Origin of the sequence: Rhizobium sp. R86522 (genome assembly GCF_042466255.1) — a bacterium.
In the GTDB taxonomy this organism is placed as follows: domain Bacteria; phylum Pseudomonadota; class Alphaproteobacteria; order Rhizobiales; family Rhizobiaceae; genus Allorhizobium.
Window position 1 is genome coordinate 2501 of record NZ_JAXHBX010000001.1, and the last position, 230219, is coordinate 232719.

The window sequence follows — 230219 nt, forward strand, 5'->3', positions numbered from 1 at the left end:
TTCCAGGTATGGGGTTTTACCTCATGTCCGAGCCCGATCCTGATGAACCTTGTGATGGCCTAGCCGGCCGGATCTTGGGGAAGGGTCGGAGGTAGGTAGGAAGCCTGTCGCTCTGGTCGTTCGTTGTTGGCACTTCGGTGCCTCTGACGGATTGCTGATGATCGTTGCCTGACCGCGCGATCCCGGATTTAATCTCGAGAAGCTGGTCTTAAAGACAAGCTGCAAGTGAGCTGCTCGGCGTAGCTCCAATAAAGCAGACTTGTCGAACACGTCGATGGCATCTGAATGGTCTGGTTGTAAAAGGTAGCCGGATTGCTGGATCTGACCGCAAGGTCTGATTGAGCTATAGATGAGCATTGGCAATGAGAACGATTAAGTGTCGTAAGGGCATTTGGTGGATGCCTTGGCATGCACAGGCGAAGAAGGACGTGATACGCTGCGAAAAGCCGTGGGGAGCTGCGAATAAGCTTTGATCCATGGATATCCGAATGGGGAAACCCACCTTAAATGCTTGGAGAATCCAAACTGATCGCAAGGTCGGCTTGGGTTTCCAAGCATTGTGATAAGGTATCTAACTCTGAATACATAGGGGTTAGAAGCGAACGCAGGGAACTGAAACATCTAAGTACCTGCAGGAAAGGACATCAACCGAGACTCCGCAAGTAGTGGCGAGCGAACGCGGACCAGGCCAGTGGCAATGAGGAATAAAGCTGAACAGGTTGGAAAACCTGGCTAGAGTGGGTGATAGCCCCGTAAGCGTAGAACACTCATTGTCCTTGAGTAAGGCGGGACACGTGAAATCCTGTCTGAACATGGGGAGACCACTCTCCAAGCCTAAGTACTCGTGCATGACCGATAGCGAACAAGTACCGTGAGGGAAAGGTGAAAAGCACCCCGACAAGGGGAGTGAAATAGAACCTGAAACCGGATGCCTACAAGCAGTCGGAGGGCGCAAGCCTGACGGCGTACCTTTTGTATAATGGGTCAACGACTTAGTGTAACTAGCAAGCTTAAGCCGGTAGGTGTAGGCGCAGCGAAAGCGAGTGTTAATAGCGCGTTCAGTTAGTTGCATTAGACCCGAAACCGAGTGATCTAGCCATGAGCAGGCTGAAGGTTGGGTAACACCAACTGGAGGGCCGAACCCATATCTGTTGCAATAGATCGGGATGACTTGTGGCTAGGGGTGAAAGGCCAATCAAACTCGGAGATAGCTGGTTCTCCGCGAAATCTATTTAGGTAGAGCGTCGACCGAATACCCCAGGGGGTAGAGCACTGGATGGGCTATGGGGACTCACCGTCTTACTGATCCTAACCAAACTCCGAATACCTGGGAGTACTAGTCGGCAGACACACGGCGGGTGCTAACGTCCGTCGTGAAGAGGGCAACAACCCTGACCTCCAGCTAAGGTCCCCAAGTCATGGCTAAGTGGGAAAGGATGTGAGGATCCCAAAACAACCAGGATGTTGGCTTAGAAGCAGCCATCATTTAAAGAAAGCGTAACAGCTCACTGGTCTAAATAAGGGTCTTTGCGCCGAAAATGTAACGGGGCTAAAGCCATGCACCGAAGCTGAGGATTTGCAGTTTACTGCAAGTGGTAGCGGAGCGTTCCGTAAGCCTGTGAAGGGGTACCCGTGAGGGGCCCTGGAGGTATCGGAAGTGCGAATGTTGACATGAGTAACGATAAAGGGGGTGAGAGACCCCCTCGCCGAAAGACCAAGGGTTCCTGCTTAAAGTTAATCTGAGCAGGGTTAGCCGGCCCCTAAGATGAGGCAGAAATGCGTAGTCGATGGGAACCACGTTAATATTCGTGGGCCTGGTGGTAGTGACGGATCGCGTAACTTGTTCATTCTTATTGGATTGAATGGGCGAGGAAGCGGTTCCAGGAAATAGCTCCACCGTACAGACCGTACCCGAAACCGACACAGGTGGTCAGGTAGAGTATACCAAGGCGCTTGAGAGAACTATGTTGAAGGAACTCGGCAAATTGCACGCGTAACTTCGGAAGAAGCGTGACCCCTTTATACGCAAGTGTAATGGGGTGGCACAGACCAGGGGGTAGCGACTGTTTATCAAAAACACAGGGCTCTGCGAAGTCGCAAGACGACGTATAGGGTCTGACGCCTGCCCGGTGCTGGAAGGTTAAGAGGAGAGGTGCAAGCTTTGAATCGAAGCCCCAGTAAACGGCGGCCGTAACTATAACGGTCCTAAGGTAGCGAAATTCCTTGTCGGGTAAGTTCCGACCTGCACGAATGGCGTAACGACTTCCCCGCTGTCTCCAACATAGACTCAGTGAAATTGAATTCCCCGTGAAGATGCGGGGTTCCTGCGGTCAGACGGAAAGACCCCGTGCACCTTTACTATAGCTTTACACTGGCATTCGTGTCGGCATGTGTAGGATAGGTGGTAGGCTTTGAAGCAGGGACGCCAGTTTCTGTGGAGCCATCCTTGAAATACCACCCTTATCGTCATGGATGTCTAACCGCGGTCCGTCATCCGGATCCGGGACAGTGTATGGTGGGTAGTTTGACTGGGGCGGTCGCCTCCGAAAGAGTAACGGAGGCGCGCGATGGTGGGCTCAGACCGGTCGGAAATCGGTCGTCGAGTGCAATGGCATAAGCCCGCCTGACTGCGAGACTGACAAGTCGAGCAGAGACGAAAGTCGGTCATAGTGATCCGGTGGTCCCGTGTGGAAGGGCCATCGCTCAACGGATAAAAGGTACGCCGGGGATAACAGGCTGATGACCCCCAAGAGTCCATATCGACGGGGTTGTTTGGCACCTCGATGTCGGCTCATCGCATCCTGGGGCTGGAGCAGGTCCCAAGGGTTTGGCTGTTCGCCAATTAAAGCGGTACGTGAGCTGGGTTCAGAACGTCGTGAGACAGTTCGGTCCCTATCTGCCGTGGGTGTAGGAATATTGACAGGATCTGTCCCTAGTACGAGAGGACCGGGATGGACATATCTCTGGTGGACCTGTTGTCCTGCCAAGGGCATAGCAGGGTAGCTATATATGGAAGGGATAACCGCTGAAGGCATCTAAGCGGGAAACCCACCTGAAAACGAGTATTCCCTATCAGAGCCGTGGAAGACGACCACGTTGATAGGACGGGTGTGGAAGTGCAGTAATGCATGAAGCTTACCGTTACTAATAGCTCGATTGGCTTGATCGTTCTCATTGACCATGCTCATCGGCCCGGACAAAACCGGGCGATGATGCCAAATACGTGTTCAAAAAGACAAACAGGTAATCCCTGTACCAGCTTCTCAACAACATTGCCCTTAGCCGACCTGGTGGTCATGGCGGGGTGGCTGCACCCGTTCCCATTCCGAACACGGCCGTGAAACGCCCCAGCGCCAATGGTACTTCGTCTCAAGACGCGGGAGAGTAGGTCGCTGCCAGGTCTGCTAAAGGCAATGTTGTCAGGTTTTGTAAAAGCAAATACCTCACGTTTTGCTCACCGCAGAACCACAATCTTCTCAAGACACAATCGGCCCAAGCCGAAAACATCGGGCCGCATAAAGCGGCCCTTTTTGCTTGGTAAGAACTCTCAAGCGCAACAATAATAGTTGCGCTCTTGGCGCGGGGTGGAGCAGCCCGGTAGCTCGTCAGGCTCATAACCTGAAGGCCGCAGGTTCAAATCCTGCCCCCGCAACCACTGAGACTTGTAAATTCTCCCACTCCGGCAATTTGCGTGACAGTTCATCGATATAAGCCTCGATGAGCTTGTTCTTCTTGGCCTCCGTGTCGATCTCACCGGATGCCAGGCGCGTCATCAGATCATTCTGAGCGGCTGCGTAGAACTGCTGCTGCAGGATATCGATCACGTCCATCGATGCCATGATGTGGGCGATGTCCCCATGCACCTGCAGGCTTGCCGGCTGGTGGCCAGGCGTCTTGCCGATGACGACGGTCTGGATGAGGTCACGCACGATCGGCATCAGCCGCTGCTTCACCGCTTCGTCGGCGTTGTTGCGTGCGAGGAAGATGAGTTTGCGGATCCCGATCTCGATGTTTGCCGGGTTAAACTGCGCCTTCAGCTTCTCGATCTTCCCTTGAAAATCCTCTGCCGGCTCCTCGACCGTCGCGAGTTCTCGGGCGAGCTGTTCGCGCTTTACCTCGAGTTCGTCGAGCTGGTCATCGAGGATGGCAAGTCGCGGCCGGCCTTCGGCATGCCGGTCCTGGATCTGCTGCATAAGGCTCGTCTGTGTCGCCTTGATCTTTGCGAGTTCAGCCTCCACTTGCGCCTTGCGAGAAGGGGCGCTCTTAAGTTTGCTCACCTCGTGGGCGATCATCTTCTTGGAAATCCGGTCGAAGATGTCGACCGAGTAAAACGCGACCGGAAGGCAGTTGAGGACGCGCTCTTCCAGTTCATGGCGGGTGATCGTCTTGCTGTTGGTGCAGCATTCCCCGTCAAGCTCATCGATTGGCAGGCGCTTCTTGCGGTTGGTGCAGCTATAGCGATCTTTTCCGCTGATCGCGTAGGGCCCGCCGCACTCGGCACATTGGAGCATCCGGCTGAGGAGATATTCCGGACGGTGCGTCGCGTTGAGACGGTTTGTCGAGTGCCGGTCGAACTCTTCCCGGCTCTCGGCCTGGCGTTGCTTTGCCCGTTCCCACAGCTCATCCGAGATAATGCGCAGCTCAGGCCGGTCCACAAACATCCAATCTTCCCTGTCGTTTGCACGGGAGGTTCGCCGTTCTGTCGTCGGGTCCTTGCGGAACTTCTGTTTGTTCCAGACGACTTTCCCGACGTAGAGGGCTGTTGATTTCCATTGAGAGCTGACCCGGCGCAGCCAGATATTTCCATTGAGAATTGACCCATGTTTCAACCGTCCCTCGCATGTTTTCAGCGGGGGCTCTGGAGTGATCGACATGGCGTTACTGAGCGTGATCCGGCGCTGGCATTTTCGAGAGCATCTATCGATCCGGGAGATTTGCCGCAGGACCGGCTTGTCCCGGAATACCATCCGCAAATATCTGCGCGCCGACGGCGTGGAGCCAAAGTTCAACGTGCCGGAGAGGCCGAGCAAGCTTGATCCGTTTGCAGATCGGTTATCGGCCTGGCTGAAGACGGAGTCGAAGAAAGGCCGCAAGCAGAAGCGGACGATGAAGCAGCTACACGTTGATCTTGTCAGCCTCGGCTACAAGGGGTCCTACAATCGTGTGGCGGCATTTGCGCGGGAATGGCGCAATGATCGTCAGAGGGAATTGCAGACGACGGGCCGCGGTACATTTGTGCCCCTGACGTTCGAACCAGGCGAGGCCTTCCAGTTCGACTGGTCAGAAGATTGGGCGATCATCGGCAATGAGCGCACCAAGCTGCAGATCGCCCACACGAAGCTGAGCTACTCCAGGGCCTTCATCGTCCGGGCATACCTCCTGCAGACGCATGAGATGCTGTTCGATGCCCATAACCATGCCTTCCGTGTCTTCGGTGGCATTCCTGGTCGCGGCATCTACGACAACATGCGCACGGCGATCGACAAGGTCGGTCGTGGCAAGGAGCGCGACGTCAACGTCCGCTTCATGGCGATGGCCAGCCATTATGTGTTCGAGCCCGAGTTCTGCAATCCGGCTTCCGGCTGGGAGAAGGGACAGGTCGAGAAGAACGTGCAGGATGCGCGTCATCGCTTCTTTCAACCGATCCCGCGCTTTCCATCACTGGGGGCCCTGAACGATTGGCTCGAGGAGCGTTGCAAGGAGTTCTGGGCCAACACACCCCACGGTCAGATGCGTGGCACCATTGCCGACATCTGGGCCGAGGAAGTCCCAGCTCTCATGGCGCTCTCCAGGCCGTTCGACGGGTTCGTCGAATATACGAAGCGGGTCACGCCAACCTGCCTCGTGCATCTGGAGCGCAATCGCTACAGCGTTCCGTCATCCTTCGCCAATCGACCGGTGAGCCTCCGGGTCTATCCGGATCGTGTCGTGGTCGCCGCAGAAGGCCAGATCGTCTGCGAGCACCGCCGCGTCATAGATCGGTCCCATGATCGGCCGGGTCAGACCATCTACGACTGGCGTCACTATCTGGCGGTGGTGCAGCGTAAGCCTGGTGCTCTTCGTAACGGCGCACCGTTCATTGAGCTTCCCGATGCATTCCGGACCTTGCAGCAATACCTGCTCAAGAAGCCGGGGGGCGATCGGGAGATGGTCGATATCCTGGCGCTGGTCCTTCAGCACGACGAGCAGGCAGTCCTGTCTGCCGTCGACATGGCGCTGAAGTCTGGCGTTCCGACCAAGACGCATGTGCTGAACCTGCTGCATCGGCTCGTTGACGGCAAATCCTTCACGCCGCCAACCCTCGATACCCCTCAGGCACTGACGCTCACCAATGAACCCAAGGCTAATGTTGAACGATACGACACCTTGAGAAAGACGGAGGCTCGCCATGCGTCATAATCCAGCAAGCGGCGCGATCGTCATCATGCTGCGGCAGTTGAAGATGCATGGCATGGCCCAGGCCGTCGGGGAACTTACTGAGCAGGGATCACCCGCGTTCGAGGCTGCCCTTCCGATCCTGTCGCAGCTTCTCAAGGCAGAGATGGCGGAGCGCGAGGTTCGATCAACGGCCTATCAGCTCAAGACAGCACGCTTTCCAGCCTACCGTGACCTGAATGGCTTCGACTTTACCAGCAGCGAGATTAACGAGGCGCTCGTGCAACAGCTTCATCGCTGTGACTTCCTCGATGACTCCAACAATATCGTTCTGGTCGGCGGACCTGGCACGGGAAAGACGCACATTGCCACCGCGCTCGGCGTTCAGGCAATTGAACACCACCACAAGCGGGTAAGGTTCTTCTCGACGGTCGAACTGGTCAACGCGCTCGAGCAAGAGAAGGCACAAGGCAAGTCAGGACAGATCGCCAATCGGCTCGTCCACTCTGATCTCGTCATTCTCGACGAGCTGGGATACCTGCCATTCAGTACTTCAGGCGGGGCGCTGCTCTTCCACCTGCTCAGCAGACTTTATGAGCGCACCAGCGTCATCATCACCACCAACCTCAGCTTCAGTGAATGGGCAAGCGTCTTTGGCGACGCAAAGATGACCACCGCGCTGCTCGACAGGCTCACCCACCACTGCCACATCCTCGAAACCGGAAACGACAGCTTCCGCTTCAAGAACAGCTCGGCGCATCAGCCCAAAACATCAAAGGAGAAACGCAGGAACTTGACCCAGACCAACAACACGAACGATACCTAAAGGCGGGTCAATTCTCGGTGGAAACGCCGGGTCAGCTCTCAGTGGAAATCAACAATGGCGGGGATCGTCGCTGCGGCACAGGCTTTGTCGGAGAACGCCGCGGTTATCAGCCACGTCTCGGAGAGCATCGCCTCCAATGGTGAGCGACAGGCCGCCACTGTGGAGGAGACGTCAGCCGCGCTCGAAGAGATCAATTCGACGGTCAAGGATACGACGAGCAGAACGCTTGCCACAACCCGCCTCGTCAGTGAGACGCGTTCGAATGCGGAGGCGTCAGGTCTTGTGGTTGGCCAGGCAACTGCGGCGATGGACGAAATCGCCGGCTCCTCGCGCGAGATCGAAAACATCATCGGTGTCATCGACGAAATCGCCTTCCAGACTAACCTCTTGGCACTTAATGCCGGCGTCGAGGCCGCCCGCGCCGGAGAGGCCGGGAAGGGGTTCGCCGTTGTGGCACAAGAGGTGCGGGAACTCGCCCAGCGCTCGGCAAGTGCTGCCAAGGACATTAAGGGTCTGATCGCAAGATCGGCGGAGGCAGTCCGCCATGGTGTCGCACTCGTCGATAAGACCGGCCATTCCCTGCAGTCGATCGTCGATCAGGTCCAGGAGATCGACAGCAATGTCGACGCGATTTCGATCGCCGCCCGTGATCAGGCCCAAGGCATTGGCGAGATCAACAGCTCGATCGGGATGCTCGACAAGGTGACGCAGCAAAGTGCCGCCACTGTCGAAGAAGCCAGTGCCGCTGCAGCCTCACTCGCAGACGGTGCCCGAGATCTTTACGGCCTCGTATCACGCTTCAAGACGTCGCTTGGAAAAGGTGCCACAGCAACACATAGTATGGGCCGGGCCGCGTGAAAGCTAATGAAGGCTTTCGTCCTACTCTGAGTGCGTAGCGAGCACGGAGCTTTCGAGGCCTCCGGTAATGTTCCCTAAAGAACATGCTATCAGACGACTAACGCTGTTCTCTTTGTCGACGCCTGCCATGCGTACGACGTTGCGTTACGGAATAGATTTCCGCTTTGCGCCTCCAAAACAGTCATTACTTCCGTCAATACGTGCCACGGAAAGCAGACACTTTTGCAGCTCAGATCCAGCCGCCCGACGCGGTCAAGCGCTTCTGCGAAATTCCAAGGGCGTCCGCCCTGTTACTGACTTGAACGATCGTGCGAACTGGCTTGCACCATTGAAACCTGTCGTGGTGGCGATGTCAGAGATTGGCAATCGACTGCTGGCAAGAAGATGCTTGGCCTTCTCCAGCCTCATCCTCAGGATGTACTGGTGCGGGGGCTCGCTGAAGGTCGCCTTGAACGCTCGGGCAAAATGAAATCGCGTCAATCCGCAAAGAGCAGCCAATTCATCCAGGCCGAGGTCGCGACCAAGGTTCTCGGTGATGTAGCTCAAAACGAGCTCTTGCCTGGATTTGCTGAGCTGGCCCGCCGATGCGATTGACTTCGGTGTTATGGAGCCTTCCTGAGCGAGGCGGAACATTTCCAGTGCCGCAGTCAACCCGAGGGTTTCCGCATAGATCTGTGATGCGGGACGGCGTTCGTCAGCCATGATGGACGCAAGCTTCTGCATGGTCGCACCGAGCACATTGTCTTGGAAGTAGATATGAGGCCTTGACTCAAACGGCGTGAATTCTGCCTGTAACTCCTCGTGCATCGCCGACGGATCAAAACAGATTACCGTAAAGGCGTTCATGCGATCGGCTGGCTTCGCCCAGCCGGTGATCTCAATTCCGTCTGGGACAAATGTCATCTGGTCACGCAAGTCGCCACCAGCAATTGGCTTGTCGCCCAGTACCTCCATCTCACCATCGAGGAGGAAGAGGTCATGATACGCCAGATAGTGGGACGACCCGTCCCACTTGAACTCATATTCCGAAGGAAGCTTCAACCGCGAAAACTGCACGGAGATCCCGCGCCAGCTAGTCGCAGTATGCGTTTCCACGAGCCGCTGGGGCTCTCGGAATTCGAGTTCAAGTTCGGCAAGTTTGGCCATGGGGTCCAGTGTGCAATTGGAACTAGACTAGCTACTACGTCGGCTTATGTTTGGTGGTTCACTCAGTCTGAGCAATAAATGCAAAAAAATAGCAAAATTTGCACAGATCCACCCGAATCTTCACATATCGTAAATTTATGAATCCGAGAATTAGCACCATTGGATGTGAGGCTTGTCTGAGGCTTTCCGGAGGGGCTGGAAACTCAAACTCGCCGAATTGGGGGTGTGAAATGTTCGGGTTCGGTAGTGCTGACGCCAAGGCGGTCATGAATGCGATGAGCAAGTCGCAAGCAATCATCGAGTTTCAGCTTGATGGCACGATCATCACGGCCAATGAGAATTTCTGTAAGGCGCTGGGATACAATCTTTCAGAAATCGTCGGAAAGCATCACCGTCTCTTCGTCGACCCCATCGAAGCCAGCGGTCAGGAATATCGCGATTTCTGGGCGCGGCTTGCCGAGGGAAAATTCGATCGGCGTCAGTACAAGCGTTTGACTAAGAGTGGACGTGAAATCTGGATTGAGGCGTCCTACAATCCCGTCTTCCGGAACGGTAAACCGTTCAAGATCGTCAAATTCGCAACCGATATCACGGAGCAGAAGCTTCAGGCGGCCGAGGAACGCGGCAAGCTGGAAGCCATCTCGCGTGCCCAGGCGGTCATCGAGTTTACGCCGACCGGCGAGATCCTGACCGCAAATGAAAATTTCCTCAAGACACTGGGTTACCATCTGTCGGAGGTTCAAGGGAAACATCACTCGATGTTTTGCGAGTTAGCCTATGTTGGCAGTGACGAATACCGCCGGTTCTGGAAGAAGCTTGCCGAGGGCGAATTTCAGGCCGACGAGTTCAAACGGATCGGCAAGAGTGGCAAGCCCGTTTACATCCAGGCCTCCTACAATCCGATTTTCGACATGAACGGGAAAGTCTTCAAAGTGGTGAAATTCGCCACAGACGTGTCCGAGCGGGTCCGAAACGTGGAGCAACTGGCAGAAGCCCTGCAGGCCATGTCCGCGGGCGACCTGACTCAGGAAATCCGTTCTCCGTTCCTGCCGGCACTCGAGAAACTCCGTCTCGACTTCAACGAGACATCGTCGAAACTTCGCACCACGCTGCAGACGATCTCGCAGAACGCCGGCGCCATTGCGGCCGCTTCCCAGGAGATTCAGTCGGCGTCCAACGACTTGTCCAAGCGCACGGAACAACAAGCAGCCTCAGTCGAGGAGACGGCCGCAGCTCTCGAACAGATCACGACGACCGTTGGCGATTCCAGCCATCGCGCTCAGGAAGCTGGATCGTTGGTCCGGCGGACGAAGGAGAATGCCGAAAACTCCGGTAGGGTTGTCGGTCAAGCCGTTGATGCGATGGGCAAGATCGAGCAGTCTGCCGGGGAGATCGGCAACATTATCGGCGTGATCGATGAAATCGCCTTTCAGACAAACCTTTTGGCGCTGAATGCGGGCGTAGAGGCGGCACGTGCCGGTGAGGCCGGCAAGGGCTTTGCGGTCGTCGCCCAGGAGGTGCGCGAACTTGCTCAACGTTCGGCGAAAGCTGCCAAGGAGATCAAGGAGCTGATCAATACCTCCAACGAACACGTCAAGAGCGGTGTCACCCTGGTCGGCAACACCGGGAAGGCATTGCAAGAGATCGTCAGCCAGGTTGTTCAGGTTGATAGCAATGTCGGAGCGATCGTCGAGGCCTCGAAGGAGCAGGCCACAGGGCTGAGAGAGATCAACACTGCAGTCAACACGATGGACCAGAGCACCCAGCAGAACGCGGCAATGGTCGAGGAAACGACCGCGGCGGCTCACAGTCTGGCGCGGGAAGCCGAGCAGTTGTTTGCTCTGCTCGGCCAGTTCAACATCGGTGGCGGACCCGTTTCACCGCGCAATCCATCTTCAAGCGTGACAGCGGTTTCGAGCCCCGTTCCGCTTCCCGTTCGCAGGAGTACCGCCAAGGTAATCCATGCAAGCCATGGCAATGCTGCGCTGAAGTCGGGCGACCATTGGGAAGAATTCTAATGCGGGCGGGACGGTCTTGGTGGGCACTGGAGCAACAGACAGCGTTCTTTGATGACGCGCCATGGCGGCCAACCATGGACAACAAAGGAGACTGATATGGCCCAGGTCATTGATTTCCGTCCCTCTCGGATCTCTGGCAATCTAAACAATGCAGCACATACGACTACGGTCCCTGCTGAATCCCTTGTGTTGCTTCAGTCGATGCAGGCAATCGATCACGCGCTATCAGTCCTAAGGCGACATTTGATGGATGAGACTAAATGCACGTCAGACCGGGATAGCGACGCCTTGTGACGACGAGAGCTGTCTGTCTAAGTTGCCTGAGCAACATGCGTAGCCTGTGTTCCGGTTGCCCCGCCATAGAAGCGTGAGTTTTCCGCGTTCTCCCTGTGGCCAATGGTGGCCATAGGAGAACTGAAATGGGTATCTCACAATATGATCCTGGCGCACTGGGTCGATCGGCCTGGAACGCAGGCAAGCAAGTTGGCGTCAAGAAGCCTCTGAAACAGCGCCAAATCTGGGCAGTCCGCTTCTTCCTCGACCGTGAAGGAAGGATACGAGATCGGGCGCTTTTCGATCTTGCCATCGACAGCAAGCTCCGCGGCTGCGATCTGGTAAAGCTGAAAATCGGAACACTCGTCACCGGCCACGACATTCGAACTCGGGCAATGGTGGTCCAGCAGAAGACTGGACGACCATTGCAGTTCGAAATTACGACCGAGGTCAGAGCCAGTCTGCTTGCCTGGCTTCAACGAAGGGGAGGAACAGTCGATGACTATGCCTTTCCCAGTCGCGTCGACCACGCTGATCATCTCAGCACTCGGCAGTACGCCCGACTGGTCGATGAGTGGGTTACGGCGATCGGGCTTCGTCGGGAGGACTACGGTACGCATTCCCTGCGGCGAACGAAGGCTGCGATGATTTACAAGGCCACTGGCAATCTTCGAGCGATCCAGATCCTGCTTGGCCATACGAGGATCGAGAACACAGTCAGATATCTCGGCGTCGACATTGAGGACGCATTAGAACTGGCTGAGCGGACTGAAATCTGACGGGCGTCTTCGGGTCGAGGCTGGGGGCCATTCTTGAGGATGCAGATGCAAGAAGTCCGCTTTTGCGCCTCGCGGAGCAGAAGCGGACAGTCCGCACACGAGCGCGGCCCCCTTCCGGACTCTTCTTAAACTGCCGGTGATCCAATATCCTCTGTTGAGCTCTTGCGTCCTTCGTTTCTCAACGAGCACCGGCACTATTTTTTGAAGACAATTGATCTATGTTAGCGCTTGCGATTTGCTAATTTAGGATGACCCATGTCGACGTTGCCGCCTCCGCCATATGATGAACAACTGAGGTTGAAGGCGTTACGTGAACTTGACGTTGTCGGCACTGCGCCTGAAAAGCAGTTCGAAGCGCTTGTGAGGGCTGCTGCCTTGGTCTGTGGCACTCCAATCTCACTCATCAGCCTGATTGAGGAAGAACGGCAGTGGTTTAAGGCGAATGTCGGACTTGACGGTGTTTCCGAAACTTCGCGAGATGTTTCCTTCTGCGCCCATGCAATTTGTCAAAATGGCATATTCGAAGTGGAGGATGCGCTTGAAGATCAACGCTTTTCCAACAACCCACTGGTGCTGGGGGACCCGGGGATCCGGTTTTACGCTGGCGCTCCTCTCGAGCTAGCCAGCGGACAGAGCGTGGGGGCGTTGTGCGTAATAGATCGTCAGCCTCGCAGACTGAACGCCCATCAGAAAGAGGTGCTCGGGTACCTAGCATATGCGGCTGCTCGCGCGCTGGAAGCACGTATCGCTCTACAAAACGAACAACAGCTTCGGCGAACCGAGGCACATGCTGCTTCGATACTGGAGAACAGTCCAGACGCCATCATCACTGTCGATCTGGACGGGAAGATTTCTCACTGCAACGGGGCTGCAGAGCGGCTTTTTATTCTCCGCGCCCAGGACATGATCGGTCGTTCCAGTGACCTGCTCATTCCAGGATTAGTGCTGGGAGGAAGGGAATGGTCGATTGGGCAGGTGCGAAAGGTAGAGGAGGGGATCGCTCTACGAAACGATGGGTCACTCTTCCCCATCGCGGTCTCAGCAGGACCCGTTGTGTCTCATCTCGGTGAGGTGATTGGCGTTACCGCGATAGTGCATGACATCACCGATTTGATTGCGGCACGCAGTGAAGTACACAAAAATCAGGAGATGGTCCGCAGGCTATATGAGGCCACTCCCGCGATCATGCATTCAGTTGATCCTGCCGGCCGGATACTTAGCGTCAGTGATCGTTGGCTAGACACGCTTGGATATCAACGCGACGAGGTTATCGGCCGCCTCTCTACGGATTTTCTAACAGAACAATCTCGTTCGAAGGCCAGAGATGTGCTGGCAGATTTCTTCCAGACAGGACGCTGCGAAGGCGTTCACTATCAAATGCAGACTAAGTCGGGAGCAGTGATCGACGTATTGCTATCGGCAATATTGGAGCGTGATAGCGAACGGCGTCCAATTCGATCGTTAGCGGTCATCGAAGATATCACACTCAGGATACAGGCTGAGGCGCGGCTCGGCGAAGAGGCCGTTCGGCTCCGGAACATCATCGATGGTACAGAAGCAGGAACCTGGGAGCTAAATGTACAAACTGACGAGATCCGCTTGAATGACACTTGGGCTCGTATCGTCGGGCTGGAACACAGCGATCATAAGCCCAAAAATTTCAAAAGCTTGAAGTCTCTCATACATCTCGAGGATTTGCCGTCCGTTGAGCAGCGATTGCAGGATCATCTGGACGAACACGTTCCTCGATATGAGGTCGAGGCGCGGATGCGGCACAAGGATGGTCATTGGGTATGGGGACTTGTCCGTGGAAAAGTCATCACCCGGAGTTCGGACGGTCGTGCGGAATGGGTTTTCGGTACACTCCAAGATGTAAGTGCAAGGAAGTCCATCGAAGAAGCCCTGCGCAAGGAGAGAGTTTTCCTCGACAGGACGGGGCAAGTGGCGGGAGTTGGTGGATGGGAAGTCGATCTTCGCACCGAGAGCATCATCTGGTCTGACGAGACATGTCGTATCCATGGTGTACCCGCTGGATATCGGCCGACCATGGATGAGGCAATTTCGTTCTATGCCCCAGAAGCGCGGCCAGTCATCCATTCGGCGGTAACGAAGAGCTTGAACACAGGAGATGGATGGGATCTCGAACTGCCGTTTATCAGGGCGGATAGAAAGCGAATATGGGTGAGAGCCGTAGGCTCAGTCGAATTCGATGGTGATACTCCTGTCCGAATTAGCGGTGCATTCCAAGACATTACAGCGCGGGTAGAGGAGAGACTGGAGCTTGAGCGGCTCAATCAGCAGATGGAGGCGGCAACTGAGAACGGCCGGATCGGAATTTGGGATGCTGATCTTCAAGCGGGCCGTACCTTCTATTCTGACATGTGGTGTGAACTTCTGGGGTACTCGCGAGAGGAGTTTGGTGTTTCGATCGATTCCTGGATCGAATTGGTGCATCCCGACGACCGGGAAAAGGCGCGAGATGCTGACCGCGATCACATCGCAGGCAAAACGCCGTATTTCGAACAAGAGTTTCGCATGCGCCGAAAAGACGGTGCCTGGATCTGGATTCTTGACCGAGGGAAGGTGGTTTCCAGAGACGAAAATGCCAATCCAACGCGGATGATTGGTACCCATGTCGACATTACTCGCAGGAAGAAGCAGGAGGAAGACCGCCGCATCCTAACCGAGAGGATGGCTGTCGCGACTGATAGCGGCGGTATCGGTATTTGGGATTATGACCTCATCAAGAACCTGGTGACTTGGGATCCCTGGATGTACCGATTGTTCGGTCTCCCCGAACGAACGGGTGAGAGGGTCCCCGACCTTTGGCGCCGCCACATACATCGAGATGACTTCGATCGAATTGAGGAAGCTGTTAGACAGGCAATAGAAGGGCGGCGACCCCTCAATGACGAATACAGAATTATCCGACCTGACAACTCAACGCATTACATCAGGATTTCGGCCAAGGTTGTCGTAAACGCTGAGGGCGACCCGATGAGGCTCATCGGCGCGGCATGGGATGTAACGGCGCAACGCAGGTTGGCCACCGAGCTTGCCGAGCAGCATGAGTTAATGCGGGTAACGCTTCATTCAATCGGTGATGCGGTCATGACGACGGATGCTCTGGGCATTGTTCAATGGCTGAACCCCATCGCAGAGCGAATGACGGGCTGGTCGGCAGCCGAGGCCGTTGGCCAATCAAGCACACGGGTATTCAACATTATCAACGAGGAAACTCGACAGCGTGCACCAGATCCCATTGCGGCGTGCTTGCGGACTCAGGAAGTAGTGGGGCTGGATGAGAACACGATGCTTGTGGCCCTCGACGGGCGCGAATTCAGCATTGAGGACTCCGCTGCGCCAATCCGGAATTCCGACGGCGATATCTTGGGTGCTGTGCTCGTATTTCATGATGTCAGCGAGCAACGTAGACTGTCTCGAGAAATGCGCTATCGCGCCAGTCACGATCCGCTGACGGGGCTGGTCAATCGAGCTGAATTCGATCGCCGACTGGAGGATCTGTTTGAGAGATCGAGACTGACCAACTCCATCAATGCGTTGCTCTATATCGATCTTGATCAGTTCAAGATCGTCAACGATTCTTGTGGTCACGCTGTGGGAGACGAGCTCTTGAAGCAGGTCAGCAAGATTCTCACCAGCGCGATTCGCAATGGTGACACTCTGGCCCGCCTTGGCGGTGACGAATTCGCAGTCATTCTGGAGGCTTGCAACGTCGGAAATGCAGCCAGGATTGCGCAGGTAATATGCGACCGGATGGCAGAGTTTCGCTTTGTTCATGATGAAAAGCGTTTCCGGGTAGGTACCAGCATCGGCGTCGTGCCTGTCGATAACACGATGTCTACCTTGGCATCCATCCTTCAGGCGGCCGACAACGCATGTTATGCAGCAAAGGAAGCAGGTCGCAATCGAGTGCATGTTTGGATTGAGAGCGACAAGGCACTGGCCGAACGTTCGCTTGAGATGCGTTGGGCATCCAGGATCGAGCGTGCCCTGGATGATGGATTGTTTGTTCTATATGCACAGAGCATTCGTCCGGTGTCCCAACCAAAGGCTGGCCGACATGTTGAACTTCTGATCCGTATGCAGGATGAGGACGGCAAGCTGGTGGCGCCGTCAGCATTCCTACCATCAGCAGAGCGCTTCAACCTCATTACCAAGATTGATCGGTGGGTCTTGAATAAGGCGATTGCGTTGTTGACCGATCTGCCATGTTCGGCTGAAGCGCAGACATTCAGCCTCAACTTATCTGGCCACTCTATAGGTGACCGCACATTCCACCGTGAGGCATTGCGTTTGCTTGATATTGCTGGACCCTCCGTGTGCGATCGCCTGTGCATCGAAATCACTGAGACCGCTGCCGTCACGAACCTTGCCGATGCGACCATCTTCATCGACCATGTCAGAAAGCGCGGCGTGCGAGTTGCGTTGGATGATTTCGGTGCGGGTGCTTCCTCATTCGGTTACCTTAAGCAGTTCACCGTCGATTACCTAAAGATAGACGGGCAATTCATTCGTGGGATCACCGAGGACCCTTTGAGCCAGGTTACCGTGCGTTGTTTCGTAGATGTGGCTCGAACTCTCGGGATCAAGACTGTCGCAGAGTACGTGGAAAATGCCGATACGCTTGCAAGCCTAGCCTCTATTGGTGTGGACTATGCCCAGGGTTTTCACATTCATAAGCCAGAGCCACTGTCCGATCTTTTTACGCCCGAACTTGCTAAGCCCTAGACGATGGATCGGAATTGGAGATGGAGCTTAGAGCACGTTCTTGTTTGCTTTGTTGAGACGGTCCCCAGAGGAAAGCCTTCTTGCGAATAGATTTGCAAGTCTCCGTGCAATCAGGCCCCCGCAACCAGTTTGGTCACTTATCTCTCAGATCGGACAGATCAAACGTCTTACCGCCTCCATGCTATGGGGGCGGTTTCTGGCGTTTAGACTGTCATCCCGAAATCAGATGCGTGAGCTGCGATTTCGTTTCGGCAGGCCCCTGAACATCTGGGGTAGTCGAACCGCGCTTTCGAATTTTGTGATGGTCGATGCACGTTTCAGAGATCTATGACGAGGCACAAGAAACTCTGGGTGGACACGTTTGAGGTCGGACCGGACTGTGCAGATGATCGCCTTTAGGTGATCTCCCTGGGATCCAGTTCTTCAGGTCCCACCCTCTCGCGTGGCGCAGTCGGGAAACCGTCGTCTCTCCTCAATTGGTCTGAACCGCATGGATAACCTCACGGAACCGGCAAGCCAAAGGGTCGTCGGTTTTAGCGACGGCGCCATTTCCCAAGTGGGTGGACGGGGCGCCGTGTTCGACAGAAATCCCTGCGCTGAAAGCGTCGCCACGCATTTTGGCCAGACGACGCGGCTAGCGGGTCCGATCCTGATGGGCCATCTCTCGAACTTCGCCATGACGACGACGACTTTGCTTCTCTTCGGCTGGCTGGGCAGTGCCTCCCTCGCCGCGGCAGGTCTAGCGATCCGTGTGGCTGTCAGCACGAATATTCTGGCGGGAATCCTTCTTGTCGCCGGCGTCGCCGCCTCCGGCGCCAATGGCGGACGGGACGCCAAGCGCGTTTCCGGTTTCTACTGGAACGGTCTCTATCTGGCGCTGGCACTGTCGGTCCTGTCCTTCGCGTGGATGACCGTAGCGCCCGGCCTGCTTGCCGTGCTCGGCCAACCTCCAGAGGTCGTGGCCGAAGCCGAAAGGATACTTCACGTCTTGCGTTGGGGCGAACCGGCAAATCTTCTGCGTCTCGGGTTGATGCGCACCATGCTTCCAGCGCTAGGCATGACGTGGATCCTGTATGCGCTCACGCCTCTCTCCCTCGTGCTCTATGTCGTCGCGGGGTTTGGTCTCGTTTTTGGCTTTTCTGGTCTGCCGCCAATGGGTGCAATCGGAATTCCCGTCGCTCTGGTCGGCGTGACGTGGCTGACGGCGCTGGTCATGCTGGCCGCCGTTCATTGCGGGCGCAGTCGTTCTCTCATTCCCTTCACACGGATCCGACTGTCGCTATTGCGGGAGCTTATCCGGGCTGGCCTGCCGATCGGGACTTTGCAGGGCGTCGACGGGATCTTCTTCCTTATCGCGACAGTCGTGGTTGGCCAGTTCGGAGCTGCTGCGCTTGCCGCACACCAGATCGCGTTGAATTTCGGCACAATCGCCTATTCGCTGGCGGTTTCATTTGGTGACGCCGCAGCATTGCGGATCAGCTATCGGCGAGGTGCACTGGCCTTCCAGGACGCGCGGGTGGCCGGCTTCGTCGGCGTCACCATGGGCACTGTCTCGATGGCCGCTGCGGCTCTGGTCGTCCTCGCCTTCCCGAACGTCTTTATCGGCCTGTTCATTGACATCAATGATCCGGGCAATGCCGCAACGCTGGCAGCGTCGCAGTCACTGGTGCTCTTTGCCAGTCTCTTCATCTTCGCCGACGGCGTTTACGGTACCGGGATGGGCGTGCTGCGGGGGCTTGGAGATAACCGCTATGCGATGTTGGTCGTGATCATCGCCTATTGGGGAATTGGGCTCCCTGTCGGCGCTGCTTATCACCTACTCGTCGGGTTCGGTATTGAAGAGGTCTGGCTGGGGCTTGCGACTCTGCAGGGGTTTATTGGACTGGTTCTCATACAGCGCTATGCCAAGGTCACACGGCAGGATCCAATATGAGCAAACAGGAACTGGGCTCTGGGAGAACCTCGCTGCATCACAGTGAAGCGTGCAGCGGTCCGGGACAATTGCCGTCCCTTGATGCGTCGGATCTTGCCAGCGTGACGGCTGCGGCAATGCCGATCGTCACCGGACACGAGCCGGTTGCGGCTATCCCGCGCTTTGCGCTTCCGTTGTATAGGCCGATCAACCGTCTCGCTGTGCTGCACAGCCAGGGTAGGCAGAAATGGATCGCCGTGCCTGACAACATGCGCGGCTCAATTCTCTTCATACTGTCGGTCGTGATGTTTTGCATCATGATGGTGGCCATCAAGAAAATTGGTGACGGGTTGCCGCTTCCACAGATATTGCTGATCCGGCAGGTGATCCTGACCATGATACTTCTGCCGCTGTTGCTCGGCGATCTCTCGCGCGCGCTCAGCACCCAATACCTGGGAAGACACATCGTACGAGGGCTCGTCTGCCTTGGCTCGCAGTACACCTATTTTCTGGCGCTTCTGTATCTGCCACTCGCAGACATGACGGCGCTCGGCTTCAGTCAGGTCATTTTCATGACCATTGCCGCCGTCGTTATTCTCAAGGAGAAGGTGGGCTGGCGACGGTGGCTGGCAACGATGGTCGGCTTCGCCGGTGTCCTTATTATGCTGAGACCGTCTGGCGGGACCGTCGACGTCTATAGTCTGGTCGCAGTCTTGAGCGCGCTGCTTTTGTGCGGCGTCACCGTATCGATCCGGTTGATGGCACGCACCGAGTCGACGGAAACCGTCATGCTCTACCAGTCTTTCGTGCTCTGCGCGGCCTATGCGGTGCCGACCTTTCTGTGGTGGCAGTGGCCAACCAGGGAAGAATGGGTCCTCTTGGCTGTGATCGGCATAGTCGGGACGCTGGGACAGTATCTCTTCACACTTGCATTCCGGGTGGCGGAGGCTTCAGCGCTGGCGCCTCTGGAATTCACCCGGCTCCTGATTGCTATCATCCTCGGCTTTTTGGTCTTCAGCGAAATACCCGAGATGTCGACCATGCTGGGTGCGGTGATCGTCATGGGCTCAACGATCTACACGGTTCGACGAAATTCGCGGCCCGAAAACGCAGATCGAGCGAACGCGTTGAACCGATCAGGCCCGTAGGAACAGGACGCTTGTCAGGACGCGACCATAGCCAGCTTGCTGGTCATCGGAATGCTTTCCATATGGGTGTCGATGAGACAATCGACGAACCGGCGCGCAAGCTTGAATTCGCTGGAACTTGGCCCCGTCACCGCCGCGATGGCATGCACCCGTCGGGTGAGATCCTGGCGCAGCACCCGCAGCCGGCCCGTTTCGACATGCGGTTGAGCAACGTGGTCGGGCAGATAGCCGATATTGCGGCCCGACAGGATCAGCGTCATATGCGCATGTGCGCCGTATCCAATATCTCCACGGGTTGCTGCATTCCGGATCCGTTCGGGATGGAAGTGTTCGAGATGGCCGCGATTGGCATAGACAGCACTTTCGATCTGCTGCAGCGTGATGTCGGAATCGCGAATGTGGAACAGCGGATGCGCCCGGCCGCAATAGATCGCCGCCGTTTCCGGAAACAACGGTTCGAATGTCAGTTGGCTGAAGTGGTCGTCGGTCAGGCCGATGCCGACGTGAATGAGGCCGTCGGCCACATGACCTGTCATCTGAAATCCCAGCATGACTTCCAGCTTGAAGCGCGCATTGGGGTAGTACTCGGCCAGCCGGCTGATGGCTTCCGCAATACGCGAACGCGGATTGTCGACGATGTGGTCCTGGACTCCGATGATCAGTTCATGTCCGGCACTGTCATTGAGATTGGACGCCCGCTGCTTGAAGTTCTCCACCGAGGCGAACAACTCCTTTGCCGCCTGATAGACGACCTCGCCCTCATGATAGAGCTTGAAGCCTTTCGGGCCGCGCTGGCAGAGCCGAACGCCGAGGCGAATTTCCAGCGATTTCAGATATTCGCTCAGCATGGATTGCGAGAGGTTCAATACCGACTGGGCAGCCGTAAAACTACCCTCCTCGACGATCGTGCAGAAGCATCGCAGCAACTTGAGGTCTACATCATAGATCTGGGACAAATTGGACATTGTAAACCAGTTCTGACTGTTTGAGCCGCCCTATTAAGTTCCTCAGCAAAGATTGTGCCAACACAAGAAACGCATTTGCGATCTTTGATAAAAGTCAACTTTTCAAGGGCTTGGAATCCGTCGCACTCAGGGGCAACGCCAACGAGCCGTTGCCGGACATGCGCGAACTGCTCATGTAAATGGCATGGCTTGACCCGAATGGTGCGCCGCAACACTTTCTGGGCGCGGAATGACAGCTTGCGCAGCTTTTTCACTAAGACGTAAAGTTGCAGATGTTCTAGGGGAGTCCCTCCCGACACAAGCAAGATACTATGATTGCAGGGAAACGGCCTGTTCGAAAAGCATCCATCCTGACCAATCAAAGCATCGAGCTTTGCCGATGGTCACTCATGCTGCACTGCGATTAACGTTCCTTCACCCCCCTTTACCTGCGGGCCGTTCTACGGCTGCGGCAGGTACGATGGATGCAAGGACACAGCGTAAAATGCCCAAGAGCTTTCACCTCGCCTGGTTCATGAATTTCTCCGTGGATGACTGGAATGCTCCCTTCTCTGCCGGTGGGAAACCCTGGGACGGAAACTTCTATGTCGACATGGCGAAGGCCATGGAGCGTGCCTGTTTCGACTATATCATGCTTGAAGACACATTGATGATTTCGGAGGCCTATGGCCACAGCATGGAGGTCTACCTCAAGCATGCTCTGATGGGGCCGAAGAGTGATCCCATGCCGCTTGCGGCACTGATCGCCAGCAAGACAAGCAATCTCGGCGTTGTCGCTACAATGTCGACCATGGCCTATCCGCCCTTCATGCTCGCCCGCCTCTGTGCGACGGTCGACAGCATCTCCGGCGGGCGGTTCGGGTGGAATATCGTGACCAGCGGCGAAAATCTCGCCGCCCAGAACTTCGGCATGGACGAACTGCCCCCCCGCCAGGACCGCTATGACATGGCGGATGAATATGTCGAACTCTGCAAGCAGCTGTGGGGCAGCTGGGACCAGGATGCCGTCGTGCTCGACCGTGAGACCGGCACCTATGCCGACTTCCGCAAGGTCAGACCCATCAATTTCGTTGGCAAATACTATAAATGCCGCGGGCCGCTGAATTGCGTGCCCGGCCCGCAGGGTCGTCCGACCTTCGTGCAGGCAGGGGGATCGCCACGTGGTCGCCAGTTCGCGGCGATGACCGCCGACAGCATTATTGCAGCCGCATCCGGGATCGAAGCGATGAAGGAATATCGCGATGATATTCGCGCTCGTGCGGCAGCCGGCGGGCGTGATCCGGACGAGGTGAAGGTGTTCTTCATCGTCACCCCCGTCTTGGCGGAGACCGAAGCCGCTGCCAAGGCCAAGCTCGACGACTATGTCAGTTCGCCCGAATATCAGGTGAAGACGCTGGCCTCCATCAGCTCGGTCACCGATATCGACTTTTCGCAATTCGAGCTTGACGAGGAACTGCCCCGGCTGACCACCAATGGCGAGCAGGGCTCACTCGACGCCTTTGCGCAATGGGGCCGCGGCAAAACGCTGCGGCAGCTGATCAGCGATAGGGCGACGCGCGGTCTCGACGGCGTCGTGGGCACGCCCGACCAGGTGGCCAAACGGCTGGGCGAGGTGATGGAGGCCGTCGGCGGTGATGGTTTCCTGATCAGTTCGCCCTTCCAGAAAGTCAGCCGCCAGTATGTCACCGAGATTTGTGAAGGCCTCGTGCCGGCCCTGCAGCGCCGTGGCCTGACCCGCACGGCATACACAAAGCCGACGCTGCGCGAGACCCTTCGCGAGTTCTAGGAACCCGCGCCGGGAGTGAATGACCGATCTGCATCAGACAAGAGGACATCAGACATGCCAAAGCGCTTTCACCTCGGTTGGTTCATGAACTTCGCCGTCAGCGAGTGGAACCATCCCTTTGGCGCCGGCGGGCGGCCATGGGACGGCAATTTCTACATCGACATGGCAAAGGCCATGGAGCGCGCGTGTTTTGACTATATCATGCTCGAAGACACCCTGATGATTTCGGAAGCCTATGGCCACAGCACCGAGGTCTATCTGAAGCATGCGATCATGGGCCCGAAGGCGGATCCCGCACCGATGGCTGCCTTGATCGGCGCCAACACGAAGCATCTCGGCGTCGTCGCGACCATGTCGACCATGGCCTATCCACCTTTCATGCTCGCTCGCCTGTGTTCGACACTCGACAGCATTTCCGGCGGACGTTTTGGTTGGAATATCGTGACCAGCGGCGAGAATCTCGCCGCCCAGAACTTCGGCATGGATGAATTGCCGCCCCGTCAGGACCGCTATGACATGGCGGACGAATATGTCGAACTCTGCAAGCAGCTCTGGGGCAGCTGGGACCAGGATGCCGTCGTGCTCGATCGTGAGACCGGAACCTATGCCGACTTCAGCAAGGTGCGGCCGATTGAATTTGTCGGCAAGTATTACAAGTGCCGCGGGCCGTTGAACTGCGTGCCTGGCCCGCAGGGGCGTCCGACCTTCGTACAGGCGGGGGGCTCGCCGCGCGGTCGCCAGTTTGCGGCCATGACCGCCGACAGCATCATTGCGCCCTCTTCAGGTGTGGATGGCATCAAGGCTTATCGGGACGATGTCCGAGCAAGGGCACAAGCCGGCGGACGCGATCCGGATGAGATCAAGGTCCTGTTCGTCATTGCTCCCGTGCTTGGAGAAACAGAAGCCGAAGCGCATGCAAAGTTTGAGCGGATATCGGCGCATCCCGATTACATCGAGAAAGTCCTCGCCTCGATTAGCTCGATCACCGATATCGACTTCTCGCAGTTCGATCTCGACGCTGAACTGCCGCACCTGACCACCAATGGCGAACAGGGGTCACTCGATGCCTTTGCGCAATGGGGCAGCGGCAAGACTTTGCGCCAGATCTGCATGGAGCAGGTATCGCGCGGAATCGACGGACTCGTCGGTACGCCCGATCAGGTTGCCGACCGTCTCGGGGAGATCATGGAGGAGGTGGGAGGCGACGGCTTCCTCATCACGCGCCCCTTCACGACGACGATCAGCCGCCAATACATCCTCGAAATCTGCGAGGGCCTCGTACCAGCGCTGCAGCGCCGGGGTCTAACCCGGACCGAATACACCAAGTCAACCCTGCGCGAAACGCTGCGAGAATTCTGATCACCTTCTGAGGCCACGATCAGGTGCCAACATCCGAAAAGAGGTCCCCGATGACACAAGCAATCAATGAGATCATCCCCCCGACGACAGAACCAGATGTTGCTTTGACATTGCGGCTTCCCGTCGAAGCTCAGGACTACCGGAACGCAATGGCCAAGCTCGCGGCGGCAGTGAACATCATCACCAGCACAGGCGAGAACGGTTGGTGTGGCTTTACCGCCTCGGCGGTGTCGAGCGTGACGGACAGCCCGCCGACACTGCTTGTTTGCATCAAGCGCACCGTCCAGGCACACGGGACGATTGCTGTATCGGGCGTCCTTTGCGTCAACACGGTCGCCGGACCGCAGGAGGAACTGGCGATGACCTTTGCAGGATCGGGCGGCAACAAGGATATGGCACAGCGTTTCGCCGGCGGAGACTGGACCCAGCTCGTCACCGGCGCGCCTGTATTGACCGGTGCCATCGTCAATTTCGATTGTCGCGTGACCAGCGTCAGTACAATCGGCACGCATGATGTCTTCTTTTGCGAGGTTCTGGCCGTGGCCGGCCAGGACACTGTGGAAAGTGGGGCTCTCATCTATTTCGATCGGAAATTCCACGCCGTCGCCTGAATGTGGTCCGGCGTAGCTTCAAGCAAATGGCATGGCGAACGATAGGAGACAGCAGTGAACATCATGACCCCGGAATTCCAGAGGACGAAGACGCGACCGGATGGGACAGTCGCGAGTGCTGCGGAGATCATAGAGGAGGCGCGGCAGGGGCGGATGTTCATTCTCGTCGATGACGAGGATAGAGAAAACGAAGGTGACATTATCATCCCCGCATGTTTCGCCGACGCCGATGTCATCAACTTCATGGCGCGGAACGCCTGCGGCCTGATCTGCCTCGCCATCACGCGGGAACGCGCAGAAGCACTGGCATTGCCACCTATGGCTCCTGTTACTACCGCACCGTTGAAGACTGCATTCACCGTTTCTATCGAAGCCCGTCAGGGTGTGACTACAGGGATTTCATCACATGACAGAGCACACACCATCGCAGTCGCGATCGATCCCGAGGCTGGGCCGTCAGATTTGGTGATGCCAGGCCATGTCTTTCCGATTGTTGCCCGCGATGGAGGGACGATCACGAGACCGGGTCACACCGAAGCGGCGGTGGATGTGGCCCGTCTCGCCGGACTGCCGCCGTCCGGCGTCATCTGCGAGGTCATGAACGAGGACGGGACCATGGCGCGCCTACCGGACCTGATGACCTTTGCCAGGCGTCATGGAATGAAGGTCGGAACCATTGCCGATCTCATCGCCCACCGCTTCGCCATCGGCGATCATCCCTTCCCAGATGCAGGCGCGGCCACCTGTCATGCTGCAATGCGTTGACATCGCTGGCACCTCCACCAGGAGGATTCCACTTTCCGTCCTAGATCAATCGCTGGTCTCCGCCGGACATGTGCCGGCGCAGGCAATTCGTGACAGCGTCACGCTTGCCCGCGCCTGCGAAGGTTTCGGCTATCACCGCTATTGGGTTTCGGAGCATCACGGCAATGCGGCCATGGCCGGATCCGCGCCCGAAGTCCTTTTGGGTGCACTTGCCATGGCGACGCGCACGATGAGGATCGGTAGTGCTGGAGTTATACTCCCGCATTATGCACCCTTGAAGGTTGCCGAACAATTCCGTGTGCTAGAAGCGCTCGCACCTGGGCGGATCGATCTCGGGCTTGGTCGCGGTCCCGGTGCCGATCGTCAGACCGCCTATGCCTTGAGACCCGATGCTCTGGATAATCCCGTCTCCATGTCTGCGATGGACAGCTTTCCCGCCAATGTCGAGGACACACTTGCCTTGGTTCGCGGTGAGCCACTCGGTGATGACCATGTCTTCGCCGGAGTTTTCGCACAACCCCGAGGGCCAACGGCACCTCAGCCCTGGATCCTCGGGTCAGGCAAATACTCCGCACGTCTCGCAGGCCATCTCGGGCTGCCCTTCTGCCAAGCGCATTTTTTTGGCAGCGACAGCGAAGCCTCCCAGGCAATCGGCGCGTATCGCGCAGGCTTTCGCGCCTCGCCGACCCTGACAGAACCCCTTGTCGGCATGTGCCTCATTGCTATGGCAGCGCCAACCAGTGCCGAGGCCGAGCGCCTTTTCCTCTCGTATGTCCCCTGGCGTCTCTCGAGAGATGCCGGACGCATGGTGCCGTTGCAGCAGCCCGAACACGCAATCGCAGCGGCTGTCGGCCTTGATCAGGACACGATCCAGCGTCTGCGCAAAACGGCGGTGTTCGGTACCCCCGACGAGGTTTTCGCCAGAATTGCGGGGCTCAAGACCGGTTACGAAACAGACGAGATGGTGATCCTCGCGCCGGCATATGAGCTCTCTGTTCGCATGGCCTCCTATGGCCTGATTGCGGGGATCAATCAAACACAGGCAACAGATGACCGACCGGCTCGGGCGTCCGAATTCTGGCTATGACCGTCCACAAACCATCGGAGACTTCGTGATGATAGAGATCGGCGCCATTCCACCAGCAACCCCCGAGCTGCCGACGATTGATCAAGGCACTTTCTGGCGCACCCTTGGCACACGTGCCACCGGAATGACGATCGTCACAGCCAGGAGCGACGAGGGACCTGTCGGATTTCTCGGCCTGTCTGCGACACACGTGGCGGCCGACCCCGCAACCATGATGGTCTCCATTGATCGCAAAACCAGCGCGCTTGCAGGCGTCCTGTCTCAGAGACACTTTGCAGTCAACTTTCTCGATGCAGCCGCTGCTCATGTCGCGACCGCGTTCGGAGGTAAGTCCGGACTGCAGAATGCCGACCGTTTCGTCGACGACGAATGGGCGACGCTTGCAACCGGCGCCCCAGCCTATTGTCGGGCTCTTGGCGTCTTCGATTGTCTCGTGGAGACCGTTGTTGAGCACGGCAACGTGTCCATCGTTATAGGAAGGGTGGTCGCGGCCTCCTCCCGCGCCGATGGCGAACCCCTCCTTTTTTTCCGCGGCAAGACGATCGAGGGCCTACGCCGGCCAGATTGATTGGCTGGAAGGGCGCCTGACAGACTTTCTGTGTCAAAGTCATGCTGCGGGCAAACTGCCGTGAACGACGTCGGTTGCAGAACTTACTGCGGCATCAGCAGCACTATCGATCTATTTGGTTTCTACTTGCGGACGTTCTGAAAGGGACGATGCAATCCTGCATGATGTGACTATGCAGATTCTAGCAATGACACTCTATCTGCGTGCTGTTCGTTGATTAAAAAAACATCATCGCGATGCAATAAGATGCGCCAAAAGCTTCGGTTCAGCCGGAGTTCATTTTCAGTTTTCACCATGTTTATCAGCAGGAAACGTCGCTACGGTCCTCATACTGCGATGCAGCAAAGCAACATCCTCAAGGGAGGTAGGTAGCGGCTGCGAAGGAGCGCGCGTTTCATGCCAACGAATATGTTTCATCTTGGATGGTTTCTGCAGGGCTCAAGCATTGGTGGCTGGGGCGATAAATGGTCCGGAAATATTGCCAGAGAATGGATGCATCCTGGCGCCTATCTGGATCTCGCTCGTGCGATGGAGCGCGCTTGCTTTGACTATATCCTCATTGAAGACTCGATCTATGTTGGACAAAATTGGCAGGACTCCCGCGAAATATTTCTCACCAATGGCATCAGCGTCCCACGTCAGGAACCCTCTGTCGTTGCAACCCTGATGGCGGCTGCGACCACACGGCTTGGCATTGTTCCGACTTTGTCGACCTTTGCCTACCACCCCTATCTCACCTCTCGGATCGTCGGCACGCTCGACCAGATCTCGCTTGGACGTGGCGGCTGGAATGTGGTGACCGGCAGCTCGGATCTGTCTGCTCAGAACTTCGGAATGGACAAGCTCGCAGACCATGATGAGCGCTATGTCATGGCCGAAGAATACATGCAGATCTGTCAGGGACTCTGGGGGTCCTGGGAGCCGGGGGCGATCGTCGGTGATCGCGACACTGGGGTGCTCATCGATCATAACAAGGTCCATACGATCGATTACAAGGGCAAATACTACGCCTCGCGCGGTCCACTGAATTCCGGCCCTCTCCCCCAGGGCCAACCTGTCATCGCCCAGGCCGGCGGCTCGAAGAGCGGCAAGGGATTTGCCGCGCGCTATGCCGACACCATTGTCGCGGCGCCGAAGGGCGTGGAAGCGATGAAGCAGTATCGCAATGACGTCCGCACCGAGATGGCAGCCATCGGGCGCGACCCGGACAAATGTAAGGTTCTCTTCCTCGTCCAGCCGATTGTGACAGAGACGATGACGGAAGCCGCTGAACGTATAGCCGAGCGCAAGGCCGCATCCGAGAAATACATCGACCAGCGTCTGGCGCGATTCGGCTGGAGCACCAATCTTGACCTTTCTGGCTGCGATCTCGACGCCCCGATCGGCGAACTTACCACCAATGGCCATCAGTCCAGTCTGGCCCAGTTCCTTGCGCGCTCATCCGGCAAGACCCTGCGTGAGGCAATCATCGAGCATACCACCAGCGGCTATTGCGTCGACATGGTCGGCACGCCCGACAGCATTGCTAGCCAGATGGCAGAGGTCATGCAGGAGGTCGGAGGTGACGGTTTTCTCATCGAACAACCGAATGTCAACCGGCGCACGATCGCCTCGATCACCGACGGCCTCGTCCCGGTCTTGCAGCATCGCGGACTGACACGAAAAGCCTACGCGCATGAGCAGCTACGCGACAATCTTCTGGACTTTTAGCATCCGCAGACACGGCTCGATCCGACATCGCCTTCCCCATCTTCATTTCCAGGGAGTTCTCTCATGTCCATGCATTCGAAAACCGTATTGACTGTCGCTTCCATGCTCTTGGGAGCATTGACACTCACGGCGCGCCCGGCTTCGGCGGAAAAACTTCTCCTTGGCAACGAGGGCGTCTATCCGCCCTTCAGCATCGTTGCGTCCGACGGTTCACTCACCGGATTCGAACCGGCACTCGCACGCGAGATGTGCAAGCGAATGAATGTCGAGTGCGATTTTGTCGTCATGGATTTCAAGGCGCTGATCCCATCCATTCTGCAAGGCAAATTCAACATCCTCGCAAGCCAGCTTTCGCCGACCCCCGAGCGCTTGGAAAAGCTCACATACGCACTGCCGATCGTCTATAATCCGGCGACCTTCGTCGTGCGCAAGGACAGCAATCTCACCTTCACCCCGGAAGGACTTGCCGGCAAATCGCTGAAGCTTGGCCTTCAGCGGGGCGCATCCTCGATCCCTTACGTCGAAAAGAACTTCTCAGGCCTGTTCACGCCTGTCCTCTACGACAACCCCGACCAGATGCAACTCGATCTGCTTGCCGGTCGCGTTGACCTCGTCTTCGATTCCAAGATCAACTGGACGCTCGAACTGATCAACAAGCCTGAAGGCAAGGACTACATGCTTGCTGGCGGCGACCACTGGCTCGGCGATCCGGCGATCCCGGCGAACGAGCGCGGCTATAGCTGGGCCGTGCGCAAGGGTGACGAGGCGATTGCCGAGCGCATGAACGTTGCCCTGAAATCGATCATCGAGGACTGCACCTACACCAAGATCCGCAAGGAATATCTCGACATCACGATCCTGGCCGGCGAGGAGGCCTGTGCAGCAGCGTCCGAATAGGGCGGTGCAACAGGCGCTCACCTCCGCTTTTCTCCTGTCTCCAACCAATAGGAATGAAGTCCATGGGCATGCTCTCAATACAAGGCATCAGCAGGTTTTCTTCCTCCAACCGGGTCGGTGCTCGGCGACAGGCTAAGGTGCGCCGCCGAATGGGTGTCGTAGCGGGCATGATGGCCGTTCTTCTGGGCCATCTGCCAGCCGCGGCTGAAACCCTCAAGCTCGGGAACGAGGGGGTTTATCCCCCGTTCAGCATGGTCGACGCCGCTGGAAACCTGACCGGCATCGAAGCCGATCTGGCGCGTGAGATGTGCAAGCGCATGGACGTCGAATGCGAAATCATCGTCATGGATTTCAAGGCGCTGATCCCGTCACTGCTGCAGGGCAAGTTCGACATTCTCGTGTCGCAAGTCACGCCGACGGCCGAGCGCAAGGAGAAGATGTTGTTCAGCACCCGGATCGTCGCCAATCCGATGGTGTTTGTTCTTCCCGCGAACGGTAACTACACGATGACCAAGGAAGGGCTCACCGACAAGGGCCTGAAAATGGGGCTGCAACGGGGCGGCGCGCACATCAAGGTGGCGCAGGATCTGTTCGGCGATGCCGTCGAATATGTCCTTTATGACAATCCCGACCAGATTCATCTCGATATGGTCGCAGGCCGCATCAACATGTCCTTCGAGGCCAAGCTGAACGTCGTTGTCGATTTTCTTGGCAAGCCGGAGGGCAAGGCCTTCGAGATCGTTGGCGAAGAATACTGGATCGGCGAGGCCTCTGTGCCTGAAGATGAACGCGGCCTGTCCTGGGTGGCCCGAAAGGGCGAGGAAGCTCTGGTGGCCCGCATGGACACCGCCATCAAGGCGATCATGGCAGACTGCACCTACACGGCCATCCGCAAGAAATACATGGACATCGCCATTCTTCCCGAAGACGAGGCCTGCGAAGGCAAGACCAACTGAACACAGCCTCTTTGCTGCTCTCACGGATGAAAGGGTTCCGACATGGAAATATCATCAGCGGAGTTTTGGGGATATGTGCGCCAGATCGGCGGTGGCGCGGTCGTGACAATGCAACTCTTCGTCGCCGGATTTTCCCTGGCGCTGGCGCTGGGGACGGTGATCGGGATCATTACCCTGTCGCGGAATGTGGTGATCCAGGCCGTCTGGCGGGTGTATTCCTCGATCATCATGGGTGTCCCGTCCTTGCTTGTCATCTTCCTCCTCTATTATGGAGGAAGCGCGATCCTGACCGGCCTGTTCGGCATGTCGCGCTCCATTGATGTCACCCCGTTCGGAGCGGGCCTCACGGCGCTCACCATCGTCTACGCGGCTTATGTCGCCGAACTGCTGCACGGCGCCGTGCGCAATCTTCCCAAGGGACAATTCGAAGCCTGCGCGGCACTCAACCTGAGTGCATTCCGGGCGTGGCGACACGTAATCCTGCCGCAGGTGGCCCGCCTTGCCTTCCCGGGGCTGGTGAACATCTGGCTGATCGTTCTCAAGGATACCCCGCTGGTGTCTCTCGCGGGTTTGAACGACCTTGTCGCCAATGCGAAAATCGCCGCCGGCGCGACCAATGAGCCTTTCGTCTTCTTCATCGCGGCGTCGCTGTTCTTCATCGTCTTCAGCGCGCTGACCATGCCACTCGCCGCCCGTATTGAAGTTCGCTTCAACCGCGGCCTAGCCAGGGTGAACACATGAACGCGCTCGTGATCGACTTCGCCCTCGTCTGGGAATCTCTGCCCGCCATGCTCAACGGGCTTTGGACGACGATGCTGGTGACCATCATCGTCCTGGTCCTCGGCCTGATCTTCTGTATCCCGCTGACGCTGGCGAGAATGTCGTCGAACCGGGTCTTCGCTCTGCCGGCGGCCTTTTTCGTGATGTTCTTCCGCGGTGCGCCGCTGCTGATCCTTCTCTATCTTGTCTATTATGGCTTTGGTCAGATCGAGGCGCTGCGCGACGGGCCGCTTTGGTTCATCTTCGGAAGCGCATTTGCCTGCGCCGTGATCGGGCTGACGCTCAACCACCTTGCCTTCATGGTCGACGTCGTGAGGGGAAGTCTTGAGGCGGTTCCTGCCGGGCTTAGCGAAGCCTCGAATTCCCTCGGAATCGCGCCACGCGACACCTTCCGCTATATCCAGCTACCGCTGGCGATGCGGTACGGGATCAAGGCCTACCAGAACGAAGTCGTCATGCTGACCAAAGGCACGGCCGTCATCAGCGTGATCACCATCATCGACCTGACAGCAGTCGCCAATGAGGTCTTCGAGAGAACCTACGACCCGTTTACCCCGATGCTGACAGTCGCAGCCTTCTACTGGGTTCTGGTCAACGTGATGCGGCTTGGTTTCCGCCGGCTTGAATCACACCTGAACCGTCATCACGCGGCCGAGGATGCCCGTCGCAATGAAAAGCCGGTCAAGACCATCGGCTCTCTCCTGTTCCACCCCTCCAGCTGGCTGAAAGCCAAGCGCTCGATGCTGGTGGCCCGCAAGGAGCATGCCCTATGACCGGGGTTGCCCCTCCCCAGAACGAGCCGTCCCTGTCCTCCTCCATTGCCGTCAGCATGAAGGGCGTCGAGAAATGGTACGGCAAGTTCCGAGCGCTGAACGGAATTGATCTTGAGGTGCGACGCGGCGAGAAGATTGTGGTGTGCGGTCCCTCGGGATCCGGCAAATCCACCCTCATCCGCTGCATTAACCGCCTGGAGCCGCACGATGAGGGGTCGATCATTGTCAACGGCATCGAGCTCGACGGATCACCAACGACCACGCAGGATGTGCGCATCGAAGTCGGTATGGTGTTTCAGCAGTTCAATCTGTTTCCCCATCTGACCATCATGGAAAACTGTACGCTTGCGCCGCGCCTGGCGCGTGCCGCGACCGTCGAAGCGGCGGAGCGCCTTGCCCGACGCTTTCTTGACCGCGTGCAGATCGGGGATCAGGCGCATAAATATCCGAGCCAGCTCTCGGGCGGACAGCAGCAGAGGGTCGCGATCGCCCGGGCCTTGTGCATGGAGCCGCGGATCATGCTGTTCGACGAACCGACCTCGTCGCTGGACCCCGAAATGATCAAGGAGGTTCTGCAGGTCATGGAGGACCTGACCGACGACGGACTGACCATGATCTGCGTGACGCATGAAATGGGCTTTGCCCGTCGGGTCGCCAATCGATGCATCTTCATGGATAAAGGCGAAATTGTCGAAGCGGGGCCGGCCGACAGCTTTTTCGAGGCCCCGCGAAGCGAAAGGTTGAAAACCTTCCTGTCACAGGTTCTGCATTGACAGTCGTCCTTTGAATGCACTGTTTGACTGCGGTCTCTTTAAAGTGTGGCTTGAGAGATTTGTACCGCACCTGAAAACGCGAGATCAGTTTGACATCAAGACGCTTACGCCGCAGGACTGGGCTGCCGAAAGACGGTTTAGACATGGGTGGCAGAATGAGCGGTAATCATTATTTTTCGCAGGTTGGCGGTCTTCCGCCGCAGACACAGACACTCTCCAGCAAGGCGGTCTTCAAGACAGCCTATGCGGTAATCCCGAAGACGGTGATGAGCGACATCGTCACCAGCGTCCTGCCGCATTGGGATGGAACCAGGGCATGGATCATCGCGCGCCCGTTAAGCGGCTTTGCTGAAACTTTCGCCCAGTACATCATGGAGGTCGCGTCCGGTGGCGGCAGCGTCAGGCCGGAACCGGATGCACGGGCTTCGGCGGCGATTTTCGTCGTCGAGGGCGAGGGCAAGATCGCTTATGACGGCCACGAGCATCCGCTGCGCGCCGGTTCGTTCGCCTACCTGCCCGCGGGGGCGAAATGGACCTTCAAGAACGAAAGCGCGGCGCCGGTCCGGTTTCACTGGGTCCGCAAGGCGTTCAAGGTCGTTGATGGCTTGGACCCGCCGCCGGCCATCTTCACCCACGAAGACGATTGCGTTATGCACGCCATGCCCGATACCGAGGGCCGCTGGGCAACCACCCGGTTCATCGATCCGTCCGACGTGCGCTACGATATGCATCTCAACATCGTTACCTTCGAGCCGGGCGCCATCATTCCTTTCATGGAAACGCACATCATGGAGCACGGGCTCTATGTGCTGGAAGGCAAGGCCGTGTATCGATTGAACGAGGACTGGGTGGAGGTCGAGGCTGGCGACTATATGTGGCTCCGCTCCTTTTGCCCCCAGGCCTGTTATGCCGGCGGCCCGGGACGCTTCCGCTATCTGCTCTACAAGGACGTCAATCGCCATCCTGATTTGTGAGGTGTGCCGAGCGTCCCACCTCACAAATGAAGGGGCGGGCTTGTTCCGAACCTCGTTCGGGTGACCCAGCATGACGGAGCCAACGCATCCCATATCGGTCACCCGAATGTCCGCTGTTATCCTGAGCCCCCCAGCTGCGAGCATCCTCCTTTCAGCCCCAAAACGGTATCGCTAGGCGCAAGACACTCAATACCCGAGACTCCATCTATCGCGGGTTGTTATGCAGAAGCATTGGGCGACGCATCCAAAGACGCAGATATTGCAAGTCTCTGTGCAATCAGGCCCCCGCAACCACTTTCACCGAACTCCCTTCAAGATCCTTTCCAGTTTTAGGTTGGGCCAACGCAATCATCGCAGTGATGGCACCTTCAAGCTCTATCGTAGTTCGGCCATCGACCTCGTGGATGGTCACTGATGAGATCAGGCTGCGAATGTTCTCCAGAGCCGAGGTACGTATCGCGGTGTCATTGAGTGTCTCGGCCAATGCTGCCACCTTGCGACGATAGACTTCGCCAAGATTAGGATGAAGGCGGACGCGAGAGGGGGCAGCCGCCGACAATCGCGCGTCCAGTTCCGCAGCTTGCGCTTCCATATTCTCCAGCTTCTCTTTGAGGCCCGGTGTGCGAAGTCCATCGGCGATAGCATCATGAAGCCCATCGAGCCGGCGCGCGATTTGTCCGCGTTGGTTCTCAATGCGCTGTCGTTCCGCATCTTGGGAAGCCCGACCGGCGTTCGCCTCGTTCGCATACTCCTTGATGAACTGCGCAACGGCTTCGGGCTGCATCAAACGCCGACGCAGCAGGTCGAGAATGACCTCTTCCAGTTCACGACGCTTGAAGGAGCGTTTCTGCGAGCAAGTTCCAAGCTTACGCGCAGGGGAGCAAGCGAGATAGTCACGGTCGACCGCTGCGAAACCACCGCCACAGTGGCCGCAGCGCAGAAGGCCAAAACGCGGAGATGCGCAGGAACGCAACCGCTTGCCTCAACAAGAGCGAAGCCGAGAACACCCTTGCTCGCGCACCGTTCTTGAACCGCCTCGGAGAACTGCGCGACCGGACTTTCGCGAGCCAGTTCTACCGAGAATCCGGACATAACCTGGTGACCAACGCCATAGTCTATTGGAACACGCTCTATCTTGAACCAGCGTTGGCCGTGCTAAACCGGGAAGGTGTCGCAACGCCGCCCGACGTGATCAAACACATCACTCCGCTTGGATGGCAGCATATCAGTCTCACTGGCGATTATATCTGGACCCCGACGGACGGCGCCGATCTCAGACCATTGCGGCAGGAAACCTCCATCCCCGCAACATGAGCACCCTATGTTCTCAAAATTCGGACAGATCCGCCACTTTCGTGTCGTGACGCCAACAAGACGAAAACGCCGTAGGGCTTGTCCCCCGTGACTGGCCCGCGCTAAGGCTCTGGTATTCTGACCGGTATGGTGGCCTTAATGTCCGGATCAGTTGTCTCGGCTACGGATACCGCCCCTGTTTTCGGTGACTTAACCGCGTCTCGGTCGACTGTTGCCTGATGGATGACCTGCTTTGATGCTGCAGCGAAAGCGGGATAACCATAGGCCACGGTTGCAGTGGACGCGGCGAACCCCGGGTCTCTCACCGACAGCCCGGTGAGGAGATCTGCGAGCACGTCCGGGCCAAGCGCCTGATGGCAGTATCGCAGTCGGATCTCTCTCGGCTCGTTGCGGCCAAGCTCGACGTCGCGGCCGATGATCTGCCACGCGTAAACGCAGCCGCCTTTGTCGCCCAGTTTGCCGGTCGCTGCGCCATAGGCGCCGTAAGCGTTGCGGCGGATGACCGGATCGATACTCATTGATACACCCGGGAACTCGCCCCGCAGCGTTCGGATGATCTCGGCACGGTCAGGCCCTTTCCTGAGCGTCGATCTTGAGGCGGCTGAGGTTGATATCGTTAGCGCGTTTTCCCCCTGCAGTGTTGTTGTGTTCGCCCAGACCATAGTTTGCCTGGTCACTCCATCTGTAAATGTCTGGCGAAGGCCGATCGGCATCTCGCCTAGCCCGGTCAGTGAAGCAGAGGCGAGATGAACGGGCAGTTCGCGGTTGCCTGTCGCGACGGGCATATTGCCGGTCATGCCATCAAGGAAGGGATCCTCGACGGTCGTGCAGCCGTGCAGCGCAAGCAGTGTCAGGATCGCAAGGATGTTTGGCTTCACTAGTTGATCCCCATGCGTTCGTTGATGGCCGCGATGCCCCTGCTGTTTGCCGGGTCTGCCATGACCTGATTGAGCTGGGCGAAGATCGCACGCGACTGGGCCAGATTGCCGAGGTGGTAATGGCTCCAGGCGCGCATCTGGCTGATCCCCACCGGCTCCGGCATGATCTGCAGGCGGGTGTTCAGCGCTTCGAGCGTGACGCGATATTGCTTGCGATCGAAGGCGGCGCGCGCCCGCTGCCAGAGAAGCTCGGCGCGCAGTTCCCGGTCGCGGAGCGGCGTCAGGCTGTGCTGCATCAGCAGAGCCTCTGCGTCGTCGGTCAGATTGGCGCGAAGCAAAGTGAGGCCAAGGCCATAGGCGGCATCATCCGCCTTGCCGCCACCGCCCGCGAGACCGGCCGTGAAGGCCTGACGCGCTTCGGCCAGATGGTTGAGACCCAGAAGACACCAGCCCTTGGCCACCTGTGCATCCGGCCGCAAGGCTGTCCTGGCTTCAAGCCGCCGCAACTCGGCAACACAGCCACCATAGTCCTTTTTCTGCAGCCGCGAGAGATAGCCGGCCTGAACGCCTGCGGGTGCCGAGACCGATTTCCCGGCCCGCTGGCGCGGTTCCGCTGCTGATTTCAGCTCGGCGAAAACCGTTTGATAGGCGTCGCCATGCTGTTCCCGCAGGTTTGCAAGGGTTTTCTTCTCGCCCAGTCGCGTCAGAGTGAGGGCCAGGCCCTTCAGACTGTCTGCCTCGGCCTTCCATTCGAAGGCCTTCGCAAACCAGGCACGCGCCGGCTCGAACTGGCGCGAGTTATAGGCATACCAGGCGATGAGGCGGGCGTGATCGGACGATTCCGTCTTCTGGATCGCTTCCGAATAGCGGGTCACGACACGTTCATCGATGTCGGTCTTCCCCTCGCCCTTGAAAGGGAAGGATAGCTGATCGAGGAGGAAGGCGTCCTGCCCGGCAAGCATGTCGAGGTGCTCCGTGACAAACGCATAGGCCTCCTCGTCCTTCGATTGGTGGGAAAAACTGAGCGCCATGCCGCGGACGGCTTCCGGCGTCGCCTTGTTCTGCAGCATGCGCTGGAAGAAGTTTGCTGCCTGGTCCGGCTGCTCGATCTTCAGCATGTACCAGCCCATGAGGGCGAGGTCTTCCGGCGCTTGAGCGCTCTCGGCAACCGTCCTGACGGCGGCAATCGCCTCGGGGCCTGGTTGAGGTGCGCCCGCAACGCCGGACGCGAAGTCTCCCATTTCGCGGCGCATGAGATCAAGGTTGAGCGATCGCATCGAGAGAGCGAGTTCGGGATCCGCAGAGAGCACACGGATCGTCTCGCGCAGATCGGCTGCCGGAATGTCCTCCATCGCCTTTTGCAGGGTGGTCAGCACCAGTTCATCGGAAAACGCCTTCTCCGGCATCCGGAAAAGGATGCTGCGATAGACCGCCGTCAGTGCCTCCTGCATCTCATTTGCCCGGTAAGCGTCAAGCATCATCCAGAGCAGGTCGATCTCGGTTTCCTGCGCAGGGTCGAGCTTTGCACCAAGACGAATGACGGTCACAAAGTCCTTCGCCTCGTTTGCCTGCGTCATGGCAAATCTCAGCTTGCGCCGCTCGAGCTTGCTGACGAAATCCTCTGACGGTTCCCAGCCCACATGGCTTGCGGCGATCCGGCTGATTTCCTGCTCGATACCGGCATAGTCATCGCGCTCGTAAAGTTGCCAGAGCGTTGTCTCATCGACATGGTCGCCGGCATCAGGGGCATAGAGGTCGGCCGGGGGCATGAAGCCGGGATACTTCAGTTCCAGGCGGCGGGTCTCGGCTTCGACGCGCTCTGCCTCGCCATTCCGGGCGTAGTAATAAAGTGCGGCAAGATCGACCGTGTCGGGCCCCGGCGCTTTGCGCGTGTCAGCTTCAACGGCTTTCGCGCTGTCCGATGGATGCGCCATGATGGCGGCCGTTTCAGGTACCAGAAGCGAGGTCGCGCCGGCGGGCAGTGCGACGAACAGTGTGGCGAGAATGGTGCCGGCCGAGAGTCTTGTCTTGATTGTCTTCTTCATTCGACGGTCCTCACGCCCTTGCGCGGCACAACATAACCAACCCACCAGCCGAAGCCGCCCATCAGTGCGAGAACAAGACCGACATAGATGATAAAGTTGTCGGAGAGCCAGGCAGCGGCAAGGCGTCTGAGATTGGCGGGGCTCGTATCGGTGATCGGAAAGAAGCTGTAGCTTTCGGGATAGCGGTTCACGAGTTCGAGGTCAGAACGCCGGATCACCGATTCCCCTCCTTCGAGGGCCGTCCAGGTTGCCGGCTTGGTCAGGGCTGCGACGCCCTGCTGAAGCATGGTTTCATCCACCGCGTTGACATAGGTCCAGACGGCAGCGCCGTCAGCGGATGCAACCTGCTTCAGACTGATCAGGCGATCGCGCGGATCGATCTTGACGTCTTCGCGTCCGATATCCTTGTAGGCCAGCCAGCGGTTGACGGTTGTCGAGGCCGTTGCCACCCAGTCAGAGGCTCGGCTCTTCAGTGACAGCTGATCGCGCTCAAGCCGCGTTTCGACCTGGAAAGCATCGAGCAGCGCCTGGGAGTCCGACAATTGACCGCCCGCATTTACCGAAGCTGTGATCAGATCGTCGGTCGAAGACGGCTGCAGTCGATCTCCCTTTTGGCCGGCAAGAGCGGCAAGCTCCAGCGGCTCGCCACCGGCGCCGACAATCAGGGCATTCGTCGTCTTGCGCGGGTCTGGACGGCCGATCTTGAGCTCCGCTGGCAGGGGATGCCCCGCCGACATGGCGAGCCGGGTGAGAAGGGTTAGTGCCGAGCCCAGCCGTGCGGGTGTCGCCGCATCGACATAGAAATCGAAAGCAGCTGGGCCCTTGAAGGGGAAGGACGTTCCAGCAAAGGCCGCAAGGTCGGGAAGACGACCGGCGCGCGCCAGTGGCGGTATCGTCACCGTGGTTTCCTCGAGCAGCAGGAAGCGAGATCGCGCTTCGTCGCGGGCGGCCGGATCACAGACGAGATCGGAGGCGAGCGGCACTTCGGCCAGAACACGAACATGGTTCACGCCGGGATGGAAGGCGCGGAGCGGAAGTTCCAGCGGCTTGTTCTCAAGCGTCGTGCCCTCGGGATCGTAGAGCACCAGGCTTGCCACGGCGCGTTCATTGACGCGGACCAGCAACTGCGTTCCGGGTGCCAGGCCGGGCGCAGTGGCCGCATTCAGGTTGAGATCAACCGTGGCATAGTCGCCCGGATAAAAATCGGCGGGCATAACGACATCGAAGCTCGTCTGGAAGAGACGGCCGGCGAAAGGTGTCGTCTGATAACCGATGCTCGACAGCGGGTGTGTGCCCGGGCTCTCGCCATCGATCCGCGTCTTGGTCATGGCGAACTTGTTTGCGCGGATCAACGGAAGCAGGGGGCCGTTGACGGCGGCAACCAGGAGCGACTGAAGCTCACTCTTGTTCGAACCACGCATGGTGACGATCTGGCGGCCGTGTTCGCCCTGCCGGACGAATAGGCCACGCGTTGCGGCGGCAAGGGCGTCGCGGGCGGGTTGCGGCAGGTTCGCGTCTGCGGGGTCACCGAGATAGAGGTCGATGCCCGGTCCGCTGCCTCCGACGTCGCCGACGGTGATGCTCAGGTCCTCACGACCGAGCACAAGTGCCAGGGTCTGCATGAGGGGCAGGCTGTCTCTCAATGTCGTCTGGGGAGCATCGTTTCCGGCAATCACGCGGATTTCCGTGGCGCCATCGCCATTTCGCCCGACGGACAGAAGGCCTGCGAGATCTCCGTCCTTCGGGCGTGCGCTGGTCAGGAAGCCGCTGATCAGCGGATCGACCTGCGTCCACAATTCATAGGTTGCTTGAACGCTGCAGTCGATGCGGTGGTGCTGTTTTGCACGCAGCCGGACCTGATTCCAGCCGACCGTCAGATCCTTGGCGGCGACCGGAATGTCATGGGTCGCCGGACCATTGGGCGAGCGGATCGGTAAGGCCGCGAGAGGCTTGCCGTTCAACTCGATGTCGAGCACGGCGTCATCAGGCATGACCGAGACCGCATTGGTGTAACTCAGTCTCAACAGACCTGCTGTCGCGACCTGCTCCGCTGACAGATAGAAGCTGAGTTCTCTCGCCGCGTCTTCGCCTTCCAGGCGCATGGCAGTTGCCGTCTGGCGGAAGGCGACCATCTGGCGGGGGATGTCCGACACGGCCTGACCGGCGCTCTGGACACTTGCCGCACCAAGGTCTGCGGGCACGAAATCACCAGCATGAGAGGCGTTTGCCGACAGACAAATGAGGATCGCTGCTGCTGAGAGCCGGCGCAGGACTTCAAGGTTATGCATAGGCCGGCCCTTTCACGGCTGCCGGATAGGTTGCGCCCGGCTCCGAAACGCTGCTCGATGTGTTGATGATCAGCGGCGCGTCGGGATGCGAGATTTCCGTCGTTTCGCGAACCAGACGCAAGGCGTAGGTGAAGCCGCGCAGCGTTTCGGTGATCGTCCAGAGGGCAAATCGGAGGGTGCCGGTGAAGAAGCCCTTGTGTTTCTGAACACGGTTCCAGCGCTCCTGAAGCGGCTGCTGTTCGCAATACATCATCTCGGCAATCGCGATGAAGGTTTCGGGTGTGCGCTCGGCAAAGGCAAAGCCGAAGCTCGTCTCGTCCTGCCGGCGCAGCATGCTGCGGCAAACAAGGGGTACGCGCATTCCGCGGCCGTGGCGGCGGATTTCGATTGTGGCCTCTTCGCCCGTCTCCAGCCCGTTCACCGGATGTCCGTCGATGAACTGCAGTGCGAGGCCACCGCTCGAGACATCCGCGATGATGACGGCGTGGCTTGTGCCGCCGGAATGCAGGATCGCATGACGCCGAACGCTGAGGCGCTGGTTGCGCCGACGTTCGCGCCGTTCCGATACGGAGCCGAGGGCAGCGCCGGCGATGCCCATGTTGATGATGTTCCAGCCGGCGACGATCAGCAGCAATTCGGAGGGCATTGCTTCCGTCGTGTAACGCCAGATCGCATAGCAGGTGGCGGCAAAGAGCAGGAAGAATATCACAAAGTATGGGCGCGCCAGCGGTGACAGCTTGCTCTCATCCAGTGTCTGTCCCTTCGACGTAACGTTGAAGGTCGGCTTGCGCGGGTTCTTCACGACGCTCAGGATCGCGCCGAAAAGCATCACCGACTGCACATATTCATAGAGCTCGGAGACCCAGGGCCAGCGGACGCGACCGAAGAGGTAGCTCTGCATGGCGAAGGATGAGATGAGATAGGTCACCGAGTAGCAGATGAATTCGGTGATGTTGGCTTCGAAGATCTGCAGCGAAAAGAAGATGTAGAGCAGCGGCGAGAACATGAAGGTCAACCGCGTCAGGGGAAAGAGCCAGAAGAGGTTCGTGCCGGCGTAGCAGATGCGCTGCGCCGTCGAGAGACCGCGCTGAAGGAAGGGGCGGTTCAGCGTCAGGATCTGCAGCATGCCCTGGGCCCAGCGAACGCGCTGACCAATGAAGGAGACGAGCGTTTCGGGCTGCAGGCCGGCGATCAGCGGCTTGTCGACGTAAAGGCTGTGCCAGCCGCGGCAGTGGAGCGCGAGCGCGCTTTCGCAGTCTTCGGTGATCGACTGGCCCGAAAAGCCGCCGGTTTCCTTCAATGCCTTGCGTCGCAGAACGGCAGCGGAACCGCAGAAGAACGAGGCATTCCACTTGTCGAGGCCGCGTTGGACGACGGAATAGAACATCTCGTTTTCCGACGGCATCTTGCCGAAGGTCTGGAGGTTCTTCTCAACCGGGTCCGGATTGAGGAAGTAGTGGGGGGTCTGGACGAGGAAGAGCTTCTCGTCGTTTCTGAAGTGGCCCACTGTCTCGTTGAGGAATTCGCGGACAGGTGCATGGTCGGCATCGAATACGACTACAAGCTCGCTGGTCGAGATCGAGAGACCCGCGTTCAGATTGCCGGCCTTGGCATGGCTGTTTTCGGCGCGGGCGTGATAGCGAACGCCCAGCGCCGCCGACAGCGCCTGCAGTTCCTCGCGACGTCGACGGGCAGCGATTGCAGCGCGCGGATCGGACTGTCTGCACTTGGCATCGGTGCCGCCATCGTCGAGCAGATAGACGGTAAGCTTGTCGGCCGGATAGTTCATCGACTTGGCCGCAGCAAGTGTCAGCGCCAGAAGGTCGGCCGACTCGTTGTAGGACGGAACGAAGACGTCGACGGTCGGCTTGTCGTCATCGGCCAGCTGCGGCGCCGGCTTGCGGTCCAGCGGGTCGGCGACGATGAAGAAATTGATTGCCAGCATGACCAGGCAATACATTTCCGCCGCATAGAGAATGATGCCCGGGATGAAGTTCCAGGGTTCGTTGATGTCGGGAAGCGTCTCCGTCGTGCGCCAGAACGCATAGCGCAGGGCGAGCACGGCCGAGAACACGAAAGTCATCACGCGGAATGTCTTGTTCTGCGGACGCATCATGAACAGGAGCATCAGGGCCAGGATGGCCAGGCTGAGCACCAGTTGCGCCTGGAGGCTGATCGGCAGCCACAGCAGAAACACACCAAAAAGGCCCGCAATGATTGCAGGCAACGCAGCGCACATCATGTGCAGAACCCCATCTTTCACTCACCCGCAGCTTCATCTGCGGCGACCCCTCGAAAGGAATGGCCGGAAATTAGGGGTGATTTCTTAGCAAATTGCTAAGACGTGAAGGGGCGAAAACAACCTGGATAGGCGCTATTCCAAATTCATCACGGATATTAACATTATGAAATTGCTGGTATTTTCTGATGACGCATTTCGGAAATTCGGCATAAAAGAATAATCAAACCCCTAAGCCTGTTCTAATCGATATAGTTTACGATTACTGAAGGTGGGCGCCTTTTCGGTCATGTCGCGTCAGTGTTGGATCAATTTGGACCGGAAAAGCTCCGCTGGCAGGGCAAACGCCTAAGGTCAAGACGCCCGTGTCGCGCCTGGAGCTTGGGCGCTCGCTCCTCCATGAGACTCCCTGACAAGGATCGGACACAAGCCATATACGGCCAAGCCATTCAATCGTCGTGCCAGTGTATCAAGAGCTGAAGATATGTTGGTTACCGCGTACCCGCAATCCGCCGGGTCCGCTGCTATCGGCGACCGGTTCCGTCTCGATGGCCTCGCTGATCTCACGGCTGTCGGTGCGGGCTTCGATCGTGAAGGAAGGATGCGAGATCGGGCGCTTTTTGATCTTGCCATCGACCGCAAGCTCCGTGGCCGCGATCTGGTAAAGCTGAAAATCGGACACTCGTCACCGGCCACGACATTCGAACTCGAGCGATGGTCGTCCAGCAGAAGACTGGACGACCCGTGCAGTTCGAAATTACGACCGAGGTCAGAGCCAGTCTGCTTGCCTGGCTTCAGCGAAGGGGAGGAACAGTCGATGACTATGCCTTTCCCAGTCGCGTCGACCACGCTGATCATCTCAGCACTCGGCAATACGCCAGACTGGTTGATGAGTGGGTGACGGCGATCTGGCTTCGTCGGCAGGATTACGGGACGCATTCCCTGTGGCGAACGAAGGCTACCATGATCTACAAGGCCACCGGCAATCTTCGAGCGATCCAGATCCTGCTTGGCCATAACCAAGATCGAGAACACAGTCAGATATCTCGGCGTCGACATTGAGGACGCACTCGAACTAGCCGAGCGGACCGAAATCTGAATGAGGACGGCCCCGCACGTTGTGGGGCCGCGCCCTTTCGCTGCGAGAGCCTCTCGAAGGATTCGATCCGCTTTGCTGCTTCAAAGAAGCCATACGGTTCTGATGGTTTCGTGCTACTTGCGTGCGCGTGCAACACTAGCACCATCCTCGGGAACAGAATCCGGGGTCTACAACAGGAAAGACCGAGCGTTGGCCCGCAAGAACAGAGATGAGTTAGCTTCATGGGACGAGCCTACACCAGAGCCGGTGTTCTGTCCGATGTGCGAGCGCGTAATCCCAGAAGATCAGCGAGACGAGCATCATCTCGTTCCTAAGAGCAAGGGTGGCAAGAAAACCGTCCTCCTGCACCGTATCTGCCACGACCAGATACATTCGATCTTTACCGATGCTCAACTCGCCAAGAAGTTTTCCACGATCGAAACCATCGTGGAAGACCCTGCGGTGCGGACATTCGTCACCTGGGTGAGAAACAAGCCTCCGGGCTTTTCGGATTCTGCAAAGGAATCAAGGCAGTCATTCCGTCGAGGCCGCTAACCGTAACAGGCGAAAGTTCCAGCTGGAAGCGAACGCTGCCGTGGCGGGAACGCGCCATCATTCCGGCCGTTCGGGCGGTCGAAAGCGTACTCCAAACCTGGCATACTGGCCACCGTGGGACCCTTCCGTCTATCGTTCAGCATTCGCCGAAAGCAGCCCCCGAAGCACCAGATCAAGATGTCGCTCCAAAAACGCGTCGCGGTCACCATGCGACTGGGCACCAAACACCTTCCCGCCGATGGCCAGGATGGCGATCGGGGCCACGATCATTCTTGGGTCAATGTCGTCGGCTGCCACGCGCAACTCTCCTCGCGCTTCGGCTCGCTTCAGAATGCTCTTCATTGTCGCCATGCCCTTGGCCAAGGCGATCTCCCGATACATCTTAACAAGATCCGGGAAACGGTCGCCTTCGCCGATCAGGATGCGCAACAGCACGCCAGCATCGCCTTCGATCATCTGTCCGTAGATCCGCGCGAGAACGAGCCTAAGGAGTTCCTCAGTCGATCCCGCAAAAGATGCAGTCAGTTCGCCGACACCCTCCATCGTCGAGACCATGCGATCCTTGAGCGCCGCCTCAAACAAGCTCTCCTTCGAGGAGAAGTACAGATAGACGGTTCCCTTGGCGATGCCCGCACGCTTGGCGACGTCGTCAAGCCTCGTCGCGGCGAACCCGCGTTCTGCAAACAGCGCCAATCCCGCCTCAAGAATCTCTGAGGGACGCGCGTCTTTACGTCGCTGACGTTTCTGCTGGGGTTGGCCCGCTTGCATCTTGCAGTCTTTCTCCGTTTCCCATATTAATGACCCGTTGGTCATTAAATTGAAAGCCTGTCACGGATGCAAACCGAAATCTCGCCGCCAGCACTCCCCATGCCGCGAGCAGGCCTCGTTGAGGAGGCTGGCTCTGGCAAGTCAAGATGGTCGCTGCGAGGCTTGTTCACCCGCGTCGTCGTTGTCTTGCTTATCTTCGTCATTGGGGCATTTCTAGGCGCATATCTTGGCCCGCCATTCTCCTCAGGATTTTTCGGCATCGACGGGAAAAACCTGCCTATAGCTGAAATGGATGCTCAAGCAACGTCAGCGACGAATGACGATGGAGCTGCCAGCCAAAGTGAAAGCGCGGTTGTCGCCCTTGGCCGGCTGCAGCCAAAGGGAAAGACGATCACCCTGGCTGCCCCCTTTGGCGCCTCGGACGCCCGGATTGCATCGCTACTCGTCGACGAAGGTGATCATGTGACAATTGGCCAGACGGTGGCCGAGCTCGACAGTCTACCGTCCCTGCAGCTTGCGGTCGAAAGCGCCCTCGTCAACATCTCCGCCAAAGAGGCCGCGCTTGCTCAGACCCGAGCCATGGTTGCCGCAAGCCTGTCGGAGGCCGAGGCGAACCGCGATAGGGCGCTTGCCGCTGTCCAGCTTGCGCGGCAGGCGTTGGAACGGGAGCGCAGCCTGAGCCTCGGTGGCGCCTCTTCACGGTCCACTCTGCAATCTGCTGAGGCCACTTTGGCGCAATCGACTAGCGATCTTGCCAAGGCAGATGCCTCGATTGTTCGATACCAGTCTGCGCCAGGAACGCTGCAGTCCGATATAGAAGTGGCCGAGCGAAACCTGGATCTAGCCAAGGCCGAACTCGCGACTGCACGTGACAATCTGAGCAAAGGCGTGGTTATCAGTCCGATTTCGGGGACGGTGATTGCAATCAACAGCCGTCCGGGAGAGCGCCCTGCGTCTCCAGGGATCATGACGCTTGCTGATACCGACCACATGCAGGTCGAGCTTGAGGTTTATCAAACCGATATCAGACGGATCGCAATTGGACAGACGGTCATTGTCTCCAGTCCAGCACTGTCTCAGGAATTGGAAGGCTCGGTGACCTTGATTGGTTATGAAGTCGAGCAGCAAACGGTGCTCTCCGCCGATCCTGCAGCCAATACCGACGCACGGGTGGTGCGTGTCACGACTCATCTGGATCCTAGCTCCAGCGCTTTGGCCGCCAAACTGACCGGGCTCGAAGTCATGGGGCGTGTCGCGGTAGGCAAAGATCATGAGTAGGCTGCTTTCACTTCTATTCGGCAGGCTGCCGATCGGTTGGCTTCAGCTCAGACACAACCGTGGACGTCTTTTAGCGGCGCTAGCCGGTGTCGCCCTCGCGACCATGCTCGTCTTCGTTCAGTTGGGCATCATGGGCGCGCTGAACGGAACCATCCGTACGTCCTACACCCCATTCGCGGGTGACATCATCATCTCGTCGAATGATGGAAACACATTGGCCGACGGATCTCCGCTGGCGCGTCGAACCCTCTACCGTGCTCTGGCAATAGACGGTGTTGCCGCCGCGGCCCCTCTCTATATTGGCAAGCTCGACTGGCGGCGCCCCGATGGGTCTGTAGCCAGCCTCCAGGTCATTGGACTTCCGATTGAGGCTGAGAAATTTACGGGTCCGCAGGTTGCCCCTCTGATAAGGAACCTTGCCGTCGCAGACACGGCTTTGATTGATCGGCAGACACGCGGCGTCGATGCCGCCGCTCTTGCGGGTGTCGGTCCATCAAAGCCACTCCAGTTCGAGGTAAATGACCGCACGATCAGTGCCATCGGGACAATCTCTATCGGGGGAGGCTTTTCTGCCGACGGCATCATGGTTGTGTCGGACCAGACCTTTCTTAGTCTGTTCCCGAACCGGATCAGCGGGACGCCGTCGCATCTTCTGCTGAAAGTCAGCGATCTTGCACAGTCAGTGGCGCTGGTGCGGCAATTGCAGGATAGGTTCACTGGAGAGCCGATCGGAGTCCACACACTTGATGAGATGATTGCCAAGGATGTCCGGTATCAGACGACCCAGCGTCCAACGGGTGTCATCTTCGGCTTCGGCGTGTTCATGGGTGTCCTTGTCGGCATTGTGATCGTCTATCAGGTCCTGTCGACTGATGTCGCTGATCACCTGCGCGAATACGCGACCTTGAAGGCTGTGGGGTATCCGCATCGTTTCTTCCTCAGCATCGTCTTTGAGGAGGCGCTGGTGTTGGCGGCCATGGGCTTCATACCGGGTCTAATCCTTGCGATGGGCATCTACCAGGTGATGTCTCAAGCGACCGGTCTTCCCGTACTTATGTCACCGGAGCGGGCGCTCATGGTTTTTGCAGGCACCCTCTTAGCCTCCACCCTCTCTGGCGCGCTCGCTGCCAGACGCCTAAAGGGCGCTGATCCGGCGGACTTGTTTTGATGAGTGACCTTCCAATTTCCGTCCGCAATCTCAATCACTGGTTCGGCCGCGGCGAAGCCAGCAAGCAGGCGATCTTCGATCTCTCCCTTGATATCGCTCCCGGGAGCCTCACAGTGATGGTTGGCCCGTCGGGTTCCGGCAAGACTACGGTTCTCACACTGATGGGATGCCTACGACAGGTCGAGGACGGGTCCGTCCGGCTTCTAGGTCACGAGCTTCGTGGCGCCGACGAGCCCACACTTGAGGTTTTGCGCCGGCAGTTGGGCTTCATTTTCCAGGCCCATAATCTTCACGAAAGCCTCACTGCCCGCCAGAATGTGATGATGGGTTTGCAAGTGCACGGTACGGGAGATGAAAACCGTCGTGCTCAGGCCGTCGAGCACATGCTTGAGCTGGTCGGTCTGGGGCATCGGCTGGATTATCTCCCCGGCAATCTGTCGGGTGGCCAAAAGCAGCGTGTGGCGATCGCCCGCGCGCTGATCGCGGGCCCGCAGATTGTGTTTGCCGACGAGCCGACAGCAGCGCTCGACAAGGCTAGCGGCCATCAGGTCGTTGCCATGTTGAAGGCCCTGGGGCGGGAGCGCGGCACGACGACCGTCATGGTAACCCACGACAGCCGTATCCTCGATATGGCGGACAGGATCATCACGCTGGAAGACGGTCGGCTTGTAAGAGACCAAGGGGCGGTGGTTGGAGTGTCCAGTTGAATAGCGAAGTAATGCATGCTTGCTATCAGGTGAGCCCGGCAAAACCTCTTTGCGCCTTCACTTCAGACGTTGCATGGCCAGCCGACCCACAGCAGAAGCAGCCGTTTCGTCGCCATCATCAGTCAGCCGCTGGACGCCTTGCCCTAGAAACCTGCGGCCCTGGGTAAGACGCTTGCCGCAAGACCCTCAGTGATCGGCAAGGTTGTCTCGGGCTACCCGGCAAGCCTGTCTGCATTGGGAAGGACGCAAGACGACCGTCTGCTGCAGCGTGCAGCCGATTTTGGCGCATAGTTTCAATATCTCTGGCGACGAATGTCCGAAATAAAGGGCAAGGAGATCACATCTCCGACGTGATTTCCTTGTCCCTTCAGCTTTTCCGGTTGCCCATGCAGAGAATGAGACACGTCGTCACCTTCACCCGCGAATGGCTGCGCGCACCGCTTCGAACGGCGTCGGTCGTGCCATCCAGTTCCTCTCTCGCAAGAGCAATGGTGGAAGGTCTTGATCTTCACGATACCGCCGTGCTGGAACTGGGTCCGGGCACGGGCGCGTTCACCGACCACCTTGTCACAATGCCTGCGGGGCCGTCCCGGATCTATACAATCGAGAGCAATCCAGCCTTTGCGGACCTGATGCGGACACGGTTTGCAACCGTTGAGACCTTTACCGTCGATGCATGCCGGATGCGCAGCCTCCTGCCTTGCAGCCCTCGTTCGGTGAAAGCCGTGCTCTGTGGCCTGCCGCTTCTGTCGATGAGCCTTTCCTCAGTCCACCGGATCATGAAATCGGCTTTCGAGCTTATTCAAGATGACGGCGAGTTTCGCTGCTTTACCTATGGTCCCCGCTGTCCGATCCCTTTCGCGGTTCATGAAAGACTGCTGATTGAAAGCGCACGTGTCAGGTTCTGCCCGGTAAATTTCCCGCCAGCGAGCGTCTACCGTGTCTTCCGCGCTTGAGATCCCCTGATATCACGGTCTTCTTGGGCCTGCAGTGTCGTTTCCTGAACGAAATTGATCGCGATAGATTCCGGGCGTCATCCCGACCTTCTGGGAAAACAGCCGAGTGAAATGCGGCTGATCGGAGAAGCCGTTGAGGAAGCCGATCTGGGCGAGGCTGGCCTGCCGCTCGTTGCAGAGCTGCTCTGCCGCAAGCTCCAGCCTGACATCCAGAACCACGTTGCTGAAAGATGTCTGCCGCTCTTCCAGGCGTCGCTGGAGCGTCCGCCTGCTGGTTGCCAGCAGGCCAGCGAGACGATTGATCGACCAGCGGCGGCAGGGATCATCTGCAACAAGACGGCGCAGATTTTCAAGTACACGTTCTGATGTGCATACGAGCGGCTTGTCGAGTGAAACGGTCGCCGGCTTAACCTCGACAATCACTGACTTCAGCGCGAGGTCGCGATCGACCGTGTGCCACTTCTGTTCGGCGCGGAGGAGGGTTCCATCCTCCGTCATGAGAACCAGATCGTCGCCGGACAGCTCAATGAGCACGGCAAGGAGGGCGAGAATCAAAAGGCTCTCTGCCCTGGAAGGGCCCGGCCCATCCGCTCTGGCCCGATGCTCCAGTCTGTAGAGAGATGGCTCAAGCGCGAATTGTGAGACCACATGTCGACCGTGGCTGAAGCGCTCCAGCCGGCTCCAGCGATCCAGAAGATCCTGTGCGCCGATGGCCTGGCGCAAGGCGCGGACAACCGGTTCGAACGGCATCAGAGAGGCACAGTCCGCGATCCTGAAGATTGCCTGGACACCGTGCTCGGCAAGGATCCTTTCAATGAGATCATGTTTCTGCGCGCGCGGAACATGCGCTCCTTGCGCCCTCGGCACGGTGATGGAGATTTCCTGCGACCGAAGGCCGAGCCCGATCAGTCGCATGATCGCTGCCGAAGCGAAATCGGATGTGTTCAGTCCCTCCAATCGGGTTGCTCCGGGTGTCATGTAAGTCCCTCGGCCTCGTTCATGAAGTCCTGACCGGAAAGCGAGTCGGCCTCATGCCGGTGGCGGCACGGATCGCATTTGCTATTGCGCCGGGTCCACACGCCATGATCGTTTCTCCGGCCCCGGTGGGAGAATCGGTCCCCTCGATCAGCTTGATGGTCATCTTCGGCGTATCTTCCATACGGGGAATGGGAGCATCGATAAAGGTTTCCGCCACGATACGAGAGCTTTCCATCGGCAGATGATCATACAGCACGAAACCGATGCTCCACATCAGGTTCCCCTCGCATTGGGCCTTGACCTGATCCGGGTTGATGACGAGCCCGCAGTCATGGGCGCACCAGAACTCGCGTACGCCCATGCGCCCGTCTGCCGCCACTTCCACTTCGGCGACCACGGCGGCATAACTCACGCCTTTGTAGATGCCGCAGGCCACGCCGCGGCCGACCCTGGGCGCGGATGCCGGGCTTCTCCACGTCGTCCACGCTGACATGTCTCCGACAGCTTTGAGGACCGCTGCCAGTCTTTCGTCGTTGATGTGGGCAAGGCGGAAGGCGAGGGGGTCGGCGCCGACTGCCAGCGCTGCCTCGTCCACCGCGCTTTCGATCACGAGGCCGTTTGGACCAGCGCCGAGACCTCTCCAGGGGCCTGTATGAACGGGCAGGCGAACGAGATCATAGGCAGCTTTCGCTCTGGGGATGATATACGGCGCCGACATGCCACGTGCGACGCCGCCATCGCCGATCAATGCATCCGTTGCCTGCTGCATAAGGCTGGGGACCACTGCAGACGTGAAGATGATATGTGAGGAGACCTGCCGATGATCCCAGTCGCTGATCTGTCCATCCTCAACGCGGGCGCGGATGCGGTGGGAAGAGGGTGGGCGGTGAAAGGCGAAAGCCAGTTCCTGGGCGCGCGTCCACTGTACCTTGACTGGTGCCTCTGCCACTCGCGACAGAGCTGCGGCCTCCGCCTCGACTGTGCATGTCGTCTTGCCGCCGAAGCTGCCTCCGACCCGGCAAGACTGCACCGTGACGGCCTCCGTCGAAACACCGAAGGCATCTGCCAGACAGTCTCGAATGAAGAAGGCATCCTGTGTGCCCGCCCAGACGGTGAGCTTTCCTTGCGTCCATTCCGCGACGGCCGCCCGTGGCTCGATGGCGCCGTGGGCGGCAAACGGGATGTCGAACTTGAGGTCGACGTCCCAGGACCCGGGTTGCGGGCCCCCGTCCATGACGATGTTCGAAGGCGTCTCTTCCAGCGGGCATCGGTCGACATCTACGGGGGCATCCGGGGAAAATCCGGTTGAAGGTTCCTCGGTCTGCCAGACGACGTCGAGTGCTTCAACGACCCGGTCGAGTACGCCGGGCCGTTCGGCGATGATGCCCAGTCCCTTGGCATTGCCGATATCAGGGCCGCAGTCTTCGACGATGGCGATAAAACCCGGGATGGCTCGCGCCGCCTCGGCATTCCAGGATCGAGGTTTCGACACATATTCGGCCATGGCGGGCGCGCGAAGGACCCGTCCGAAGAGCGTGCCGGGACGGCGTATGTCGGAGGCATAGAGTGCCTTGCCGGTAACAATTTCCCGACCCTGCACAATCTCGGTGGTCCGGCCGATTTCTCCATGTCTGGCAAAAGTCCTCAATTGCGCCCTTGGCCGGGGTTCGACCGACACCAGCCCCTGCCGCTCACCCCTCATCAGAGCGTCACGCAGGCTGGCGCAGGCCTGCGCCAGCGGCTCGGCAAACAGCATAATGGATTCACTGCCCACCGTTGATCTCACCCTGGCGCGACCAGTGTCATGGAAGGATACGTCGACCGTCTCCCAGCCCACATTGAGTTCGGTGCAGGCAATCTGCTTCAAAGCAGTCGCAATGTTCTGACCCATCTCGATGCGCGGAAGCGTGAGAACGAACCGCCCCTCATGGTGGGCGATCCACCCCAACGCATCGTCCTTGCCGGGTGTCGGGCGTTTGGGAATGACTGGGAGTGTTGCATAGACGGCAGTCCCCGCGCCGATCAGCGCGACCAAAGTGCCGAAACCGCCGATTAGAAAGCTGCGACGTTTCATCAGCGGTTCTCAAACAGGGTGCTGATGGCGTCCCGGATCCTTTGGTAGGTACCACATCGACATAGATTGTCGTTCATCGCGGGCACGATTGCATCCAGGTTCATTGTCGAGCCGGCACGGTTGCTATCGGCCAGAAGCGCAACGGCGGACATGATCTGCCCGGACTGACAATAGCCGCATTGCGGCACTCCCTTTGCCAGCCAAGCGTCTTGGACCGGATGAAGCTTTCCGTTCCGCTCCAGGCCTTCGATGGTCAAGACTTGCGTCGTTGGCGTCAGGTCTGCCGTGCGGACCTGGCATGACCGCGTCGCCATCCCGTCGATGATCACCGTGCAAGCACCGCAGATCCCGACGCCGCACCCGAACTTTGCTCCGACAAGGCCGTGGTGTTCACGCAGGGTGAAGAGAAGGCTCTCGTCGTACCACTCGCTCGGCACGTTCGCGATCACACCATTCAAGACATACTGCATTTGCTGTCCTAGATTTACAGATGGAAGCCGCAGGTTAGATCTCGATCTGGCCTGGGTCTTGAATGATTGCGCCAGACACGCGCGACTCGGGCATACCGAGGCAGGCTCACGCGGCGCTAAAATGAGGGAGGCAATCCGGTGGCGGAACGCTTCGCCGATTTTGCAGGCGCGGTCCTGACAGCCGAGGGGCACTGGACCGCTGTTCGTCAAGATTAGCTGGCTTGCTCGTTCCGCCCGCTCGGTCATCGGGATCCCGATCAATTGGCCGAGCACAAACGTCACGCATTTGGGCGAGGTGTTGGCGAACTGCCGAGGGTCAGCCAAGTCGGTGCAAGGACCGCAGAGAGACTTTGGCCCCTCTGCGGTCAAACAAGTGAGGGCGGCTGCCTGACCTGTTTGCGTTGGCTGCCACTAGGCTCGCTGTCTGAAAAACATATGTCTGTTGGCTTACACTGCCCAACCGGAGTTCGTTCAGCCAGCAAAGGGCTGATCGGCTTAGGTCCCGTGGTGCCTTGGGCCTAATAGAAGCCGATTTCGCGGACGCTGATATCCGCATCGTGGTTGCGACCATAAGCGGCTATCCCGATCGATGTCAGGCTGCTTGCGCGCGGAATGTTGCGCAAGATCGATCCAGACGCTTTGAATTCAGTAAGGGGAAGTCGCACCTCGGTCCAAGTCCGCGTCACATCAAATCCGGCCTGATAGAATTGCCAGGGCAAGATCGTGCCTCCTGTGCGCAGGTGCACGAAGTACCTCTGATCGTTTCCACGGACCAGCAAGCGTATTCCGATAGTGTTTTCTGGTGCTGCATGCTGCAACTTCATGCGGATCTGAATGAAGCCGCCATTGTTGGCGGTGCTAACGTTACCGGTCATACGCGCGTGCGCATGTCCTTCTTCGTTTTCGAATTGCACCTGCCCCGATGATTTTCCGCCCATCACGGTGTCTGCGAAAAAGCGCCAGCGCGTTTCGGGTTGCAGCTTGAAATCGTCTATCAACATCTCGCCCGCCAGCGCCGGTGTGTAAGCCGACAGTATCAGCGTGATCACTGTCGCAAGTCCAATTTTGAAACGCATCTGGTTGTCCTATATCCTCTCGGGGGATGACGCGAAGTCAAATCTCACGTCTCAGGCTTACGCGCGACGATGTAGGGGTTTTGCGAATACTTGCCGAAGATCCGCTCGTCTGTGATTTCAAAACCAGCATCTATGATCGAGTGCCGAAGCTCGGGGATGCTGTGTTGCCTGACCGCCGGAAATAGGCCTACGAACTGCAGCGCACGAAACAGAAGACGGAACTTGAACTTCAGATCGGCGAAACACCAGGTTTTTGAGATAAGCAGACCGCCAGGTTTTAGATTGGCGAATATCTGCGCCAAGGTGGCTGGTTGGTTTTCCACCAGATGCAGAACGTTGAAGGCGCAGATGACGTCGAACGGACTACCATCATAGGCATTCTCAGCGTCCGCAATCTTGAAGGTCAGGTTGGCGCCCGCAGGTTTGTCCTGAGCGATCTTGATCATCTCAGCCGAGAAATCTGTCGCTGTCCAGTGTGACACATGGGGCGCAAGCCGGATTGCCGTGCCGCCGGTACCACAGCCGAGCTCAAGGACGTGATCTCCGGGTTTGAGACGTGACGCGACATCGCCGATCATGGCGTCATAGGCTGCCACGTCTTTCAGCGGGCGCGCGGCATAGCGCCCGGCGATTCGGTTCCAGAATTTCTGCTGCTTAGACAAAGACATATCCAAACCTTTCGTCAGAGCGGCAGGATCGCAGCGCTGCTTTTGTACAGGACATAAAATGCGACGACGATGATCAGCACAGCGAAGATTTGGTTGAGGAGGTTTCGCTTCGTCGACAGACGAGTTGCCAGCAGCATGCCGCCGACGCCGCCGATCACGCCGCCACCGATAAACTCGGCCGCGATCGCCCAGTCGATCAGGCCCGAGGCCGCGTAGTTGATCGCAGTGGCGAGGCCGAAGGTGCCAACGGCGAGAAGCGACGATCCGACCGCGTTGATCATCGGCATGCCGGTCGCGAGCATCAGGCCCGGCACGATCAGGAACCCTCCGCCAATTCCGAAGAAGCCGGATGCTGCTCCTGCCGCTATGGCAACAGCCGCCGTTTTCCAGCATGTCAGGCCATCTGTCCTGACGACGTCTGACGCTATGGTCCTCCGGGGCCGGAGCATCAGGGCTGCAACGACCAGCATCAGAAGGCCAAACAGGAAAAGCAGCTTCTGCCCGTCGAAAGCTTTCCCGAGTGTTGAGCCCGCGAGTGCGCCAACCGTCCCGGTGGCGGCAAAAACGAAGGCGCAACGCCACCAGACATGCCCTTTGCGGGCATGGCCGATAAGATTGACATAGGCATTGATCGATACGGCCAGAGCGCCGGTGCCGATGGCGATATGCGGCTGCGAGATGCCAACCGCGTAGAGCAACAGAGGTGTCGCCAGGATGGAGCCCCCGCCACCGATCAGTCCAAGCGTAAAGCCCACGAGACCGCCCGAACCGATCGCCGTCAGAGCCTGGGTGACCAGATCGTTCATTCCCACGCAGCCCCTGCGAGTGCATCCAGCGGGATCTTCAGATAGCGCTTGCCGTTCGCTTCCGGTTCTGGGAGGCGTCCTCCACGGATGTTAACCTGTAGTGCATGCAGAATGAGCTTCGGCATGGGAAGGGTTTTGTCGCGTGCGTCGCGCAGCGCGACGAAGGCCGCCTCGTCCTTGCCGGTAATATGCGGATTGCAGCGCTTCTGCTCGGCGACGGTGCTTTCCCAGAGGGGTTCACGCCCGTCCGGCTGATAATCATGGCCTGTGAACAGACGCGTTTCATCCGGCAGCGACAGGATTTCTTTGATCGAGGCCCAGAGGCGTTTGGCGCTGCCGCCGGGAAAGTCAGCGCGCGCCGTGCCGCTGTCCGGCATGAACAGGGTATCATGCACAAAGGCTGCGTCGCCGATCACATAGCTGATCGATGCGAGCGTGTGGCCGGGCGAGAAGAGGACGCGGCCCTTGAGATCACCCACCGAGAAGGTGTCGCCCGCCCCAAGCAGCCGGTCCCACTGCGAGCCATCGATTGGTAGATCCGGCCAGTTGTAGATCTCCTTCCAGAGCTTTTGCACTTCGACGACACGCGCGCCGATGGCGGTCGGAGCGCCGGTCTTGTCCTTGAGATACCTGGCAGCGGAAAAGTGGTCTGCATGGGGATGTGTATCGAGGATCCACTCGACGCTGAGCCCCTTTTCCTTGATGTAATCCAGTATCGCATCGGCATTGCGGGTTGCGGTTGCACCCGACTTTTCATCATAGTCGAGGACCGGGTCGATGATTGCACATTTTCCCGTTGCCGGATCACTCACGACATACTGGATGCTGAATGTGCGTTGATCGAAGAAGCCTTTTACATCGGGTTTGCCTGTCATTCGTGTCGAACCTCCTATGGATCATGCAGTCGGGGACGCTGTCCCTTCGTCCTGCCGTGACAAAATATATGCAAACATATATATCTTCATAGTATCGAAATAAAGGCTTGAACCTTCGTGCCTCTGTCTTTCTGCAGCCTTTGGGACAGGTCTGACGAGTGCTTTGGCGGTTGCCCCTCTGACGGCGCCTGTATCTTCACTTCGGCCCCAGAAGCACTTCCATCTGGGCGTCACTCGGAAGGCCGGGAAAGGTATCGACGGTGCCGTCCGCGCCTTTGAAGACGATCGGTGGCGTGCCGCCGAAACCAAGTTCCGTCATCAGAGCGGCATTCCGCTCAAGCTGTCTTGTCATATGGTCATCGACCGAAGCGCGCGGGGCAATGCCGCCATCGGCATGTTTGCGCTCGTTCTCCATCAGCGCGTCTTTCGGAGACTTGGATTGAAGAATGGCCGCAGCCTTGGCGGGAGAATCCTGCCGGATCACGCCAACCATGACATGCCGCAACTGGGCCTTGCCGCTCTCGATCCAGGGCCGGGCGGCAAGCCAGAAGCGATTGCAATAGGGGCGGTTCGGGTCGGTGAACGTGTAGATGACACGAGGCGCATTCGGATTGCCGTCCCGCACCCAGGTCGCTGCCTCGAGCTTGGTCCAGGATGCTTCGCTCAGTGGCTGTTCGACCATCTTCTTGAGCTGATCTTCCGCCATGTCCTGCCCATAGGCATCGACGAGCGTACCGACGAGCAAATGTTGATTATCGGGTGTCAGGTAGATGGCCAGAGGCTGCGCGCCGGCTTTGGCGGCGAAGGCTCTGAGGCCACCCGGAACCTGCATTTCGCCGAGGATTCGGATGCCCTGCTGCTCGATTGTCTTGAGAATCTCTGGATAGGGCTTGTCTTCGGCCTCGGCGCCGGTGGCCATTACGGCACCTATCACAAGCGCAAGGAAGAGTGCCGGAATTGCACTCGAACGTCGCAACGCTTGTCTGTGGGGGTGCTTGCGCCAGACGAGGCCCAGTGACGGGAACCGAATAGCTGCCTTCGCCGTGAGCGAGGGGGTTTTGATGCGATGATGGCAATCGGATAATGTGGGGAGCGGCGAAGAAAAACGGTACATGTCGAGCAGGGCTCCTTGCAAGGGTGGCTCTTGTCCGCCTCGCCTTGTCACCTTAAGGCTCGCTTAGGGTGGATATCCGACCTCGCCACGATGCGATCTGCTGCTCACTGTCTCGTTGTCGGCAGTTCCAGACAAACGCAGAAACCCACCTTCCTCTTGAATGACATCCGACCACCAAGCTTTGTCAGAGCCATTTCAACGATCGCAAGGCCGAGGCCGCTTCCGAGCGCGTTTGCGCTGTTGCCGCGCTGGAATCGGGCCTTGAGACGCTGCTCGTCCTTCTCATCGATCCCGGCTCCGGTGTCGGACACGGCTATCGTCGTGCCTGTCTCGGTCTGCGTGCCGATGATCCTGACGGATGAATTGCGCGGCGCATATTGCAGGGCGTTTTCGATGACATTGCGCAAGGCAAGCCGCAAAAGGGTCTTGCCTGGCACGCTGATCATCAGATCCTCTGCAATGTCCGTCTCAACGGTGATCTCCCTCGACGAAACGAGTGTCGCCATTTCGCCGCGCAGCTCTTCGACCATTGCTTTGACCACCACAGTTTCTGATGTCGAAGAGCTGTCCAATGAGTCGACGGCTGCGAGGTCTATCAACTGGCGAACGAGGCGCCCGGTGCGGTCGACGCTGAGCGAGATCTGGTTGAGGGCATTGGCGCGGACCTCATCGCTATCACTGCGAAGGGCGACCTGGGCCTGGGTCTTCAAACCGGATAGCGGCGTCCTCAGCTCATGGGCTGCATAGGCGATAAAGGTCTTTTCCCGTTCGCGGGCCTCCTCCACGCGTTGGAACAAGGCGTTAAGAGAGCCCAGCAAAGGCCTGATCTCGCGGGGCGCTCCGCTATCGTCGACGGGGTGGAGTTCGTCGACTGAGCGCAGAGACAAGGCGTCCGCGACTTGCCGGAGTGGGGAGAGACCGCGCCCGACACTCAGCCAGATCAGACCGGCGAGGATGGGCAGGATCGCCAGTGCAGGAACGAGCTGGCCCTTGATGACGTCACCGACCAGCTTTTCGCGGATCTCGATGCTATCGCCGACGAGGACCCTGACACCGAGCTCGGGATTGACGACAGCGTAGACACGCCAGCGTTCGCCGTTGACGAGCTTTTCGGCGAACCCGCTTTCGTGATCGGCGAGCGATGTATTGGGCGCGCTCTCCGACCGGCTGACAAGATCACCCTGAAGGGACCAGATCTGACAGGACAATTGCCGGCTATAGTCTCCTTCATGCAGGCCGAAGCCTTCGGGTATCCCAGCGGCCTGCGCGGCATCGACCGCTGCTGCAACGTCGATATGGTGGTCGGTGATCAGTGAGCTCACCATACGCGCCGCTTCCGTCAGGCGCGCGTCGAGCACACGCTCGACTTCGCGCTGCGTGCTGAGATAGGTCCAAAGCACGGCGAGGAGCCATACGGCACCCGTTGCCGCAAGCAGGATGAGAAAAAGCCTGAGCCGGATCGATCGCATCAGGGGTTCCCCATGCGGTAGCCGACACCGCGCACGGTTTCGATGGAGCTGGCGCCCAATTTGTGGCGCAGCTTATGCACGTGGACCTCGATCGTGTTGCTTTCGATCTCTTCCTGCCAGCCATAAAGCCTGGTTTCCAAGATCTGCTTGGAGTGAACCATGGTCGGATTTTCCATCAATGCCAGGAGGACGGCAAATTCCCGCCGCGACAGGCCAGTGATTTCGCCGTTTTTAAGAACCTCCATGCTCGCCGGGTCGAGGGTTAATTCTTCCCAGGTGAGCTTGGGTGTGGCGCGTCCCTCGGCACGCCGGGTAATGGCGCGCAGCCGTGCCGCGACTTCATCGAGATCGAAGGGTTTGCCGAGATAGTCGTCGGCGCCGGCGTCGAGACCATCGATGCGATCGGTGACCGCATCCTTGGCCGTCAATAGAAGAACGGGCGTGCGGTTGCCGGCGGCGCGCATCGTGCCGGATCCATCCGGCAGCATGCGATCGAGCACGAGGGCATCGAAGCTATCGCTTTCAATCGCGGCCTTCGCATCGGCAAGCGTGCTGACGGTGTCCGCCGAGAAGCCGGCGAGACCCAGCCCTACCTTCAAGCCGTCGATCAGAACCGCGTCGTCTTCGATGACTAGGATACGCATCACACCTCCGTGAGAAAAATGTCGTTTCACGCCATGGCCTGCCCAGCTTAAGCCTGCCTTAAGCTGCCCCGCAGAAACGGCCGCACATTCGATGCGTAACAAGGAATGATGGAATGCAACTCTTGAGGCACCTGGCGATTTTCTTCTCCGTTTTGCTCTTCTCCGGCATCGCCATTGCCCAGACCGCGCCGCTCCAGATGGACGAGGCGTTTCGGCCTTCCCTGTCACGGATCTCCGCCACCGAAGTTGCCGTCACGTGGGAGATCGAGCCAGGCTACTATCTCTACCGGGAGTATCTTTCCGCCAAAAGTGACGATGGCAGTCCGCTGAAGCTGGAGACGCCTGATGGAAAGATCAAGGAGGATCCGGGCTTTGGATCGACCGAAGTCTACTATGACACCGCCCGGGCGACGCTTGTCAGTGACGCTTCGACGATCGAGTTGACCTATCAAGGCTGCCAGGATGGCGGGCTCTGTTATCCGCCTGTGACGAAAACGATCGACATGGCCAGCCTACAGTTCAGCAATTCCGAGCACGGAGGCCCAATATCTGCCCCGGCATCGATTGCATCGCAAAGCGAATGGTCGGCCTTCAGCTCCCAAAAGCCGGATTTCGCACTCGCACAGGATGAAGTGACAACCGGTGTCGATGGACTCCTGGCGCGCGGCGGCCTGCCTCTGCTTCTGGTTGGCTTTGTTGGTTTTGGCGTGCTTCTGGCGTTCACCCCCTGCGTCTTTCCCATGTATCCGATCGTTGCCGCCATGCTGTCGCGGGAGGGCGGGGCCCTTTCGCCGAGCCGCAGCTTCATCCTTTCCAGCGTCTATGTCGGAGCGCTGGCACTGGCGTTTGGACTGTTCGGTATGGTCGCGGCATGGTCTGGGCAGAACCTGCAATTTGCCTTGCAGTCGACAACGGCCACCATGGTCATCGCAAGCCTGTTTGTGATCCTCGCCCTGTCCAACTTCGGGCTCTTCGAGATCCAGCTGCCGGCGGGGTTCAGCAATCGCCTGTCGTCCGGGGGGCGCCGTGGCGGATCTCTCGGTGGGGCTGCGGTGCTGGGCTTTACCTCCGCATTTCTCATCGGTCCCTGTGTCACCGCGCCACTCGCGGGGGCGCTTCTCTATATCGCTCGCACCGGAGATGTCCTCATCGGGGCGGCCGCGTTGTTCGCGCTCGGGCTTGGCAAGGGTCTCCCCTTGATCCTGATGGCAACGCTCGGCGGTAAGGCACTGCCGCGTGCGGGGGCGTGGATGGCAAACATCCGCTCCGCTTTCGGCTTCGGTTTCATCGGAACGGCGATCTGGATGGTCAGCCCTCTTCTGCCTGAAACGCTGGTGCTATTTGCCTGGGCGTGCCTGGCCGTGTCGGTCGGAGTGTTTCTCTGGCAAATGCGGGTTGCAAATGCTTCTCCTGGCGCGGCTGTCATCTCGCGATCTGTGGCCACTGTTTCGATCGCCTGGGGAGCCCTGCTGCTCGTCGGCGTCGGGCTCGGTGCCCGCGATCCGCTGGCCCCTCTGGAGCCGCTCACAATGAAGACCGAGGTCGGACAGACGACGCGCGAAATCGCGAAATCGGACTTTGAAGCCGTCGCCTCGCTGCAAGCGTTGACTTCGATGCTGGGCGAAGCTTCGGCCGAGAACAGGCCGAGCCTCGTCTACGTCACCGCGGACTGGTGCGTCACCTGTCGCGCCATAGAGCGGACCATTCTGCCGGACGACAGCGTCTCGGCGGCTCTCGATGGTGCGCGCCTGCTGACCATCGACATGAGCGCGACCTCTTCAGAGACCAATGAACTCCTGAAGTCCCTCAATGCAATTGGCCCGCCGACGATGATCTTCTTCGATCACGAAAGGCAGGAAGTGGCGGGCACGCGTCTGGTGGGCGACGTAACGATCGACAAGCTTGCTGCCTCCGCCCGGGCGGCAAAGGGTACGCCCTGATGGACGTCGTGACACTAGGGCCGCTTGCCTTTGCATCCGACAGGCTGGCGGCGATCATCGGGATCTTCGTGTTCCTCGGGCTAGGCTCATTTTTGGCGCGTCGCTATGACACGCGGCTTGCGCCCTGGACGACCGCGGCGCTGCTGTCGGGTCTCATCGCCGCGCGCGCACTGCATGTCCTGATGCATCTCGACAGCTTTCTCACCGAGCCGTGGCGCGCCCTCTATGTCTGGCAGGGCGGCTTTTCGATGGTTGGCGGCGCGATCGGTGTTGCGATCACGCTCGTCTTTCTGATGCGTGAATCCCGGCAGACGCTGCCGCTTGCCGCCGTGACGCTCGCCGCAGGATGCTTTGTCTGGTTCGCGCTGACCATGCTCTGGCAAGCAGCCGAGGGGCCTGCAGCACCCCGCTTCACGCTGGCAAATCTTGATGGATCTCAGTTTGTCGCTTTGTCAGAGCGCGCCGGACGCCCCGCCGTCGTCAACCTCTGGGCAACCTGGTGCCCGCCTTGCCGCCGTGAAATGCCACTTCTGGCGGAAGTGGCCTCGGTACGCACCGACGTCGATTTCATCTTCGCCAATCAGGGTGAAGGGCCAGCGGCGATCAAGGCCTATCTGGAGGATCAAAACCTCCGGCTCGAAACCATCCTGCTTGATCCGGCTCATTCCCTTTCGCGCCACTACGCAGCGCCTGGAATGCCGGTCACCCTCTTTCTTGGCGCTGACGGCCAAGTTGTCACGACCCATTTCGGAGAGATTTCGCGCGAGGCTTTGAACGCCGCCATCGCCCGGCTGATCCCCGCAGACAAGGAATAAATAAGAATGAGACTTACAGATTTGCGGCCGGTTATCGGCATCCTGAAGAAACTAGGCGTAGGGGCGGGGCTCGCTCTCCTCCTTGCCGCCTGCTCGCACACGACGGGCACGCCGTCTCAGCCATCTCCACCGCCTATCGATCCGGCGTTGCAGGCCATGTATGGCAAGGTGCAGGACGGAGAGGAGATTATCCCTGCGGTCGATGTGTCGAAGATGGATCCGCGCAATGTTCGCCAGGTCGTCAACTACCGCACCTCCTACGCGCCCGGTACGATTGTGGTCGATCCCTATGCCCGCTTCCTCTATCTCGTCATGGAGGATGACAAGGCGATGCGCTACGGCGTCGGCGTCGCCAAGGCCGGTTTGGAGTTTGAGGGCGAGGGCGATATCAAGCGCAAGGCTAGCTGGCCGGGCTGGGTGCCGACGCCCAACATGATCGCCCGCGAACCTGACCGTTATGGCCCACTGGCCCAGGGCTTGCCCGGCGGCATAGACAATCCGCTCGGTGCGCGCGCGCTCTATCTCTATCAGGGCGGAAAAGACACGCTCTACCGGATCCATGGCACCAACGAGGCTTGGTCGATCGGCCAGTCCGTCTCGTCGGGTTGCATTCGCCTTCTCAACCAGGACATCATCGATCTGCACGCCCGTGTTCCGGAAGGGTCAAAGATGGTTGTCCTCACTGCCGAAGAATCCGGAAAGGGAGAATTCTGATGATGAAGCGTCGCACCATCCTGACATCAGGGCTCGCCCTTGGCACGTTCGCCGTCTTCGGCAGTCGCCTGGCCTTCGGGCAAGAACTGACGAAGGACGAGGTCTTCAACGACAAGGACGCACCGTTTCTCGGCAATCCGAAGGGCGACGTCACGGTTGTCGAGTTCTTCGACTATCAGTGCCCCTACTGCAAAAAGGCGCATCCCATGGTGAAAAAGGTCATCGAAAGGGACGGCAATGTGAAGCTGGTCATGAAGGACTGGCCGATCTTCGGCGATGCCTCGATCTTCGCTGCCCAGGCGGTGCTGGGTGCAGCCCAGATCGGCAAATATGAAATTGCCATGGGTGCCCTGATGAAGACAAAGGGGAAGCTGACACATGATGACATCGAGAGCACGCTGACCGCTGCGGGCTTGTCCATGGATGAAATCGCTGTTGCCGTGAACAAACACGTCGAAAAGATTTCAGGCCTGCTGGACCGCAATTACGCTCAGGCCACCGCCTTCAACTTCGCGGGCACTCCGGCCTATGTAATCGGATCGAGCCTCTATCCCGGTGTGTTGGACGAGAAGGGGCTCGTTGATGCGATCGCGCGCGCCCGGCAGGGCTGAGCGCATGCGTTCTATTGAAAGAGTGAACCGGCGGCGTTTTTTCTTCGGGACCCTTGCCGTCGTCCTCGCGCCTCCCGCGCAGGTGCAGGCGGCGTCGACAGTGATCGGCCCGATACGATCCGTCCGGGATTATACCGAATCAATTGCATTTGCCCGCATGCGTAACAAGCATGCTCTTGTCGATGTTGCAGCGGAGTGGTGCGCCTTTTGCAAGACGATCGATGGAACGATCCTCGTGCATCCGAGCGTGCGGTCGCGGATGAAAGACTTTGCGCTGCTGAAAATCGACGTGACCGCATGGACCGCAGAGAATGCAGAATTGCTTCGTTATCTGAATGTGCAGGGTCCCCCGACGGTCTTCATCGCAGAAACAGGGCAGGGAAAAGAAGTTCCGGGTTCACGGACTGTCGGCGAATTCGACGTCGACAATCTGGTCGGCAGGCTGGAGAGTGTCAGTTGATCCGCAGGTGGAGGTTCGCGCGCCGCCCCGGCACGAGGCGACCATCAAGTCCGACGTCAAACCGCCTGAAAGCCGCCGATCAATTGCCGCAGTCCTACCAGGGCACCGACCACGATGCATAATAGCGTGACCGGGCCTGACCAGGAGAGGGCTGCAAAACCAGACACGCCCTGACCGATTGAACAGCCCATGGCAATGATGCCGCCAACGCCCATAAGGGCCGCGCCGCCGACCTGTCGCCCAAGTTCGCGGGGGTCTTCGCATGCTTCCCAGACAAAGGTGCCCTTGATCATCGAGCCGATGAAGGCACCGAGGGCGACACCGACCACTGAACCGACAGAAAAGGTGATGCCTCCGGCCGTTGCCGTCATCAGATAGATCAATGTCCGGCCGATCGGCGCGGTGAAGGATGGGCCTTCGGGCGCGACGGCACCGAGACTTGCGTCGGACAGGAAGCTTGTTCCCGCGAAACACCAGGTGACGGCGAGCCCCGCCGCGATGCCCCAGGCGATCATCTTTCGGTCTGCCCGAAGACGCTCGTTGGACAGCGCCCATGCGAAGCAGGCAATCGCAATCGCAATCACCGTCAGCAAGGCAGGGATGCCCAGTGACGTCTCGAGGTCATACACGATGCCACCGGGACCGTCGGCCTCGGGCTGCGGAAACAGGGATGTCCGCAAGGTTGCCAGAGGACCGGAGAGCGCCATGAAGCCAGTAATGCCCATGACAACGAGCAGAACGAGCGAACGAAGGTCGCCGCCGCCGAAACGTGCGAGAGCGCCAAATCCGCAATTGCCGGCCATGGCCATGCCATAGCCAAACATCAGCCCTCCCACGACCGAGGCTAGTGGGTTCCAGGCGATCGCGTGATAAAGAGTACCTTCGAGATTGATCCAACCGATACGCGCGCCGAACTGAGTTCCGAGTATCGCGACTCCCAGCACGATGCCCCACAACCTCAACCGCTTCTGATCGGTGCCATATACCGCTGTTTCAAGAGCCGCGAGCGTGCACAAACCGCCCAAACGCCAGCCGAGGCCCAATATCAGTCCCCCCGCCAGCCCGACCAGTGCAGCCAGGAATCCGATAGGCAAGCTTTCCATGTCTTTCGCCTCCCAACGAATCTACATGTACGCCCCGTCCTCGAACAGGTTTGCCAAGAATACGACTGTCTTGCGGACTTTGTCATCCTCAATGGAGTAGAAGATGGCATTGCCGTCGCGACGGGCCGCCACAAGCCTTTCGAGGCGCAATCGGGCAAGTTGCTGACTGACCACCGCCTGGCGTGCCGAAAGTAGGTTTTCGAGCTCTGTCACGCTCTTCGGTCCGCTGAGAAGATGGCACAGGATCGTCAGGCGTCCGTCGTGTCCCAGTGCCTTAAGGAATTTCGAAGCGGAGTCAGCCCTCTGAATGAGTTTATCAACGGCACCATCCTTTGGCACTGTCTCAGTATCAGCGTTCACAATCTCAGGTCCCTAGCGCAATCCCAGCGTTCCGACGCAGCCCAAGCCGCCTCCGGCGAAGGCCGGCCGCCCCAAATCATGGCCAACCGACTCCCATGGCAGCTATACTGCGGCTTTCGAATATAAGATACATGCCGCCTCAATCCGAGGTGATGCCGCCGGCCTCGGTGGTCAGTTCGGTGAGCAGACCCCAGAAGAACTCATCGCCAGGATAGCCCTCAATCCGCCCAGTCTCCCGGCCATCGACGACAAGAACAAAGGTGGGCGTGAAAGTGACCGGGCGATCGAGTCGGAGATCTGCCGGTACCGGAGCATGAAGGTTGAGCCTGCGAAGTGGCGCTGCCTGTCCTTCGGCGGTCCTGGGATAGGCCGGGGCGATCTCGGCATCCCATCGCGCGCAATAGACACAGCCTGCCTGCTCGAACATCAACAGCTCCATCGCCGCGCCCGGCGATGGGAGCAGCGTGATCAGAAACATGAAAATCGGCATCCAGTGGGCGCGCATATTGACAGCCTACATATAAATATAGAGATATTCTAATTGGAAACGCTCGCGAGCGCAATTGTCGGCACGCGAGAAGCCGAACGGTCAGGTAAGGCGCTTGGGAGGGGCCATGCTGGAGATCAGTTATGGCGGAGCCATTCTCGCAGGACTTCTGTCTTTCCTTTCGCCCTGCATACTGCCGATGGTTCCGTTCTACCTTTCATATATGGCAGGCCTTTCGGTTCAGGAGTTGCGGCAAGGCGATGGAATTTCGCCTGTCGCGCAGCGACGTCTGCTTATCCAATCCGTCGCCTTCGCCGCCGGGGTCACCACAATCTTTGTCTTGCTCGGGATGGGCGCCACCGCTGCCGGGCATCTCTTCATCCAATGGAAGCAGCCATTGTCATGGCTGGCGGCTGGCATCCTCATCCTGTTCGGTTTGCATTTCCTTGGCGTCCTGCGCATCGGCTTCCTCTATCGCGAGGCAAGGGTGCAGTCGTCCGCCGATCCAACCACCCTTGCCGGCGCCTATCTGATGGGATTGGCCTTCGGGTTCGGCTGGACCCCCTGTGTTGGGCCGGCTCTTGCGGCGATCCTCATGGTGGCGAGCGGCATGGGCGATGTCTGGCGTGGCGGGCTACTGCTGCTCGCCTATGGGATCGGTATGACCGCGCCCTTCGTCGTCGCCGGGTTGTTTGCGCGCCCGTTCCTGTCCTTCGTCGGTCGACACAGGGCTCTGATGGGGCATGTCGAAAAGCTGATGGGGGTGATGCTGATCGTCTTCGGCATCCTGATCGCGACGAACAGCGTCAATCTCATCGCCGATTTTCTTGTTCGCAACTTCGATTGGTCTGCGACGCTCAAATGATATGGAGGAGAACCGATGTCCCCGTGGAGATTTATCCTGGTCTGCGCCCTTCTGATGGCTGGCACGATGCTCGCCGTGCCTTCGTCCGCTGTTGAACTGGGAGATGACGGACTGCACAAGCCGTCATGGCTTCGCGAGACATTCAAGGACCTGAAGGAAGATCTCGCAGACGCCAATGCGGAGAAGAAGCGCCTGCTCCTCATCGTCGAGCAACGCGGCTGCATCTACTGCACCAAGATGCATGAAGAGGTTTTCTCCGATCCTGGCATCGAGGCCTTTATCCGTGAAAACTATTATGTCGTGCAGCTCAACCTCTTCGGCGATATCGAGGTGACCGATTTCGACGGCACGGTGTTGCCTGAAAAAGAGATGGCCATCCGCTGGGGCGTGATGTTCACGCCGACCCTGATTTTTCTGCCCGAGGACGTTGGCTCAGGCCTGTCCGCGCAACAGGCGGCCGTCGCGGCCATGCCGGGTGCATTCGGCAAGGGGACAACCTCGGCATTGCTCAACTGGATCGTTGATCACGGGTATCAATCGGGCGAGCATTTTCAGAAATTCCTTGCCAGACAAATGGCGATTGAAAATTAACTCAATTAAACAATCAGATACTGGTTATTCAAAAATATATATATAGGTATTGTTATACGCTTCGTTTGGCGCTAACCTGTCTTCAGGAGAGAAGTGGGAGGAGTCGATGAACTGGCAGCTTTGTCTGGCAGCACTGGTCGCGGGAGCGAGCGTCACGCCGGCGCTCGGCGAAACGGCGCCTGGTGCAATCGTGTTTCAGGAGGGGGCTGTTGCGGCCTCGCTTTCCGGCGCGCCGGGGGACGCAAAATCCGGCATCAAGATCATGACGACGAATGCGCTCGGCAACTGCGTGGCCTGCCATACCGTCGCAGCCCTGCCTGACGTGCAGTTTCCGGGGGATATCGCGCCGCCGCTTGACGGTGTTGCGGATCGCTACAGCGAGGCGGAGATCCGCGGCATCGTGGCCAATGCGAAGAACACCTTCGAAGACAGCTTCATGCCGGCCTTCTACAAGATCGACGGGTTCGTCCGTCCCGGTGACGGCTTCACGGGCAAGGCGCCCAAGGGTCCGCTTTCGCCTGTCCTCTCGGCGCAGCAAATCGAGGATGTCGTCGCCTATCTGATGACGCTCAAGGAATAGGATTGAGGAGAACCGAAATGAGTTTCACAAGACGCGACATGTTGTTCATCGGGCTTGGAGGCGTGGTCGCGGCCACTTTGCCAAGCCTGGCAGCTGCGGCAACAACTGAGGAACTGGTCAAGGCCTTCACTGGCGGGGCAACGCCCGGAACCGACGGTATCACGCTGACGGCGCCCGAGATTGCCGAGAACGGCAATACAGTCCCAGTCTCTGTCGATGCTCCTGGTGCAGTCTCGATCATGCTGCTCGCTACGGGAAATCCGGAGCCTGCAGTTGCGACGTTCACGTTCGGTCCCGCAGCTGGAAATCATATGGCCGCAACGCGGATCCGCTTGGCCAAGACCCAGGACGTCGTCGCGCTGGCGAAAATGGCGGACGGGTCCATCAAGCAGGCACAAGCAACAGTGAAGGTCACCATCGGCGGATGCGGCGGCTGAATTCGGAGGAGAAATAACTATGGCAGACGATGCAAAACCACGCGTGAAGGTACCGAAGTCGGCGAAGGCTGGCGAGTCGGTGACCATCAAGGCGCTGATCAGTCACAAGATGGAATCCGGCCAGCGCAAGGACGCGCAAGGCGCCGTCATTCCCCGGTCGATCATCAACCGCTTCACCTGTGATTTCAACGGCGTCAACGTCATTGACGTTGCCATCGATCCAGCGGTTTCGACAAACCCCTATTTCGAATTCGAAGCGAAAGTCGACGCTGCCGGCGAATTCGTCTTCACCTGGTATGACGACGACGGCTCTGTTTACACGGACAAGAAGCCGATCGAAGTTGCCTGATCACTGACGCGCAACGATCTCGGGGAGGGAGTTCTCATGCACGGCAAGTCCAAACTAGTTGCAGTTCTGGCGGCCATCGGCCTTGTTGCCTCCGCTGCTGCGCATGCGGATCCGGTCGAGGATACGCTCACGGTCGAGACGGATGATGGCACGATCGAGCTCGTGACCAAGACGGCTGCACCCGCATTTCTCAAGGATACATTTGATACCATCTATTCGGGTTGGTTGTTCCGGGAGACCGAAACACGCGACCTGCAGAAAGATGATTTCGACAATCCGGGCATGGTCTTCGTTGATCGTGGTCTCGATGCCTGGAACGAAACCATGGGCAAGAATGGCGAGTCCTGTGCAGGCTGTCACGAGGGGCCGGAAAGCATGAAGGGGCTGCGCACGGTTCTGCCCCGGGTCGATGCCAAGACCGGCAAGCTGATGATCATGGAAGACTACATCAATTCCTGTGTCACCAAGGAGATGGGCCTGGAAGCCTGGGGTGTCACGTCCGACAAAATGAAGGACATGATGGCCCTGATCTCCGTCCAGTCGCGCGGTGAGGTGGTGAATGTCGCCATCGATGGCCCGGCCCAGTCCTTCTGGGAGCACGGCAAGGAGATCTACTACACGCGCTACGGTCAATTGGAGATGTCTTGCGCAAACTGTCATGAGAACAATTACGGCCGGATGATCCGTGCCGACCATCTTTCGCAGGGGCAGGTCAACGGGTTCCCGACCTATCGCCTGAAGGACGCCGGTATTCTGAGCGCGCAGCAGCGGTTCGTCGGGTGTGTGCGCGACACGCGTGCCGAAACCTTCAAGGCAGGATCGGACGAGTTCAAGGCGCTTGAGCTTTATGTGGCCTCGCGCGGGAATGGTCTGTCGATCGAGGGCGTCTCCGTCCGGCACTGAACAAGATGGCGCGGCCGGGAAAGCCCGACCGCCCAAACACTTTGAACGAACATTATTGGCAAGCAGGACCACGTCTTCGGCGTGGATGGATTTCCTGTGCTTGCTGGAGGGAATGCGGGATGATTACCCGTCGTGAGTTTCTGCAGGCATCCATGGCAACCTCGGCAATCGTGGGGTTGTCCGGCTTTGGCAATTTTTCGCGGCTCGCCGCGGAACAGGCGCTGACGCAGGAGCAACTTCTCGAATTCGAGGATTTTGGCAACGTCACGCTCATCCACATCACGGATATCCATGCGCAATTGAAGCCGATCTGGTTTCGCGAGCCGGAGGTCAACCTTGGGGTTGGCGAAGCCAAGGGTCATGTGCCGCACCTGACCGGCTCCGAATTCCTGAAGACCTTCGACATCGCAGCGGGTTCGCGTGATGCCTATGCTCTGACCCATGAGGATTTCGGCGCGCTCGCCAAGGCCTATGGTCGCATGGGTGGCATGGACCGCGTCGCGACGGTCGTGAAGTCGATCCGGGCTGCCCGACCCCAGTCGCTCCTGCTCGACGGTGGCGATACATGGCATGGTTCCATGACCAGTCTGCTGACGAAGGGGCAGGACATGGTCAACGTCATGAACGCACTCGGCGTCGAAGCCATGACCAGCCATTGGGAGTGGACCTACGGAACCGAGCGGGTGAAGGAAATTGTCGATGGGCTGCCGTTCCCGTTCCTCGGAGCCAACATCTTCGATGCAGAATGGGACGAGCCGGCTTTCGAGCCCTACAAGATCTTCGAAAAGGGTGGCGTCCGGATCGCGGTGATCGGCCAGGCCTTCCCCTATATGCCGATCGCAAATCCGAAATGGATGTTCCCCGAATACTCCTTCGGCATTCGCGAGGAACGCATGCAGGAGCTCGTAGACGAAGTCCGCGGCGAGGGCGTGGATCTGGTGGTGTGCCTCTCGCATAACGGGTTTGACGTCGACCGCAAGATGGCGGGTCGCGTCAAGGGCATCGATGTGATCCTGACCGGCCATACCCATGACGCCGTGCCGGAACCGGTTCTGATCGGTGAAACGATCCTGATCGCCTCCGGTTCGAACGGCAAATTTGTCAGCCGGCTCGATCTCGATGTCCGCGACGGCAAGATGATGGGCTTCCGCCACAAGCTGATCCCGATCTTCTCCGATGTCATTGCACCAGATGCCGAGATGGCGGACCTGATCGACCAGGAGCGCGCCCCCTACAAGGCACAGCTTGAGGAGAAGATCGGCACGACCGAAAGCCTTCTCTACCGACGCGGCAACTTCAACGGCACCTGGGACGACCTGATCTGCGACGCAGTGCGCAGTGAACGCGATGCGCAGATCGCCATGTCTCCCGGTGTACGATGGGGACCCTCGCTTCTCGCCGGTGATGCGATCACCCGGGAAGACATCCATAATGTGACCTCAATGACCTATGGCGCCTGCTATCGCACCGAGATGACGGGCGAGACCATCAAGACCATCCTCGAGGACGTGGCCGACAACATCTTCAACCCGGATCCCTACTACCAGCAGGGTGGGGACATGGTGCGCGTCGGCGGGCTTTCCTATGCCATCGACGTCAGCAAACCCATCGGCGAGCGGATCACCGATATCGCACTGGTTGATGGTGGCGCCGCCATTGAAGCGGGCAAATCCTACACCGTGGCGGGCTGGGCAAGCGTCAACGAAGGCACGGAAGGTCCGCAGATCTGGGACGTGATCGAAGCCCATGTCCGCAAGATCGGAACCGTCAAGCTCGACCCCAACACATCGGTCCGTGTGACCGGAATCTGACAGGAAGCAAGGAGCGTTCGCCATGTCCGACGAACCCGAAAACGTCTCGTCCCGCAGGACATTCCTGAGGCAGGCCGCGATGACAGGAGCCGGCCTTGTCGCAGGCGCCTCGGTCGCGCGTGCCAGTGGCCCGGATCCGAAGATCACCGAGGTGCAGCCCTGGGCTTCATCCTTCGGCGATCCTGTCGATGCGTCGCCCTATGGATCACCGATCCGGTTCGAGTCGCACGTGGTCCGGCGCAATGTGGAATGGCTCACCGAGAGCCCCGTCTCGTCGATCAACTTCACGCCGATCCATGCCCTGGAAGGCACGATCACGCCGCAAGGCTGCGCTTTCGAACGCCATCATTCCGGGGCGATTGAACTGAGCAAGCAGGACTACCGGCTCATGATCAACGGCCTTGTCGAAACGCCGCTTGTCTTCACCTTCGAGGATCTTCTTCGCTTTCCGAGATCGGTGACAACCGCCTTCCTCGAATGTGCGGCCAATGGTGGCATGGAATGGGGGGGCGCGCAGCTCGAAGGCTGCCAGTTCACCCAGGGCATGATCCACAACATGGAATATACCGGCGTGCCCTTACGCCTCCTTCTCGAGGAGGCCGGCGTCAAGCCCGAAGGCAAGTGGGTCTATGTCGAAGGAGCCGATGCGAGCTCCAATGGCCGGTCCATCCCTCTCGACAAGGCGCTCGACGACGTCCTCGTGGCGTTCTTTGCCAATGGCGAGGCCCTGCGCAAGGAACACGGTTATCCGGTCCGTCTCGTCGTGCCGGGTTGGGAAGGCAATATGTGGGTGAAATGGGTCCGGCGCATCGGCATCTATGACCAGGCTGTCGAGAGCCGTGAAGAAACCTCCAAGTACACCGATCTTATGCCGGATGGTCGGGCGAGGAAGTGGACCTGGGTGATGGATGCAAAATCCGTGATCACATCTCCCAGCCCGCAGGTCCCGATCCGTCACGGCAAGGGACCGCTGGTCATTTCGGGGCTTGCATGGTCTGGCAATGGCAAGATCACCCGCGTCGATGTCTCCACGGATGGTGGCGTGAACTGGCAGGAGGCCCGGATCTCCGGAGACGCCAAATCGAAGGCGCTGACCCGCTTCCATCTCGACATCAATTGGGATGGCAGCGAACTGCTGCTTCAATCGAGGGCCAGCGACGAGACCGGCTATGTCCAGCCGACAAAGGATGCGCTGCGTGAAATCCGCGGCCTGAACAATGTCTACCACAACAACGGAATTCAAACCTGGTGGGTCAAGGCCGACGGGGAGGTCGAAAATGTCGAAGTTGCGTAATCGTCTCCTTCTGTCGCTCGGGCTGGTCCTGCTTTCCACGCCAGCGATGTCGGAAAAGCTGGGGCTTGGACGTCCGGCTCTTCCAGAAGAATTGGCCGCCTGGGATGTCGCAGTGCTCCCCGATGGCAAGGGGTTGAAGCCTGGTTCGGGTGACGTGCTCACCGGTGAAGAAGTCTTCGGCGAGAAATGTGCAGTCTGCCATGGAGAATTCGCGGAAGGCATCGACAGTTGGCCTGTACTCGCCGGAGGCGATGGCACGCTGACCGATCGGCGGCCCGTCAAGACGATCGGCAGCTACTGGCCGCATTTGTCGACCGTCTGGGACTATGTGCATCGCTCGATGCCTTTCGGTGAGGCGCAGACCGTCACGGTCGACGAGACCTATGCGATCACTGCTTTCCTGCTCTATTCCAACGGCCTGGTGGACGAAGATTTCACGCTGTCCGACAAGAACTTCACCGAAGTGACACTGCCGAACGCGGACGGGTTCTATCCGGATGACCGTCCCGAGAGTGAATATCCGAAGTTCAAGGGCGAACCCTGCATGAAGGATTGCGGTGCGCCGGTCAAAGTGACCAAGCGCGCCATCGAGCTGAATGTGACGCCAGAAGATCCCGACGGCAGGCCCGCCGGTACCTTGCCTCCCCTCGACACCTCGGCTGCGACAGCGCCCGCTCCCCCGGCGGCTTCCGCTCCGGCCGAGGTGGCCGAGGCGGCAAACGACCCTGCTCCCCTGCCTGCGGCAACCGTGCCTGCAGCCGATGTTCCTGCTGTCGCTCCGGCTGCCGCACAGATTGAAACGGCGTCCCTGGATCCGGCCCTTGTCGGGCAAGGCGAAGCCGCTTTCAAGAAGTGCTCGGCGTGCCACAAGGTGGGCGAGGGTGCAAAGAATGGAACCGGCCCCGTGCTCAACGGCATCTTCGGAGCCGCCGCCGGTCATGCCGAGAAATTTAAGTATTCCAAGGCGCTTACGGACAAGGCGGCAGAAGGGCTGGTCTGGAACGAGGCCGAACTGGACGCCTTCCTGGAAAACCCGAAGGGCTTCATGAAGGGCACGAAGATGGCTTTTGCCGGGCTCAAGAAGCCGGATGAGCGTGCGGCGATCATCGCCTATCTGCGCAGCCTGGGGAACTGACACAATGGCAAGCCGTGGCTCGATCAGGCTTGCTCTCGTTATCGGCCTTCTGGCTTGGGAACCCGCTATCGCCCAGGAGTTGGGCAATTCGGCCGACGGCGCTCGCCTTTTCAAGCGCGAGTGCTCGTCCTGCCATCAGGTCGGCGCAGGCGCTCGAAATCGGGTAGGACCACAGCTCAACGGGGTTTTCGGCCGCAGAGCCGGGAGCATCGAGGGCTTCAAGTACTCGAAGTCGATCACCCGCATGGGGCAGGACGGCCTGGAGTGGCACCTGGAAACACTCGACGCCTATCTCACCAATCCGAAGAGCCTGGTTTCGGGCACTCGGATGAATTACCGCGGGATCGCGGAGACCGAAGACCGCTCGGCGATCATGGCCTATCTTCGTGAATGGTCGGACAACCCGCGCGATATTCCCGAAGCCGATCCGACGGCAAGCAAGCCGGAAGTCGATCTGGATCCCGCGATCCTTGGGATCAAGGGTGACCGCGAATATGGCGAGTACCTGTCCTCCGAATGCACGACGTGCCACCAGAGCGACGGCTCCGACAAGGGCATTCCATCGATCACCAACTGGCCCGTTGCCGATTTCGTCGTCGCCATGCACGCCTACAAGCGCAAGCTCAGGCCGCATCCGGTGATGCAGATGATGGCAGGTCGTCTGTCGGAAGAAGAGATCGCCGCTCTCGCCGCCTATTTCGAAGAGGTTCAATAACCACGGGCGGATCAACCGCTCAGGGAACGACAAAAGGGGAGAACGCTCATGAAACTGACACGACGTGCACTCATCGGATCGGGCCTGACGGCTGCAGCACTTCTCGCGGCACCCTCGGTTTTCGGTCAGGCAAAGCCGAAGATCGTGATCATCGGCGGTGGAGCGGGTGGCGCGACAGCCGCTCGCTATCTCGCCAAGGACGGTGCAGGCGCGCTGGATGTGACGCTGGTGGAAGCCAATCCTGTTTATACGACCTGCTTCTTCTCCAATCTCTATCTCGGCGGTTTCCGCGAATTCGAAAGCCTCCAGCACGGATATGACAAGATCGCAGCCGGCGGCGTCACCGTGATCAACGATCTCGCCACCGGCGTCGACCGGAATGCCCGGACTGTGACGCTGGCGGGTGGCCAGACGCTTGCCTATGATCGGCTGATCCTGTCTCCCGGTATCGACTTCAAGGATGGGTCCGTGCCGGGCTGGTCGGTCGAGGCGGCGGAAAAGATGCCGCATGCCTACAAGGCCGGACCGCAGACGCAACTGCTGAAGTCGATGGTGGAGGCGATGCCGGCTGGTGGCGTCTTCGCGATGATTGCGCCGCCCAATCCTTACCGTTGTCCTCCCGGTCCTTACGAGCGGATCAGCATGATCGCTCATCTGCTGAAACAGAAAAACCCGACCGCCAAGATCATGGTGCTCGACCCGAAGGACAAATACTCGAAACAGGCCCTCTTCGAAGAGGGGTGGGGCAAGCATTATGACGGCATGATCGAGTGGATCGGCCCGGATTTCGGGGGCGGTGCCGTGGAAGTTCGCCCGGACAGCATGGAAATCGTGGTCGACGGAACGGTGGAAAAGATCGATGCCTGCAACGTGATCCCCGGCCAGATTGCTGGCAAGATCGCACAGATTGCAGCCGTCACCGACGACAAGGGCTGGGCTCCCGTGCATCCGGAAAACATGAAGTCCAAGATGGACGACAATGTCTATGTGCTCGGCGATTCCAGCGCCCAGGGGGACATGCCGAAATCGGGTTTCTCGGCGAACAGTCAGGCGAAGGTTGCGGCCATGTCCATCCGCGGCGAGCTCCTGGGATCGAAGGTATTCCCTGCGAAATACTCGAATACCTGCTGGTCACTGATTGCGCCCGACGACGGCGTCAAGGTCGGTGCTTCCTATCAGCCTACGCCCGAGAAGATTGCGTCAGTGGAAAGCTTCATCAGCCAGACGGGCGAGGACGCGGCTTTGCGCAAAGCGACCTACGAGGAAAGCCTCGGCTGGTACGAGGGTATCACCACGGACATGTTCGGCTGATTGAAGACAAGGGAGGCGGCCCTCAGGGCTGCCTCCATCCTTTGGAGGGAATGATGTTGCTGCGGCGTAGATTTCTGGCAGGCATGGGTGCTGTGGGTGCGACCGCACTCCTCGGGCCGCAACGTGTATGGGCGTCCGCGCAGATAGCATTCGGTGACGTCCGGATCGACACGCTTTCGGACGGAAACCTGATGCTCCCGGCTGACTTCATCCTTGGCGGCATGCCGGAGGAAGAACTCAAGGTGGTCGTCGAGGCCTTCGGCTTGTCGCGGGATCAACTGACCCCGCCATGCAACGTTACCCTGTTGCGTGACGGAACCCATACTGTTCTGTTCGATGTGGGGGCCGGCCCGGATTTTCAGCCCTCAGCCGGCAAGCTGGCCGAAGCCTTGAACCTGCTCGATGTGCCCGCCGAAGATGTCACGCATGTGGTGTTCACCCATGCTCATCCGGATCATCTGTGGGGCGTGCTCGACGAGTTCGATGAACCGGTCTTCGCCAATGCCTCGCACATGATCGGACGGGCCGAGTTCGACTACTGGACACATCCCGACACCGTTGCCTCCATCGATCAGGCGCGCACGACGTTTGCCGTCGGCGCCGCCCGTCGCCTCTCAGCCATGGCCGATAGTCTCACCTTGCTGGAGGATGGCGGTGGCGTCCTACCCGGTGTCGTTGCTCATCTCACGCCCGGCCACACGCCGGGCCACATGTCGTTTCGCGTAGGCGAGGGGCAGGACGCCGTCTTGGTGGTCGGGGATGCCATCGGCAATCACCATGTAGCCTTCGTCCATCCCGAATGGAAATCGGGCTCGGATCAGGATGCCGAGATGGCCGCGCGAACACGAATGAGGCTGCTTGACGACATGGCCAGGGACAAGACAGCGATCATCGGTTTTCATCTGCCGGATGGTGGTATCGGTCATGTCGAGAAAGAGGGCACAGGTTACCGGTTCGTCACTGGAGTCTGAGCCAGGCCGTGAACGACATCGGCACTGGCATTCGACTGATCAATCAGGAAATCCGTCAACACGGCTCCCACCCACATGCAGAAGAGGGCGAGCCATGCCGTTGCTGCAAACACCGAGCCGCCCGTCACACCTGCTCCGATCGCACAGCCGCCGGCCAGCATCGCGCCGAAGCCCATGAGCACCGCGCCCAGCATCGAGCGGCGCATCTGTGTCTCGTGCGTGAAACCTTCGAATTTCAGCTGTCGGGACAGGAGGGCGGACAGGAACGCTCCGAACACGACACCGGGCACCAGGCCTATCTCGAAATCGAGTGCATGGTCTTCCGTGAGGAAGAACATCAGAGTGCTCGCCGAAGGACCGGAGAACGTGATGGAATTGACGGTCACGGGCTCGAAAGCGGATTGTGACAGGGTGAATGTGAAGACCCAACCGACGGCTACGGCGAAGCCGACCCCAGCGGCGAAAACTAACTTCGTCCATCCAATTTGGCGCTTGATGGCGAGAAACAGGGCGAACGCTGCCATTGCCAGTCCGAGGATCAGCCCGCCGGCCTCGGGTGCTCCAGTCAAGGCAAGCAGATCGACATTCTGGCCGGCTGGCGTCGTCCAGAGTGCAGCAAGATAGCTGCGCGCTGGAGCAAGCCAACCGTGCAGAGCCATCTGGGCAACGACAGCAAAGATCAGCCCCGAGATGAGTGAGCGCAAATTTCCAGTGGAGGCGAGGACCAGCAATCGGCCGGAACATCCCCTGGCGAGCACCATCCCGATGCCGAACATCAGCCCGCCGATGACGGCACCCGACCAACTGCCGGTGATCGACATCACCCGTGACGCGGACGGATCGAACAGGCCGGCCAAAATGGCAGCCTGCACCCAGACGACAGCGGTGGAAAAGGTCAGAAGCCAGACAGCCATTCTGGGCCCGACCTCGCGTCTGGCGACTTCAACCGTTGCTGCGCGTAGGCAGAAAGAGGATCTCTGCGCAGAAAAGCCGAAGATCGCTCCGGTGAGCGCGCCCAACAGCGCACCCAGCGCCGCCTCATCGAGGAGATCGAGCAGAGGAGCGAAATCCATTTTGAGTCCTGCCGGTGGTTGGGCAACAATATGAATATAAGAATAGTTTGAATTATATATGTCGTCAATTCATCGTCGGTTCAAATGCTGCTTGTCCTTCCCCAGCACCGTTGGCACACCGCATTACGGGTTTTCAGAACCGTCGGCGATGGTTAGGATGACGGTTGCCCGTAAGCCACCTTCTGCCCGGTTAAGAAGTGTGACATCCCCGCCCTGGGCTCGCATAATGTCACGCGCAATCGTCAGGCCGAGACCGTGACCGCCCGTGTCACGCGAGCGAGACGCCTCCAGACGCTCGAACGGGCTGAACACGCGTTGCAGATCCTCCATAGGAATTCCGGGTCCGTCGTCATCGATATGAATGCGGGCGATGGATCCGTCCAGCTCACCAGTGATGTGAACCTTGCCGCCATATCTCTGGGCATTTTCAATCAGGTTGCGAACGGCGCGGCGCACCGGTAGCTCCCGCAGTGGTGTCGTGACGACCGGCATGCTGCCGAGTGTCACCGGGCTCGCGGTCGTGTTGAGCTCTTCTGCGAGGCGGGCGACCAGCGCGAAGGGGTCGGACGAACGCTTGTCACCTGCTTCGCTGAGCCCCCGAGCATAGGCCAGGGTCGTCTCGGTCATCTCCTGCATTCCATCGAGAATGCGTGTGATCCGCTCGTGCAGCTGATCCTCATCGACGAATTCGGCTTGCAGCCTGAGGGCCGTGATCGGGCTTCGCAGATCGTGGCCAAGCGCTGCCAGAATGCGGGTCCGCTCATGGACTGCGTTCACAAGGCGTGCATGCAGACTGTGGAGTGCCTTCGCCAGGACCTTCACTTCGCTTGGACCGGTTTCGATGCGCTCCGGTGGGCCCCGGTCCAGATCCAGGGCGTCTGCCGTGCCGGCAAGCTGCCGCAAGGGAAGGGTGATGCGTGCCACCAGGAAACGCATGACGATCCAGACGGCGAGGGCAGAGAGGATCGCGCCGAGCAAAAGCCGCGGCGGCATGAATGCGCCGGGCCGCTCCAGGGAGGCCTCGATGTTAAGCCATTGACCGTCCGACGTCGGAAGAGACAAGCGCAGGATTGCTGGTATGAGGCCAATCCGTCGCGCGAACGCCGTCACGGGTTCATAGCCTGGATGCTCGACCGAACCGCCACGCGCTTCCAGCTCCATGCGCGCGTCTTCATCTGATGTCCCAGCGACGACGGTTGGCGTGTCGCTCAGCCGGAATATCACGCGTTCAGATCCGGCTGCCGAAAGAACGTCGTTCCTCGCCGGTTCAGGGATCGTCGGCAGGAGACCGACCAGGCGTTGACCCTGCCTTACAATATCCGCCCTTTGCTCCTCCACATGGGAGAGGCCCCGCTCGGCACCGAACAAGGCGAGGAACAGGATCTGGGTAAAGATCAGCGCGGCAAGTGTGGTCAGTCCGATCTGGGCGCTGAGATCCCTGGGCCATCCAACTCTCATGGCAAGACTGCCACGTCACAGGCGAGGCTGTAGCCTCCCGCCCGTATCGTTGTGATGATCGTCGGGTGTCCCGGATCGGGCTCGATCTTGCGACGCAGCCGGCTGATCTGGTTGTCGATCGCCCGATCAAAGACGTCCGGGGCCCGACCCTCGGTCAGATCCATCAATTGATCCCTGGACAGGACAAATCGGGGACGTTCGAGAAAGACGATTAGAAGACGGAATTCCGTCGAGCTCAGCGATATCTGTTTTTCATCCTCGTCACGTATCAGCTGCCGCGTATCCGTGTTCAGTGTCCATCCGGAAAAGGAAAGGCGTCGGCCGGAGAGGCTGCCGGCGAGGCTGGTCGTTCGACCGGTCCGCCGCAAGATGGCCTTGACCCTTGCCAGCAATTCTCTCGGGCTGAAGGGTTTCGGCAGGTAGTCGTCAGCTCCGACCTCAAGGCCGACAATGCGATCCGTCTCTTCGGCCAAGGCACTCAGCATAAGAATTGGTGGTCCGCCTGCGCTGCTCAGCCGCCGTGCGATCGAAAGGCCGTCTTCACCGGGCATCATGACGTCGAGGATCACAAGATCGAAGCGTCCGCCATGCAGGCACTTGTCCATCTCGGTCGCGTCGCGCGCAGCCGTGGTCCGGAAACCGTTCTTTTCCAGGTAGCGGACCAGTCCGTCGCGGATGTCGCGATGGTCGTCGACGATCAGGATATGTGGACTGGGGTCGCTTGAGGTCATGGTACGTTTCTAGCGCATGAAGGGGACCGTGTTCCACTCCTCCTTTGTCACGCCGGGTGTCAGTCCGCCGATCTGCGACAAACCGTTACAAAAGGGGCCTGAGACGGCATCATCATGCGACATGCATCCATCATCACATGTCCATCGCAGTCGAGGCGGGGTGAAACAAACTTCGCCGCTCAAGACGCGCAAACAAGATCCGATGAAGAGGAACGCAAAATGCATAGTCTCAAGAAAATTCTGATCGCTGCCATGGCTCTGGCTGCTTCCGCCGCACCCCTGATGGCTCAGCAGCAGGGCAATCCTGGCGCCCACTTCCTAGAGAACTGGGATCTCAACGGAAATGGCGAAGCCACCCTTTCCGAATTGCAGTCCAAGCGCGGCGACGTCTTCCTCACCTTCGATTCCAACGAGGACGGGTTTATCGATGCCGATGAATACGTGTATTTCGACGAGGCGCGCGCCAACGACATGAAGGCCAATGCCGGCGGACATGGTGGGCATGGTGGCAGAGCCGACCGGGCGTCCCTGGGAATGACACTTCAGAACAACGACGCCGACCAGGACGGCAAGGTGTCGCGGGACGAATTCCTCGGGGGTGTCGTCGCCTGGATGGGCATGCTGGATCGGAACACAGACGGCGTCGTGACCACGGCTGATTTCGGTCGATAGAAGCCAGGCTTGCGCGGCTTTGTCGAATCTTTCTTCACCAGACATCCGCTTGGATGTCTGGTGAGGCTCGCAAACGCACGATATCGAACAACAGAAATATAGGTCTTGTTATATGTGTCTTGTTGCAGCCTAATCGCTGAGGCATCTTTCCCGGTTGGGAAGATCGGGACGAAGGTCTTGAAGTCAACATCCCATTCAAAGATCGGCAGGAACGGGTGACCTGCAATATCAGCCACTGATGAAAAAAAGCCTCCCGATCGATCTGAACCTGTCCGAGCCAAAATTACCTCGACAGCGCAGCTGGTTTCGCAAGTGGTAACTGCTGGTGCTGCTGGTCCCAGTCTTCAGGTTCTCAGGTGCTGTGCTGGGAATGTCTTTTCAGCCGACGGGATGGCAGAAGTTTCACGCGCTGACGGGGCTTCGACGCGGTCGCAATTCACGTCAAACAAGGCCATGTCGACGAGTTTCTCGATGCTTTCCGGATCAACTATGAAGGAACCCGCCGCGAACCGGGAAACCTTCGCCTTGACGTGCTACGCAGCCCCGAGGATGACCACCGCAAGACCGCGCATTACTTGGAATGCGTCCGCCACATTGATCCCATCATCACAGGCCCGCGGACGAAAACCTTCTACAATGTGGAGATGGCCGATTTTGCGACGGACTGTCCCATTCAGTTGGCGCGGCCTTGCATATCGGATGGCATATCGTGCCGTGGGCGAGTAAGTTTCGGACGGACATAGTGTATGTCCGTCCGTTTTGCTTAAGTCTGCTTCAGACGGATCTGATGGCACCGCCATCCACGCGGATCTTGCTTCCCGTCACATAGGAGGCTGGCTCGGAGGCCAGGAAGACGGCAACGGCGGCAAATTCCTCCGGCCGGCCATAGCGTCCCGCCGGAATGCCGGCTGCGGATTCGGCGGCGACCTCCTCGACACTCTTGGCTGAGCGGCTGGCTGCGGCTGCGTCGAGTTCGTCCACCCTTTGTGTGTGAATGCGCCCCGGAAGAATCACGTTTACAGTCACGCCTTCCGCGGCCACTTCCGCAGCGAGTGTTTTCGACCAGCCGATCAGGGCCGAGCGAATGCCATTGGACAGCGCCAGCCGTGCGATCGGCTGCTCTACGCCGGAGGAGGCGATCGATATGATCCGACCCCAGCGCTTTTCCCGCATGCCAGGCAGAAGACTGGTGGTCAGATGGAAGATGTTGGCGGCCATCGTCTCGAAATGATTGAGCCAGTCCGTCCGTTTCGCATCGACGGCTGCGGCCGGTGGCGGGCCGCCAGAATTGTTGACGAGGATGTCGACCCCCCCATCTGCTACGAGCGACTGGACGGCCTTATTCACGCTGTCGATATCGGAGAGGTCGAGCTGGAGCGGGATGACGGTACCTGACGTTGGTGCGAGCTCGGAAGCCCATGCCGAGATGGCCGAGGTGTTGCGGGCGGCGGCATGGACCGTCACCCCTTCTTCCGCGAGCCCTCGGGCGATCGCGGCACCCAGTCCACGGCTTGCACCCAGAACGAGAGCGGTTTTGCTTTTCAAGCCGAGTTCCATCAGCCGAGTTCCTTCAATCTTCTGTCCTGGCGCGCGATCAGGCGCTCGATCTCGCTGATATCGGCGGGAGACAGGGCTCCCCCCGGTTTGCGCAGTGCGGGCGTGGCGATCGCGCCGCGTTTCGCCATGATGTATTTCCGGATGGAAAGGCCAAGTCCCGGCTGCTGTTCGTAGCGCGCGAGGGGAAGATAAGCGTCGAAGATGTCCTGCGCGCGCTCCGGATTTCCCTGCTCGCTATAGTGAACGACGTCGCGCATCATTTCCGGATAGGCAAAGCCTGTCATGGCGCCGTCTGCCCCACGTGCCATCTCTTCGGGCAGGAAGACGCCGCCATTGCCGCACAGGATTGATATGCGCCTCTTGCCGGACGTCTCCGAGGCGGTCCTTAGTGCGGTAATCTTCGAAAGACCGGGCCAGTCCTCGTGTTTGAGGCAGACGCAGGTCGGGATCTGATCGATGATCGTCTGGATGACGGAGACGGGGATGGTGACGCTTGTGACGAGCGGGAAATCCTGCAGCACGAAAGGCGTATCGCCGATGAACTCCGCCGCCTGCTTGTAGTAGGTGACGATCTGCTGATCGTTGCGCAGGGACGAGGGCGGAGCGATCATCACACCTGCCGCGCCGTCATCCATGACCATCAAGGTCAGGGCCTGCATCTGGGCAAAGCCCGCAGCAGAGACACCCGCAACAACCGGCACGCGGCCATCGACCCTGCGAAGGATACGGCGGACATAGGTCTGCGATTCCTCGATGGTCAGCTTTTGCGCTTCGCCCATCATCCCAAGCACGGTCAGTCCCGTTGCGCCGCGCTCGAGGTAGAAATCGACCATGCGGTCCGTGCTTTCCAGATCGAGATCACCCGTCTCCGTGAAAGGGGTGAGGGCTATGACGTAGACGCCTTTTGCCTCTTCATTCAGCCTCATCATTGGCTGTCTCCTTGATGTTTCGGATATCGTGCATGGCCAAAGAAGCCTTCGGGTTGGCCAATCATGTTTTCGAGCCCCATGTGCTCGATCAGCAACCGGGCTTGCTTGTCGGCTTCTGCGACGACCTCATCGAGGTCGGTCTGCAGAGGGCGGCCACCTTCAAGCAGGATCTGCCCGTCGATCACGACGGTGTCGACGTCATTGCCGTTGGCGAAGTAGGCAAGGCGGAAGATCGGCATCTGGTAGGGCGCGAGGTGAGGGCGCTGCATATCCACCACCACGATATCGGCTTTCTTGCCGACCTCAAGGGAGCCAAGGTCCCGATCGAGCCCCAGGGCTGTCGCTGCATCGATCGTCACCATTTCGAGGGCCTTGCCCGGAGGCAGGACCGAGGGATCGTGAAAATGCGTGCGGTGATAGTGCATGCATTGCTGCATGTGCCGGAACATGTCCGCCGATCGGTCTGGCGCCGTTGCATCGGAGCCGATGGCCACCACAGCACCAGCCTCGATCAGTTCGATCGCCGGGCATCGGCCAAGAATGGAGGCAATCGCGCTGGGGTTATGGGCGATGCGGGTGCCTGTGTCGGCAATGATCCGGATTTCTTCGGGCGTGATATCGATGGCGTGGGACAGAAGCGCGTCCGGTCCGAGGATGCCGAGCTTTTCGGCGCGGGAGACGGAGCCCTTCCAGTGGCCATCTTGGGTGAAGACCACGCCCGCCTCGCGTGAGAGCGCCCGCACGGCCCGTGTCTGCGTAACTGCGGCCTCATAGTCTGCCGCCGACAGGTTGCTTTGATGTTCGTCACGCAGCACGGGCGTGAGCAAGGCGATCTTCAGGCGTCCGCGCCCGTGCCACAGATCAAGCAGTTTCCGGCTGACGGCAAACTGCTCCTCGAAGGTTACGGGCTTTTCTGCTGCCTTGCCGTCTTGCCAGGACGCATAGGTTCGCGGATGCGGAGGGCGGGTCGGTCCGACGGCGACGACCGAGCGCGTGCCGACTGCCGCGACGCCCTCGCAGTGGGCGCTTCCATAGGCGACATCATCCGTCCGCATGATCGTGTCGCCGCCACCGAGAAGCGAAACGCCGGTGGTGACGCCGAAGCGCAGGCGTTCGAGGGCTGCGAGCCGCGCCTCTGCGAACCAGAATTCCGGTGTCGAGCCGACAGTATAGGCAGCGTTGCAGATCTCTTCCCAGTGATTGCCTTGCTCCATGCCCATGGTCTTGATCAGACCGTGGCCGGCATGGGCATGGACGTCGATCATGCCGGGCATCACTACCTTGCCTTGGGCGTCGATGTTGCGCTCGGCCTGGTATTCTCTGGCGATCTCTTCCTCATGCCCGACCGCGACGATACGATCGTCGAGAACTGCCAGCGCACCCTTGTCGAGGACGCGGCGACTGCCGTCCATGGTGAGGATGGTTCCGCCGCTGATGATCAGATCGACGCGCCTCATGATGTTCTCTTCCCGGACTGGAAGTCAGGGAGCCGGGTCACGTCGAGCACGCAATCCTGTCGCATGCGCCAGTCCGGCCAGGACCCGGACAGGCCTGTCACCCTCAGGGGATTGTAGAGATATAGCCATGGGGGATCCACTTGCAGCGCGCGGAAGGCCTTCTCGAAGATCTCCGCACGTTCACGTGGATCAACAGTTGCCCGCCCCGCGTCGAGCAAGTCTTCGGCCTCGGCATTGTGAAAGCCCAGCCACCAGGAGCCTTGGGCTCTGTGATCGATCTTCTCGGCTAGGATGCGGAAGGTGCTCAAGGGGCTTGAATCGAAGACGCACATGTCGCGCACCTGCTTCAGGCGGACACCATGCGCATAGGCTTCGCGGTCTGTGTGGCGGTGAACGTTCAGCGTCACACCAATTGGGGCAAGCTGCTCCGCAAGAGCGGCCGTCAGTGCCTCGGCTTCATCGGGAAGGCGTGTCGGGCAGTCGACCTCGATGGTCAGGCCTTCGGCAAAGCCGGCCTCGGCAAGCAGCTTTTTTGCCTGATCCCGGTCAGGGCGCAGATCCTCCGATGGCAGGCTGCCGAAATGCACGGGGCTGACGAAGCCGGTCAGTGGCTTTGCTGCACCTCTCACCACCCGATCGATCAGGGCCTGGCGGTCAATCGCCAGATTGAGAGCGCGGCGGACGCGGCTATCGGTCAGCGGCCCCTTGAAGGCATTGAAGAGATAGATGATGGCGACGGGGACGAGCGAGGTGACCCGCGTATGCCTGGCCGTTTCTTCGAGCGCCTTGGATGCTTCGAAATCGAGGCTGTTTGCCAACTGCGCCTGGCCGGAGATCAGCATCTCAAGCCGCGCTTCCCGGTTTGGTTCCAGGCGGAACGTCAGTTCGGCATTGGCTGGTCGCTCGCCATGCCAGCTATCGAAACGCTGGAGGTGCAGGGCATGGCCGGGTTCGTAGGAAACCAGGTGGTACGGCCCTGTGCCGACCGGCTGCGACGTGTCTCCCGCCTCGTAGCGGTCCAGTGCCGAGGGAGCGACCACGTAGCCGTAAACCAGGATATCGAGGAGATCGGCGATCGGCTTCGACAGGCGGATGGCGACTGTCAGGGGATCGACTGCCTCGATCTCCGCGTCTCCGAGATACTGATGCCAGACCCCGGGCGCGCCGAGCGTGTAGCCTTTGTCAGGACGGGCCATGCGTGTCAGGGATTGGCAGACGGCCGTCGCATCGCAGGGGGTGCCATCGTGAAAGCTCAAGCCTTCCCTCAGCCTGAATATCCAGTGTCGCGCATCCGGTGTGACATCCCAGGAGCTTGCGAGTGCTGGCACGTAGCCACCATCCTTGCCATAGCGCACAAGCCCGTCGAACAGGGCGTCGAAGAGGGCCAGCATGTCATTCGCATCGGTGCAGTCATGCGGATCTTCGAGGGCGAGGCGGGGTTGAACAATGATGGCAGGCGAACTCACTGGCTGTTCCTTTCGGCATCATTCCGATCGTGGAGGTGGCATGCAACGGCGCTGCCATCCGGTTGGGGCGTCAAGACAGGACGCTCGATCGCACATCGATCGAAGGCCATGGGGCAGCGCGTCCTGAAGCAGCAGCCAGACGGCAGGCGCAGGGCACTTGGCACTTCGCCGACGATTTCGATCTTCGGTTTTGACAGCGACTTGTCGATGGTCGGCGCGGCCGAAAGCAGAACCTGCGTGTAGGGATGTTTCGGCTGGCTGAACAACTGGTCGCGGCTGGCGGTCTCCACCATGAAGCCGAGATACATGACCCCAATCCGGTCGGCGATGTGGTGAACCACCGAGAGGTCGTGCGAGACGAAGAGATAGGAGAGGCCGAACTCGTCGCGCAGGTCCATCATCAGGTTGAGGATCTGCGCCTGGATCGAGACGTCGAGCGCCGAGACGGGCTCGTCGGCGATGATGATCTTTGGCCGGACCGACAACGCTCGTGCGATGCCGATCCGCTGCCGCTGACCTCCCGAAAACTGATGCGGGTAGCGTCCAGCCTGTTCGGCATTGAGGCCGACCTTCGCCAGCAGCGCGATGGCCTCGTCATGGAGTTCGCGTCGGCTGAGCTTGCCCCCGGCCTGAGCGCGCCTCGGCTCCATCACGATGTCCCTGACCCGCTGCCGGGGGTCGAGGGAGGCATAAGGGTCCTGGAAGATCATCTGCAGCTTGCGGCGGATCGGGCGCATTTCGCGAAACTGCATGCGGGAAATGTCTTCCCCGTCGATCCGGATTTCGCCTGCGGTCGGCTCGTAGATCCGGGCAATCGTCTTGGCAACGGTCGACTTTCCGCAGCCGGATTCGCCTACCAGCGCCATGACCTCGCCCGGTGCAATCGACAGGTCGACACCGTTGACCGCCCGCAATTGTTTCTGGGGAGCGAGGAGTTTTCCCTTTCCGAACTGTAGCCGATCGAAAAGCCCCCCCACGGGGAAGGCTTTGACCAGACCTCGGACCTCAAGCACGGGGGTCGTCATAACGCCGTCTCCTCCAGCGGGAAGTGGCAGGCTGCATCGAGCGAGCCGCGTACGGGGGTAAGAGCCGGCGTTTCTGCCGAGCAGATGGCCTGGGCCCGGAAGCACCGGTCCCTGAAGCTGCATCCCTTTCCGAGCGTGCGGATGTCCGGCACAGTGCCGGGTATCTGGCTGAGACGTTCCCGGCGATCGGTGATCTTGGGAATGCTGTCGAGGAGCCCGCGCGTATAGGGATGGGCAGGGGACTGGATGATCTCGCTCGTGAGTCCCCGCTCGACGACCTTGCCGCAATAAAGCACGACCACCCGGTCCGCCATCTCGGAGACAACCGCGAGATCGTGGGTCACGAGGATCATGGCGGCCCCGCGATCGACGATCTGGCGGCGCATCAGCTTCAAGATCTGGGCCTGGACGGTGACATCGAGGGCCGTGGTGGGTTCGTCCGCGATGATCAGGCGGGAACCGGCGAGAAGCGCAATGGCGATGACAACGCGCTGGCGCATGCCGCCCGAGAACTGGTGCGGATAGGCGTCGAGGCGACTGGCGGCCTCCGAGATGCCGACATCTTCGAGCATCTCGATGCAGCGTGCGCGCCGCGCTTTCTGATCGAGATCGGTATGCAGGCGCAGCATTTCGTCCATCTGCCGCCCGACCGTGTAGACCGGGTTGAGAGACGTCATGGGGTCCTGGAACACCATGGCGATCTGGCCACCGCGCACAGCGCGCATCTGGTCCTCGCTCTTGCGCGTCAGATCTTCGCCGGCAAAGACAATGCTGCCTGCCTCGATCCGTCCGGGTGGGTCAATGAGGCCGAGAATGGAAAATCCGATCACGGATTTCCCGCCGCCGGACTCGCCGACAAGGCCGACCACCTCGCCCGGGCGGACGTCGAAGCTGACGCCGTCAACGGCTTTCACCACGCCGCCGAAGGTATGGAAATGTGTCTTCAAATCCCGGACTTCGAGAAGTGCTTCACCCATGGTCGCTGTTTCCTTCGTCATCTCAGCCGCGGATTGAGTTCGTCCCGCAGGAAGTCGCCGAACAGGTTGATGCCGAAGACGAGGAACATGATGAACAGTCCGGGAAAGGCAGAGGTCCACCAGATGCCCGAGAACAGGACGTCGAAGCCCTCCTTGACGAGAAGGCCGAGCGAGGGCTCGGTGATGGGGACGCCGACGCCAAGGAAACTGAGCGAGGCTTCGATCAGAATGAAGGTACCAACCTGGATCGTAGCGACCACGATGAGCGGCGTCATGACGTTCGGCAACACGTGGCGCAGGATGATCTCGCCGTTTCCGAGCCCCGCCACCTTGGCCGCCTGGATGTATTCCTTCTGGATCTCGCTCAATGTCGATCCGCGAACGGTACGGGCGTAAACCACCCAGCCGACGGCGGTGAGCGCGATCAGAACCATGCCGATGCCCGTCCCGAAGGCCGACATGAGGAAGAGCGCGATCAGCATCGAGGGAAACGACAGCTGAATGTCTGCGATGCGCATGATGATGCTGTCCACCATGCCGCCGTAGTAGCCGGAGATCAGCCCGAGTGCTGTCCCGATCACGCAGGAGAAGATCATGGCGGCGAGGCCGATGAAGGCGGAGATCCGCGCGCCATAAACTATGGATGCGAGCACGTCGCGACCCTGCCCATCTGTCCCGAGCAGATACCTGCTATCACCACCCTCCAGCCATACCGGCGGCTTGAAGCTGTCCATCAGCTCCAGCTGGGATACGTCATAGGGATCCTGGGCGACAAGCAGCGGCCCGAATGTCGCAAGCAGGGCGAAGAAGGCGAGCAGTGCGCTTCCGAAGACGGCCGGCAGGTTTCGGCGGTAGTGAAAGAAGAACTCTGAAGAGAAGAACCCGGTCATGCGATCCTCACTTCACGGTAATGCGTGGGTCGATCAGCGTGTAGACGATGTCGACGATGAAGTTGATGGCAACGAAGATGAAGGCGGTCAGCATCAGGTAAACGACGATGACGGGGCGGTCGCCGCGGTAGATGGAATCGATCAGGAGCTTGCCCGTGCCGGGCCATGCAAAGATGGTTTCGGTGATCGTTGCGAAGGCTATGAGGTCACCGAGCTGGAGACCGAAGATCGTGACGACCGGAATGAGAGCGTTCTTCAGGCCGTGCCTGAACAGGATGTTCTGGCGGGATGCGCCTTTGGCACGGGCGAACCGCATATAGTCCTGCCGCATCACCTCCATCATGCCCGCACGGGTCATGCGCAGCATGATGGCTAGGGTGGCCAGCGCCAGTGTCACGGATGGCAGGATGATGTGCGACCAGCCGTCCGCCGTGAAGATCGATATGCGCAGCCCTAGGATTTCGACCGTATCGCCGCGTCCGGAGGAGGGCAGAAACTGGTAGCGGACGGAGAAGAAGAAGATCAGCATCATGCCCACCCAGAACCCGGGGAGGGAAATGCCGAGCAGTGAGCCCGCCATGATGCCGCGAGACACCGGCTTGTTCGGATTGGCCCCGGCATAGACGCCGAGCGGCACGGCGATCACGGTCGCCAGCATGATTGCCACCAGCACCATTTCGATCGTTGCCGGCAGACGCTCCAGGATGAGGTCCATGGCGGGCTGGCGGAACACATAGGAGCGCCCGAAATCGCCCTGCAGCATGTTGCCGAGGAAGATGAAATATTGGCTCAGCAGGGATCGATCGAGACCCAGCAGACGGCGGGCCTGCTCGATCTCGGCGGTGGTGGAATCGATCGGGATCACCATGAAGACGGGATCGCCGGTAAAGCTCATCATCAGGAAGACGATGACTGATACGCAAAAGAGTACCAGCACCATCTGCAGGAGCCGCTTGATCGTATAACCCAGCAAGGCAGTGTCCCGTCATGAAGAAGTGAGAAATTCGGGACTGTCTCCCTAAAGGTCGACAGTCCCGCGCTCGTTCGGGTCGGGGCTTATTCCTTGACGTCGATCTCGTAGGCCCAGAGGAACTTGTCCGCACGCGGTGTCATCTCGACATTGGTCTTTGCGGCATAGAGATCCTGCTCGTAGTGGATCGGGATCATCGGGATGTCTTCCATCAGGATCTTGGTGACTTCCTGCAGGTATCCGTCGCGCTCTTCGAGCTTGGAGGTCGCATCGGCCTTGTCGATCAATTCGTCCACCTTCGGATTGGAATAGGATCCGCGGTTGACCTGGCCGTAACCTTCCTTCTTGTCGCGCGAGTAGAACATCACGCTGTACATCGAGCCGCCGTCACCGGAGGGAACGTCCCAGCCGCTCATGATCATGCTCGACTTGTCGCTCGGGACCCGGATGTAGCCGAAGAAGTTGGACTTCGGCATCAGGTTGAGCTTGAGATCGACCTTGATCTTGCCAAGCATCGACGCAAGCGCCTGCGCGATCTGCTGATCGTTGACATAGCGGTTGTTGGTGGTGTCGAGGGTCACCGTGAAGCCATCGGCGTAGCCGGCCTCCGCCATGAGAGCTGCCGCCTTCTCAAGATCGAAGGGATACATGTCTCGGAAGCTTGCGCCGTCGACATAGCCCGTGTGGGAAGCAGGGATGTATTGCTCTGACGGGGTCGACAGGCCGTTCATGATGATCTTGTTGATCGCACTGACGTCGATTGCGCGGACCATGGCTTCACGGACACGTCGATCCATCATCGGATTCTTGTCGAGCGCGACGGTGGGGCTCTTCTCACGATGGTCGATGGAGACCACGACGTTCAGCAGGCTCGGCTTGGTCATGACCTTGTAGCGGTCATCCGCCTTGACGCGGTCGACGTCGCGGACGTTGAGATCCTGGATGACATCGACTTCGCCGGTCAGCAGTGCTGCCGTGCGGGTGGCGCCATTGGTGATCGGACGGAACGTGACTTCTTCGATCTTCGGCGCACCGGCGAAGTAGTCGGCATTGGCGGCAAGCGTGATGTGATCTTCCTTGATCCATTCGACCAGCTTGTAGGGGCCGGTGCCGACAGGCTTCAAGTCCAGCTGCTCGTCGCCCACTTCCTTCGCATATTTCTCGCTGAGGATCAGGACGGCTGCCAGATCGTTCGGCAGGACCGCATAGGGCTTGGGCGTCTTGATCTCGACGGTGTAGTCATCGACCGCCGTGAAGGACGCGATGTTGGCGCCGAGATTGGCCATCAGCGACTTCTTCAGACGGTCGAGGGTGAAGACAACATCCGACGCCTTGAACTCTTCGCCATTGTGGAACTTGACGCCCTGGCGCAGCTTGAACACCCAGGTCGTGTCATCCTTGAGCTCCCAGCTCTCTGCAAGGCCGGGTCCGAAGGACAGGTCGGCATTGCGGCGGACCAAGGGATCGTAGATGTGGTAGAACATGATGTTGCTGGACAGCTCCTCGCCCGCCTGGGGGTCGAGATTGACGGCGTCCGACGTCAGGCCGACGGTCAGTTCCTTGGCATGGACCAGGCCGCCCAGGGCCGTCGAGCTCAAGAGGACGAATGCGGCAAGGGCCGCGATACGTCCAGATTTCATGCGAAGATTCAGCATTCTTAGTTCCCCTTTTTTGGTATGCCGACACGTTTGCATGCGCGTTTTCACCGAAGTACGGATTGCACCTCGATCTGGTAGCCTTCCGGATCTTCCAGCACGAAGGCTCGAATTCCCAAGGAGACGCTGTCCTTTGGTTCCGTCAGCCCGATCGCGTTCTGGCTCGAGAGATAGCGATGCCAGGCATCGACATCGGGCACTCGGATGCAAAGCTGCACGGGTTTGATAGGATTGGCGCGATGCATTCCGCGGGTCTCGTCGACAAGACCGACATAGGCATGCTCGGCAATTCTCAGGATCTTCGACCAGCCCTGATCGATCTCGAGCGGGAAGCCCATGACCTCTGTGTAGAAGTCCAACGCTCTGGGAAGGTCGACGTAGTAGAAGAAGGTGATGGCCTTCTCGACGATACCGTCATCGGGCCGGGTGGGTGCCTCAGTCATGTTGTGAGATCCTTGGGAAACCATGTGCTTTCGCTGCGGCGCAGATAGCGTCCGCTGCCGGGCGTGTTGAGAACCGATCGGCCGTCATAGGCGAGCCTGCCCGCGTGATAGGTTGCGGCCACCCGGGCGGCGAAACGTCGTCCGTCATAGGGGCTCCAGTTGAGGCCGTCCTGGGCACGGCTCGCGTCCCAGACATCGTCCTCCTCGGCGAGGATCGTGATGTCGGCATCGGCACCGGGGACGAGAGCCCCCTTGCGTGGATAAAGGCCGAAGAAGCGGGCGGGGCGTTCGGCGAGATATTTGGCGCTGTATTGCGCAGCATCGACGCCGCGCTGTTTTGCGACGGTGTAGAAGGCAGGCAGCAGCGTCTCCATTCCGGGTACGCCCGCTCCGGCATCGAAGATGCTGTCGGTGAACTTGTTGTCGATCGGCCAGCTGGAATGATCGGAGCTGACAAAGGCAATCCGGTCCTCGATCAGTTCCTGCCAGAGCCGATCGATCTGGCCGGGGCGAATGGGTGGGTTGACCTTCATCCGCGCGCCGAGCTCTTCACCGTCGCGTTCGGGATCGAACCAAAGGTAATGAACACAGAGTTCGCCGGTCGCCCTGAAGCCCTCTTGCGCATAATTGTCGACCAGCTTGAAGCCGCGCGGCGTGCTGATATGGACGATGTGGGCATGTCCGCCGGCATTGGCGGCGAGTTCGAGGAAGTGCACGGTCGATGCCAGTTCCGCGACTTCAGGCCGGCTCGGCGAATGCGCGGTGATGCCGTTTCGACCCTCGGCCCTTGCGCGCGAAACCCGTGAGCGCACGATTTCCTGGTCTTCGTTGTGCAATCCAAGCGGCAGGTCGGTTGCGGAAAGGGCTTCCAGCAGGTCGAGGGCGAGGGCCGCATCGATCCTCGGAAAACGGGTGGGGCTGCTCTCGAAAGCGGAGATCTTGAAGGCAACGACGCCACCATCGGCGAGCGATTGCACTTCGTTCAGGGATTGCCCGGGCATGACCGTGCCGTAGAGCGCGACATCGCAATGGGCAAAGCGTTCCACGGCTTCGACCTTGGCGTCCAGATGCTCTCTGGCGCTCAGCGGGGTCGGGTTGTCGTAAGGCATATCGACGATGGTCGTGACCCCGCCGGCAATGGCAGATCGGGTCGTCGGTTCGATCCCGGGGAGGCCGAGATAGCTGCCCGCATGGGTCTGGCCGTCAACGATCCCCGGCAGGACGAAAGCGTCTCCAGCGTCGTGCACGGTGGCGGCTGCAGGGGCTTCGCCTTCTCCGATTGCGTGGATGATCGAGCCTGAGATCGCGACCCAGCCATTGGAGATGGTCGTTTCAGGCGTAACGATCCGCCCACGAATGATGAGATCAATGCTCAAAGCGCCCTCCTGCGATAGCCGAGTTCAGCCTGCATGCAGGCAAGCGCGACGCCGGCCTGAACCGGGTCGATGACGGGTAAGCCCAGTTCTGTCTGCAAAGCCTCGCGGTAAGTCCCGAGGCCGGCGCAGCCGAGGATGACTGCCTCGGCACCATCCTCATCGCGAAGCACGGAGGCGATGCGCGTGACAGGAATGACAGCGTCTTGGGCGATGAGTTCAGCAACGGTCATGTCGATCGACCGGTCGCCCGCGAGCCTGCCATCGAGTTGAAGGTCCTCAAGGTAACGCCTGTGGCGGTCAATCGAGGACGGTCCCATCGACACGATCCCGAAACGCTGTCCAAGCCCGAGCGCTGTCAGATACGCCGCTTCAGCAATGCCGACGACCGGGACATTCGTGGCGGCTCGTACGGCCGAAATGCCGGGGTCCGAAAAGCATGCGATGACGATGGCGTCTGCCTTTGCCGCTTGCACAGCTTCGATCAGCATCGGCACGACTTCGGCGACATGGGCATCCGTTTCGATACCCACAGGCGCGCCCTCGAGCTCAGTGCAGCGGATTTCGTGGCCCTTGCCTTCGAACGGTTTCAGGCACGCCTCCATCGAGCGTGTGACTACCTTCGAGCTGTTCGGATTGATCACCAGGATCTGTGCCACTGTTCCTCCAGGGACGGCTCTCCCAAGCCGTCATGCTGTGATATGCATCGTAGTATACTACAAAATATCTCATGTCAAAGGCCGGCCGCCTTGCGAAGTCAGAAAAAGTGGAGGAAGACAGAATGGGGCGTAAAGCCTTATGATCCACGAGTGGGTCCACAGACCCCATCGAGTTTGGAGAGAAGCCGTCTTGCAGAGCCTCAGCGTTGAAAGTGATACCTCGCCGGCCCGGCAGAAGAAAATTTCCCTGACGGAGACCGCTTATGTTTCTCTGCGTGCGCGGGTGCTTTCCGGCTCTTTGAGACCCGGGGCCGAGTTTTCTGAGCTCGAGCTGGCAGACCAGCTTGCCATGAGCAAGACGCCGGTGCGGGAAGCGCTTGGTCGATTGGTGGCGGAAGGACTGATCGAAGCCTTTCCGAGGCGCGGCTACCGGGTTACGCCCGTGACGGTAAAGGACATCAATGATCTCTTTGCGATCCGCGCGATGACCGAAGGTACGGCCGCCGCCATGGCCGCGCTCAATCTTTCAGCTGCAGACCTCGATCGGCTCGAAGCGCTGGCGGAAGCCCGCTACGACCCGCACCAGGGCGAGAGTGTCCAGTCCTTCGTCAAGGCCAACCGCGATTTCCACCTGGCGATCGCCGAGGGCGCGAACAATCCGCGGCTGTTGGCGCTGGTTGCCGCGCATCTCGACGAATGCACGCGTCTCTTCTACCTCGGCGCCGTTAGTCGCGACGTCAATCCGGAAACCAGCGCGGATCATCGACACATTGTCGATGTCTTGCGCCTGCGTGACCCCGACCTTGCCCGTGCGGCGATGGTCGAACACAGCGAGCACACACAGAAGGGCGTGCTGAAGGCCCTGATTTCTAGCGACACCACGGCGCTGACGCTATAGTGAGAGGCCGAGCATGCCGCGCCATATGTGGGGGTTTACACAATTCTCTGCGAGATCAGGCCGCCGCAACCAAAACATCCAGACGCAGGAAACTGAACGCGGTTTTGCGTGTTTGCGCTATGGGAGGATCTCACAAGACCGTTAATCCATGCTCTGATCCCCCTGGAGTGTGCTCCGTCTGTTGTCGAAAACGGCGGAAATCATGATCGGCTCCAGGCTTGTTGGAAGGCCAGCGGGAACATCAGTCGCCGGTCGGAGAGCAGGCGTTTCGGACCGCTCTCGATCTTCAGCGGGCGACCGGCCTTTCAAGTGGCTCGCTTACTGCGCTCGACGGTGGCTGAAGTGAAAAGGCATCGCCTAAAGTGCAGGCCGCTCGAAGCGTGCAAGATCGGGCTGCCACAGGTCCTGAACCTCCAGCATGTGACGGGCCTGACAGTAAAGGGAGAAAATCGTGGTCAGTGATACGACCAGATCGGGACGATCAACAGATGCTCGGTCAAAGGCCCTGACCAGAGCGTATTCAGCCGGTCCTCGCTTCACAAGCTCCCGGGCGAGTAACGCTGTTGGCCCGGCGAAAAGCGCCTGGCGCTGGAATTCCTTCCTTTCGCCGGAAAGAGCCACATAACGCTCAAGGCGGGTCATGAAGTGACTGGGTGCGAACAATCGGTTGAGAAGCCACGTCATTCCCGATCGCAATTGCTCCTTGCTCATCTGAGCTGGAATGATGTTCGTGCTGACAAGTGAGGCTGAGTGATCGGATCCTTCGGTCAGGCGTCCCTCTTTGAGCAAGCGCGTATGAAGCGGGGTTGTCTCGGGCGCGACGAGCACTCCTGGACTGATCAGAGGAAGAGGCATGCTCTGGATAAAGTCGAACTGCCGTTCAAAGATATCGACACCATCCTGATCGAAGCCGACGATGATGCCCCCATACACCATCATGCCATGTTGAACGATCGTCTCGACCTGAGCAATCATGTCGTGCCGCAGGTTCTGGCGCTTGCCTGCCTCGGCGAGGCTTTGTTCATTGGGTGTTTCGATGCCGACGAACAGGGTTTCGAAACCGGAATTTCGCATCAGTGCGAGAATGTCGTGGTCGCGACTGATATCGATGGACACCTGCGTAGCGAAAGCTAGGCGCTCGTCCGGTGGGCGCGTATTCCAGTCCAGAAGCCGTTCGAGTAGCGCCCTGGTGCGCCGTCGCATCACCGTCAGATTGTCATCAGCGAAGAAGACACTGCGAACACCGCGATCACGCAGGATATCGAGTTCAGCGGTAATCTGGTCCGGCTCCTTCCATCTCTGCTTGCGTCCGAGATACTGGATCACGTCACAGAATTCGCAGTCGAACGGACACCCGCGAGACGTCTGGACCTGTGCAGACCAGGTCCGCTCGAGCGGATAAAGGTCCCAGCGCGGCACAGGTGAATCGACAAGCGCAGGCTTGCCTCCTTGATAGGTGGACTTGTATTTCCCTAAGGCGAGGTCTTCGAATAGCTCTCCGGCAATCTCTTCGATCTCGCCGATGACGAGAATGTCGCAATGCTCTCTGAGGGCATCCGGCGACAAAGAGGCATAGGAGCCCCCGATCAGCACGATCTTGCCGCGGCGTCTGAACTCGGCCGCAAGCTCGATCATCCGGGCCTGTTGGGTCACTTTTCCCGTGATGCCGACGTATCGAGCCGGATGGGACAAATCGACAGGATCGAGACGCTCCTCGCAGATCGTCACCTTCCAGTTGTCAGGGGCGAAGGCTGCGACCGTCGGGGTTGCCAGATCGGCAATCGCTGTCGCATTGACACCCGTCCATGCGCCGAGAACCTCCAGGCCAAAATAGCCCGGAGCGTTTTCTTCCGGATTGATCAGATAGATTTCGTGCATTGCGCAGGTAACCGCAGCGGGTGAGACCTCAGGAGAAGCAGACCTTGACGTTACGTCTGCCTCCCCCAATCATTCCGGGTTTTGCTCTGTCTTCCTGCCCCGCGTTGGGGCGGACACCATGGTTAGGGTGCTACTCGCGCAAGCCCTTAACCGAAGGATATTTTCTGACCGCTCGACTGCTTGATCCTCGGCGGAGCCATGATTCCCCCTGCGACGAGTTCCAACTCGTCATCAGACAGTTCATCATTTGTGGAAGCGTGATGGGCCAATGCCACGCTTAGCTCCTCGCTGGTGAACGAGAACCCTTCGCGCTCTCCAAGGGCAACGACGGCGTCTGCACCTTCCTGCAAGGCCACAGTCGCCCGCGCTTCCAAGGCCTGGTCGCTCCGCACGTGTTCGTAGAATTTTTCCAAAGCATCGATCGACATGACATGTCCTTTCTAGTTTTCAATTGTGAGCGGGATATACGCTTGAGGGTCCATGTGATCTCAAGATGGTTTCGACCCTGTCAGCGATCGGGGCAAAGCGGCGGCGGGTCAGGTGGACCATGCGTGGCCGCGAGGTGTCGGTGTAGTAAAGGGCCAGCGACTGGGGGCCGAAGAGCTCAACCTGCTTCCTGTAGCAGTGAAAATAGGCACCCACCGCGATGGCCGTGTGCCAATAGCTCGGATCGAGAAAGGCCTCAAAATACTCGATCAAAGGATCGGTTGGAGTGCCGTTCAAGCTCTCCGAGCCGGACAAGGTTTGCCAGCGCTCGCTGGAGGGGCCGGCCAGTACCCAGCCGACCAGTTCGCCCTGACGGCGCACCAGGCAACTGACTTCAGGCTCCAGTCGCGGCCACAGTCGCAATGGCCCTTGCATTTGCGCAGCAGCATCGACAGCCAACAGATCCTTGACCCTTTGTTCGTCGGCGGCAGTCAGGCACAGCGGATCGAAACTGTAGACTGATTGCTTTGTCAGCTTCTCAGAGACCGGCGCCCAGCTTCCGACTGCCCCCACCATTGGGCCAGCTCTTCCGAGTACGAAAAGCCCGTCTTCGACTGGCGCGGTCCAGCCGGCCCGGACCAGCAGAGCACAAAGAGCTTCATGCCTTGGTCCGCGCTCCACAAATCGCACGGACATGGAGAGCGCGCCGCGTCCAAGCGCATCAGCCATCCAGGTTTCAAGAAGCCGCTGGCCCAGCCCCCTGCGGCGGTGCGCTGTTGCCACAATCAGTGACACCAGTTCTGCCTGTCCCTTATCGTCCACGAAGCCGAGTGCCAGGCCTACCGGTAGTCCCGCAACGACCGTGCCAATGGCAAACCAGTGGGGCGGAAGTTTCGCCATCAATGGACGCAGGCGCGGAAAGGTCAATTGAGAAAACAGGCTGGCATTGCCTTGAAGAGACAGGAGCCGAGCCTCGCCGCATGAGGCGGCCGGTAGGGAGGCAGCGTCAGCAAGCAGTGACGTTCCTCTTTGTGTCTTGTCCGTGATCATCAGCATGCACCTTTGGTCACCGGATATCTCCCGGCACCTGATTGGCCGGCAATGTGAAGCGACAGGTTGCTGATGAAAAGTGATCTGCGACGTATCTCTCCGTTGCGCCCAGATTTGGCCTCGCTGTTCGAAACCGATTGGTCGCACTTGCAATCGAGATCCGATAAGCCCTCAAATTACTGTTTTGGCTGAAGGGGCAAGCCACACCATGACGAAGATGCAGCGGGGAGACTTGGTCGATGAGCGCTGACAAGCTCTTTCGTCAGGAAGCGCTCCAGAAGCTTGCTTCCCCTGAACGGCTTGATGAAGCCGTACAAATCAATTCCAGAGGAACCTGGATTGCGGTCACGGCATTCGTAGCGCTTGCCTTACTCTTTGGGCTGTGGAGCGTGCTTGGACGAATTCCCTCGCGTGTCGAAGGACAAGGGATATTGCTCCTTTCGGGGGGGAACGTCATCGACACAGTCGCGCTCGCATCGGGCACTCTTGTCACGCAAGGTGTGGCGGCTGGTGCGGCGGTCACGCCGGAAATGACGATCGCGCGGATCGAGCAACCTGATATCGCGCTTCGGTTGGCGGACATGAACCGTCGCCTTGAAACGCTGATTGCAAACCGGCAGCAAGCATTGCTGGATGAAGAACAGCTGCGTCAGGCAAGACTTTCCAATACGAAAGCACGACGTGTTGCCTATGAAGGAAGGTCGCGAGACGCCCGACAGCGCCTCGAGGCCTATCAGGCGCAACTGAAGCGGCAGGAAAATCTGGTCGCCACGGGTGCGCTTGCTGTTGCAACCTTGCAGCAAACGCGGGAACAGATAGAGCTTGCGTCCCAGGATCTGTCCAATGTCGAAGCCAGCCTTCTGGAGATGGAGGCCTCAGGCTTTGCCTCGGATGCCGAGAGCCGGCGTCTGATCAGCACGCTTGATCAGGAAGTCAGCAAGGTTGAGGCAGAGCGGGATCAACTCGCGCAGACGCTGAGTGAATTCGGCAAGGTTCGGGCGCTTCAGTCTGGAACGCTGGTCGAATGGAAGGTCCCGTCCGGCACCTTTGTCGTTTCCGGAGCACCGGTCGCAAGCATCGCAACGGGCGATGGCGGCTTGGAAATGCGCCTTTTCTTGCCACCGGCCAGTGGCAAACGGGTGCGGCCGGGCATGCGCGTCGACATCGAAATTTCCGGTCTGCCGCGCGAGCAATGGGGAACGCTGACCGGCCATGTCCACTCCGTCTCCGATTTTCCGGCGACCCGGGAGGGAATGCGCGCCATCCTGCAGAACGACACGCTGGTCTCCAGTTTCTCGTCAGATGGGGCACCTTTCACAGCGGTGATAACGCTCGATACAGATCCTTCTGCGGTGAGCGGCTATCGCTGGGTTGGAGGACCAGGCCCGGCCCAGGCGCTCAGCCATGGTGCGATCGGCAAAGCCAAGGTCACGATCGAAGAGCGCGCTCCCATCGATTTCCTGGTCCCCATGCTTCGCAGACTCACGAGCGCGTAACATGGCACCACGACCTCATGCCAAGCGGCGCAAGCCGGTGCCGACTATTCTGCAGATTGAACAGACCGAATGTGGGGTCGCTTGTCTCGCCATGATCCTGGCGTCATATGGGATGCATATCGGCCTCGAGCGACTGCGCGAAATGGCCGGTGTCTCGCGTGATGGCACGAGAGCAAGCAACCTCTTGAAGGCTGCTCGCAGAGTAGGCCTGACGGCGAAGGGGTTTCGCAAAGAGCCTGAACAACTCCACGAAGTTCCATGGCCCGCCATCCTGCACTGGAACTTCAACCACTTCGTGGTTCTTGAGGGGCTCAACGCAAGTTTCGCCTATCTCAACGATCCCGCGACTGGTCGGCGCAAGATCCCTCTGGATGAGCTCCGCCAGGCATTTACCGGTGTCGTCATTGCGTGTGAACCAGGCGCCGACTTCGAACCCTCAGGAGCGCAGCCATCCGTTCTTTCCGCTCTAGCGGAGCGGCTCGCAGGCACCCGGGCACTCTTGCCGCAGATCATCGTCGCATCCGGTCTCCTGGTCGTGCCCGGGGTCGCTCTTCCGGTGCTGTCCCGGGTCTTTGTCGATGACATATTGACCACCCGACAGACAGACTGGATCATTCCCTTCACTGTCCTCCTGGCGACCATCACGCTTGCGCAGGCGGCGCTCGTCCTGCTGCAACAGATGCTGTTGGCAAGGCTGGAGGTCCGCCTTGCCTTTCTTCCAGCGACGAAAATGCTCTGGCATATGCTGCGCCTTCCTATGAGCTTTTACGCTCAGCGTCATCCCGGCGAACTGGCAAATCGGCTGGACGCCAATGAAAAGCTGGCCAATCTTCTTTCAGGACAGTTTGCAACAAGCATTTTCAACCTCTTGAGCATGATCGTCTATGCAGGTGTCATGCTTCTGCTTGACCCGGTGCTGGCTGTCGCAATCATTCTCTTGCAATGCATCTATTTCCTCACGCTCAGCGTATCAAACCGTCTTCAGTCCCGTAATGCCCGGCTGCAAGCGGCGCAGTCGGGGAAACTGATTGCGGCGACGGTTGGCGCGATCCGAGCTATCGAGACCATCAAGGCATCGGCAACGGAACGGGAGGCATTCCAGCGCTGGGCGGGGCATCAGGCCCGGCTTTTAAGCCTGCGCAGCAGCCAGGGCAGGGTGGAGGCCCTGATTGGGATCGTGCCTGGGCTTCTTTCTGCCTTGTCAGCCGCAGCAGTTTTGGGCTTGGGCGGGCTGCGTGTCATGGACGGCGCAATCTCGCTGGGAACCCTGATTGCCTTTCAGGCCCTGGCGGTCAGCTTCTACACCCCCATCGCCAGCCTCGTGCAGCTTGCCGGTCAAATACAAATGGTTAAGGCCGACATTGATCGTGCCGATGACCTTATGAGGGCGCCTGCCGCGCACTTTGAGGCTGAGGATGCAACACCGGCCAGTTTCGAATTGCGGGCCGAAGACCTGGTCTTCGGCTACAGTCCTCTCGATCCTCCCTTCGTCAATGGGTTCTCGCTGACATTAAGACCGGGTGCGCGGGTGGCACTTGTTGGCGGGTCCGGCAGCGGCAAAAGCACGGTTGGTCGCCTCCTGGCAGGTCTGTTCACTCCGTGGTCAGGCACGATTTCCATCGGTGGGATTGGGCTGAACGAATTGGATCCAGCACGCCGGGCGGCGATATGTGGCTATGTCGACCAGGAGATCTTCCTGTTCGAAGGCACGGTCGAGGATAATCTCAGCCTTTGGGACCCGGGCGTTTCAGATCGGCGCCTTATCCGGGCACTCTCTGATGCCGCCGTTCTCGATGACGTCATCATGCGTAAGGGCCAGCTCCTGTCTCAGGTCAATGAAGGGGGTACCAACTTCTCGGGAGGGCAGCGCCAAAGACTGGAAATTGCCCGCGTTCTGGCCGCCGAGCCATCCATTGTCATCCTCGACGAAGCCACCTCCGCGCTAGACCCGGCGACGGAAAAGCGGATTGACGATTATCTCCGGGCACGCGGCTGCACGACCATCATTATCGCCCATCGGCTCAGCACGATCCGAGACTGTGACGAGATCATCGTCATGAAGGACGGGCGGATCGTCGAGCGCGGTGACCATGAAACCCTGATGGCGGCTGCAGGAGAATATGCCGCGCTGATTGCTGAGGGGGCGGGTCATGGTTGAACGTCAAGCGACCATTGCCGGTGGCGCCAACAGACCCCTGTTTCTTGACGAGGCCGACCGGTTCTACAGGTTGACGCGTGGTTATGCCGATCTTTTTGCGATAGGCGGAGACGGTCTCAGACGGCATCTGTTCCGTATCGAGGTCGGTGAATATCTGTTTCCAGCCGTCTCTTTCGGCCAGCATCGTCTGTGCGCCATCGGCTCCCTTGGTTCGGAGTTTGCGGTCTGCGAGGCAGGCGCCTCAAAGCCACCGCCGGAAGCCGTCATGTCTTGGGTTCAGGCGATGATCGGTGTCCTCGGCCAGACGCCGCAGGGCTGGACTGATCGCATCCTCTTGACGGGAGAGTTCGATCTGCCTCAGGGCATGACAGTCTCTGCACCTCATCGCACACTCTGCTTCGTTCGCCCCTTGGACGGAACTGCGACCTGGTGCGACCGAACCTGGCCAGATGGCCTTGAACTGCCGATCACCTCGACGACCTCGGTGACCGCCATTTCCGATGCGACCCTGCAGGTATCAGCCGAGTGCCCCGACCCCGCGATTTTGGTAGAAGGCCTCTGCTTCATCGGTGGCGAGGTCCTGTCGCAACTAGATCGCGAGGCGGCTCAACATGGCGCCCAGCTCGAAGATCGGCTTAACATCCGCCGTCAGGCTATGGACCGAAGCCTTGGCAAAAGCCTTTCGGATCTGCTGACCTTGAGGGAGCCGAAAACCGGTCAAATGTCATCTGCCCGGCTTTCGGTTTTTGTTGCCGTCATGCAGACGAGCGGATTGGATGTATCACAAGCTCTGCGACGGGATCTCGAAGCTCTGGGCGACAAAGGCTCTTACGAGCCGCTTTTGCGATCTGCGGGCCTTTACTATCGCCAGGTGATGCTCGACCACGACTGGTGGCACCATGACGGCACTGCGATGCTCGCAACGCTGAAGGACGGATCGCCCGCAGGCCTGGTTCCGGGCAAAGGCGGCGGTTGGCTGCTGGTGACGAACGAAGGTATGCGTCGCGTAACCAAACCGCTTGCGCAAGAGGTTTCAACGGGGGCGCTGCAGATCTATCCGCCGCTTGAGGATCGCCCCATAGGCCTCCTCGAAACCATGCGGTTTGGCTTTTCCGGCACACGCTACGATGTTGTCGCCACAATCACCGTGGCGCTGGTCGCCAGTTTGGTGGTCATGGTCCCGCCGATCGCAGCCACCATGCTTTTTCAGCATGTCGTGCCAGCTGGCGACCGGGGCAATCTGCTATTCATACTGGCGTCACTGGTCGCGCTTGCCTTTGGCCAGTCTGCCTTCGAACTGATGCGCAGCCTTTGCGTCGCACGGATAGAAACGCGTCTGGATTCGTCGATACAGGCTGCGCTTTTCCAGCGCCTTCTGAGGCTTCCAGTGAATTTCTTTCGGGCCTATTCCGCAGGTGATTTGACGGAACGGGTGCTGGGCATTCAAGAGGCACGCCAGATGATCACCGGCGCGACCATGTCTGGACTCTTCGGCGCGATGGGTGTGATCGCAAGTGCCGGGGTGCTGGTGTTCCTCGACTGGCGACTGGCATTGACGGGCATCGCTGTCCTTGCCCTCTTTCTTATCATCTCGGCAATCCTCTCCTTCAGACAGCTTGCACAGGAAAGACGCCAAGCAGCGATCCGGGGCCAGAACCAAGGTTTCGTGCTTCAATTGCTGATCGGCATGACAAAGCTGCGCGCCGCCCACGCGGAGAAACTGGCCCTCGCCCAATGGGCCTGGAAGAGCCTTGAGCACCGAAAGGCTTTTGCCACGTCAAGATCCATCCAGTCCGTGCATGCAGCACTTCTGGCACTGATGCCGTGGTTTTCCTTGCTGATGATCTATGTCACGCTTTTGTGGCTGATGAAGTCTGATCAGCAGCAAGCGGCGCTGCTTGCTCTCTTGCCGTCTGGTGGAAGCACCGCTTCCACTGCGCTGCGCGAGCCTTTGACGGCCGCAGCCTTTATCGGTTTCACGACCGCCTTCGGGCAGATGACGACCGGATTGAAGGCGACAGTCGAGGCGTTTACCCATCTGGCAAGCGTGGCCCCCTTGGCAGAACGCACAGCCCCCGTGCTGAAAGCCGTGCCAGATGATGCCTCGACCAGTCGGGGATCATCACCACAACTCACCGGCAATCTTGTGTTCCGCAATGTCAGTTTCCGCTACGGCATGGATAGCCCCCTCGTTCTGAAAAACCTCGATCTTGAGATACAGCCGGGCGACTTCATCGCGGTCACCGGCCCTTCTGGGAGTGGCAAATCCACATTACTGCGCCTCATCCTGGGCTTTGAGACACCGGATACTGGCGAGATCTTTTATGATGGTATCCCGTCGCATGGGATCGAGCTTGCGTCGCTCCGGTCCCAGATCGGCATCGTGTTGCAGAATGGGGGCTTAAGCGCGGGCTCGATCTACGACAACATCGTCGGATCCTCCGGTCTAGGCGTTGCCGATGCATGGGCTGCGGCCAGAATGGTGGGCCTTGCAGAAGAAATAGAGAGTATGCCGATGGGCATGCACACCGTCCTGAACGACGGCGCCATGACCATCTCGGGTGGGCAAAGGCAGAGGGTCCTGATTGCCCGAGCGCTGGTCAGAAAACCGCGGATCCTTCTGTTCGATGAAGCAACCAGCGCCCTGGACAACCGGACCCAGGCGATCGTCACACGCAGCCTGACCAGTCTCGAGGTTACGCGCATCGTCATCGCGCATCGTCTGAGCACCATCAAAGAGGCCGACCGGATCATCGTCCTCGATCGTGGCAGCCTCGTCGAAAGTGGCACTTACAACGACCTGATTAGCGCGGGCGGCACCTTCAGTGACCTCGCCCGCCGGCAATTGCTCTAGGAGATGGTATGCGCAAGGTTCTCTACATCCTTGGCCAGTTGAACGATGAAGATGCCGAATGGCTCGCCCGAACGGGGCGTATCAGGACCTGTAAGGAAGGTGAGGTTCTCATCAACGAGGGTGTGGCAACCCAAGATCTCTACTTCGTCTTGGACGGAGAAGTGGGCGTGCAGATTAAGGGCGTCGGCGAGGTTGCCCGCCTGGGTCGCGGTGAGGTGGTGGGCGAAATGTCCTTTGTCGATTCATCGCCGCCCTCCGCAACAATCCTGGCGCATGGTGGTGCAAGAGTGCTGGCGGTTGAGAAGGCCGCGATCGACGCGCGTCTGCGACGGGATAACGGATTTGCCGGCCGCTTTTACAAAGCCATCGCAATTTTTCTGGCCGATCGACTGCGCTCGACCATGGGCCGCATGCGCAGCACGGAAGGCTTGCACCGCGACCAAATCATGGACGATGAGCTCGATGAGAGCATTCTCGATCAGATTTCCCTCGCCGGCTCAAGGTTCGAACACATGCTGTCAATCCTGTCGAAGGTAAACTGACGCCCATGGGGTGGGGCGAGCGAAGCTTACTCACCGCGAAAACCGTCAGCGAAGTCTAAGCAATCCAGACGATGAAAGACAAAAGCAGAAAGATCACGCTCAGCATGGCCAATGGACCGGGCAGACTGGACAGCCTCAAAGGGCTGTCGAGATCCTGAGTTGCCGAAAGCCTGCTGAGCGCTTGTGAACGAAAAAGTCGAGCCCCCTTGATCAGGGGCAAATCGGCGTCTTTCTCTGAAGACATGACACAGTGAACTCCCAGACATCAAAGTGGCAGCTAAATCACTCTGCAGCAAGGCAGCAAGAGGATATTGACGCCCCAGCTTTCCTCGGACGCCTCAAAGGCTTGATCAAGGGCAATAGGCGGTCGGTGCATACACCGCAGCTGCGCCAGTCTGCGCTCACCGAATGCGGTCTCACGGCATTGGCAATCATCTTTGCCTGGCACGGGGTCGATGTTTCACTCGAGAGATTGCGCAACGAGATCGGCTCGAGCCGACTGGGGCTCACGGCCCGCCAACTCCTCGAACTTGCCCGACGCTATGATTTCGAGACCAAGGCTTGTCGGCGTGAGATCGATCAACTGGCGACGCTTCCCCTGCCATTCATCGCCCACTACCGCTTCATACATTTCGTCGTCGTCGAGCATGTTTCAGACCAGCATGTCACGATCAACGATCCTGCAAGCGGGCCACAGCGTCTGACGATTGAAGAATTTGCCAGGGACTTCACCGGAATCGCCCTGACATTCATCCCACGCTTTGCGCCGCCGCCGCCGGTCCATCCAGCAAGGCGTGAATTCTGGCTGCAGCTGAGCGACAATCGGGTTGCGGCAACCATCATTCTCCTGCTTTGCCTGCTGCAAACATCAGCAGTCGCGTTCGGGCTCGTGAGCATGGCCAAGGCTCTGGACGGACATCAGAAACCAAGCGTTGCGCTTCTCGCGTGGATCCTGGCGGCCATCTTGCATCTATTGCTGCACTGGAGCACCGAGAGCTTTGCAGAGCGCCTTTCCAATCGGGCACGAGACCTCACATGGCAGCGTTTCAAGAGTATGCCGCCCCAATGGTTTTCTACAAAGACGGCAAACCAGCTCGCGGATATTTTGATCCTCGGTGAGCGCTGGTCTTTGTTGCTACCCATTGCCGTTTCGCTTCTACGGTCGCTGCTCTTGATCCCGGTCCTTCTGGTTGCGCCGTTGATCCAGCTGCCCAATGGACTGGTCATCACATCGTTCACGGCAATCGCCTCTTGTATTGTTCTTGCAGCATGCCTTCGTCGCGGCGAGACCCGGATGAGAAGTATGCGTGAGGCGCAGCTTCTTATCCTGCCCGATACGCATATCCTTGCAGATCTTGAGAGCCGACAGTTTGCAGGGCGCGACAGCGAGCTCACCTCTTATCTGGCAGCAGAGCACGCTCAGATGCATTCGCAAGCACAGGTCAGCCTGGGCTGGCGGGCGAAACTCGATGTCTTGGTGTCTCTGCCGATTGTCCTCGCTCTGGCGATCATCATGACCGACGGCCTAGTCAGTCAAGATTGGGGAACTGCCGCAGCACTTGGCACAGTTTGTGTCGTGATTGGTCTCTGCCTGCGAACGGCACGACGCAGTTTTCCGGTTATTTCAGAAGTGATGGGACTGCTCTCGCGTTTGCACGACCTGCGTAACACAGATGCTGATCTAACAGGATTGCAGTCGCACCCGGGATCGCCCGCAGGCCTCGCCATTCATCTTGACGATACGAACCTGTTTTTGACCAAGGGTGATCTGCTGCAGATTACTGGACCGTCTGGAAGCGGAAAGACACGACTGGCGCGCCAGATTGCAGGCCTCGAACCAAGCCCGAATGGCACCATTACCTTTGATGGAATGGCGACCGAAACGCTCTGTCATCAGGGATCGCCGCGGGTGCTGCTTGTCGACGAGCAGGTTCTCACGATCTCAGGCAGCCTGGCGGAGAACCTCTGTCTCGGTGATCGCTGCTTCAACCGCCAGGCCTTGGACGAGGTGCTGGATTTGGTCGAGCTCAATCAGGAGCTTTGCCAGCGTGGAGGGCTGGATCTGGAGCTTTTCGCGGACAGGCGGCTGTTGAGCGGCGGCCAGCTCCGTCGCCTGGCGCTTGCCCGCGCGCTGTTGCGCCAACCTTCGGTCATCGTTCTGGATGGAGCCCTCGATGCCCTGGATTCACCGCTTGCTGGACGTATCGTCAAGCGGCTGCGGGAACGACATATACTGGTTCTGATTGGTGAGCGTGGCACGCAATCACGCCGGCCGGACGCGACCATCGATCTGGGCCGTTGCTGATGGTCGATGTCGCGCGTTGTCTGGCAATCTTGGCGCAGGGCCTTCACCATAGGCAGGAAGCAGAGCTACTGGTTGCAGCGCAAAAGCGGGGGCTTTCGCTTCGGCGCGTCCTGATGCAAGACCGGAACTGGAGAAGGCAGGATCTTGGGATCCTGGTCGCCTGGCAGGCATCGACAGAGCAATTCGTCGTGATCGATGTCACTGGCTGCGGATCACCATCTCGTGTCAGCATCGATGGCAGCCGGCAACGGCTGTCCAGGGTCGATTGCGCAGCCTTGAATACAGACATGCTTGCTCTTGCGACGCCGCAGGGGCGCTCGATCCACGCAAGCCTTGCTGCTCTCGCACTTCTCGTCATGCTGGCGGCACAGGCCTTGGTTCTCCTCGTAATTTCGGGTCATCCGCCTGGAATGCGCGCGGCATTGATCTTGTCGCTGGCGGGCCTTGCATGGATTGTGGCGCGCGTTGCCTATTCAATTGCCTTGTCGCGGGCGTCCATCTTGCTCGGATGGCGTCATCATGACGACCTTTGGGCCGAAATACTCGACAAAGGAGTGACGATCCTTCAGAGCCGCACGCCTCACGACTACGCCCGGGCGATGCGTTCATTGCTGAAGAACCAGGTCAAGACCTTGCGCAGAAGAATGGCCCTTCCGATGGGGCTTGCCAGTCTGTTGCCGGGGCTTGTGGCCTTGAGCATTTCGGTTCCGCAACTTGGTCTCTACTATGCTCTCATCTGGATACCTCTGCTCGCTTGCGCAATCGCTTCTCGCCGTTTGGTGGGACTGATCGAAAATGCGGAAGGGCAGAGTTTGGGCGAGATGGAACAGCGGCTGGATCTCGCGGCGCAAGGCAGTTTGGGTTTGCGGCCGTTGGGCGCGGAGAGTTTTGCCCTGACGCGTCTGGAGGCTGCTCTGAGACGTCAGAGAAGACTTGCCCGTCGAAGGAGGACGCTGCAGCAGGTTATCCTTGCGTGTGAGGCATTGTTATTCGTGCTTGCAGGTGCGGTATCGATCATCTCAACAATGGACACGCCCCTCATCGTTTTGGTCACTGTGGCCAGCTTTATGGTTGCGCTGGGACTTGTGGAAGTCGGTCGCGCAGCAGCCGCCATGACTGCGAGCGGGGGATCGTCACATGATAACGCGTCCAAGAGTCGGTTCACACGCGACCTGGCTGAGGAGCACGAAGCACTCGAATCCATCGAACTGATTGCGGTCTCCTTCCAGTATCCCGGAGCGTCTCGCCCCCTGTTCAAGCCGCAAGATCTCAGCATCCGGCGGGGCGAGATTGTTGCCATCACAGGACCGTCCGGTGCAGGTAAATCGACCTTACTGAGGCTCGCCCTTGGCATCTTGCCGCCGACCACGGGTGAGGTGAGGATCAACGGGAAATGCGTTTGCGCACAAGAGCAGAAAATCTGGCGAAGACAGCTTGGTGTTGTTCTCCAGGATGAGCATATGGCCGTCGACACCCTCAAGTCCTTCCTGCAGGGGATGAGCGGCCTTTCACTTGAGGCAGCGCTTCGAAGTTCCGACAGGCTTGGCCTTCTCAAGGAGATCGAGGCTTTGCCCATGGGCATTCAGACACTCGTTGCACAAGGGATGGTTCCGGCGGGTTTGCGGGAGCGCTTGCTGATTGCAAGGGTTCTCTTGCGGCAGCCATCACTGCTGATCCTGGACGAAGCGACAACTGGTCTCGACGAAGAGTTCCAGACCAGACTTCTGGAAGAGCTGCGCACAGCCGGGATCGGTGTCCTGATCGCAACACACCGTAAAAGCGTGGTGGCAATCGCTGACAGATGTGTGACGGTGACACCAATCTAAACAAACCAGGCCTCAAGGCCGCAACACTTCACCGGGTCAACAAGCCTGGTTCTTCCACTGCGAGTTTTAGGACAACAGCGGCTCAAAGAGGCGATGCCGTTCTTCCGACCAGCTGGCGCGTGGGGTTTGGTCGAGGCTCTAGGGGTTAGGTCGCCCAACAGGGAATAGCCGGGCGACCCTGAGGCAGGTCCTTACTTCGGCTTCCTCTCCGGGTAAGGAGGACCGTAGAGAATAAAGGCGCTGAAAGATGTGCCGCCGGATGCAAGGTCCAGCAGTTCATCGGGCAATTCATCAAGCTTGAATGGGGCCCGCAAGACGATCGTGGCTTCGCCCGGCTTTTCCTCGATCACGTTGATCTTCAGGTTCGTGAGTGGGTTTTCCCGCTCCAGAACTTCGGCCAACGCCGCATGGGGGTCCTGTTTGAGACGTTCACGGAAGGCAGTGTCGTTGTTCGCCTTTTCAACCACGGCCTTTTCAATGTGAAGTCGCAGGTCGGACATCACATCAGTTTGCGCATTTAACATATTATCACCAGCATCTTTATAGACATCTGAATATTCAGACTTTCCAAGTATCGAGTCTTAAACGGTAAGGTCAATAATCATCCTGACGTTGGATACCGTCCAAAGCTGGGCAGAAATAACTTAGGGTTTTGAAGGCGGTCGCACCACACTGTAGATAATTTCCACGCTGATATCGCAGGGGCTTTGCTTTGGAACGACTGAATGACTCCATACATTTCATTCAAATTGAAAGCATACGTGAGAAAGAATTTCTGGAAGACTGTGCCGGTCTCACCTGGAAAAGCTATCGGCCGTTTCTTGAGGCAGCGCAGTGCGACAATCGCCTGGCTCTGGCCGCATGCGTGGGAAGCGTCCCCGTGGGATTGTGGTTGTCTGCCAGAACTCCTTCTGAAGACACACCGAAAACCCACACCCTTCTATCGCTGTTTGTCGCTCCGGAATGGCGACGTCGCGGCTTGGCGACTGACCTCATGCAGGCGGCTGAGGGCGAGCTTTCAGCTCTTGGAATCTCATCCGTGACCACCAGCTATTCGTCGATATTGCCTGGCGCCGACGCGATGTCCTGCTTGTTGCGCAAACAATCATGGGCTGAACCTGTACCAGACCGCATTCGCATCTGTGGCCGTGTCGGTGATACGTTTGCCACCTCAAGGGCCTGGGATTCGCTGCTCAAGCGGCTGCAGCGCCAAGGTGTCCGCTATCTGAGTTGGGAAGAAGCCGGTGACGGCGTTCTCGAGCAAGCTGCGGCGATGGTCGACGCAGGTGAGGCACCCGCGTGGTCTGACCCGCGCCCATGGAAGGACGCCCTTTCCGCAGAATTTTCACTGGCTATCTTTGATGGGGCAGGGGGACTAGCCGGTTGGGTCATATGTGAGCGTCAGGAGAAATTGGACCGCTGGTATTTTCCCATTGGCTGGGTAACGCCGCCCGAACAGGATCGCGGGACCTTGGTTGGCGCATATCTTGAAGGCTCGATGCGCATTCAGACGGGCAACGGCGCGTCGGCACTTGCCGTACTCGAAGCCTCACCCAGACAAGGCCGCGCATGGAGATTGTTCGAGAAGCACTTCTCCACGCTCGCACTTTGGTCCGATCGCCTGCTGATCTCACAGAAAAATCTCGGCATTGAACCGACACTGCTGTTTGAATAGCTGCGAAAGCCACCGCGTCGGCCCTGTTTCGCAGGCGATAACCGACCAGCCCGCGCATTTGCAATCCAGGCGGCGACCATACCCAGAAGGGTATTCTGAAGGCGCTGACTTCTAGCGATACCTCGGCGTTGACATTCTGATGGGCCGCCTCAGTAATCGGCTGAGGTTGCCTTTATCCAGCGGAACGGCGTTCGCCGACTTACCACCCGCGAATGCCTGTGCCCCAATGCTCTACGGTCTATGCTCGGACTGAATTGCAGCGCGACCTTGCCTCAGCGGCTGGCGACCAGCACGCCCGCCCCGACCATCAGGGCTCCAGCTCCGCGATTGAGCACGCCGATCTTTTTCGGATCAGACAGGGCCGTCTTTGCTTTGTAGCCGAGGAGCACATGCCCTCCGACTACGATCACCTCTATCAGGGCAATGATAAGCAGCAGTTCCACGGTATCGGACACGGTGAGGGGACGGATTCCGAGCACCCCCGGCAGTAAAGCCAAATAGAAGATCGGCATCTTGGGGTTGGAGATGTTGAGGAGGAAGCCCGTGAGGAACAGGCGGATCAGGCCACCTCGCATCATGCGAGGTTTGATCTCTGGCTTCGAGCGCCACATCATGATGCCCGTGTAAATCAGGTAGATAGCGCCGACATATTGGATGAAGCGCAGGTTTTCGTTCATGTATTGGGCGATGGCGTTGAAGCCGATGGCCGCAAGGATGACGAAGACGAAGATGCTGCAAACGACGCCGACACCATAGGCGACACCATGGGCGGGGCCGCTGGACACGGTCTTCGACAAGATCGTCAGATTATCAGGACCGGGGCTCGCCGCAAACACGAAGAACGCCAGGCTAAACGTCAGGACTGTTTGTAGATCCATCATGCGCTCCTTTTCTCCGTTAACTCATCGAATTTAAAATATCCGCCTTTGAAGTAATCGGTTCCGAGCTTCTTATAACGCTCGGTAGGGGCAGTATAACCGAACTCGAGGAAGAGCATTAGTGCATTCCGCACCTGCGCCGTGTGTTGGAGATAGGTGCGATAGAGCTTGGCGCTACAAGGTCCATCACGTCATTTGCCTTTAGCAGGCACCTCTGACGTCCGATGACTTTTTCGGGGCAATCGCCCGCATCCGTCTGGATCAATCGACCCAGGGCAGAGTGCCCCTCGGCAGACGGTGGGCGGCGGCCGTGGCGATAGCGGCGAGGATGAGGACCAGAAGCGTCGACAGGACGGCGACCGCGGCTGCTGCGGTCGAGTTGCCTTCGTATTGCAGGGCAAAGATCATGACCCCGATCGTTTCGTTGCCGGACGACCAGAGCAGGGCCGAGAGCGTCAGTTCGTTCAGCGCCGTCATCACCACCAGGATCGCGCCGGCCGCCGCGGCGGGCAATACACCCGGCAGGAAGATCGCGAGGATGCGGCGCAACAGCCCGGCGCCTGTCACGCGGGCGGCTTCGTCAAGCGAGGGATCGGCTGACTGTGCCGCGGCAACAACCGGCCGCAGGACCAGTGGCAGGAAGCGCGCCAAGTAGGCGATGACGAGGATCATCATCGTTCCATAGATCGAGATCCCGACAAGCGGCAGAGGCTTCAGGAAGGCGAGGATCATGCCAAGGGCGACGACTGTTCCGGGAACAACCCAGGGAGCTTCGATGATGATGTCCAGCAGTCGCAATACCGGGTTCTGCCGCCGCCTGGACACAAACGCCAGCGGCACGGCGACGAGCATTGAGATGGTAGCCGTGATCAACGCGAGCAAAAGCGAATTGGCAAAGGCGCGTCTTACAGTCTGATTGTCGAGGACAGCGTGGAACTGATCGAGGCTGATCGTATCTGGCCCGAATGCCACGCCTATGGCCGGCAAGAGCGCGGTCATCGTGAGGGCCGCCATTGGGACCAGAGACAGGATCAGCACAAGGATCCAGATCAGGATCTCGATCACGGGTGCGCTGCGTCGCGCGACGAATGGGGCGCCCGCCGGCAATGGCACGGCGAGACGGGTTGCAACGACATTGCGCATGACGATCGCGATCGCCGCCATTGCGGCGAGCACGAGGGCCAGCGTTGCCACCTGGCCAGCCGCTGCCGGACCAAAGCCGTTGAGGCGCTGGTAAATCAGAGTCGTCAGGACAGAAATGCGGCCGGGAATGCCGAGCAGTGCCGGCACGCCGAAATTGCCGATCGCGGCGGTGAAGGCGATCAGGCTGCCGGCGAGAACCGAGGGCATGACGATCGGCAGCACGATGCCGGTTCCGATCCGCCCGGGCGGGATGCCGAGAATGCGCGCAGCTTCGATCAGGTCGGATGGCAGCGCCCGCAATGCGGCGCGCACGGCGATGAAGACGAGCGGCATGTGCTCGATGCCCATGACCAGTGCTATTCCGCCCACTGAATAGAGTGGATTGGTAGAACCCGGCGCTGCGGCAAGGCCAAGTGGTTTGAGGATCGGTGATTGTGCGCCGAAGAGTTCGATCCAGGCGAGCGCCATGGTTTGCGACGGCACGATCAGCGGCATCAGGATGAGGAAGGTCAGCGCTGCGCGTGTCCTGAGCTTGAGCAGGCTGACGGCAAAGGCAAGCGCCACGCCGATGAGCGTCGAGACGACGACAGACAGAAGGGCCGTCTGCAGCGTGCCGGAAAGCGCCCTGAGCGTCGAGCGGCTGGACAAGGTGGCAAGCATCAACCCGAGCGGTGTACCGTCCTCGCCGGGCTGGAAGGCGCTGGCAAACAGCCGGGCGAGCGGCCAGAGCGTCGTTGCGGCGACATAGAGAACGAGAAGGGAGACGAGCAGATGCTCGCCTCCCCAAGCCGGTATAGCCTTTCGGGTCTTGCCCCAGGCGGTGTCACGCATGCTAGGATCAGCCGCCGAAGAGCTTGGCGAACTTTTCCTTGTTCTCTGTGTCGGCCTTCAGCATGGCATCGCTGTTGGCAGGCAGAATCTTCAGCGTCGAAAGGGCAGGATAGCCTTCCGGCTGGGTGACGCCGGGCAGGATCGGGAAGTAACCCTGGGCGGTCGCCTGTTCCTGCGCGGTCTTCGACAGCTGCCAGGAAACGAAGGTCTTGGCAGCGTCCACTGCATCCGAGCCCTTCAATACGGCAACCGGCTGGGTGATCGAGCTCACGCCTTCGGCCGGGAAGACGAAGTCGACGGGCGAGCCCTTCTTCTTTGCATTGAGCGCCATGTATTCGATAATGATGCCATAGGCCTTCTCGCCGCGCGCAACGGCCTCGATGACCGTGCCATTGCCCTGACCGGCAACGGCGCCGGCCTCTGCCAGATTCTCATAGTATGCCCAGCCGAATTCCGGTTGCTGCGTCATGGTGCCGACATGGATGACGGCGGCACCCGAATAAAGCGGGCTCGGCATGATCAGGCTCTTGGCAGCGTCAGCCGCGAGCAGGTCGTTCCAGCTTGTCGGGGCCGTCTTCACGAGATCGGTGTTGTAAACGATGCCGGTGGTGATCACCTTGGTGCCGAAGAAAGTCTTGTCGGCATCGATGAAGGCCGGATCGATGCCCTCGACCGCAGCGTCGGTGAAGGCGAGCAGGCGGTCGTCGTTCTTCAGCTGGGTCATCGCGACAGTGTCGGCGATCAGAATGACGTCGGCGGGGCTATTGCCGGCGGCATATTCGGCCTGCAGCTTGGCCATGACTTCGGTGGTGCCGGAGCGGAAGAGCTCCACTTTGATTTCCGGGTGGTCGGCGTTAAAGGCTTCGATGACCTGGGTCATCTGATCCTGCGGCTGCGAGGTATAGACGGTGATCGTGTCCTCGGCCTGTGCGGTGAAGGCGAGACTGGCAAGGATCGTGGTGGTGAGGAGCGTGCGGATAAACATGGAAACCTCATTGAAGGGGCGGAGCAGGCCCGGAAACTGTCGAATGCCGGCCCTGGGGCTGGCAGGAGTTGTCGCCTAGCGCAGCGAGATGACGCCCGGACGACAGGTCGATGATCTTCGTGTGACATCGCCGTTGCTGGGAGTGCCCCCGCCTTCGCCGATCACCCAGCCGTCCGTGATGACAAGTTCGATCGGCGTGCCCGGCGCGATCCGCTCGTCGAGTGGCAGGCTGACGACGTCGCCGTCGATCTCGGTCGGCAGGCAATGGCTGAGAAGGCTGCCGTTCTGAAAGACCTGGCCGACGAGCTCGGTCTTCAGATGTCCGCCCTCGTTGACGCGCTTGAGATCCGAGGCATGAAAGCAGAGCCAGCCATAGCCGACGGGTGCATTTCCCGGCATGTCGAGAAGTTGCTGGCCAAGCATCACCCGGGTCCGGCCGGCTTCCGATTTGATCACCTGGACCGGCAGTGTGCGGCCGCGCCCGATGAAGCGGGCGACCATCGGCGAGGCTGGTTTCCGGTAGAGCTCCTCCGGCGTTGCCAATTGCTCCAGCCGACCGTGGTCCATGACGGCCACATGGGTCGCGACCGCCATGGCCTCGTCCTGGTCATGGGTGACGAAGACGAAGGTGGAGCCGGTCAGGCTGTGGATGCGACGGAATTCGACAAGCATTGCCTCGCGCAGATGTGCGTCGAGATTGGCGAGCGGTTCGTCGAGGAGGATCAGATTGGGTCGGGTCGCAAGTGAGCGGGCCAGCGCCACACGCTGACGCTGTCCGCCGGACAGCTCGTGCGGGCGTCTGTCGCCGAGACCCGCGAGGCCGACGACCTTCAGCACCTCCTCGATCCGTGCGGCGCGTTCCCGGGGTTTCAATCCGCCGACCTTCAGGCCAAATTCGATGTTGCCGCGCACGGTCATCGTCGGCCACAGCGCATAGGACTGGAATACCATGCCGATCCCACGCTTCTCTGGAGTAAGGAAGGTACCATCACCGGCGACGATCGTCTCGTTGAAGCGAATTTCGCCCCCGTCAGGCGCCTCCAGCCCCGCGATCAGCCGCAGCACGGTGGTCTTGCCTGAGCCCGAAGGACCGAGCAGGGCGAGAAATGCACCGTCGGGGATTGTGAGCGAGACGCCGTCGACAGCCTGAAAATCGTCGAATCGCTTGGTGACGGTGGAAAGAGTAAGACGCGGCAAGGCTTTGGGCTCCCGAGTTTCCCTCGTCCTTTGCCACGTTCAGATGACGTCTGGATGAAGCCGCTGGCTTAGATGCCATCTCCTCGGTGGTGAGCTTGTGGCAATCAATTTCAGGGCCTGTCATCCGTGTATTCAAGCAGACGTTTCGCCTGTTTGAGATGCGGTGCGTCGATCATTCGGCCGGCGAAACGGAGCGCGCCTTTGCCGGGATTGGCCGCAAAAGCGTCGACGATCGCCTGGGCTTCGGCCAATTCCTTTGCGGAAGGCGTGAATGCCTGGTTGATGACGGGCACCTGCGCGGGATGGATCGCCATCATGCCGTTGAAGCCATCGAAGCGGGCGCGCCGCGCATAGACGGCAAGCCCATCCGCATCGGCAAGCGCGGGGTAAACGGTCTCGATCGCAGCCACGCCGGCCGCGTGGGCGCCGAACAAGGTCAGGGAGCGGGCGAGTTCGTAAGGGGCGGTGTAGCTGCCCGTCTCGTCGCGTGCGCCAGCCGCTCCGATGGCGGCCGGCAGGTCTTCCGCGCCCCATGTGAGGCCGAGAAGACGATGTCGCACGGATGCGTAGGAGCCCAGCTGGAAGATCGCGGCCGGGGTCTCGGTCGCGATCGGCAGGACGGGGATGCCGGGCGCTTTTGCGCTCAGGGCTTCTACCGTTGAAGCCCCCTCCGCCTTCGGCAGCACCAGCCCGTCCGGCGGCACTTCAAGGATCGCGGCGAGATCGTCGTCCAGAAGGTCGCTGTCGAGCGGGTTGATACGGACGAAAAGTCGGATTCTGCCTTTGGTCAGGCGGAGGAAGTCCGCCGCCGCCCGCCGGGCCGCAGGCTTGGCGTCCAGCGTCACGGAATCCTCGAGGTCCAGGATCAGGGCATCGGCGCCGCAGCCGAGTGCCTTCTCCATGCGATTGGGTCTGTCGCCCGGCACGAAGAGCAGCGAGCGCAGCCTCATTGCGGCCTCCGCCAGACGAGTGCGGAGCGCAGGCACTGGCAGACCAGCTCGCCCCGCTGGTTGAAGAGCTCATGCCGGAAGGTGACGATGCCGGCGGTCGGGCGTGATCGACTTTCTCTGAGGTCTGCGATCTCGGTTTCTGCCCGCATCGTGTCGCCGATGAAGACCGGCTTCGGCATGACGACCTTGTCGTAGCCCAGATTGGCAACCAGTGTGCCGAGCGTGGTATCGCCGACCGACAGGCCGACCATCAGCGAAAAGGTGAAGGTGCCGTTGACGAGGATCTGGCCGAATTCGCTCGCCTTCGCCGCTTCGACATCGAGATGCAGCGGCTGCGGATTGTGGGTCATCAGTGTGAACATCAGGTTGTCCGTTTCGGTCACAGTGCGCCGGATCTCGTGAGAGATCCTGTCGCCCAGTTTCCAGTCTTCGAAATAGCGTCCGGCCATCATCCGTCTCCCTCGATCCTGACGAGCAGGCTGCCCTCGACGACCTGGCTGCCCAGGCAGGCTTTCAGTTCGGCAACTGTGCCATCGAAAGGCGCATGCAGCACCTGCTCCATTTTCATGGCCTCGATGGCGATCAGCGGCTGGCCGCGTTTGACGAGGTCATCCTTGGCAACGGAAACGGCGATAATGATACCCGGCATTGGCGCGATGATGGCGCCGTCGCTGGAGCCTCCACCATGACCAGCATGCCCGGCCCGCGGTGTTCCGAACTCCCAGGCCTCGCCATCATGGAAAAGAACCCCGTTTTCCATTCGCACCGTCGTTTGAGCGCCATTCACCTGAACCAGATAAGGCCTCTTTCCAACGTCGACGGCCACCTGCCGGTCGATCTCGGCATTGAGGCGAAACCCCGTCAGAGCCGTCCAGACATCCTGCGATTGTTTCGGTAACAGGGCCGTTGCAGCGGCCTGCAAAACCGCTTCAGCCGGTCCACCTGGTGGCACAAGGTCTTCGACATGTCGCTCGATGAAGCCGGTGTCGACGGCGCCTGCCAGGAAGTCGGGATGGCGGAGCGTGCGGACGAGGAAACCGGCATTGCTGTGCACCGGCCAGACCTCAACCTTGCCCGTACCTTCGCAAAGCTTGCGGATCGCCTCTTGCCGGCTGGCGCCGTGGCTGATGAGTTTGGCCAGCATCGGATCATAATGCGTGGTGACTTCATCTCCCTGTTCGACGCCGCTGTCGATCCGAAGCGTATCCGGCAGACGAAGATGATCGAGCCGACCGATCGACGGCAGGAAACCGGTTGCCGGATTTTCCGCATAGAGCCGGGCTTCCATGGCCCAGCCGGTGATGGAAAGCTGATCCTGATTCAATGGCAGAGGCTCGCCAGATGCGATGCGCAATTGCCATTCGACCAGATCCTGGCCGGTGATCGCCTCGGTCACGGGATGCTCGACCTGGAGGCGTGTGTTCATTTCCATGAACCAGATGCGATCGGCGCGCAGGCTTTCCGAGGCATCGGCGATGAACTCGATCGTGCCGGCGCCGACATAATCGACCGCGCGGGCTGCCTTGACGGCGGCCTGGCAGACTGCATCCCGGGTTGCGGCATCCATGCCCGGGGCGGGTGCTTCCTCGATCACCTTCTGGTGGCGGCGTTGCAGCGAGCAGTCGCGTTCGAAGAGATGCACGACATTGCCTTTGGTGTCCCCGAACACCTGCACTTCGATATGACGCGGCGAGAGGATGTATTTCTCGATCAGCACGCGGTCATCGCCGAAGGAGGACGCTGCCTCGCGCCGGCAACTGGCCAAGGCGGTGAGGAAATCCTCGGAGCGTTCAACGCGGCGCATGCCCTTGCCGCCGCCGCCGGCCACCGCCTTGATCAGCACCGGATAGCCGATGGCATCGGCCTCGCTCTGCAGTCGTTCCGGGCTCTGGTCTTCCCCGAGGTACCCGGGCGTCACCGGGACGCCGGCCGCGATCATCCGTTGTTTGGCAGCATCTTTGAGGCCCATGGCCCTGATGGCAGGGGGCGGTGCCCCGACCCAGACAAGCCCGGCGGCGATCACGGCTTCGGCAAACTCGGCATTTTCCGACAGGAAGCCGTAACCCGGATGGATGGCCCGGGCGCCGCTCTTCCTGGCGGCCTCCAGTATGCCGTTCTGGCGCAGGTAGCTGTCGCGGGCCGGCGCCGGACCGATCGGCAGCGCCTCATCGGCCTCGCGCACGAACGCCATGCCAGCATCCACATCCGAATGCACCGCAATCGTTCGGATGCCGAGCCGTTTTGCCGTGCGAATGATCCGCCTTGCGATTTCACCGCGATTGGCAATCAAGAGGCTTTCCATCATCTTCGCCTCACATCCGGAAAATGCCGAACTGCGCCCGTTCTGGGATCGGGGCGTTCAGCGTTGCGGAAAGGGCGACGCCAAGCACGTCGCGGGTCTGGGCGGGGTCGATTATGCCGTCGTCCCACATCCGGGCCGTCGCGTAATAGGGGTTGCCTTCGTCCTCGTATTTCTGGCGGATCGGCGCCTTGAAGGCCTCGGCCTCCTCCGCCGTCCAGCCTTCGGCGTCGCGATGGACGGTCGCCAGGACAGAGGCGGCCTGCTCGCCTCCCATCACCGAAATGCGGGCATTCGGCCAGGAAAACAGGAAGCGCGGCTGAAAGGCTCGACCGCACATGCCGTAATTGCCGGCCCCGAAACTGCCGCCGATCAGCACGGTGACTTTCGGCACCTGTGCGCCCGCGACTGCGGTCACCAGCTTGGCGCCGTGTTTGGCGATGCCTTCCGCCTCGTATTTCCCGCCGACCATGAAGCCAGAAATGTTCTGCAGGAAGAGCAGCGGAATGCGCCTCTGGCAGGCGAGTTCGATGAAGTGGGCGCCCTTCAGGGCACTTTCGGAAAACAGGACGCCATTGTTGGCGAGGATGGCGATGGGCATGCCCCAGAGACGGGCAAAACCGCAGACAAGGCTTGCCCCGTAGAGCGGCTTGAACTCCTGCAGTTCGGACCCATCGACGAGACGGGCGATCACCTCGCGCACGTCATAGGGTGTGCGCAGGTCCTGCGGGACCACGCCGTAGAGCTCACTCGGGTCGAACAGGGGAGGGCGCGGCTTGGCAAGCTCGATGTCCACCGTCTTTGGCCGGTTCAGTGTCGCCACGACGTCGCGCACGATCAGAAGCGCGTGTTCGTCGTTCTCGGCGACATGGTCGACAAGGCCGGACTTGCGGGCGTGGACATCAGCACCACCCAGATCTTCGGCCGAGATCACCTCGCCGGTTGCGGCCTTGACCAGAGGTGGGCCGGCGAGAAAGATGGTGCCCTGGTTGCGGACGATCACCGTCTCATCGGACATGGCAGGCACATAGGCGCCGCCCGCGGTGCAGCTTCCCATAACGCAGGCGATCTGCGGAATCCCGGCGGCAGACATCTGCGCCTGATTGTAGAAGATCCGGCCGAAATGATCGCGGTCGGGGAAGACCTCGGCCTGATGCGGCAGGTTGGCGCCGCCGGAATCCACCAGATAGATGCAGGGCAGGCGGTTTTCCGAGGCAATCTCCTGTGCTCTCAGATGCTTCTTTACCGTCATCGGGAAATAGGCGCCGCCCTTCACCGTCGGATCATGGGCAATGATCATGCATTCGCGACCCGAGACACGGCCGATACCCGTGATCATGCCCGCGCCCGGCGCCTCGTCACCATACATGCCGCCGGCCGCCAGTTGCCCGATCTCCAGGAAAGGGGAGCCGGGGTCGAGGAGCCGCAACACGCGGTCGCGGGGCAGAAGCTTGCCACGCGCGACATGACGTTGGCGATGGCTTTCAGCCCCGCCCAATGCGGCGGTGGCCACCTTCGACCGCAGTTCTTCGGCAAGCGCGGCGTTGCGGGCCGCATTGGCCTTGAAGCCTTCGCTGTCGCGGTCGAGCATGGTCGAGAGTATCGGCATCAGCTTGTCTCTCCCGCGCCGATGACCTCCCGGCCGATCAGCATCCGGCGCACCTCGTTGGTGCCCGCGCCGATATCGAGGAGTTTTGCATCGCGCCAGTAGCGTTCGACCGGCCAATCCTTCGTGTAGCCCGCGCCGCCCAAGGCCTGGATCGCCTGTTCGGCGACCTTCACCGCGCTTTCCGAGGCATAGAGAATTGCGCCGGCGGCGTCCTGGCGCGTCGTCTGGCCGGCATCGCAGGCCCGCGCCACGGCATAGACATAGGCGCGGGCGGAGTTCAGCGCCACGACCATGTCGGCGATCTTGGCCTGCATCAGCTGGAAGCTTCCGATCGCTCGGCCAAACTGCCGGCGCTCCCTGACATAGGGCAGGACGACGTCGAGGCAGGCCTGCATGATGCCGAGCTGGATTCCCGAAAGCACGACCCGCTCGTAGTCGAGGCCGGACATCAGCACCTTCACGCCGCCGTTCAGCGGACCCATGACGTTTTCCTCAGGGACAAAGCAGTCCTCGAAAACAAGTTCCGCCGTGGGAGAACCACGCATACCGACCTTGTCGATCTTCTGGCCGATCGAGAAGCCGGTGAAATCCTTTTCGATGAGAAAGGCCGTGATGCCTTTCGATCCAGCCTGCGGCTCCGTCTTCGCATAGACCACGAGCGTTTGGGCATAGGGGGCATTGGTGATCCAAAATTTGGTACCGTTCAGGCGGAAGCCGCCCTCGACCCTGTCGGCGCGCAGCCGCATCGAGACAACGTCGGATCCGGCGCCAGCTTCAGACATGGCGAGACTGCCGACATGGTCTCCAGATATCAGTCCGGGCAAGTATTTCGCTTTCTGCTCATCCGAACCCCAGCGTGCGATCTGGTTGATGCAGAGATTGGAATGTGCGCCATAGGACAGGCCCACCGAGGCCGAAGCGCGACTGATTTCCTCGCAGGCAACGACATGGTCGAGATAGCCGAGGCCGAGACCGCCGTCCGCTTCCGCGACCGTGATGCCATGCAGGCCGAGCGCGCCCATGGCCGGCCAGAGTTCGACCGGGAAACGATCATGCTTATCGACGTCCGTAGCGATCGGAGCGATGCGCTCGCGGGCAAAGCGCGCGGTCGTGTCGCGGATCATCTCCGCTGTTTCGCCAAGCCTGAAGTCCAATTCGGTCATGGGGCTTCCTCTGCGATTTTAGATCATGCGAACCGGAAGGCCGGTCATATGTGCAGTGCGTGTCCCAGCGCCTTGAGTGCTGCTTCCTGCAGGGCTTCGCCGCGTGTGGGATGGGCATGGATGGTGGCGGCTATGTCCTCCAGCCGAGCACCCATTTCGATGGCGATCGCAAAGGTCGAGGCAAATTCGGAGACACCCGCCCCAACGGCCTGCAGACCCAGCACGGCGTGGCTATCAGCGCGCGCCACGACACGAACGAAGCCGTCTTCATCCTCCACCGTCATCGCCCGTCCATTCGCTGTGAAAGGGAACTGGCCGATCTTGACATCGAAGCCATGGCTGCGGGCTTCCTCCGGCAAGAGGCCGGCGCTGACGATTTCAGGGTCGGTGAAGCAGATGGCGGGGATGCAGCGCTTGTCCCAGGCGCGCTTGCGGCCGGCGACGATCTCGGCGACCATTTCGCCCTGCGCCATGGCACGATGCGCCAGCATCGGCTCGCCGGTCACGTCGCCGATCGCATAGACCCCGCGCATGGATGTGTGGCAGCGGTCATCGACCTGCAGGAACGAGCCTATCCGGTCGAGATCGAGTTCTTCGAGGCCCGAACCCGTGGTGCGGGGCCGCCGTCCGACGGCGACGAGAATGCGGTCTGCCGGCAGTTCGCGCCGTCCCTCGGCGGTCTCGACGACCAGTGCCTCGCCCGTGTCGGATAGCCCCACGGCCCTTGCGTCCGTCAGCACCTTGATGCCGCGTTCGCCCAGCCGGCGCAGAACCGGTTTGACCAGATCGGCGTCGTAGAGCGGCAGGATCTGCGAGGTCGCCTCGACCACGGTGACTTCAGATCCCATGCGGGCGAAGGCGGTTCCGAGTTCCAGTCCGATGTATCCACCGCCCACCACAACGAGCCGTTTGGGCAGTTCCGTCAGCGACAGTGCCTCGGTAGAGGAAATGACCTTGCCGCCGAAAGGAAGGGCCGGGAGCTCGACGGGATCGGAGCCGGTCGCGATCACAATGGTTTCTGCGCGGATGACCTGCAGGCCGGTCTCGGTTTCCACCTCCACCGTCTTGCCGTCCCGAAAACGGGCGCGGCCGTGAACGATCTTGACCCGCGCCTTCTGCAGGAGGCCGGAGACGCCACCGGTCAGCCGGCCGACGATGGCGTCCTTCCAGGCCATGGTCTTGGACAGATCGATGGACGCGCCTTCGACGCGGATGCCAAGCGCGTTCTCGCCGGCGGACAGCGCCCGCGCTTTGTCGAAGGTCTCTGCGGCATGGATCAGCGCCTTGGACGGGATGCAGCCGATCGTCAGGCAGGTGCCGCCAGGACGGCCCTCTTCAACGATGACGGTATCGATGCCGAGCTGTCCTGCCTTGATGGCGCAGACATAGCCACCTGGACCGGCGCCGATGACGAGGAGCTTGCAAAAAATCTCTTTCATGGCTCAGCCCTCTATAAAGATCAGCGCCGGGGTCTCCATCAGCACCCGCAGGCGCTGGACGAAGGTCGCAGCATTCCAGCCATCGACGATGCGGTGATCGAAGCTGGAAGACAGGTTCATCATCTTGCGCGGCACAAACTGCGTGCCGTCCCAGATCGGTCGTATGGCGATCTTGTTGACGCCGACGATGGCGACTTCCGGATGGTTGATGACCGGGGTCGAGACAATGCCGCCAAGTGCTCCGAGCGAGGTGATGGTGATGGTCGAGCCGGTCAGCTCGTCCCGCGTCGCCGTGCCGGCGCGGGTGGCTTCGGCAAGCCGGTTCATCTCGCTTGCGCAATCCCATATGCCCCGCGCCTCGGCATGTTTGACCACCGGCACGGCAAGACCGGCGGCGGTCTGGGTGGCGATGCCGATATGCACCGCGCCGAAACGGGTGAGCACGCCGGCATCGTCGTCGAAGGTGGCGTTGACATCAGGTTGCTCGACGACCGCCTTGACCATGGCGCGCATCAGGAAGGGCAGGAGCGTGAGCTTTGGCTGGTCAGGCCGGCGTTCGGCATTCATCTTGGCGCGCAGTTCTTCAAGCGCTGTGACGTCCACTTCCTCCACATAGGTGATGTGGGGAATGCGGGAGGTGGAGACGACCATCTTCTCGGCGATCCGGCGCCGAAGGCCGGTCAGCTTGATCTCCTCGCGCGCGGTCTTCTTGGCGAGCCCGGAGACCGCAGGGGCTGGATCGGCACCGCGAGCGAGATAGTGCTCGACATCCTCGCGCAGAATGCGTCCGGCCGGACCCGATCCGCGCAACAGGCGCAGGTCGATGCCGTTCTCGCGCGCCAGCAGGCGGACCGAGGGGGCGGCGAGCGGCTTGTCGAATTCGGGTGAGGGTTGTCGGGCCGGAGGTGTGGCTGGTGCTGCCGGCGTGGCAGACTTGGGCGGCATGAGTGCCGGTTCGTTGGTTGTCGTTGCCTGTTGCGGCTCGGTTGTCGCGTCCACCGTCTCCGGTGTCGCCGGCTTCTCGTCTGCACCATCCGTTGCGATCCGGATGAGGGGCGCCTTGACCGCGATCGTGTCTCCCACTTCGCCGCCAAGCCAGACCACTGTGCCACTGACGGGTGTGGGGATCTCCACGGTCGCCTTGTCGGTCATCACAGCGGCGACCATCATGTCCTCGCGCACGGGATCACCGATCTTCACCATCCATTCGACAAGCTCAGCCTCGGCCACGCCTTCGCCGACATCGGGCATCTTGATCGTGAATTCGCCCATGGCTCAGGCCTCCATGACGTCGATGAGCGCGCGGCCGACCCGCGCAGGTCCCGGGAAATAGTCCCATTCCTGCGCATGCGGATAGGGCGTATCCCAACCGGCCACGCGCATGACCGGCGCTTCCAGATGGTAGAAGCAATGCTCCTGCACCAGCGACACGATTTCGCCGCCGAAACCGGAGGTCAGTGTCGCCTCATGCACCACGACGCATCGGCCCGTTTTGGTGACCGACTTGACGATCGTGTCGAGATCGAGCGGCATCAGGCTTCTGAGATCGATGACTTCAGCGTCGATGCCGGTCTCCTCAGCTGCGGCCAGCGCCACATGCACCATGGTCCCGTAGGTGATCACGGTAACGGCGGAACCCTCGCGGCGGATATCCGCCTTGCCGATCGGGATGGTGTAATAGCCTTCCGGCACCTCGCCCAGTTCATGGCGGGACCAGGGCGTCACGGGCCGGTCGTGATGGCCGTCGAAGGGGCCGTTATAGAGGCGCTTGGGCTCCAGAAAGATGACCGGATCCGGATCCGCAATCGCAGCGGTCAGCAGGCCCTTGGCGTCATAGGGATTGGACGGGACAACCACTTTCAGGCCGCAGACATGGGTGAACAGTGCTTCCGGGCTCTGGCTGTGGGTCTGTCCGCCGAAAATGCCGCCGCCGGTTGGCATGCGCACCACGATCGGGCAGGTAAAGTCGCCATTCGACCGATAGCGGATGCGGGCCGCCTCCTGGGTCAGCTGGTCATAGGCGGGATACATGTAGTCTGCGAACTGGATCTCGACGCAGGGCTTCAGGCCATAGGCCGCCATGCCGATTGCGGCTCCCACGATGCCGGATTCGTTGATCGGCGTGTCGAAGCAGCGGGTCTTTCCATATTTTGCCTGCAGACCTTGGGTGCAGCGGAACACACCGCCGAAATAACCGACGTCCTCACCAAACACGACCACGTCGTCGTCGCGCTCCATGGAGACGTCCATGGCGCTGCGGACCGCTTCGATCATCGTCATTCTGGCCATGTCAGTATCCTGCCTTCTGACGCTGGCGGCGCAGGTGCGGCGGCATTTCGGCATAGACACCTTCGAAGATGTCCCGCACCGAAGGTTTGCCGCCGGCATGCAGCGTGCCGTTTTCCTCGGCCTTTCGCTGGGCCGTGATCACCTCGTCCAGGATCTCGGCTTCGGCCTGCACATGCCGTTCCTCCGACCATGCGCCTCTGTTGATCAGGTGTTTCTTCAGCCGCAGCACCGGATCCCCGAGAGGCCAGGCTTCGGATTCCGTTTTCGGGCGGTAAGCGCCCGGATCGTCGGATGTGGAATGCGCGCCGACCCGATATGTTACGTATTCGACAAGCGTCGGGCCGAGATTACGCCTGGCCCTCTCGGCGGCCCAGCATGCGACCGCATAGACAGCCAGATAGTCGTTCCCATCGACCCTGAGCGCCGGAATGCCAAAGCCCAGCCCACGGGCAGCAAAAGTGCCTGAACCGCCGCGGGCAATGCCCTGAAAAGTGGAGATCGCCCACTGATTGTTGACGACATTGAGGACCACGGGCGCCCGGTAGGTCGAGGCGAAAACCAGAGCCGAGTGAAAATCCGATTCGGCTGTCGAACCGTCGCCGATCCAGGCTGCGGCAATGCGGCTGTCATTCTTGATCGCCGATGCCATGGCCCAGCCGACGGCCTGGACATACTGGGTGGCGAGATTGCCGGAAATGGTGAAGAAGCCATGCTCCTTCGAGGAATACATGATCGGCAATTGCCGCCCGCGCAGGGGATCGGCCTCGTTCGAGAAGATCTGGTTCATCATCTCGACCATGGGATAGTCGTCGGCGATCAGAAGTCCGGCCTGCCGATAGGTCGGGAAGTTCATATCGCCTTTTTTGAGCGCCTTGCGAAAGGCGCAGCTGACGGCTTCCTCACCCAGATGCTGCATGTAGAAGGAGGTCTTGCCCTGGCGCTGTGCCATCAGCATCCGGGCGTCGAAGGCTCGGAGCGTCATCATATGGCGCAGGCCGGTTCGCAATTCGTCGTCCGTCAGCAGGCCTGCCCAAGGGCCGACGGCCTCGCCATCGCGGTTCAAAACCCGGATGATCGAATAGGCCAGGTCACGGATATCTTCGGCCGCCGCATCGACCGGAGGCCTCGGCACCGATCCGGCCTTGGCAATCTTGACGTTGGAAAAATCGGGCTGGCCGCCCGGCCGAACGGCAGGTTCGGGGACATGCAGGCTCAGATGCGCAGGTTGCACCATCAGTCTCCTCCCGTGAAACCTGCTCCTCTCCCCAGGAGCAGATCAATCGAAGCGAATGGTAAGCGTCTTGTGAGTGGCAAGCCATGACAAAACTGCGTCCAATTCTTTGGCCAGTTTTGCCATATGTCTTATGGGACAGCAGATGCCGGCTTTTGCCGTCTAAAGAGATCTGGAATTCTTGCGGAAAGCCTCGGGGCTCACACCCATCCATTTCTTGAAGGCCCGATAGAAGGCGCTCGGTTCCGAATACCCCAGGCGGGCGGCAATATCGCTAACGGTATCATGGGTGTTCATCAGCATGTCCCTGGCAAGATCACGGCGAATGTCGTCCTTGATGCTGGCATAGCTTTGTCCTTCGTCATGCAGGCGGTGGCGCAGCGTCGAAGATGACATGCGCATATCGCGGGCCAGATCTGAAAAGCTGCCCCAATCCGCAGGCCCCTTCTGGTTCAGTCGGCGCCTGACGGCGGCAGCCGTGCCGGCGTCATAGCGATAGCGGATCAGGATATTGGCCGGCGCTCCCCGGAGGAATTGCCGCAATGCCTGCTCGTTGCGCGCGATCGGCAAGGCCAGCATGGAGGCATCGAAGCCGAGGCGGCTCACCGGTTGCGAGAAGCGAATGGGAGCGCCGAAGAAAAGCCGGTGTTCGGCGCTCAGTTTCGGTTCGCTGCAGCGAAAATCCACAAGGCGGATCGGAATACGTCTGCCCACCAGCCAGCAGGTCAATCCATGCAGGATGATCCAGTAGCTGCGATAGGCGAAGGCGGAGCGGGGTTTTCCAGTTTCGCAAAGCTCGATCACTGCGGTGCCGTCGCGAACCTCAAGCCGACCTGTCGGTTCCCCCAGGACGACATTCAGAAAACGCAAGGCCCGCCGCAGGGCTCGCTCCAGCGTTGGCGCATGCAGCACGCAATGGCACAGGAGCGTGAAGCTGCCGCGTGGCATCGTTCGTTCGCCGAGACCGAAACACTCGTCATTCAGCTCCTCGGCAATTGCGAGCCAGAGGCGCCCGAATGTTTGTGTCGAGACCGGTTGGTCGACGACAGGCGGAAGACCGAGCCGGGACAGAAGCGGCTCTGTGGGCCTGCCTGCGCGTCTGAGGCTGTCGAGTGCCTCCTCGACGAAACCCGTCGAGATCATATGTCGTTCGGTCTCAGCCATGGTCCTCGTTCGACCTCAAACACGTCAGTGGCAAAAGTGGCCTCAAGAATGGATCAATTTCGTCATCGGTTGCAACTGTGAAACGCAGTAGAGTTTGCGCCATCGGCAGCTTCAGGCGAGGACTGAAGGGGAGGAGGGTCGATGCGCATCGAGAATGGCTGTTTCATCGTGACCGGCGGTTGCTCCGGACTTGGCGCGGCGACGGTGCGCATGATCAGCGAGGCGGGCGGTCGTGTCTTGATTGCCGATCGTGATCGCGATCGGGGGCCATCGCTTGCGCGGGAGATCGGCGACAACGTTGCTTTTCTTGAAACAGACGTGACGCGTGCGCAGGATGGCGCTGCGGCAATCGAGGCTGCGACGAAAGCTTTCGGCAATGTGCGGGGATTGATCAATTGCGCCGGTGTGGCGCCTGCGGAGAAGGTTGTCGGCCGCGACGGGCCGCATGGGCTGGAGAGCTTCGAACGCACGATCGGGATCAACCTTGTCGGCACCTTCAACATGGTCCGGCTCGCCGCTGCCGCGATCCAGACGAACGAACCCGATGCGGAGGGTGAACGTGGCGTCATTATCAATACTGCTTCCGTGGCCGCCTTTGACGGCCAGGTCGGCCAGGCCGCCTACGCAGCGTCCAAAGGCGGGATCGCCGCCATGACCCTGCCGATCGCCCGTGAACTCGCACGGTTCGGCATTCGCGTCATGGCGATTGCGCCGGGTGTGTTCGAAACGCCGATGATGGCGGGCATGCCGGAGCAGGTGCGCGAAGGTCTCGCGTCCAGCGTGCCCTTTCCGCCCCGCCTCGGCAGGCCGGTCGAATTCGCAGCCCTCGCCCGCCATATCATTGAAAACACGATGCTCAACGGGGAGGTCATCCGCCTCGATGGAGCCATCCGCATGGGCGCGCGCTGATCGCTGCTGAAGGAGAAGAGATGGGAGTTCAGGATCCAATCGTCATTGTCGGTTCTGCCCGAACCCCGATCGGGGGCTTTCAGGGCGAGCTGATGGAGATGACCGCAGCCGCGCTAGGCGCTGCCGCCATCCGGGCGGCGCTCGACCGCAGCGGGCTTCCAGCCGAGGCCGTCGAAGAGATCCTGTTCGGCTGTGTCCTGCCGGCAGGCCAGGGCCAGGCGCCTGCAAGACAGGCCGCGATCGGTGCCGGTCTGCCTTTCTCGGCGGGGGCTACGACCGTCAACAAGATGTGCGGTTCGGGCATGAAGGCCGCCATGCTCGCCCATGACTTGCTCGTCGCCGGGAGCGCCTCTGTCGCGGTTGCCGGCGGCATGGAGAGCATGACCAATGCGCCCTATCTGCTGGATCGTGCCCGCTCTGGCTATCGGCTCGGACATGGGCGAGTGCTCGATCACATGTTTCTCGACGGGCTCGAGGATGCCTATGACAAGGGCCGGCTGATGGGCACCTTCGCGGAGGATTGCGCCGAGGCCTACCAGTTTACGCGCGAGGCACAGGACGCCTATGCCGTCGCCTCGCTCACGCGGGCAACAAAGGCTATCGCCGATGGCGGCTTCGATCGCGAAGTCGTGCCGGTTGTCGTCAAATCCGGCAAGGCTGAACAGGAGATCAGCCGCGACGAGCAGCCAGGCAAGGCAAAGCCGGAGAAGATCCCGACGCTGAAGCCCGCCTTCCGCGACGGCGGTACGGTGACGGCTGCCAATTCCAGCTCGATCTCCGATGGTGCGGCTGCACTCGTCCTGATGCGACGCTCGGAAGCGGAGCGGCGCGGGCTTGACCCCCTTGCCACGATCCTCGGGCATGCCACGCATGCGCAGGCGCCCAGCCTGTTTGCCACCGCGCCGATCGGTGCCCTGCAGAAGCTCTCCGATCGCATCGGCCTACCGCTATCAGAGGTCGACCTGTTCGAGATCAATGAGGCCTTTGCTGTCGTCGCCATGGCCGCGATGCGCGACCTCGATCTGCCGCATGACAAGGTCAATATTCACGGCGGTGCCTGCGCGCTGGGCCATCCGATCGGCGCCTCGGGCGCGCGGATCCTGGTGACGCTGATCGCCGCACTCGAACGGTACGATCTGAAACGCGGCATGGCGGCTCTCTGCATTGGCGGTGGCGAAGCCACGGCGATTGCCATTGAGCGGGCGTGATTGGAGGAAGACGGGATGGTTCTTTCGGAGCTTCAACAGCAGATCCTCGAGATGACGCGCAGCTTTGCCCGCGAGCGGCTTGCCCCTGGCGCTGCCGACCGTGACCGCCAGCACCGTTTCCCACGCGAGGAACTGACCGAAATGGGTGAGCTTGGGCTGCTTGGCATGCTTGTGCCGGAAGCCTATGGGGGCTCGGACACCGGTGTGCTCGCCTATGCGATCGCGGTCGAGGAAATTGCCGCGGGCGACGGCGCCTGCTCGACGATCATGAGCGTCCACAGCTCGGTGGGTTGTGTGCCGATCCTGAAATTCGGCACGGAAGAGCAGCGGCAGCGCTTCCTGCCGAAACTGGCTTCGGGAGAATGGATCGGCGGCTTTGCCCTGACCGAGCCACAGGCCGGATCGGATGCCTCCAACCTCAAAACCCGCGCACGGCGCGAGGGTGATCACTACGTCATCGACGGTGCCAAGCAGTTCATCACCTCGGGCAAGAATGGCCATGTCATCATCGTGTTTGCCGTGACTGATCCCAGTGCGGCCAAGAACGGGATCACGGCCTTTATCGTGCCGACGGATACACCGGGCTACGAGGTCCTGCGCGTCGAGGAGAAGCTCGGTCTCAACGCGTCAGACACCTGCCAGATTGCCTTCAACGGGATGAAAATTCCCGTCGAGAACAGGCTCGGCGAGGAAGGGGAAGGTTATCGTATTGCGCTTTCCAATCTGGAAGGTGGGCGCATCGGGATTGCGGCCCAATCGGTCGGCATGGCACAGGCGGCCTTCGAGGCTGCGCGTGATTATGCCGGTGAGCGAAAGGCTTTCGGCAAAGCAATCGCCGAGCATCAGGCGGTTGCCTTCCGCCTCGCCGATATGGCGACACAGATCGAGGCCGCACGACAGCTCTTCTGGCATGCAGCTTCGCTGCGCGAGGCCGGCATTCCCTGCATTTCGCAAGCCTCGATGGCCAAACTCTTCGCGTCCGAGATGGTCGAGCGCGTCTGTTCGGATGCGATCCAGATCCATGGTGGCTATGGCTATATGCGGGATTATCCGGTTGAGCGGATCTACCGGGATGCGCGCATCTGCCAGATCTACGAAGGGACCAGCGACGTTCAGCGCATGGTGATTGCGCGAAACCTGTAGGATGCCACATTGGGAGCGCTCGGGGACGGACGTGAAAACAGGGAGGAAATGCTATGCTTGAGACGATAGCCTTCATTGGTCTTGGCAATATGGGTGGGCCGATGGCTGCCAATCTCGTCAAGGCGGGGTATCCGGTCCGGGGCTTCGATCTTTCTGAAACAGCGAAGCTCGCCGCGAGAGAAAGCGGCATCACGCTCTGCAATACAGCGGCAGAAACCCTGAGTGGCGCTACGATCGTCATCACCATGCTGCCTGCCGGTCATCATGTCCTGTCGGTCTGGAGCGAGCTCGTCAGGGCTGTCGAACAGGGGACGCTGATGATCGACTGCTCGACGATCGATGTGGACAGCGCCCGCAAATGCCATGCGCTTGCCAACGAGGCCGGCTGCCTGTCGCTCGATGCGCCGGTCTCCGGCGGAACGGCCGGGGCGAGTGCCGCCACGCTGACCTTCATGGTTGGCGGGGAGGCGGATGCTTTGCACCGGGGCCGCGCCATCCTGGAAGCCATGGGACGACGGGTCGTCCATTGCGGTTCGGCCGGCGCCGGTCAGGCTGCCAAGATCTGTAACAATATGATCCTCGGGATCACCATGGCGGGGGTCTGTGAGGCCTTCGTACTCGGTGAAAAGCTCGGGCTGTCGCATCAGGCCCTGTTCGACGTGGCTTCTACATCATCGGGCCAGTGCTGGGCAATCAGCACGAACTGCCCGGTTCCGGGTCCCGTTCCGACATCGCCGGCAAACCGGGACTACAAGCCGGGCTTTGCCGCCGCCCTGATGCTCAAGGACATGCGGTTGTCGCAGGAAGCGGCAAAATCGACCGGTGCGGCTACGGCTCTCGGCGCGCATGCGACTGAGCTTTACGAGCTCTTCGACCAGCTCGGGCATGGCGGCGAAGATTTTTCGTCGATCATCAACACCATCAGAGAGAGGTCTCCCTGAAGAACAAGTTGCGGAGGCCCTCAAGCGACCAGCGGCATCAAGCCACCAGTACAGAGCTTAAGCTGCCGTGAACTCACGCGCTTCAGCAAGGCGGCATCATGGCTGATGGCAAGGATGCCGAGGCCCTGGCGGCGACGCTCCATGAGGAAGGACCAGATTTCCACCTGGGTGATCGGATCAAGCATGGCGGATAGTTCGTCGGCGACCAGGAAGCGGGTGTCGGGGCCAAGCGCCCTCGCCAGCACAACCCGTTGCAGCTCGCCGCCCGACATTTCATGCGGGTAGCGATCAAACCAGGTCCGCGACACGCCGATGGCATCCAGCGTCTGATCATTCGGCTGCCAGGCTTCCGAGATGATCCGGCCCAGCCGCCAGCGTGGATTGACGGCGAAGATTGAGGATTGGTGGATGTGTTGAACCCCTTGGTAGCCGGGGGCAGGGGGGGTGCCATCAAGCAGAACCTCTCCCTTCTGCGGCTTCAGATAGCCCGCAACGATGCGGCCGAGCGTCGATTTGCCAGTGCCGGAGGGGCCGGAAAGGCCCAGAATCTCGCCCGGCTTCAGCGTCAGCGACACCCCATCAAGGATGGGCTTTGCTTTGCCAAAGCCGAAGTCGACATCTCTTACCTCAAGCACGCGCAGCCTCCCGCACAAGCGGTGCGGCCGTGAACTGGTTTCCCGGCATGGCCAGCCACAGCGCCCGTGCATAAGGCAGCGTCAGTTTTTGGCCCTCATCGGAAAACGCATTCGCCGGCTCGGTGCCCAGCAATCTGCCCTGTTCCAGGATCGCGACCCGGTTGGCATGGGAGACCGCGGTGACGAGATCATGGGTAATCAGAAGCACGGCCTTGCCGCTATCGGCAAGGCGGCGCAGATGGCGCAGGACGTTTTTCGCAGCGTCAGGATCGAGCCCGCTTGTCGGCTCGTCGGCGACGATCAGATCCGGCTCTCCAATCGTGGCGATGGCGAGAAGCAGGCGGCGCGCCATGCCGCCCGAGACCTGATGCGGATAAAGCCGCATGACCTCGGCGCCAAGGCCGAAGCTCTCAAGGGTGGTCACGAGGTCTGCCATCGTTTTCGTTTTGCCGCTGCGTTTTGCGGCCCACAGCAATTGTTTGCCACAGCGGGCCAGCGGGTCGAGATGGCTGAGCGATTGCGGAACCAGCGCCATGCGAGGGCCTTCGCCTTTACCGCCATTCGCCGCTTCAACCTGCTCCCCGTTCAGCGATATGTTGCCGCGCACCACAGCATTTTCCGGCAGAATGCCGAACAGGGCATGGGCAAGCAGGCTCTTTCCAGCGCCCGAGGCTCCCACCAGAGCCAGAATCTCGCCGCGATCCACCTTCAGGTCGATGTCGTCGAGCGCCGGCACTTCGCAGCGATGGATGAGGCCGTCATAGCGCAGGAAGCCGATGGAGAGAGATTCGACTGAAAGCATCACATCTGCTCCTGCCGGGGATCGGTGAGCAGCCGGAGCCCGTTGCCGATGGCATCGAAACTCAAGACCACGAGTAGCAGTGCCAGCCCCGGAAACAGACCGAGCCACCATTTGCCGGCGGAGAGGTAGCGCATGGAATCCGACAGCAAAACGCCGATTGCGGGGTTGGACGGTTCAAGCCCAAAGCCGATGAAGGTCAGACCCGCCTCATGCAGGATGGCATGGGGGAACAGAAGCACGAGGCCGACGAGCAGCTGCGGCACGAGATGCGGCAGAAAGTGATGCCGGCCGATGTAAAACCAGGATTTGCCGAAGTGCCGCGATGCCTGCACGAACTCGGCCTGGCGCAGTTGCAGCAGTTCCGCCCTCAGAATGCGGGTGAGCCGCGGCCAATGGGTGACGGCAACCGCAATGATCACTGCCGTTGTGCCGCCGCCAAGGTCGAAGGAGATGAGGATCAAAAGCACGAAATGCGGCAGTCCCATCGCAGCATCGATCAGGAAGGACACGGCTTCATCGGCGAGGCGCCCGCCAGTTATCGCCACAAGTGCAAGCAGCATGGCGATGACGACCGAGCCTGAAGCCGCAATCAGGCCGACCCAGAAGCTCAAGGCGAGGCCATGCAGCGTGCGGGCGAACATGTCGCGTCCGAGCTGATCGGTACCGGCTAGATGGGACAATGATGGTTCGAGCAGGCGCGTCGAAAAATCGGCATCAATGCCGTAGCGCCCGTAGAGATGGGTGGAGACGAGAACGCCAACCAACGCGAGCGCTGCTACGGTTGCGACCGCGAGCGTTCGTATCCTGTGTCCGTCTGGCGCACGGTCTGGGGCGGAGGGCGGGAGATCGAGTATGGCACTCATGCGATGCGCACTCCCGACGCCATGCGCGGATCGACAAGCCGGTAGAGAAGATCGGCAATCGAGTTGCCGAGGAAGACGACAAAGGTCAGCGCCAGTGTGATCGCAAGCAGCAGGGGCACATCGCCACGGATGCCGGCTTCCACGGTCGCTTTGCCGAGCCCCGGATAGGAAAACACCTGTTCGGCCAGCACCGAGCCACCGAAGAGTTCGCCGAGCGAGGCAAAGAGAACGGTGACCGCCGGGAGCGCTGCATTGCGTGCGCCATGACGCAAGGCAATGTCCATGCGCGAGGCGCCTTGCGCCTTGGCATAGAGTGCATAATCGGACTGCATGATCTCGATCATCTTGGCGCGTGTGTGCAGCGCGATCTGGGCAATGCCGAGCACGCTCAGTGCCATCAGCGGCAGGGCAAGATGCCGGGCGCGATCAGCCAAGGTCACGTCCTCAGGCAGAACCCCGATCGGCGTGGCGCAGCAGATGGGCGCCCAGTTGAGCCCGACTGCAAAGACGACAAGCAGCATGATCGCCAGCCAGAAGGTGGGCGTCGAAGCGAGCACATAGGAATAGAGCCGGATCACCCTGTCCGCCCAGGAACCGGCAAAGGCACCGGCGATCACGCCGAGGGCGAAGCCGAGCACGCCGGAGAGGAGCCAGGCAAGCCCCATCAGGGGAAGCGACGCCTTGAACCTCGAGACGAGGACGTCGGCGACCGGCGCGTTATAGGTCATGGAATAACCGAGGTCGCCGGCCATCAGATTCTTCGTCCAGCGAAAGAACTGTGTGGTCGCTGGCTGGTCGAGCCCCCATTTTTCGGCAATCAGGGCGCGCTGCTCGGGCCCGACACGCGCGATGTCGGCCCCGAGATAAGCATTGATCGGATCGACAGGTGAATTCTTCATCAGCGCAAAGGCGACGATCGCGACCGTCAAGAGGACGAGCACAAGCCGGAGCGCCTTTGCGGCGATCAACCCGACCCAGCCCAATTGGCCCGCCTTACTCACACGTCCATTTCCAGTTCTGGATCATCGCGGTGATCGGCCATCCATGGCCATGCGGTTCGATCTGGGTGGCGCCAATCTCCAGGCATTCGTTCACGTAGTAGATGTGATCGAGGTTGACGAGCCAAGCCCATGCGGCGTCGCCCTTGGCACCGAACCCAGTCGTCCCGTCCCACTCGGCTTGTCGCCAGTATGGGAAGGATGCTTCCAGGCTTTCCGCACTCTGCGCTGCGGCAAGATGCCGATCGACGGCGGGGTTTGCATAGAAGCCGGCGTTAAAGAATTCCACGCCGCCAAGGCTCGACTGGTAGAGATTGTAGACCTCGAGCGGCGAATGGCTGCCCCAGCCAAACATCACCGGCTCGGAATGCATGATGCGGTCGATTTCGTCCCAGCTCTTGCCGGTAGCCGTCGCTTCGATGCCGAGGCCCTTCAATTGTGCCGACACGGTTTCAGCCAGCATGCGTCGTGTGGAATCCGAAGCGGGGTAATTGATTGGGAAGGCTGCCCGGAGGCCATCTTTCACACGGATGCCGTCGTTGCCGAGCGTCCAGCCAGCGCTCTCCAGCTCGGTTTTGGCCTGCTCGAGATCGAAGCTTACCGCTGCGTCCGGATTGGACCAGGCGAGCCCGTCGGCCGGGCCCGCTGCCGGGCTCCCGTGACCGAGCAGGGCGACGTCTACCAACTGATTTCGATCGATCCCGAGATTGACGGCACGGCGGATGGCAGGGTCGGCGGTAACATCATTGCCGAGTTTCTTGCCCTCGCCGACGACCTTGCCCTCGTCTTTCACCATCGGGAAGACGATGCCTCTGTTGTCGACGGACCGGGTAACGATCTGCTTGAAGCCCTGTGGCGGCGTATCGGCGGCCGTCGCGGGCACGGAGACCATGTCCACCTGCCCGGCCTGTGCTGCCGCGAGACTCGTATCTTCTTCGGTAAACAGGAAGGTGATCCGCTCGAATGGCCCGGTCTCGCCATAATAGTTCGGGTTCTTCTCGACGATCAGCTGCTGGCCTTCGGTCCAGGAGACAAGCTTGTAGGGACCAGATCCGATCGGATTTCGCGCGTAGCCCTCGCCATAGCCGTCCGAGGGTACGATGCCGAGCGCATAGAGGTTCTCGGTGAAGGTGATCCAGGGCTTCTTCAGCTTGATCTCGACAGTCTGATCGTCAATGACGCGGGCGGCCTCTAGCGCGGTCAAGTCAGCGGCGCTGCCGATCTTGGCCGCCTCGTTGAAGGTGAAGGCGACGTCTTCGGCGGTGAGCGGCGAACCATCGGAGAATTTTGTGTCCGGCCTGAGCTTGATGGTCCACGTCAGTCGATCATCGGAGAGCGACCATTCCGTCGCCAGATCGGGACGGGTCTTCAAATCTGCATCGCGTGTCAGGAGGGTCGATTGAAAAAGCGGATGACCATAACGTCCCCAGCCCGTCAGAGGGTCGTAACCTCCTTCGGGTTCGCCGCCGATGGCGAGCACCAGTTGCGATTTCGGCGTGGCAAGGGCGGTGCCTGACAAGACGGCGGCAGCGAAAGCAGTCGAAACTGCAAGCCGCAGAATTGCCTTGGTCATGAAAATTCCCCTATACCCAATCAGACGATGCCGGGCGCATCCACGAAACAACCGGACCATAATCCTGGGAAAGTATGATGTCTATATCAAAACATCATACGATCGGAGTTTGATATGCAGCGTGTGACAATCACCCTCGATGACGACCTGATGCAGGAGCTTGATGCGCTGATTGAGACACGCGGAGATCAGAACCGGTCAGAGGCGATCCGTGATCTCGTGAGAACGGGTCTGAAGGAAGCCACCCGAAATGCGAAGGGTGATGAACCCTGCATCGGCGTGCTGAGCTATGTCTACGATCACGCGGCCCGCGACCTTGCAAGGCGGCTGACAAACAGCTTCCATCATCATCACGACCTGACGATCGCGAGCCTGCATGTGCATCTCGATACCGAGAATTGCCTCGAAGTCGGCATCCTGAAGGGGTCGATGAACGAGGTGCAGCATTTTTCCGACCATATCACTGCAGAGCGATCGGTGCGCCACGGAAGTGTCCAGATCATACCGCTACAGGGCGGCGAAGTCTGACAGGTCGATTGGTCGTCCATCCTTCGTCCCAGCCTCATGGCTCCGACAGGTCTCACCGAGACTGGTTTGACGCCTTCATGACCTCGGCTCTGATTTCCGCCCCATGCTCGTCCAGTCGCGGTGGAGGCGAGACGGCAAATTCCGGCTCGCCGTCAAAGCTGTAAGGCGGCCGGACCGTCGTGAAGTCTCCCATCTCGGCGTTTGGAACGGTCACGGCAATTTGCAGATGCCGTGCCTGTGGGTCTTCAAGCGCCTCGTCGCTATCGTAGGCCGGCGCATAGGGTACTTCGTTCGTTTCCAGCAATTCGCACCATTCGTCACGCGGCTTGCTTCGAAACACCGGAGCGAGAATGTCGATCAGCTCATCCTGATGCCGGATGCGATCCAGGCGCTCGTGGAAGCGGGGATCGTCTGCCAGGTGGCGCTGCTGGGTCGCATCGAGCAGACCTTCCCAGAACTTCTGTGGCGAGGAGAGATGGAAGGCGATCCATTTCCGGTCCGCGCATTCGAAGGTATAGGACTGGCTGACCACCGGTCGCGACAAGGGCCCCATGACCTCTCCGGCGCTGTAGTAGTGGGTGAAACTGTCGAGATTGAAGTGGCTCATGGCCTCCAGCATCGAGATATCCAGCCTGCGGCCCGTGCCTGTCTTTCCGCGCTCGATCAGGGCTGCGAGGATGCCGGTTGCCGCATAGTGTCCCGTCACCGCATCGGCCAGAGCCGGGCCGATGACACGGGGGCGGTCGGGTGGTGTCACGAGACGCAGAAAGCCGCTGGCCGCCTGTGCCACGGTGTCATATGCCGGTCTGTCCCGCGCCGGACCTGAGGTTCCGAAGCCTGAAATCGCGCAGTAGACGAGCCACGGATTGATTGCTCTCAGGTCGGTTTCGCCCGCGCCGAGCTTTTCGGCGACACCTGGCCTGAAGTTCTGGATGAAGACGTCTGCCGAAGCGATCAGGGCGTGAAAGACATCGAGATCCTCGGGGTTTCGTGTGTCGAGGGCAATGGAGCGCTTGTTGCGATTGTAGGTCTGGAAATGCGGCGAGTAGAGCCCGCCCTTGAAGGCGCGGAAGGGATCGCCCTCTCCGGGGCGCTCGACCTTGATGACGTCGGCACCGAGGTCGGCCAGTTGCATCGCTGCGGCAGGCCCCGTGATGTAGGTCCCCATCTCGATGACCCGAATGGATTGAAGCGGCTTCATTCGGATGTCTCTCCGTCATACGAAATGGCTAAATCCGCGTGGTGGGACAGGATGAAGCCTATCGGGCGTTCGCTTTCCTCATAGAGATGGGCGGCAAGGCCTGCTGCCCGGGCAATGAGGGGGATGGCCTTGAGGGCAGCGAGCGGCCATCCGGCATCGAGCATCACGGCGGGGATGGCGCCTGAGACATTGATCGGCAAGGGCCGGTTCATGATGCCGGGGGCAAGCTTGCCCAACAGTCTTAAGGTTGCGATATGCTGCCCGGAGATCTGCAGTTCATCGGCGACCGCCAGCAGACGGTCTGCGCGGGGATCTCCGCCTGCGTGCTGGGGGTGACCAAGCCCCGGAACCTTCCGGCGCTCTTTCAGGAAAACGTCAAGCGAATTGCGGACCGCCGCCTCGTTTCCGCCAGCGGCGACCAGTTCGGCCAGATATCGTCCCGCGACCTCCGATGAGCCTGCAACGACGGTGCCCATGCCGAGAAGACCGGCAGCCATCGCGCCTTGCCAGGCCTCGGGGGCTGCTGCAAGCGTCATGCGGGCCGCCTGCACCGACGGAACCAGTCCGTGCTCGGCAATCGCGACCAGACAGGCATTGAGGGCCGTGGACTGTCGCTTGTCCGGTCGTTTGCCGCAGACCAGCAGCCAGAAGTAATCGGTGAAATCGATCTTGCCGATCAGGTCATCACACAGATCATGGCCTCTGACAGTGATGGATGTCGCATCCGATGTGGCGATCGCGGTGAAAGCTTGGTCCTGCTTGCCAATTCTCATTCAAAGTTCCTTTTCGCATAGCGAAAATAAATTCACTTGCCGAATAATAGAACCTGTTCTAGCTTTGCGTCAACCCGGCGGGAGACGGGTCAGTCGAGTGGAGGATGTCGATGGCTCAGATCAATCAGTTCACGATCACCGAGGCGGTGAAGGAAAGTTTCCAGACCGAGGAGGGCAGTCGTTTCAAGTTCCTCCTGGAGACGTTCATCGATCACCTCCACGACTATACGCGTGAAGTGAACATGACCCATGACGAGTGGATGGGCATGCTGATGTTCCTCTATGATTGCGGGAAGATCTCCACCCCGGAGCGGCACGAGTTCATTCTGCTGTCCGACGTCGTGGGCCTGTCCGCCCTGGTCGACATGATCAACACCCGCGGTGGGGCGACCGAAGGCTCCAATCTCGGCCCATTCTACCTCGATGATGCACCGGAACTCGAATTGGGCGGCGATCTCGCCCGGGGGCGTGACGGCACAACGCTGCTGGTGCATGGCATCGTGCGTGACTCTCTTGGCAATCCGCTTCCGGGCGCGATCGTCGATACCTGGCAGGCGGATGGCAGCGGCACCTATCCGATCCAGGAGCATGGGCAGGACAAATACGACTTGCGTGGCAAGATCACCGCGGACGGCGAAGGCCGCTACTACTACACCACGGTCCTGCCGAAGCCCTATACCGTGCCTTATGACGGTCCGGTCGGACGGCTGCTTCGTGCCGGCAACCGGCATGCCTGGCGGGCAGCGCATCTGCACTTCATCATACGTGCCGAAAAAATGCGGGCGATCACGACGGAACTGTTCTTCGAGAATACGGAATACATCGACAATGATGCGGTTTTCGGAGTGCGAAAATCGTTGATCGCCAAACTGGAACCTGTCAAGAAATCCGAGGAATTCCCGTTTGCCCTCGAGAAGCGTCCGGACGCGAAGTGCAGGTTCGATTTCGTGCTTGCGCCCGAGGGCTGAACTTTGCTGGACAGGGTGGACATGGTTGAGGATCCGAAGCGATCGGCGGAGTTCGTTGAAGCGCTGGCAAAGGGGATCGCCGTCATCGAATGTTTCGATGCAGCGCATCCCGACATGACCCTGAGCGAGATCGCGCGGCGCGTCGGTCTTTCACCGGCTGCTGCCCGCCGAAGTCTGATCACGCTGTCGGCGCTCGGTTACGTCGGCTCGGCGGGCAAGCGCTTTTTCCTGAAGCCAAAGGTTATGACGCTCGGCTCCGGCTTCTACTTTGCCGCCCGCATCGATGAGATCCTGTTGCCGGAACTTAGGCAGATCGTCGAAACCCATGGTGACGCGGCCTCCATCGCCATGCTCGATGGGCACGACGTCATCTATATCGCGCACCATTCCACCCAGCGCGCGAGAAGGGCTACGGCCGTGGTCGGCGCGCGCTATCCCGCTCACGCAACCTCGCTGGGGCGCGTTTTGTTGGCGGGCCTGCCGAAGACCGAGCTCGAGCGCTACTTCGCGAGGGTGGAGCCGAAGGCGCTCACTTCACGCACCGTCACTGACAAGAATGCCCTGCGTGCGCTGATCGACGAAGCCGGGGAGCGCGGATATGCGACGACTGTCGATCAGCTCGATTACGGTATCACGGCTCTCGCGGTGCCGATCCGCAATGCAGAAGGCAGGGTCACGGCAGCGGTCAATTCCTCCGGCTATTCGGGGCTTGTCAGCCCGGAACAGATGGTGACGGATCGGCTGGGTGATCTTCGGGTTGCTGCCGGCCGGATCAGCGCGGCTGCGGCCCGAACGCCAGCGCTATCGGCAGCACTGAACGGATAAGGGAGCCGAAGGGCCTGCGCAGTCTTTGCGCGCTCTGATTAGTTCGCGAATTAAATTTCGTATTGCGAAAAATGGGAGGTGGGCATGTGTAAATTCTGTGATGTGAGACTGAGATCCCCTGCAGATGCCGGCGGTGGATCCGTTCCGCAGCTTGGTCGCTCCAGCGCGACGCAGCCGCTGCCGGCCGGACTGGGCCAGCCCGGTCGCAAAACCCTGATCAGGGGCGGCGCCGTCTTGTCCATGGATCCGACCGTCGGCAATTACACCATCGGTGATGTGTTGATCGAGGGGGCGAAGATCCTCGCCGTCGGCGCCCACCTGGACTTTGCCGATGCGGCGGTCATCGATGCCAGCGGCATGATCGTCATGCCGGGTTTCATCGACACCCATCACCATCAGTTCGAGACCGCTCTGCGCAGTCTCTTGTCCGATGCCATTCTGGTGAATGACGGGCGTCCGGAAAGCACCGCCAATTATTATGAGTGGATGCTGCAGAAGTTTTCGGTCCTCTATCGCCCGGAGGATGTCTACATCTCCGAACTCTTCGGCGGCATTTCCCAGATCGATGCCGGTGTGACGACCGTGATGGACGTGAGCCAGATCCATCACTCGCCGGAGCATTCGGATTCCGCGATAGCTGCCCTCAGGGATGCCGGCCGCCGCGCCGTCTTCGGCTATTTCGAAGGCTGGGGCGATCTTGCCAAGTATCCGGGCGACGCTCGCCGGATCAGGGCCGAACATTTCTCCAGCGATGATCAATTGCTGACCATGGTGATGGGCGGGGAGATCTACCTGCCTTTCCATGAAGAGGCGTGGGCGACGGGTCGCGAGCTCGGTCTGCCGATCGCGCTGCATGTTGTCGGAACCTTCGGCATGCAGCCGACATTCGACGGCCTGGCCATGGCCGGCAAGTTCGGCCCGGACAATATCTTCATCCATATGACCGGCATGAGCGACATGGCCTGGCAGCGGGCGGCGGATGCTGGCGCGCATATTTCGCTCTCCGTGCCGATCGAGATGCAGATGCGCCACGGTGAACCGCCGCTTCAGAAAGCCCTCGACCTCGGTCTGCAGCCATCGCTTTCCACCGATGTCGAATGCACGATGACCGCAGACATGTTCACGCAGATGCGCTCGACGATCACCCTCCAGCGGATGATCGCCAATGAGAAGGCGCTGCGCGGCGACGACTATCCCAAATTGCTCTCGGCCATGGATGTGATCCGGTTCGCGACCATCGAAGGCGCGCGGGGCCTGAAGCTTGAGCACAAGACGGGAAGTCTCACGCCGGGGAAGGATGCCGATATCATTCTGCTCGATGCAACCGCGCTCAATGTGGCGCCCTTGAACCATGTGCCGGGTGCCGTAGTCACGCTGATGGAGCGCAGCAATGTCTCGACGGTTTTCTGTGCGGGGCAGGTCAAGAAGTGGCAGGGAAGCCTGATCGGCCACGATATCGCGAAGCTGCGGCGGGAGCTGGAGGCGAGCCGCGACTATCTGTTCGAGAAGGCGGGCGTGGAGCAGGATCTGTTTCGCCAGTAGCGCGAAACCTGGCGCAAAAAGAAGCTGACGGGCGCATTCCATACGGATGGGCCCGCCAGCTGTGCGGAAAAGAAGATGCGACCCGGAGCTCAGCTGCGGGTCCAAGGGCTCGATTGAGCCGCAGTCAGGCTTGGTTCTTTTGCACCAGCACGAAGTCGTGCTTCACTTCCCAGAATTCCTCGCTGAAACCGTATTCGGCGGCACGCTGCGGATCCCTGCGGCGGTCGAATTTCGCCAGCAGGCTTTCCTTGACGCCGAAGACGGCATCCGAATGGATGTATTGATCATCCGGATCGAAGATGTGGGTTACAAGCGTCTCGTAGCCCTCGGCCTTGATGATGTAGTGCAGATGCGCCGGGCGATAGGGATGGCGGCCGAGCTTGCCGAGCAGCTGGCCGACCGGGCCGTCGTCGGGGATCGGATAGAATTTGGGCTTTACCGCCCGGAACCAGTAATGACCGTCCGACACTGTGCGGAAGACGCCGCGCAGGTTGAAGTCGGGCTGGATACCCTTCTGCTGCACATCGTAGAAGCCCTCGTCATTGGCCTGCCAGACGTCGATCACGGCATTTGCAATCGGCTTGCCCTCGGTGTCGAGGATGCGGCCTTCGATCACCATGTCCTCGCCCTTGGCATCCAGGCAGATATTGGCACCCATCGGTAGTTCGGGGGCGTCTGCCACGTGGAAGGGGCCCAGCACTGTGCTTTCCGAGGCGCCAGAGGGTTTGCGGTTGTTGACCGCATCGACCAGCATTGAGACGCCGAGCACGTCGGACAGCAGGATGAACTCCTGGCGCCACTCGTTGCACATCTGACCGGTGCGGGTGAGGAAGAGGATCGCCTCCATCCACTCGTCCTGGGTCGGCTCCAGTTCTTTCACGGCCTCATGCAGCTTGCGGGTGATGACCTCCATCACCTTTTTCAGCCGCTCGTCCCTGGCCTTGGCGTTGCGGCCGGTCACGACCTCGACGGAGGTCTCCTCAGTGAAATAGCCCTTTTCGTGCGCCTGCATGGTCTTGCCTCACCGGTCCAGAATGGTTTTCAGGACGCGCCGCAGCTCGCCTTCGGGGTCTTTGATGGCTGCTTCCGCGCGCCATGCAACGTGATGATCGGGGCGAACGAGGAGCGCGCCGGAATCGCGGATTTCGCGGGCGCGGGCCCAATCGCCGGAAAAGTCCTGCCAGGTCTGGCGAGGACCGATCTTGTGAACCGTGATCGGCAGGCCGAATTCTTTGGACAGGGACTTTGCGGCCGCCACCCATCCATCGCCGCCGATGCCGGTCAAAACGGTGAAGACGCCATGGCCAGTCAGGTCGAGGCTCGAGACCTTTTCGCCTTCCGGGCCGAACAGCCAGACATGCGGCAGGCGGGCGCCGGGCCAGCTTGTCGGCTGGTGATGCAGCTCGGCATCCTTTTCGAAGGCCGGTTCCGGCTGGCCATCGGTGACGATGGCGCCCGACTTGTAGCGCTGGTTCATCTCCACGCCGTGCGCGTCGAATTCATAGACCTTGTGCGCAATCGCTTGGCGGATGGCCTCACGCTGCTTTTCCGCATCCGCCGTGTTGTCGCAGCGGGCGTCCATGTTTTCCTGCATCTTCACCGGGTCGACGGAGTCAAGCATGCCGAGCGCCTTGAAGATCGGACCGAATTCCTCGATCGACTTGTTGGCGCGGGTGACGATCTGTTTGGCAACCGGGGCGCGTTCGGCCTGGTAGCTGTCGAGCAGGCCCATGCCGGCCTGCCCGCGGATGACGGCGGCGAGCTTCCAGGCGAGGTTGAAGGCATCCTGGATCGAGGTGTTGGATCCCAGGCCGTTGGACGGCGGATGGCGGTGGGTGGCGTCACCCATGCAGAAGACGCGACCGTTCGACATCGTGGTCGCGTACATGTTGTTGACTGTCCAGGTGGAAACCGACTTGATTTTCGGCTGCAGGTCCTGAACGCCGACGAGATCGCGCACGACCTTGGTGGCAAAAGCATCATCGACAGCGGGTGCCGGCTGGTTGATATCGTAGCCCCAGACGATCAGCCACTCGTTCCATGGACGGACCATGCGCACGAGACCCATGCCGATGCCGCCGACATCGGCGCCCGGCTGCAGCACCCAGTAGAGTACCGAGGGGCGGTGGGCGACATAGCGCGAGAGGTCGCATTCGAAGAGGATGTTCATCGAGCCGGCGACGCCCATCTTGCCTTCGAAGGAGAGGCCGGCATGTTCGGCGACCTTGGAGTTGCCGCCGTCGGCGCCGACCAGGAACTTCGAGCGGATCGTGATGTCCTTGCCCGTCAGCCGGTCGCGGCAGGTGGTGGTCACGCCGTCTGCATCCTGCACATGGCTCAGATATTCCGTCGACATGCGTGACTGCGCACCGCGCGAACAGGCGGTCTTGAAGAGCAGCGGCTCCATATAGGTCTGCGGCAGGTCATTCATCCTGCCGGGCGAGGACAGGAGATGTTCGGCGCGGGAGAGCGGATGGTTGCCCCAACTCTGCATTCGGCCGATCTCTTCGCCGGCGACCGCCGTGCAGAAGACGTTCTGGCCCATCAGGTCCTGTTCTGTCGCGAACATATAGGCTTCGTCCTCAACGTCGCGGCCAAGATCGCGCAGAACCTCCATGGTGCGCTGGTTGGTGATGTGGGCGCGCGGCGTGTTGGCGAGCCAGCGGTAACGGTTGATGACCATGGGCTCAAGGCCGTAGCTCGCGAGCAAGGCGGCGGTTGCCGAGCCGGCCGGCCCGGTGCCGATGATCAGGACGTCGGTTGTGATGTCAGCCATGTGGCCCTCCCTTTTTCGTTTGTTCAAGCGATCCACCCCTCAAGGTGCGGCGGACCGGAAAGAGTTCGATGCCGGTGCGGTCGGTGATCAGGCCCCAGATCCCGCGCGGTGCAAACAGCATGGTGACGATGGCGAGCGCCCCGAGCAGCAGCAGGTACCATGACCCATAGCTCGACAGCGCATTCTGCATCAGGAAGAAGATGATCACGCCGAGGATCGGCCCTTCGATGGTGCCGATGCCGCCGATCACCACGATGAAGATCACATAGGCCGTCCAGTCGGTGAGCGAGAAGGCAGCATCCGGCGAGATGCGAGCCTTCTGCAGATAGATGAGTGCGCCGACGACGCCGGTGATGAAGGCGGTGGAGAGGTAGATCACGAGCTTCAGCTTCTGGGCGTCCACCCCGAGTGCCCGGGCGGCCGTCTCATTGTCGCGCACGGCGGCGAGCCCTAAGCCCTGCTTGGAGCGCAGCAGGCGGTAGACGAACCAGATGGTCAAAACGAGCACGATCAGCGCCAGCCAGAAGGCGATGGCGTCGGCGGCTGCTGCGGTGCGCATGCCGAACATGTCTTCCAGGAAGGCGACACCGAACATTTCGCGCGTCGCGTCGCGCGGCAATGAGGTGCCGGTGCCGCCGCCAAGCGCCTTCCACTGGGCAAAGAGCAGGCGGCCGACTTCGGCAATGACCCAGGTGCCGATGGCGAAATAGGGGCCATAGAGGCGGAAGGAGAAGAAGGCTGTCGGGATTGAGACGAGGACGGCGAAGAGGCCGGCAAGCGGGATGGCCAGGATCGGATCGACACCGAGAAGGATGACGAAGCCGAAGAGCGCATAGGCGCCACAGCCGACGAAAAGCTGCTGGCCGACGGAGATCAGGCCGGCATAGCCCGCCAGAAGGTTCCAGCTCTGGGCGAGCGCCAGCATGGTCAGGATGAAGAAGAGGTCCTGCACCGCGCCGCGCGAGACGACGAAGGGGGCTGCCGCGAGCAGCAGCACGAAGAGGATGGCTGCGATTGAGAACAGCGTGGAGAGACGCGTGCGGGTTTCGACCCGCCAGGATGGCGTCTGTCGCATGACGTTCGACAGGGTTTCTCTGTTGGCGTTCATCGTCACCTCAATCGACAGCGCGGGGGAAGAGGCCCCGCGGACGGAACAGCAGGACGAGCAGGAAGGCGATATGGCCCGAGAGGATCTGCCATTCGGGATTTATGGCGGCTCCCAGCGTTTGGGCGACGCCTAAGATAATGCCGCCGGCCAGCGTGCCCCAGAGCGAGCCGAGCCCGCCGATGATGACGGCTTCGAAGGCGTAGATCAGACGTGCCGGCCCGGCTGTCGGGTCGAAATTGGCGCGGGTGCCGAGATAAAGAGCGGCGATCGTGACGATCACCATGGCGAGCCCGGTTGCGATGGCGAAGATCTGGTTCGGACGGATGCCCATCAGGCCGGCCGTTACCACATCGTCGGAGGTCGCACGGAAGGCGCGCCCGAGAGCTGTCTTGTAGATCAGCTGGTTGAGGCCGACGATCACCAGGATCGCGGAGGCGAAGGTTAGCAACGGCATGACGCCGGCATTGATACCGCCGAGCGAGAGCGATGCCTGTTCCAGTGCGCCTGCGGGGATGCGCTGGCTGTCGGCGGTGAAGGCTTCGAGAAGGCCGTTCTGGATGACGATCGACAGGCCGAAGGTGACGAGCAGCGGCGGCAGGATATCCTTGCCCAGTGTCCGGTTGAGCAAGTGATATTGCAGCAGGTAGCCGATCCCGAACATCAGCGGTCCCGCGATCAGGGCCGCGACGAATGGATTGAGGCCGAGTGTCGAGACGAGCAGCAGGATCAGGAAGGCAGAGAAGACAATCAGATCGCCATGGGCGAGATTGACCAGCCGCATGATGCCGAAGACGAGCGACAGGCCTGCGGCGAAGAGGGCATAGAGCCCGCCGAGCAGGATGCCCTGGAGAATGGTATCAAGCCAGTTCATGGGTTTCCGCTCCGAAATAGGCTGCGTGGATATCGGCGCGGTCGAGGTCTGCGGGGCGCCCCTCGAGGGTGACCCGACCTTCCATCATACAATAGACGCGGTCTGCGACCTTGAGCGCCTGGGCGATGTCCTGCTCGACGATGACGATGGCCGCACCCGTTTCGCGGATGCGCGGGAAGGCCGCATAGATGTCCTTGATGACGACGGGGGCGAGGCCCAGGCTGAGTTCGTCACAGAGCAGCACTTCCGGATTGGACATCAGCGCGCGGCCGATCGCGACCATCTGCTGCTGCCCGCCGGAGAGAGCCGTCGAGGGATTGCGGCGCCGTTCTTTCAGGATCGGGAAGAGCTCATAGACGGTTTCGAGCGACCAAGGCCCATCGACCTTGCGGCCGTGGCGACCAACGAGCAGGTTCTCCTCGACCGTCAGCGATGGGAAAAGCCGACGCCCTTCCGGCACTAACGCGATGCCGCGGGCCATGACCTCGGGGGCGGCAAGCGCGCCGATCGGTTCGTTCTTGTGGCGGATCGTATCTGGTTGGTTGCGCAGGACGCCCGCAATGGATCGCATCAGCGTCGATTTGCCCGCGCCATTTGCGCCGATCACGGCGATCGTCTCGCCGGGATTGAGGACGAGATCGACACCGAACAGGGCCTGGAAGTCGCCGTAGAAGGCGGTGAGGTTCTTCGTTTCGATGAGGCTCATGCTTCAGACCTCCATGCCCAGATAGATTTCGCGCACCTCGCGCGAATTCATGATGGTCTGCGGATCGCCATGGCCGATCATCCGCCCGAAGTTGAGGACGAGGATTTTTTCCGCCACCGCGTTTAAGGCATGCAGAACGTGCTCGATCCAGATGATCGCCATGCCGCGCTGGTGAACGCGCTTGATGGTGGCGACGAGCTGCCGGCACTCGCCTTCGGTCAGCCCGCCGGCGATTTCGTCGAGCAGCAGAAGCTTGGGCCTGGTGGCAAGGGCCCGGGCGAGTTCCAGCCGCTTGCGCTCGAGCAGCGTCAGGCTGCCCGCTGGGCGGTTCGCCTTTGCGATCAGGCCGGTCTCGACGAGGATCTCGGCGCAGAATTCCGCGACCTCGGCTTCGCCGCTTTCACTGCCGAAGGCGCCAGCGACGATCAGGTTTTCGAAGACCGTCAGTCGCTCGAAGGGCTGAGGGATCTGGAAGGTGCGGCCCATGCCGGCGAAACAGCGCTGCATCGGTGGGACATTGGTCACGTCGCGACCATCGAAATGAACAGTGCCCTTGGCGACGGAGAGGTTACCGGTGATCAGGTTGAACAGCGTCGACTTGCCGGCGCCGTTCGGTCCGATGATGCCCAGCGCTTCGCCGGGTTCGACGGAAAAGCCGATATCCTCGGCGACCACCAGGGCCCCGAAGGATTTCGACACACCATTCAATTCCAGGATCGGCATGGACACTCCTCCGTCAGGCTTGCGGCGCCCCGACAAGCACGGGACACCGCAGCCTCATGCTTCACAGGGTTCAGCTCAGCGCTTCCATTTTGCCGCCAACGGGGATGTTCGGTGCCTGGCCGTTCTCGACGACAACGAGGTCGTAACCGCCGCCGGTTTTCAGCCGCCACTGCCCACCGACGAGCGGGGTCTTGGCGACATTCTTCTGGGCGAATGGCGGCAGGTTGGCGTTGTTCCAGGCGATCGGGCCGACCAGCGTGTCCAGCTTGGTTTCGCCGATAGCCTTGGCTACCGCATCGCCATCCGTCACGTCTTCCGCCCGCTTCATGACATCGACCGCCAGTTCGAAGAGCGCATGGGCAAAGCCGATCGGCTGTGTCCAGGGGCGGCCCGTCGATGCCGTGAAGGCGGCAGCTACATCGGCAGCCGTCTCGCCTGTCAGCGAGGACTTGAAGGGATGAGACGGCGTCCACCAGACCTCGGTTGAAAGGTTGTGGCCGGCATCGCCCAGGGCTTCCACGGTCTGCGGGAAAAGCAGCGCCTTGCCGATCGAGGCGATCTTGGGTTTAAGGCCCTGCTGCTTGGCCTGATTCCAGAAGGTGGTGAGGTCAGGCGGGATCATCACGCCGGTCAGGATCTCCGTCTCGGCCTGCTTGAAGGCGTTGATCTGGGCGGAGAAATCGTCCGTCAGATTCTGATAGCGACCGGTGTCGGTCAGGCCATAGCCGAGCGTCTCCAGCACCGGCGGGAAGCCAACGACCTTGTCGCCCCAGGCATTGCCGTCGCCGTCGTTCGGGAAGAGGCCAGCCACCTTCTTGTTGGTCTCGATCTGGCCCCACATGCCGGTGAAGACGGCAATGATGTCCTCCAGGCCCCAGAAGAAGTGGTAGGCGTAGTTGAACGGCTTCCAGCTTGTGGGGTCGCCGGGATTGCCCTGCTGGCCGATGAACCAGGGCTGCCAGGGCGCGACCGTCGACAGGCAGGGGATCTGCTCGGCTTCGCAGGTGGTGGACACCGGATTGGTGGTTTCCGGCGTCGAGGAGACGAGCATCAGGTTGATCTCGTCGTCGACGATCAGTTCCTTGGCGACTTCGGCTGCACGGTTCGGATTGGACTGGCTGTCCTTGACGATGACTTCGTAGTTCAGGCCCATCTTCTTCGTCGTAGCGAGGAAGCTGTCGATGACGAACTTGTCGGCCTCACCGAAGCCCGCGAGCGGGCCCGTCTGCGGGCTGACATAGCCGAGCTTCACCGCTGCTGACTGCGCAATCGCCGGGGCGGCAAGACCCGAGGTCGCCAGCACGGCGCCGCCGGCTGCCGTCGTCTGCAGGAATTTGCGTCTCGTATACATGTTTCCTCCCATCATCGTCTCTCCTCCCAAAGAGTGCGCAGCGCGCGAGATGTCGTCTCTGTCAGTCGGGCCTGACGCCCTCCCAGGCCTTTTGAAGAAGTGTGCGGATCGACGAGCGGTCGATCGGACGCGGGTTCCAGTAGGGGTTTTCGGTGGCGATATTGGCCGCTCGATCCAGATCGGCTTCAGTGAGACCGAAATCCTTCAGCGATAGGGGCGCGCCAATCGACTTGGCAAAGTCCCAGAGACCGCCGCCGATGGAGCCGCCGAAGAGTTCGGCTGCTGCCTTGAGCTCTTGTTCGGCGGCCTCGGCATTGATGGCGGCCGTGTGTGGCAGCATGACCGCATGGGTTCCGGCATGGGGCGTATCGAAAGAGCCGCCCAGCGTGTGGCAGATCTTGTGGTGCAGCGCCATGCCGACAGTGCCCAGCACCGTGCCGCAAAGCCAGGCGCCATAGAGCGCTTCCGCCCGCGCCTCGGTGGCTTCAGGGCTCTTCACCAGAACCGGAAGGCTATCCCTAAATGCCCGTAGACCGTCGAGCGCCATCAGCGTCGAGACCGGGTTGCGATCCCTAGCATAGAGGCCCTCCACGGCATGGGCCATAGCGTTGAGACCGCTGGTGACGCTCATGCCGACCGGAAGACCTAGGGTCAGGTCCGGATCGTAGATCACCACTTCCGGCAGGATGCTTGCGTTCCGGACCGTCGTCTTGCGACCACCCTCGGTCTGGCCAAGGATCGGGGTGACTTCGGAGCCGGCATAGGTCGTGGGGATGACGACCTGCGGCAGATCGGTGCGATAGGCGATTGCCTTGCCGAGCCCGGTTGTGGAGCCTCCACCGAGCGAGACCACGCAGTCGGCTTCTGTTTCGTGAGCGATCTTCAGCGCTTTCTCCGTCACATCGACGGGTGTGTGCATGACGGCACCCGAGAAGACACCAACTGAGAGGGCTCCGAGCCGATCGGAGAGGGCTTCTGCATCCGCCTTCTGGTGCGGCGTTGCGAGGACCAGCGCACGGCGGCAGCCGAGGGCTTCCACGGCGCCGCTAACCTCTGCGCCGCGGCCGGAGCCGAAAAGTATACGCGCCGGGCTGCCAGCATAGGTGAAGCTCTTCATTTTCCCCTCCCGGGCCGTGCGCGGACCATGACGAACTTGACGCTGATGCGCGAGGTGGGTTTTCCGTCGATCTCCGTCTGCTCGAACGGATGCACCAGTTCGGGTCGGACGCCGAACAGCGCATCTTCACCGAGTCTCGGATCCTCAGAATCGTAGATATGTGTGGTGATCGTCTCGAAGCCGGGTGCCCGCACGACGAAATGCAGATGCGCTGGACGGTGCAGCGGATAGCCCGCCTGGGCGAACAGCCGCCCCACAGGACCGTCACCGGGGACGCCGTAACCTGCCGGCCTCACCGTGCGATAGTGGAACCTGCCGTTCTGATTTGGGCGGAACAGACCCCGTAGGTTGAATTCGGGCTGCAGATCCGGCTGCTGGTTCTCGTAGAAGCCTTCGGCATTCGCCTGCCATGTTATGATTTCAGCCGTGGTGATCGGCAGCCCGTCCAGATCTTCGACGCGGCCCTCGACCAGCAGCGGCTCGCCTTCGCCGTCGAGCGAGATGGAACTGCCGAGTGCCCGCTCCGGGGTGTCGGGACGGAAGAAGGGACCGCGGATCGTGTTGGGAGTGGCGCCGGACGGGCGGCGGGAGTTGATCTCTTCCACAAGCGCCGAAGCGCCGACGAGATCCGAAAACAGCACCCATTCCTGGCGGCGTTCGTCCGAGGCGTGGCCCACTTCGGTCAGGAAGTCGAGCACTTTGCGCCATTGCTCCGGTGTCGGGCGGAATTCCTTGACGAGATCGTGCACATGGCAGACCACGGCAGAGAGCAGGCGCGCGGTTGCGTCATCGGTCGTGCCGAAGCGGCTCGTGAAAGCCTCGGCAGAGGTCGATTCATTGAAGGTGATGAGGTCTGCGGCCCGCGACATGCATCTCCTCCCAAATCCGCATTGCTGGTCGAGAGGAAACTAGCAGGGCTCGCATGCAGGATTGATGATTTGTTTGGGAGCCAATATAACAATCGGTTATGAAGTTCGATGAGCGACACCTGATCCAGCTGGCTGCCGTGGTCAAAACCGGCGGTGTAACCGAAGGTGCGGCCCTGCTGGGGCTGGCGCAGCCGGCTGTGTCACGCACTTTGTCGATGCTGGAAAAGAGAATTGGCGAACCGCTCTTCATCAAGGGTAGGCGCCCAATGCAGCCAACGCCGCTCGGGATTGCGCTCGCCGAACATGGGCTTGCCATGCTGGCTGCCTCGCGCAAGGCTTCCGACCTGATGGAGAGCTTCCGGGTTGGCAAAAGTGGCGTCGTCCGGGTCGGCGGCAGCCCCTTCTTCATGGATTCGCTGATCGCCGGGATGTGCGCCGAGTTCCAGGTGACGCATCCGGATGTGCGGATCGACCAGTCCTATGGCTATTTTCCGGATTTGCGTGCTGCTCTGAAGGCCGACCAGATCGATCTGGCGATCTGCCCGATTGACATTCTCGACGAGGGTTCGGGGCTCGCCTTCCAGCAGATTTTGCCCGGCCGCAATGTCATTGCCTGCCGCGTGACCCATCCGCTGCTCCTGAAACGTCGCCTGCAGCCGGCCCATCTTCTCGACTATTCCTGGGTGGCCCCGCCGCCTGGCAGTCCGCTGCTGGCAGACCTGCGAGCCCTGCTGCTCTCGTTCGGCGCGACTGAGATCCGCATCCGTTATTCGGGCGGTTCGCTTGCGAGTGTGGTCAATTATCTGAAAGCGGCGGATGCGCTGACGGTCATGCCGCATAGCGTGGTCTTTGCGCAGCGCAAGGAAAAGACCATCACGGCCCTGCCGATCAACATTCCACATCCGGAGCGCGCGCTTGCCATCCTCAGGCGTGTCGATGCGCCGCGGTCTCCGGCGGTCGAACAGTTTTCAGCCTTCATCCGCTCAGGTTTCGACAACCTGAAGCACCTGATCAAACGGCACGAGGAAGCCGTGGTCTGGGGCAGTTAACGGGCCCGCGAGGGCGGGCCCATTTGTTTCATGCAAGCGCTTCCATCTTGCCGGCGGTCGGAATGTTCGGTGCCGTCTTGTTGTCGACGATGACGAGATCGAACGTGCCATCGTCCTTGCGACGCCATTGACCGCCGACAAGCGGCGTCTTGGTGACGTTCTTCGCCGCAAAGGGCGGCACACCCTGGCCGTTCCACTCGACGCGGCCAACGATCGTGTCGACCTTTGAGGAGGCGATGGCCGCTGCCACGGCTTCGGCATCCGTCACGTCGTCTACGCGTCCCATGACATTGGTTGCCATCTCGAACAGAGAGTGGATGAAGCCGATCGGCTGCGTCCAGGGACGGCCGGTCTTGGCGGTGAAGTCGGCGGCGAGTTCGCCCGCACTCTGGCCCGTCAGCGATGACTTGAACGGATGCTGCGCCGACCACCAGACTTCCGAGGAGAGGTTGTGTCCTGCGGGTCCAAGCGTCTCGACCGATTGCGGGAAGAGGATCGCCTTGGCGACGGTCACTGCTTTCGGATTGAAGCCCTGCTGCTTGGCCTGGTTCCAGAAAGTGGTGAAGTCAGGCGGAATGACGACGCCGGTGATGATGTCGCACTGACCGTCCTTGAAGGCGTTGACCTGGGCGGTGAAGTCGTCGCTCAGGTTCTGATAACGGCCTGGATCTAGCAGGTCGAAGCCGGCCTGCGCGAGGCCCGGCTTCAGGCCGACATTCGGATCACCCCAGGCATTGCCGTCTGCATCATTGGGGAAGAGGCCGCCGACCTTTTTGTTGGTGTCAAGCTGGCTCCACATATTGGTGAAGACGGCGATGACGTCTTCCAGGCCCCAGAAGTAATGGTAAGCGAAGTCGAACGGTTTCCAGCTCTGCGGATCGCCCGGATTGCCCTGCTGGCCGATAAACCAGGGCTGCCAGGGCGCCTTGGTGGAGATGCAGGGGATGCCTTCTGCCTCGCAGGTGGTGGCGACCGGATTGGTGTTTTCCGGGGTCGAGGCGACGAGCATCAGGTTGATTTCGTCCGAGAGGATGAGTTCCTTGGCGACGTCGGCTGCCCGGTTCGGATTCGACTGGCTGTCCTTGACGATGATCTCGAAGTTCTTGCCTGCCTCGGTCGCGAGGAAGGAGGCGATGTTATAGGCGTCGTTCTCGCCGAAGCTTGCCAGCGGCCCGGTCTGCGGGCTCACATAGCCGAGCTTGATCTTGGCCCCCTGGGCGATCGCCGGTGCGGCGAGGCCCCCGAAACCATAGGCGAGACCGGTAGCAGCCCCCGCCTTCAGCAGTTTTCTGCGCGTAATCATGCTGTCCTCCTCCCAGTTGTGTTTGTGAAACTATGCCGCGACGCGGCGAAATGGCCGGCTTCCCTCCGCAAGATCCTGCAGGATCGCGTCCAATGCTGCGACTTCCATCTCGGACGCCTGGTGTATGCGTCCCGGAAAGAGTTCGCATCGGAGCCTCGCACGCGCCCTCCCAAGCGCTTCCGAGGCTTCTGCGAAAGCCGAGACCGGGATCCAGGGATCCTGATCTGAGCCGGTGAGATAGACGGGCATGCCGTCGAGATCGCGTGCGGGACGCTGGTCCGCCGCCTGACCCACACGGCAGCCGGTCAGATTGACCATCGCGCCGTTCCATGGCCCGAAGGCCATGGCATATTCGAGCGACAGGCAGGCGCCCTGGCTGAAGCCACCGATCAAGAGCGGTTTTTCCGGACCGCCTGCCTGTCGCAGGGCCCCCACAAGCCCGTTGACATAGTCGAGCGAGGCCTGAAGTTCGCTGCGCGTCGGGTCAGTCAGGGCATCGGTGGCACGCGCGGCATACCAGGAATTGCCTGTGGCGCGTGGCAGACAGAAGGATACGCCGCGCACCGAGAGCCGCCCGACGACCTGCTCGATCATGTCCTCGGGCGATTGGGTTCGCCCGTGAACGAAGACGCAGAGTACCTCGGCCTCCGCGGGTCCAACTCCTGCGGATAGCGGCTCGCCATGGATGGCCATGATCGCCTCCGGATCAGAAGTTGGCGGGTTCGAGACCGGCGATCAGCTCTTCGCGGCGATCCTCGAACCATGGCGGGAAGACGAGCGTCGAGCCGATGGCGTCGGCCGGCTCGTCCTTCGCCCAGCCGCCTTCGACCGACCAGGCGATCTCGAAGAGTGCCCCGCCCGGCGAGCGGACGTAGCAGGATTTGAAGTAGTTGCGATCCTTCTGGTCGGAGACGTCGGTGAAGCCGAGGCCTTCGATATGTGCCTTGAGCTTCAGCTGGTTCTCCTCGTTGACCGTGTTGAGCGCAAGGTGATGGATGGTGCCGCCCGATAGCGTCCAGGTGCCCTGCGGCCCGGTCGGCTGGTGAAGCACCTCGACCATGCTCGTCGGACCACCATTGTTCGGCACCGAGAACATCAGGCCCTCGTCGCTGTCGGCTTCCTTCTTCATGCCCATGCCAATCGTCAGGAAGTCGTCCATCGAGGTGCGGTCGAAGACGGCGATGGCTGCGCCGTAAATGCCGCGGATGCCCTGTACCTCGCCAATGCCCTCGGCCTCGTTGGTGATCGGCGGGCGGGTGTCCGCCGGGCTCTCGACCAGTTCATGGTCGATGCCGCAGGGATGGGCGAGCGCCACGCGGGTGATGCCGAAGCGGCTGGTCTTGGCGGCAGGAATGCCGCGCTCGTTCAGCCTGTCGACCCAGAAATCGGCCGAACCGACGGGGATCGACAGCTGGATGATCTTCGACTGGTTCGTGCCGCGTTTGCCGAAGATGCCGGGCTTCTTGAAGGGGAAGGTGGTGACGATGGTCGAGGGGTCGCCGCTCTTGGCACCGTAGTAAAGGTGGTAGACCGGGATCGTGCCATCGAAAAGCACGGTGCGCTTGATCGAATGCAGGCCAAGTGTCTTTGTATAAAAGTCATAGTCCTCCTGAGCGCCGTCGGTGCTCAGCGTGAGGTGATGATAACCCGAGATGAACGACATGTTTCTTCTCCTCCAGAAACTGCAAATATACGGATCGCGCCGATCCCCGACACACGGGCCCTCCAGCGGCTAACCGTGCCGCACCCGTTCTCCTCGCGTCGGAGCGGATCTGCTCCAGTTGTCAGACTATAGAGGGCGCAAGGCCGTCTGTTGATAAAATTGCTTATGCTCGATATAGCAGATTGCTATGAAGATCGATGAGCGTCATCTCGTCCAGCTTGCAGCCGTCGCCGAAACCGGTGGTGTCACGGAGGGTGCTGCCATGCTCGGCATGACACAGCCTGCGGTTTCGCGGACACTGTCCATGCTGGAGCGCCGGGTGGGTGAACCACTCTTCACGCCATGCAAGCGTCCACTGCAACTGACACCGCTCGGCCAGCAGCTGGCCATCCAGGGTCGCTCGATCCTGGCCGCATCGCGCAAGGCGGTGGAGATCGTCCGCAGTTTCCAGTCAGGCACGACCGGGCGGATCAAGGTGGGCGGTGTGCCTTTCTTCATGGATGCCTTCATCTCGCAGATGATCGCGAGTTTCCAGTTGCGCGAGCGCGACATCATGGTCGAGCAGTCCTACGGCAACCTGCCAGATCTGCTGACCGAGCTCGATTCCAGCCAGATCGACGTTGCCATCACCCCGATCGGCAGCACGGACCTGAAGAGCGACTTCGAGTTTCAGCCGATCCTGCCCGGGCGCAACGTACTGACCTGCGCCGTCGGGCATCCGCTGCTGAGGAAGCGGCGGCTGAGCATCGAAGACATCATGACCTATCCCTGGGTCGCGCCGCTTCCTGGTTCGCCTCTGGTGCTTGATTTGCATAATATCCTGATCACTCTGGGGATCAGCGAGTTGCAGGTCCGCTATTCCGGCGGCTCCCTGTTGTCGGTCGTCAACTACATCGCCTCGACCGATGCGCTGGCGATCCTGCCGCATTCGGTGGTCTTTTCCTTCAAGGGTGAGAACAAGATCTCCATCGTGCCCGTCGATATCCCGCAGCCGGAGCGGACGCTTGGCATCATCACCAAGCGCAAGACCTATCCGAACCCGGCCTGTCGCAAGTTTCAGGAACATATCGTCCGGGAATTCACCGACCTGAAGAAGGTGATCGAGCGCCACGAGAGATCGATCGTCTGGGGTGAGGGGCCCTTCCTTCCGGAACGGGATCGCTGATCCATTCCCGAGCCTATCCTCGGTGCCTGCGAAAAAAATGTTCTAAAGAGCGTAACGAAACGCAGTCTGCGCCGTCTAATCCGTGTAACCCCCAACGCGTCAGCGGAACCGTCAATGACAAGCACAGACCAAATGCCAGGCGCTTTAGCAACTGGCTGGACAAAGCCCAAGCGCTTCGATCGCAACCTCGTCGTGATCGGTGCGGGCTCGGCCGGGCTCGTCTCCGCCTATATCGCAGCCGCCGCCAAGGCGAAGGTGACGCTCGTTGAAGCCAACAAGATGGGTGGCGATTGCCTGAACTTCGGCTGTGTTCCGTCCAAGGCTCTGATCAAGAGTGCCAAGGTGGCGCATCAGATGCGCCATGCCGATCATTACGGTCTTGAAGCGGTCGAACCCAAGGTTCCCTTCTCGGCTGTTATGGAGCGGATCCACAAGGTGATCGCGGAGATCGAACCGCATGACAGCGTCGAGCGCTATACGGGTCTCGGCGTCGAGGTTCTCCAGGGCTATGCGAAGCTGATCGATCCGTGGACGGTGGAGATTGCGCTGAGCAGCGGCGGTACACAGCGGCTGACGACGCGGGCGATCGTGATCGCAACCGGCGCGCAACCCTTCGTGCCTCCGATCCCGGGCCTGGCTGAAGTCGGTTATCTGACCTCCGACACTTTATGGGAGCGGCTGCGCGACCGGCCGGAGGTGCCGCGTCGTCTCGTCGTTCTCGGCGGCGGGCCGATCGGGTGCGAGCTCGCACAGAGTTTCGCCCGGCTGGGCTCGCAGGTCGCTCAGATCGAGATGGCCCCGCGTGTGATGATGCGCGAGGATCCAGACGCGGCCGGCTTTGTCGAGGCGTCGCTGAAGGCCGATGGTGTGCAGGTGCTGACTGGCCACAAAGCGGTCTCCTGCGGCACGGATGGCGACGACAAATGGATCGAGGTGGAGCATCCCGGCGGCCGGGACCGTATCGGCTTTGACGAGATCATCGTCGCCGTCGGACGCGCGCCGCGTCTGAAGGGCTTCGGGCTCGAGGAACTCGGTATCAAGGTCGATCGGGTTGTCGAGACCAACGAATATCTTCAGACGCTCCACCCGAACATCCTGGCCGCCGGTGACGTGGCAGGGCCTTATCAATTCACGCATGTTGCCGGGCATCAGGCCTGGTTTGCCGCGATCAATGCGCTGTTTGGTGATCTCAAGCGCTTCAAGGCCGACTACTCGGTTATCCCCTGGGCGACCTTTACGGACCCGGAAGTGGCGCGCGTCGGCCTCTCTGAAACGGATGCAAAGGAGAAGAACATCCCCTACGAGATGACGCGCTTCGGGATCGATGATCTCGATCGGGCAATTGCCGACAGCTCGGCAAATGGCTTCGTCAAGGTGCTGACTGTACCCGGCAAGGACAAGATCCTCGGCGTCACCATCGTCGGCGAACATGCAGGCGATCTGCTCGCGGAATTCGTCTTCGCCATGAAGCACGGCCATGGGCTCGGAAAAATCCTCGGCACGATCCACATCTACCCGACGCTGGCCGAAGCGAACAAGATGGTGGCCGGGCAGTGGCGGCGCGCGCATATCAATGGTTTTCTGCTGTCGCTGCTTGAGCGCTTTCAGACCTGGAGGCGTGGATGATCGATGCGAAGATCCTGCCCCTGCAAAAGGCGGCGCTCCAGCCAATCGCCGAGTTTCTTGCCAGGCGCGGCGTCCGGGCCGACCAGATCAGCGTCGTCGGTTTTATCGCCGGGTTCGGAGCCTTTGTGGCCCTCGGCTTCGGGTACTGGCTGGCCGCGCTTCTGCTGATCCTATTCAATCGAGGCTTTGACGGCCTCGATGGTGCGGTTGCGCGTATTCAGGGGCCGACGGATCGCGGTGCCTATCTCGACATCGCGTTGGACATGGTCTTCTACGCCTTGATCCCGCTCGGCTTTGCGATTGCCTCGCCAGAGGACAACGCTCTGCCGGCGGCGATACTCATCGTCTCCTTCGTCGGCACGGGCTCTTCTTTTCTCGCCTTTTCGGCGGTTGCAGCAAAGCTTGGCCGCAACGCGCCAGAGTTTCCGACCAAGGGCATCTATTATGCGGGCGGTCTGGCGGAGGGTTTCGAGACGATCGCCGTCTTTGTCGCCATGTGCCTTTTCCCCGAGAGCTTTGCGCTGATCGCCTACGGTTTTGCCGCGCTTTGTGCGCTGACCACTGTTATTCGCTGGCGTCAGGGATGGGTCGCTTTCTCTGAGAGGCCGCGATGAAGGCTCGACACGCCGTTTCAGCTGACCGCGTTCAAGCGGTCGAGTGCGTTGCGGACCGCCAGCCGGGCGCGATGCAAGAGAACGCGCATATTGCCTTCGCCGATGTTGAGCAATGCGCATACCTCGCTGGGGTCGAGTTCCTGCTGGCCGCGAAGGATGAGCACGGCCCGTTGCGTCGGCGGCAGACTGTCGATCACCTCTTCGACGTGCTGCAGCACGCTTCGACCCTCGATGTGACGTTCCGGGGTCAGGTTCTCCCAGAGTTCCGGGATCTGGCGCCAGTGGCCGCGACCGTCAAATGCGTCTGCCAGGCTGTCGCCACTGGCGTGATCGTCGAAGAAGACGGTGCGTCCTTCGCGTCTGGCGCGGCTGCGCGCCTTGTTGATGAGGATGGTGTAGATCCAGCTGGCAAGCGAGCTGCGGCCCTCGAAAAGGTCGATGCGACCGAGCACGGCGATCCATGTGTCCTGAACGACCTCCTCGGCAAGGTGCCGGTGCTGGACGATGCCGGTGCAGAAACGGATAAGCGCGGCATTGTGGCGCCGATAAAGAATGTCGAAAGCCGCAGCATCGCCATCCACCAGGCGCAAAACCAGAGCCTGATCATCCCCTTCGACCTGCGTCACGCCGCCCCTCACATCAATCCGGCGGCCATTAGCGAAACAATCATCTTTAAAGTCCAGCCGCATTCGCCCCCATCAAGTCATAGTGACCATGCCGTGTCTGTCGTCGCTGGCGATGCGGTCTTACAGCGCGTCGACTGCTTTTCTGGAGATGTCCATGACTGAACGCAACGCGTCTCGCCCCGGCCATCTATCGTCGGATGCGAACGAGCCCGCCTCACCAACCACGGCCCGCAGAAGCAAAATCTGGCGGTTTACGCCTGTGGTCGTCGTCCTTGCTGGCCTTGCTCTCGGCTATGCCTTTGGCCTGCAGGACTATCTCAGTCTGGCGTTTCTCGCTGAACAGAGGCAGGCCCTGAGGGCCTATGTCGATGCCAATTTCCTCTGGTCGGCAATGCTTTTCCTTGGGATCTACATTGCCGCCGTCGCCTTCTCCTTCCCGGCCGCTTCGGTGTTGACCATCTTCGGCGGCTTTCTATTCGGCTGGATGATCGGTGGCGCACTCGTCGCGGTCGGTGCCACGGTCGGGGCCTCGATCCTCTTCCTTGCGACGCGATCGGCCTTCGGCAGTTTCCTTCGCCATCGCGTCGACGGTGTCGTGAAGAAGCTTGCCGACGGCTTCCGCGAAAACGCTTTCGGCTACCTCTTCGTCATCCGTCTGGCGCCAGTCTTTCCGTTCTTCGTGGTGAACATTGCCGCAGCTCTTTTCGACATCAGCCTTGGCCGTTTTTTCGCGGCGACGTTCTTCGGCATCCTGCCCGGCACCTTTGCCTATGCCTATCTCGGGCAGGGTGTCGACAGCGTCCTCCTGGCCGCACAGGAGAGCGGCCAGGAAGCGAAGATCTCGGATCTTGTCACCCCGGAAATCACGCTCGCCTTTTTCGCGCTGGCGCTTGTCGCGCTGATCCCGACCGTGGTGCGGCAGATCCGCAAGCGGGGTGCTTCGCGATGAACAGTGAGATCACAGGGTTGGGGGAAGCTTAAGCCATGTTTCGATGCAGCGAAGTCGCCGAACGGGCGAGCCTTCTGATCGATGGCGAACTGGGCTTGTGGCCACGATTGAACATCCGTCTTCATCTGGCGATGTGTCGGGGATGCCGGGCATTCGTCGAGCAAATGCGGATAACCCGCGATCTTGCCGTATTGGCTGGGGCTACGGAGGATCCGCTGCCGAGTGCCGAGATCGAGGCCGCGCTGGCCAGACGACGGATCCAGTCTGGACGACCATCATGAAATCCGTCGGACATCACGAGCGTAGTTCCAGAAAAAAGAGCCAATGTGCTCGAATGCCATACGGTCAATTTCAGGGAGAAGGGCAGATCATGCGATTAATGACAGGGATTTTCGCCGCAGGGTTCATCGCGGCCGCCAGCAGTTTGCCAGCACTTGCGTCCGGCCCGGATCTTTCCGATTGGGCTGCCATCGAGAAGAGCGCTTCCGGCCAGACGGTCTATTTCAACGCTTGGGGTGGGTCGGAGAACATCAACGCCTATCTCGAATGGGTCGGCGCCGAGATGCAGTCGCGCTACGGAGTGACCGTCATCCAGGTGAAGCTCGATGACACCGCGATTGCGGTCGCCAAGGTGATTGCCGAGAAAGCCGCCGGCAAGGACGCGGGTGGCTCCGTCGATCTCATCTGGATCAACGGCGAGAACTTCGTTTCGATGAAGCAGCAGGAGCTGCTTCTGACACCGGGCTGGGCGACTTCCTTGCCGAACTGGGTTTATGTCGATGTCGACAACCAGCCGACGATCCTCACCGACTTCACTGAGCCGACGGAAGGGTTGGAAAGCCCCTGGGGCGGCGCGAAGATGGTTTTCTTCTATGATAGCGCCCGGACCGACGCCTCAACCCTGCCTGACAGCGCAAGCCAATTGCTCGACTGGGCAAAGAAGAACCCCGGGCGCTTCTCCTATCCGGCTCCGCCTGATTTCATCGGTTCGTCCTTCCTCAAGCAGGTGCTGAGTGAAGTGATCGACGATCCGGGCAAGCTTGCCGAACCGGTGAACGAGGCAAGTTTCGAACGGGACGTCGAGCCGCTCTTTGCCTATCTCGACCAGCTTCATGACGCCGCATGGCGGTCGGGCAAGGCCTTTCCGCAAAACTATCCGGACATGAAGCAGAAGCTCGCCGATGGCGAACTCGACATCATCTTCGCCTTCAATCCGTCGGAAGCCTCTGCCGGCATCAAGGCAGGGGAGCTTCCCGACACGGTGCGATCCTTCACCTTCTCCGGCGGCACACTCGGCAATACCCATTTCGTTGCCATTCCCTACAATGCGAATGCCAAGGAAGGTGCGTTGCTGACGGCGAATTTCCTGATTTCGCCGGAGGCGCAGCTGCGCAAGCAGGATCCGACCTATTGGGGTGACCCGACCGTCCTTTCGATGGCGAAGCTGCCGGATGCCGATCGTTCTGCTTTCGCAGCACTCGATCTCGGCGTTGCGACGCTTTCGCCGGACAAACTCGGACCCGTTATCGCCGAGCCGCATGCCAGCTGGATGGAGCGGATCGAAGTCGAGTGGCGTCGACGCTACGCCAGCGGCAACTGAGCCGTGCAGGGAAGTCTGAAGGCTCGCAGTTTTGTCGATCGTTTGACCGCGCTTCTTCCTAGAAGCGCGGTCTTGCTGACGCTCGGCCTGTTGCTGCTGCCAATCGCCTTCGGCCTTCTCGGAACGCTCCTGCCAGCCTTTGGCTACCTGCCTGCGCTTGGCGGTGTGGGCCTCAGTCTTGATCCTTTCCGAGCTCTCGTTGCTACGCCGGGGCTTGTTCCGGCTGCCGTTCTCAGTCTGGTTACTGGGCTTGTCGCCACCATCCTCTCGCTCGGTATAACCCTGTTGTTTGTCGCGGGCTTCGCCGGGACACCCGTTCTTGCGCGCATCCAGCACATCATATCACCGCTCCTCGCCGTGCCGCATGCTGCCGCGGCCTTCGGGCTCGCCTTCCTCATCGCGCCCTCCGGCTTTCTCATTCGGCTCGTGGCGCCGCTCTTCGGAATAGAGCGGCCGCCCGACGTTCTCATTCCGCATGATCCCTGGGGGCTGGCCATGATCGCCGGCCTCGTGATCAAGGAAACGCCCTTCCTGTTCCTGGTGACCTTGGCGGCTCTGCCGCAGGTCGACCTTACTGCTGCCCGCAGGCTCGCAGCCTCTTTCGGCTATGGGCGGATTGCGGGTTTCGTCTATCTGCTCTGGCCGGCGCTCTATCGGCAAATCCGTTTCGCTGTTTATGCCGTCATTGCCTACTCGTCCTCGGTCGTCGACGTTGCCGTGATCCTCGGCCCCAATCTGCCCGGCACACTTGCCACGCGTCTCGTGCAGTGGATGAACGACCCTGACCTTTCCGTGCGGTTTCTCGCGTCGGCCGGTGCCGTATTACAGCTCGGCGTCACCCTCACCGCACTGCTTGCATGGTTCGGTCTGGAAAGATTGAGCACCATACTGCTGAGATCGTTCGGCGATCGCGGCTATCGTTTCGTGCATGACCTGACGGTCCGCAGGCTCGCGATGATCGCAGTCACCATCATAGGCGCAAGCGTGTTCGCGGGTCTTTTCCTCCTCGGTCTTTGGTCGCTCGCTGGCCTCTGGCAGTTTCCAGATCTCCTGCCGCGCGATTTCACCCTGCGCAGCTGGATGACGACCCTTCCGCGCATCGGCGATCCTCTCGTGACGACGCTGATCGCGGGGCTTGCCTCGACGCTGATCGCGGTGGTGCTGACGGTCGGCTGCCTTGAGCGCGAGATCCAGACGGGACGACGGGGCGGCGACAGGAGCCTGCTGCTCCTCTATCTGCCGCTCATCGTGCCGCAGATCGCCTTCGTTTTCGGCCTTCAGCTGCTCTTTGTCGGTAGCGGCAGTGATCAACGCCTCACCGCTCTCATCCTGGTGCATCTTGTGTTCGTGCTGCCTTACGTATTCCTGTCCCTTGCCGATCCGTGGCGGGCGCTCGATCGCCGCTATGAAATCATCGCCACCGCGCTCGGCCGCTCACGTCTCTCGGTGCTCCTGTCGATCCGCCTGCCGATGCTGATCCGCCCCATCCTGACCGCTCTTGCCGTCGGCTTCGCGGTCTCGGTTGGGCAATATCTGCCGACGGTTCTGATCGGGGAGGGGCGGCTGACTACCATCACCACGGAAGCTGTCGCACTCGCCTCCGGCAACAACCGCCGCGTCATCGGAGTCTATGCCCTGTTGCAGACCATTCTCCCCTTCCTCGCCTTCGCGCTTGCCGCGCTCTTGCCTGCTGTTCTCCATCGCAACCGTCGTGAGATGAGGGTGTGATGATGCCGCAAAGTCAGGTCGCCACGGGCCTTCGCCTCTCCAGCATCGTGATCTGCCTCGGAGATTTCAGGCTGATCGCGCTCGATACAGAAGTGCCCCCTGGCTCGATTTTCACAGTCATGGGTCCTTCGGGCTCAGGGAAATCGACACTGCTTTCCTTCATCGGCGGTTTTCTTGAGCCTGCCTTTCATGCGGAGGGTGGCGTCTCCGTTGGTGATGTTGATCTTCTGGCGCTTGCGCCGGAGCAGCGACGGGCTGGTATCCTCTTCCAGGATCCGTTGCTCTTTCCGCATGTGTCCGTCGGCGCCAATGTTGCCTTCGCCATTCCCGGCGAGGTTTCGGACCGGAAGCTCAGATGGCGGATGGCAGCCGAGATCCTTCGGGAGATGGAGTTACCGGGCTTCGAGGATCGCGATCCGGCGACGCTTTCAGGTGGCCAAAAGGCGCGCGTGGCGCTCGCCCGTGTCCTGGTCTCGCAGCCCCGCCTGCTGTTGCTCGATGAACCCTTCTCCAAACTCGACATGGCGCTTCGCAACCAGATGCGCTCACTCGTCTTTGACCGCGCTCGCAGCGCCGGTCTGCCGGTCATTCTTGTCACGCATGACGAGGCCGATGCGGAGGCGGCGGGCGGACCGGTGCATCGGCTTGGTGATCAGGGGAACGATCATGGATGAAGACGCCGGCATCAACGCAGAGATCCTGCTGCTCGGTGGTGGCCATGCGCATGTCGAGGTGATCCGGAGGCTTGGCCAGTTGGGTCTCGGGGCGAGGATGATGCTCGTCTCCCCCGGCCGATTTGCGCCTTATTCCGGCATGCTCCCGGGCTATATCGCCGGCGTCTACAGTTTTGACGACTTTCATATCGATCTGGCCGCATTGTGCTTGCGCTTCGGTGTGACCTTTCTCGAAACATCTGCCAGGCACATCGATCCCGAAGAACGGATAGTGCGCCTCGCAGAGGGCGGCACCGTCGGCTACCGCTACCTTTCCGTCGATATCGGTTCCACGCCGTCGTTGCCGCTGGGGATATCAGCCGGCATTTCCGTCAAGCCGATTTCAAGTTTCACCGATCGCCTCGGACGGCTCGACGCTCTCATCGCCGCGGGCGAGCGCGTGAGGCTCGCAGTCGTGGGGCAGGGGGTGGCGGGGGTCGAGGTCGCTTTCGCCCTGAAGCAGAGATTTGCCGGCCGGGATGTCGAGATTGCGCTGATCGGTAGGTCTACGGGACCAGTGCCGGAGCGTAGCGTTCGAGCACGGCAATTGGTGGAGAGAGAATTGCAGGTGGCAGGGATCGCCCACCATCCGACTTTTGACGTGGTCGGTTTTCAAAACGGCGAAGTCGTCGCGCGAGATGGTCGGAGGCTTGTCGCCGACGAAGTCATCTGGACGACCTCGAGCGGTTCACAAGGGTTCCTGCGGGAGACCGGGCTTCTGCTCGATGCAGGAGGTTTCATCCGCGTCGACGAAAGCCTTCGCTCCCTGTCGCACCCGGATATCTTCGCCGCCGGTGACGTGGCATCTCTGGCTGATCCACGTCCCAAGGCGGGTGTCTTTGCAGTCCGTCAGGGCCCAGTCCTTGCGGACAACATCCATCGCAGTCTGAAGGGGGAGCCGCTCGAAGCCTATCGCCCGCAGCGATCCTGGTTGGTGCTGATATCGCTGCCGAACGGCCAGGCGATTGCCGACAAATGGGGATTGGCCGTTGTTGGGCGCTGGGTTGCCCGCTGGAAGGACCGGATCGACCGAGGTTTCATGCAACGCTACAAGTCGGATATGTGATCGCGCACTCCGTCACCTGGACGTGGGCTGTTTTCGGCGTGAAAAAAGCCCCGCACACCGAAGTGTGCGAGGCAGGCCAGGGAGGCCTTGGGGAGTTGGGCAGGGATCAGAGGTCGCCGAGCAGTTCGTTCACGCGGCTTTCTGCCGAAGCGAGCGCTTCATCGACCGACTTGTCGCCATTGACGGCAGCGCCGATTTCCTCGCCAATGATGTCCTGGATCGGGAACTGACGCTGGACCTCAGCCGGCAGGGAGCGGCCAGTGTCGGCAATCTTCGCGATGTTCTCGCGATGCGGAAGGTCCTTGAACTCGGCCATGTCGAAAACGGCCTTGGAAGCAGGCAGGTGACCGGTGCGGGCCCACTGGAAGTCGTTGTCAGAGAGGAACTTGAAGAGCTTGCCGATGGCATCCACCTGTTCCGGTGTGCGGTCCTTTTTCGGCATGACCCAGCTGTGGCCATCGGCATAGGTGCTGTCCTGCGCGGCAAAGAGTTGCGGTACGGGATAGACGGTATAGCTGTTCGAGAGCGCCGTGCCTTCCTTCTCGGACTGGGCGACATAATCCCCGATCAGCCAGGTGCCGTTGATGGCAATCCCGCCTTCGCCGTTGGCAAAGCCCGAGACGGCGGCAGCATAGTCGAGGCCGGTCGTCGAGATGCCCTCATCCTTGGTGGCCTTCATCAGCTCGACGGCAGCCTTGGCTTCCGGCGTGTTCAGCTTGATTGCCGTTGGATCCGAGAAGAAGTCGGAGTTCTGCTGCTGCAGCAGGGTGTAGAGAATGCGCGCGTAGGAGGCCGTCTCGTTGGCCATGATCTGGATCAGATAGGGTTTTCCGGTCTTTTCCTGGAACTGCTTGCCCTGGGCGATCAGTTCTTCACCTGATGTCGGGAGCATCGGCGTGCCGTCCGCGTTGACGAGACCTGCCTCCTTCATGAGGTTCAGGTTGACGTGGAAGAGCATTGTCCAGTTGTCGAAGGGCAGCCCATAGAGCTGGCCTTCCTTGGTGACGCCATTGCGGCCCGCATCGGTAAAGTTCTCCGGCGACACGCCCTGAGCGGCCAGGACTTCGTCGATCGGCTCGATCAGGCCACGGCTCTGATAGTCTGAGATCGCGGAGTAATGCATGGAGACGACGTCGGGTGCTGCACCGGAAGCCAGCTGGGCGTTCAGCTGGTCGTAACCCGGCCATTCGACCGTGGTGACGTTTACGTCGATATCCGGATTATCGGCTTCGAACTTGTTGACGAGTGCGGTGATGATGCCGCATTCGCCGACGGCGGCCGATACGTCGGTCACGCTGCCATAATCCGCCTCGCAGGCGCCGAAGAAGCGTTGCAGCTCGATTGTGGTTTGCGCCTGCGCCGAGGCGCCGTAGCCCAGCGCAGCGATCGCAACGGTGGTCATCAGAATCGTTTTCATCGTGTCTCACTCCCTTGTGTCGGGCTCCTGGCCCTGTTGGAATAAAGCCGGCCGGCTCCTCTCCGGCCGGGTAGGCTTCACTTCACCGCGCCGCCGGAAACGGCCGTCACGATGTGTTTCTGGAAGATCACGTAGACGATCAGCGCCGGGACGCTGGCGAAGACCGCCTGGGCCGCGAGAAAGCCCAGGCCCTCGCTCTGGGCAAAGTTGGATTGCGACGAAGCAAGCCCCACCGTCAGGGTGTACATTTCCTTCTTGGTCGCAGAGATCAGGGGCCACCAATAGTCGTTCCAGCCGCCCAGGAAGGTGAAGATACCGAGCGTCGCCTGTGCGGGCAGGGTCTGCGGCAGCATGACCTTCCAAAAGATCCGCCATTGCGAGGCGTTGTCGAGCAGTGCCGCCTCGTCGATCTCCTTGGGGATCGCCCGGAAGAACTGCGTCATCAGGAAGACACCGAAGGCGCCGGACAGGCCCGGCAGCATCAGGCCGAGATAGGTGTTGTGCAGGCCGAACCAGTTGAACATCTGGTGGCGGGCGATGATGACCGCCTGTTCGGGTACTGCGAGGCCGAAGAGGACGATGATGAACAGCGTCCGGCGGAAGGGGAATTCGAGCCGCCCAAATCCGTAGCCGGCGAGCGACGACAGCACCAGAACCAGCAGGGTCTGACCGCTGGCCACGACGAGGCTATTGAAAAACCAGCCGAAGACCTGGGAGGAATGCCAGATGTTCAGGTAGTTGGCGATCGTGTAGGGCGCGCGGAAAACCGAGTCAGTGCCTACCATCAGATCCTGGTTGCTCTTGATCGACAGGCCGATCAGCCAGGCCACCGGCGCCATCATCACGATCGAGAGGAGAGCAGCGCCCCAAAGCAGCGGCCTGTAGGTCGTCAGTACTTCCGGCTTGTAGGTGTCGTCTCGGGCGGTCATGCGCCGTCCTCCGTCTTGCGCGTGGACACGATGTACTGCGCCATCGCCGCCACGAGGATGATCAGGAAGAGGTATTGCGACGCTGCTGCCGCACGACCGACATCCCATCGGACGAAGCCGACTTCGTAGATGTACATGACCAGCGGACGCGAGGATCCGTTAGGGCCGCCGTTGGTCATCAGTTGGGCCTGTCCGAAGAGCTGGAACTGGAAGACGATCTGGATGATCGTGACCAGCATGATGGTGCGCGCAATCGACGGCAGGGTAATGCGTGTCAGGACGCGCCAGGGGCCGGCATTGTCCAGGGAGGCTGCTTCATAGAGATCCTGAGGGACCTGCTGGAGTGCCGCCAGAAAGAGCATCATCGGCAAGCCGACACACCACCAGACGGTCGCGACACCGACGGCGAACAGCGACCAGCCTTTGGTCGAGATGAAGTTGATCTGGTCGATGCCCGCCTGCGCGAACAGCACGGACAACAACCCGTCTCCCGGAATGAAGACGAAGCGCCAGATCAGGGTGACGATGGTGACCGAGAGCACCGAGGAGGAAAAGAAGAGCCCTCGGAAGAAACTAGTCGTGCGCGTTGTCCTGTTGAGCGCCAGCGCCAGGAACAGGCCCAGCGCCACGAGTGTCGGCACGCTGACCAGGACAAAGACGAGGGTGTTGCGCAGGGCCTGCAGGAAGACGGCGTCGCCGGCGACCCGGAAGTAGTTGGTCAGGCCAACAAAGCGGCCCGGACCGAAGAGATCCACCTTGTGCAGGCTGAGCCACATGCCCCAGAAGAGGGGAAACACGAGTAGGGCGATGAAGACCAGCAGATAAGGCAGGATGAAGAGCCCATGGCTCCACTGACTGCGGCGATAGCTCTCGGCCATGTCACTCCACCTCCCTGCGATAGGCGCGACCATCGGCGCCGAAGAGGTGGAAGGCATGCGGATCGGCCGAGACCATGACCCGGTCTCCGGCCTTGATCAGCGAGCGGCCGTCTGCTTCCACGACAAGCTTGCTGCCGTCGTCGAGCACGCCGTAGACGAGAGATCGATCGCCAAGGCGCTCGACCACTTCGGCCGTCAGCGGCACGCCGCTGGCTCCGTCGGTGACGATGCCGACATCTTCCGCGCGAATGCCGAGTGCTGCACCTTCAGGACTGGAACCATCCGCGACATGGAAGCCGGTGTCGACAGTTCCAAGGCCTGCCGTACTGACGGCAAGGCCTGTCGCGGTGTTCTGCCAGGCGGCAACGGGCAGGAAGTTCATGGCCGGAGAGCCGATGAAACTTGCGACGAACTTGCTCGCCGGACGCTGATAAACATCCATCGGCGTCCCGATCTGTTCGATCTTGCGGGCGTTCATGATGACGATCCGGTCGGCAAGCGTCATCGCTTCCACCTGGTCGTGGGTGACGAAGATCATCGTCGAGCCGAGGCGGTGGTGCAGTTGCGCAAGCTCGAGACGCGTGCGGCCACGCAAGGCAGCGTCGAGGTTCGACAATGGCTCGTCGAACAGGAATGCCTTGGGCTCCTTGACGATGGCGCGACCAATGGCGACGCGCTGGCGCTGGCCGCCCGAGAGCTTTTGCGGCTTGCGGTCGAGCAGGTGGCCGATTTCAAGCGTCTCGGCGGCAGCGAGCACGCGGCTCTCGATCTCGCCCTTTGCCATGCCGATGTTTTCGAGCCCGAAAGACATGTTCTGCTTCACTGTCATATGCGGATAGAGCGCATAGGACTGGAAAACCATGGCGACCCCACGCTTGCCTGGTGGCAGGGTGTCGACGCGCTGGCCGGCCACCGAGATGGTGCCGCCCGTGACGTCTTCGAGGCCCGCGATCATGCGGAGCAGAGTGGACTTGCCGCAGCCCGAAGGGCCAAGGAAGACGACGAATTCGCCGGCTTCGATGGACAGTGAAATGTCCTCGAGTACGGTCAGCGCGCCATAGCGCTTGGTGACGTTGTCAATTTCAATCGAAGCCGACATGGTTTCTCCTCCCCGTCGTCGATTGGTTACTGGCCCAGCCGGATCATCCGGTAGCTGAGCGGCGCGATCTCTCCCGTGAGGCGTCCGCTTTCGATGGTGGCTCCATCGCCATCTACCGGCGCGACGGTCTGCTGCTCTGGGCCATTGACGGCTTTCAGCGCATGGCCCGCGATCACCTTGTCCATGATCACCTGGCGAGCGCCGAAGCCTTCGAGCGCGACATCAAGAGTGATGGCATCGGTCTCGTGGCGGTTGACGATGAAAAGGGTCAGCGCGCCGTCGGTGTCACTCTCGACAGCAGAGACGTCGAGATAGGGAACGGCGTCTGCAAATTCGGTCGAATAACCAGGGCAGTCGATCGACAGCTGGTAGGAGGTGCCGCGTCCATAACGCGAGGCGAAGAGGTAAGGGTAGTAGGTCGTCTGGCGCCAGGCCGGGCCGCCGCGTACGGTCATGATCGGGGCGATGACGTTGACGAGCTGCGCCAGGCAGCCGACCTTCACCACGTCTGCGCGGCGAATGAAGGTGTTGAGGATGCAGCCGACCTGCAGCACGTCCTCGAAATTGTAGATGTCTTCGAGAAGCTCAGGCGCATGCGGCCAGCCATCGCGGCCTTCGAGAACCTTCCGGTCGGCTTCGTTGGAATGATACCAGACGTTCCACTCGTCGAAGCTGATATAGACGTCCTTCTTCGAGCGCTTCTTCGCCTTGGTCACCTTGATCACGGAAGCGATGGTCTCGATGTAGTCGTCGAGGCGGGCGTTCTGCGCCAGATAGGCGGCCGTGTCGTCGGCGTGGTTCTCGAAGTACATGTGGAGGCTGATGTAATCGACGCTGTCATAGGTGTAGTCGAGGACGGTCGCTTCCCAGGCCGGATAGGTCGGCATCTTGGGAGAAGAGGAACCGCAGACGACGAGCTCGATCGACTTGTCGAAAGCGCGCATGGCCTTGGCGGTCTCGAAGGCGACGCGGCCATATTCTTCGGCCGTCTTCTGGCCGATCTGCCAGGGGCCGTCCATCTCGTTGCCGAGGCACCAGAGCTTGACGTTCCAAGGCTCTTCGCGACCGTTCTTGCGGCGCAGATCCGACCAGTAGCTGCCGACGGGGTGGTTCACATATTCGAGGAAGGCGCGGGCTTCATCCAGGCCGCGAGATCCGAGATTGACGGCGAGCATCATCTCGGCGTTGGCGGCCTTGGCCCAGTCGGCGAATTCGTGGATGCCGACCTGGTTGGATTCCGAGGTGTGCCAGGCGAGATCGAGGCGAACCGGGCGCTCTTCCTTCGGCCCGATGCCATCTTCCCAGTTATAGGCCGAGACGAAGTTGCCGCCGGGATAGCGGACTACGGGGACATCGAGTTCGCGTACCAGGTCGATCACGTCCTGGCGCATGCCGTTTTCGTTAGCGGTCGGGTGATCGGGCTCATAGATGCCGGTGTAGACCGCGCGACCGAGGTGTTCGACGAAGGATCCATACAGACGTGGATCGATCGTGCTGATCTTGTAATCGCGGTGAACGGTGCCGACAGCCCGCATGTGCATTTCCTCCAAATATATCCGTTATTCGGATATGTATCATAATTGAGGATATGATACACGGGATCGACCGGAGGTCAATCCGGCAACGTGCAGGGGGAATAGGAGGGGGCGCTTCAGGTCTTGATGCGCAGGACTATGTCCTGGTCGTAATTGCCGAAGCCTCGGCCGAAGATGTTGATTCCGCCGGGATGTTCGGCCGTTTCCGGCACTTCGATCCGGACGCGGATCGATCGGTGATCGAGCAGCTCGAGGTCGCCGAGTGTCGTCTCGGAGACCCGCATGCCATCGATGAAGGTGCCGTTGTCCGTCACCCGGAAACTTTTGAGAACGCCATATTGGCTGCCGCGCAGCTTCCACCAATCAGGCGTGAACTTGCCGCGCCGATCACCGAAGTCACCGGGTGAGGTCCAGGTCGCGACCGCCTTGCCATTGATAGAAATGGTGATGTCGGACGGCCAGTTTTCGGAGGTGCCGGGCACTTCCGAGGAGAGCTCCATGAGCAGCTCGAGTTCCCGGATCGGTACGCCCTTGATCCTTGCATTGTTGGGAAACTGATAGTCGACATAGCCGCGCGTGAACCAGAGAAGGCCCGCCTTCATGCGGTCCGGAGACAGGAAGGTGTCGGGGCTGTCGAGATAACCGATGATCGCATCTGGGCCGCACATGCCGCAGGGAGCGTAGACGTCGTAGCCGCTATAGAGGCCGACCGGCATGGAGACTTCGATTGCCTCGTCCGTCGCCTCATTGGGGCGCGTAAACGTGAGGACGATCTCGTCATGAACGGCATGACAGATCTTCTGACTGCCCTTGCGTGCCTTCTGAACCTCGGTGCGAACCAGGCCCGCTTCTTCCATCTGGTTGAGATGTGTGGATGTGGTCGATTGCGGGAGTTCCAGCACCTCGGCAATCTCGTTGACGTTGAGTGGGCCTCTGGCGTGAAGCAGTTCCAGGATCGCCAATCGTGCCGGCGCGGCGAGGCTCTTGAGGACATCCTTGCCGTCTTCCGGCGTGATCATCAAAAAACGGCTGCTCAAATCGGGTCCCCCTGCATTTCTCAATGCGTATCAGAATTCTTGATTAAAACAAGTCTAGGGAGAGCGCTCCGGTGGCTCCTGAGCGTGATGCGGTTGTCTTGGAGCCCCAGTTTCCGGTTGATGGCGTGTGTATACATCTGGCGCTAAAGGGGCGGGTTTCCTGCGCCGATGGAGCGTCTCACCGCAGCTGTTGTTGACATGATGTATACATTGTGGCTCTCTAGCGTTCGATAGAGGAGGAGCTGTCATGTCCAAACCCACCTTTCCGCTGAATGCCTGGTACGCGGCGGCCTATGATGTCGAGTTGAAGCGCCAGCTCTTGCCGCGGACGATCTGCAACAAGCCGGTTGTCCTGTATCGCAAGGAAAATGGCACCCCTGTCGCGCTCGCTGATGCCTGTTGGCACAGGCTCGTGCCGCTGTCGCTCGGGCGGCTCGAGGGTGACAACGTCATCTGTGGCTATCATGGTCTCGAATTCGACGAGACGGGGCGCTGTGTATACATGCCGTCGCAGGACACGATCAATCCGTCGGCCTGCGTCAAGTCCTATCCGATCGCCGAGAAGCATCGCTTCATCTGGATCTGGCCGGGCGATCCAGCGCTCGCCGATCCCGCACTCATCCCCGACATGCACTGGAACCAGGATCCCGACTGGGCCGCCGATGGCAAGATGATCGAGGTGAAGTGCGATTATCGTCTGGTTGTCGACAATCTGATGGATCTCACCCACGAGACCTTCGTGCACGGCTCGTCGATCGGCAATCGCGCCGTCGCCGAGGCGCCGTTCGAGGCAAGCCACTCCGATCGCTTCGCTTACATCACGCGCTGGATGGAAGACATCGACCCGCCGCCCTTCTGGCGCAAGCAGTTTGGTCGCCCGGGCAAGGTCGACCGCTGGCAGATCATCCGCTTCGAGGCGCCTTGCACTGTCACCATCGACGTGGGCGTTGCAGAGGCCGGCACGGGTGCCAAGCAGGGTGACCGCTCAAAGGGCGTCAATGGCTATGTGCTGAACACGATCACGCCGTCGACGGACAAGACCTGTCTCTACTTCTGGGCCTTTGCCCGCAATTACGACCTCGGCAACCAGGCACGAACGCATGAGCTTCGTGAGGGCGTGGCCGGTGTTTTCCGTGAGGACGAAGAGGTGCTCGAAGCCCAGCAGCGGGCGATCGATGCCAATCCCGATCACCAATTCTACAACCTCAACATCGATGCCGGATCGATGTGGGCGCGCAAGCTGATCGACCGGATGATCGACGCCGAACTGAAGCCACAGGCCGGGCCTCATGCGGTCGCTGCGGAGTGATGGCATGACGGCTGATAACGAACGCGCTCCGAAACAGCAGACGGCAAAGGCGCTGCTTGGGCTGCGCGACCTCATCCTGACGGGTGAAATCGAACCGGGCGAGCGGCTGTCGGAAGTCGCGCTCGCAGAGCGTCTTTCGGTGTCGCGCACGCCGCTTCGTGCCGCCTTGCAGCGGCTCGAACAGGAGGGCCTGGTCGCGCTCATCCCGTCAGGTGGTTACGCCGTGCGTTCGTTCAGCCGGCAGGAGGTGATCGATGCCATCGAGTTGCGGGGCGTGCTGGAAGGCACTGCCGCGCGGCTTGCTGCCGAACGCGGTGCGACGCCGGCCCGGATGAAAGCCATTCGCGAGGTCGTCGCCCAACTCGACGATGTCTTGTTGGCCGAGCCGTCTGCCATGGATTTCGAGCGCTACGAGGCTCTGAACGGCAGGTTTCATCGCCTGCTCTGGGACTTGGCCGGCAGCGAGGTTCTGCGCCGGGAGATCGAGAGGATGACGAGCCTGCCCTTTGCGAGCCCGAATGCCTTCGTCAACACGGAGTCCGATGCGCCGGCCTTCTACAGGACGCTGGTCGTCGCGCAGGCGCAGCACAAGGCAATCGTTTCGGCGATCGAATTGCGGGAGGGGGCGCGGGCCGAGGCGCTGGCGCGGGAGCATGCGCGGCTTGCCCGGCAGAACCTCGATTTCGTGCTGGAGGAGCAACCCGATCTGCGCCGCAAGGTTCTGGCGCTTGCCCTGATGGCGGGCTGATCGGATCTGGGATCAATTTATCTGGGAGGATTTCATGCGTTCCAAGCTGGAATGGCGCGCGGCGCGCGTCATATCGATCGAAGCCCCGGCGGAGGATGTCCGGGCCGTCACCTTCGCGGTGGATGGGCTGCGGCAGGCCTTCGATCCGGGGTCGCATACCAATATCAAAGTCGTCATCCGGGGTGAGCCGGCAATTCGAACCTATACAGTGCTGCCGAGCGCGCCGGACACGCTGAAGATCGCGGTCAAGCTGCATCCCAACAGTCGGGGTGGCTCAGCCTTCGTCTGGAACATGGCTGTCGGCGACGAGACCGAGATGACCGAGCCGGAGAACCGTTTCGAGCTCTCCTGGCGGGCGTCGCGTTATCTGCTGATCGCCGGCGGTATCGGGATCACGCCGATCTATGGCATGGCAAAGGCGCTGGTCGCGCGCGGTCATTCCGTGCGGCTGATCTATGGGGCGAAAAGCCGGGCGCAGATGGCTTTTGTTGATGAGTTGCAGGCTTTGCTGGGAGATGGTCTCGAGGCCTTCGTGCAGGACGAGGGCCAGGCCTTCGATCTCGCAGCTGAATTTGCCGCGCTTCCTGTCGATGGCGAGGCCTATATCTGTGGTCCGCACGGTCTGCTGGAAGCCGCACGCAATACCTGGCGCGAGAGTGGCCGATCCATGAGCCGCTTGCGCTTCGAGGTCTTCGGCGACAGCGGGCGCTTTGCCGAGCAACCGTTCTCGGTCACGGTTCCGCAATACGGCCGCACCGTCGAGGTGCGCGCCGACCAGACCATGCTGGATGCGCTGATGGAGGCGGGGATCGACATGGTCTATGACTGTCGCCGCGGTGAATGCGGATTGTGCGCGGTAAGCATCGTCGACGCATCCACGCCGATCGATCATCGCGACGTGTTCTTCTCCCCGGACGAGCGACACGAGGGAGAGAAGATGTGTGCCTGTGTCTCGCGTGCGGTTGGGGGAAGCGTGACGATCGACACCGGCTATCGGCAAGAGGCATTGCGGGCCTGAGCCGGCAGTTGGATCAGTCGCTCTCACCCTCGATCAGGATCATCGGCCAAAGGCGCCTGCGAACAGCATCCGGATAGTGGTGCGTGAAATCCGGCATGGTCGCCAGCAGGCTTTCTGCCAAGGCGATCCCGAGCCCCCTCAAATCCGGGCGAAAGCAGGTGAGAACCGGGTGCAGGAACTGCGCCTGGGGGCTGTATTGGCCGATGACCGCGATATCCTTGCCCGGCTTCAATCCCACTTCCTGCAGGCCGCGATAAAAGCCGACCACGGTCGCCTCGTTGAGGAGAATGATCGCTGTGGGACGGTCGCGTGATTTCATCACCTGCTGGGCGACGTGATAGCCGCCCGGTTCATTCGGGCCGGAGCGATAGACATGCGCTGGGTCGAGCTCCAGTCCGTGGCGGGCGAGCACGACGCGGCAGTGGTTCTCGAACACATGGCCGAGATTGATGTCGCCATGCGGCCGGCTGATCGCAATCCGCTTGTGGCCGCGCGCCACAAGGCGTTCGATTGCGTCTTCCGCCATGCCTTCGAAATCCAGATCGTACCAGGGCTGGCCGACATCCGTCTGGCTTCGGCCGAGGGTGATGAAGGGTATCTTCGTCTTGTGCAGGAGCTCGAAGCGGGGATCCTGGTGGCGCGTGGCCGACAGGATGATGCCATCGGCGAACCCCCGGGCGACGATTCGCTTCAGGTAAGCGTCCGGATCTTCTTCCGACGAGCAGAGCAGGGCGACGAGGTCGAGCTTGTGGCGGGCGAGCACCGTCTGCATGCCGTCGAAGACGCGCATGAAGAAGGTATCTCCCTGGCCGGTAATGTCATGGCCGGTCTGCATCATGAAGCCGATGATGCCGGTTGCGCCCTTGCGTAGCGAGCGGCCGGCCTGGTTGGCCACGTAACCCAGCTTCTCTGCGGCTTCCAGAACGCGTCGGCGTGTCTCCTCGTTGACGTCGGGCTTGCCATTCAGCGCGCGCGAAACCGTACCGATGGAAATATCCAGATGTTCGGCCAGCTCGCGAATGCCTGTCATTTCCCCTCCCCAAGCGGTGGTCCGTAATCGTTTACGAAAAACTATTGACACATGCGGGGTCTCGTTCATAGTGTCGTAAACGTTTACGGGATGTGCGGAAGAGGAGTTTCACTCATCCCTTGGGAGGATATCAGTGACATCAAGAGCCGTTTTGTGCGGGTGCGGAGCTATGGCTAAAGGCTGGCTTCGAGCGCTTCAGTCTGCTTCCGATTTGGGCCGAGAGGTCGAAATTGTCGGTCTCGTCGACCTCGACCCGACGATGGCGAAGGCGCTCGCGGCTGAATTCGCCCTGGAAAACGTGACCATGGGAACGGATCTCGCATCGGTGATCGAGGCGACGCGAGCGAACATGGTGTTCGACGTGGTGGTGCCGTCGGCGCGCTTCGCCGTCGTTTCGACCGCGCTCAAGCTTGGCTGCCATGTGCTGTCGGAGAAGCCGCTCGCCACGTCCATGGATGAGGCCAAGGCGATGCTTTCCCTCGCTGCCGAGACTGGCCGGGTGCAGGCCGTGGTCCAGAATCGTCGTTTCATCTCCGGTGTCCGCCGCCTGCGTCGCGCCGTCGAGGATGGCTTGATCGGGGAGCTCTCCGGAATTCATTGCGACTTCTTCCTCGGTCCGCATTTTGGCGGCTTCCGCGAAGCCATGGACAATGTCCTGCTGCTCGACATGGCGATCCACACCTTCGATGCCGCCCGCTTCGTATCCGGCAAGCAGCCGCTTTCGGTCTATTGCGTCGAGAGCAATCCGTCCGGCTCCTGGTATGCCCATGGCGCGTCGGCGAACGCGATTTTCAAGCTCTCTGGCGATGCAGTCTTCACCTATCGCGGCTCCTGGTGCGCCGAAGGGCGCCGCACCAGCTGGGAGAGCGCCTGGAGGCTGGTTGGCTCCAAGGGCATGATCACCTGGGACGGCGAAGAAGGCTTCGAGGCGACGGTCGCCGGCAGTGAGCCCGGCCTGCTGCGCGGTCAGCAAATCTTGCCCGTGCCGTTGGCGCCTGACGAGGACGAGACGCACGGGCATCGGAGCGTACTCGCGGAATTCATCGACGCCATAAAATCCGGGCGGAAGCCCGAGACTGCGAGCGACGACAATATCAAGAGCCTGTCCATGGTGTTCGGCGCGATCGAAAGCGCCAGGACCGGACTTCCCGTCAGCATTTCAGTCGAAGGATACTGAGCCCGTGAGCAATTCTGCACATTCCATCCGCATCGGAACCATGGTCAGCGCCAGCGGCGGCAAGGCGGCCGAGCGGATCGGACAGATCGCCGATATGGGCTTCGAGAGCTTCGAACCCTTCTTCTGGCAGACCACCAACGGCCAGGATCTTGCCGATCTCGGCAAGCGTTGCGTCGAGGCGATCGGCGATCGCGACATCACCATCTCGACGCTCGGCATGTTCGGCAATCCGTTGGAAGAGACCGACATGGATCTCCAGACCCTTCAGGGCTGGAAGGATTGCATCGACAATGCCCATCATTTCGGCGCGACCTGCGTCGCCGGTTTTACGGGTCGTATCCGTAACCGCCCACTGACGGAGAGCCTGCCGCGCTATCGCGAAATCTGGAGCGAGCTCGCCAAGCGTGCTGCCGACAAGGGCGTGAAGATCGCGTTCGAAAACTGCGCCATGGACGGCAACTGGCAGACCGGCGACTGGAACATCGCGCACAATCCGGATGCCTGGGAGCTGATCTTCAACGAGACGCCGGACGATCACATCGGGCTCGAATGGGAGCCCTGCCATCAGATGGTCTATCTGATTGATCCGATCCCGCAGATCCGCAAATGGGCGCACAAGTTTTTCCATGTGCATGGCAAGGACGCGACGATCCGCTGGGACGTGATCCGTGAACACGGCGTCTTCGGCAAGCATCCCTTCGTCTTCATGCGCACGCCGGGCTTCGGCGACACCAACTGGACGGATGTGATTTCCGAGCTCCGGATCGCGGGCTGGTCCGGCTCGATCGACATCGAGGGCTGGCACGATCCGGTCTATCGCGACGCGCTGGAAATGACCGGCCAGGTGCATGGCCTGAATTACCTGAAGAATTGCCGGGGCGGGGATTTCGTCACCGATCCGGTCTGAGCTTTCGGAAATATGGGTCTTGTGGAGGACAAGGCCCATGCAAAAACCCAAGAGGAGGAAACCATGGGTATTCGCAAGCATATCGCCTTCGGCGCCTTGGCGCTGGCCAGTGTCTCCTTGTTCGGGCTATCGGCCCAGGCAGAGGACGTGAAGATCACCGTCTGGTCACTCGACCGCGACATCCAGCCGGCACCCAATCTGATCAAGGACTTCAATGCACTCGGCAACGGCATCACGGTCGAATACCGCCAGATCCAGTTCGACGACGTCGTCAGCGAGGCGATGCGCGCCTATTCGACCGGACAGGCGCCCGATATCATCGCGATCGACAACCCCGAGCATGCCTTGTTTGCCTCACGTGGCGCCTTTCTCGACCTGACGGACCGGATCGCGAAATCGGAAGCCATCAAGACCGAAAACTACTTTGCCGGACCGCTTAATTCGGTGACCTGGGACGGGAAGCTCTTCGGTGTGCCGAAGGCCACCAACACGATCGCCCTCTACTACAATGCCGACATGTTCAAGGAGAAGGGCCTCGATCCGGACAAGCCGCCGCAGACCTGGGCGGAACTCCTCGATGCCGCGCGTAAGCTCAACGATCCGGCGAAAAACGTCTACGGCCTCGCTTTCTCGGCCAAGGCCAGCGAAGAAGGGACCTTCCAGTTTCTTCCCTGGGCGCAGATGGGCGGTGGTGGCTATCAGACAATCAATGCCGAGGGCGCTGTGAAGGCGCTCGAGACTTGGAAAATCCTGATGGACGAGAAGCTCGCCTCTCCTGACAGCCTGACGCGCGGACAGTGGGATTCCACCGGCACCTTTAACTCTGGCAATGCGGCCATGGCGATCTCCGGGCCATGGGAGCTGAACCGGATGAGCGATGAAGCCAAGTTCGACTGGCGCGTGGCGCTTCTGCCGGTGCCGGAAGCCGGTGCCGAGCGCTCGTCGGCCATGGGTGACTTCAACTGGGCAATTTTCGCCAACACGAAGCAACCTGAAGAAGCCTTCAAGGTCCTGGAATACTTTGCCGCACAAGATGACCAGATGTTCGAGAAATTTGGCCAGCTGCCGGCCCGTTCCGACATAATCCTGCCGGCGACCGGCAACGAGAGGAAGGACGCGGCCCTCAAGGTCTTCCAGGAGCAGTTGCAATATGCCCAGCCGCGCGGGCCGCATCCCGAATGGCCGAAGATCTCTAAGGCGATCCAGGATGCGATCCAGGCGGCGCTCACGGGTCAATCGTCGCCTAGGGAAGCGCTCGATCAAGCGGCTGAAACCATCGCGGCCATCACCGGTTGACCCTATCCGCAGGGCTCCGAAGACCTGCTCTCAACGTGTCGGATCCCTGTTCAACCTATCTCCCGGAGGGCCGTCCTCGTTCCGACAAGTGGCGGGGGCGGCCTGACCGGAGATGTCAATCGCGATGCGGAGACCAGCATGCGCAAGATACTGTCCAGCCTGACTGATGGCCGCGGTTTCGATATCGGCCTGATGGCGCTGCCGCTCGCCTTTCTCTTCGTTCTGTCCGGCTTGCCGTTGCTCTACAACGTGCTGATGAGTTTCCAGGAAGTCGACATGTTCTCGCTCGGGACGTTCTTCCGGCCCTTTGTCGGCTTCAAGAACTATGTCTCCTTGTTCGCTCAACGCGAGACCTGGCCGATCCTGAGCAACACGGCGATCTTCGTCGTGGCTTCGATCGCCGGGCAGTTCGTGATCGGCTTTGGACTTGCTCTTTTCTTCTGGACGAATTTTCCAGGAGCGTCCTGGCTACGTGGTCTCTTTCTCGTCTCCTGGGTCATGCCGGGTCTCGTCGTCGGGGCGATCTGGAACTTGATATTGTCGGGTGATTTCGGCGTCTTGAACTACGTCCTGCGGGAAGCAGGCATCATCTCGCAGAACATCTTCTGGCGCTCGGATCCGAACTACTCGCTCTGGGCCGTGATCATCGCCAATATCTGGCTTGGGACATCCTTCAACATGATCCTGCTTTCCGTCGGTCTTTCCGGTATCCCGAAAGATCTCTACGAGGCAGCGGAACTGGATGGTGCCAATGTCTGGCAACGGTTCTGGACGATCACGCTGCCGATGATGCGCTCGACCATCGGCGCGATCATCTCGCTCGGGCTGATCTTTACCCTGCAGCAGTTCGACCTCTTCGCCGCCATCACATCGGGCGGGCCGAACAATTCGTCCAATGTCGCGCAATACTGGGCCTGGGATCAATCCTTCCGGCAATATGACTTCGCCCGTGGAGCCACGATCTCTGTCCTGATGATCGTCGTCGTGATGTTCGCTTCGGTGGTCTATGTCCGCTCGACCAAGCAGGAGGTACGCGGATGAGCGAGACCTGGCGCAACCGACTGATGCTGGCGATCGCAATCGTGCTCGCCGCAATCTATCTCTTCCCGCTCTACTGGATGTACATCACCACCTTGAAGAGCGGTTCCGCGATGTTCGCCACGCCGCCCAGCTTTTGGCCGTCCGATCCGCAATGGTCGACCTATGCCTATGTCTGGGAGAGCCGAAACCTTGCCCGCTATATGTGGAATTCGCTGGTCATCGCGTTCGGCGCGGTCGCTCTGATCACGGTTCTCGGAACCGGTTGCGCTTACGTGCTTGCTCGCTATCGCAACGGATGGATCGATATCGGGCTCTTCCTGATCCTGATGCTGCAGGTGCTGCCGGCCTCCTTGATGATTACCCCCATCTTCGTCGGCTTCTCGCAGCTCGGCATGCTCGAATACCCGCGTACCGCCGTGATCATCGCGATTGCTGCGAAGAGCATGCCCTTCTTCGTCGTTTTGGTGCGCGCCACTTTCATGAGCGTGCCGATGGAGCTCGAGGAGGCGGCGCTGGTCGACGGGAATTCGCGGATCGGTGCCTTCTTCCACATCGTTCTGCCGCTCGCGCGCAACGGCATCCTGGTGTCCGCCATCCTGATCTTCATGCAGGCCTTCGGCGAGTTCGTCTATTCGAAGTCGATCATCCAGGCGGTCGAATACCAACCCGCAAGCGTCGGCCTTAATTCCTTCATGGGGCCCAATACCAATGAGTGGAACAACATCATGGCCTTTGCCACGATCTATGTGACACCCATCCTTGCCGTTTTTGTTCTCTTGCAGCGCCGGATCGTCTCCGGGCTCACGTCTGGAGCTCTCAAATGACCCATCAGATCGAATTATCCGGCGTCAACAAATACTACGGCGCCTATCACGCGCTGCGCGACATCGATCTCAAGATCCGCAAGGGCTCCTTCGTGGCGCTGGTCGGACCGTCCGGTTGCGGCAAGTCTACCTTGCTGCGGTCGCTGGCCGGGCTCGAAAGCATCTCGGCAGGTGATCTCGTGATCGCCGGCGAGCGAATGAACGGCGTGCCGCCGCGCAAGCGCGATCTTGCCATGGTGTTCCAGTCTTATGCGCTCTACCCGCATATGACGGTGGAGGAAAATCTCACCTATTCGCTGCGCATTCGCGGTGTGAAGAAGGCGGAGGCGAAGAAGGCGGCTGAGGAGGTGGCGGCGACGACGGGCTTGTCCAACCTGTTGCATCGTTATCCGCGCGAGCTCTCCGGCGGCCAGCGCCAGCGCGTGGCGATGAGCCGGGCGATCATCCGGCATCCCAAAGCGTTTCTGTTCGATGAGCCGTTGTCCAATCTCGATGCCGCCCTTCGCGTGCACATGCGCAAGGAAATCCGCTCGTTGCATGACCGGCTGGGTGCCACTTCCGTCTATGTCACCCATGACCAGATAGAGGCGATGACCATGGCCGATCATGTCGTCGTCATGCGGCAAGGCGTGATCGAGCAGCAGGGGCCTCCTCTCGAGCTCTATGATCGGCCGGTGAACAAGTTCGTTGCCGGCTTCATCGGTTCACCGGCGATGAACTTCATCCCGGCCAAGGTGGGAGCGGATGGGCGGTCACTGGTTTTCGAACTCGGCAATCCGCAAGTCGTGAGCCTGGATCGGGCTCTGCCGACAGCCTCAAAGCTGATTGTCGGCCTGCGGCCAGAGCATCTCAGGCTGGTTCAGGAAGCAGACGCACAGATCCGACTGCCGGTCGGTGTCGTCGAGAGCACGGGCTCAATGACCTACATCACGTCTGCCACGACACCCGAGATCAACGTGGTCGTGACGGATCGCCAGCCGCTCAAGTCGGGCGAGATGATGTCGCTCGGCTTCGATCCGGCGGACCTGCATCTGTTCGATGCCGACAGCGAACGGCGGATCGACATCGCCGGCTGATCAGAGCGTCAAACGTCCAGTGTTGTCTGGCGTTCCCAGGCAGTGAAGTGCCCGCAATAGCTGTTCCACTCGTCATGCTTGAGCTTGAGATAGGCGTCTGAGAATTCAGACCCAAGCGCTGCTTTCAACACGTCGTCCAGTTCGAAGGCTCGTAGGGCATCGAGGAGGTTCAGCGGTAGCCGGGGCGCATCCTTCACCGTATGGCCGTCGCGGTACATGTCGATGTCGTAATGCGGGCCGGGATCGGCGTTGCTCTTGAGCCCGCTCAAGCCTGCCGCGATGATGATCGACTGCAACAGGTACGGGTTTACGGCGCCATCTGGCAGGCGCAGCTCGAAGCGCCCGGGACCGGGCACGCGCACCATATGGGTGCGGTTGTTGCCGGTCCAGGTCACGGTGTTCGGTGCCCAAGTGGCGCCGGAGATCGTGCGCGGGGCGTTGATGCGCTTGTAGGAATTGACCGTCGGGTTGGTGATCGCGGCGAGTGCCGAGGCATGTTTCATGATGCCGCCAAGGAAGGTCTTGCCCTTGGCCGACACGCCGAAAGGCATGTCCTTGTCGGCGAAGGCATTCACCTTGCCATCGATGTCCCAGACCGAGATATGCGCATGGCAACCGTTGCCGGTGAGACCCTTGAAGGGCTTCGGCATGAAGGTGGCGCGCAGCCCGTGTTTCTCGGCGACCGACTTCACCATGAACTTGAAGAAGGAATGCTTGTCGGCCGTCTTCAGCGCGTCGTCATACTCCCAGTTCATCTCGAACTGGCCGTTCGCATCTTCGTGGTCGTTCTGGTAGGGCTTCCAGCCGAGCTCCAGCATGTGGTCGCAGATCTCGGCGATCACATCATAGCGGCGCATCAGCGCCTGCTGGTCGTAACAGGGCTTTTCGGCCGTGTCGTATTCATCCGAAATCGTCTCGCCGTCTGCAGAGATCAGGAAGAATTCCGGTTCGACGCCGGTTTTCACGCGCAGACCCAGATCTGCCGCTTCCGCGACCAGGCGCTTGAGCATGACGCGCGGCGCCTGAGCGACCGGTTCGTCTTCCATCATGCAATCGGCGGCAACCCAGGCGACCTCAGGCTTCCATGGGAGCTGGATGACGGAAGAGGCATCCGGAATGGCGAAAAGGTCGGGATGGGCCGGCGTCAGATCGAGCCAAGCGGCGAATCCCGCGAAACCGGCGCCGTCCTTCTGCATCTCTGCGATCGCCTGTCCCGGGACCAGCTTGGCACGCTGGGCGCCGAAGAGATCGGTGAAGCTGATCATGAAGTATTTGATGCCTCGCTCCGCAGCGAAGCCTGCCAGATCCTGTGTCACGTCGTTCCCCTGTTTTTATGGATTGAGACACATGTGTTGAAAAAGAATGGCCGCATCCGTGGGATCAGGATGCGGCCATCAGGGCTTTTAAAAACCTCCCTTGCCGGGATACCAGCTGGTGCCGGCGAGGGGCACCTGGGCCATGGCGGCGGCCTCCATCGTCAGTGCGCAGAGATCCTCCGGCTCCAGATTGTGCAGCTTGTTCTTGCCGCAGGCGCGGGCAATGGTCTGCGCCTCCAGCGTCATGACCTTCAGGTAGTTGGCAAGGCGGCGACCTGCGGCGACCGGATCGAGGCGTGAGGCGAGCTCTGGATCCTGGGTGGTAATGCCGGCCGGGTCCTTGCCTTCGTGCCAGTCGTCATAGGCCCCGGCCGTGGTGCCCAGCTTCTGGTATTCCTCTTCCCACTTCGGGTCATTGTCGCCGATGGCGACCAGCGCTGCCGTGCCGATCGAGACGACGTCTGCACCGAGCGCCAAGGCCTTCGCCACATCAGCGCCCGAGCGTATGCCGCCGGAGATGATCAACTGCACCTTGCGGTGCATGCCGAGGTCCTGCAGTGCCTGAACGGCCGGGCGGATGCAGGCGAGCGTCGGCATGCCGACATTTTCGATGAAGACGTCCTGCGTCGCCGCCGTTCCGCCCTGCATGCCGTCGAGCACGACGACATCGGCGCCAGCCTTCACGGCAAGAGCGGTGTCGTAATAGGGGCGGGCGCCGCCGACCTTCACATAGATCGGCTTTTCCCAATCGGTGATTTCGCGCAGTTCGAGGATCTTGATCTCGAGATCGTCGGGGCCGGTCCAGTCTGGGTGGCGGCAGGCGGAGCGCTGGTCGATGCCCATCGGCAGGTTGCGCATCTGGGCAACGCGGTCGGAGATCTTCTGGCCGAGCAGCATGCCGCCGCCGCCGGGCTTCGCCCCCTGACCGACCACGATTTCGATCGCATCGGCGCGGCGCAGATCCTTCGGATTCATGCCGTAGCGGGAGGGAAGATACTGGTAGACCAGCTTTTCGGAATGGCCGCGTTCCTCATCGGTCATGCCGCCGTCGCCTGTTGTCGTTGAAGTGCCGGCGAGCGTCGCGCCGCGACCGAGCGCTTCCTTGGCATTGCCGGAGAGGGCGCCGAAGCTCATGCCGGCGATGGTGATCGGGATCTTCAGCTCGATCGGTTTCTTGGCAAAGCGGGTGCCGAGGACCACCGAGGTATCGCACTTCTCGCGGTAACCTTCGAGCGGATAGCGGGAGATGGATGCACCGAGGAACAGCAGGTCATCGAAATGCGGCACCTTGCGCTTCGTGCCGCCGCCTCTGATGTCATAGATGCCGGTAGCTGCCGCTCGGCGGATTTCGGCGAGCGTATGATCATCGAAAGTGGCGGACTTGCGCGGCGGGGTAAACGGGTTGTGGTAGCTCATGGCTGTTCCTCGCCTCAGTACGCGTCGGCATTGTCGATGTTGAAGTTGTAGAGCTTGCGGGCCGAGCCGTAGCGCTTGAACTCTGCGGGCTGCACGTCGGTCACGCCGGCCTTGGTCAGCAGTTCGGCGAGCTTTTCGAGATGTTCGGCGCGCATTTCCTTTTCGATGCAATCGGCGCCGAGGCTTTTCACCGAGCCGCGTACGAAAAGTTTCGCTTCATAGATGCTGTCGCCCAGGGCCTCACCCGCATCGCCGCAGACGACGAGGTGGCCAGACTGGCCCATGAAGGCCGACATGTGGCCGATCGAGCCGTGCACCACGATGTCGATGCCCTTCATCGAGATGCCGCAGCGGGAGGCGGCGTTGCCCTTGATGACGAGCAGGCCGCCGCGACCGGTGGCGCCAGCATATTGCGAGGCGTCGCCCTCGATCACCACCGTGCCGGACATCATGTTTTCAGCCACGCCAGGACCAGCCGAGCCATGGATGGTGACGGTGCCACCGTCATTCATGCCGGCGCAGTAATAGCCGACCGATCCCTTCACCTCGACGGTGACAGGCGCATCGATGCCGACGGCAACAGCATGATGGCCACGCGGGTTCACCACCTCGAATTCGAGGTCGTTTGCGCCGGTGCCGAGATTGTGGAGTGCGCTGTTCAACTCGCGAAGCGGGGTATGGGAGAGGTCGAAGATTGGCATTGTGCAAGCTTTCTCGGTGTCGCGGTTCAGGCGGCCTTTTCATGGTCCCAGAAATAGACGGTCGCCGGTTCCGGCTCCCAGACGCGGGCGGTCTCGATGCCCGGCAGGTTGACCAGGGCGCGGTATTCCGAGCCGAAGGCGACATACTGGTCGGTCTCGGCCATGACGGCTGGCTTGCAGGCGATCGGGTCGCGCACGACGCCGAAACCGGTCTTGGTCCCGACAACAAAGGTGAAGAAGCCATCGAGATCATCAAGCGCACCGGTCAGTGCTTGCCCCAAATCCTTGCCCTTTGCCATTTCTGCCGTGAGATAGGCCGCTGCCACTTCGCTATCGTTCTCGGTCTCGAAGGACATGCCTTCGCGGATCAACTCGCGGCGCAGATTGTTGTGGTTCGACAACGAGCCGTTGTGCACGAGGCATTGGTCTGCGCCTGTCGAAAAGGGGTGGGCGCCGAGCGTGGTGACAGCACTCTCGGTGGCCATACGGGTATGGCCGATACCGTGGGTGCCACCCATGGCACGCACACCGAAGCGCTGCACGACGTCCTTGGGAAGGCCGACTTCCTTGAAGATCTCGACGCTTTCGCCGGAGCCCATAATGCGGACGTGAGGGCGGATTTCGGCAAGGGCCGCGCGGATCTCGGTCAACTGGGCTGCACGGATCGAAATGACCGCGTGAGTGCTCTTGAGGGAGACGGCTGCGTCGATCCCCGCCTTGGCCAGATCTTCGGCGAGGCCCGTAAAATCACTTTCCGGCGTGGCGGACTGGATCGTGACCTTGGCGGTCTTGCCGTCGACGCCGCCATAGATGGCGATGCCGGCCGAGTCCGGTCCTCGGTCGGTCATGATGATCAGCATGTCCGAGAGGAGGTCGCCGAGCCGGGGCTCCAGCGCCTTGTCCTTGAGAAACAGACCTACAATGCCGCACATCGCCACGCCCTCCAAAGTCTCTGGAGAAAGGGCTAGCAGCGGCGATCACGAAAATCAATCGAAAGGAATAAAGTTTTCCTGTTGGGCAACTATCGGCGTTGTGGATAGGAGATGATCGAGAGGTAGCGCGCCGGCAGGCTTACGAGCTCTTCCGGGCCGTGCGGGGCGTCGGCGTCGAAGAAGAGGCTATCGCCTGCCTGCATCCGGTAGAGGCTATCCCCGTGGCGATAAACTACTTCGCCCTCCAGCATGTAGAGGAACTCCATGCCTTCGTGCTGGAAAGTCGGAAAGACGTCCGATTCCGCGTTCAGCGTGATCAGATAGGGCTCGACGACGACGCCCGAGGTATTGTTTTCGATATGGCCAAGCAGGCTGTAGTGATGTCCGGCGCGGGTTCCCCGGCGCTCCAGGTTCACGCCTTCGCCCGTCTTGACGAAGCTCGCCGATTTCGGCTCCTCGAAGCCACGGAAGAAGGCGGTGATCGGCATTCCCAGCGCCTTGGACAGCGCCTGAAGGGTGGTCAGCGAAGGCGATATATTGCCGTTCTCGATCTTTGAGAGCATGCCGACCGACATGCCCGTTGCCGCGGCGAGATCGGCAACTGTTATACCGAGCTTCTTGCGATAGGTGCGCACCTCATGGCCAATCGCCATTTCGAGATTGTTGGCGCGGGGCTCGCGTACGGCATGGGGATCCTGCGTCAGCGCCGGCTTCAGGCCGTTCGCCGGTGTCTTGGTTGTCTTTGCCATGGATCCTCCTCGCACTCCGCCGATTTTGCCTGATGCTGTAACGGATTCTGCGCCGCTGCCCAATGGGCGAAGAGCAGGCGGTCACAGTCCGACAAAGACCAGGACGGCGAGCACGATCGCCGCCAGAAAGACGGTGTCGGCAACCAGGAGGCCTATTGCCCGTCCGCCGATCTTGAAAACCTCGGGCAGGGAGGTCTTCACACCGACGGCGGCGATTGCCACGAGCAGCGCCCAGCGCGAGATCATGCCCGCCCAGTCGCCGACCACTGGTGGGATGCTGACGAGCGAGTTCAAGGCAGCCAGCAATAGGAATGCGACCACGAAGCCAGGCAAGAGGGGCGGGCGCTTGACGTCGCCGGAGACCGTGCGGCGGAAGGCGAGTGCGGCGACCAGCACGACTGGGGCCAGCATAGTCACACGGATGAGCTTCACGAAAACCGCTGTCTCGCCTGCAGGGACGGAGACCGAGAAACCGGCGCCTGCGACTTGAGCGACGTCATGGATCGTCGAGCCCAGAAAGATACCGGTCTGGTGGTCGTCGAGACCCGCAAGGCTTGCCAGGATCGGGTAGAAGATCATGGCGAGCGTCGACAGCATGGTGACGCCGATGACCGTGAAGACCATCTGCTGGTCGGCTTCCTTGCTGCGGTTTCCAAGCGTGGCGGAGATCGCAAGGGCTGCCGAGGCGCCGCATATGGCGACCGCGCCGCCCGTCAGCACGCCGAACTGTGTGCCTTGGCCAGAGAGGCGCGAGGCTAGGATGCCGAAGAGGATGGTGAGCAAGACCGCGCCAACGATCATGACGATCACCGCAGCACCCAGTTCGGCGAACATCGCGACACTCACCCTGAGGCCGAGCAACGCAATGCCCAGCCGCAGCACCGTGCGCGACGCGAAGTCCAAGCCTGCTGCCGTCTTCGGATCTTCTGCAAGGAAGTGCAAGGCCAGCCCGATCAGGATCGCCAGCAGCATGGCCGGTGCGCCGTAATGTTCAGACAGAAAGGCGGATGCGAGAGCGATCAAGACCGTGACGGACAGGCCGGGAAACAAGGCTTGCCAGCGCTCGCGCAGGGTCAAGGGGCGGCTGTCCCGCTCCTGCTTGGGCGAGGCAATGGACGGGTCTGGCATGGATCACCTCTGGTAGAGCGCCCCGTGCATGGTGGTATCAGATGATGCGGAGGGCGGAATGAAGGGATGCGCGGCGTACCGCGCATCCCTGATGTCGTCAGTTCAGATCAGCTGCGCGTTCGGCGTCAACCTTCTTCTGGGCATCGGCAACCGCTGCCGTGAACAGGTCGAACACTTCGGCTCCGCCTGTCACATTCGTCTTGAACCAGTCGAAGACGGGCGAGACGGCGGTCTTGAAGGCTTCCTTCTCGGCAGGCGTCGGCACGTAGATCTCGCCGCCGGCCTTGGCAAAGTCCTGATAGGCGGCGATTTCCTTGCGCTTTGGCGAGGCGAAGGTCGCCTGCTGAAGGGCTGCGAATCCGTCAACGACGATCTGCTTCTGATCCGGCGTCAGGCCCTGGAAGCGGTCATTCGACATCCACCAGAAGGCGCCCATGTAGCTGTGGCCGTCGAGCGTCAGATATTTCAGGCCGGCATCCGGGAACTTCATGGACATGATGTCGGTGATGCCGTTTGCCGTGCCTTCGACCACGCCGGTCTGCAACGAGGTGAAGAGTTCCGGCCACGGGATCGGCGTCGGTGCTGCACCCACGGCGGTCGCCACCTGCTGCGGCAGATCGGCCGGGACGGTGCGCATCTTCAGACCCTTCAGATCTTCCGGTGTCTTCACCGCCTTCTGGGTATTGGCGTAGTTGCGCCAGCCGCCGGTGTTGCCGATGGTCATCAGGCGGATCTTGTTGTCGCTGTCGGCCAGGGCCTTTTCGCGCAGCTTGCGTGTGAAGTCGCCGGTCAGCACGGTCTCTGCCACGCGGTCGTCGCTCATCAGGTAAGGCAGGTCGAGAACCTGGATATAGGGGAAGAGGCCGGCTGCCCCGCCCGAGGTCGAGATGTAGATATCGAGCGAGCCGTCGGCGACGCCCTGGAGGCATTCTTCACCCGTGGCGCAGAGCTGGGTACCGATGAAGAGTTCGACGGCGATCGCGCCGTTCGAGGCGTTCTCGACATAGTTCTTGAAGACGACAAGGCCATCATAATCCTCGTCGTTTTCGTTGGAGTTGGCGGTGGCGCGCAGCGTGATGTCTGCTGCCTGCGCAACACCGGTGATGGTGAGTGCGCTGGCCAGCAGCAAGGTTTTCAACATGGACTTGAGCATTCTGGTTCCTCCCTTTTCTCAAGTTAGTCGACGAAGCCCGCAAGGCGCGGGAGCGTGAGCGTCAAAGCGGGGAAATAGGTGATCAGGAAGATCACAACGATTTCCGCCGCCAAGAACGGCAGTGTGGCCTTGGCGATCGTCTCGACCTTTAGGCCGGAGACGGACGACGAGACGAAGAGTACCAGGCCCATGGGTGGGGTCAGAAGGCCAACCGTCAGGTTGACCGCCATGATGATGGCGAAGTGGACGGAATCCACACCCATCTGTGTGAATATGGGGCCGAGGATCGGGCCGAGAATGATGATTGCCGGACCTGCATCGAGGAACATGCCAACGACGAAGAGCAGCAGATTGATCAGCAGCAACAGGACCAGCGGATTTTCACTCAGGCTCAGGATGATCGAGGCCAGCAGCTCAGGCGTGTGCGAAAGGCTGGCGACCGTCTTGAAGGCCATCGCTGCGCCGACGAGAAGCAGGACAACCGCCGAGGTCATGGCGGCGCGCATCAGAATTCTCGGCATGTCGCCGAGTTTCAGACTGCGCAGCACGAAGAGGCCAATGAAGATTGCGTAGCCGACGGCAACGGCAGAGGCTTCCGTCGGCGTGAAGATGCCGCCGAGAATACCACCCATGATGATGACCGGTGTCATCAGCGGCCAGAAGGCATTAAGGCTTGCGCGGCCACGTTCGGACCAGGTTGCTCGGGTCGTCGCAGCGGGCAGGTTCTCGCGATCGGCAAGCAGGTAGACGATCGCCATGAGGCTGAGGCCGATCAGGACGCCCGGAACGATGCCGGCCAGGAAGAGGGCAGCCACGCTTTCGCCCATGACATAGGCATAGATGATCATGATGCCGGACGGTGGGATGATCGGGCCGATGATCGAGGATGCCGCCGTGACGGCGGTCGCAAATTTTCGGCTATAGCCCTGCTTCTCCATCGCCGGGATCAGCATCGAGCCAAGTGCGGATACGTCCGCCACGGCCGAGCCCGACAGGCCGGCAAACAGCATCGAGGACAAAATGTTGACGTGCGCGAGGCCGCCGCGCAGATGGCCGATCACCGCCTGGGCGAACTCGACGAGACGCATGGTGATGCCGGCCCGGTTCATCAGTTCCCCGGCCAGCATGAAGAAAGGGATCGCCATCAGCGGGAAGCTGTCCATCCCGTTATAGACATTGCGATAGAGAAGCACGATGTCGCGCTCCTGGCCGTTCAGCCAGAGCAGAATGCCGGGCGCTGCGATCAGGCCGAACACGATCGGAAAGCCGAGCAGCAGAAGTATCATGAAAAGGGGGAGGAAAAGGGTCAGCATCACTCGGCTCCCAGTCCTGCGAGCGAGGCGACCGGCTCGAGCTTTTCTTGATGTCCTGTCAGTTCGATAAGGCTGCGCAGGATCAGTTCGATGCTGACCACAAACATCATGGTTACACCCGTTGCGAGCGAAGCCATCATCCAGCCGCGCGGCACCTTCATCCAGGTGCTGAGGTCGAGAGATGTTGGTACGGAAATCGCCGGCATGGCAAATCGTCCGCCGAGCCCTGTCACTTCAGCCCAGCCGATGCGCATGGCGACATAAAGCAGGACCGCCGCCAGTCCAAGGAAAAGCAGGTTGATCAGGCCGCCGATCAGACGCGGAAAGATGTCGAGGATCATCGTGATGGCGACAAAGCCGCCCTGGCGGAATGCCGTCGGCACCATCAAGCCCGTCATCCAGAGCATCAGGAAACGGGAGCCTTCCTCACTCCAGGGCAGAGCATTGCCGAGGACGTAGCGAAAGAAGACCTGAACGAGAATGAACACGAGCATGATGCCGAGTGCGCCGGCCCCAAGCCACAATCCGACCGTCAACACGGCAGCGTTCAGCCGGCCGAGCAGATTGGTCAGGTTCGAAAGTGCCGTCATGTCTCCACCCGTTTCTTGTCATCGGTCAATTCGGCGCACTATCGAAGACTTGTTCCCGCCGCACAAACACGGCTGTTCCCCATTCAGATCCGCGCGGAGCAATCTTCTCCTCGCAGACTTGTTCCGGATCGTCTTCGACCGTCGCGCCGCAGCATGTATTTCATGCTGCCGACGACCTCCTCCCAAATTCAATTCAGACGGCGAAGCGTCCGAACCGTCCCCCCGAGAAGCACAGCGGTTCTCCCTGCCGATGTGCGACCCTTAACACCTTGCCGATGATGATCGTGTGATCCCCGGCGTCGTGCTGCGCCTGTTCGGCGCATTCGAAACGCGCGAGCGTGCCCGGCAAAACCGGAACGCCTTCGTCGTTGAACCTGACCTCGATCCCGTCGAAGCCATTCCCGCCGCGTGTGAAGGCGGCGCTCAGGTGATCCTGATCCGCGCCGAGCACGTGGATCGCGAAATGTCGGGCGCCCGTAAATGCGCCGTATCGAGATGAACTCTTGGCCGGCGACCAGAGCACCAGAGGCGGATCGAGCGAAACCGAGGCAAAGCTGTTCACCGTCATGCCGATCGGACCGTCTGAGGTCGTCGCGGTCACCACGGTCACACCCGTGGTGAAGCTGCCCAGTGCATTGCGAAAAGCACGATGGTTGTCGGCACCGGGAACGAAGACGGCCTCCAACGCATGAATGTCATTAGCAGCCATCATCAGGCGACCTCCTGTCCGATCGCAAGCGTGTAAAGCTCGAACCAGGTCTGGCGATCCATCTCCACCTCGGTTGCGTCTGCAATCTTTGCGACGCGCTCGAGCGAATTGGTACCCATGACCGGCAAAATGGTGGCGGGATGACGCAGCAGCCAAGCCACGGCGACAGCCGTTTCGTCGACGCCGTGTTCTGCACCGATCCGCTTGAGGGCCGACAGGAGTTCCGGCTTCGATCCGTCGAGGAGGCGTCCGCCACCCAGCGGCGACCAGGCCATCGGCGACACCATGCGTTCCTGCAAATAGGCGAGATCGCCGTTCACAAAGGTATCTGTCGCAAGCAGGCTCATCTCGATCTGGTTGGTGACGAGGTTGTTCTCCATCGAAGACTGCAGAAGCGAGAAGTCCCAGGGGCGGAAATTGGAAACGCCAACGGCGCGTACCTTGCCGGACGCGACCAGCGCATCGAGAGCTGGGCCCGTTTCATCGGGATCAATCAGAGGGTCGGGGCGGTGGATCAGCAGCAGGTCGACATGATCGGTGCCCATGTCGGTGAGCGAGGCTTCGACCGAGGCGGTGATGTGAGCCGCCGACGTATCGTAGTACTTGACGCGGGCTGCCGAATGGCGACCGACCGGGGCGACGATATCGCATTTGGTGACGATCTCGAGCTTGTCGCGCAGGCCGGGGGAGGCCTTCAGCGCGTTGCCGAGGATCGCTTCTGCGGTGTAACCGCCATAGATGTCGGCCTGATCCATGGTCGTGATGCCCTGGGCGAGGCAGGCCTCGATCTTGGCCTGCACATGCGTGGGCGAGGTGTCGGCATCGTCGCCGATGCGCCACATGCCGTAGACCAGGCGGCTGAAGGTGAGATCAGGGGTAAGATTGACGCGCTGCATCAGCGGCGAACTCCATTTCCGAGAGGTGTGGGCGGCGTTTCCGAGGGGACGCGGCCATAAGCGTGGGGAAGTGAGACAGTCTTGAGTTCCGGCAGCACCTTGGTGCCGAAGTGAACCGCCTCGTCGATATGCGGATATCCTGACAGGATGAAGGCGCGGATGCCCATCTTCCTATACTCTTCCAATTCCGAGAGGATCTGGTCGGTGGAGCCGACGAGGGCTGCACCACAGCCGGAGCGGGCGCGACCGATGCCGGTCCACATATGCGGCTCGATATAGCCAAACTGGTCGGCGAGTTCGCGAGCGCGGGCCTGATGGGCGACGCCGAGCGAGATCGAGTCATGTGCACGATCGCGGATCAGCTTGCCATATTCGTCATCGAGCTTCGAGACGATGTATTCGGCGTATTCGCGGGCTTCCTTCTCGGTGTCCCGCACGATCATGTGGACGCGCAGACCGTAATCGAGGGTCCGGCCATGGGCTTCGGCGCGCGCATGCACAGCCTTCATCCGCTCGGCGAGCTGGTCCTTCTTCTCCGGCCACATCAGATAGACGTCGCATTGCGCGCCGCAGAGCTCCAGCGCATCGGGGGAGTAACCGCCGAAATAGAGAAGGGGGCCGCCGTTCTGCTGGTATGGGCGGGCGGGCTCGGTGGACACGCCCTTGAACTGGTAGACTTCGCCTTCGTGGTCGATCGTGTCACGCGTCCACGCCTGGCGGAGGATCTCGACCACCTCGTGGCTGCGCTTGTAGCGGAAGGCGCTGTCTGCGACTTCGCCGGGGAAGTCCGAGCTGATGACGTTGAGCGTCAATCGACCCTTCAGCATGTGATCGAGGGTGGCGACCGTGCGCGCCAGCATGATTGGCTGCATCTCGCCGCAGCGGATGGCGGCGAGCATGTTGATCTTGGACGTGATCGGCGCACAGCCGGCGACGAAGCTTAGCGTGTCCTGGCCTACCTGATATGAGGAAGGGCAGAGGATGTTGCGGAAGCCGAGTTGCTCGGCCTTCTGGACGATGTCGGAGCAGTGCTCGAAGCTTGAGCGCAGGGCACCATCGGGCACGCCGAGAAATTGATAATCGTCAGAGCAAAGGGCTGCGAACCACGACACTTCCGCGCCATCGATATCGGCCGATGTGACAGGTACGACAGTCATTGAGGTCTCCTCCAAGGCTCCAACTTTCCTCTTGCCTAACACTCGATTTGATGTAGATCAATAGTGTATCAATTTTTTCTCGGCGATACCGAAGTGCCACAAAACTCCGCAACGCAGCCGCCCGGCAGCCTTCCCATCTATGTGCAGATTACCGAGCTTCTGGTGCGTGATATCGCGGCGGGACGGCTGATCGACGGTGAAAAGCTGCCGCCAGAGCGGGATATGGCCGAAGAACTCGGCATTGCCGTCGGCACTTTGCGCAAGGCATTGGCAGAGCTGCAAAATCGCGGGCTGCTGGAGCGCATTCAGGGCTCCGGCAATTACGTGCGGGCGATCTCCGATCCGAAATCTGTTTATTCGATGTTCCGGCTTGAACTCCCGGGCGGCGGCGGTTTGCCGACCGCCGAGATCCTGTCGATCGACCGACTGCCGAAACCGGACGGGCTGCCGACATTCGGCACGTCCGCGGAGGCGCATCGGATCCGGCGTTTGCGGCGTCTTTCCGGCCGTCCGGCGGCGCTCGAGGAGATCTGGCTCGACGGCTCTTATGTCGAGACGATTGACCCGGAGGCGGTCTCGGAATCCCTCTATCTGTTCTATCGCACCAAGCTCTCGCTCTGGATTGCGAGGGCCGAGGACCAGATCGGTCTCGACGTTGCGCCGGACTGGGCGCCTGCGAGCTTCGGTCTGAGGCCAGGCGCGCCCGCCACACATATTCAACGCATCAGCCAGGATCAGGAGGGAGCCCGTGCGGAAGTCTCGCGGACCTGGCTCGATCACACCGTCGCGCGATACGTGTCGCGGCTGAAATGACATGACCGCGACGAGCGGTTCAATTGAGGAGGAAAGCGTGGCAGGACTTCAATACGGGATCATCGGTTGCGGCATGATGGGGCAGGAGCACCTGCGCAACATCGCCCTTCTGCAGGATGCATCGGTGGTCGCGATCTATGAGCCGGATGCCGGCATGCGCGCGCTGTCAGCGGAGGCTGTCCCGACGGCAAAGATGGTCGCCTCGATCGAGGAGCTGCTTGCTGTCGAGGCCGTGAACTGCCTGCTGATCGCAAGCCCCAACTATCTGCATCTCGAGCAGTTGGAAAAGATCGCTGGGATTCGGCCGCTGCCGGTGCTGGTGGAGAAGCCGTTGTTCACCGATCCTGCCGATGCTCCGCGCCTTGCCGCCCTGCGAGCTGCCTATCCGGCGCCGATCTGGGTCGCCATGGAATACCGCTACATGCCGCCGGTCGCGCGGATGATCGAACAGGCGGACGAGGCCACCGGTGGCATCCGCATGTTGACCATCCGCGAGCATCGTTTTCCGTTTCTCGAAAAGGTCGGCGACTGGAACCGGTTCAATCGCAACACGGGTGGGACCCTCGTCGAGAAATGCTGCCATTTCTTCGATCTGATGCGGCACATCCTGAAATCCGACCCGGTTCGCATCATGGCTTCGGGTGGACAGTCCGTGAATCATGTCGACGAGGTCTATGACGGAAATCGCTCCGACATCTGGGACAATGCCTATGTGATTGTCGACTTTGCCTCTGGGGCGCGGGCGATGCTGGAGCTCTGCATGTTTGCCGAAGGTGCCCGCTATCAGGAGGAAATCTCGGCAGTTGGCGCCACCGGCAAGATCGAGTGCCTGGTGCCAGGCCCCGGCCGTTTCTGGCCCGAACATCTCGGCGAGCCACCGATTGCTCAGGTCATCGTCTCACCGCGTGATCCGAAAGGGCCGCGCGTCGTCGAAATTCCGGTTGATCCGCACCTGCTGGAAGCCGGTGACCACAACGGCTCGACCTTCTATCAGCACCAGCGCTTCCAGAAGGCGGCAAAGGGCGAGCGGCCGGTCGAGGTTGCGCTCGATGACGGCTGGTGGGCGGTGGCCATGGGGCTCGCAGCACAGAAGTCTGCAGAAACGGGGCAGGCGGTCACCTTTCCGCTGCCATTTTCACCCCAGGCATCATGACGCGATAACCGTCCTTCCACCTTTCGCGCTGGGGTGCGAACCATTCATCGCTTCCTGCGTTGCCTCCTCGTGGCAGCGTAGGAGAAGCAGCGGTGACAGACTATCTTTTTGGCCCCGTCATTGAAGATGACGGGGTTTTGTTTCGGTTGTGGGCGCCGCATTGCAAATCGGTGACGCTCGAAATTGACGGCGCTCCTGCGAAGGACATGGATCGGCAGGCGGATGGCCTGTTTCGCCTCAAAGTCACTGGGGCACGGCCGGGTACCCGCTATCGGTTTCTACTGCCGGATGGCCTCATTGTCCCGGATCCTGCAAGCCGGCACCAGCCCGAGGACGTCTTCGGGCCGAGCGAGGTCGTCGATCTTTCGACGCAGAAGACCCGCGACGCCATTTGGCGCGGGCGGCCCTGGGCGGACATGGTCATCTACGAGCTGCATGTCGGCACATTCACGGATGAGGGTACCTTCCGAGCTGCGATCGACAGGCTGGATCACCTCGGCAACCTTGGGATAACCGCCATCCAGCTGATGCCGATCGCCGATTTTCCCGGTCGTTGGAACTGGGGTTATGACGGTGTCATGCCGTATGCGCCGGACAGTCGGTATGGACGCCCGGACGAACTGGCGCTGCTCGTTCAGGCGGCCCATCAAAGGGGCATCTCCGTGTTCCTCGATGTTGTCTACAACCACTTCGGCCCGTCCGGAAACTTTATGCCGGCTTATGCGCCGCTGTTCTCGCCGCATCATCAGACCCCATGGGGCGACGGTATCAACTTCGATGATGCGCAGAGCGAGATGGTGCGCGCATTCCTGATCGAAAACGCGCTCTTCTGGATCGGGGAGTTTCATGTCGATGGACTGCGGCTCGATGCCGTGCACGCCATCCGCGACGACAGTGAACCGCACTTTTTGCACGAACTCGCGGCGCGTGTGCGGGAGCGTTTTGCCGATCGCCACATTCATCTGATCGTCGAGAACGAGGAGAATGACCCGCTTCTGCTCGAGCGGGGCCAGCCCAGTACCAACACGTTCGACGCTCAGTGGAATGACGACGTCCATCACGCCTTGCATGTGGCCACGACCGGCGAGACCTTCGGCTACTACGCCGATTACCGGGATGCGGGTGCGGCTCTTGCAAAGGCTCTGGCGGAAGGCTTCGTGTATCAGGGTGACGTGATGCCCTATCGCGGTGAACGGCGCGGCCGTCCGAGCGCACATCTCCCACCTTCGGCTCTGGTTTCGTTCCTTCACAATCACGACCAGATCGGCAACCGTGCCCAGGGTGACAGGGTCATGGCCGCACTTCCCGAACAGGCGCTCGCCTTCGCCGTTTCGCTGATGCTGCTCTCACCGCAAATCCCGATGCTGTTCATGGGCGAGGAGTGGTGTTCAAAAAAGCCATTTCCCTATTTTTGCGATTTCGACGAGGAGCTCAACGCAGCCGTACGCGACGGCCGGCGGAATGAGCTCTCGAAGTTGCCGGGTTTCGACGGGGAACATGTGCTCGACCCGACATCGGCGGAGACATTCCGCTCTGCGATCCTCGACTGGGAGCAGGCAGGTTCAAAGCATGGTTCGACCTGGATCGAACGCTACCGCCAGCTCATTGCGCTTCGGCGAGAGCGTGTCGTGCCGTTGCTGGCGCGGATGCGTCAGGGCGGGCGCTATGCTGCCGAGAATGGCGTCATCCGTGTCGAGTGGCCGCTTGAGGACGGACGGCACTACATACTTGTCGCCAATCCCACATCGCATGCCGTGAGTGCCGCCTTTGAGGTGGATCCTATTGAGATCATCTATGCGCTTGGCGAGCGCCGAACTGACGCTCGCGGGCCGTGGTCTCTGGTCTTTGGCGTCACGGGGTGACGCCAGCGACCTCACCGCTTGCAATGCGGTCAGGCACCCATCCTGTCCGCCAGATGCATGACCTCGAGTGCCGATTTCGCCACCATGTCGGCGCCGATATTGCCGAAGGCGCGCGGGTCCTTCATGACGGCCGGACCACCGACCGCGATCTTCATCGGACCCGGGCTGCGCCTGGACTGAACCCGGCGAATGGCAGAGGCGCATTCATCCACTTCGTCGACACGGCCGACCGAGATACCCAAAAGAGTGTAGGAGGAATTCGACAGGCGCATGTAGAGGCTGTCGTTGAGTTCGAGGTCCGCCCCACCTTCGACGTCCCAGCCCATGTCGCGAAAACAGGAAGCAACGATCGATACGCCGATGGTGTGCAGGGCGCCCGGGGTCCGCGCCAGTAACACGCGGCGCGCCTTTTGGCGATCGCGAATGGTCTGGCTGCGGTTCTGCGACAGATGGTTGACGATCATGCCGAGCCTGGTTGAGGCCACGGCAACCTGGATGAAATCGGTTTCGTCATTGCACCAGAGCCGACCGAGTTGCGCGGCGACAGGCGAAAAAAGCTGGATCGCGAGCGTGTGCATGGGCAGGTCAGTGCGCTGCAATTCCTCGATGATCTCCCGGTGACCACGAGGATCTGCCTGGACGAGGGCCTCAGTGAGCGCGGATCGGTAGGTGATCGCCTTGTCGGTTCCCGGCAACTCGCGCGCCTTCGGATCCAGTTCCGGATGCAGGTGGAAATCGATTTCCGGCGGCATCTCGCTCACGCGCGGACCTTTTGTCATATCCGCATGGCTCGCTCCCACGAGCCGCGGCACGGCATCCCGGATCGCGCCTTCGAGAATGCGCTGCTCCAGGCTTGTCAGCCGCGTGTCCGACTTGGACAGTGAAGACCTACCATCACCATTGTACGGAGGTTCGTCCGCCCCGCCGGGTGGTCCCCCGTTCTTTTCACCCGCCATATCACCCTCCCGGTCATCGGCTTGGGCAGATCCGCTCATCCCGATGGGATATTAGTGCATTCTTGCGCCGACGCCAAACCTCTCGTAGTCGAATACGCCCGATGCCGTCTTGTGGTTTAGTTCAGCGGTCCTCCGCGCGGTGGAGGCGCGTCGGTAGTTCCTGCTGTCCGGCCCTTGCGGACCTGCGAATATCGGCATTAGGCCTTGCCACCGTAAGACCGTTGCGCGCTGCAGCCGCAATGTGGCGGGCTGTCAGCTTGGCTTCCTCGTACATGTCCTCGGGGCTTGCCTGGGCGATGAACGTGTCCGGTAGCGTCAGGGTCCGGACGGCACAACGTCCGTCGAGCATGCCGTGATTGGCGAGGTGGTGAAGAACGAGGGCGCCGAACCCGCCGGTCGCGCCTTCCTCGACCGTCACCAGCATCGAATGGTTGTCGACGAGTTCAGCCAGAAGCGCGGTATCGAGCGGCTTGGCAAAACGCGCGTCGGCGACCGTCACGGAAATTCCTTCGAGTGCCAGAAGGCGGCGGGCCTTGAGACAGTCGGCAAGCCGGGTGCCGAATGACAGGAGCGCGATCTGGCCTCCCTGCTCGATGATGCGACCGCGGCCGATCGGCAGAACTTCGCCACGGATCGGAAGGGGGACGCCCGTGCCCTCGCCACGCGGGTAGCGAAATGCAATAGGACCGTGATCATGGGCTGCTGCCGTCGCAACCATGTGTACGAGTTCAGCCTCGTCGCTTGCGGCCATCACTGTAAAGCCGGGCAGGTTGGCGAGATAGAGAATATCGAAGGCGCCGGCATGGGTAGGGCCGTCAGCCCCGACCAGCCCGGCTCTGTCGATCGCGAAACGGACAGGCAACTGCTGCAGGGCCACATCATGGACGATCTGGTCATAGGCGCGCTGCAGGAAGGTCGAATAGATCGCGCAGAATGGTTTCATGCCGCTGGCCGCGAGACCGGCAGCAAAGGTGACGGCATGCTGTTCGGCAATGCCGACATCGAAGGTGCGATCGGGAAAGGCGGCTCCAAAGCGGTCGACACCGGTGCCGGCTGACATGGCGGCCGTGATCGCGACGATGCGGTCATCCGTTTCCGCTTCCGCAATCAGGGCGTCGGCGAAGACCCGCGTGTAGCTCGGCGCCTTTGCTTCTGCCTTGTTTTGCTTGCCCGTTGACACATCGAACGGGTTCACGCCGTGATACTTGTCCTCGGCTGCTTCGGCCGGTGCGTATCCGGCTCCCTTGCGCGTGATAACATGCAAGAGGATCGGACCATCCTTCTCGTCCCGCAGTTCTGCCAGAAGTGGAACCAGCACGTCGAGATCATGCCCGTCGACCGGTCCACGATAGTCGAAGCCGAAGTTCTCGAACACGTTGCCGACATTCGTCCCGGCTTTCCGGCGGACGTCCGACAGGTGGCGGTTGAGCGCTCCGGTCGAGGCTGAAATCGACATGTCGTTGTCGTTGAGAATGACGATCAGCGGGCGGCCTGATGCCCCGGCATTGTTCATCGCTTCGAAGGCCATGCCGGCGGACATCGCGCCGTCACCGATGATGCATACGACGTGGCCGTCTTCCCCCTTCAAGTCCCGGGCAGTGGCAAAGCCGAGGCCTGCTGAAATCGACGTGGACGAGTGAGCGGCACCGAAGGGGTCGAAAGGGCTCTCGCCACGACGGGTAAAGCCGGACAGGCCGTCCTTCTTGCGCAGGCTGCGCATGCGGTCCCGCCGTCCGGTCAGGATCTTGTGCGGATAACACTGGTGGCTGACATCCCAGATGATCGTGTCGCGCGGGGCTGAGAAAGAGGCGTGGATGGCGACAGTCAGCTCTATCACGCCAAGACTGGAGCCGAGGTGGCCGCCGGTTTCGGAGACAACCCGAAGTGTCTCGCCGCGCAGTTCCTGCGCGAGACGACAGAGCGCCGCCTGGTCCATGCTTTTCAGGTCGTCAGGGACGCGCACCTGGTCAAGCAGAGGGGTGGCGACGTCATTCGCAAAAGAAAAACCCACTGTGCTCTCCTCCCACGAAAGAGCCCAATTCTCCTGGGTCCGCTGTCGCTGCGAGCGCCGATTTGGCGCATCCGGTGGGCGGTTGCCTGAGACTGGTGCAATATCATCATATTCGGAGAAGAAGAGCGATATGTAAACTTTTTTTTACACTTTTTCGCGGAATTCCGCCGGAATCTGCATCCCGGCGGAACGAGCCCCCAGAGATCAGGGGGCCGGGAAGGTTTTCATATAAGCGATTACGTCGGCGATTTCCTTCGGATCCTTCAAGCCGGCAAAGGCCATGCGCGTGCCCTTGACCACGCCACGGGGATTCTCGAGGTAAGCGGCCAGCTGTGCGTCATCCCATACCTTGCCGGCGCCGAAATCGGTCATTGCCTTGGAGTATTTGAAGCCTTCGGCTATGCCGGGCTGGCGCCCGATCACGCCCTGGAGAGAGGGGCCAACCTTATGTTTGGCGTCGGCGACGTTGTGACAGGCCGCGCATTTCTTGAACACGGCCTCACCGGCTGCAGCGTCTCCTTCCTGCGCGAAAGCGTTCTGAGACAGCAAAAGGGCTGCGACGGTGCAAGCGGCTGCAATTATCCTCGACATGTGTATCCTCCCATGGCATCGCGGATGAAGTAACAAATCATGCTGGCATAAAATTGACCCGTCCGGTTCACTCGCCGGGTGGTTCGCCTCTCATTCTGAAGCCAAGCTTGGAACCAGAATGCAGGCGATATGCTTCAATATACGGAAACCAACCCGGAGCTGGATCATGGCCGCAGTCGTCTTTCTCGTCATTGTTCTCGCAGCCGCCTCGAGCGGCGCGGTCTTCAAGCCCGGCGAGTGGTACGAGAACCTGCGTAAACCGAGCTGGACACCGCCCAAATGGGCCTTTCCCGTCGTCTGGACGATCCTTTATGTGCTGATCGGCTATGCCGGCTGGCTGATCTGGGATGTCGCCGGCTGGTCCCTGCCCATGGCCGTGTGGTCAGTGCAGATTGTGGCCAATGCTCTCTGGTCCTATTTCTTCTTCGGCATGCGGCGTATGGATCTCGCGCTCGTGGATGTTTCAGTTCTCTGGCTTTCCGTTGCACTGTTCATCCTGGTTGCCTGGCCTGTGGCGCCGCTCGCATCGGTCTTGTTCGTTCCCTATCTCGTCTGGGTGACGGCTGCCGGCGCACTCAATCAATCCGTCCGCCGCCTCAACCCGGAGGCCTGAGCCGCAAGCCTGATCCGTAAATCGATCAGGAAGGCGACCAGCGAGATAGCCAGCAGCAGGGCCAGCCACAGAACCTGTGTCTGGCGCATGGCCAGCCCGAAGGCGGCGAGAAGAGCGCTGCCCGAGATGGCGTTGGGCGCGAGATTGACGACAGTCGATCGTGGCTCTGGTGATCGCCGGGCGACGATCAGGGTGATTGCCCACAACAGCGCAATCGCCACCGCACTGATCCAGCCGGACGTGAAGAGGAAGACCAGCGATGCCGTCATCTTTGCCCTGCAGGGATGCCGAACAGTTTGGCGAGATCTTTGAAAAAAACGCGCAAATGGGCAAGGGGGTCACGGCGCACGAGTTTCTTGTTGAGATAGGATTCCCAGGTCAGCCGCTGCACGTCGGGATCTGCGCACATGGCCACGAACTTCTCGCGCAGCCTGTCGTTGCGATACCAGATCTTCTGCATGATGCCGAGGATCAGGAAGACCCTGCCATGAGCCCGCATGAAGGTCCGGCGCGCATCGGCCAATGCCCGCCCGCTATTCGACAGCAGTGACTGGTGCACGGCGTCTGCCGATAGCCTTCCGCAGAGCATGGCGTAATAGATGCCTTCGCCCGAAGACGGGGCGACGGTGCCTGCGGCATCGCCAGCCAGCAGAACGTTGCGGCCGTTGTCCCAGCGCTTCATCGGCTTCAAGGGCAAGGGCGCCCCTTCTCTTCGGATGACCCGACAGTCGCCGAGGCCGGCCGCAAGCTTCAAGGCCCGCGTCGCCTCCCGAATGTTGTGACCCTTGACGGCCGTGCCTGTGCCGATGCTGGTGTGGCCCCCATGGGGGAAGACCCAGCCATAGAAGTCAGGCGAGATGCGGCCATCATAGACGACGTCACAGCGGTCGGCCTTGAAGACGGCCTCATCGGCGTTGGACGGGCTTTCGACGATCTCGTGATAGGCAAAGACATAGGGCGGCTTGCGGGAGGCCGGGAACATCAGGCGCCGCACGGCCGAGTTGGCGCCGTCTGCACCGATGACGCGTCGGGCCCGGATCTGGATCGGTTCCGGACCGGCATCCTTGGCCGTCGATTCCACTGTCAGTTCGAGCAGGCCGCCGTCTCCTTCCGCCATCTTGTCGAGCTTGCCGCAAAGTCTCTCCGCTCCGGCGTCGGCGGCGCGCTGACGAAGGTAAGGGTCGAAGGCGGCGCGATCGACCATGCCGACATAACCGATGTCGCCGATCGTCATGTCCACGGTCCGACCTGATGGTGCGATGATCCGCGCCGCATTGGCGCGCGCCACCAGCTGGGCCTCGGGAATGGCGAAATCGGCCAGCGCTCTCGACGGGATTGCCCCACCGCAGGGCTTGATCCGGTTGTCCGGGTCGACGAGGAGCACGCTATGCCCCTTCTCGGCCAGCCGCTCGGCGGCCATGGCACCACAGGGGCCTCCACCGACAACGACAACGTCATAAATCTTCGACATGCGCGTCTCCCTGCCGGGCATCCGGCCTCAGGGTTCATTCTCCAGGCATGATAGCAGCGTCTTGAATCGGTGCTTGCGATCGCATCGACTGATGTCCGATACGCGTTGCGACGAGTGCCGACACGAGGAAAAGGCCCGCCTCAATCGAGAAGACCGCCGCGAAAGCATGTGCATCACTCGCCATCAGCCAGCGGCCGAGATCGAGCGCCACCGTTCCCAGGACGCCGCCGAGTCCAAAGGCGATAGCCTGTGCTGCACCCCAGACGCCCATCCGCATTCCGTAGTTGGATGTCCGGCCCTGTCCCGCAAGGATCATCATCGTGCCGACGGCTGCTACCGCAAAGGCGCCGTTGGTCGCGCCGAGCAGGAAGATGTTGAACTCCAGCGGCCAGAAGGGTGCGGCTTGCGTGGACAGCGCAAGGGCGCCCAAAGCCACGGCCGAGCCGAAGCAGCCCCAGGTGATGAAATGTCTCGGCAGATTGGGATAGTGTTTTCCAAGGAGCGCGCCCGAAAGCCCAACCGTCATCATGCCAAGCAGCACGCCGCCATGCTGGATGCCTGAGAGCGCCGTCGTTTCGCCCGGCGTCATGCCGAAGAGAAGGCCGGCATAGGGCTCAAGGATGAGGTCCTGTGTGGCGAAGGCCAGCATGGAAAGGAAGATGAACAGTGTGAAGAGCCGCGCCTCGCGGTCATCGAGCACGTCTCGCAAGCTTTCCCGGAAGCCCGCAACCGCGGGGCGCTCTTCCGATGCCCCCACCGTCGGTCGGGCCTCCATGCCCGCCACTCCGACGATGCCGATGAGGAAGGCAACCACGCCGGTCGCTGCCGTGACGGCGACCAGGCGCTCGTGGGAATAGGGATCGAGCTGCGCGCCAACGACGATGGATGTCACGATGATGCCTGTGATCATCAGCATCCAGGTGATCGTCGCGGCTGCTGCGCGTTTTTCGACTGCCGTCTTCATGGCGATCAGCGCAAGCAGAGATGTTCCAGAGGCGCCAATGCCGATGCCGATCAGGATATAGGCGACGATCGCCGCCATGATGCCGGCGAGAACCGACTGCTCGAAGAGAAGTGTCGTTGCAGCCGCGCCTGTTCCAGAAACGGCGAGGAGGGCAAGGCCGCCGAGGATCCAGTGTGTTCGGGATCGGCCGGTATCGGACTTGTGGCCCCAGATGGGGCGGGTGATCTGGACGCCGTAGTGCAGGCCGACCAGCAGACCCGGGATGACGGCGGCGAGACCGAGTTCGACGATCATCACCCGGTTCAGGGTCGAGGTCGTCAGCACCACGATTGCGCCGAGTGCTGCCTGGACGAGGCCCAGCCGGATGATCGCGAACCAGCCGAGGCCCTCGTCTGCGGAGCGGCTGGATTGGGGCTTGATGGCGAGCTGACGCATGATCGCGCTTTCTATCCGAGGGATGGCGCGGGGGGGGGCAGTGAGCCGAGCGCCACAGCTGCGGCCATCATACCGGTGACATAGAGACCCACACCCACCGCCGAGTACCAGACCGCCTTGCCTTCGGGATCACGCAGGAAACGGATCATGCATAGGAGTTGCAGGGCGAGAACGACTCCGACGAGGATTGCCCCTGTCTCAAGGCCGGCCTGTGCGAGCAGAAGGATGACGCAGGCCTGTGAGACGGCCATGACTAGGCAGGCAATCCGGGCAGCGTTGAGGGCGCCGTGCAGAACCGGCAGCGTGTCGACGCCCATCTGCTGATCGCCCTTGATCGATTTGAAATCATTCAGCGTCAGGATGCCGTGAGCGCCGACGCCGTAGAGAAGCGCAATCATAAGGGTGCGGGTGGACGGCGCATGGCCGAGCGCTGCCGTCGCGGCCGTGATCCAGGGCAGGGTCTCATAACTCAGGCCGACAACGCCATTGCCGATCCAGCCATTTTGCTTGAAGCGGAAGGGTGGCGCGCTGTAGCCCCAGGCGAGCGCGAGGCCAACCAGGGCAGCGGCAAAGACGAGTGGCCCAAGAAATGCTGCAACGGCCATGGACAGAACGGACATGACTATTGCGATGGCCAGTCCCCATTGGCCGGGCATTCGGCCCGATGGAATGACCCTATGCGGCTCGTTGATCGCATCGACATGGCGATCGAACCAATCGTTGACTGCCTGGCTCATGCCACACAGCAGCGGTCCGGCGAGGAGCACGCCGAGCGCGATCGGAAACCACCGGTCGCCTATGCCAGCTCCCGAGGCAATCGCACCACAGGCAAAGGCCCACATCGGCGGAAACCATGTAATCGGCTTCAACAACTGCACCACCGCCTTAGGCGACGGGTAGGAGGCTGCCGGGACATGGGAAGGGATCTGAGCCATGGGAGGAAGCTAGTCCGCACCCTGGGGTGTGTCAACTAAAATTGACAGTCTTGATCGTCTGTCAGGCGTGACGATCGGAGCCGGGACGGTAGTCCTCAAGCCCGTGGCGCCGCAGCTTGATATAGAGGCTCTGGCGCGAAAGGCCCAGGATCTCCGCTGCATAGGCGCGGTTGTTGCTGGTTTGATCGAGTGCCGCCTCGATGCAGATCTTTTCGATCACATCGAGGGATTCCCGGATCAGGTCCTTGAGCGGAACCTTGCCCACGAGTGCGGAAAAGCCCTCGGCCTGGTCGGACATGCCCGGAGACGGAATGGTCAGGCGCTCATTGCCCGTCTGCTGTGGGATCACGATCAACTGGATCGTGTTGCTGCTGGCATTGAGCCGGGCCGAGATGCTGACGGCGCTTTCGCCGGAAAGATTGTCGGTCAGGGTCGAGGTGAAGCCGCGAATGGACGGCTCGTCCAGGAGGCGCGTGTAGAGCACGCGGATATCGATGGCGGCGCTCGTGAACCAGGATCCGATGTTGCGGCCGAGAACCTGGGTCAGGGACGGCGCATGAATGAGGTCTAGAAACAGGGTATTGGCCGCGAGGACCACACCTTCGGCATCCGTCAGCAAGACGGCCTCAGGCAGATCCGCAATCTCGACCCCCGTGCCGCCGACCGGCCGCTCCGTACGCTGGCGCTTGCTTTCCTTGTCCTGGTCGGCTGGCCAGATCGCCAGAAGAACATTGGTGATGCCGTTTTCCCGATAGGAGCGGATCGTGAGCGAAACGGGCTCGCCCTTGGCGACGCTTACGCCATCCACATTGACCGGATTGGGACTGTGGCGTGCCTCGCTGATCGCGTCTCCAACCCGATCGCGGTCTTCCTTGGCGAAGAGGTCTCGGATGGACTTGCCGGACAGGGGCGCGCCGGTCGAGGACAGAAGCGTGCTGGCAGCCGGATTGGCATCCAAAATCGTACGCCGTTCGCCATCGAGCATGACATAGGCGACGGTTGCGACCTTGAAAGCCGTCCGATAACGGGTCTCGGCTTCCTTCAGTTCGCGGTAGTCGGCCTCCAGTTCCATCTGGGTCTGGACGAGGCGCTGCTGGTCGAGCATCTGCTGGCGCAGCTCGCGGCCAACCACGATGGTATAGGGAAAGTCTCGGGCGGTGTAGGCGGAGTAGACGACCGGAAGATCGGGCTTCCCGCTGCACTTGTGGTTGACCTGGTAGCCGCGCAGGGGGCGGTGGCTGGTCTCTGCCGACAGCATGGAGTCGATCTTCGGGACCGACTCGATCGTCACGCAGTCCTGAAGCCGCTTGCCAACCGTCTTTGACAAGCCATAGTCGGCAAGATCCTTGTTGGTGAAATAGACTTGTGAGATGATCGAGGACTGGTCGACGAGCAGAACGACGTCTGCGCCTAGGCTCACGAGCGAGCCTATCGAATCCGGATCGAGCGTCTTCAACAGGCTGTCTGCAACCGCGAAGCCATCTGTACCGCTATGACCGTTCAGTGGCTTCATGGAGTGAGCCAATCGATTCCGCTGGGTGTAACCACTGCCGTTCGGCCGGCGGCGCTAGCCTGCTGGCTGATTCTTTCCAATTCATAGTAACTTTCGCAGATCTTCACGGCGGAGTAAACGCTGTCACAGATGCAGTCAATCCCCAAACCTACAAGAAAATCAACGGAATCCAGCGCTGCTGTGCCGCCGACGATGAGGGGTAGGCGCGGCCCGGGGCGAAGCTTGCGCACATCCTGAACCAGGGTCTTGAATTCTGTAGCAAGCCGGATGTTGCTCCAGCCGATGCAGGCGACATCCGCCTCTTCGACGGCACGTGCGAAGGTCGGCGTTCTCAAGGCCGAGGGCTCAAGCACCTCGCTTGTCCAGCCAAGGCTGTCGAAGAGCAGGCCAATCAGGTGCGGCATCAGCGTATGCTGCTCGCCAGACGGCGTCATGATCAGCGCTGCGGGCGCATTTCGATTGCGATCGGCTTCCCGCAGGTCGAGCGACAGGGAGATTGCCAGCGCCTGCAGACGGGAGGTTCCTATTGTGACGTCGATGAAGTCGCAGTCATCCGAGACCCATTCCCGGCCGAGCAGGCGCGCGACGGTTTCCAGGAACAGAACCTTGACATAGTAGGGCCGGCCCCGCGGAAGTTCGTGGTCGAGAAACGCGCGCAGGGACGCCATGCGCGTGCGCGGGTGAAGAACGAGAATACGAAACTCAGCGAGCGCCCTTTCGTAGAGGCGATCGTGCTCCAGACCTCGGTCGTAACGTGTCGACAGCTTTTCGGCGGTCATCGAAGCCACCGTTCCCTCGATTAGGCGGCGGAGCTTCTCCCCGTCGCTTTGGGCTAGGTATGCTCTCTTGCCTTCCACGGCAACCCTTGTGAGCGGCTGCAGGCCCTCGCAATGCGACGGGGCCGTGCCATTTGGCCTCTCATTCATCCCTTGAAGTGATCCGTCCATCATCCCGCGCCGTGCTCCCCGCCCGCGAAACCGTTTCAATGCGGCGTCAGGCGTGGACGGCAGGCATCACGTCAGACGAGCAGGGGTACAATGTACTCACTTTTCATTTCTGTAAATAAAAATATACGTCAATCTAAGTTGACACTTCTGCTGTGGCGGGCGTAGTCTTGACCCAATCCGATTTCCTTTGGGAGGGGATGGGAGAAGGGATGACCGCCATGCGCATACCCACACCATCGGCATCAAGCCGAGCCCTTTACACACCGGACGAGCGCCGCAGGCGCGATGAAAGTGTCTGGACCTTGGTGCAGGGTATTCTTGCTCCCGTGCAGTTCTTTGTTTTCCTTGTCAGCCTCGGTCTGATCTTTCGCTTTCTGGCGACGGGTGAAGGCCTGTTTGCCGCCCAGGTGTCCATCGTCGTGAAGACGCTGACGCTCTATGCGATCATGATCACCGGCTCGATCTGGGAAAAGGTCGTGTTCGGCCGCTATCTGTTCGCCCGCCCGTTCTTCTGGGAAGACGTCTTCTCGATGCTGGTCCTGGCGCTGCACACCGCCTATCTCATCGCCCTGTTTGCCGGTTCGCTGACCTCAGACGCGTTGATGGCGCTCGCGCTTGCAGCCTATGTCACCTATGTGATCAATGCAGGCCAGTTCCTCTGGAAGCTGCGGCTTGCGAGGCTCGATCATGCCGAAAACCTGAGATCGTCTGCTGCACTTGGCAATGGCTCCTCTCTGACTGGGGGCGCGTCATGAACCAGCCGCTCGTCTCTTGCGCGACACCTTCGGCCACCATCCGGCAGCGCGGCCAGCATGAAGTCTTCTGTGGTCTGACGTCCATCATCTGGCTGCATCGCAAGATGCAGGATGCCTTTTTCCTCGTGGTCGGGTCGCGCACCTGCGCCCATCTCATCCAGTCTGCTGCCGGCGTGATGATCTTCTCCGAGCCGCGTTTCGCAACGGCCATCATGGAGGAGCGCGATCTCGCCGGCATGGTCGACATGCATGACGAACTCGACCGCGAAGTCGCTCGCCTGCTCGAGCGCCGTCCCGATATCCGGATGCTGGTGCTGGTCGGCTCCTGTCCGTCGGAGGTCATCAAGTTCGACCTCAACCGCGCCGCCGAACGGCTAGACAAGCGTTTCGGCTCGAAGCCGCGCGTCCTTTGCTATTCCGGCAGCGGCATCGAAACGACCTTTACCCAGGGTGAAGACAATTTTCTCGCGGCTCTGGTGCGCGACCAGTCCGTGCATGGCGCAGGCGACAAGGTCGCCAAGCTCGTTGTCGCCGGCTCGGTTGCCGATGTGGTGGAAGACCAGTTTGCCCGGCTGCTCGATGATCTCGGTTTGGAAGACGTCGTCTTCCTGCCAGGCCGCAGCAGCGAACGTCTGCCTCAGATCGGCCCCCACACCCGCTTCATCCTCGCTCAGCCCTATCTTGGTGCCACAGCGGCCGCACTCGAAAGCCTCGGTGCAACGCGCATCAATGCAATCTTCCCGCTCGGCGAAGAGGGTACCACGGCGTGGCTTAAGGCGATTGCCGATACGTTTGGCGTGTCGCCGGCCCGTTTTGCTGCCGTCACCGAAGCTCCGCGCCGCCGCGCGCTCGAAGCGACCGCGCATTACCGCAGTGCCCTCCAGGGCAAGCGTGTCTTCCTCTTCCCCGACAGCCAGATGGAGCCGTCTCTCGCCCGCTATCTCAGCCGCGAACTCGACGCCACGATCATCGAGGTCGGCAGCCCCTATCTGCACCGCGAGCATGTGGCTGGCGAACTCGCCATGCTGCCGCCGGGGGTCTCCATTTCCGAGGGCCAGGACGTCGAGATCCAGATCGACCGTTGTCGCACGGCAAAGCCCGACCTCGTCGTCTGCGGCATGGGGCTTGCCAATCCCTTCGAGGCGCAAGGCATCGTCACCAAGTGGTCGATCGAATTCGCCTTCACACCGATCCAGGGCTACGAACAGGCCGGTGACCTCGCCGAACTCTTCGCCCGTCCGTTGACGCGCAAAGCCATGATCGCGGGCGACCGCTCCGGAAATCGGAGGGCCGCATCATGAAGCTCACCATGTGGACCTATGAAGGACCGCCGCATGTCGGTGCCATGCGGATCGCCGCCTCGATGAAGGGCGTGCACTACGTGCTGCATGCGCCGCAGGGCGATACCTATGCCGATCTGTTGTTCACCATGATCGAGCGTCGCCCCTCGCGTCCGCCCGTCACCTACACCACCTTCCAGGCGCGTGATCTCGCAGGCTCCACGGCCGATGTGTTCAAGACCGCCTGCCGCGATGCGGTCGAGCGCTTCCAGCCGGATGCGCTTCTGGTCGGCGCCTCCTGCACGGCCGAACTTCTGCAGGACGATCCGGCGGGGCTTGCCAAGACGCTCGATGTCGGTATCCCGGTCGTGCCGCTGGAGCTTCCTTCCTATCAGAAGAAAGAGAACTGGGGTGCGGCGGAGACTTTTTATCGGCTTGTGCGCAGCTTTGCCGGCGGTCGCGAGCGTCCCACTGAGATTGCCCCGAACAGCTGCAACATCCTCGGTCCTTCAGCCCTCGGTTTCCGTAACCGTGACGACGTCACCGAAATCTGCCGACTGCTTGCCGCGAACGGTATCGACGTGCGTGTCGTGGCACCCCTCGGTGCAACCGTAGCCGACCTCGCCCGCCTGCCGGACGCCGCCTTCAACATCGTGCTCTATCCCGAGATCGGCGAGAGTGCGGCGCGCTATCTGAAGAAGACCTTCGGCATGCCCTTCGTCTCGACCGTGCCGATCGGCATCGGCGCGACGCGCACCTTCCTTGCGGAGGTCCGAGCGCTAGCAGGCCTTTCGAACGATGAACCTGTCGGCGAGGCTGAGGACCGGGCAACCTGGTATGCCCGCTCGGTCGACAGCAATTACCTCACCAACAAGCGCGTTTTCGTCTTCGGTGACGCGACCCATGCGATCGCTGCTGCCCGTATCGCAGCCCGAGAACTCGGCTTCAAGGTCTGCGGCATCGGCACCTACATGCGCGAGTTCGCCCGCGAAGTGCGTGAGGCTGCGGAAGAGTTCGGCGTTGAGGCGTTGATTTCCGACGACCATCTCGATGTCGAGCAGGCCATCATCGACGCCCGCCCGGAGCTTGTTCTCGGCACGCAGATGGAGCGCCACATCGCCAAGCGGCTGCGCGTTCCCTGCGCCGTCATCTCGTCCCCCGTGCATGTCCAGGATTTTCCGGCCCGCTACTCGCCGCAAATGGGCTTCGAGGGCGCGAATGTCATCTTCGACAGCTGGGTTCATCCGCTGATGATGGGGCTTGAAGAGCACCTTCTGCAGATGTTCCGGGATGACTTCGAGTTCAACGATCAGGCGCAGGCATCGCATCTGCATGCCCACGCCCCGGCAGCCGTGGCTGCTGCGACCGAAGTGATCTCCGACGATGAGACGCTTGTGCTTGCCGAGGTGCCCGCCGATGACGCGGCCTGGACGCCAGATGCCGAGCGCGAGCTGAAGAAGATCCCCTTCTTCGTGCGTGGCAAGGCCCGCCGCAACACCGAACTCTTCGCCGCCCGCAAGGGCATCCGCCCCATCACCGTGGAGACGTTGTATGACGCGAAAGCCCATTTCGCCCGCTGACGCGACCCCGGTCCGGGTGGTGTTCGTGACACTCGACAATCATATTGTCGCAGCTGTCGATGATGCACGACGCAGCCTCGCACAAGACCTGCCGGGTCTCACGCTCTCCGTGCATGCCGCAACTGACTGGAACGACAATCCGGCGAGCCTTGAAGCCTGCCGCGCGGCGATCCTTGATGGCGACATTATCATCGTCTCGATGATCTTCGTCGAAGAGCATGTGCGCGCCATCGCAGACGTGCTGGAAGCACGCCACCTCGAATGCGACGCCATGGCCTGCTGCATGTCGGCCGGCACGATCATGAAATACACGACCATGGGTCGCTTCAAGATGAGCGAGGAGCAGAAGGGTCCGCTGGCACTCCTGAAGAAGCTCCGTGGAAAAAGCTCGCGTGGTGGCAAGGACAGCGGCCGCACAGCTGGGGAACGCCAGCTCGCCATGCTGCGCCGCCTGCCGCAATTGCTGCGCTTCATTCCGGGGACCGCGCAGGACGTGCGCAACTACTTCCTGACGCTGCAATACCGCATTGCGGCTTCGGACGAGAATATCGCCAACATGGTCCGCCTGCTGGTCGGCAAATATGCCAAGGGCGAGCGCAAGGGCCTCCAGGGCCGCATCACGGTCGGGGATCCGGTCGAGTATCCCGACATGGGTCTCTATCATCCGGGCCTGAAGCCACGGGTCACGACTCAGCTCTCCAGCCTGCCGCACAAGGCGGGTGCGCGCGGGACGATCGGGCTTCTGCTTCTGAGAACCTACATCCTGTCTGGCGACACCGGCCACTATGATCGTGTCATCCGCGAGCTGGAACTGCGCGGCTTCAATGTCGTACCGGTTTTCTCCAGCGGTCTCGACATGCGCGGCGCAATCGAACGCTTCATGACGCCAGCTGCCGGTGGTTCGCGCATCGATGCACTCTGCTCGCTGACCGGTTTCTCGCTGGTTGGCGGACCGGCTTATAGCGATGCAGCTGCCGCTGCCCAGACACTTGCGGCGCTCGATGTTCCCTATTTCTCCGCGATGGCAACCGAGTTTCAGAGCAAGGAAGTCTGGTTTTCGTCGACGCAGGGGCTGACCCCGATCGAAACCACGCTGATGGTGGCGATCCCGGAACTCGACGGCTCGATCGGTTCCATGGTCTTCGGCGGTCGCTCTGACGCGGGTGGCGGGGCGAGAGCCTGCATCTGCTCGAGAGAGCTTGCCTCCTGCCCGTCCGGCAGGGCCTGCATGCAGCCCGATGACGAACGCGTCGTGCTGCTCGCCGATCGCCTCGCTGCCATGGTCGACCTGCGGCGCAAGGAACGTGCCGAGCGCCGTATCGCCATTGCGATGTTCAACTATCCGCCGAACAGCGGCAGCATCGGCACCGCCGCCTATCTCTCCGTCTTCGAGAGCCTGTTCGAGACCATGCGTCGGCTGAAATCGGAAGGGTACGATGTCGACTTGCCCGCCGATGCCGAAGCGCTGAAGGACGGCATTCTTGAAGGCAATGCAGCTCTTTATGGTGTCGAGGCGAATGTCCACACGGTCATCCCCGTCGACCAGCATGTGCGCAATGAAAAACACCTCGCCGATCTCGAATCAAAGTGGGGACCGGCTCCGGGACGTGTTCTCAGCAATGGGCGTGGCATCTTCGTGCTCGGCCGCCAGTATGGAAACCTGCTGATCGCGATCCAGCCGCCCTTCGGTTATGAGGGCGACCCGATGCGCCTGTTGTTCGAGGGCGGCTTTGCCCCGAACCATGCCTTTGCCGCCTTCTACCGCTATCTGCGCGAAACCTACCGCGCCGATGCCGTCTTGCATTTTGGCACTCATGGTGCACTGGAGTTCATGCCGGGCAAGCAGGTGGGCCTCTCTGCAGATTGCTGGCCGGATCGCCTCCTGGGCGCGCTTCCCAACTTCTATCTCTACGCCGCCAACAACCCGTCCGAAGGCACGATCGCCAAACGACGGTCGGCTGCAACGCTGATCTCCTATCTGACGCCGCCGATCACGCATTCCGGGCTCTACAAAGGCCTGACGGAGATCAAGGGCAGCCTGGATCGCTATCGCAGTGCAGCTCCCGAGGCGCGCGTCGAGCGCGAGAGGCTGTTCCAGCTCATTCAGGTGCAGGCCGAGCAACTGGACCTGGGCAAGAATGGTATCGCGCTCGCCGAATCCGACGTGGTGCTGGCGCTTGTGGCCGAGGTGGCTGAAGTCGAATACGCGCTCATTCCGCACGGTTTGCACATTGCCGGTCGCGCAATGGAAGAGAACGAGCGTTTGGAAATGCTCGACCATGTCGCCGCCAACATGCCGCCTGCCGTGCGTCCGCACCTTCAGACTGAGTTGATCGCCGCGATCGCCAAGGGTGACGCCGCGACGATTACGCGGATGACGAAGAATGCCGAGGGTGAGCTCAAGGACAGTATCGACAAGCTGGTGACGATGAACCGCGAACTGGCGCACAACGGCGAGATCGATGGCCTCGTCAGGGCGCTGGACGGCCGCTATGTCTTGCCGTCGCCCTCTGGTGACCTGTTGCGCACGCCGGAACTGCTGCCAACCGGTCGCAATATTCACGGTTTCGATCCCTTCGGCATTCCGAGCGCCTTTGCCATCCAGGATGGCGAACGCCAGGCAGCGAAGGTGCTCGAACGCTATCTCGCGACCGATGGACGCCTGCCGGAAACGGTGGCCGTTGTTCTCTGGGGCACCGACAATCTGAAGACCGGCGGCGCGCCGCTGGCGCAGGCCATGGCACTCATGGGTGCGCGGCCCAGACTCGATGCCTATAACCGCGTCTGCGGCGCCGTTCTGGTGCCACTCGAAGAGCTGCAGCGTCCGCGCATCGATGCGGTCATGACGCTGTCTGGCATCTTCCGGGATCTCCTGCCGATCCAGGCGAGCATGCTGGCCGAGGCGAGCTATCTCGCAGCTGTCGCAGACGAACCGGTCGAGATGAACTTCATTCGTAAGCATGCGCTCGCCTATTGCGAAAGCCATGGCTGCGACATCGAGGCGGCGGCTTACCGAGTGTTTTCGAATGCCGACGGCGCCTATGGATCGAACGTCAACATGCTGGTCGCCTCGTCCTCCTGGAGTGACGATGACGAGATCGCGCAGACCTACAGCAATCGCAAGAGCTTCGCGATCAACCGTCGCGGCAAGACCAGCGCGCAGGCCGAGGTGTTCGATGCGATGATCGGGCAGGTCGACATGGCCTACCAGAACCTCGATTCCGTCGAGATCGGGGTGACCACGATCGAGAACTATTTCGACACGCTGGGTGGCCTGACCAAGGCTGTCAACAGGGCCAAGGGTGGCGGTTCGCTGCCGGTCTTCATCTCCGACCAGACGCAGGGCGAGGGACGTGTCCGCACTCTCGGCGAGCAGGTCGCGCTGGAGACACGGACACGCACGCTGAACCCGAAATGGTTCGAGGGCATGCTGAAGCATGGCTACGAGGGCGTGCGCAATATCGAGACGCAGGTGACCAATACATTCGGCTGGTCGGCCACGACAGGCGATGTCGATCCCTGGGTCTACCAGCAGATCACCGAGACCTTCGTGCTCGACACCGAAATGCGCGAACGGCTGGCCACACTCAATCCGGCGTCTGCCGCGCGTGTCGCCAACCGGCTGATCGAGGCGCATGAGCGCAACTATTGGCAGCCGGATGCAGAAACGCTCGCCGCTCTGAAACAGGCCGGTGAAGAATTGGAAGACCGTCTCGAGGGGCTGGTCAGGGAGGCTGCCCAATGAACATCTACACGCATGGCAAGATCGCAGAACGCGAGGCCCGCATCGCCGAAAAGCTCCGGGAACGCTCGGATGGCGAGGGCAGCGTCCAGGTGCATCTCGACCCGACGATGGAGATCGACGGCGCCAAGGTCTTCGCGGTCTACGGCAAGGGTGGAATCGGCAAATCGACGACATCGTCGAACCTCTCGGTCGCCTTTTCCATGCTCGGCAAGCGCGTGCTGCAGATTGGCTGCGACCCGAAGCATGATTCCACCTTCACGCTGACGAAGAGCCTGATCCCGACCGTCATCGATGTTCTCGAAAAGGTCGATTTCCATTCGGAAGAACTCCGTCCGGAAGACTATATGGTCGAGGGCTATAACGGCGTTCAATGCATCGAGGCGGGTGGTCCGCCTGCCGGCACCGGCTGCGGCGGTTACGTCGTTGGCCAGACGGTGAAGTTGCTCAAGGAGCATCATCTGCTCGACGACACCGATGTCGTGATCTTCGACGTTCTCGGCGACGTGGTCTGCGGCGGCTTTGCCTCGCCGCTGCAGCATGCCGAACGCGCGGTCATCGTCGCCGCCAACGACTTTGATTCCATCTTCGCGATGAACCGGATCGTCGCCGCCATCAAGGCGAAGTCGAAGAACTACGATGTGCGCCTCGGCGGCGTGATTGCCAACCGTTCGCGCGAAACGGACCAGATCGACCGCTACAATGCGGCGATCGGGCTGACGCGCCTCGCCCATGTGCCGGACAGTGACCATGTGCGGCTGAGCCGACTGAAGAAGAGCACGCTGTTCGAGATGGGCGACAGCCCGGAGATCCTCGGCATCCAGAAGGAATACATGCAACTGGCCGAGCGCCTCTGGGCAGGCACCCCTGCGCTTGAGGCCGAGCCTATGAAGGACCGGGAAATTTTCGAATTTCTCGGTTTCGAGTGAGGTTGTCATGAGCCAGACCGATTACATCAGACGCACGGGCGAGATCGAACACTACTTCGACCGCACCGCGCTCGATGCCTGGAAGCGGCTGACCGGCGACCAGCCGGTGAGCGGCATTCGCGCCACCGTGCGCAAGGGGCGCGAAGAGATGCGTGGCACGCTTGCTTCGTGGCTGCCGCAGGACCTCACAGGCTGGCGCATCCTCGATGCAGGCTGTGGCTCGGGAGTTCTGTCCTTCGAGCTCATCGCACGTGGTGCCGAAGTCGTCGGCATTGATCTGTCCGCGCAAATGATCGCGCATGCCCGCCAGCGGGCGCATGACCTCGAAGCCGCCCATGGTCGTTTCAAGGGCTCCGTCACCTTCCACAGCGGCGACATGCTCGACCCACGCCACGGGCGTTTCGATGCCGTGGTCGCGATGGATGTACTGATCCACTACCGCCCGGCAGACGCCGTGCGTGTGCTTCACACTTTGGCCGAGCGCACCTCCCGCCAGATGATCTTCACGCTGGCCCCTGGATCCCGCCTGCTGCGGGCGATGCTTGCTGCCGGCAAGGTTTTCCCGCGCGGCAATCGTGCGCCGGCGATCTACCTGGTCGATCCGGAGCGACTTGTCGCACAGATGGTCAACCATCCGGAGTTTGCCCATTGGCAGGTCGGTCGCAGCCACAAGGTTGCCGTTGGCTTCTACACATCGCAGGCCATGGAGGTGATCCGGTCATGACGATCGCTGCCGCCAACCGCAAAATGATCTCGTTCTGGCAGAAGCTCGGAACGCGCTTCATGCCGTTTGCGGATGCTGCGTCGGCGGAGATGCCTTTGTCGAGGTTGTTGCGGCTGTCGCTCTTCCAGATCTCTGCCGGTTGCGTACTCGTCCTTTTGACCGGGACACTGAACCGCGTGCTGATTGTCGAACTCGGCGTTTCCGTCGCGCTCGTCTCGGCGGTGGTTGCCATTCCGGTTCTTGCCGCTCCGCTCAGGCTCCTCTTCGGTTTCCGCTCGGACACCTATAAATCGGTGCTTGGCTGGCGGCGTGTGCCCTATGTCTGGCTCGGCAGTCTGCTGCAGTTCGGTGGTCTGGCGATCATGCCCTTTGCGCTGCTGCTCCTGCAGTCACAGACCATCGGACCCGACTGGGCGGGCGCTGCGGGTGCGAGCCTCGCCTTCATTCTCACCGGCTTCGGCATGCACATGTCGCAGACGGCTGGCCTCGCGCTCGCCAGCGACCTCGTGCCCGAGGAAAAGCGCCCGCGCGTCGTCGCGCTTCTATACTTCATGCTGCTCACCGGCATGATCGGGGCCTCCAGCTTCTATAGCATTTTCCTGGTCGATTTTTCCCCGAAGGTGCTGATCCAGGTCATCCAGGGCACGGCGCTGCTCACCATCATCATCAACGTCATCGCCATCTGGAAGCAGGAAGCCCGCGACGTGCGCCGCTCGGCCGTTGACCGGGATCTGTCGAGCTTCTTCGATGCTCTCGACGATTATCGCAGTGCCCCTGGTGTCATGCGTCTGCTGCTGGCTGTTGCCATCGGATCTGCGGCCTTCTCCATGCAGGACATCCTGCTCGAGCCCTATGGCGGCGAAATCCTCGGCCTCACTGTCGGCGAGACGACGCGCCTGACTGGCATTTGGGCCTTCGGCACCATGGTCGGCTTCGCCTGGGCCGCCCGCAGCCTGCAGCATGGTGCTCAGATGTACCGGGTGGCGGCGCGGGGCTTGCTGATCGGTCTCGGCGCCTTCTCGGCCGTCATCTTCGCCTCGCCGCTCGGCGTTACCGCGCTCTTCCATCTTGGTGCCTTTGCAATCGGGCTTGGCGGCGGTTTGTTTGCCGTCGGCACGATGCTCGCCGCCATGGGTATCGCCGAGCGCTCGGATAGTGGTCTCGTCGTGGGCGCCTGGGGTGCCGTGCAGGCTACCGCCATCGGTGCGGCCATGCTGGCCGGCGGGGTGATCAAGAACACGATCAATTCACTGGCGCTCAATGGCTCGCTGGGTGACGTCATGATGACGCCGGCTGCTGGCTATCTGGTCGTCTACAGCTTTGAAATCATTCTCCTCTTTCTGTGCCTGGCGGTTCTCGGTCCACTGACCGGCCGGCGCTATCAGAGGGACTATCTGCAAGACATGCGTTTTGGATTGGCGGAGCTGCCCGGCTGATTGCCGGCAGATGCGCTTTACACGGGAGGGTCTGGATATGACCGGGTCGCTGGTTGGGAATATCGATGTCGCACAAGTGGTGCTCTATGTGTTTTGGCTCTTCTTCGCGGGGCTGATCTGGTATCTGCGCCAGGAAGACCGCCGCGAGGGCTATCCGCTCGAAGAAGATGTCTCGGGCCGTTACAACAAGAGCCCCTGGCTCTTCGTGCCGCCGAAGAAGACCTTCATCCTGCCGCATGGCCAGGGCGTCCGGCATGCTCCTGACTTCAAGCGTGACGAACGCACCTTCTCGAGCCGCCGCATCGCGCCGGCCCCGGGCTATCCGATCGAGCCGGTTGGCAATCCGCTGCTTGCGGGCATCGGCCCAGGCTCCTGGGCCGAACGTTCCGACAAGCCTGACGTGACCGCCCATGGCGATGCCCGCATCGTGCCGCTCCGTGTCGCCGAGGGCTTCGGCCTTGCCGAAGGCGCCGCCGATCCGCGTGGCCTTGCCGTCCTCGGTTGCGACAAGCAGATTGCCGGCACAGTCAAGGATATCTGGGTCGACCGGGCCGAGCATCTGATCCGCTACTATGAGGTGGAACTCGCCGATGGTGGACGCACCGTGCTTTTGCCGAACAACTTCGTCGTCTTCCAGACCGGTCGCGGCAATGTCCGGTATCTCTACGTGCATGCTGTCACCGCCGCGCAGTTCGCCGATGTACCAGCCACCGCTCGTCCGGAACTCGTGACCCTGCTCGAGGAAGACAAGATCGCCGCCTACTTCGGTGCGGGTCTCCTCTATGCGGATCGCTTTCGTCAGGAGCCACTGCTGTGAAACAGTTCGTCACACGAGAACATGAGATCGAGCCGCTGCCAGGCCTTCCAGGCGTGCCTCCGGCCGGCGAAGTCATCCTCTGGCAGGGGCGGCCATCGTCTGCCCTTGTCGCCCGCCATCTTTTGAAAGTCCGCTGGATTGTCGGTTATTTCCTGATCCTCGCCAGCTGGGCCGTGCTTGCCGGCTTGAACGATGGTCAACCTGTCGGCGGCATCGTCTTTTCGGTGGCTGTCCTGACCGCCTTGGCCGGGGTGCTGATCGGCATGATCGAGCTCTTCGCCTGGGCCGTTGAAAAGACGACCCTCTACACGATCACCACGGAGCGCATCGTCATTCGCTTCGGTGTGGCAATTTCGATGACGCTGAACCTGCCGTATCGGCAGGTCGACGGTGTGGCTCTCGCACGGCTCGGCGAAAAGGCGGGCATGATCGCCATTGCCCTTCTGCCAGAGCAGCGCCTGTCCTGGCTCATTCAGTGGCCGCATGTGCGGGGCTTCCGTTTCTCAAGGCCGGAGCCAAGCCTGATCTGCCTGCCCGACGCGGACAAGGTGGCGAATGTGCTGTCGGCCGCGATCGGCCAGTATCGTGGCGCGCGTGCCGAGCAGCCACGGATTATCATGCAAGAGACGGCCGGAAGCGCCATGCCGCCTTCCGTCGTTGCAGCCGAATAGGAGCCGTGTGATGGGATCGGCCTCGCATCTCGGTTACTGGGCGGACCGCAAGGGCAAGACGCCCAATCGTGTGCCTCGCGGCGTGTTTCTTGGTCTTGTCGGTCTCCTTGCTTTTACGGCAGGCGCAATCCTTTTCGGAACAACGACAGGGATCGGGCTCGTCAAGCAGCAGCAGGCTGCACCGATCGCCATCCGCGATCTCACCATCACCCGCACCACTTCAGATTTCGTCGTGGTGAGAGACGCTGCGACTGGCCAGGAGATTGCAAGCTATGCGCCACAGGCCGGTGGCTTTGTGCCAGGCTCCTTGCGTGCATTCGAGCGCATGCGCCAGGTCTCCAAGGTACCGTTCGATACGCCATACCGACTGATCAAGTGGGATGCGGGCGGACTGAGCCTGTCTGATACGGGCACCGGCGAGCGAATCTATCTCGATGCATTCGGCCCGGACAACGTGGCTGCATTTGAAGCCCTTCTGGGCTCACAGGGAGGAGAAAACCAATGAACCCGGTCTTTGCCTTGATGCGACGGAAGGAGACGGTCGATTGTACCGTTGAGATCAACAACACCTTCGAGGCGCTCGGTGCGCACTTACGGTTCGACAACGGCGTGGTGGTCCATCCCGGTGACGAAGTGCAGGTGCATGGCGCACCGGTCTCCATCCCCTATGGCTCCTGCCAGAATTTCCGCCGCAAGGCGACCATCACCCGGGCGGGTTTCCTGGAGCGGGCCTGGACCCGCGCAACCGGGGATCTCGACATGATGGAATTGTGCGAATTCAGCTTCACGGAGAGGGCACTGTCATGAACAACCATGTTTCGCCTGTTGATCTTGCCGATCACGAGCCGACCGTCGAAGAACGCATGGCCGGGGTCAGCGACACGACCCGCAGCGCTCTCGTCTCCACGATGCTGACACCGCGCTTCTACACCACCGATTTCGAAGAGATGGACAAGATCAATGTTGAGCCGGTGCGCGCCGAATGGGACGTGCTGATCGCGCAGATGAAGAGCGATCCGAACCGCGGGCACTTCAAGCGCAACGAACAGTGGGACGATATCGACATCGACGCCCTGCCGGACGATCTTCGCGAGGAGTTCATCGATTTCCTGGTTTCCTCGCTCACCTCGGAATTTTCCGGCTGCGTGCTCTACAAGGAGATGAAGCGACGCGGCAAGAACCAGGAGATCTGCGAGCTCTTCGGCTATATGAGCCGAGACGAGTCGCGCCATGCCGGCTTCATCAATGATGCGCTGAAGGAATTCGGCATCGGCGTGAACATGGGCTTTCTGGCAAAGGCGAAGAAGTACACCTTCTTCAAGCCGAAGTTCATCTACTATGCGACCTATCTCTCCGAGAAGATCGGCTATGCCCGCTACATCACCATCTTCCGGCATCTCGAAAAGCACCCGGACAAGCGCTTCCACCCGATCTTCAAGTGGTTCCGTGAATGGTGCAATGACGAATTCTCCCATGGCGAGGCCTTCTCGCTGATCATCCGCTCCGACAAGCGGCTGATGGAGGGCATGAACAAGTACTGGATCAAGTTCTTCCTGCTTGCCGTCTTCGCTACCATGTATGTGCGCGACCATATGCGGCCGGCCTTCCACAAGGGTCTCGGCGTCGATATCGACGACTACGACATGAAGGTCTTCCGGCTGACGAGCGAGATCTCGCGCCAGTGCTTCCCGCTCGTGCTCGATCTCGACAATCCGGCCCTGCATGAAGGCTTCCGCCGGATGGAGCGGATCAACCGCAAGGTCATGGCGGCTGACGCAAAGGGTGGCCTCTCGGGCAAGATCGCAAAGGGTTTCTGGTCGGCGGCCGCAGCGGTCAATTTCGTCCGGATGTATGCGATCCCGACCAAGTCGAACGCCATCCCGGCGACGTCCCGCCTGCAGCCGGTCTGGTGAGGAGATTGCCATGACCTTCACGCACCCGCTCGCTGTCGTTCTGGTCGCCATCTCCGTATGGTGGCTTTCGACCGGGCTGGTGCTCGCCATGGTCAACCGATCCGACGGGCCGCGGGGCAGGGGCCTTGTTCTGATGGGGCTGATGACCGTGATCGGCGCATTCGGTTTCGGGCTGATGCTCTGGGGCGCACAGGAGCCGACGGTGCTCGGCTCCTATGTCGGCTTCTTCGGAGCGCTGCTCGTCTGGGCTTGGCACGAGGCTGCTTTCCTGACAGGGCTACTGACAGGACGACGGACGGGTGAGTGCCCGCCCGGGCTGACCGGCTTCAGCCGGTTCCGGGCGGCCTGGGAGGCAGTCAGCGATCACGAGATCGCCATTCTGGTGACCGCGATTGCCCTGTGGTTAACGCTCGAGGGATCGGCCAATCTCTTCGGGCTCGCCGCCTTCGGTTTGCTCTGGGGTATGCGGATCTCCGCCAAGCTGGTGATCTTCCTCGGCGCGCCGCATGCCGTCAGCGAGCTGATGCCGAAGGGCATCCGCCATCTCAAAAGCTATTTCAAGACCGACCGGATGACGCCGCTGTTTCCGATCTTTCTGGCGATCGCGGCCGGCATCTTTGCCGTCCTCGTCGTCGGTGCCAACCGCGCGACACATGCGCATTCGGTGGTCGGACACACATTGCTCGCCACCTTCATGGCGCTTGCCATCGTTGAGCATCTGGTTCTCGTCCTTCCCGTCTCGGACACGGCGCTCTGGCGCTGGGCGATGGCGCGCCAGGATCGGGCCAATCTTGCCATCCGCCCTGCGGCGGACGGCGTTTCCGCACTCAAGGAGGGTGGGCCGGTGTCCGTGCCGCACACCTCCTGGACAGCAATTGCAAAAGACACGATCGGGAAGAGGAAAGACTGATGACTGTTTTCCAGCACATGGAAGAGGCGCTTGCCGGCCTGCATACTGCCGGCAATTACCGCGTGTTCGCGGATCTTGAGCGTCACTGCTCGGCCTTTCCGAAAGCCGCGTTTCACCATGGTGACGGGACGGCCCGCGACGTCACCGTCTGGTGCTCGAACGATTATCTCGGCATGGGCCAGAACCCGCTCGTGACGGAACGGATGATCGAGGTTGTGCGTAAGTGCGGCGCCGGTGCCGGCGGCACGCGCAACATCTCCGGTACCAATCATTATCATGTCCTGCTCGAGCAGGAGCTGGCGGACCTGCATGGCAAGGAAGGCGCGCTGATCTTCACATCAGGTTACGTGTCCAACTGGGCAGCGCTCGGCACGCTGCTCGCAAAGATCCCCGGCATCATCTGCTATTCGGACTCGCTCAATCACGCCTCGATGATCGAAGGCATCCGTCATTCCCGCTGCATCAAGCGGCAGTTCCGGCACAATGACTACAAGCATCTGCGCGAGTTGATGGCGGCCGACGATCCGGCAGCGCCGAAACTGGTCGCCTTCGAGAGCGTCTACTCGATGGACGGCGATATCTCGCCGATCAAGGAGATCTGCGATGTCGCCGACCAGTTCGGTGCCTTGACCTATCTCGACGAGGTGCATGCGGTCGGCATGTACGGGCCGCGCGGCGGTGGCGTGGCTGAGCGCGAAGGCCTCATGGACCGGTTGACGGTCATCGAGGGGACGCTTGGCAAGGCTTTCGGTGTCATGGGCGGCTACATCACCGGTCCCGCCGTGCTGGTGGATTTTGTTCGCTCTTTTGCGTCAGGCTTCATCTTCACCACCGCGATCCCGCCGGCGCTTGCGGCTGGGGCGACTGCGTCGATCCGCCATCTCAAGGAAAGCCCCTTCGAGCGCCATATGCATCAGGCGACGGTCGCGAAGGTCCGGCGGGCGCTCGACGTGCGGGGTATCCCGCACATGCACAACCCGAGCCACATCGTGCCCGTCATGGTCGGTAATGCGGCCAAGTGCAAATGGATCTCGGACGTGTTGCTCGACGACTTCGGCATCTATGTCCAGCCGATCAACTATCCCACGGTCGCCGTTGGCAAGGAAAGACTGCGCATTACACCGACGCCGCTTCACACAGACGCGGATATCGAACACCTTGCCGAAGCGCTCTGTTCGCTGTGGTCGAAATGTGCATTGGCCAGGGCGGTTGCCTGAGGATTACAAAAGCCGTATCGGCACGGCGCAGCCAGGAGTTTGGAGCCGGACAGGATGACGGACAGCATTTACATTCCGGCGATTGCCGGCGACGGATCGCTCTATCCGATCGAAAAGATGCAGGCGCATCTCGACGGACAGCTGCATCTGGCCGTGTCCGTCTTCGTCTTCGACGGTGACCTGTTGCTCATCCAGAAACGTGCATCGACGAAGTATCACTGCGCCGGACTCTGGGCGAATACCTGCTGCACCCATCCCCATTGGGACGAAACGGTCGAGGACTGCGCTGAGCGCCGCCTGACCGAAGAGCTCGGCTTTACCTTACCGCTCACGCGCCATCAGACCGTGGAATATGCTGCCGATGTGGGCCAAGGGCTGAAGGAGCACGAGCGTGTGACGCTGTTCAGCGCCCAGGTCGACAGCCGGACACTGCAGATCGCGCCTGTGGAAGGCGAGGTCGAGGAGACCCGCTGGATTGGCCCTCGTGAGTTGATGCGCGAGGTGCTCGAGCGTCCGCAGGATTTCACACCTTGGTTTCGCATCTACTTGCAGCGCTTTCCGGGCTTGAGTTTCGCCGAAGCTGCCTGATACCCACACCGATCCCCCCATCTCTCCTCATCTCAAACATAGTCAGCATCGGTAGCCTGAAGGTTACCGATGCTGACTATGTTTGCTGTGGTGGTACTACAAGCAGACGGGCGAAACGCGCAAAAGGAAAGGGAGCCCGAGAGCTCCCCTTCCCCATGCGGCCCGCCTTGGGAGGCCGTCAATCGCTGGCGGTCTGGTTCTCGGCCGGTAGCACTGCAGCGGCCGTCTGAGAGGTTGTCTTCATCGGCAGTGCACTGCTCTGCTCCGCCGGTGCCATCCGTTGGGTCACGCCCGGCTGATAGGTCGTGAAGTCCGGCACCGTGATCGGGCCCTTCTTGGCCAGGGAGTCGACATAGTCCTGGAGCATCGAGACACCGTAGAGCGGCTTCTGCACACCGGCATGGCAGGTTGCGCAGCCGACCTTGAAGACATCGCCTTCCGGTCCCTTGCGGGTGTCAGGGAAGACCGGCGTCAGGCCAACCATGTAGTTGGCGTTGATGTCGCGGGTCATGCGGATGCCGTGCCAGGCGGTTACGCGCTGCGGTGGGCTTTCATCCCAGGCATTGAAGGCTCTGGAGTTGTGGCAGGTGGTGCAGTTCACGCCGAGCGATTCCGACATGTGCATCATCAGTGACCAGGTGGCTTCGGTTTCCTTCGTCCCGGCGAGGTTGGTGCCGGTCGGCAGAGCCGTCGTCGAATGAACACGGATCTGCTCGGCTTCGAGAAGGTAGTCCTTCAGCACGTTCTGTGGCAGGGACGAATTGCCTGCGAACTTCGCCACGACATTCTGGCCCGCGCGGTTCTGGGTCATGCCGCCGGCCGGCTTGGGCTCCAGATCCTCGTACCAGTAGTTGGCGGGGATCGCCTGGCCACGGTGACAGGTGTAGCAAGTGGCGCCAACCTGACCGACATGGGCAGTCCAATCGACATTGATCGCCTGAGTCATCTGGATCATGCGGCGGGAGACAACTTTCTGGTAGACCTCGTCGGATGCGAGGTTTTCCGGATTATGGCAGTAGTTGCAACCCACTTCAGGCGCGATCCATTCGGTGATCGAGGCCATGAACTGGTTGAACTGGTCGTCCGAGAGATCGCCGAGGATCTGCACATTTTCGTAGATGTCGCCTGCCCTGTCGCCCGCGGGGTCGGCTTCCCATGGGGCTGGCGGCACAACGTTCGCCAGCTTCAGTGCTTCCTGCTTTTCGACATCCCGGTGGACATACATACCGGTACCGCGAAAGCCGATCTGTTCGCTCTCGACAGGCGGAGCATCCCAACCGGCGCCAACGAAGCTTGCGATCGTCAGCAATGAACCGGCGGAGACGGCGAAGGGAATCCAGAGTTTCATCGTCGTTCTCCTCAAAGCGCCGGGTCGACGACGCCGGGATAGCCCGGCAGCGGGGACACGATCCCGTGGTTGATGCCCCAAAGGTACCAGTTGTCGACAACGGTGCCTGTCAGCAGGATGCCGATGCCGCCGGTGATCGGGGTCAGAATGGCGAACCACCAGGCCCAGCGGTGGACCGATTCCATGGTGGCGTTGAAGCCCATGGTCCATCTCCAGAAGAGGGCTGCGCGTTCGGAAGCGGTGCCGCGATCGGTGATCTGTTCCAGTTCGCGTTCACCACCATACTTGCCGACGGCCAGGATCGTCGCGCCATGCATCGCAAAGAGCAGCACGGAGCCGTAGAGGAAGACGATCGAGAGGCAATGGAACGGATTGTAGTAGAGGTTGCCGTAGCGGATCGAGAAAGCAGCTGTCCAGTCGAGATGCGGGAAGATGCCGAAGGGCACGGCTTCCGAGAAGTTGCCCATCAACAGTGGACGAATGAAACCGAGCACCAGGAACAGCCAGATTGCGGCTGCAAAGGCCCAGGCTACATGAGTCCCCATCTCCAGCTGGCGTGCCCGACGATAGACGCGCACCCACCACAAAAGGACCGACATGGTCAGGAAGAAGCCTGCGATCAACCACCAGCCACCTTCCGCGAGCGGCGGCAGGACCTTCAGGCCGTATTGTGCAGACGGCGGTTCTAGACCCAGCCAGAAGAGCTGCCGTACGAACTGGATCGGATCCCAGCCGACCGAAGCCAGCATGTTGAGGCCGATGATTTCGAAGGCGATCAAGCCGAAGACCAGCGACAGTGTGCCGAGCCAGCCGAGATAGATCGGTCCGATCTGGGCATTGCCGATGATACCGAACAGGCGGACGAAGATCGGTTTGCCGGTGCGCGGGCTGTCGCCTGCGGGAAGGGGCATGCCTTCTTCCGCTGGACCGCTGACCTGGATCGGCGTGATGATGTTTTGATATTGCGCTAAGAACATGGTCCGGTCCCCCTCAGTTCCAGATCGGCAGCGTCAGCCACCAGTTCCACCATTGCGGCCAGCCCTGGTTCCAGAACGGTCCGCTGATGACGATGCAGACGGCGCTCCAGAAGCCCGCGTTCAGCGCCAGGATCAGGCCGAGGCGGTGGATGCCCAGCGTGCCGATCGAGTAGCCGATGATGTCGCGGAAGAATGTGTCTTCGTATTCCGGCGTCTTCACCTCTGCCTGCTTTCCGGCTTCGGTGATCGATGAACCTGGATTGGCAGCGGACAGGATGAGGCCACCATGCAGGGAGAGCGCCAGCGTCGTGGTGAAGAAGAAGGTCACCGCGATCATGTGCGCCGGATTGTAATGGAAGTGCAGATATTGGTAGCCGACGTTCGAAACCCAGTCGAGGTGGCTGAAGATGCCGTAGGGAAAACCATGTCCCCAGGCGCCGAGCAGCAGCGGACGGAAAACGACGAGCGTCGCATAGGCGAAGATCGCGACGGAGAAGGCGAAGGGTACGTGGTAGCCCATGCCGAGCTTGCGGCAGATCTCCA

Annotated in this window: 204 protein-coding genes, 1 tRNA gene, 2 rRNA genes and 4 pseudogenes (1 of these 211 cut by a window edge); 105 read left to right on the forward strand and 106 right to left on the reverse strand. The window is 60.6% G+C overall.

All coding sequences use genetic code 11. The annotated features are described in order from the left end of the window. Positions 1-370: 370 nt before the first annotated feature. The 3 genes from SJY08_RS00020 to SJY08_RS00030 all read left to right on the forward strand — a co-directional run bounded on the left by SJY08_RS00020 (position 371) and on the right by SJY08_RS00030 (position 3655). Positions 371-3169, forward strand: a 23S ribosomal RNA gene (locus tag SJY08_RS00020). Between the two features lie 117 nt (positions 3170-3286). Continuing rightward, positions 3287-3401, forward strand: a 5S ribosomal RNA gene (rrf, locus tag SJY08_RS00025). Between the two features lie 177 nt (positions 3402-3578). Next, positions 3579-3655, forward strand: a tRNA-Met gene (locus SJY08_RS00030). Here the strand turns inward: SJY08_RS00030 and SJY08_RS00035 are convergent. Further along, positions 3612-4967, reverse strand: a complete 1356-nt coding sequence (locus SJY08_RS00035) for a recombinase family protein (protein ID WP_377278421.1) — start codon at positions 4965-4967, stop codon at positions 3612-3614. The two genes, SJY08_RS00030 and SJY08_RS00035, sit on opposite strands and share 44 nt — an antisense overlap. Here SJY08_RS00035 and istA point away from each other — a divergent pair. The 3 genes from istA to SJY08_RS00050 are packed head-to-tail and all read left to right on the forward strand — an operon-like array spanning position 4873 to position 8059. Beyond that, positions 4873-6399 carry an IS21 family transposase gene (gene istA / locus SJY08_RS00040; protein WP_340542099.1) on the forward strand — a complete coding sequence of 509 codons (1527 nt, stop codon included), beginning with the start codon at positions 4873-4875 and terminating at the stop codon, positions 6397-6399. The two genes, SJY08_RS00035 and istA, sit on opposite strands and share 95 nt — an antisense overlap. Further along, positions 6389-7201, forward strand: a complete 813-nt coding sequence (istB, locus tag SJY08_RS00045) for an IS21-like element helper ATPase IstB (RefSeq protein WP_340542100.1) — start codon at positions 6389-6391, stop codon at positions 7199-7201. The genes istA and istB overlap by 11 nt, the downstream gene beginning before the upstream one ends. Positions 7202-7255: 54 nt before the next feature. After that, positions 7256-8059: a methyl-accepting chemotaxis protein gene (locus tag SJY08_RS00050; protein WP_377273992.1), complete on the forward strand. Its 804-nt coding sequence runs from the start codon at positions 7256-7258 to the stop codon at positions 8057-8059. Positions 8060-8311: 252 nt separating this feature from the next. Here SJY08_RS00050 and SJY08_RS00055 read toward each other — a convergent pair whose 3' ends face one another. Further along, entirely contained in the window at positions 8312-9205 is an 894-nt protein-coding gene (locus SJY08_RS00055; protein ID WP_377273994.1) for a helix-turn-helix domain-containing protein, read from the reverse strand. Positions 9206-9435: 230 nt separating this feature from the next. On the opposite strand from SJY08_RS00055, the gene SJY08_RS00060 reads away from it, so the two are divergent. The 5 genes from SJY08_RS00060 (at position 9436) to SJY08_RS00080 (ending at position 20087) form a co-directional block, all read left to right on the forward strand. Next, a complete protein-coding gene (locus SJY08_RS00060) occupies positions 9436-11223 on the forward strand; it encodes a methyl-accepting chemotaxis protein (RefSeq protein WP_377273996.1) in 1788 nt (595 codons plus the stop codon). A 419-nt stretch (positions 11224-11642) separates the two neighbouring features. Then, entirely contained in the window at positions 11643-12275 is a 633-nt protein-coding gene (locus SJY08_RS00065) for a tyrosine-type recombinase/integrase (RefSeq protein ID WP_377273998.1), read from the forward strand. 255 nt (positions 12276-12530) lie between these two features. After that, a complete protein-coding gene (locus SJY08_RS00070) occupies positions 12531-17027 on the forward strand; it encodes a PAS domain S-box protein (protein ID WP_377274000.1) in 4497 nt (1498 codons plus the stop codon). A 574-nt stretch (positions 17028-17601) separates the two neighbouring features. Beyond that, entirely contained in the window at positions 17602-18960 is a 1359-nt protein-coding gene (locus SJY08_RS00075) for an MATE family efflux transporter (RefSeq protein WP_171901590.1), read from the forward strand. Beyond that, positions 18957-20087: a DMT family transporter gene (locus tag SJY08_RS00080; protein WP_069043093.1), complete on the forward strand. Its 1131-nt coding sequence runs from the start codon at positions 18957-18959 to the stop codon at positions 20085-20087. Before SJY08_RS00075 ends, SJY08_RS00080 begins: the two co-directional genes overlap by 4 nt. Before the next feature lie 14 nt (positions 20088-20101). Here the strand turns inward: SJY08_RS00080 and SJY08_RS00085 are convergent, their stop codons facing one another. After that, positions 20102-21052 (reverse strand): LysR family transcriptional regulator, encoded by a 951-nt coding sequence (locus SJY08_RS00085; RefSeq protein WP_054147625.1) that lies wholly within the window; start codon positions 21050-21052, stop codon positions 20102-20104. Positions 21053-21536: 484 nt separating this feature from the next. On the opposite strand from SJY08_RS00085, the gene SJY08_RS00090 reads away from it, so the two are divergent. The 13 genes from SJY08_RS00090 to SJY08_RS00150 all read left to right on the forward strand — a co-directional run bounded on the left by SJY08_RS00090 (position 21537) and on the right by SJY08_RS00150 (position 34091). Further along, positions 21537-22838 carry an NtaA/DmoA family FMN-dependent monooxygenase gene (locus SJY08_RS00090; RefSeq protein WP_054147626.1) on the forward strand — a complete coding sequence of 434 codons (1302 nt, stop codon included), beginning with the start codon at positions 21537-21539 and terminating at the stop codon, positions 22836-22838. Between the two features lie 54 nt (positions 22839-22892). Further along, entirely contained in the window at positions 22893-24197 is a 1305-nt protein-coding gene (locus SJY08_RS00095) for an NtaA/DmoA family FMN-dependent monooxygenase (RefSeq protein ID WP_054147627.1), read from the forward strand. A 50-nt stretch (positions 24198-24247) separates the two neighbouring features. After that, complete coding sequence (locus SJY08_RS00100) at positions 24248-24808, forward strand: flavin reductase (RefSeq protein WP_377274005.1); 561 nt, start codon at positions 24248-24250, stop codon at positions 24806-24808. Between the two features lie 63 nt (positions 24809-24871). Further along, complete coding sequence (gene ribB / locus SJY08_RS00105) at positions 24872-25573, forward strand: 3,4-dihydroxy-2-butanone-4-phosphate synthase (protein WP_083229752.1); 702 nt, start codon at positions 24872-24874, stop codon at positions 25571-25573. Continuing rightward, positions 25557-26660, forward strand: coding sequence for an LLM class flavin-dependent oxidoreductase (locus tag SJY08_RS00110; protein WP_377274007.1), 1104 nt, complete (start codon positions 25557-25559; stop codon positions 26658-26660). Before ribB ends, SJY08_RS00110 begins: the two co-directional genes overlap by 17 nt. Before the next feature lie 28 nt (positions 26661-26688). Then, on the forward strand, positions 26689-27228 hold the full coding sequence (locus SJY08_RS00115) for a flavin reductase family protein (RefSeq protein ID WP_069044026.1): 540 nt from the start codon (positions 26689-26691) through the stop codon (positions 27226-27228). Between the two features lie 396 nt (positions 27229-27624). Next, positions 27625-28938 (forward strand): NtaA/DmoA family FMN-dependent monooxygenase, encoded by a 1314-nt coding sequence (locus SJY08_RS00120; protein ID WP_153763011.1) that lies wholly within the window; start codon positions 27625-27627, stop codon positions 28936-28938. A gap of 63 nt (positions 28939-29001) precedes the next feature. Then, a complete protein-coding gene (locus SJY08_RS00125) occupies positions 29002-29835 on the forward strand; it encodes a transporter substrate-binding domain-containing protein (RefSeq protein ID WP_377274011.1) in 834 nt (277 codons plus the stop codon). Between the two features lie 149 nt (positions 29836-29984). Next, positions 29985-30791, forward strand: a complete 807-nt coding sequence (locus SJY08_RS00130) for a transporter substrate-binding domain-containing protein (protein WP_153763010.1) — start codon at positions 29985-29987, stop codon at positions 30789-30791. Positions 30792-30866: 75 nt separating this feature from the next. Beyond that, on the forward strand, positions 30867-31532 hold the full coding sequence (locus tag SJY08_RS00135) for an ABC transporter permease subunit (protein WP_377274013.1): 666 nt from the start codon (positions 30867-30869) through the stop codon (positions 31530-31532). Continuing rightward, entirely contained in the window at positions 31529-32344 is an 816-nt protein-coding gene (locus tag SJY08_RS00140) for an ABC transporter permease (protein WP_069043098.1), read from the forward strand. Before SJY08_RS00135 ends, SJY08_RS00140 begins: the two co-directional genes overlap by 4 nt. Continuing rightward, the gene (locus SJY08_RS00145; RefSeq protein ID WP_300890906.1) at positions 32341-33117 is read left to right on the forward strand and encodes an amino acid ABC transporter ATP-binding protein; all 777 of its coding nucleotides are present in this window, start codon (positions 32341-32343) and stop codon (positions 33115-33117) included. Before SJY08_RS00140 ends, SJY08_RS00145 begins: the two co-directional genes overlap by 4 nt. 155 nt (positions 33118-33272) lie before the next feature. Next, positions 33273-34091 (forward strand): bifunctional allantoicase/(S)-ureidoglycine aminohydrolase, encoded by an 819-nt coding sequence (locus SJY08_RS00150; protein ID WP_054147633.1) that lies wholly within the window; start codon positions 33273-33275, stop codon positions 34089-34091. A 277-nt stretch (positions 34092-34368) separates the two neighbouring features. Here SJY08_RS00150 and SJY08_RS00155 read toward each other — a convergent pair whose 3' ends face one another. Continuing rightward, positions 34369-35064 (reverse strand): recombinase zinc beta ribbon domain-containing protein, encoded by a 696-nt coding sequence (locus SJY08_RS00155; RefSeq protein ID WP_377274017.1) that lies wholly within the window; start codon positions 35062-35064, stop codon positions 34369-34371. Between SJY08_RS00155 and SJY08_RS00160 the strand changes: the two genes are divergently transcribed. Next, a complete protein-coding gene (locus SJY08_RS00160) occupies positions 35049-35405 on the forward strand; it encodes a Tn3 family transposase (protein ID WP_377274019.1) in 357 nt (118 codons plus the stop codon). The genes SJY08_RS00155 and SJY08_RS00160 overlap by 16 nt on opposite strands. Before the next feature lie 101 nt (positions 35406-35506). On the opposite strand, the gene bcsN is transcribed toward SJY08_RS00160, so the two are convergent. From bcsN to bcsA, 4 genes are read right to left on the reverse strand one after another with little or no spacing between them, the layout of a single operon-like run. Then, on the reverse strand, positions 35507-36283 hold the full coding sequence (gene bcsN, locus SJY08_RS00165; RefSeq protein ID WP_377274021.1) for a cellulose biosynthesis protein BcsN: 777 nt from the start codon (positions 36281-36283) through the stop codon (positions 35507-35509). Next, positions 36283-38328: a tetratricopeptide repeat protein gene (locus tag SJY08_RS00170; protein WP_377274023.1), complete on the reverse strand. Its 2046-nt coding sequence runs from the start codon at positions 38326-38328 to the stop codon at positions 36283-36285. The genes bcsN and SJY08_RS00170 overlap by 1 nt, the downstream gene beginning before the upstream one ends. Further along, complete coding sequence (locus SJY08_RS00175; RefSeq protein WP_377274025.1) at positions 38325-40616, reverse strand: cellulose biosynthesis cyclic di-GMP-binding regulatory protein BcsB; 2292 nt, start codon at positions 40614-40616, stop codon at positions 38325-38327. The genes SJY08_RS00170 and SJY08_RS00175 overlap by 4 nt, the downstream gene beginning before the upstream one ends. Continuing rightward, positions 40609-42858, reverse strand: a complete 2250-nt coding sequence (gene bcsA / locus SJY08_RS00180) for a UDP-forming cellulose synthase catalytic subunit (RefSeq protein WP_377274027.1) — start codon at positions 42856-42858, stop codon at positions 40609-40611. Before bcsA ends, SJY08_RS00175 begins: the two co-directional genes overlap by 8 nt. A 241-nt stretch (positions 42859-43099) precedes the next feature. Between bcsA and SJY08_RS00185 the strand changes: the two are divergent. From SJY08_RS00185 to SJY08_RS00195, 3 genes and pseudogenes are all read left to right on the forward strand, one after another. Further along, a pseudogene (locus SJY08_RS00185) lies at positions 43100-43207 on the forward strand (YSIRK-type signal peptide-containing protein); the annotation flags it as partial. Positions 43208-43381: 174 nt separating this feature from the next. Then, a pseudogene (locus SJY08_RS00190) lies at positions 43382-43954 on the forward strand (tyrosine-type recombinase/integrase). A 189-nt stretch (positions 43955-44143) separates the two neighbouring features. Beyond that, entirely contained in the window at positions 44144-44488 is a 345-nt protein-coding gene (locus tag SJY08_RS00195) for an HNH endonuclease (protein WP_077498155.1), read from the forward strand. Between the two features lie 129 nt (positions 44489-44617). Here the strand turns inward: SJY08_RS00195 and SJY08_RS00200 are convergent, their stop codons facing one another. Continuing rightward, positions 44618-45256, reverse strand: a complete 639-nt coding sequence (locus tag SJY08_RS00200; protein WP_054147990.1) for a TetR/AcrR family transcriptional regulator — start codon at positions 45254-45256, stop codon at positions 44618-44620. Positions 45257-45322: 66 nt separating this feature from the next. Between SJY08_RS00200 and SJY08_RS00205 the strand changes: the two genes are divergently transcribed. The 4 genes from SJY08_RS00205 to SJY08_RS00220 all read left to right on the forward strand — a co-directional run bounded on the left by SJY08_RS00205 (position 45323) and on the right by SJY08_RS00220 (position 49365). After that, positions 45323-46534: an HlyD family efflux transporter periplasmic adaptor subunit gene (locus tag SJY08_RS00205; protein ID WP_377274030.1), complete on the forward strand. Its 1212-nt coding sequence runs from the start codon at positions 45323-45325 to the stop codon at positions 46532-46534. Then, positions 46527-47702 (forward strand): ABC transporter permease DevC, encoded by a 1176-nt coding sequence (gene devC, locus SJY08_RS00210; protein WP_377274032.1) that lies wholly within the window; start codon positions 46527-46529, stop codon positions 47700-47702. The genes SJY08_RS00205 and devC overlap by 8 nt, the downstream gene beginning before the upstream one ends. Next, the gene (locus tag SJY08_RS00215; protein ID WP_054147642.1) at positions 47702-48409 is read left to right on the forward strand and encodes an ATP-binding cassette domain-containing protein; all 708 of its coding nucleotides are present in this window, start codon (positions 47702-47704) and stop codon (positions 48407-48409) included. Before devC ends, SJY08_RS00215 begins: the two co-directional genes overlap by 1 nt. 359 nt (positions 48410-48768) lie before the next feature. After that, positions 48769-49365, forward strand: a complete 597-nt coding sequence (locus SJY08_RS00220) for a class I SAM-dependent methyltransferase (RefSeq protein ID WP_377274035.1) — start codon at positions 48769-48771, stop codon at positions 49363-49365. A 12-nt stretch (positions 49366-49377) separates the two neighbouring features. Here SJY08_RS00220 and SJY08_RS00225 read toward each other — a convergent pair whose 3' ends face one another. From SJY08_RS00225 to SJY08_RS00270, 10 genes and pseudogenes are all read right to left on the reverse strand, one after another. Then, positions 49378-50343: a helix-turn-helix transcriptional regulator gene (locus tag SJY08_RS00225; RefSeq protein WP_377274037.1), complete on the reverse strand. Its 966-nt coding sequence runs from the start codon at positions 50341-50343 to the stop codon at positions 49378-49380. 19 nt (positions 50344-50362) lie between these two features. Then, a complete protein-coding gene (locus tag SJY08_RS00230; protein ID WP_377274039.1) occupies positions 50363-52417 on the reverse strand; it encodes a molybdopterin cofactor-binding domain-containing protein in 2055 nt (684 codons plus the stop codon). Continuing rightward, entirely contained in the window at positions 52417-52887 is a 471-nt protein-coding gene (locus SJY08_RS00235; RefSeq protein WP_377278424.1) for a (2Fe-2S)-binding protein, read from the reverse strand. Before SJY08_RS00235 ends, SJY08_RS00230 begins: the two co-directional genes overlap by 1 nt. 518 nt (positions 52888-53405) lie before the next feature. Beyond that, positions 53406-53963 carry a CIA30 family protein gene (locus SJY08_RS00240; protein WP_377274041.1) on the reverse strand — a complete coding sequence of 186 codons (558 nt, stop codon included), beginning with the start codon at positions 53961-53963 and terminating at the stop codon, positions 53406-53408. A 44-nt stretch (positions 53964-54007) separates the two neighbouring features. Beyond that, positions 54008-54631: a class I SAM-dependent methyltransferase gene (locus tag SJY08_RS00245; RefSeq protein ID WP_377278426.1), complete on the reverse strand. Its 624-nt coding sequence runs from the start codon at positions 54629-54631 to the stop codon at positions 54008-54010. A gap of 14 nt (positions 54632-54645) precedes the next feature. Then, positions 54646-55437: a sulfite exporter TauE/SafE family protein gene (locus tag SJY08_RS00250; RefSeq protein ID WP_377274043.1), complete on the reverse strand. Its 792-nt coding sequence runs from the start codon at positions 55435-55437 to the stop codon at positions 54646-54648. Continuing rightward, positions 55434-56303: pseudogene (locus SJY08_RS00255) on the reverse strand (MBL fold metallo-hydrolase); the annotation flags it as partial. The pseudogene SJY08_RS00255 and the gene SJY08_RS00250, both read right to left, overlap by 4 nt. 205 nt (positions 56304-56508) lie before the next feature. Further along, positions 56509-57231, reverse strand: coding sequence for a thiol:disulfide interchange protein DsbG (gene dsbG / locus SJY08_RS00260; RefSeq protein ID WP_377274045.1), 723 nt, complete (start codon positions 57229-57231; stop codon positions 56509-56511). 299 nt (positions 57232-57530) lie between these two features. Continuing rightward, complete coding sequence (locus SJY08_RS00265; RefSeq protein ID WP_377274047.1) at positions 57531-58895, reverse strand: ATP-binding protein; 1365 nt, start codon at positions 58893-58895, stop codon at positions 57531-57533. After that, the gene (locus SJY08_RS00270; RefSeq protein ID WP_377274049.1) at positions 58895-59539 is read right to left on the reverse strand and encodes a winged helix-turn-helix domain-containing protein; all 645 of its coding nucleotides are present in this window, start codon (positions 59537-59539) and stop codon (positions 58895-58897) included. The genes SJY08_RS00265 and SJY08_RS00270 overlap by 1 nt, the downstream gene beginning before the upstream one ends. Before the next feature lie 113 nt (positions 59540-59652). Between SJY08_RS00270 and dsbD the strand changes: the two genes are divergently transcribed. Genes dsbD through SJY08_RS00295 form a run of 5 tightly spaced genes read left to right on the forward strand, consistent with a single transcriptional unit; the run spans position 59653 to position 64079 of the window. Beyond that, the gene (gene dsbD, locus SJY08_RS00275; protein ID WP_377274051.1) at positions 59653-61479 is read left to right on the forward strand and encodes a protein-disulfide reductase DsbD; all 1827 of its coding nucleotides are present in this window, start codon (positions 59653-59655) and stop codon (positions 61477-61479) included. Next, positions 61479-62294: a prolipoprotein diacylglyceryl transferase family protein gene (locus SJY08_RS00280; RefSeq protein WP_377274053.1), complete on the forward strand. Its 816-nt coding sequence runs from the start codon at positions 61479-61481 to the stop codon at positions 62292-62294. The genes dsbD and SJY08_RS00280 overlap by 1 nt, the downstream gene beginning before the upstream one ends. A gap of 6 nt (positions 62295-62300) precedes the next feature. Then, positions 62301-63008 carry a L,D-transpeptidase gene (locus SJY08_RS00285; RefSeq protein WP_377274055.1) on the forward strand — a complete coding sequence of 236 codons (708 nt, stop codon included), beginning with the start codon at positions 62301-62303 and terminating at the stop codon, positions 63006-63008. Beyond that, positions 63008-63619, forward strand: a complete 612-nt coding sequence (locus SJY08_RS00290) for a DsbA family protein (RefSeq protein ID WP_377274057.1) — start codon at positions 63008-63010, stop codon at positions 63617-63619. The genes SJY08_RS00285 and SJY08_RS00290 overlap by 1 nt, the downstream gene beginning before the upstream one ends. A 4-nt stretch (positions 63620-63623) precedes the next feature. Next, positions 63624-64079, forward strand: a complete 456-nt coding sequence (locus SJY08_RS00295; protein ID WP_377274059.1) for a thioredoxin family protein — start codon at positions 63624-63626, stop codon at positions 64077-64079. Positions 64080-64135: 56 nt separating this feature from the next. Here SJY08_RS00295 and SJY08_RS00300 read toward each other — a convergent pair whose 3' ends face one another. The 3 genes from SJY08_RS00300 to SJY08_RS00310 all read right to left on the reverse strand — a co-directional run bounded on the left by SJY08_RS00300 (position 64136) and on the right by SJY08_RS00310 (position 66020). Further along, positions 64136-65182 (reverse strand): YeeE/YedE family protein, encoded by a 1047-nt coding sequence (locus tag SJY08_RS00300; RefSeq protein WP_069043120.1) that lies wholly within the window; start codon positions 65180-65182, stop codon positions 64136-64138. Between the two features lie 21 nt (positions 65183-65203). After that, positions 65204-65542, reverse strand: coding sequence for a helix-turn-helix transcriptional regulator (locus SJY08_RS00305; RefSeq protein ID WP_054147660.1), 339 nt, complete (start codon positions 65540-65542; stop codon positions 65204-65206). 139 nt (positions 65543-65681) lie between these two features. Continuing rightward, positions 65682-66020 (reverse strand): hypothetical protein, encoded by a 339-nt coding sequence (locus SJY08_RS00310; protein ID WP_246727413.1) that lies wholly within the window; start codon positions 66018-66020, stop codon positions 65682-65684. Between the two features lie 136 nt (positions 66021-66156). On the opposite strand from SJY08_RS00310, the gene SJY08_RS00315 reads away from it, so the two are divergent. The 12 genes from SJY08_RS00315 to SJY08_RS00370 all read left to right on the forward strand — a co-directional run bounded on the left by SJY08_RS00315 (position 66157) and on the right by SJY08_RS00370 (position 76991). Next, positions 66157-66894 carry a cytochrome c biogenesis protein CcdA gene (locus tag SJY08_RS00315; protein WP_300890948.1) on the forward strand — a complete coding sequence of 246 codons (738 nt, stop codon included), beginning with the start codon at positions 66157-66159 and terminating at the stop codon, positions 66892-66894. 15 nt (positions 66895-66909) lie between these two features. After that, positions 66910-67485, forward strand: coding sequence for a SoxW family protein (locus SJY08_RS00320; RefSeq protein ID WP_377274063.1), 576 nt, complete (start codon positions 66910-66912; stop codon positions 67483-67485). Between the two features lie 106 nt (positions 67486-67591). Then, positions 67592-68065: a sulfur oxidation c-type cytochrome SoxX gene (soxX, locus tag SJY08_RS00325; protein ID WP_069043122.1), complete on the forward strand. Its 474-nt coding sequence runs from the start codon at positions 67592-67594 to the stop codon at positions 68063-68065. Between the two features lie 17 nt (positions 68066-68082). Then, complete coding sequence (gene soxY, locus SJY08_RS00330) at positions 68083-68502, forward strand: thiosulfate oxidation carrier protein SoxY (RefSeq protein WP_377274066.1); 420 nt, start codon at positions 68083-68085, stop codon at positions 68500-68502. 19 nt (positions 68503-68521) lie between these two features. Next, on the forward strand, positions 68522-68851 hold the full coding sequence (gene soxZ / locus SJY08_RS00335) for a thiosulfate oxidation carrier complex protein SoxZ (protein WP_069043123.1): 330 nt from the start codon (positions 68522-68524) through the stop codon (positions 68849-68851). Positions 68852-68887: 36 nt separating this feature from the next. Beyond that, positions 68888-69754, forward strand: a complete 867-nt coding sequence (gene soxA, locus SJY08_RS00340; RefSeq protein WP_054147667.1) for a sulfur oxidation c-type cytochrome SoxA — start codon at positions 68888-68890, stop codon at positions 69752-69754. Between the two features lie 119 nt (positions 69755-69873). Next, entirely contained in the window at positions 69874-71565 is a 1692-nt protein-coding gene (soxB, locus tag SJY08_RS00345) for a thiosulfohydrolase SoxB (RefSeq protein ID WP_377274069.1), read from the forward strand. Positions 71566-71587: 22 nt separating this feature from the next. After that, positions 71588-72859: a sulfite dehydrogenase gene (gene soxC, locus SJY08_RS00350; protein ID WP_377274071.1), complete on the forward strand. Its 1272-nt coding sequence runs from the start codon at positions 71588-71590 to the stop codon at positions 72857-72859. Then, positions 72843-73994: a c-type cytochrome gene (locus SJY08_RS00355; protein ID WP_377274073.1), complete on the forward strand. Its 1152-nt coding sequence runs from the start codon at positions 72843-72845 to the stop codon at positions 73992-73994. The genes soxC and SJY08_RS00355 overlap by 17 nt, the downstream gene beginning before the upstream one ends. Before the next feature lie 4 nt (positions 73995-73998). Next, a complete protein-coding gene (locus tag SJY08_RS00360; protein ID WP_377274075.1) occupies positions 73999-74709 on the forward strand; it encodes a c-type cytochrome in 711 nt (236 codons plus the stop codon). Between the two features lie 48 nt (positions 74710-74757). Further along, positions 74758-76020: an FCSD flavin-binding domain-containing protein gene (locus SJY08_RS00365; protein WP_377274077.1), complete on the forward strand. Its 1263-nt coding sequence runs from the start codon at positions 74758-74760 to the stop codon at positions 76018-76020. A gap of 53 nt (positions 76021-76073) precedes the next feature. Beyond that, positions 76074-76991 carry an MBL fold metallo-hydrolase gene (locus tag SJY08_RS00370; protein WP_377274079.1) on the forward strand — a complete coding sequence of 306 codons (918 nt, stop codon included), beginning with the start codon at positions 76074-76076 and terminating at the stop codon, positions 76989-76991. Here SJY08_RS00370 and SJY08_RS00375 read toward each other — a convergent pair. The 3 genes from SJY08_RS00375 to SJY08_RS00385 form a co-directional block, all read right to left on the reverse strand. Next, a complete protein-coding gene (locus SJY08_RS00375) occupies positions 76967-78064 on the reverse strand; it encodes a YeeE/YedE family protein (protein ID WP_377274081.1) in 1098 nt (365 codons plus the stop codon). The genes SJY08_RS00370 and SJY08_RS00375 overlap by 25 nt on opposite strands. Before the next feature lie 123 nt (positions 78065-78187). Further along, positions 78188-79522 carry a sensor histidine kinase gene (locus SJY08_RS00380; RefSeq protein WP_377274083.1) on the reverse strand — a complete coding sequence of 445 codons (1335 nt, stop codon included), beginning with the start codon at positions 79520-79522 and terminating at the stop codon, positions 78188-78190. Then, entirely contained in the window at positions 79519-80253 is a 735-nt protein-coding gene (locus tag SJY08_RS00385; protein ID WP_377274085.1) for a response regulator, read from the reverse strand. Before SJY08_RS00385 ends, SJY08_RS00380 begins: the two co-directional genes overlap by 4 nt. Positions 80254-80472: 219 nt before the next feature. On the opposite strand from SJY08_RS00385, the gene SJY08_RS00390 reads away from it, so the two are divergent. Together SJY08_RS00390 and SJY08_RS00395 are read left to right on the forward strand one after the other, a co-directional pair. Continuing rightward, positions 80473-80925, forward strand: a complete 453-nt coding sequence (locus SJY08_RS00390; protein WP_377274087.1) for an EF-hand domain-containing protein — start codon at positions 80473-80475, stop codon at positions 80923-80925. Positions 80926-81359: 434 nt separating this feature from the next. Continuing rightward, positions 81360-81581 (forward strand): annotated as a pseudogene (locus SJY08_RS00395) (antibiotic biosynthesis monooxygenase); the annotation flags it as partial. A 118-nt stretch (positions 81582-81699) separates the two neighbouring features. On the opposite strand, the gene SJY08_RS00400 reads toward SJY08_RS00395, so the two are convergent. The 12 genes from SJY08_RS00400 to SJY08_RS00455 form a co-directional block, all read right to left on the reverse strand. Next, positions 81700-82482, reverse strand: coding sequence for an SDR family oxidoreductase (locus SJY08_RS00400; RefSeq protein WP_377274089.1), 783 nt, complete (start codon positions 82480-82482; stop codon positions 81700-81702). Beyond that, a complete protein-coding gene (locus SJY08_RS00405; RefSeq protein ID WP_377274091.1) occupies positions 82482-83411 on the reverse strand; it encodes a dihydrodipicolinate synthase family protein in 930 nt (309 codons plus the stop codon). The genes SJY08_RS00400 and SJY08_RS00405 overlap by 1 nt, the downstream gene beginning before the upstream one ends. Continuing rightward, positions 83408-84868, reverse strand: coding sequence for an amidohydrolase family protein (locus SJY08_RS00410; RefSeq protein WP_377274093.1), 1461 nt, complete (start codon positions 84866-84868; stop codon positions 83408-83410). Before SJY08_RS00410 ends, SJY08_RS00405 begins: the two co-directional genes overlap by 4 nt. Further along, a complete protein-coding gene (locus tag SJY08_RS00415; RefSeq protein ID WP_377274095.1) occupies positions 84865-86334 on the reverse strand; it encodes an ABC transporter substrate-binding protein in 1470 nt (489 codons plus the stop codon). The genes SJY08_RS00410 and SJY08_RS00415 overlap by 4 nt, the downstream gene beginning before the upstream one ends. After that, entirely contained in the window at positions 86331-87359 is a 1029-nt protein-coding gene (locus SJY08_RS00420) for an ABC transporter ATP-binding protein (protein ID WP_377274097.1), read from the reverse strand. The genes SJY08_RS00415 and SJY08_RS00420 overlap by 4 nt, the downstream gene beginning before the upstream one ends. After that, positions 87356-88336 (reverse strand): ABC transporter ATP-binding protein, encoded by a 981-nt coding sequence (locus SJY08_RS00425; protein WP_377274099.1) that lies wholly within the window; start codon positions 88334-88336, stop codon positions 87356-87358. Before SJY08_RS00425 ends, SJY08_RS00420 begins: the two co-directional genes overlap by 4 nt. Before the next feature lie 17 nt (positions 88337-88353). Next, positions 88354-89226, reverse strand: a complete 873-nt coding sequence (locus tag SJY08_RS00430) for an ABC transporter permease (protein WP_153762972.1) — start codon at positions 89224-89226, stop codon at positions 88354-88356. A gap of 7 nt (positions 89227-89233) precedes the next feature. After that, positions 89234-90199, reverse strand: coding sequence for an ABC transporter permease (locus SJY08_RS00435; protein WP_069043141.1), 966 nt, complete (start codon positions 90197-90199; stop codon positions 89234-89236). 83 nt (positions 90200-90282) lie between these two features. After that, a complete protein-coding gene (locus tag SJY08_RS00440; RefSeq protein WP_377274102.1) occupies positions 90283-91851 on the reverse strand; it encodes an ABC transporter substrate-binding protein in 1569 nt (522 codons plus the stop codon). Positions 91852-91898: 47 nt separating this feature from the next. Continuing rightward, the gene (locus SJY08_RS00445; protein WP_377274104.1) at positions 91899-92294 is read right to left on the reverse strand and encodes a VOC family protein; all 396 of its coding nucleotides are present in this window, start codon (positions 92292-92294) and stop codon (positions 91899-91901) included. Beyond that, a complete protein-coding gene (locus SJY08_RS00450) occupies positions 92291-93670 on the reverse strand; it encodes a dihydroorotase family protein (RefSeq protein WP_377274106.1) in 1380 nt (459 codons plus the stop codon). Before SJY08_RS00450 ends, SJY08_RS00445 begins: the two co-directional genes overlap by 4 nt. Beyond that, entirely contained in the window at positions 93667-94326 is a 660-nt protein-coding gene (locus SJY08_RS00455; RefSeq protein WP_069043145.1) for an aspartate/glutamate racemase family protein, read from the reverse strand. The genes SJY08_RS00450 and SJY08_RS00455 overlap by 4 nt, the downstream gene beginning before the upstream one ends. Positions 94327-94465: 139 nt before the next feature. Here SJY08_RS00455 and SJY08_RS00460 point away from each other — a divergent pair, with 139 nt between their 5' ends. Further along, complete coding sequence (locus SJY08_RS00460; RefSeq protein WP_377274109.1) at positions 94466-95224, forward strand: GntR family transcriptional regulator; 759 nt, start codon at positions 94466-94468, stop codon at positions 95222-95224. Between the two features lie 357 nt (positions 95225-95581). Here SJY08_RS00460 and SJY08_RS00465 read toward each other — a convergent pair whose 3' ends face one another. The 3 genes from SJY08_RS00465 to SJY08_RS00475 form a co-directional block, all read right to left on the reverse strand. After that, entirely contained in the window at positions 95582-96859 is a 1278-nt protein-coding gene (locus SJY08_RS00465) for a radical SAM protein (RefSeq protein WP_377274111.1), read from the reverse strand. A 389-nt stretch (positions 96860-97248) separates the two neighbouring features. After that, positions 97249-97530: a Nif11-like leader peptide family RiPP precursor gene (locus SJY08_RS00470; protein ID WP_377274113.1), complete on the reverse strand. Its 282-nt coding sequence runs from the start codon at positions 97528-97530 to the stop codon at positions 97249-97251. A gap of 19 nt (positions 97531-97549) precedes the next feature. Beyond that, positions 97550-98578: a GNAT family N-acetyltransferase gene (locus tag SJY08_RS00475; protein ID WP_377274115.1), complete on the reverse strand. Its 1029-nt coding sequence runs from the start codon at positions 98576-98578 to the stop codon at positions 97550-97552. Positions 98579-98817: 239 nt separating this feature from the next. Between SJY08_RS00475 and SJY08_RS00480 the strand changes: the two genes are divergently transcribed. The 6 genes from SJY08_RS00480 to SJY08_RS00505 all read left to right on the forward strand — a co-directional run bounded on the left by SJY08_RS00480 (position 98818) and on the right by SJY08_RS00505 (position 109759). Beyond that, complete coding sequence (locus SJY08_RS00480; protein WP_153762964.1) at positions 98818-100074, forward strand: NHLP bacteriocin system secretion protein; 1257 nt, start codon at positions 98818-98820, stop codon at positions 100072-100074. 1 nt (position 100075) lies between these two features. Next, positions 100076-102232, forward strand: coding sequence for an NHLP family bacteriocin export ABC transporter peptidase/permease/ATPase subunit (locus SJY08_RS00485; protein ID WP_377274118.1), 2157 nt, complete (start codon positions 100076-100078; stop codon positions 102230-102232). After that, complete coding sequence (locus SJY08_RS00490) at positions 102225-105086, forward strand: NHLP bacteriocin export ABC transporter permease/ATPase subunit (protein ID WP_377274120.1); 2862 nt, start codon at positions 102225-102227, stop codon at positions 105084-105086. The genes SJY08_RS00485 and SJY08_RS00490 overlap by 8 nt, the downstream gene beginning before the upstream one ends. A gap of 8 nt (positions 105087-105094) precedes the next feature. After that, positions 105095-105628 (forward strand): cyclic nucleotide-binding domain-containing protein, encoded by a 534-nt coding sequence (locus SJY08_RS00495; protein ID WP_069043152.1) that lies wholly within the window; start codon positions 105095-105097, stop codon positions 105626-105628. 346 nt (positions 105629-105974) lie between these two features. Then, complete coding sequence (locus tag SJY08_RS00500) at positions 105975-107933, forward strand: cysteine peptidase family C39 domain-containing protein (protein WP_377274122.1); 1959 nt, start codon at positions 105975-105977, stop codon at positions 107931-107933. Continuing rightward, positions 107933-109759 (forward strand): ATP-binding cassette domain-containing protein, encoded by a 1827-nt coding sequence (locus SJY08_RS00505; protein WP_377274124.1) that lies wholly within the window; start codon positions 107933-107935, stop codon positions 109757-109759. The genes SJY08_RS00500 and SJY08_RS00505 overlap by 1 nt, the downstream gene beginning before the upstream one ends. Before the next feature lie 191 nt (positions 109760-109950). Here SJY08_RS00505 and SJY08_RS00510 read toward each other — a convergent pair whose 3' ends face one another. After that, positions 109951-110283, reverse strand: coding sequence for an NHLP leader peptide family natural product precursor (locus tag SJY08_RS00510; RefSeq protein WP_082347527.1), 333 nt, complete (start codon positions 110281-110283; stop codon positions 109951-109953). A 188-nt stretch (positions 110284-110471) separates the two neighbouring features. On the opposite strand from SJY08_RS00510, the gene SJY08_RS00515 reads away from it, so the two are divergent. After that, entirely contained in the window at positions 110472-111434 is a 963-nt protein-coding gene (locus tag SJY08_RS00515) for a GNAT family N-acetyltransferase (protein WP_377274127.1), read from the forward strand. A 272-nt stretch (positions 111435-111706) separates the two neighbouring features. Here SJY08_RS00515 and SJY08_RS00520 read toward each other — a convergent pair whose 3' ends face one another. The 14 genes from SJY08_RS00520 to SJY08_RS00585 all read right to left on the reverse strand — a co-directional run bounded on the left by SJY08_RS00520 (position 111707) and on the right by SJY08_RS00585 (position 128612). Beyond that, positions 111707-112315 (reverse strand): LysE family translocator, encoded by a 609-nt coding sequence (locus SJY08_RS00520; protein ID WP_377274129.1) that lies wholly within the window; start codon positions 112313-112315, stop codon positions 111707-111709. A 258-nt stretch (positions 112316-112573) separates the two neighbouring features. Then, entirely contained in the window at positions 112574-114286 is a 1713-nt protein-coding gene (locus SJY08_RS00525; protein WP_377274131.1) for an ABC transporter permease, read from the reverse strand. Positions 114287-114293: 7 nt separating this feature from the next. Beyond that, positions 114294-115271: an ABC transporter substrate-binding protein gene (locus SJY08_RS00530; protein ID WP_377274133.1), complete on the reverse strand. Its 978-nt coding sequence runs from the start codon at positions 115269-115271 to the stop codon at positions 114294-114296. 75 nt (positions 115272-115346) lie between these two features. Then, the gene (locus SJY08_RS00535; protein ID WP_377274135.1) at positions 115347-116468 is read right to left on the reverse strand and encodes an ABC transporter ATP-binding protein; all 1122 of its coding nucleotides are present in this window, start codon (positions 116466-116468) and stop codon (positions 115347-115349) included. A gap of 110 nt (positions 116469-116578) precedes the next feature. Next, entirely contained in the window at positions 116579-117418 is an 840-nt protein-coding gene (locus SJY08_RS00540; protein ID WP_377274137.1) for an HpcH/HpaI aldolase/citrate lyase family protein, read from the reverse strand. Next, positions 117415-117867 carry a MaoC family dehydratase gene (locus SJY08_RS00545; RefSeq protein ID WP_377274139.1) on the reverse strand — a complete coding sequence of 151 codons (453 nt, stop codon included), beginning with the start codon at positions 117865-117867 and terminating at the stop codon, positions 117415-117417. Before SJY08_RS00545 ends, SJY08_RS00540 begins: the two co-directional genes overlap by 4 nt. Continuing rightward, complete coding sequence (locus SJY08_RS00550) at positions 117867-119723, reverse strand: acetyl/propionyl/methylcrotonyl-CoA carboxylase subunit alpha (RefSeq protein WP_377274141.1); 1857 nt, start codon at positions 119721-119723, stop codon at positions 117867-117869. The genes SJY08_RS00545 and SJY08_RS00550 overlap by 1 nt, the downstream gene beginning before the upstream one ends. A 7-nt stretch (positions 119724-119730) precedes the next feature. After that, positions 119731-121326, reverse strand: coding sequence for a carboxyl transferase domain-containing protein (locus tag SJY08_RS00555; RefSeq protein ID WP_377274143.1), 1596 nt, complete (start codon positions 121324-121326; stop codon positions 119731-119733). Continuing rightward, entirely contained in the window at positions 121326-122489 is a 1164-nt protein-coding gene (locus tag SJY08_RS00560) for an isovaleryl-CoA dehydrogenase (protein WP_377274145.1), read from the reverse strand. Before SJY08_RS00560 ends, SJY08_RS00555 begins: the two co-directional genes overlap by 1 nt. Positions 122490-122533: 44 nt before the next feature. Next, a complete protein-coding gene (gene lpdA, locus SJY08_RS00565; protein WP_377274147.1) occupies positions 122534-123928 on the reverse strand; it encodes a dihydrolipoyl dehydrogenase in 1395 nt (464 codons plus the stop codon). A gap of 3 nt (positions 123929-123931) precedes the next feature. Then, positions 123932-125200 carry a dihydrolipoamide acetyltransferase family protein gene (locus tag SJY08_RS00570; RefSeq protein ID WP_377274149.1) on the reverse strand — a complete coding sequence of 423 codons (1269 nt, stop codon included), beginning with the start codon at positions 125198-125200 and terminating at the stop codon, positions 123932-123934. Positions 125201-125203: 3 nt separating this feature from the next. Beyond that, positions 125204-126217, reverse strand: coding sequence for an alpha-ketoacid dehydrogenase subunit beta (locus SJY08_RS00575; protein WP_054147729.1), 1014 nt, complete (start codon positions 126215-126217; stop codon positions 125204-125206). 1 nt (position 126218) lies between these two features. Continuing rightward, a complete protein-coding gene (locus SJY08_RS00580; protein ID WP_300887694.1) occupies positions 126219-127451 on the reverse strand; it encodes a 3-methyl-2-oxobutanoate dehydrogenase (2-methylpropanoyl-transferring) subunit alpha in 1233 nt (410 codons plus the stop codon). 159 nt (positions 127452-127610) lie between these two features. Then, positions 127611-128612, reverse strand: coding sequence for an AraC family transcriptional regulator (locus SJY08_RS00585; protein ID WP_377274152.1), 1002 nt, complete (start codon positions 128610-128612; stop codon positions 127611-127613). Positions 128613-128753: 141 nt separating this feature from the next. Between SJY08_RS00585 and SJY08_RS00590 the strand changes: the two genes are divergently transcribed. From SJY08_RS00590 to mmsB, 4 genes are read left to right on the forward strand one after another with little or no spacing between them, the layout of a single operon-like run. After that, entirely contained in the window at positions 128754-129521 is a 768-nt protein-coding gene (locus tag SJY08_RS00590) for a 3-hydroxyacyl-CoA dehydrogenase (RefSeq protein ID WP_054147732.1), read from the forward strand. Between the two features lie 20 nt (positions 129522-129541). Continuing rightward, positions 129542-130729, forward strand: a complete 1188-nt coding sequence (locus tag SJY08_RS00595) for an acetyl-CoA C-acyltransferase (RefSeq protein WP_377274155.1) — start codon at positions 129542-129544, stop codon at positions 130727-130729. 15 nt (positions 130730-130744) lie between these two features. Continuing rightward, a complete protein-coding gene (locus SJY08_RS00600; protein ID WP_300887698.1) occupies positions 130745-131872 on the forward strand; it encodes an acyl-CoA dehydrogenase family protein in 1128 nt (375 codons plus the stop codon). 53 nt (positions 131873-131925) lie between these two features. Further along, the gene (mmsB, locus tag SJY08_RS00605) at positions 131926-132813 is read left to right on the forward strand and encodes a 3-hydroxyisobutyrate dehydrogenase (protein ID WP_377274157.1); all 888 of its coding nucleotides are present in this window, start codon (positions 131926-131928) and stop codon (positions 132811-132813) included. 20 nt (positions 132814-132833) lie between these two features. Here mmsB and SJY08_RS00610 read toward each other — a convergent pair whose 3' ends face one another. Genes SJY08_RS00610 through SJY08_RS00630 form a run of 5 tightly spaced genes read right to left on the reverse strand, consistent with a single transcriptional unit; the run spans position 132834 to position 137684 of the window. Next, complete coding sequence (locus SJY08_RS00610; RefSeq protein WP_377274159.1) at positions 132834-133448, reverse strand: ABC transporter ATP-binding protein; 615 nt, start codon at positions 133446-133448, stop codon at positions 132834-132836. Then, positions 133441-134250, reverse strand: coding sequence for an ATP-binding cassette domain-containing protein (locus SJY08_RS00615; RefSeq protein WP_377274161.1), 810 nt, complete (start codon positions 134248-134250; stop codon positions 133441-133443). Before SJY08_RS00615 ends, SJY08_RS00610 begins: the two co-directional genes overlap by 8 nt. Continuing rightward, positions 134250-135113 carry an ABC transporter permease gene (locus SJY08_RS00620; protein WP_377274163.1) on the reverse strand — a complete coding sequence of 288 codons (864 nt, stop codon included), beginning with the start codon at positions 135111-135113 and terminating at the stop codon, positions 134250-134252. The genes SJY08_RS00615 and SJY08_RS00620 overlap by 1 nt, the downstream gene beginning before the upstream one ends. Further along, positions 135110-136114 carry an ABC transporter permease gene (locus tag SJY08_RS00625; RefSeq protein WP_300887702.1) on the reverse strand — a complete coding sequence of 335 codons (1005 nt, stop codon included), beginning with the start codon at positions 136112-136114 and terminating at the stop codon, positions 135110-135112. The genes SJY08_RS00620 and SJY08_RS00625 overlap by 4 nt, the downstream gene beginning before the upstream one ends. Next, complete coding sequence (locus SJY08_RS00630) at positions 136107-137684, reverse strand: ABC transporter substrate-binding protein (protein WP_377274165.1); 1578 nt, start codon at positions 137682-137684, stop codon at positions 136107-136109. The genes SJY08_RS00625 and SJY08_RS00630 overlap by 8 nt, the downstream gene beginning before the upstream one ends. 114 nt (positions 137685-137798) lie before the next feature. Here SJY08_RS00630 and nikR point away from each other — a divergent pair, with 114 nt between their 5' ends. Then, the gene (gene nikR / locus SJY08_RS00635) at positions 137799-138212 is read left to right on the forward strand and encodes a nickel-responsive transcriptional regulator NikR (protein WP_300887704.1); all 414 of its coding nucleotides are present in this window, start codon (positions 137799-137801) and stop codon (positions 138210-138212) included. 52 nt (positions 138213-138264) lie between these two features. Here nikR and SJY08_RS00640 read toward each other — a convergent pair whose 3' ends face one another. Both SJY08_RS00640 and SJY08_RS00645 read right to left on the reverse strand, forming a co-directional pair. Continuing rightward, entirely contained in the window at positions 138265-139413 is a 1149-nt protein-coding gene (locus SJY08_RS00640) for a CaiB/BaiF CoA-transferase family protein (RefSeq protein WP_300887705.1), read from the reverse strand. After that, positions 139410-140186, reverse strand: a complete 777-nt coding sequence (locus SJY08_RS00645) for a citryl-CoA lyase (RefSeq protein ID WP_377274168.1) — start codon at positions 140184-140186, stop codon at positions 139410-139412. Before SJY08_RS00645 ends, SJY08_RS00640 begins: the two co-directional genes overlap by 4 nt. A 110-nt stretch (positions 140187-140296) precedes the next feature. Here SJY08_RS00645 and SJY08_RS00650 point away from each other — a divergent pair, with 110 nt between their 5' ends. From SJY08_RS00650 to SJY08_RS00660, 3 genes are all read left to right on the forward strand, one after another. Beyond that, on the forward strand, positions 140297-141154 hold the full coding sequence (locus SJY08_RS00650) for a dioxygenase (RefSeq protein ID WP_076393331.1): 858 nt from the start codon (positions 140297-140299) through the stop codon (positions 141152-141154). A 21-nt stretch (positions 141155-141175) separates the two neighbouring features. After that, complete coding sequence (locus SJY08_RS00655; RefSeq protein WP_377274171.1) at positions 141176-141979, forward strand: IclR family transcriptional regulator C-terminal domain-containing protein; 804 nt, start codon at positions 141176-141178, stop codon at positions 141977-141979. An 84-nt stretch (positions 141980-142063) separates the two neighbouring features. Then, on the forward strand, positions 142064-143521 hold the full coding sequence (locus SJY08_RS00660; protein ID WP_377274173.1) for an amidohydrolase family protein: 1458 nt from the start codon (positions 142064-142066) through the stop codon (positions 143519-143521). A 124-nt stretch (positions 143522-143645) separates the two neighbouring features. Here SJY08_RS00660 and SJY08_RS00665 read toward each other — a convergent pair whose 3' ends face one another. The 9 genes from SJY08_RS00665 to SJY08_RS00705 all read right to left on the reverse strand — a co-directional run bounded on the left by SJY08_RS00665 (position 143646) and on the right by SJY08_RS00705 (position 153042). Beyond that, positions 143646-144533: an intradiol ring-cleavage dioxygenase gene (locus tag SJY08_RS00665; RefSeq protein ID WP_377274175.1), complete on the reverse strand. Its 888-nt coding sequence runs from the start codon at positions 144531-144533 to the stop codon at positions 143646-143648. A 9-nt stretch (positions 144534-144542) separates the two neighbouring features. Next, positions 144543-146297, reverse strand: a complete 1755-nt coding sequence (locus SJY08_RS00670) for an FAD-dependent oxidoreductase (RefSeq protein ID WP_377274177.1) — start codon at positions 146295-146297, stop codon at positions 144543-144545. Then, positions 146290-147405 (reverse strand): branched-chain amino acid ABC transporter permease, encoded by a 1116-nt coding sequence (locus SJY08_RS00675; protein WP_377274179.1) that lies wholly within the window; start codon positions 147403-147405, stop codon positions 146290-146292. The genes SJY08_RS00670 and SJY08_RS00675 overlap by 8 nt, the downstream gene beginning before the upstream one ends. A 7-nt stretch (positions 147406-147412) precedes the next feature. Beyond that, the gene (locus tag SJY08_RS00680) at positions 147413-148276 is read right to left on the reverse strand and encodes a branched-chain amino acid ABC transporter permease (RefSeq protein ID WP_102018749.1); all 864 of its coding nucleotides are present in this window, start codon (positions 148274-148276) and stop codon (positions 147413-147415) included. Continuing rightward, positions 148263-148982: an ABC transporter ATP-binding protein gene (locus SJY08_RS00685; RefSeq protein WP_377274181.1), complete on the reverse strand. Its 720-nt coding sequence runs from the start codon at positions 148980-148982 to the stop codon at positions 148263-148265. Before SJY08_RS00685 ends, SJY08_RS00680 begins: the two co-directional genes overlap by 14 nt. Positions 148983-148985: 3 nt before the next feature. Continuing rightward, a complete protein-coding gene (locus tag SJY08_RS00690) occupies positions 148986-149705 on the reverse strand; it encodes an ABC transporter ATP-binding protein (RefSeq protein WP_153762937.1) in 720 nt (239 codons plus the stop codon). 70 nt (positions 149706-149775) lie between these two features. Next, positions 149776-151056: an ABC transporter substrate-binding protein gene (locus tag SJY08_RS00695; RefSeq protein ID WP_300887713.1), complete on the reverse strand. Its 1281-nt coding sequence runs from the start codon at positions 151054-151056 to the stop codon at positions 149776-149778. Between the two features lie 61 nt (positions 151057-151117). Further along, on the reverse strand, positions 151118-152173 hold the full coding sequence (locus SJY08_RS00700; protein WP_377274185.1) for a maleylacetate reductase: 1056 nt from the start codon (positions 152171-152173) through the stop codon (positions 151118-151120). Then, positions 152170-153042 (reverse strand): dioxygenase, encoded by an 873-nt coding sequence (locus SJY08_RS00705; protein WP_377274187.1) that lies wholly within the window; start codon positions 153040-153042, stop codon positions 152170-152172. Before SJY08_RS00705 ends, SJY08_RS00700 begins: the two co-directional genes overlap by 4 nt. A 98-nt stretch (positions 153043-153140) precedes the next feature. Here SJY08_RS00705 and SJY08_RS00710 point away from each other — a divergent pair, with 98 nt between their 5' ends. Further along, entirely contained in the window at positions 153141-154091 is a 951-nt protein-coding gene (locus SJY08_RS00710; protein WP_054147754.1) for a LysR family transcriptional regulator, read from the forward strand. A gap of 28 nt (positions 154092-154119) precedes the next feature. Here the strand turns inward: SJY08_RS00710 and SJY08_RS00715 are convergent, their stop codons facing one another. Genes SJY08_RS00715 through SJY08_RS00725 form a run of 3 tightly spaced genes read right to left on the reverse strand, consistent with a single transcriptional unit; the run spans position 154120 to position 157057 of the window. Further along, positions 154120-155394: an ABC transporter substrate-binding protein gene (locus SJY08_RS00715; protein ID WP_377274189.1), complete on the reverse strand. Its 1275-nt coding sequence runs from the start codon at positions 155392-155394 to the stop codon at positions 154120-154122. Between the two features lie 30 nt (positions 155395-155424). Then, positions 155425-156087 carry an alpha/beta hydrolase gene (locus tag SJY08_RS00720; RefSeq protein ID WP_377274191.1) on the reverse strand — a complete coding sequence of 221 codons (663 nt, stop codon included), beginning with the start codon at positions 156085-156087 and terminating at the stop codon, positions 155425-155427. A gap of 13 nt (positions 156088-156100) precedes the next feature. Then, entirely contained in the window at positions 156101-157057 is a 957-nt protein-coding gene (locus SJY08_RS00725) for a VOC family protein (RefSeq protein ID WP_054147757.1), read from the reverse strand. Positions 157058-157244: 187 nt separating this feature from the next. On the opposite strand from SJY08_RS00725, the gene SJY08_RS00730 reads away from it, so the two are divergent. From SJY08_RS00730 to SJY08_RS00740, 3 genes are all read left to right on the forward strand, one after another. Further along, complete coding sequence (locus tag SJY08_RS00730; protein ID WP_377274193.1) at positions 157245-158222, forward strand: LysR family transcriptional regulator; 978 nt, start codon at positions 157245-157247, stop codon at positions 158220-158222. 114 nt (positions 158223-158336) lie between these two features. Continuing rightward, entirely contained in the window at positions 158337-159848 is a 1512-nt protein-coding gene (locus tag SJY08_RS00735; protein ID WP_377274195.1) for a dihydrolipoyl dehydrogenase family protein, read from the forward strand. Further along, positions 159845-160462: a CDP-alcohol phosphatidyltransferase family protein gene (locus SJY08_RS00740; protein ID WP_377274197.1), complete on the forward strand. Its 618-nt coding sequence runs from the start codon at positions 159845-159847 to the stop codon at positions 160460-160462. Before SJY08_RS00735 ends, SJY08_RS00740 begins: the two co-directional genes overlap by 4 nt. 17 nt (positions 160463-160479) lie before the next feature. Here SJY08_RS00740 and SJY08_RS00745 read toward each other — a convergent pair whose 3' ends face one another. Further along, on the reverse strand, positions 160480-161088 hold the full coding sequence (locus tag SJY08_RS00745; RefSeq protein ID WP_377274199.1) for an RNA polymerase sigma factor: 609 nt from the start codon (positions 161086-161088) through the stop codon (positions 160480-160482). 154 nt (positions 161089-161242) lie between these two features. On the opposite strand from SJY08_RS00745, the gene SJY08_RS00750 reads away from it, so the two are divergent. From SJY08_RS00750 to SJY08_RS00775, 6 genes are all read left to right on the forward strand, one after another. Beyond that, the gene (locus SJY08_RS00750) at positions 161243-162037 is read left to right on the forward strand and encodes a TVP38/TMEM64 family protein (protein WP_377274201.1); all 795 of its coding nucleotides are present in this window, start codon (positions 161243-161245) and stop codon (positions 162035-162037) included. 35 nt (positions 162038-162072) lie between these two features. Continuing rightward, positions 162073-162318, forward strand: coding sequence for a zf-HC2 domain-containing protein (locus SJY08_RS00755; protein ID WP_377274203.1), 246 nt, complete (start codon positions 162073-162075; stop codon positions 162316-162318). A gap of 86 nt (positions 162319-162404) precedes the next feature. After that, positions 162405-163637 (forward strand): ABC transporter substrate-binding protein, encoded by a 1233-nt coding sequence (locus SJY08_RS00760; RefSeq protein WP_377278428.1) that lies wholly within the window; start codon positions 162405-162407, stop codon positions 163635-163637. A gap of 72 nt (positions 163638-163709) precedes the next feature. After that, the gene (locus SJY08_RS00765) at positions 163710-165365 is read left to right on the forward strand and encodes an ABC transporter permease (RefSeq protein ID WP_377274205.1); all 1656 of its coding nucleotides are present in this window, start codon (positions 163710-163712) and stop codon (positions 165363-165365) included. Then, complete coding sequence (locus SJY08_RS00770; protein ID WP_377274207.1) at positions 165365-166039, forward strand: ATP-binding cassette domain-containing protein; 675 nt, start codon at positions 165365-165367, stop codon at positions 166037-166039. The genes SJY08_RS00765 and SJY08_RS00770 overlap by 1 nt, the downstream gene beginning before the upstream one ends. Continuing rightward, entirely contained in the window at positions 166032-167144 is a 1113-nt protein-coding gene (locus SJY08_RS00775; protein WP_300887728.1) for an FAD-dependent oxidoreductase, read from the forward strand. The genes SJY08_RS00770 and SJY08_RS00775 overlap by 8 nt, the downstream gene beginning before the upstream one ends. Before the next feature lie 106 nt (positions 167145-167250). Here SJY08_RS00775 and SJY08_RS00780 read toward each other — a convergent pair whose 3' ends face one another. The 6 genes from SJY08_RS00780 to SJY08_RS00805 all read right to left on the reverse strand — a co-directional run bounded on the left by SJY08_RS00780 (position 167251) and on the right by SJY08_RS00805 (position 174039). Next, positions 167251-168561, reverse strand: a complete 1311-nt coding sequence (locus tag SJY08_RS00780) for an extracellular solute-binding protein (RefSeq protein ID WP_300887729.1) — start codon at positions 168559-168561, stop codon at positions 167251-167253. Between the two features lie 77 nt (positions 168562-168638). Beyond that, entirely contained in the window at positions 168639-169490 is an 852-nt protein-coding gene (locus tag SJY08_RS00785) for a carbohydrate ABC transporter permease (protein WP_377274210.1), read from the reverse strand. Further along, the gene (locus SJY08_RS00790; protein ID WP_377274212.1) at positions 169487-170368 is read right to left on the reverse strand and encodes a carbohydrate ABC transporter permease; all 882 of its coding nucleotides are present in this window, start codon (positions 170366-170368) and stop codon (positions 169487-169489) included. Before SJY08_RS00790 ends, SJY08_RS00785 begins: the two co-directional genes overlap by 4 nt. A 1-nt stretch (position 170369) precedes the next feature. Continuing rightward, entirely contained in the window at positions 170370-171467 is a 1098-nt protein-coding gene (locus SJY08_RS00795; RefSeq protein ID WP_377274214.1) for an ABC transporter ATP-binding protein, read from the reverse strand. 26 nt (positions 171468-171493) lie between these two features. Next, on the reverse strand, positions 171494-173002 hold the full coding sequence (locus SJY08_RS00800; RefSeq protein WP_377274216.1) for an alpha-N-arabinofuranosidase: 1509 nt from the start codon (positions 173000-173002) through the stop codon (positions 171494-171496). 116 nt (positions 173003-173118) lie between these two features. After that, positions 173119-174039 carry a transcriptional regulator gene (locus tag SJY08_RS00805; RefSeq protein WP_054147770.1) on the reverse strand — a complete coding sequence of 307 codons (921 nt, stop codon included), beginning with the start codon at positions 174037-174039 and terminating at the stop codon, positions 173119-173121. Between the two features lie 247 nt (positions 174040-174286). On the opposite strand from SJY08_RS00805, the gene SJY08_RS00810 reads away from it, so the two are divergent. Genes SJY08_RS00810 through SJY08_RS00820 form a run of 3 tightly spaced genes read left to right on the forward strand, consistent with a single transcriptional unit; the run spans position 174287 to position 177114 of the window. Next, positions 174287-175348: an aromatic ring-hydroxylating dioxygenase subunit alpha gene (locus SJY08_RS00810; RefSeq protein WP_069043203.1), complete on the forward strand. Its 1062-nt coding sequence runs from the start codon at positions 174287-174289 to the stop codon at positions 175346-175348. 4 nt (positions 175349-175352) lie between these two features. After that, positions 175353-176096 (forward strand): GntR family transcriptional regulator, encoded by a 744-nt coding sequence (locus SJY08_RS00815; RefSeq protein WP_054147772.1) that lies wholly within the window; start codon positions 175353-175355, stop codon positions 176094-176096. A 34-nt stretch (positions 176097-176130) separates the two neighbouring features. Next, positions 176131-177114 carry a PDR/VanB family oxidoreductase gene (locus SJY08_RS00820; RefSeq protein WP_377274219.1) on the forward strand — a complete coding sequence of 328 codons (984 nt, stop codon included), beginning with the start codon at positions 176131-176133 and terminating at the stop codon, positions 177112-177114. Positions 177115-177127: 13 nt separating this feature from the next. Here the strand turns inward: SJY08_RS00820 and SJY08_RS00825 are convergent, their stop codons facing one another. Continuing rightward, positions 177128-178144 (reverse strand): LacI family DNA-binding transcriptional regulator, encoded by a 1017-nt coding sequence (locus tag SJY08_RS00825; RefSeq protein WP_069043206.1) that lies wholly within the window; start codon positions 178142-178144, stop codon positions 177128-177130. A gap of 133 nt (positions 178145-178277) precedes the next feature. Here SJY08_RS00825 and SJY08_RS00830 point away from each other — a divergent pair, with 133 nt between their 5' ends. The 6 genes from SJY08_RS00830 to SJY08_RS00855 all read left to right on the forward strand — a co-directional run bounded on the left by SJY08_RS00830 (position 178278) and on the right by SJY08_RS00855 (position 184465). Next, on the forward strand, positions 178278-179321 hold the full coding sequence (locus tag SJY08_RS00830) for a Gfo/Idh/MocA family protein (RefSeq protein WP_377274222.1): 1044 nt from the start codon (positions 178278-178280) through the stop codon (positions 179319-179321). 4 nt (positions 179322-179325) lie between these two features. Then, positions 179326-180228 (forward strand): sugar phosphate isomerase/epimerase, encoded by a 903-nt coding sequence (locus SJY08_RS00835; protein ID WP_300887738.1) that lies wholly within the window; start codon positions 179326-179328, stop codon positions 180226-180228. A gap of 63 nt (positions 180229-180291) precedes the next feature. Beyond that, a complete protein-coding gene (locus SJY08_RS00840; protein WP_377274224.1) occupies positions 180292-181524 on the forward strand; it encodes an ABC transporter substrate-binding protein in 1233 nt (410 codons plus the stop codon). Positions 181525-181662: 138 nt separating this feature from the next. Continuing rightward, the gene (locus SJY08_RS00845; protein WP_054147777.1) at positions 181663-182565 is read left to right on the forward strand and encodes a carbohydrate ABC transporter permease; all 903 of its coding nucleotides are present in this window, start codon (positions 181663-181665) and stop codon (positions 182563-182565) included. Then, positions 182562-183389, forward strand: a complete 828-nt coding sequence (locus SJY08_RS00850) for a carbohydrate ABC transporter permease (protein ID WP_054147778.1) — start codon at positions 182562-182564, stop codon at positions 183387-183389. The genes SJY08_RS00845 and SJY08_RS00850 overlap by 4 nt, the downstream gene beginning before the upstream one ends. Then, positions 183386-184465: an ABC transporter ATP-binding protein gene (locus tag SJY08_RS00855; RefSeq protein ID WP_377274227.1), complete on the forward strand. Its 1080-nt coding sequence runs from the start codon at positions 183386-183388 to the stop codon at positions 184463-184465. Before SJY08_RS00850 ends, SJY08_RS00855 begins: the two co-directional genes overlap by 4 nt. An 8-nt stretch (positions 184466-184473) precedes the next feature. Here the strand turns inward: SJY08_RS00855 and glnT are convergent, their stop codons facing one another. From glnT to SJY08_RS00915, 12 genes are all read right to left on the reverse strand, one after another. After that, positions 184474-185781 (reverse strand): type III glutamate--ammonia ligase, encoded by a 1308-nt coding sequence (glnT, locus tag SJY08_RS00860; RefSeq protein WP_377274229.1) that lies wholly within the window; start codon positions 185779-185781, stop codon positions 184474-184476. Positions 185782-185868: 87 nt separating this feature from the next. Next, positions 185869-187197, reverse strand: coding sequence for an FMN-binding glutamate synthase family protein (locus SJY08_RS00865; protein WP_069043211.1), 1329 nt, complete (start codon positions 187195-187197; stop codon positions 185869-185871). A gap of 14 nt (positions 187198-187211) precedes the next feature. Next, a complete protein-coding gene (locus SJY08_RS00870) occupies positions 187212-187898 on the reverse strand; it encodes a GXGXG domain-containing protein (RefSeq protein WP_054147782.1) in 687 nt (228 codons plus the stop codon). Positions 187899-187924: 26 nt separating this feature from the next. Further along, entirely contained in the window at positions 187925-188830 is a 906-nt protein-coding gene (locus SJY08_RS00875; RefSeq protein ID WP_377274232.1) for a glutamine amidotransferase family protein, read from the reverse strand. 89 nt (positions 188831-188919) lie between these two features. Then, on the reverse strand, positions 188920-189579 hold the full coding sequence (locus SJY08_RS00880) for an XRE family transcriptional regulator (protein WP_054147784.1): 660 nt from the start codon (positions 189577-189579) through the stop codon (positions 188920-188922). An 81-nt stretch (positions 189580-189660) separates the two neighbouring features. Further along, on the reverse strand, positions 189661-190707 hold the full coding sequence (locus SJY08_RS00885; protein ID WP_377274235.1) for a YeiH family protein: 1047 nt from the start codon (positions 190705-190707) through the stop codon (positions 189661-189663). A gap of 97 nt (positions 190708-190804) precedes the next feature. Beyond that, positions 190805-191860, reverse strand: a complete 1056-nt coding sequence (dctP, locus tag SJY08_RS00890; RefSeq protein ID WP_054147786.1) for a TRAP transporter substrate-binding protein DctP — start codon at positions 191858-191860, stop codon at positions 190805-190807. 23 nt (positions 191861-191883) lie between these two features. Continuing rightward, positions 191884-193173, reverse strand: a complete 1290-nt coding sequence (locus SJY08_RS00895; protein ID WP_054147787.1) for a TRAP transporter large permease — start codon at positions 193171-193173, stop codon at positions 191884-191886. Next, positions 193173-193763, reverse strand: a complete 591-nt coding sequence (locus SJY08_RS00900; protein WP_054147788.1) for a TRAP transporter small permease — start codon at positions 193761-193763, stop codon at positions 193173-193175. The genes SJY08_RS00895 and SJY08_RS00900 overlap by 1 nt, the downstream gene beginning before the upstream one ends. A gap of 193 nt (positions 193764-193956) precedes the next feature. Then, positions 193957-194475, reverse strand: a complete 519-nt coding sequence (locus SJY08_RS00905) for a flavin reductase family protein (protein ID WP_377274238.1) — start codon at positions 194473-194475, stop codon at positions 193957-193959. Then, positions 194475-195368: an aldo/keto reductase family oxidoreductase gene (locus SJY08_RS00910; RefSeq protein ID WP_377274240.1), complete on the reverse strand. Its 894-nt coding sequence runs from the start codon at positions 195366-195368 to the stop codon at positions 194475-194477. Before SJY08_RS00910 ends, SJY08_RS00905 begins: the two co-directional genes overlap by 1 nt. Next, positions 195368-196525, reverse strand: coding sequence for an LLM class flavin-dependent oxidoreductase (locus SJY08_RS00915; protein ID WP_054147791.1), 1158 nt, complete (start codon positions 196523-196525; stop codon positions 195368-195370). The genes SJY08_RS00910 and SJY08_RS00915 overlap by 1 nt, the downstream gene beginning before the upstream one ends. Before the next feature lie 63 nt (positions 196526-196588). Here SJY08_RS00915 and SJY08_RS00920 point away from each other — a divergent pair, with 63 nt between their 5' ends. The 3 genes from SJY08_RS00920 to treZ all read left to right on the forward strand — a co-directional run bounded on the left by SJY08_RS00920 (position 196589) and on the right by treZ (position 200353). Beyond that, positions 196589-197338 carry a GntR family transcriptional regulator gene (locus tag SJY08_RS00920; protein ID WP_377274243.1) on the forward strand — a complete coding sequence of 250 codons (750 nt, stop codon included), beginning with the start codon at positions 196589-196591 and terminating at the stop codon, positions 197336-197338. Positions 197339-197375: 37 nt separating this feature from the next. Continuing rightward, positions 197376-198491: a Gfo/Idh/MocA family protein gene (locus SJY08_RS00925; RefSeq protein ID WP_377274245.1), complete on the forward strand. Its 1116-nt coding sequence runs from the start codon at positions 197376-197378 to the stop codon at positions 198489-198491. A 92-nt stretch (positions 198492-198583) separates the two neighbouring features. Next, positions 198584-200353 (forward strand): malto-oligosyltrehalose trehalohydrolase, encoded by a 1770-nt coding sequence (gene treZ, locus SJY08_RS00930; RefSeq protein ID WP_377274247.1) that lies wholly within the window; start codon positions 198584-198586, stop codon positions 200351-200353. Between the two features lie 29 nt (positions 200354-200382). On the opposite strand, the gene SJY08_RS00935 is transcribed toward treZ, so the two are convergent. The 3 genes from SJY08_RS00935 to SJY08_RS00945 form a co-directional block, all read right to left on the reverse strand. Beyond that, positions 200383-201309, reverse strand: a complete 927-nt coding sequence (locus SJY08_RS00935) for a B12-binding domain-containing protein (protein WP_236759280.1) — start codon at positions 201307-201309, stop codon at positions 200383-200385. A gap of 121 nt (positions 201310-201430) precedes the next feature. Continuing rightward, entirely contained in the window at positions 201431-203245 is a 1815-nt protein-coding gene (locus SJY08_RS00940; protein ID WP_377278430.1) for a 1-deoxy-D-xylulose-5-phosphate synthase, read from the reverse strand. A gap of 279 nt (positions 203246-203524) precedes the next feature. After that, on the reverse strand, positions 203525-203911 hold the full coding sequence (locus tag SJY08_RS00945; protein ID WP_054147794.1) for a cytochrome c family protein: 387 nt from the start codon (positions 203909-203911) through the stop codon (positions 203525-203527). A gap of 166 nt (positions 203912-204077) precedes the next feature. On the opposite strand from SJY08_RS00945, the gene SJY08_RS00950 reads away from it, so the two are divergent. Beyond that, positions 204078-204524: a TspO/MBR family protein gene (locus SJY08_RS00950; protein WP_377274250.1), complete on the forward strand. Its 447-nt coding sequence runs from the start codon at positions 204078-204080 to the stop codon at positions 204522-204524. On the opposite strand, the gene SJY08_RS00955 is transcribed toward SJY08_RS00950, so the two are convergent. From SJY08_RS00955 to SJY08_RS00980, 6 genes are all read right to left on the reverse strand, one after another. Beyond that, on the reverse strand, positions 204491-204793 hold the full coding sequence (locus SJY08_RS00955) for a hypothetical protein (RefSeq protein ID WP_377274252.1): 303 nt from the start codon (positions 204791-204793) through the stop codon (positions 204491-204493). The genes SJY08_RS00950 and SJY08_RS00955 overlap by 34 nt on opposite strands. Continuing rightward, on the reverse strand, positions 204790-205995 hold the full coding sequence (locus SJY08_RS00960; RefSeq protein WP_377274254.1) for a geranylgeranyl diphosphate reductase: 1206 nt from the start codon (positions 205993-205995) through the stop codon (positions 204790-204792). The genes SJY08_RS00955 and SJY08_RS00960 overlap by 4 nt, the downstream gene beginning before the upstream one ends. A 34-nt stretch (positions 205996-206029) precedes the next feature. Then, positions 206030-207394: a BCD family MFS transporter gene (locus SJY08_RS00965; RefSeq protein ID WP_069043222.1), complete on the reverse strand. Its 1365-nt coding sequence runs from the start codon at positions 207392-207394 to the stop codon at positions 206030-206032. 11 nt (positions 207395-207405) lie between these two features. After that, positions 207406-208329 carry a chlorophyll synthase ChlG gene (gene chlG / locus SJY08_RS00970; protein WP_377274257.1) on the reverse strand — a complete coding sequence of 308 codons (924 nt, stop codon included), beginning with the start codon at positions 208327-208329 and terminating at the stop codon, positions 207406-207408. A gap of 61 nt (positions 208330-208390) precedes the next feature. Beyond that, a complete protein-coding gene (gene ppsR / locus SJY08_RS00975) occupies positions 208391-209842 on the reverse strand; it encodes a transcriptional regulator PpsR (RefSeq protein ID WP_054147800.1) in 1452 nt (483 codons plus the stop codon). Continuing rightward, on the reverse strand, positions 209839-210621 hold the full coding sequence (locus SJY08_RS00980) for a cobalamin-binding protein (RefSeq protein WP_069043225.1): 783 nt from the start codon (positions 210619-210621) through the stop codon (positions 209839-209841). Before SJY08_RS00980 ends, ppsR begins: the two co-directional genes overlap by 4 nt. A 377-nt stretch (positions 210622-210998) precedes the next feature. Here SJY08_RS00980 and bchF point away from each other — a divergent pair, with 377 nt between their 5' ends. Genes bchF through idi form a run of 15 tightly spaced genes read left to right on the forward strand, consistent with a single transcriptional unit; the run spans position 210999 to position 227351 of the window. Further along, positions 210999-211544: a 2-vinyl bacteriochlorophyllide hydratase gene (bchF, locus tag SJY08_RS00985; RefSeq protein ID WP_069043226.1), complete on the forward strand. Its 546-nt coding sequence runs from the start codon at positions 210999-211001 to the stop codon at positions 211542-211544. Next, on the forward strand, positions 211541-212845 hold the full coding sequence (locus SJY08_RS00990) for a ferredoxin:protochlorophyllide reductase (ATP-dependent) subunit N (protein ID WP_377274260.1): 1305 nt from the start codon (positions 211541-211543) through the stop codon (positions 212843-212845). Before bchF ends, SJY08_RS00990 begins: the two co-directional genes overlap by 4 nt. After that, on the forward strand, positions 212842-214404 hold the full coding sequence (bchB, locus tag SJY08_RS00995) for a ferredoxin:protochlorophyllide reductase (ATP-dependent) subunit B (RefSeq protein WP_377274262.1): 1563 nt from the start codon (positions 212842-212844) through the stop codon (positions 214402-214404). The genes SJY08_RS00990 and bchB overlap by 4 nt, the downstream gene beginning before the upstream one ends. After that, positions 214376-218149, forward strand: coding sequence for a magnesium chelatase subunit H (locus tag SJY08_RS01000; protein WP_377274264.1), 3774 nt, complete (start codon positions 214376-214378; stop codon positions 218147-218149). The genes bchB and SJY08_RS01000 overlap by 29 nt, the downstream gene beginning before the upstream one ends. Further along, on the forward strand, positions 218146-219075 hold the full coding sequence (gene bchL / locus SJY08_RS01005) for a ferredoxin:protochlorophyllide reductase (ATP-dependent) iron-sulfur ATP-binding protein (RefSeq protein WP_377274266.1): 930 nt from the start codon (positions 218146-218148) through the stop codon (positions 219073-219075). The genes SJY08_RS01000 and bchL overlap by 4 nt, the downstream gene beginning before the upstream one ends. Before the next feature lie 7 nt (positions 219076-219082). After that, a complete protein-coding gene (gene bchM / locus SJY08_RS01010) occupies positions 219083-219799 on the forward strand; it encodes a magnesium protoporphyrin IX methyltransferase (RefSeq protein ID WP_377274268.1) in 717 nt (238 codons plus the stop codon). After that, positions 219796-221235, forward strand: coding sequence for an MFS transporter (locus SJY08_RS01015; RefSeq protein ID WP_377274270.1), 1440 nt, complete (start codon positions 219796-219798; stop codon positions 221233-221235). Before bchM ends, SJY08_RS01015 begins: the two co-directional genes overlap by 4 nt. A gap of 37 nt (positions 221236-221272) precedes the next feature. After that, positions 221273-222052 carry a photosynthetic reaction center subunit H gene (gene puhA, locus SJY08_RS01020; protein WP_054147807.1) on the forward strand — a complete coding sequence of 260 codons (780 nt, stop codon included), beginning with the start codon at positions 221273-221275 and terminating at the stop codon, positions 222050-222052. Beyond that, on the forward strand, positions 222049-222723 hold the full coding sequence (gene puhB / locus SJY08_RS01025; RefSeq protein ID WP_054147808.1) for a photosynthetic complex putative assembly protein PuhB: 675 nt from the start codon (positions 222049-222051) through the stop codon (positions 222721-222723). The genes puhA and puhB overlap by 4 nt, the downstream gene beginning before the upstream one ends. A gap of 10 nt (positions 222724-222733) precedes the next feature. Further along, positions 222734-223228, forward strand: a complete 495-nt coding sequence (gene puhC, locus SJY08_RS01030; protein ID WP_054147809.1) for a photosynthetic complex assembly protein PuhC — start codon at positions 222734-222736, stop codon at positions 223226-223228. Next, the gene (locus SJY08_RS01035) at positions 223225-223530 is read left to right on the forward strand and encodes a hypothetical protein (protein ID WP_082347540.1); all 306 of its coding nucleotides are present in this window, start codon (positions 223225-223227) and stop codon (positions 223528-223530) included. The genes puhC and SJY08_RS01035 overlap by 4 nt, the downstream gene beginning before the upstream one ends. 56 nt (positions 223531-223586) lie before the next feature. After that, positions 223587-224636 (forward strand): magnesium-protoporphyrin IX monomethyl ester (oxidative) cyclase, encoded by a 1050-nt coding sequence (gene acsF / locus SJY08_RS01040; RefSeq protein ID WP_153763626.1) that lies wholly within the window; start codon positions 223587-223589, stop codon positions 224634-224636. Between the two features lie 10 nt (positions 224637-224646). Beyond that, the gene (gene puhE, locus SJY08_RS01045; protein ID WP_153762902.1) at positions 224647-225546 is read left to right on the forward strand and encodes a putative photosynthetic complex assembly protein PuhE; all 900 of its coding nucleotides are present in this window, start codon (positions 224647-224649) and stop codon (positions 225544-225546) included. Next, entirely contained in the window at positions 225546-226763 is a 1218-nt protein-coding gene (hemA, locus tag SJY08_RS01050; RefSeq protein ID WP_153762901.1) for a 5-aminolevulinate synthase, read from the forward strand. The genes puhE and hemA overlap by 1 nt, the downstream gene beginning before the upstream one ends. Positions 226764-226817: 54 nt before the next feature. Further along, positions 226818-227351 (forward strand): isopentenyl-diphosphate delta-isomerase, encoded by a 534-nt coding sequence (idi, locus tag SJY08_RS01055; RefSeq protein ID WP_153762900.1) that lies wholly within the window; start codon positions 226818-226820, stop codon positions 227349-227351. 178 nt (positions 227352-227529) lie between these two features. On the opposite strand, the gene pufC is transcribed toward idi, so the two are convergent. The 3 genes in view from pufC to pufL are tightly spaced (at most 13 nt apart) and all read right to left on the reverse strand, a layout consistent with a single transcriptional unit that may run on beyond the window. Continuing rightward, positions 227530-228699: a photosynthetic reaction center cytochrome PufC gene (gene pufC, locus SJY08_RS01060; RefSeq protein WP_054147814.1), complete on the reverse strand. Its 1170-nt coding sequence runs from the start codon at positions 228697-228699 to the stop codon at positions 227530-227532. Positions 228700-228710: 11 nt separating this feature from the next. After that, positions 228711-229676, reverse strand: coding sequence for a photosynthetic reaction center subunit M (pufM, locus tag SJY08_RS01065; protein ID WP_069043235.1), 966 nt, complete (start codon positions 229674-229676; stop codon positions 228711-228713). 13 nt (positions 229677-229689) lie between these two features. Continuing rightward, positions 229690-230219 carry the 3' portion of a photosynthetic reaction center subunit L gene (pufL, locus tag SJY08_RS01070; RefSeq protein WP_054147816.1) on the reverse strand. The gene runs 316 nt beyond the window's last position, so only the last 530 of its 846 coding nucleotides appear in the window; the start codon falls outside the window, past its right edge — the gene reads right to left on this strand; it ends in the stop codon at positions 229690-229692.

Excerpts from the sequence above, each read along its gene's own strand:
- istA (WP_340542099.1), top strand. The coding sequence starts at position 4,873 with ATGGCGTTACTGAGCGTGATCCGGCGCTGGCATTTTCGAGAGCATCTA.
- SJY08_RS00035 (WP_377278421.1), bottom strand. The coding sequence starts at position 4,967 with ATGGTATTCCGGGACAAGCCGGTCCTGCGGCAAATCTCCCGGATCGAT.
- istB (WP_340542100.1), top strand. The coding sequence starts at position 6,389 with ATGCGTCATAATCCAGCAAGCGGCGCGATCGTCATCATGCTGCGGCAG.
- SJY08_RS00050 (WP_377273992.1), top strand. The coding sequence starts at position 7,256 with ATGGCGGGGATCGTCGCTGCGGCACAGGCTTTGTCGGAGAACGCCGCG.
- SJY08_RS00055 (WP_377273994.1), bottom strand. The coding sequence starts at position 9,205 with ATGGCCAAACTTGCCGAACTTGAACTCGAATTCCGAGAGCCCCAGCGG.
- SJY08_RS00060 (WP_377273996.1), top strand. The coding sequence starts at position 9,436 with ATGTTCGGGTTCGGTAGTGCTGACGCCAAGGCGGTCATGAATGCGATG.
- SJY08_RS00065 (WP_377273998.1), top strand. The coding sequence starts at position 11,643 with ATGGGTATCTCACAATATGATCCTGGCGCACTGGGTCGATCGGCCTGG.
- SJY08_RS00070 (WP_377274000.1), top strand. The coding sequence starts at position 12,531 with ATGTCGACGTTGCCGCCTCCGCCATATGATGAACAACTGAGGTTGAAG.
- SJY08_RS00080 (WP_069043093.1), top strand. The coding sequence starts at position 18,957 with ATGAGCAAACAGGAACTGGGCTCTGGGAGAACCTCGCTGCATCACAGT.
- SJY08_RS00085 (WP_054147625.1), bottom strand. The coding sequence starts at position 21,052 with ATGTCCAATTTGTCCCAGATCTATGATGTAGACCTCAAGTTGCTGCGA.
- SJY08_RS00090 (WP_054147626.1), top strand. The coding sequence starts at position 21,537 with ATGCCCAAGAGCTTTCACCTCGCCTGGTTCATGAATTTCTCCGTGGAT.
- SJY08_RS00095 (WP_054147627.1), top strand. The coding sequence starts at position 22,893 with ATGCCAAAGCGCTTTCACCTCGGTTGGTTCATGAACTTCGCCGTCAGC.
- SJY08_RS00100 (WP_377274005.1), top strand. The coding sequence starts at position 24,248 with ATGACACAAGCAATCAATGAGATCATCCCCCCGACGACAGAACCAGAT.
- ribB (WP_083229752.1), top strand. The coding sequence starts at position 24,872 with ATGACCCCGGAATTCCAGAGGACGAAGACGCGACCGGATGGGACAGTC.
- SJY08_RS00110 (WP_377274007.1), top strand. The coding sequence starts at position 25,557 with ATGCTGCAATGCGTTGACATCGCTGGCACCTCCACCAGGAGGATTCCA.
- SJY08_RS00115 (WP_069044026.1), top strand. The coding sequence starts at position 26,689 with ATGATAGAGATCGGCGCCATTCCACCAGCAACCCCCGAGCTGCCGACG.
- SJY08_RS00120 (WP_153763011.1), top strand. The coding sequence starts at position 27,625 with ATGCCAACGAATATGTTTCATCTTGGATGGTTTCTGCAGGGCTCAAGC.
- SJY08_RS00125 (WP_377274011.1), top strand. The coding sequence starts at position 29,002 with ATGTCCATGCATTCGAAAACCGTATTGACTGTCGCTTCCATGCTCTTG.
- SJY08_RS00130 (WP_153763010.1), top strand. The coding sequence starts at position 29,985 with ATGGGTGTCGTAGCGGGCATGATGGCCGTTCTTCTGGGCCATCTGCCA.
- SJY08_RS00140 (WP_069043098.1), top strand. The coding sequence starts at position 31,529 with ATGAACGCGCTCGTGATCGACTTCGCCCTCGTCTGGGAATCTCTGCCC.
- SJY08_RS00145 (WP_300890906.1), top strand. The coding sequence starts at position 32,341 with ATGACCGGGGTTGCCCCTCCCCAGAACGAGCCGTCCCTGTCCTCCTCC.
- SJY08_RS00150 (WP_054147633.1), top strand. The coding sequence starts at position 33,273 with ATGAGCGGTAATCATTATTTTTCGCAGGTTGGCGGTCTTCCGCCGCAG.
- SJY08_RS00160 (WP_377274019.1), top strand. The coding sequence starts at position 35,049 with ATGCGCAGGAACGCAACCGCTTGCCTCAACAAGAGCGAAGCCGAGAAC.
- SJY08_RS00170 (WP_377274023.1), bottom strand. The coding sequence starts at position 38,328 with ATGAAGAAGACAATCAAGACAAGACTCTCGGCCGGCACCATTCTCGCC.
- SJY08_RS00175 (WP_377274025.1), bottom strand. The coding sequence starts at position 40,616 with ATGCATAACCTTGAAGTCCTGCGCCGGCTCTCAGCAGCAGCGATCCTC.
- bcsA (WP_377274027.1), bottom strand. The coding sequence starts at position 42,858 with ATGATGTGCGCTGCGTTGCCTGCAATCATTGCGGGCCTTTTTGGTGTG.
- SJY08_RS00200 (WP_054147990.1), bottom strand. The coding sequence starts at position 45,256 with ATGCAAGCGGGCCAACCCCAGCAGAAACGTCAGCGACGTAAAGACGCG.
- SJY08_RS00205 (WP_377274030.1), top strand. The coding sequence starts at position 45,323 with ATGCAAACCGAAATCTCGCCGCCAGCACTCCCCATGCCGCGAGCAGGC.
- devC (WP_377274032.1), top strand. The coding sequence starts at position 46,527 with ATGAGTAGGCTGCTTTCACTTCTATTCGGCAGGCTGCCGATCGGTTGG.
- SJY08_RS00215 (WP_054147642.1), top strand. The coding sequence starts at position 47,702 with ATGAGTGACCTTCCAATTTCCGTCCGCAATCTCAATCACTGGTTCGGC.
- SJY08_RS00225 (WP_377274037.1), bottom strand. The coding sequence starts at position 50,343 with ATGACACCCGGAGCAACCCGATTGGAGGGACTGAACACATCCGATTTC.
- SJY08_RS00230 (WP_377274039.1), bottom strand. The coding sequence starts at position 52,417 with ATGAAACGTCGCAGCTTTCTAATCGGCGGTTTCGGCACTTTGGTCGCG.
- SJY08_RS00235 (WP_377278424.1), bottom strand. The coding sequence starts at position 52,887 with ATGCAGTATGTCTTGAATGGTGTGATCGCGAACGTGCCGAGCGAGTGG.
- SJY08_RS00240 (WP_377274041.1), bottom strand. The coding sequence starts at position 53,963 with ATGCGTTTCAAAATTGGACTTGCGACAGTGATCACGCTGATACTGTCG.
- SJY08_RS00245 (WP_377278426.1), bottom strand. The coding sequence starts at position 54,631 with ATGTCTTTGTCTAAGCAGCAGAAATTCTGGAACCGAATCGCCGGGCGC.
- SJY08_RS00250 (WP_377274043.1), bottom strand. The coding sequence starts at position 55,437 with ATGAACGATCTGGTCACCCAGGCTCTGACGGCGATCGGTTCGGGCGGT.
- dsbG (WP_377274045.1), bottom strand. The coding sequence starts at position 57,231 with ATGGCCACCGGCGCCGAGGCCGAAGACAAGCCCTATCCAGAGATTCTC.
- SJY08_RS00265 (WP_377274047.1), bottom strand. The coding sequence starts at position 58,895 with ATGCGATCGATCCGGCTCAGGCTTTTTCTCATCCTGCTTGCGGCAACG.
- SJY08_RS00270 (WP_377274049.1), bottom strand. The coding sequence starts at position 59,539 with ATGCGTATCCTAGTCATCGAAGACGACGCGGTTCTGATCGACGGCTTG.
- dsbD (WP_377274051.1), top strand. The coding sequence starts at position 59,653 with ATGCAACTCTTGAGGCACCTGGCGATTTTCTTCTCCGTTTTGCTCTTC.
- SJY08_RS00280 (WP_377274053.1), top strand. The coding sequence starts at position 61,479 with ATGGACGTCGTGACACTAGGGCCGCTTGCCTTTGCATCCGACAGGCTG.
- SJY08_RS00285 (WP_377274055.1), top strand. The coding sequence starts at position 62,301 with ATGAGACTTACAGATTTGCGGCCGGTTATCGGCATCCTGAAGAAACTA.
- SJY08_RS00290 (WP_377274057.1), top strand. The coding sequence starts at position 63,008 with ATGATGAAGCGTCGCACCATCCTGACATCAGGGCTCGCCCTTGGCACG.
- SJY08_RS00295 (WP_377274059.1), top strand. The coding sequence starts at position 63,624 with ATGCGTTCTATTGAAAGAGTGAACCGGCGGCGTTTTTTCTTCGGGACC.
- SJY08_RS00300 (WP_069043120.1), bottom strand. The coding sequence starts at position 65,182 with ATGGAAAGCTTGCCTATCGGATTCCTGGCTGCACTGGTCGGGCTGGCG.
- SJY08_RS00310 (WP_246727413.1), bottom strand. The coding sequence starts at position 66,020 with ATGTTTCTGATCACGCTGCTCCCATCGCCGGGCGCGGCGATGGAGCTG.
- SJY08_RS00315 (WP_300890948.1), top strand. The coding sequence starts at position 66,157 with ATGCTGGAGATCAGTTATGGCGGAGCCATTCTCGCAGGACTTCTGTCT.
- SJY08_RS00320 (WP_377274063.1), top strand. The coding sequence starts at position 66,910 with ATGTCCCCGTGGAGATTTATCCTGGTCTGCGCCCTTCTGATGGCTGGC.
- soxX (WP_069043122.1), top strand. The coding sequence starts at position 67,592 with ATGAACTGGCAGCTTTGTCTGGCAGCACTGGTCGCGGGAGCGAGCGTC.
- soxY (WP_377274066.1), top strand. The coding sequence starts at position 68,083 with ATGAGTTTCACAAGACGCGACATGTTGTTCATCGGGCTTGGAGGCGTG.
- soxZ (WP_069043123.1), top strand. The coding sequence starts at position 68,522 with ATGGCAGACGATGCAAAACCACGCGTGAAGGTACCGAAGTCGGCGAAG.
- soxA (WP_054147667.1), top strand. The coding sequence starts at position 68,888 with ATGCACGGCAAGTCCAAACTAGTTGCAGTTCTGGCGGCCATCGGCCTT.
- soxB (WP_377274069.1), top strand. The coding sequence starts at position 69,874 with ATGATTACCCGTCGTGAGTTTCTGCAGGCATCCATGGCAACCTCGGCA.
- soxC (WP_377274071.1), top strand. The coding sequence starts at position 71,588 with ATGTCCGACGAACCCGAAAACGTCTCGTCCCGCAGGACATTCCTGAGG.
- SJY08_RS00355 (WP_377274073.1), top strand. The coding sequence starts at position 72,843 with ATGTCGAAGTTGCGTAATCGTCTCCTTCTGTCGCTCGGGCTGGTCCTG.
- SJY08_RS00360 (WP_377274075.1), top strand. The coding sequence starts at position 73,999 with ATGGCAAGCCGTGGCTCGATCAGGCTTGCTCTCGTTATCGGCCTTCTG.
- SJY08_RS00365 (WP_377274077.1), top strand. The coding sequence starts at position 74,758 with ATGAAACTGACACGACGTGCACTCATCGGATCGGGCCTGACGGCTGCA.
- SJY08_RS00370 (WP_377274079.1), top strand. The coding sequence starts at position 76,074 with ATGTTGCTGCGGCGTAGATTTCTGGCAGGCATGGGTGCTGTGGGTGCG.
- SJY08_RS00375 (WP_377274081.1), bottom strand. The coding sequence starts at position 78,064 with ATGGATTTCGCTCCTCTGCTCGATCTCCTCGATGAGGCGGCGCTGGGT.
- SJY08_RS00380 (WP_377274083.1), bottom strand. The coding sequence starts at position 79,522 with ATGAGAGTTGGATGGCCCAGGGATCTCAGCGCCCAGATCGGACTGACC.
- SJY08_RS00385 (WP_377274085.1), bottom strand. The coding sequence starts at position 80,253 with ATGACCTCAAGCGACCCCAGTCCACATATCCTGATCGTCGACGACCAT.
- SJY08_RS00390 (WP_377274087.1), top strand. The coding sequence starts at position 80,473 with ATGCATAGTCTCAAGAAAATTCTGATCGCTGCCATGGCTCTGGCTGCT.
- SJY08_RS00400 (WP_377274089.1), bottom strand. The coding sequence starts at position 82,482 with ATGGAACTCGGCTTGAAAAGCAAAACCGCTCTCGTTCTGGGTGCAAGC.
- SJY08_RS00405 (WP_377274091.1), bottom strand. The coding sequence starts at position 83,411 with ATGATGAGGCTGAATGAAGAGGCAAAAGGCGTCTACGTCATAGCCCTC.
- SJY08_RS00410 (WP_377274093.1), bottom strand. The coding sequence starts at position 84,868 with ATGAGGCGCGTCGATCTGATCATCAGCGGCGGAACCATCCTCACCATG.
- SJY08_RS00420 (WP_377274097.1), bottom strand. The coding sequence starts at position 87,359 with ATGACGACCCCCGTGCTTGAGGTCCGAGGTCTGGTCAAAGCCTTCCCC.
- SJY08_RS00425 (WP_377274099.1), bottom strand. The coding sequence starts at position 88,336 with ATGGGTGAAGCACTTCTCGAAGTCCGGGATTTGAAGACACATTTCCAT.
- SJY08_RS00430 (WP_153762972.1), bottom strand. The coding sequence starts at position 89,226 with ATGACCGGGTTCTTCTCTTCAGAGTTCTTCTTTCACTACCGCCGAAAC.
- SJY08_RS00440 (WP_377274102.1), bottom strand. The coding sequence starts at position 91,851 with ATGCTGAATCTTCGCATGAAATCTGGACGTATCGCGGCCCTTGCCGCA.
- SJY08_RS00445 (WP_377274104.1), bottom strand. The coding sequence starts at position 92,294 with ATGACTGAGGCACCCACCCGGCCCGATGACGGTATCGTCGAGAAGGCC.
- SJY08_RS00460 (WP_377274109.1), top strand. The coding sequence starts at position 94,466 with ATGATCCACGAGTGGGTCCACAGACCCCATCGAGTTTGGAGAGAAGCC.
- SJY08_RS00465 (WP_377274111.1), bottom strand. The coding sequence starts at position 96,859 with ATGATCGAGCTTGCGGCCGAGTTCAGACGCCGCGGCAAGATCGTGCTG.
- SJY08_RS00470 (WP_377274113.1), bottom strand. The coding sequence starts at position 97,530 with ATGTCGATCGATGCTTTGGAAAAATTCTACGAACACGTGCGGAGCGAC.
- SJY08_RS00475 (WP_377274115.1), bottom strand. The coding sequence starts at position 98,578 with ATGATCACGGACAAGACACAAAGAGGAACGTCACTGCTTGCTGACGCT.
- SJY08_RS00480 (WP_153762964.1), top strand. The coding sequence starts at position 98,818 with ATGAGCGCTGACAAGCTCTTTCGTCAGGAAGCGCTCCAGAAGCTTGCT.
- SJY08_RS00485 (WP_377274118.1), top strand. The coding sequence starts at position 100,076 with ATGGCACCACGACCTCATGCCAAGCGGCGCAAGCCGGTGCCGACTATT.
- SJY08_RS00490 (WP_377274120.1), top strand. The coding sequence starts at position 102,225 with ATGGTTGAACGTCAAGCGACCATTGCCGGTGGCGCCAACAGACCCCTG.
- SJY08_RS00495 (WP_069043152.1), top strand. The coding sequence starts at position 105,095 with ATGCGCAAGGTTCTCTACATCCTTGGCCAGTTGAACGATGAAGATGCC.
- SJY08_RS00505 (WP_377274124.1), top strand. The coding sequence starts at position 107,933 with ATGGTCGATGTCGCGCGTTGTCTGGCAATCTTGGCGCAGGGCCTTCAC.
- SJY08_RS00510 (WP_082347527.1), bottom strand. The coding sequence starts at position 110,283 with ATGTTAAATGCGCAAACTGATGTGATGTCCGACCTGCGACTTCACATT.
- SJY08_RS00520 (WP_377274129.1), bottom strand. The coding sequence starts at position 112,315 with ATGATGGATCTACAAACAGTCCTGACGTTTAGCCTGGCGTTCTTCGTG.
- SJY08_RS00525 (WP_377274131.1), bottom strand. The coding sequence starts at position 114,286 with ATGCGTGACACCGCCTGGGGCAAGACCCGAAAGGCTATACCGGCTTGG.
- SJY08_RS00530 (WP_377274133.1), bottom strand. The coding sequence starts at position 115,271 with ATGTTTATCCGCACGCTCCTCACCACCACGATCCTTGCCAGTCTCGCC.
- SJY08_RS00540 (WP_377274137.1), bottom strand. The coding sequence starts at position 117,418 with ATGAGGCTGCGCTCGCTGCTCTTCGTGCCGGGCGACAGACCCAATCGC.
- SJY08_RS00545 (WP_377274139.1), bottom strand. The coding sequence starts at position 117,867 with ATGGCCGGACGCTATTTCGAAGACTGGAAACTGGGCGACAGGATCTCT.
- SJY08_RS00550 (WP_377274141.1), bottom strand. The coding sequence starts at position 119,723 with ATGATGGAAAGCCTCTTGATTGCCAATCGCGGTGAAATCGCAAGGCGG.
- SJY08_RS00555 (WP_377274143.1), bottom strand. The coding sequence starts at position 121,326 with ATGCCGATACTCTCGACCATGCTCGACCGCGACAGCGAAGGCTTCAAG.
- SJY08_RS00560 (WP_377274145.1), bottom strand. The coding sequence starts at position 122,489 with ATGACCGAATTGGACTTCAGGCTTGGCGAAACAGCGGAGATGATCCGC.
- lpdA (WP_377274147.1), bottom strand. The coding sequence starts at position 123,928 with ATGAAAGAGATTTTTTGCAAGCTCCTCGTCATCGGCGCCGGTCCAGGT.
- SJY08_RS00570 (WP_377274149.1), bottom strand. The coding sequence starts at position 125,200 with ATGGGCGAATTCACGATCAAGATGCCCGATGTCGGCGAAGGCGTGGCC.
- SJY08_RS00575 (WP_054147729.1), bottom strand. The coding sequence starts at position 126,217 with ATGGCCAGAATGACGATGATCGAAGCGGTCCGCAGCGCCATGGACGTC.
- SJY08_RS00580 (WP_300887694.1), bottom strand. The coding sequence starts at position 127,451 with ATGGTGCAACCTGCGCATCTGAGCCTGCATGTCCCCGAACCTGCCGTT.
- SJY08_RS00585 (WP_377274152.1), bottom strand. The coding sequence starts at position 128,612 with ATGGCTGAGACCGAACGACATATGATCTCGACGGGTTTCGTCGAGGAG.
- SJY08_RS00590 (WP_054147732.1), top strand. The coding sequence starts at position 128,754 with ATGCGCATCGAGAATGGCTGTTTCATCGTGACCGGCGGTTGCTCCGGA.
- SJY08_RS00595 (WP_377274155.1), top strand. The coding sequence starts at position 129,542 with ATGGGAGTTCAGGATCCAATCGTCATTGTCGGTTCTGCCCGAACCCCG.
- SJY08_RS00600 (WP_300887698.1), top strand. The coding sequence starts at position 130,745 with ATGGTTCTTTCGGAGCTTCAACAGCAGATCCTCGAGATGACGCGCAGC.
- mmsB (WP_377274157.1), top strand. The coding sequence starts at position 131,926 with ATGCTTGAGACGATAGCCTTCATTGGTCTTGGCAATATGGGTGGGCCG.
- SJY08_RS00615 (WP_377274161.1), bottom strand. The coding sequence starts at position 134,250 with ATGCTTTCAGTCGAATCTCTCTCCATCGGCTTCCTGCGCTATGACGGC.
- SJY08_RS00620 (WP_377274163.1), bottom strand. The coding sequence starts at position 135,113 with ATGAGTGCCATACTCGATCTCCCGCCCTCCGCCCCAGACCGTGCGCCA.
- SJY08_RS00630 (WP_377274165.1), bottom strand. The coding sequence starts at position 137,684 with ATGACCAAGGCAATTCTGCGGCTTGCAGTTTCGACTGCTTTCGCTGCC.
- nikR (WP_300887704.1), top strand. The coding sequence starts at position 137,799 with ATGCAGCGTGTGACAATCACCCTCGATGACGACCTGATGCAGGAGCTT.
- SJY08_RS00640 (WP_300887705.1), bottom strand. The coding sequence starts at position 139,413 with ATGAAGCCGCTTCAATCCATTCGGGTCATCGAGATGGGGACCTACATC.
- SJY08_RS00645 (WP_377274168.1), bottom strand. The coding sequence starts at position 140,186 with ATGAGAATTGGCAAGCAGGACCAAGCTTTCACCGCGATCGCCACATCG.
- SJY08_RS00650 (WP_076393331.1), top strand. The coding sequence starts at position 140,297 with ATGGCTCAGATCAATCAGTTCACGATCACCGAGGCGGTGAAGGAAAGT.
- SJY08_RS00655 (WP_377274171.1), top strand. The coding sequence starts at position 141,176 with ATGGTTGAGGATCCGAAGCGATCGGCGGAGTTCGTTGAAGCGCTGGCA.
- SJY08_RS00660 (WP_377274173.1), top strand. The coding sequence starts at position 142,064 with ATGTGTAAATTCTGTGATGTGAGACTGAGATCCCCTGCAGATGCCGGC.
- SJY08_RS00665 (WP_377274175.1), bottom strand. The coding sequence starts at position 144,533 with ATGCAGGCGCACGAAAAGGGCTATTTCACTGAGGAGACCTCCGTCGAG.
- SJY08_RS00670 (WP_377274177.1), bottom strand. The coding sequence starts at position 146,297 with ATGGCTGACATCACAACCGACGTCCTGATCATCGGCACCGGGCCGGCC.
- SJY08_RS00675 (WP_377274179.1), bottom strand. The coding sequence starts at position 147,405 with ATGAACGCCAACAGAGAAACCCTGTCGAACGTCATGCGACAGACGCCA.
- SJY08_RS00680 (WP_102018749.1), bottom strand. The coding sequence starts at position 148,276 with ATGAACTGGCTTGATACCATTCTCCAGGGCATCCTGCTCGGCGGGCTC.
- SJY08_RS00685 (WP_377274181.1), bottom strand. The coding sequence starts at position 148,982 with ATGAGCCTCATCGAAACGAAGAACCTCACCGCCTTCTACGGCGACTTC.
- SJY08_RS00690 (WP_153762937.1), bottom strand. The coding sequence starts at position 149,705 with ATGCCGATCCTGGAATTGAATGGTGTGTCGAAATCCTTCGGGGCCCTG.
- SJY08_RS00695 (WP_300887713.1), bottom strand. The coding sequence starts at position 151,056 with ATGTATACGAGACGCAAATTCCTGCAGACGACGGCAGCCGGCGGCGCC.
- SJY08_RS00700 (WP_377274185.1), bottom strand. The coding sequence starts at position 152,173 with ATGAAGAGCTTCACCTATGCTGGCAGCCCGGCGCGTATACTTTTCGGC.
- SJY08_RS00705 (WP_377274187.1), bottom strand. The coding sequence starts at position 153,042 with ATGTCGCGGGCCGCAGACCTCATCACCTTCAATGAATCGACCTCTGCC.
- SJY08_RS00710 (WP_054147754.1), top strand. The coding sequence starts at position 153,141 with ATGAAGTTCGATGAGCGACACCTGATCCAGCTGGCTGCCGTGGTCAAA.
- SJY08_RS00715 (WP_377274189.1), bottom strand. The coding sequence starts at position 155,394 with ATGATTACGCGCAGAAAACTGCTGAAGGCGGGGGCTGCTACCGGTCTC.
- SJY08_RS00720 (WP_377274191.1), bottom strand. The coding sequence starts at position 156,087 with ATGGCCATCCATGGCGAGCCGCTATCCGCAGGAGTTGGACCCGCGGAG.
- SJY08_RS00725 (WP_054147757.1), bottom strand. The coding sequence starts at position 157,057 with ATGTCGTTCATCTCGGGTTATCATCACCTCACGCTGAGCACCGACGGC.
- SJY08_RS00730 (WP_377274193.1), top strand. The coding sequence starts at position 157,245 with ATGAAGATCGATGAGCGTCATCTCGTCCAGCTTGCAGCCGTCGCCGAA.
- SJY08_RS00735 (WP_377274195.1), top strand. The coding sequence starts at position 158,337 with ATGACAAGCACAGACCAAATGCCAGGCGCTTTAGCAACTGGCTGGACA.
- SJY08_RS00740 (WP_377274197.1), top strand. The coding sequence starts at position 159,845 with ATGATCGATGCGAAGATCCTGCCCCTGCAAAAGGCGGCGCTCCAGCCA.
- SJY08_RS00750 (WP_377274201.1), top strand. The coding sequence starts at position 161,243 with ATGACTGAACGCAACGCGTCTCGCCCCGGCCATCTATCGTCGGATGCG.
- SJY08_RS00755 (WP_377274203.1), top strand. The coding sequence starts at position 162,073 with ATGTTTCGATGCAGCGAAGTCGCCGAACGGGCGAGCCTTCTGATCGAT.
- SJY08_RS00770 (WP_377274207.1), top strand. The coding sequence starts at position 165,365 with ATGATGCCGCAAAGTCAGGTCGCCACGGGCCTTCGCCTCTCCAGCATC.
- SJY08_RS00775 (WP_300887728.1), top strand. The coding sequence starts at position 166,032 with ATGGATGAAGACGCCGGCATCAACGCAGAGATCCTGCTGCTCGGTGGT.
- SJY08_RS00780 (WP_300887729.1), bottom strand. The coding sequence starts at position 168,561 with ATGAAAACGATTCTGATGACCACCGTTGCGATCGCTGCGCTGGGCTAC.
- SJY08_RS00785 (WP_377274210.1), bottom strand. The coding sequence starts at position 169,490 with ATGACCGCCCGAGACGACACCTACAAGCCGGAAGTACTGACGACCTAC.
- SJY08_RS00790 (WP_377274212.1), bottom strand. The coding sequence starts at position 170,368 with ATGGCCGAGAGCTATCGCCGCAGTCAGTGGAGCCATGGGCTCTTCATC.
- SJY08_RS00795 (WP_377274214.1), bottom strand. The coding sequence starts at position 171,467 with ATGTCGGCTTCGATTGAAATTGACAACGTCACCAAGCGCTATGGCGCG.
- SJY08_RS00800 (WP_377274216.1), bottom strand. The coding sequence starts at position 173,002 with ATGCGGGCTGTCGGCACCGTTCACCGCGATTACAAGATCAGCACGATC.
- SJY08_RS00810 (WP_069043203.1), top strand. The coding sequence starts at position 174,287 with ATGTCCAAACCCACCTTTCCGCTGAATGCCTGGTACGCGGCGGCCTAT.
- SJY08_RS00815 (WP_054147772.1), top strand. The coding sequence starts at position 175,353 with ATGACGGCTGATAACGAACGCGCTCCGAAACAGCAGACGGCAAAGGCG.
- SJY08_RS00820 (WP_377274219.1), top strand. The coding sequence starts at position 176,131 with ATGCGTTCCAAGCTGGAATGGCGCGCGGCGCGCGTCATATCGATCGAA.
- SJY08_RS00825 (WP_069043206.1), bottom strand. The coding sequence starts at position 178,144 with ATGACAGGCATTCGCGAGCTGGCCGAACATCTGGATATTTCCATCGGT.
- SJY08_RS00840 (WP_377274224.1), top strand. The coding sequence starts at position 180,292 with ATGGGTATTCGCAAGCATATCGCCTTCGGCGCCTTGGCGCTGGCCAGT.
- SJY08_RS00845 (WP_054147777.1), top strand. The coding sequence starts at position 181,663 with ATGCGCAAGATACTGTCCAGCCTGACTGATGGCCGCGGTTTCGATATC.
- SJY08_RS00850 (WP_054147778.1), top strand. The coding sequence starts at position 182,562 with ATGAGCGAGACCTGGCGCAACCGACTGATGCTGGCGATCGCAATCGTG.
- SJY08_RS00855 (WP_377274227.1), top strand. The coding sequence starts at position 183,386 with ATGACCCATCAGATCGAATTATCCGGCGTCAACAAATACTACGGCGCC.
- SJY08_RS00865 (WP_069043211.1), bottom strand. The coding sequence starts at position 187,197 with ATGAGCTACCACAACCCGTTTACCCCGCCGCGCAAGTCCGCCACTTTC.
- SJY08_RS00870 (WP_054147782.1), bottom strand. The coding sequence starts at position 187,898 with ATGCCAATCTTCGACCTCTCCCATACCCCGCTTCGCGAGTTGAACAGC.
- SJY08_RS00875 (WP_377274232.1), bottom strand. The coding sequence starts at position 188,830 with ATGTGCGGCATTGTAGGTCTGTTTCTCAAGGACAAGGCGCTGGAGCCC.
- SJY08_RS00880 (WP_054147784.1), bottom strand. The coding sequence starts at position 189,579 with ATGGCAAAGACAACCAAGACACCGGCGAACGGCCTGAAGCCGGCGCTG.
- SJY08_RS00885 (WP_377274235.1), bottom strand. The coding sequence starts at position 190,707 with ATGCCAGACCCGTCCATTGCCTCGCCCAAGCAGGAGCGGGACAGCCGC.
- dctP (WP_054147786.1), bottom strand. The coding sequence starts at position 191,860 with ATGCTCAAGTCCATGTTGAAAACCTTGCTGCTGGCCAGCGCACTCACC.
- SJY08_RS00895 (WP_054147787.1), bottom strand. The coding sequence starts at position 193,173 with ATGCTGACCCTTTTCCTCCCCCTTTTCATGATACTTCTGCTGCTCGGC.
- SJY08_RS00900 (WP_054147788.1), bottom strand. The coding sequence starts at position 193,763 with ATGACGGCACTTTCGAACCTGACCAATCTGCTCGGCCGGCTGAACGCT.
- SJY08_RS00905 (WP_377274238.1), bottom strand. The coding sequence starts at position 194,475 with ATGATGGCTGCTAATGACATTCATGCGTTGGAGGCCGTCTTCGTTCCC.
- SJY08_RS00910 (WP_377274240.1), bottom strand. The coding sequence starts at position 195,368 with ATGCAGCGCGTCAATCTTACCCCTGATCTCACCTTCAGCCGCCTGGTC.
- SJY08_RS00915 (WP_054147791.1), bottom strand. The coding sequence starts at position 196,525 with ATGACTGTCGTACCTGTCACATCGGCCGATATCGATGGCGCGGAAGTG.
- SJY08_RS00935 (WP_236759280.1), bottom strand. The coding sequence starts at position 201,309 with ATGGCGGGTGAAAAGAACGGGGGACCACCCGGCGGGGCGGACGAACCT.
- SJY08_RS00940 (WP_377278430.1), bottom strand. The coding sequence starts at position 203,245 with ATGGACCAGGCGGCGCTCTGTCGTCTCGCGCAGGAACTGCGCGGCGAG.
- SJY08_RS00945 (WP_054147794.1), bottom strand. The coding sequence starts at position 203,911 with ATGTCGAGGATAATTGCAGCCGCTTGCACCGTCGCAGCCCTTTTGCTG.
- SJY08_RS00950 (WP_377274250.1), top strand. The coding sequence starts at position 204,078 with ATGGCCGCAGTCGTCTTTCTCGTCATTGTTCTCGCAGCCGCCTCGAGC.
- SJY08_RS00955 (WP_377274252.1), bottom strand. The coding sequence starts at position 204,793 with ATGACGGCATCGCTGGTCTTCCTCTTCACGTCCGGCTGGATCAGTGCG.
- SJY08_RS00960 (WP_377274254.1), bottom strand. The coding sequence starts at position 205,995 with ATGTCGAAGATTTATGACGTTGTCGTTGTCGGTGGAGGCCCCTGTGGT.
- SJY08_RS00965 (WP_069043222.1), bottom strand. The coding sequence starts at position 207,394 with ATGCGTCAGCTCGCCATCAAGCCCCAATCCAGCCGCTCCGCAGACGAG.
- chlG (WP_377274257.1), bottom strand. The coding sequence starts at position 208,329 with ATGGCTCAGATCCCTTCCCATGTCCCGGCAGCCTCCTACCCGTCGCCT.
- ppsR (WP_054147800.1), bottom strand. The coding sequence starts at position 209,842 with ATGAAGCCACTGAACGGTCATAGCGGTACAGATGGCTTCGCGGTTGCA.
- SJY08_RS00980 (WP_069043225.1), bottom strand. The coding sequence starts at position 210,621 with ATGACCGCCGAAAAGCTGTCGACACGTTACGACCGAGGTCTGGAGCAC.
- bchF (WP_069043226.1), top strand. The coding sequence starts at position 210,999 with ATGACCGCCATGCGCATACCCACACCATCGGCATCAAGCCGAGCCCTT.
- SJY08_RS00990 (WP_377274260.1), top strand. The coding sequence starts at position 211,541 with ATGAACCAGCCGCTCGTCTCTTGCGCGACACCTTCGGCCACCATCCGG.
- bchB (WP_377274262.1), top strand. The coding sequence starts at position 212,842 with ATGAAGCTCACCATGTGGACCTATGAAGGACCGCCGCATGTCGGTGCC.
- SJY08_RS01000 (WP_377274264.1), top strand. The coding sequence starts at position 214,376 with ATGACGCGAAAGCCCATTTCGCCCGCTGACGCGACCCCGGTCCGGGTG.
- bchL (WP_377274266.1), top strand. The coding sequence starts at position 218,146 with ATGAACATCTACACGCATGGCAAGATCGCAGAACGCGAGGCCCGCATC.
- bchM (WP_377274268.1), top strand. The coding sequence starts at position 219,083 with ATGAGCCAGACCGATTACATCAGACGCACGGGCGAGATCGAACACTAC.
- SJY08_RS01015 (WP_377274270.1), top strand. The coding sequence starts at position 219,796 with ATGACGATCGCTGCCGCCAACCGCAAAATGATCTCGTTCTGGCAGAAG.
- puhA (WP_054147807.1), top strand. The coding sequence starts at position 221,273 with ATGACCGGGTCGCTGGTTGGGAATATCGATGTCGCACAAGTGGTGCTC.
- puhC (WP_054147809.1), top strand. The coding sequence starts at position 222,734 with ATGGGATCGGCCTCGCATCTCGGTTACTGGGCGGACCGCAAGGGCAAG.
- SJY08_RS01035 (WP_082347540.1), top strand. The coding sequence starts at position 223,225 with ATGAACCCGGTCTTTGCCTTGATGCGACGGAAGGAGACGGTCGATTGT.
- acsF (WP_153763626.1), top strand. The coding sequence starts at position 223,587 with ATGGCCGGGGTCAGCGACACGACCCGCAGCGCTCTCGTCTCCACGATG.
- puhE (WP_153762902.1), top strand. The coding sequence starts at position 224,647 with ATGACCTTCACGCACCCGCTCGCTGTCGTTCTGGTCGCCATCTCCGTA.
- hemA (WP_153762901.1), top strand. The coding sequence starts at position 225,546 with ATGACTGTTTTCCAGCACATGGAAGAGGCGCTTGCCGGCCTGCATACT.
- idi (WP_153762900.1), top strand. The coding sequence starts at position 226,818 with ATGACGGACAGCATTTACATTCCGGCGATTGCCGGCGACGGATCGCTC.
- pufC (WP_054147814.1), bottom strand. The coding sequence starts at position 228,699 with ATGAAACTCTGGATTCCCTTCGCCGTCTCCGCCGGTTCATTGCTGACG.
- pufM (WP_069043235.1), bottom strand. The coding sequence starts at position 229,676 with ATGTTCTTAGCGCAATATCAAAACATCATCACGCCGATCCAGGTCAGC.